This window comes from Spirillospora sp. CA-108201 (assembly GCF_050936235.1).
In the GTDB taxonomy this organism is placed as follows: domain Bacteria; phylum Actinomycetota; class Actinomycetes; order Streptosporangiales; family Streptosporangiaceae; genus Spirillospora.
In genome coordinates, this window is the sequence record NZ_JBNJNE010000001.1 from 5,664,004 (window position 1) to 5,888,621 (window position 224,618).

210 protein-coding genes, 3 tRNA genes and 4 pseudogenes (2 of these 217 only partly in view) are annotated in these 224,618 nt (G+C 71.0%); 130 read left to right on the plus strand and 87 right to left on the minus strand.

Annotation, left to right across the window (positions count from 1 at the left end):
- The 3 genes in view from ACQEU6_RS27235 to ACQEU6_RS27245 are tightly spaced (each overlapping or abutting the next) and all read right to left on the minus strand, a layout consistent with a single transcriptional unit that may run on beyond the window.
- Positions 1 to 1,118, minus strand: the 5' portion of a protein-coding gene (locus ACQEU6_RS27235) for an acyl-CoA dehydrogenase family protein (RefSeq protein ID WP_499335887.1). It extends 43 nt beyond the left edge of the window; the window shows 1,118 of its 1,161 coding nt (coding positions 1-1,118); it begins with the start codon at positions 1,116 to 1,118; its stop codon lies beyond the left edge, outside the window.
- Entirely contained in the window at positions 1,118 to 1,759 is a 642-nt protein-coding gene (locus ACQEU6_RS27240) for a carboxymuconolactone decarboxylase family protein (RefSeq protein ID WP_499335888.1), read from the minus strand. The genes ACQEU6_RS27235 and ACQEU6_RS27240 overlap by 1 nt, the downstream gene beginning before the upstream one ends.
- Positions 1,743 to 2,315, minus strand: a complete 573-nt coding sequence (locus tag ACQEU6_RS27245; RefSeq protein WP_499335889.1) for a VOC family protein — start codon at positions 2,313 to 2,315, stop codon at positions 1,743 to 1,745. Before ACQEU6_RS27245 ends, ACQEU6_RS27240 begins: the two co-directional genes overlap by 17 nt.
- A 116-nt stretch (positions 2,316 to 2,431) precedes the next feature.
- On the opposite strand from ACQEU6_RS27245, the gene ACQEU6_RS27250 reads away from it, so the two are divergent.
- From ACQEU6_RS27250 to ACQEU6_RS27260, 3 genes and pseudogenes are all read left to right on the plus strand, one after another.
- Positions 2,432 to 3,052 carry a TetR/AcrR family transcriptional regulator gene (locus ACQEU6_RS27250; RefSeq protein ID WP_499335891.1) on the plus strand — a complete coding sequence of 207 codons (621 nt, stop codon included), beginning with the start codon at positions 2,432 to 2,434 and terminating at the stop codon, positions 3,050 to 3,052.
- A 7-nt stretch (positions 3,053 to 3,059) separates the two neighbouring features.
- Positions 3,060 to 3,739 (plus strand): annotated as a pseudogene (locus tag ACQEU6_RS27255) (phosphotransferase family protein); the annotation flags it as partial.
- Between the two features lie 201 nt (positions 3,740 to 3,940).
- On the plus strand, positions 3,941 to 4,381 hold the full coding sequence (locus ACQEU6_RS27260) for a DUF6285 domain-containing protein (protein ID WP_499340359.1): 441 nt from the start codon (positions 3,941 to 3,943) through the stop codon (positions 4,379 to 4,381).
- A gap of 67 nt (positions 4,382 to 4,448) precedes the next feature.
- On the opposite strand, the gene ACQEU6_RS27265 is transcribed toward ACQEU6_RS27260, so the two are convergent.
- Positions 4,449 to 4,892, minus strand: a complete 444-nt coding sequence (locus ACQEU6_RS27265; protein WP_499335892.1) for a lamin tail domain-containing protein — start codon at positions 4,890 to 4,892, stop codon at positions 4,449 to 4,451.
- Between the two features lie 159 nt (positions 4,893 to 5,051).
- The gene (locus tag ACQEU6_RS27270) at positions 5,052 to 5,810 is read right to left on the minus strand and encodes an SDR family NAD(P)-dependent oxidoreductase (protein ID WP_499335893.1); all 759 of its coding nucleotides are present in this window, start codon (positions 5,808 to 5,810) and stop codon (positions 5,052 to 5,054) included.
- Between the two features lie 232 nt (positions 5,811 to 6,042).
- On the opposite strand from ACQEU6_RS27270, the gene ACQEU6_RS27275 reads away from it, so the two are divergent.
- The 4 genes from ACQEU6_RS27275 to ACQEU6_RS27290 all read left to right on the plus strand — a co-directional run bounded on the left by ACQEU6_RS27275 (position 6,043) and on the right by ACQEU6_RS27290 (position 8,593).
- The gene (locus ACQEU6_RS27275) at positions 6,043 to 6,819 is read left to right on the plus strand and encodes a helix-turn-helix domain-containing protein (RefSeq protein WP_499335895.1); all 777 of its coding nucleotides are present in this window, start codon (positions 6,043 to 6,045) and stop codon (positions 6,817 to 6,819) included.
- A gap of 1 nt (position 6,820) precedes the next feature.
- Positions 6,821 to 7,012 carry a DUF397 domain-containing protein gene (locus tag ACQEU6_RS27280; protein WP_499335897.1) on the plus strand — a complete coding sequence of 64 codons (192 nt, stop codon included), beginning with the start codon at positions 6,821 to 6,823 and terminating at the stop codon, positions 7,010 to 7,012.
- Between the two features lie 501 nt (positions 7,013 to 7,513).
- Positions 7,514 to 8,101, plus strand: coding sequence for a hypothetical protein (locus tag ACQEU6_RS27285; protein WP_499335900.1), 588 nt, complete (start codon positions 7,514 to 7,516; stop codon positions 8,099 to 8,101).
- 75 nt (positions 8,102 to 8,176) lie between these two features.
- Complete coding sequence (locus ACQEU6_RS27290) at positions 8,177 to 8,593, plus strand: hypothetical protein (RefSeq protein ID WP_499335902.1); 417 nt, start codon at positions 8,177 to 8,179, stop codon at positions 8,591 to 8,593.
- A 45-nt stretch (positions 8,594 to 8,638) separates the two neighbouring features.
- On the opposite strand, the gene ACQEU6_RS27295 is transcribed toward ACQEU6_RS27290, so the two are convergent.
- The 5 genes from ACQEU6_RS27295 to ACQEU6_RS27315 all read right to left on the minus strand — a co-directional run bounded on the left by ACQEU6_RS27295 (position 8,639) and on the right by ACQEU6_RS27315 (position 11,886).
- Complete coding sequence (locus tag ACQEU6_RS27295; protein WP_499335904.1) at positions 8,639 to 9,382, minus strand: ATP-binding protein; 744 nt, start codon at positions 9,380 to 9,382, stop codon at positions 8,639 to 8,641.
- Positions 9,383 to 9,723: 341 nt separating this feature from the next.
- Complete coding sequence (locus ACQEU6_RS27300; protein ID WP_499335905.1) at positions 9,724 to 9,921, minus strand: DUF397 domain-containing protein; 198 nt, start codon at positions 9,919 to 9,921, stop codon at positions 9,724 to 9,726.
- 7 nt (positions 9,922 to 9,928) lie between these two features.
- Positions 9,929 to 10,771 carry a helix-turn-helix domain-containing protein gene (locus ACQEU6_RS27305; RefSeq protein ID WP_499335906.1) on the minus strand — a complete coding sequence of 281 codons (843 nt, stop codon included), beginning with the start codon at positions 10,769 to 10,771 and terminating at the stop codon, positions 9,929 to 9,931.
- Positions 10,772 to 10,846: 75 nt separating this feature from the next.
- Positions 10,847 to 11,062, minus strand: a complete 216-nt coding sequence (locus ACQEU6_RS27310; protein WP_499335907.1) for a hypothetical protein — start codon at positions 11,060 to 11,062, stop codon at positions 10,847 to 10,849.
- On the minus strand, positions 11,059 to 11,886 hold the full coding sequence (locus ACQEU6_RS27315) for an SAM-dependent methyltransferase (protein ID WP_499335910.1): 828 nt from the start codon (positions 11,884 to 11,886) through the stop codon (positions 11,059 to 11,061). The genes ACQEU6_RS27310 and ACQEU6_RS27315 overlap by 4 nt, the downstream gene beginning before the upstream one ends.
- Before the next feature lie 454 nt (positions 11,887 to 12,340).
- Here ACQEU6_RS27315 and ACQEU6_RS27320 point away from each other — a divergent pair, with 454 nt between their 5' ends.
- A complete protein-coding gene (locus ACQEU6_RS27320) occupies positions 12,341 to 12,694 on the plus strand; it encodes a PRC-barrel domain-containing protein (protein ID WP_499335911.1) in 354 nt (117 codons plus the stop codon).
- Here the strand turns inward: ACQEU6_RS27320 and speB are convergent.
- From speB to ACQEU6_RS27340, 4 genes are all read right to left on the minus strand, one after another.
- Positions 12,691 to 13,710, minus strand: coding sequence for an agmatinase (gene speB, locus ACQEU6_RS27325; protein ID WP_499335912.1), 1,020 nt, complete (start codon positions 13,708 to 13,710; stop codon positions 12,691 to 12,693). The two genes, ACQEU6_RS27320 and speB, sit on opposite strands and share 4 nt — an antisense overlap.
- Before the next feature lie 355 nt (positions 13,711 to 14,065).
- Positions 14,066 to 14,239, minus strand: a complete 174-nt coding sequence (locus ACQEU6_RS27330) for a hydrophobic protein (protein WP_499335913.1) — start codon at positions 14,237 to 14,239, stop codon at positions 14,066 to 14,068.
- Between the two features lie 355 nt (positions 14,240 to 14,594).
- Positions 14,595 to 15,602, minus strand: a complete 1,008-nt coding sequence (locus ACQEU6_RS27335) for a methyltransferase (protein ID WP_499335914.1) — start codon at positions 15,600 to 15,602, stop codon at positions 14,595 to 14,597.
- Between the two features lie 248 nt (positions 15,603 to 15,850).
- Positions 15,851 to 16,654, minus strand: coding sequence for an aminotransferase class IV family protein (locus tag ACQEU6_RS27340; RefSeq protein WP_499335915.1), 804 nt, complete (start codon positions 16,652 to 16,654; stop codon positions 15,851 to 15,853).
- 85 nt (positions 16,655 to 16,739) lie between these two features.
- On the opposite strand from ACQEU6_RS27340, the gene ACQEU6_RS27345 reads away from it, so the two are divergent.
- Together ACQEU6_RS27345 and ACQEU6_RS27350 are read left to right on the plus strand one after the other, a co-directional pair.
- On the plus strand, positions 16,740 to 17,096 hold the full coding sequence (locus tag ACQEU6_RS27345; RefSeq protein WP_499335916.1) for a MerR family transcriptional regulator: 357 nt from the start codon (positions 16,740 to 16,742) through the stop codon (positions 17,094 to 17,096).
- A 79-nt stretch (positions 17,097 to 17,175) separates the two neighbouring features.
- A complete protein-coding gene (locus tag ACQEU6_RS27350) occupies positions 17,176 to 17,583 on the plus strand; it encodes a VOC family protein (protein ID WP_499335917.1) in 408 nt (135 codons plus the stop codon).
- Here the strand turns inward: ACQEU6_RS27350 and ACQEU6_RS27355 are convergent.
- Entirely contained in the window at positions 17,561 to 18,475 is a 915-nt protein-coding gene (locus ACQEU6_RS27355) for a Rieske (2Fe-2S) protein (RefSeq protein ID WP_499335918.1), read from the minus strand. The two genes, ACQEU6_RS27350 and ACQEU6_RS27355, sit on opposite strands and share 23 nt — an antisense overlap.
- A gap of 206 nt (positions 18,476 to 18,681) precedes the next feature.
- Here ACQEU6_RS27355 and ACQEU6_RS27360 point away from each other — a divergent pair, with 206 nt between their 5' ends.
- The 3 genes from ACQEU6_RS27360 (at position 18,682) to ACQEU6_RS27370 (ending at position 20,675) form a co-directional block, all read left to right on the plus strand.
- Positions 18,682 to 19,419 (plus strand): VOC family protein, encoded by a 738-nt coding sequence (locus tag ACQEU6_RS27360; protein ID WP_499335919.1) that lies wholly within the window; start codon positions 18,682 to 18,684, stop codon positions 19,417 to 19,419.
- 61 nt (positions 19,420 to 19,480) lie between these two features.
- Entirely contained in the window at positions 19,481 to 19,933 is a 453-nt protein-coding gene (locus ACQEU6_RS27365; RefSeq protein WP_499335920.1) for an NUDIX domain-containing protein, read from the plus strand.
- A gap of 190 nt (positions 19,934 to 20,123) precedes the next feature.
- Positions 20,124 to 20,675 carry a hypothetical protein gene (locus tag ACQEU6_RS27370; RefSeq protein WP_499335921.1) on the plus strand — a complete coding sequence of 184 codons (552 nt, stop codon included), beginning with the start codon at positions 20,124 to 20,126 and terminating at the stop codon, positions 20,673 to 20,675.
- A gap of 234 nt (positions 20,676 to 20,909) precedes the next feature.
- On the opposite strand, the gene ACQEU6_RS27375 is transcribed toward ACQEU6_RS27370, so the two are convergent.
- Positions 20,910 to 21,371 carry a MerR family transcriptional regulator gene (locus tag ACQEU6_RS27375; RefSeq protein WP_499335922.1) on the minus strand — a complete coding sequence of 154 codons (462 nt, stop codon included), beginning with the start codon at positions 21,369 to 21,371 and terminating at the stop codon, positions 20,910 to 20,912.
- A 28-nt stretch (positions 21,372 to 21,399) separates the two neighbouring features.
- Between ACQEU6_RS27375 and ACQEU6_RS27380 the strand changes: the two genes are divergently transcribed.
- Positions 21,400 to 22,089, plus strand: a complete 690-nt coding sequence (locus ACQEU6_RS27380) for a methyltransferase domain-containing protein (RefSeq protein WP_499335923.1) — start codon at positions 21,400 to 21,402, stop codon at positions 22,087 to 22,089.
- 168 nt (positions 22,090 to 22,257) lie between these two features.
- Here the strand turns inward: ACQEU6_RS27380 and ACQEU6_RS27385 are convergent, their stop codons facing one another.
- Positions 22,258 to 23,448 (minus strand): hypothetical protein, encoded by a 1,191-nt coding sequence (locus tag ACQEU6_RS27385; protein WP_499335924.1) that lies wholly within the window; start codon positions 23,446 to 23,448, stop codon positions 22,258 to 22,260.
- Between the two features lie 479 nt (positions 23,449 to 23,927).
- Between ACQEU6_RS27385 and ACQEU6_RS27390 the strand changes: the two genes are divergently transcribed.
- The gene (locus ACQEU6_RS27390; protein WP_499335925.1) at positions 23,928 to 24,284 is read left to right on the plus strand and encodes a hypothetical protein; all 357 of its coding nucleotides are present in this window, start codon (positions 23,928 to 23,930) and stop codon (positions 24,282 to 24,284) included.
- Positions 24,285 to 24,419: 135 nt separating this feature from the next.
- Here ACQEU6_RS27390 and ACQEU6_RS27395 read toward each other — a convergent pair whose 3' ends face one another.
- Positions 24,420 to 24,722 (minus strand): DUF4240 domain-containing protein, encoded by a 303-nt coding sequence (locus ACQEU6_RS27395; RefSeq protein WP_499335926.1) that lies wholly within the window; start codon positions 24,720 to 24,722, stop codon positions 24,420 to 24,422.
- Positions 24,723 to 25,065: 343 nt separating this feature from the next.
- Between ACQEU6_RS27395 and ACQEU6_RS27400 the strand changes: the two genes are divergently transcribed.
- Positions 25,066 to 26,112, plus strand: a complete 1,047-nt coding sequence (locus tag ACQEU6_RS27400; RefSeq protein WP_499335927.1) for a hypothetical protein — start codon at positions 25,066 to 25,068, stop codon at positions 26,110 to 26,112.
- A gap of 232 nt (positions 26,113 to 26,344) precedes the next feature.
- Here the strand turns inward: ACQEU6_RS27400 and ACQEU6_RS27405 are convergent, their stop codons facing one another.
- Positions 26,345 to 27,577: a cation:proton antiporter gene (locus tag ACQEU6_RS27405; protein ID WP_499335928.1), complete on the minus strand. Its 1,233-nt coding sequence runs from the start codon at positions 27,575 to 27,577 to the stop codon at positions 26,345 to 26,347.
- A 189-nt stretch (positions 27,578 to 27,766) separates the two neighbouring features.
- Positions 27,767 to 28,231, minus strand: a complete 465-nt coding sequence (locus ACQEU6_RS27410; protein WP_499335929.1) for a nuclear transport factor 2 family protein — start codon at positions 28,229 to 28,231, stop codon at positions 27,767 to 27,769.
- Between the two features lie 144 nt (positions 28,232 to 28,375).
- Here ACQEU6_RS27410 and ACQEU6_RS27415 point away from each other — a divergent pair, with 144 nt between their 5' ends.
- Positions 28,376 to 28,663 carry a hypothetical protein gene (locus tag ACQEU6_RS27415; protein WP_499335930.1) on the plus strand — a complete coding sequence of 96 codons (288 nt, stop codon included), beginning with the start codon at positions 28,376 to 28,378 and terminating at the stop codon, positions 28,661 to 28,663.
- Between the two features lie 364 nt (positions 28,664 to 29,027).
- The gene (locus ACQEU6_RS27420; RefSeq protein WP_499335931.1) at positions 29,028 to 29,672 is read left to right on the plus strand and encodes a DUF6461 domain-containing protein; all 645 of its coding nucleotides are present in this window, start codon (positions 29,028 to 29,030) and stop codon (positions 29,670 to 29,672) included.
- A 36-nt stretch (positions 29,673 to 29,708) separates the two neighbouring features.
- Here ACQEU6_RS27420 and ACQEU6_RS27425 read toward each other — a convergent pair whose 3' ends face one another.
- Positions 29,709 to 30,491: an alpha/beta fold hydrolase gene (locus ACQEU6_RS27425; RefSeq protein WP_499335932.1), complete on the minus strand. Its 783-nt coding sequence runs from the start codon at positions 30,489 to 30,491 to the stop codon at positions 29,709 to 29,711.
- Positions 30,492 to 30,685: 194 nt separating this feature from the next.
- Here ACQEU6_RS27425 and ACQEU6_RS27430 point away from each other — a divergent pair, with 194 nt between their 5' ends.
- Positions 30,686 to 30,847, plus strand: coding sequence for a hypothetical protein (locus tag ACQEU6_RS27430; protein ID WP_499335933.1), 162 nt, complete (start codon positions 30,686 to 30,688; stop codon positions 30,845 to 30,847).
- A 206-nt stretch (positions 30,848 to 31,053) separates the two neighbouring features.
- Here the strand turns inward: ACQEU6_RS27430 and ACQEU6_RS27435 are convergent, their stop codons facing one another.
- Positions 31,054 to 31,875: an MHYT domain-containing protein gene (locus ACQEU6_RS27435; protein ID WP_499335934.1), complete on the minus strand. Its 822-nt coding sequence runs from the start codon at positions 31,873 to 31,875 to the stop codon at positions 31,054 to 31,056.
- A 654-nt stretch (positions 31,876 to 32,529) separates the two neighbouring features.
- Here ACQEU6_RS27435 and ACQEU6_RS27440 point away from each other — a divergent pair.
- From ACQEU6_RS27440 to ACQEU6_RS27465, 6 genes are all read left to right on the plus strand, one after another.
- Positions 32,530 to 33,132: a hypothetical protein gene (locus tag ACQEU6_RS27440; protein ID WP_499335935.1), complete on the plus strand. Its 603-nt coding sequence runs from the start codon at positions 32,530 to 32,532 to the stop codon at positions 33,130 to 33,132.
- A 909-nt stretch (positions 33,133 to 34,041) separates the two neighbouring features.
- Positions 34,042 to 34,704: a GNAT family N-acetyltransferase gene (locus tag ACQEU6_RS27445; protein ID WP_499335936.1), complete on the plus strand. Its 663-nt coding sequence runs from the start codon at positions 34,042 to 34,044 to the stop codon at positions 34,702 to 34,704.
- A gap of 124 nt (positions 34,705 to 34,828) precedes the next feature.
- A complete protein-coding gene (locus ACQEU6_RS27450; protein ID WP_499335937.1) occupies positions 34,829 to 35,086 on the plus strand; it encodes a hypothetical protein in 258 nt (85 codons plus the stop codon).
- 699 nt (positions 35,087 to 35,785) lie between these two features.
- The gene (locus ACQEU6_RS27455) at positions 35,786 to 36,184 is read left to right on the plus strand and encodes an ArsR/SmtB family transcription factor (protein WP_499335938.1); all 399 of its coding nucleotides are present in this window, start codon (positions 35,786 to 35,788) and stop codon (positions 36,182 to 36,184) included.
- Complete coding sequence (locus ACQEU6_RS27460; protein ID WP_499335939.1) at positions 36,181 to 36,906, plus strand: cation diffusion facilitator family transporter; 726 nt, start codon at positions 36,181 to 36,183, stop codon at positions 36,904 to 36,906. Before ACQEU6_RS27455 ends, ACQEU6_RS27460 begins: the two co-directional genes overlap by 4 nt.
- Before the next feature lie 27 nt (positions 36,907 to 36,933).
- A complete protein-coding gene (locus ACQEU6_RS27465) occupies positions 36,934 to 37,560 on the plus strand; it encodes a methyltransferase family protein (protein WP_499335940.1) in 627 nt (208 codons plus the stop codon).
- A 695-nt stretch (positions 37,561 to 38,255) separates the two neighbouring features.
- On the opposite strand, the gene ACQEU6_RS27470 is transcribed toward ACQEU6_RS27465, so the two are convergent.
- Entirely contained in the window at positions 38,256 to 38,834 is a 579-nt protein-coding gene (locus ACQEU6_RS27470) for a hypothetical protein (protein WP_499335941.1), read from the minus strand.
- 221 nt (positions 38,835 to 39,055) lie between these two features.
- Here ACQEU6_RS27470 and ACQEU6_RS27475 point away from each other — a divergent pair, with 221 nt between their 5' ends.
- The 7 genes and pseudogenes from ACQEU6_RS27475 to ACQEU6_RS27505 form a co-directional block, all read left to right on the plus strand.
- Positions 39,056 to 39,400 (plus strand): excisionase family DNA-binding protein, encoded by a 345-nt coding sequence (locus ACQEU6_RS27475; RefSeq protein ID WP_499335942.1) that lies wholly within the window; start codon positions 39,056 to 39,058, stop codon positions 39,398 to 39,400.
- Complete coding sequence (locus ACQEU6_RS27480; protein ID WP_499335943.1) at positions 39,400 to 39,570, plus strand: hypothetical protein; 171 nt, start codon at positions 39,400 to 39,402, stop codon at positions 39,568 to 39,570. Before ACQEU6_RS27475 ends, ACQEU6_RS27480 begins: the two co-directional genes overlap by 1 nt.
- A 672-nt stretch (positions 39,571 to 40,242) precedes the next feature.
- A complete protein-coding gene (locus ACQEU6_RS27485) occupies positions 40,243 to 40,461 on the plus strand; it encodes a hypothetical protein (RefSeq protein ID WP_499335944.1) in 219 nt (72 codons plus the stop codon).
- Between the two features lie 357 nt (positions 40,462 to 40,818).
- A complete protein-coding gene (locus ACQEU6_RS27490) occupies positions 40,819 to 41,244 on the plus strand; it encodes a site-specific integrase (protein ID WP_499335945.1) in 426 nt (141 codons plus the stop codon).
- A gap of 8 nt (positions 41,245 to 41,252) precedes the next feature.
- Complete coding sequence (locus ACQEU6_RS27495; protein ID WP_499340361.1) at positions 41,253 to 41,651, plus strand: tyrosine-type recombinase/integrase; 399 nt, start codon at positions 41,253 to 41,255, stop codon at positions 41,649 to 41,651.
- A gap of 797 nt (positions 41,652 to 42,448) precedes the next feature.
- Positions 42,449 to 42,574, plus strand: a complete 126-nt coding sequence (locus tag ACQEU6_RS27500) for a hypothetical protein (RefSeq protein WP_499335946.1) — start codon at positions 42,449 to 42,451, stop codon at positions 42,572 to 42,574.
- A 60-nt stretch (positions 42,575 to 42,634) separates the two neighbouring features.
- Positions 42,635 to 43,147 (plus strand): annotated as a pseudogene (locus ACQEU6_RS27505) (tyrosine-type recombinase/integrase); the annotation flags it as partial.
- 73 nt (positions 43,148 to 43,220) lie between these two features.
- On the opposite strand, the gene ACQEU6_RS27510 reads toward ACQEU6_RS27505, so the two are convergent.
- Positions 43,221 to 43,291: transfer RNA gene (locus ACQEU6_RS27510), tRNA-Gly, on the minus strand.
- An 81-nt stretch (positions 43,292 to 43,372) separates the two neighbouring features.
- Between ACQEU6_RS27510 and dcd the strand changes: the two genes are divergently transcribed.
- The 4 genes and pseudogenes from dcd to ACQEU6_RS27530 all read left to right on the plus strand — a co-directional run bounded on the left by dcd (position 43,373) and on the right by ACQEU6_RS27530 (position 47,242).
- On the plus strand, positions 43,373 to 43,948 hold the full coding sequence (dcd, locus tag ACQEU6_RS27515) for a dCTP deaminase (RefSeq protein WP_499335947.1): 576 nt from the start codon (positions 43,373 to 43,375) through the stop codon (positions 43,946 to 43,948).
- A gap of 182 nt (positions 43,949 to 44,130) precedes the next feature.
- Complete coding sequence (locus ACQEU6_RS27520) at positions 44,131 to 45,378, plus strand: quaternary amine ABC transporter ATP-binding protein (RefSeq protein ID WP_499335948.1); 1,248 nt, start codon at positions 44,131 to 44,133, stop codon at positions 45,376 to 45,378.
- A 163-nt stretch (positions 45,379 to 45,541) separates the two neighbouring features.
- Positions 45,542 to 46,198 (plus strand): annotated as a pseudogene (locus ACQEU6_RS27525) (ABC transporter permease); the annotation flags it as partial.
- Between the two features lie 159 nt (positions 46,199 to 46,357).
- On the plus strand, positions 46,358 to 47,242 hold the full coding sequence (locus ACQEU6_RS27530; protein ID WP_499335949.1) for a glycine betaine ABC transporter substrate-binding protein: 885 nt from the start codon (positions 46,358 to 46,360) through the stop codon (positions 47,240 to 47,242).
- 49 nt (positions 47,243 to 47,291) lie between these two features.
- On the opposite strand, the gene ACQEU6_RS27535 is transcribed toward ACQEU6_RS27530, so the two are convergent.
- Both ACQEU6_RS27535 and ACQEU6_RS27540 read right to left on the minus strand, forming a co-directional pair.
- Positions 47,292 to 48,029, minus strand: coding sequence for a ZIP family metal transporter (locus ACQEU6_RS27535; RefSeq protein ID WP_499335950.1), 738 nt, complete (start codon positions 48,027 to 48,029; stop codon positions 47,292 to 47,294).
- A 98-nt stretch (positions 48,030 to 48,127) separates the two neighbouring features.
- Positions 48,128 to 50,275 carry a (Fe-S)-binding protein gene (locus tag ACQEU6_RS27540; RefSeq protein ID WP_499335951.1) on the minus strand — a complete coding sequence of 716 codons (2,148 nt, stop codon included), beginning with the start codon at positions 50,273 to 50,275 and terminating at the stop codon, positions 48,128 to 48,130.
- A 273-nt stretch (positions 50,276 to 50,548) separates the two neighbouring features.
- Between ACQEU6_RS27540 and ACQEU6_RS27545 the strand changes: the two genes are divergently transcribed.
- Entirely contained in the window at positions 50,549 to 51,148 is a 600-nt protein-coding gene (locus ACQEU6_RS27545; protein WP_499335952.1) for a TIGR03086 family metal-binding protein, read from the plus strand.
- Here ACQEU6_RS27545 and ACQEU6_RS27550 read toward each other — a convergent pair.
- The 3 genes from ACQEU6_RS27550 to ACQEU6_RS27560 all read right to left on the minus strand — a co-directional run bounded on the left by ACQEU6_RS27550 (position 51,145) and on the right by ACQEU6_RS27560 (position 53,600).
- Positions 51,145 to 51,846, minus strand: a complete 702-nt coding sequence (locus tag ACQEU6_RS27550; RefSeq protein ID WP_499335953.1) for a hypothetical protein — start codon at positions 51,844 to 51,846, stop codon at positions 51,145 to 51,147. The two genes, ACQEU6_RS27545 and ACQEU6_RS27550, sit on opposite strands and share 4 nt — an antisense overlap.
- Before the next feature lie 68 nt (positions 51,847 to 51,914).
- Positions 51,915 to 52,349: a hypothetical protein gene (locus ACQEU6_RS27555; protein WP_499335954.1), complete on the minus strand. Its 435-nt coding sequence runs from the start codon at positions 52,347 to 52,349 to the stop codon at positions 51,915 to 51,917.
- 42 nt (positions 52,350 to 52,391) lie between these two features.
- A complete protein-coding gene (locus tag ACQEU6_RS27560) occupies positions 52,392 to 53,600 on the minus strand; it encodes an acetyl-CoA C-acetyltransferase (RefSeq protein ID WP_499335955.1) in 1,209 nt (402 codons plus the stop codon).
- 166 nt (positions 53,601 to 53,766) lie between these two features.
- On the opposite strand from ACQEU6_RS27560, the gene ACQEU6_RS27565 reads away from it, so the two are divergent.
- Positions 53,767 to 55,299 (plus strand): 3-hydroxyacyl-CoA dehydrogenase, encoded by a 1,533-nt coding sequence (locus tag ACQEU6_RS27565; protein ID WP_499335956.1) that lies wholly within the window; start codon positions 53,767 to 53,769, stop codon positions 55,297 to 55,299.
- A 59-nt stretch (positions 55,300 to 55,358) separates the two neighbouring features.
- Here the strand turns inward: ACQEU6_RS27565 and ACQEU6_RS27570 are convergent, their stop codons facing one another.
- Both ACQEU6_RS27570 and ACQEU6_RS27575 read right to left on the minus strand, forming a co-directional pair.
- Positions 55,359 to 56,408 carry a hypothetical protein gene (locus ACQEU6_RS27570; protein ID WP_499335957.1) on the minus strand — a complete coding sequence of 350 codons (1,050 nt, stop codon included), beginning with the start codon at positions 56,406 to 56,408 and terminating at the stop codon, positions 55,359 to 55,361.
- 98 nt (positions 56,409 to 56,506) lie between these two features.
- The gene (locus tag ACQEU6_RS27575; RefSeq protein WP_499335958.1) at positions 56,507 to 58,012 is read right to left on the minus strand and encodes an MFS transporter; all 1,506 of its coding nucleotides are present in this window, start codon (positions 58,010 to 58,012) and stop codon (positions 56,507 to 56,509) included.
- 107 nt (positions 58,013 to 58,119) lie between these two features.
- Between ACQEU6_RS27575 and ACQEU6_RS27580 the strand changes: the two genes are divergently transcribed.
- Complete coding sequence (locus ACQEU6_RS27580) at positions 58,120 to 58,839, plus strand: TetR/AcrR family transcriptional regulator C-terminal domain-containing protein (RefSeq protein ID WP_499335959.1); 720 nt, start codon at positions 58,120 to 58,122, stop codon at positions 58,837 to 58,839.
- A 39-nt stretch (positions 58,840 to 58,878) separates the two neighbouring features.
- Here the strand turns inward: ACQEU6_RS27580 and ACQEU6_RS27585 are convergent, their stop codons facing one another.
- The 5 genes from ACQEU6_RS27585 to ACQEU6_RS27605 all read right to left on the minus strand — a co-directional run bounded on the left by ACQEU6_RS27585 (position 58,879) and on the right by ACQEU6_RS27605 (position 66,133).
- Positions 58,879 to 60,105 (minus strand): CU044_5270 family protein, encoded by a 1,227-nt coding sequence (locus ACQEU6_RS27585; RefSeq protein WP_499335960.1) that lies wholly within the window; start codon positions 60,103 to 60,105, stop codon positions 58,879 to 58,881.
- The gene (locus tag ACQEU6_RS27590) at positions 60,102 to 60,740 is read right to left on the minus strand and encodes an RNA polymerase sigma factor (RefSeq protein ID WP_499335961.1); all 639 of its coding nucleotides are present in this window, start codon (positions 60,738 to 60,740) and stop codon (positions 60,102 to 60,104) included. Before ACQEU6_RS27590 ends, ACQEU6_RS27585 begins: the two co-directional genes overlap by 4 nt.
- Positions 60,741 to 60,889: 149 nt before the next feature.
- Positions 60,890 to 62,035, minus strand: coding sequence for a CU044_5270 family protein (locus ACQEU6_RS27595; protein ID WP_499335962.1), 1,146 nt, complete (start codon positions 62,033 to 62,035; stop codon positions 60,890 to 60,892).
- Positions 62,028 to 62,651, minus strand: coding sequence for an RNA polymerase sigma factor (locus ACQEU6_RS27600; RefSeq protein WP_499335963.1), 624 nt, complete (start codon positions 62,649 to 62,651; stop codon positions 62,028 to 62,030). The genes ACQEU6_RS27595 and ACQEU6_RS27600 overlap by 8 nt, the downstream gene beginning before the upstream one ends.
- A gap of 74 nt (positions 62,652 to 62,725) precedes the next feature.
- Complete coding sequence (locus ACQEU6_RS27605; protein ID WP_499335964.1) at positions 62,726 to 66,133, minus strand: S8 family serine peptidase; 3,408 nt, start codon at positions 66,131 to 66,133, stop codon at positions 62,726 to 62,728.
- A gap of 277 nt (positions 66,134 to 66,410) precedes the next feature.
- Here ACQEU6_RS27605 and dnaK point away from each other — a divergent pair, with 277 nt between their 5' ends.
- From dnaK to clpB, 5 genes are all read left to right on the plus strand, one after another.
- The gene (gene dnaK / locus ACQEU6_RS27610; protein WP_499335965.1) at positions 66,411 to 68,276 is read left to right on the plus strand and encodes a molecular chaperone DnaK; all 1,866 of its coding nucleotides are present in this window, start codon (positions 66,411 to 66,413) and stop codon (positions 68,274 to 68,276) included.
- A complete protein-coding gene (gene grpE / locus ACQEU6_RS27615; RefSeq protein ID WP_499335966.1) occupies positions 68,273 to 68,923 on the plus strand; it encodes a nucleotide exchange factor GrpE in 651 nt (216 codons plus the stop codon). Before dnaK ends, grpE begins: the two co-directional genes overlap by 4 nt.
- Before the next feature lie 84 nt (positions 68,924 to 69,007).
- Positions 69,008 to 70,186 (plus strand): molecular chaperone DnaJ, encoded by a 1,179-nt coding sequence (dnaJ, locus tag ACQEU6_RS27620; RefSeq protein WP_499335967.1) that lies wholly within the window; start codon positions 69,008 to 69,010, stop codon positions 70,184 to 70,186.
- A 5-nt stretch (positions 70,187 to 70,191) separates the two neighbouring features.
- A complete protein-coding gene (locus tag ACQEU6_RS27625; RefSeq protein WP_499335968.1) occupies positions 70,192 to 70,638 on the plus strand; it encodes a heat shock protein transcriptional repressor HspR in 447 nt (148 codons plus the stop codon).
- Between the two features lie 55 nt (positions 70,639 to 70,693).
- Positions 70,694 to 73,315 (plus strand): ATP-dependent chaperone ClpB, encoded by a 2,622-nt coding sequence (gene clpB, locus ACQEU6_RS27630; protein ID WP_499335969.1) that lies wholly within the window; start codon positions 70,694 to 70,696, stop codon positions 73,313 to 73,315.
- A gap of 82 nt (positions 73,316 to 73,397) precedes the next feature.
- Here clpB and ACQEU6_RS27635 read toward each other — a convergent pair whose 3' ends face one another.
- The 4 genes from ACQEU6_RS27635 to ACQEU6_RS27650 all read right to left on the minus strand — a co-directional run bounded on the left by ACQEU6_RS27635 (position 73,398) and on the right by ACQEU6_RS27650 (position 75,446).
- Positions 73,398 to 73,769, minus strand: a complete 372-nt coding sequence (locus ACQEU6_RS27635; protein ID WP_499335970.1) for a hypothetical protein — start codon at positions 73,767 to 73,769, stop codon at positions 73,398 to 73,400.
- Between the two features lie 70 nt (positions 73,770 to 73,839).
- Positions 73,840 to 74,295: a roadblock/LC7 domain-containing protein gene (locus tag ACQEU6_RS27640; protein ID WP_499335971.1), complete on the minus strand. Its 456-nt coding sequence runs from the start codon at positions 74,293 to 74,295 to the stop codon at positions 73,840 to 73,842.
- Positions 74,296 to 74,341: 46 nt separating this feature from the next.
- Positions 74,342 to 75,025 (minus strand): hypothetical protein, encoded by a 684-nt coding sequence (locus tag ACQEU6_RS27645; RefSeq protein ID WP_499335972.1) that lies wholly within the window; start codon positions 75,023 to 75,025, stop codon positions 74,342 to 74,344.
- A 1-nt stretch (position 75,026) separates the two neighbouring features.
- Positions 75,027 to 75,446, minus strand: coding sequence for a hypothetical protein (locus ACQEU6_RS27650; protein ID WP_499335973.1), 420 nt, complete (start codon positions 75,444 to 75,446; stop codon positions 75,027 to 75,029).
- Positions 75,447 to 75,691: 245 nt separating this feature from the next.
- Here ACQEU6_RS27650 and ACQEU6_RS27655 point away from each other — a divergent pair, with 245 nt between their 5' ends.
- The 6 genes from ACQEU6_RS27655 (at position 75,692) to ACQEU6_RS27680 (ending at position 82,641) form a co-directional block, all read left to right on the plus strand.
- Entirely contained in the window at positions 75,692 to 76,678 is a 987-nt protein-coding gene (locus tag ACQEU6_RS27655; RefSeq protein WP_499335974.1) for an NAD-dependent epimerase/dehydratase family protein, read from the plus strand.
- 21 nt (positions 76,679 to 76,699) lie between these two features.
- Complete coding sequence (locus ACQEU6_RS27660) at positions 76,700 to 76,966, plus strand: acetamidase/formamidase family protein (RefSeq protein WP_499335975.1); 267 nt, start codon at positions 76,700 to 76,702, stop codon at positions 76,964 to 76,966.
- Positions 76,967 to 77,171: 205 nt separating this feature from the next.
- Complete coding sequence (locus ACQEU6_RS27665) at positions 77,172 to 78,797, plus strand: alkaline phosphatase D family protein (RefSeq protein ID WP_499335976.1); 1,626 nt, start codon at positions 77,172 to 77,174, stop codon at positions 78,795 to 78,797.
- Between the two features lie 183 nt (positions 78,798 to 78,980).
- Entirely contained in the window at positions 78,981 to 80,354 is a 1,374-nt protein-coding gene (locus ACQEU6_RS27670; RefSeq protein ID WP_499335977.1) for a sigma-70 family RNA polymerase sigma factor, read from the plus strand.
- Between the two features lie 239 nt (positions 80,355 to 80,593).
- Complete coding sequence (locus ACQEU6_RS27675; RefSeq protein WP_499335978.1) at positions 80,594 to 81,907, plus strand: NYN domain-containing protein; 1,314 nt, start codon at positions 80,594 to 80,596, stop codon at positions 81,905 to 81,907.
- An 86-nt stretch (positions 81,908 to 81,993) separates the two neighbouring features.
- A complete protein-coding gene (locus tag ACQEU6_RS27680) occupies positions 81,994 to 82,641 on the plus strand; it encodes a tetratricopeptide repeat protein (RefSeq protein WP_499335979.1) in 648 nt (215 codons plus the stop codon).
- Between the two features lie 31 nt (positions 82,642 to 82,672).
- Here the strand turns inward: ACQEU6_RS27680 and ACQEU6_RS27685 are convergent, their stop codons facing one another.
- A complete protein-coding gene (locus ACQEU6_RS27685; protein WP_499335980.1) occupies positions 82,673 to 83,197 on the minus strand; it encodes a lipase family protein in 525 nt (174 codons plus the stop codon).
- A 58-nt stretch (positions 83,198 to 83,255) separates the two neighbouring features.
- Here ACQEU6_RS27685 and pyrE point away from each other — a divergent pair, with 58 nt between their 5' ends.
- Positions 83,256 to 83,792 (plus strand): orotate phosphoribosyltransferase, encoded by a 537-nt coding sequence (gene pyrE / locus ACQEU6_RS27690; RefSeq protein ID WP_499335981.1) that lies wholly within the window; start codon positions 83,256 to 83,258, stop codon positions 83,790 to 83,792.
- On the opposite strand, the gene ACQEU6_RS27695 is transcribed toward pyrE, so the two are convergent.
- Both ACQEU6_RS27695 and ACQEU6_RS27700 read right to left on the minus strand, forming a co-directional pair.
- A complete protein-coding gene (locus ACQEU6_RS27695) occupies positions 83,793 to 84,194 on the minus strand; it encodes a RodZ domain-containing protein (protein ID WP_499335982.1) in 402 nt (133 codons plus the stop codon).
- Between the two features lie 72 nt (positions 84,195 to 84,266).
- Positions 84,267 to 84,992, minus strand: coding sequence for a DedA family protein (locus ACQEU6_RS27700; RefSeq protein ID WP_499335983.1), 726 nt, complete (start codon positions 84,990 to 84,992; stop codon positions 84,267 to 84,269).
- Positions 84,993 to 85,161: 169 nt separating this feature from the next.
- Between ACQEU6_RS27700 and fbaA the strand changes: the two genes are divergently transcribed.
- The 9 genes from fbaA (at position 85,162) to ACQEU6_RS27745 (ending at position 93,484) form a co-directional block, all read left to right on the plus strand.
- Positions 85,162 to 86,184 carry a class II fructose-bisphosphate aldolase gene (fbaA, locus tag ACQEU6_RS27705; protein ID WP_499335984.1) on the plus strand — a complete coding sequence of 341 codons (1,023 nt, stop codon included), beginning with the start codon at positions 85,162 to 85,164 and terminating at the stop codon, positions 86,182 to 86,184.
- A gap of 71 nt (positions 86,185 to 86,255) precedes the next feature.
- Positions 86,256 to 86,705 carry a winged helix-turn-helix transcriptional regulator gene (locus ACQEU6_RS27710; protein ID WP_499335985.1) on the plus strand — a complete coding sequence of 150 codons (450 nt, stop codon included), beginning with the start codon at positions 86,256 to 86,258 and terminating at the stop codon, positions 86,703 to 86,705.
- Between the two features lie 272 nt (positions 86,706 to 86,977).
- Complete coding sequence (locus tag ACQEU6_RS27715) at positions 86,978 to 88,012, plus strand: carboxymuconolactone decarboxylase family protein (RefSeq protein ID WP_499335986.1); 1,035 nt, start codon at positions 86,978 to 86,980, stop codon at positions 88,010 to 88,012.
- Between the two features lie 43 nt (positions 88,013 to 88,055).
- A complete protein-coding gene (locus ACQEU6_RS27720; protein WP_499335987.1) occupies positions 88,056 to 88,907 on the plus strand; it encodes a maleylpyruvate isomerase N-terminal domain-containing protein in 852 nt (283 codons plus the stop codon).
- A gap of 117 nt (positions 88,908 to 89,024) precedes the next feature.
- On the plus strand, positions 89,025 to 89,621 hold the full coding sequence (locus tag ACQEU6_RS27725; RefSeq protein WP_499335988.1) for a TIGR03086 family metal-binding protein: 597 nt from the start codon (positions 89,025 to 89,027) through the stop codon (positions 89,619 to 89,621).
- A gap of 52 nt (positions 89,622 to 89,673) precedes the next feature.
- Positions 89,674 to 90,192 (plus strand): GNAT family N-acetyltransferase, encoded by a 519-nt coding sequence (locus ACQEU6_RS27730; protein ID WP_499335989.1) that lies wholly within the window; start codon positions 89,674 to 89,676, stop codon positions 90,190 to 90,192.
- 40 nt (positions 90,193 to 90,232) lie between these two features.
- Complete coding sequence (locus ACQEU6_RS27735; protein WP_499335990.1) at positions 90,233 to 90,655, plus strand: DUF3151 domain-containing protein; 423 nt, start codon at positions 90,233 to 90,235, stop codon at positions 90,653 to 90,655.
- 140 nt (positions 90,656 to 90,795) lie between these two features.
- Complete coding sequence (locus tag ACQEU6_RS27740) at positions 90,796 to 92,079, plus strand: adenylosuccinate synthase (protein ID WP_499335991.1); 1,284 nt, start codon at positions 90,796 to 90,798, stop codon at positions 92,077 to 92,079.
- Positions 92,080 to 92,641: 562 nt separating this feature from the next.
- Positions 92,642 to 93,484 (plus strand): glycerophosphodiester phosphodiesterase family protein, encoded by an 843-nt coding sequence (locus ACQEU6_RS27745; RefSeq protein WP_499335992.1) that lies wholly within the window; start codon positions 92,642 to 92,644, stop codon positions 93,482 to 93,484.
- 48 nt (positions 93,485 to 93,532) lie between these two features.
- On the opposite strand, the gene ACQEU6_RS27750 is transcribed toward ACQEU6_RS27745, so the two are convergent.
- Positions 93,533 to 95,011 (minus strand): MFS transporter, encoded by a 1,479-nt coding sequence (locus ACQEU6_RS27750; RefSeq protein ID WP_499335993.1) that lies wholly within the window; start codon positions 95,009 to 95,011, stop codon positions 93,533 to 93,535.
- A 65-nt stretch (positions 95,012 to 95,076) separates the two neighbouring features.
- On the opposite strand from ACQEU6_RS27750, the gene ACQEU6_RS27755 reads away from it, so the two are divergent.
- Positions 95,077 to 96,045, plus strand: coding sequence for a helix-turn-helix transcriptional regulator (locus ACQEU6_RS27755; protein ID WP_499335994.1), 969 nt, complete (start codon positions 95,077 to 95,079; stop codon positions 96,043 to 96,045).
- A 215-nt stretch (positions 96,046 to 96,260) separates the two neighbouring features.
- Here ACQEU6_RS27755 and ACQEU6_RS27760 read toward each other — a convergent pair whose 3' ends face one another.
- On the minus strand, positions 96,261 to 97,346 hold the full coding sequence (locus ACQEU6_RS27760; protein ID WP_499335995.1) for a magnesium and cobalt transport protein CorA: 1,086 nt from the start codon (positions 97,344 to 97,346) through the stop codon (positions 96,261 to 96,263).
- Between the two features lie 369 nt (positions 97,347 to 97,715).
- Here ACQEU6_RS27760 and purD point away from each other — a divergent pair, with 369 nt between their 5' ends.
- The 5 genes from purD (at position 97,716) to ACQEU6_RS27785 (ending at position 104,861) form a co-directional block, all read left to right on the plus strand.
- Positions 97,716 to 98,966 (plus strand): phosphoribosylamine--glycine ligase, encoded by a 1,251-nt coding sequence (purD, locus tag ACQEU6_RS27765; protein ID WP_499335996.1) that lies wholly within the window; start codon positions 97,716 to 97,718, stop codon positions 98,964 to 98,966.
- 97 nt (positions 98,967 to 99,063) lie between these two features.
- Complete coding sequence (gene purB, locus ACQEU6_RS27770; protein WP_499335997.1) at positions 99,064 to 100,374, plus strand: adenylosuccinate lyase; 1,311 nt, start codon at positions 99,064 to 99,066, stop codon at positions 100,372 to 100,374.
- Positions 100,375 to 100,383: 9 nt separating this feature from the next.
- Positions 100,384 to 101,172 (plus strand): MOSC domain-containing protein, encoded by a 789-nt coding sequence (locus ACQEU6_RS27775; RefSeq protein WP_499335998.1) that lies wholly within the window; start codon positions 100,384 to 100,386, stop codon positions 101,170 to 101,172.
- A 269-nt stretch (positions 101,173 to 101,441) separates the two neighbouring features.
- Complete coding sequence (gene murA, locus ACQEU6_RS27780; RefSeq protein WP_499340363.1) at positions 101,442 to 102,728, plus strand: UDP-N-acetylglucosamine 1-carboxyvinyltransferase; 1,287 nt, start codon at positions 101,442 to 101,444, stop codon at positions 102,726 to 102,728.
- 804 nt (positions 102,729 to 103,532) lie between these two features.
- Positions 103,533 to 104,861 (plus strand): transcriptional regulator, encoded by a 1,329-nt coding sequence (locus ACQEU6_RS27785; RefSeq protein WP_499335999.1) that lies wholly within the window; start codon positions 103,533 to 103,535, stop codon positions 104,859 to 104,861.
- A gap of 16 nt (positions 104,862 to 104,877) precedes the next feature.
- Here the strand turns inward: ACQEU6_RS27785 and hisC are convergent, their stop codons facing one another.
- The 7 genes from hisC to ACQEU6_RS27820 form a co-directional block, all read right to left on the minus strand.
- Positions 104,878 to 105,951 carry a histidinol-phosphate transaminase gene (gene hisC / locus ACQEU6_RS27790; protein ID WP_499336000.1) on the minus strand — a complete coding sequence of 358 codons (1,074 nt, stop codon included), beginning with the start codon at positions 105,949 to 105,951 and terminating at the stop codon, positions 104,878 to 104,880.
- A 39-nt stretch (positions 105,952 to 105,990) separates the two neighbouring features.
- The gene (locus tag ACQEU6_RS27795) at positions 105,991 to 106,284 is read right to left on the minus strand and encodes a DUF6401 family natural product biosynthesis protein (RefSeq protein ID WP_499336001.1); all 294 of its coding nucleotides are present in this window, start codon (positions 106,282 to 106,284) and stop codon (positions 105,991 to 105,993) included.
- 57 nt (positions 106,285 to 106,341) lie between these two features.
- Positions 106,342 to 107,016, minus strand: a complete 675-nt coding sequence (locus tag ACQEU6_RS27800) for an NUDIX hydrolase (RefSeq protein WP_499336002.1) — start codon at positions 107,014 to 107,016, stop codon at positions 106,342 to 106,344.
- Between the two features lie 281 nt (positions 107,017 to 107,297).
- A complete protein-coding gene (locus ACQEU6_RS27805) occupies positions 107,298 to 108,644 on the minus strand; it encodes an SPFH domain-containing protein (RefSeq protein ID WP_499336003.1) in 1,347 nt (448 codons plus the stop codon).
- 141 nt (positions 108,645 to 108,785) lie between these two features.
- Complete coding sequence (locus tag ACQEU6_RS27810; protein ID WP_149260531.1) at positions 108,786 to 108,968, minus strand: NfeD C-terminal domain-containing protein; 183 nt, start codon at positions 108,966 to 108,968, stop codon at positions 108,786 to 108,788.
- 117 nt (positions 108,969 to 109,085) lie between these two features.
- Positions 109,086 to 109,784: a hypothetical protein gene (locus ACQEU6_RS27815; RefSeq protein ID WP_499336004.1), complete on the minus strand. Its 699-nt coding sequence runs from the start codon at positions 109,782 to 109,784 to the stop codon at positions 109,086 to 109,088.
- A 52-nt stretch (positions 109,785 to 109,836) separates the two neighbouring features.
- Complete coding sequence (locus ACQEU6_RS27820) at positions 109,837 to 110,508, minus strand: lysophospholipid acyltransferase family protein (RefSeq protein ID WP_499336005.1); 672 nt, start codon at positions 110,506 to 110,508, stop codon at positions 109,837 to 109,839.
- A gap of 409 nt (positions 110,509 to 110,917) precedes the next feature.
- On the opposite strand from ACQEU6_RS27820, the gene ACQEU6_RS27825 reads away from it, so the two are divergent.
- Positions 110,918 to 111,268: an STAS domain-containing protein gene (locus ACQEU6_RS27825; protein ID WP_499336006.1), complete on the plus strand. Its 351-nt coding sequence runs from the start codon at positions 110,918 to 110,920 to the stop codon at positions 111,266 to 111,268.
- Positions 111,269 to 111,292: 24 nt separating this feature from the next.
- On the opposite strand, the gene ACQEU6_RS27830 is transcribed toward ACQEU6_RS27825, so the two are convergent.
- Genes ACQEU6_RS27830 through ACQEU6_RS27855 form a run of 6 tightly spaced genes read right to left on the minus strand, consistent with a single transcriptional unit; the run spans position 111,293 to position 118,956 of the window.
- Positions 111,293 to 112,120 (minus strand): glutamate ABC transporter substrate-binding protein, encoded by an 828-nt coding sequence (locus ACQEU6_RS27830; RefSeq protein WP_499336007.1) that lies wholly within the window; start codon positions 112,118 to 112,120, stop codon positions 111,293 to 111,295.
- 30 nt (positions 112,121 to 112,150) lie between these two features.
- Positions 112,151 to 113,692, minus strand: a complete 1,542-nt coding sequence (locus ACQEU6_RS27835; protein WP_499336008.1) for a GlnX family signal transduction membrane protein — start codon at positions 113,690 to 113,692, stop codon at positions 112,151 to 112,153.
- Positions 113,689 to 114,459: an FHA domain-containing protein gene (locus ACQEU6_RS27840; protein ID WP_499336009.1), complete on the minus strand. Its 771-nt coding sequence runs from the start codon at positions 114,457 to 114,459 to the stop codon at positions 113,689 to 113,691. Before ACQEU6_RS27840 ends, ACQEU6_RS27835 begins: the two co-directional genes overlap by 4 nt.
- 5 nt (positions 114,460 to 114,464) lie before the next feature.
- The gene (locus ACQEU6_RS27845; RefSeq protein ID WP_499336010.1) at positions 114,465 to 115,784 is read right to left on the minus strand and encodes a vWA domain-containing protein; all 1,320 of its coding nucleotides are present in this window, start codon (positions 115,782 to 115,784) and stop codon (positions 114,465 to 114,467) included.
- The gene (locus ACQEU6_RS27850; RefSeq protein ID WP_499336011.1) at positions 115,781 to 116,905 is read right to left on the minus strand and encodes a PP2C family protein-serine/threonine phosphatase; all 1,125 of its coding nucleotides are present in this window, start codon (positions 116,903 to 116,905) and stop codon (positions 115,781 to 115,783) included. Before ACQEU6_RS27850 ends, ACQEU6_RS27845 begins: the two co-directional genes overlap by 4 nt.
- A 2-nt stretch (positions 116,906 to 116,907) precedes the next feature.
- Complete coding sequence (locus ACQEU6_RS27855; protein WP_499340365.1) at positions 116,908 to 118,956, minus strand: serine/threonine-protein kinase; 2,049 nt, start codon at positions 118,954 to 118,956, stop codon at positions 116,908 to 116,910.
- Here ACQEU6_RS27855 and ACQEU6_RS27860 point away from each other — a divergent pair.
- Entirely contained in the window at positions 118,850 to 119,320 is a 471-nt protein-coding gene (locus tag ACQEU6_RS27860) for a hypothetical protein (protein WP_499340607.1), read from the plus strand. The two genes, ACQEU6_RS27855 and ACQEU6_RS27860, sit on opposite strands and share 107 nt — an antisense overlap.
- A gap of 195 nt (positions 119,321 to 119,515) precedes the next feature.
- Here the strand turns inward: ACQEU6_RS27860 and ACQEU6_RS27865 are convergent, their stop codons facing one another.
- Positions 119,516 to 120,730 (minus strand): hypothetical protein, encoded by a 1,215-nt coding sequence (locus ACQEU6_RS27865; RefSeq protein WP_499336012.1) that lies wholly within the window; start codon positions 120,728 to 120,730, stop codon positions 119,516 to 119,518.
- A gap of 343 nt (positions 120,731 to 121,073) precedes the next feature.
- Here ACQEU6_RS27865 and ACQEU6_RS27870 point away from each other — a divergent pair, with 343 nt between their 5' ends.
- The 4 genes from ACQEU6_RS27870 (at position 121,074) to ACQEU6_RS27885 (ending at position 128,005) form a co-directional block, all read left to right on the plus strand.
- A complete protein-coding gene (locus tag ACQEU6_RS27870; RefSeq protein ID WP_499336013.1) occupies positions 121,074 to 122,423 on the plus strand; it encodes a hemolysin family protein in 1,350 nt (449 codons plus the stop codon).
- Positions 122,411 to 123,427, plus strand: a complete 1,017-nt coding sequence (locus ACQEU6_RS27875) for a hemolysin family protein (RefSeq protein WP_499336014.1) — start codon at positions 122,411 to 122,413, stop codon at positions 123,425 to 123,427. Before ACQEU6_RS27870 ends, ACQEU6_RS27875 begins: the two co-directional genes overlap by 13 nt.
- A gap of 74 nt (positions 123,428 to 123,501) precedes the next feature.
- Positions 123,502 to 124,506, plus strand: a complete 1,005-nt coding sequence (locus ACQEU6_RS27880) for a cation diffusion facilitator family transporter (RefSeq protein ID WP_499336015.1) — start codon at positions 123,502 to 123,504, stop codon at positions 124,504 to 124,506.
- An 82-nt stretch (positions 124,507 to 124,588) separates the two neighbouring features.
- The gene (locus ACQEU6_RS27885) at positions 124,589 to 128,005 is read left to right on the plus strand and encodes a hypothetical protein (RefSeq protein WP_499336016.1); all 3,417 of its coding nucleotides are present in this window, start codon (positions 124,589 to 124,591) and stop codon (positions 128,003 to 128,005) included.
- On the opposite strand, the gene ACQEU6_RS27890 is transcribed toward ACQEU6_RS27885, so the two are convergent.
- The gene (locus tag ACQEU6_RS27890) at positions 128,002 to 128,388 is read right to left on the minus strand and encodes a phage holin family protein (RefSeq protein WP_499336017.1); all 387 of its coding nucleotides are present in this window, start codon (positions 128,386 to 128,388) and stop codon (positions 128,002 to 128,004) included. The two genes, ACQEU6_RS27885 and ACQEU6_RS27890, sit on opposite strands and share 4 nt — an antisense overlap.
- Positions 128,389 to 128,492: 104 nt before the next feature.
- On the minus strand, positions 128,493 to 128,936 hold the full coding sequence (locus tag ACQEU6_RS27895) for a hypothetical protein (RefSeq protein ID WP_499336018.1): 444 nt from the start codon (positions 128,934 to 128,936) through the stop codon (positions 128,493 to 128,495).
- A 190-nt stretch (positions 128,937 to 129,126) separates the two neighbouring features.
- Here ACQEU6_RS27895 and ACQEU6_RS27900 point away from each other — a divergent pair, with 190 nt between their 5' ends.
- The 10 genes from ACQEU6_RS27900 (at position 129,127) to ACQEU6_RS27945 (ending at position 138,662) form a co-directional block, all read left to right on the plus strand.
- A complete protein-coding gene (locus tag ACQEU6_RS27900) occupies positions 129,127 to 129,789 on the plus strand; it encodes an HAD family hydrolase (RefSeq protein WP_499336019.1) in 663 nt (220 codons plus the stop codon).
- A 44-nt stretch (positions 129,790 to 129,833) separates the two neighbouring features.
- On the plus strand, positions 129,834 to 131,660 hold the full coding sequence (recQ, locus tag ACQEU6_RS27905) for a DNA helicase RecQ (protein WP_499336020.1): 1,827 nt from the start codon (positions 129,834 to 129,836) through the stop codon (positions 131,658 to 131,660).
- A 210-nt stretch (positions 131,661 to 131,870) separates the two neighbouring features.
- Complete coding sequence (locus tag ACQEU6_RS27910; protein WP_499336021.1) at positions 131,871 to 132,338, plus strand: hypothetical protein; 468 nt, start codon at positions 131,871 to 131,873, stop codon at positions 132,336 to 132,338.
- Between the two features lie 288 nt (positions 132,339 to 132,626).
- A complete protein-coding gene (locus ACQEU6_RS27915; RefSeq protein ID WP_499336022.1) occupies positions 132,627 to 133,088 on the plus strand; it encodes a DUF5666 domain-containing protein in 462 nt (153 codons plus the stop codon).
- Between the two features lie 90 nt (positions 133,089 to 133,178).
- Positions 133,179 to 133,862, plus strand: coding sequence for a response regulator transcription factor (locus ACQEU6_RS27920; RefSeq protein WP_499336023.1), 684 nt, complete (start codon positions 133,179 to 133,181; stop codon positions 133,860 to 133,862).
- On the plus strand, positions 133,859 to 135,187 hold the full coding sequence (locus ACQEU6_RS27925; RefSeq protein WP_499336024.1) for a sensor histidine kinase: 1,329 nt from the start codon (positions 133,859 to 133,861) through the stop codon (positions 135,185 to 135,187). Before ACQEU6_RS27920 ends, ACQEU6_RS27925 begins: the two co-directional genes overlap by 4 nt.
- Positions 135,188 to 135,265: 78 nt before the next feature.
- Positions 135,266 to 136,234, plus strand: a complete 969-nt coding sequence (locus tag ACQEU6_RS27930; protein WP_499336025.1) for an alpha/beta hydrolase — start codon at positions 135,266 to 135,268, stop codon at positions 136,232 to 136,234.
- Positions 136,231 to 137,094 carry an SDR family NAD(P)-dependent oxidoreductase gene (locus tag ACQEU6_RS27935; RefSeq protein ID WP_499336026.1) on the plus strand — a complete coding sequence of 288 codons (864 nt, stop codon included), beginning with the start codon at positions 136,231 to 136,233 and terminating at the stop codon, positions 137,092 to 137,094. Before ACQEU6_RS27930 ends, ACQEU6_RS27935 begins: the two co-directional genes overlap by 4 nt.
- Before the next feature lie 347 nt (positions 137,095 to 137,441).
- Positions 137,442 to 138,074 (plus strand): acetate uptake transporter, encoded by a 633-nt coding sequence (locus tag ACQEU6_RS27940; protein WP_499336027.1) that lies wholly within the window; start codon positions 137,442 to 137,444, stop codon positions 138,072 to 138,074.
- Between the two features lie 45 nt (positions 138,075 to 138,119).
- A complete protein-coding gene (locus ACQEU6_RS27945) occupies positions 138,120 to 138,662 on the plus strand; it encodes a DUF1707 SHOCT-like domain-containing protein (RefSeq protein ID WP_499336028.1) in 543 nt (180 codons plus the stop codon).
- Between the two features lie 18 nt (positions 138,663 to 138,680).
- Here the strand turns inward: ACQEU6_RS27945 and ACQEU6_RS27950 are convergent, their stop codons facing one another.
- Positions 138,681 to 139,901: an MFS transporter gene (locus tag ACQEU6_RS27950; protein WP_499336029.1), complete on the minus strand. Its 1,221-nt coding sequence runs from the start codon at positions 139,899 to 139,901 to the stop codon at positions 138,681 to 138,683.
- Between the two features lie 85 nt (positions 139,902 to 139,986).
- On the opposite strand from ACQEU6_RS27950, the gene ACQEU6_RS27955 reads away from it, so the two are divergent.
- Positions 139,987 to 140,445, plus strand: a complete 459-nt coding sequence (locus ACQEU6_RS27955) for a winged helix-turn-helix transcriptional regulator (RefSeq protein WP_499336030.1) — start codon at positions 139,987 to 139,989, stop codon at positions 140,443 to 140,445.
- Positions 140,446 to 140,474: 29 nt separating this feature from the next.
- Here ACQEU6_RS27955 and ACQEU6_RS27960 read toward each other — a convergent pair whose 3' ends face one another.
- Positions 140,475 to 141,209, minus strand: a complete 735-nt coding sequence (locus tag ACQEU6_RS27960; RefSeq protein WP_499336031.1) for an alpha/beta hydrolase family protein — start codon at positions 141,207 to 141,209, stop codon at positions 140,475 to 140,477.
- Between the two features lie 28 nt (positions 141,210 to 141,237).
- The gene (locus ACQEU6_RS27965) at positions 141,238 to 142,425 is read right to left on the minus strand and encodes a hypothetical protein (protein ID WP_499336032.1); all 1,188 of its coding nucleotides are present in this window, start codon (positions 142,423 to 142,425) and stop codon (positions 141,238 to 141,240) included.
- Positions 142,426 to 142,685: 260 nt separating this feature from the next.
- Here ACQEU6_RS27965 and ACQEU6_RS27970 point away from each other — a divergent pair, with 260 nt between their 5' ends.
- From ACQEU6_RS27970 to ACQEU6_RS27980, 3 genes are all read left to right on the plus strand, one after another.
- Complete coding sequence (locus ACQEU6_RS27970) at positions 142,686 to 143,018, plus strand: hypothetical protein (protein WP_499336033.1); 333 nt, start codon at positions 142,686 to 142,688, stop codon at positions 143,016 to 143,018.
- Positions 143,019 to 143,574: 556 nt separating this feature from the next.
- Positions 143,575 to 143,931, plus strand: a complete 357-nt coding sequence (locus ACQEU6_RS27975) for a hypothetical protein (RefSeq protein ID WP_499336034.1) — start codon at positions 143,575 to 143,577, stop codon at positions 143,929 to 143,931.
- 539 nt (positions 143,932 to 144,470) lie between these two features.
- The gene (locus tag ACQEU6_RS27980; protein ID WP_499336035.1) at positions 144,471 to 144,779 is read left to right on the plus strand and encodes a tyrosine-type recombinase/integrase; all 309 of its coding nucleotides are present in this window, start codon (positions 144,471 to 144,473) and stop codon (positions 144,777 to 144,779) included.
- 184 nt (positions 144,780 to 144,963) lie between these two features.
- Here ACQEU6_RS27980 and ACQEU6_RS27985 read toward each other — a convergent pair.
- Positions 144,964 to 145,039 (minus strand) — tRNA-Arg (locus ACQEU6_RS27985).
- A gap of 187 nt (positions 145,040 to 145,226) precedes the next feature.
- Here ACQEU6_RS27985 and ACQEU6_RS27990 point away from each other — a divergent pair.
- Positions 145,227 to 145,658, plus strand: coding sequence for a hypothetical protein (locus tag ACQEU6_RS27990; protein WP_499336036.1), 432 nt, complete (start codon positions 145,227 to 145,229; stop codon positions 145,656 to 145,658).
- Positions 145,659 to 145,794: 136 nt separating this feature from the next.
- Positions 145,795 to 145,886, plus strand: a tRNA-Ser gene (locus tag ACQEU6_RS27995).
- A 161-nt stretch (positions 145,887 to 146,047) separates the two neighbouring features.
- Here ACQEU6_RS27995 and ACQEU6_RS28000 read toward each other — a convergent pair.
- Entirely contained in the window at positions 146,048 to 147,517 is a 1,470-nt protein-coding gene (locus ACQEU6_RS28000; protein ID WP_499336037.1) for a tyrosine-type recombinase/integrase, read from the minus strand.
- A gap of 333 nt (positions 147,518 to 147,850) precedes the next feature.
- Here ACQEU6_RS28000 and ACQEU6_RS28005 point away from each other — a divergent pair, with 333 nt between their 5' ends.
- From ACQEU6_RS28005 to ACQEU6_RS28015, 3 genes are read left to right on the plus strand one after another with little or no spacing between them, the layout of a single operon-like run.
- Positions 147,851 to 154,081, plus strand: coding sequence for a protein kinase domain-containing protein (locus ACQEU6_RS28005; protein WP_499336038.1), 6,231 nt, complete (start codon positions 147,851 to 147,853; stop codon positions 154,079 to 154,081).
- Between the two features lie 44 nt (positions 154,082 to 154,125).
- Complete coding sequence (locus ACQEU6_RS28010) at positions 154,126 to 157,023, plus strand: DEAD/DEAH box helicase (protein WP_499336039.1); 2,898 nt, start codon at positions 154,126 to 154,128, stop codon at positions 157,021 to 157,023.
- Positions 157,023 to 161,108, plus strand: coding sequence for an Eco57I restriction-modification methylase domain-containing protein (locus ACQEU6_RS28015; protein ID WP_499336040.1), 4,086 nt, complete (start codon positions 157,023 to 157,025; stop codon positions 161,106 to 161,108). The genes ACQEU6_RS28010 and ACQEU6_RS28015 overlap by 1 nt, the downstream gene beginning before the upstream one ends.
- Before the next feature lie 59 nt (positions 161,109 to 161,167).
- On the opposite strand, the gene ACQEU6_RS28020 is transcribed toward ACQEU6_RS28015, so the two are convergent.
- A complete protein-coding gene (locus tag ACQEU6_RS28020) occupies positions 161,168 to 161,563 on the minus strand; it encodes an ATP-binding protein (protein ID WP_499336041.1) in 396 nt (131 codons plus the stop codon).
- A gap of 136 nt (positions 161,564 to 161,699) precedes the next feature.
- On the opposite strand from ACQEU6_RS28020, the gene ACQEU6_RS28025 reads away from it, so the two are divergent.
- Positions 161,700 to 162,509: a helix-turn-helix domain-containing protein gene (locus ACQEU6_RS28025; protein WP_499336042.1), complete on the plus strand. Its 810-nt coding sequence runs from the start codon at positions 161,700 to 161,702 to the stop codon at positions 162,507 to 162,509.
- The gene (locus ACQEU6_RS28030; protein ID WP_499336043.1) at positions 162,500 to 162,688 is read left to right on the plus strand and encodes a DUF397 domain-containing protein; all 189 of its coding nucleotides are present in this window, start codon (positions 162,500 to 162,502) and stop codon (positions 162,686 to 162,688) included. The genes ACQEU6_RS28025 and ACQEU6_RS28030 overlap by 10 nt, the downstream gene beginning before the upstream one ends.
- A gap of 298 nt (positions 162,689 to 162,986) precedes the next feature.
- Here ACQEU6_RS28030 and ACQEU6_RS28035 read toward each other — a convergent pair whose 3' ends face one another.
- Positions 162,987 to 164,483 carry a peptide deformylase gene (locus ACQEU6_RS28035; RefSeq protein WP_499336044.1) on the minus strand — a complete coding sequence of 499 codons (1,497 nt, stop codon included), beginning with the start codon at positions 164,481 to 164,483 and terminating at the stop codon, positions 162,987 to 162,989.
- A 242-nt stretch (positions 164,484 to 164,725) separates the two neighbouring features.
- On the opposite strand from ACQEU6_RS28035, the gene ACQEU6_RS28040 reads away from it, so the two are divergent.
- Complete coding sequence (locus tag ACQEU6_RS28040; RefSeq protein ID WP_499336045.1) at positions 164,726 to 165,838, plus strand: methyltransferase domain-containing protein; 1,113 nt, start codon at positions 164,726 to 164,728, stop codon at positions 165,836 to 165,838.
- A 114-nt stretch (positions 165,839 to 165,952) separates the two neighbouring features.
- Here the strand turns inward: ACQEU6_RS28040 and ACQEU6_RS28045 are convergent, their stop codons facing one another.
- From ACQEU6_RS28045 to ACQEU6_RS28060, 4 genes are all read right to left on the minus strand, one after another.
- Positions 165,953 to 167,107, minus strand: coding sequence for a restriction endonuclease subunit S domain-containing protein (locus ACQEU6_RS28045; RefSeq protein WP_499336046.1), 1,155 nt, complete (start codon positions 167,105 to 167,107; stop codon positions 165,953 to 165,955).
- Positions 167,107 to 168,471, minus strand: a complete 1,365-nt coding sequence (locus tag ACQEU6_RS28050) for an N-6 DNA methylase (RefSeq protein WP_499336047.1) — start codon at positions 168,469 to 168,471, stop codon at positions 167,107 to 167,109. The genes ACQEU6_RS28045 and ACQEU6_RS28050 overlap by 1 nt, the downstream gene beginning before the upstream one ends.
- Before the next feature lie 45 nt (positions 168,472 to 168,516).
- Positions 168,517 to 168,699: a hypothetical protein gene (locus ACQEU6_RS28055; protein WP_499336048.1), complete on the minus strand. Its 183-nt coding sequence runs from the start codon at positions 168,697 to 168,699 to the stop codon at positions 168,517 to 168,519.
- Positions 168,700 to 168,956: 257 nt separating this feature from the next.
- Positions 168,957 to 169,604 (minus strand): hypothetical protein, encoded by a 648-nt coding sequence (locus tag ACQEU6_RS28060; RefSeq protein ID WP_499336049.1) that lies wholly within the window; start codon positions 169,602 to 169,604, stop codon positions 168,957 to 168,959.
- 460 nt (positions 169,605 to 170,064) lie between these two features.
- Here ACQEU6_RS28060 and ACQEU6_RS28065 point away from each other — a divergent pair, with 460 nt between their 5' ends.
- Complete coding sequence (locus tag ACQEU6_RS28065; protein ID WP_499336050.1) at positions 170,065 to 173,601, plus strand: nSTAND1 domain-containing NTPase; 3,537 nt, start codon at positions 170,065 to 170,067, stop codon at positions 173,599 to 173,601.
- Here the strand turns inward: ACQEU6_RS28065 and ACQEU6_RS28070 are convergent.
- Entirely contained in the window at positions 173,595 to 173,894 is a 300-nt protein-coding gene (locus ACQEU6_RS28070; RefSeq protein WP_185030248.1) for an NIPSNAP family protein, read from the minus strand. The two genes, ACQEU6_RS28065 and ACQEU6_RS28070, sit on opposite strands and share 7 nt — an antisense overlap.
- Before the next feature lie 92 nt (positions 173,895 to 173,986).
- Between ACQEU6_RS28070 and ACQEU6_RS28075 the strand changes: the two genes are divergently transcribed.
- From ACQEU6_RS28075 to ACQEU6_RS28085, 3 genes are all read left to right on the plus strand, one after another.
- A complete protein-coding gene (locus ACQEU6_RS28075; protein WP_499336051.1) occupies positions 173,987 to 174,268 on the plus strand; it encodes a hypothetical protein in 282 nt (93 codons plus the stop codon).
- A complete protein-coding gene (locus ACQEU6_RS28080; RefSeq protein WP_499336052.1) occupies positions 174,252 to 174,584 on the plus strand; it encodes a hypothetical protein in 333 nt (110 codons plus the stop codon). The genes ACQEU6_RS28075 and ACQEU6_RS28080 overlap by 17 nt, the downstream gene beginning before the upstream one ends.
- A 1,172-nt stretch (positions 174,585 to 175,756) precedes the next feature.
- Complete coding sequence (locus ACQEU6_RS28085) at positions 175,757 to 177,307, plus strand: CBS domain-containing anti-phage protein (RefSeq protein ID WP_499336053.1); 1,551 nt, start codon at positions 175,757 to 175,759, stop codon at positions 177,305 to 177,307.
- Between the two features lie 302 nt (positions 177,308 to 177,609).
- Here ACQEU6_RS28085 and ACQEU6_RS28090 read toward each other — a convergent pair whose 3' ends face one another.
- Both ACQEU6_RS28090 and ACQEU6_RS28095 read right to left on the minus strand, forming a co-directional pair.
- Entirely contained in the window at positions 177,610 to 178,161 is a 552-nt protein-coding gene (locus ACQEU6_RS28090; RefSeq protein ID WP_499336054.1) for a hypothetical protein, read from the minus strand.
- A 179-nt stretch (positions 178,162 to 178,340) separates the two neighbouring features.
- Positions 178,341 to 178,916: a hypothetical protein gene (locus tag ACQEU6_RS28095; RefSeq protein WP_499336055.1), complete on the minus strand. Its 576-nt coding sequence runs from the start codon at positions 178,914 to 178,916 to the stop codon at positions 178,341 to 178,343.
- Positions 178,917 to 179,232: 316 nt separating this feature from the next.
- Here ACQEU6_RS28095 and ACQEU6_RS28100 point away from each other — a divergent pair, with 316 nt between their 5' ends.
- Complete coding sequence (locus ACQEU6_RS28100) at positions 179,233 to 179,883, plus strand: hypothetical protein (protein ID WP_499336056.1); 651 nt, start codon at positions 179,233 to 179,235, stop codon at positions 179,881 to 179,883.
- Here the strand turns inward: ACQEU6_RS28100 and ACQEU6_RS28105 are convergent.
- Positions 179,801 to 180,346, minus strand: coding sequence for a hypothetical protein (locus ACQEU6_RS28105; RefSeq protein WP_499336057.1), 546 nt, complete (start codon positions 180,344 to 180,346; stop codon positions 179,801 to 179,803). The genes ACQEU6_RS28100 and ACQEU6_RS28105 overlap by 83 nt on opposite strands.
- A gap of 666 nt (positions 180,347 to 181,012) precedes the next feature.
- On the opposite strand from ACQEU6_RS28105, the gene ACQEU6_RS28110 reads away from it, so the two are divergent.
- Positions 181,013 to 181,594: a TIGR04222 domain-containing membrane protein gene (locus ACQEU6_RS28110; RefSeq protein ID WP_499336058.1), complete on the plus strand. Its 582-nt coding sequence runs from the start codon at positions 181,013 to 181,015 to the stop codon at positions 181,592 to 181,594.
- A 713-nt stretch (positions 181,595 to 182,307) separates the two neighbouring features.
- Here ACQEU6_RS28110 and ACQEU6_RS28115 read toward each other — a convergent pair.
- Positions 182,308 to 182,475 (minus strand): hypothetical protein, encoded by a 168-nt coding sequence (locus tag ACQEU6_RS28115; protein ID WP_499336059.1) that lies wholly within the window; start codon positions 182,473 to 182,475, stop codon positions 182,308 to 182,310.
- A 286-nt stretch (positions 182,476 to 182,761) separates the two neighbouring features.
- Here ACQEU6_RS28115 and ACQEU6_RS28120 point away from each other — a divergent pair, with 286 nt between their 5' ends.
- The 3 genes from ACQEU6_RS28120 to ACQEU6_RS28130 all read left to right on the plus strand — a co-directional run bounded on the left by ACQEU6_RS28120 (position 182,762) and on the right by ACQEU6_RS28130 (position 185,794).
- Positions 182,762 to 183,331 carry a hypothetical protein gene (locus ACQEU6_RS28120; protein WP_499336060.1) on the plus strand — a complete coding sequence of 190 codons (570 nt, stop codon included), beginning with the start codon at positions 182,762 to 182,764 and terminating at the stop codon, positions 183,329 to 183,331.
- A 136-nt stretch (positions 183,332 to 183,467) separates the two neighbouring features.
- The gene (locus tag ACQEU6_RS28125) at positions 183,468 to 184,193 is read left to right on the plus strand and encodes a hypothetical protein (protein ID WP_499336061.1); all 726 of its coding nucleotides are present in this window, start codon (positions 183,468 to 183,470) and stop codon (positions 184,191 to 184,193) included.
- 404 nt (positions 184,194 to 184,597) lie between these two features.
- Positions 184,598 to 185,794, plus strand: coding sequence for an MFS transporter (locus ACQEU6_RS28130; RefSeq protein WP_499336062.1), 1,197 nt, complete (start codon positions 184,598 to 184,600; stop codon positions 185,792 to 185,794).
- Here the strand turns inward: ACQEU6_RS28130 and ACQEU6_RS28135 are convergent.
- Positions 185,681 to 186,592, minus strand: a complete 912-nt coding sequence (locus tag ACQEU6_RS28135) for a helix-turn-helix transcriptional regulator (protein WP_499336063.1) — start codon at positions 186,590 to 186,592, stop codon at positions 185,681 to 185,683. The genes ACQEU6_RS28130 and ACQEU6_RS28135 overlap by 114 nt on opposite strands.
- Before the next feature lie 752 nt (positions 186,593 to 187,344).
- Between ACQEU6_RS28135 and ACQEU6_RS28140 the strand changes: the two genes are divergently transcribed.
- Positions 187,345 to 188,364, plus strand: coding sequence for an AF_0692 family protein (locus tag ACQEU6_RS28140; RefSeq protein ID WP_499336064.1), 1,020 nt, complete (start codon positions 187,345 to 187,347; stop codon positions 188,362 to 188,364).
- The gene (locus ACQEU6_RS28145; RefSeq protein ID WP_499336065.1) at positions 188,361 to 189,050 is read left to right on the plus strand and encodes a YqeB family protein; all 690 of its coding nucleotides are present in this window, start codon (positions 188,361 to 188,363) and stop codon (positions 189,048 to 189,050) included. Before ACQEU6_RS28140 ends, ACQEU6_RS28145 begins: the two co-directional genes overlap by 4 nt.
- A gap of 91 nt (positions 189,051 to 189,141) precedes the next feature.
- Here ACQEU6_RS28145 and ACQEU6_RS28150 read toward each other — a convergent pair whose 3' ends face one another.
- The 4 genes from ACQEU6_RS28150 to ACQEU6_RS28165 all read right to left on the minus strand — a co-directional run bounded on the left by ACQEU6_RS28150 (position 189,142) and on the right by ACQEU6_RS28165 (position 193,208).
- On the minus strand, positions 189,142 to 190,164 hold the full coding sequence (locus ACQEU6_RS28150; protein WP_499340367.1) for an LLM class flavin-dependent oxidoreductase: 1,023 nt from the start codon (positions 190,162 to 190,164) through the stop codon (positions 189,142 to 189,144).
- Positions 190,165 to 190,180: 16 nt separating this feature from the next.
- Positions 190,181 to 190,879 (minus strand): alpha/beta fold hydrolase, encoded by a 699-nt coding sequence (locus tag ACQEU6_RS28155; protein ID WP_499336066.1) that lies wholly within the window; start codon positions 190,877 to 190,879, stop codon positions 190,181 to 190,183.
- Positions 190,880 to 190,882: 3 nt separating this feature from the next.
- The gene (locus ACQEU6_RS28160; protein ID WP_499336067.1) at positions 190,883 to 191,821 is read right to left on the minus strand and encodes an RNA polymerase subunit sigma-70; all 939 of its coding nucleotides are present in this window, start codon (positions 191,819 to 191,821) and stop codon (positions 190,883 to 190,885) included.
- Positions 191,822 to 192,131: 310 nt separating this feature from the next.
- Entirely contained in the window at positions 192,132 to 193,208 is a 1,077-nt protein-coding gene (locus tag ACQEU6_RS28165; RefSeq protein ID WP_499336068.1) for a DMT family transporter, read from the minus strand.
- 345 nt (positions 193,209 to 193,553) lie between these two features.
- Between ACQEU6_RS28165 and ACQEU6_RS28170 the strand changes: the two are divergent.
- The 7 genes and pseudogenes from ACQEU6_RS28170 to ACQEU6_RS28200 all read left to right on the plus strand — a co-directional run.
- Positions 193,554 to 193,832 (plus strand): annotated as a pseudogene (locus ACQEU6_RS28170) (transposase family protein); the annotation flags it as partial.
- A 221-nt stretch (positions 193,833 to 194,053) separates the two neighbouring features.
- A complete protein-coding gene (locus tag ACQEU6_RS28175; RefSeq protein WP_499336069.1) occupies positions 194,054 to 194,233 on the plus strand; it encodes a hypothetical protein in 180 nt (59 codons plus the stop codon).
- A gap of 121 nt (positions 194,234 to 194,354) precedes the next feature.
- Positions 194,355 to 195,002 (plus strand): class I SAM-dependent DNA methyltransferase, encoded by a 648-nt coding sequence (locus ACQEU6_RS28180; protein ID WP_499336070.1) that lies wholly within the window; start codon positions 194,355 to 194,357, stop codon positions 195,000 to 195,002.
- 51 nt (positions 195,003 to 195,053) lie between these two features.
- Complete coding sequence (locus ACQEU6_RS28185; protein WP_499336071.1) at positions 195,054 to 195,650, plus strand: ASCH domain-containing protein; 597 nt, start codon at positions 195,054 to 195,056, stop codon at positions 195,648 to 195,650.
- Between the two features lie 182 nt (positions 195,651 to 195,832).
- Complete coding sequence (locus ACQEU6_RS28190; protein WP_499336072.1) at positions 195,833 to 196,315, plus strand: hypothetical protein; 483 nt, start codon at positions 195,833 to 195,835, stop codon at positions 196,313 to 196,315.
- The gene (locus ACQEU6_RS28195) at positions 196,312 to 197,592 is read left to right on the plus strand and encodes a sensor histidine kinase (protein WP_499336073.1); all 1,281 of its coding nucleotides are present in this window, start codon (positions 196,312 to 196,314) and stop codon (positions 197,590 to 197,592) included. Before ACQEU6_RS28190 ends, ACQEU6_RS28195 begins: the two co-directional genes overlap by 4 nt.
- Positions 197,593 to 197,597: 5 nt before the next feature.
- The gene (locus ACQEU6_RS28200; RefSeq protein ID WP_499340369.1) at positions 197,598 to 198,245 is read left to right on the plus strand and encodes a LuxR C-terminal-related transcriptional regulator; all 648 of its coding nucleotides are present in this window, start codon (positions 197,598 to 197,600) and stop codon (positions 198,243 to 198,245) included.
- Here the strand turns inward: ACQEU6_RS28200 and ACQEU6_RS28205 are convergent, their stop codons facing one another.
- On the minus strand, positions 198,246 to 199,172 hold the full coding sequence (locus tag ACQEU6_RS28205; RefSeq protein ID WP_499336074.1) for a helix-turn-helix transcriptional regulator: 927 nt from the start codon (positions 199,170 to 199,172) through the stop codon (positions 198,246 to 198,248).
- 222 nt (positions 199,173 to 199,394) lie between these two features.
- On the opposite strand from ACQEU6_RS28205, the gene ACQEU6_RS28210 reads away from it, so the two are divergent.
- Both ACQEU6_RS28210 and ACQEU6_RS28215 read left to right on the plus strand, forming a co-directional pair.
- Positions 199,395 to 200,615 (plus strand): cytochrome P450 family protein, encoded by a 1,221-nt coding sequence (locus tag ACQEU6_RS28210; protein WP_499336075.1) that lies wholly within the window; start codon positions 199,395 to 199,397, stop codon positions 200,613 to 200,615.
- 47 nt (positions 200,616 to 200,662) lie between these two features.
- Entirely contained in the window at positions 200,663 to 201,688 is a 1,026-nt protein-coding gene (locus ACQEU6_RS28215) for a hypothetical protein (RefSeq protein WP_499336076.1), read from the plus strand.
- Positions 201,689 to 201,752: 64 nt separating this feature from the next.
- On the opposite strand, the gene ACQEU6_RS28220 is transcribed toward ACQEU6_RS28215, so the two are convergent.
- Positions 201,753 to 203,612, minus strand: coding sequence for an ABC transporter ATP-binding protein (locus tag ACQEU6_RS28220; RefSeq protein WP_499336077.1), 1,860 nt, complete (start codon positions 203,610 to 203,612; stop codon positions 201,753 to 201,755).
- Positions 203,613 to 204,078: 466 nt separating this feature from the next.
- Between ACQEU6_RS28220 and ACQEU6_RS28225 the strand changes: the two genes are divergently transcribed.
- The gene (locus ACQEU6_RS28225; RefSeq protein ID WP_499336078.1) at positions 204,079 to 204,276 is read left to right on the plus strand and encodes a hypothetical protein; all 198 of its coding nucleotides are present in this window, start codon (positions 204,079 to 204,081) and stop codon (positions 204,274 to 204,276) included.
- A gap of 795 nt (positions 204,277 to 205,071) precedes the next feature.
- Here ACQEU6_RS28225 and ACQEU6_RS28230 read toward each other — a convergent pair.
- Complete coding sequence (locus tag ACQEU6_RS28230) at positions 205,072 to 205,905, minus strand: maleylpyruvate isomerase family mycothiol-dependent enzyme (RefSeq protein WP_499336079.1); 834 nt, start codon at positions 205,903 to 205,905, stop codon at positions 205,072 to 205,074.
- A gap of 163 nt (positions 205,906 to 206,068) precedes the next feature.
- Between ACQEU6_RS28230 and ACQEU6_RS28235 the strand changes: the two genes are divergently transcribed.
- The 12 genes from ACQEU6_RS28235 (at position 206,069) to ACQEU6_RS28290 (ending at position 218,674) form a co-directional block, all read left to right on the plus strand.
- Positions 206,069 to 206,752 carry a VanZ family protein gene (locus tag ACQEU6_RS28235; RefSeq protein ID WP_499336080.1) on the plus strand — a complete coding sequence of 228 codons (684 nt, stop codon included), beginning with the start codon at positions 206,069 to 206,071 and terminating at the stop codon, positions 206,750 to 206,752.
- 21 nt (positions 206,753 to 206,773) lie between these two features.
- On the plus strand, positions 206,774 to 207,547 hold the full coding sequence (locus ACQEU6_RS28240; RefSeq protein WP_499336081.1) for a M15 family metallopeptidase: 774 nt from the start codon (positions 206,774 to 206,776) through the stop codon (positions 207,545 to 207,547).
- A 95-nt stretch (positions 207,548 to 207,642) separates the two neighbouring features.
- Entirely contained in the window at positions 207,643 to 208,176 is a 534-nt protein-coding gene (locus ACQEU6_RS28245) for a PadR family transcriptional regulator (protein ID WP_499336082.1), read from the plus strand.
- Positions 208,173 to 208,910, plus strand: a complete 738-nt coding sequence (locus ACQEU6_RS28250; RefSeq protein WP_499336083.1) for an ABC transporter ATP-binding protein — start codon at positions 208,173 to 208,175, stop codon at positions 208,908 to 208,910. Before ACQEU6_RS28245 ends, ACQEU6_RS28250 begins: the two co-directional genes overlap by 4 nt.
- Positions 208,911 to 208,915: 5 nt before the next feature.
- Positions 208,916 to 210,709 carry an FtsX-like permease family protein gene (locus ACQEU6_RS28255; RefSeq protein ID WP_499336084.1) on the plus strand — a complete coding sequence of 598 codons (1,794 nt, stop codon included), beginning with the start codon at positions 208,916 to 208,918 and terminating at the stop codon, positions 210,707 to 210,709.
- Positions 210,710 to 210,965: 256 nt separating this feature from the next.
- Positions 210,966 to 211,319, plus strand: coding sequence for a pyridoxamine 5'-phosphate oxidase family protein (locus ACQEU6_RS28260; RefSeq protein WP_499336085.1), 354 nt, complete (start codon positions 210,966 to 210,968; stop codon positions 211,317 to 211,319).
- Positions 211,244 to 211,579, plus strand: coding sequence for an MmcQ/YjbR family DNA-binding protein (locus tag ACQEU6_RS28265; RefSeq protein ID WP_499336086.1), 336 nt, complete (start codon positions 211,244 to 211,246; stop codon positions 211,577 to 211,579). Before ACQEU6_RS28260 ends, ACQEU6_RS28265 begins: the two co-directional genes overlap by 76 nt.
- 114 nt (positions 211,580 to 211,693) lie before the next feature.
- Positions 211,694 to 212,554, plus strand: coding sequence for an SGNH/GDSL hydrolase family protein (locus ACQEU6_RS28270; RefSeq protein ID WP_499336087.1), 861 nt, complete (start codon positions 211,694 to 211,696; stop codon positions 212,552 to 212,554).
- Positions 212,555 to 212,642: 88 nt separating this feature from the next.
- Positions 212,643 to 213,371, plus strand: coding sequence for a TetR/AcrR family transcriptional regulator (locus ACQEU6_RS28275; protein ID WP_499336088.1), 729 nt, complete (start codon positions 212,643 to 212,645; stop codon positions 213,369 to 213,371).
- 161 nt (positions 213,372 to 213,532) lie between these two features.
- Positions 213,533 to 215,422 (plus strand): AfsR/SARP family transcriptional regulator, encoded by a 1,890-nt coding sequence (locus tag ACQEU6_RS28280; protein ID WP_499336089.1) that lies wholly within the window; start codon positions 213,533 to 213,535, stop codon positions 215,420 to 215,422.
- Between the two features lie 193 nt (positions 215,423 to 215,615).
- The gene (locus ACQEU6_RS28285; protein WP_499336090.1) at positions 215,616 to 216,788 is read left to right on the plus strand and encodes a serine hydrolase domain-containing protein; all 1,173 of its coding nucleotides are present in this window, start codon (positions 215,616 to 215,618) and stop codon (positions 216,786 to 216,788) included.
- Positions 216,788 to 218,674, plus strand: a complete 1,887-nt coding sequence (locus tag ACQEU6_RS28290) for a cutinase family protein (RefSeq protein WP_499336091.1) — start codon at positions 216,788 to 216,790, stop codon at positions 218,672 to 218,674. The genes ACQEU6_RS28285 and ACQEU6_RS28290 overlap by 1 nt, the downstream gene beginning before the upstream one ends.
- Positions 218,675 to 218,838: 164 nt before the next feature.
- Here ACQEU6_RS28290 and ACQEU6_RS28295 read toward each other — a convergent pair whose 3' ends face one another.
- Positions 218,839 to 220,008: a DUF4185 domain-containing protein gene (locus ACQEU6_RS28295; RefSeq protein ID WP_499336092.1), complete on the minus strand. Its 1,170-nt coding sequence runs from the start codon at positions 220,006 to 220,008 to the stop codon at positions 218,839 to 218,841.
- A 261-nt stretch (positions 220,009 to 220,269) separates the two neighbouring features.
- Positions 220,270 to 221,271 (minus strand): ATP-dependent DNA ligase, encoded by a 1,002-nt coding sequence (locus ACQEU6_RS28300; protein WP_499336093.1) that lies wholly within the window; start codon positions 221,269 to 221,271, stop codon positions 220,270 to 220,272.
- A 203-nt stretch (positions 221,272 to 221,474) separates the two neighbouring features.
- Between ACQEU6_RS28300 and ACQEU6_RS28305 the strand changes: the two genes are divergently transcribed.
- The 3 genes from ACQEU6_RS28305 to ACQEU6_RS28315 all read left to right on the plus strand — a co-directional run.
- Entirely contained in the window at positions 221,475 to 223,580 is a 2,106-nt protein-coding gene (locus ACQEU6_RS28305) for a peptidoglycan recognition protein family protein (RefSeq protein WP_499336094.1), read from the plus strand.
- A 73-nt stretch (positions 223,581 to 223,653) separates the two neighbouring features.
- A complete protein-coding gene (locus ACQEU6_RS28310) occupies positions 223,654 to 224,013 on the plus strand; it encodes an MmcQ/YjbR family DNA-binding protein (protein WP_499336095.1) in 360 nt (119 codons plus the stop codon).
- A gap of 227 nt (positions 224,014 to 224,240) precedes the next feature.
- Positions 224,241 to 224,618, plus strand: partial view of an amidohydrolase gene (locus ACQEU6_RS28315; protein ID WP_499336096.1) — the 5' portion only. The gene runs 864 nt beyond the window's last position; only the first 378 of its 1,242 coding nucleotides appear in the window; it begins with the start codon at positions 224,241 to 224,243; its stop codon lies beyond the right edge, outside the window.

Here is a 224,618-nt window from a genome sequence, read left to right on the forward strand (position 1 = left end):
TGGATGTGCACCTCGTCGGGGCCGTCGTAGATGCGGGCCTCGCGGGCGTGGCGGTACATGCGGGAGAGGGGGGTGTCGTCGGTGAGGCCGGCGGCGCCGTGGACCTGGATGGCGCGGTCGATGACGTCGTGCAGCATGCGGGCGCCGACCACCTTGATGGCGCCGATCTCGATGCGGGCCTGGTCGCCCGCGTCGATCTGCTCGGCGGCCTGGAGGGTGAGCATGCGGGCGGCCTGGATGTCGGTGTAGGAGTCGAAGACGTGCTGCTGCATCAGCTGCTTCGCCGAGAGTGGCTCGCCGAACGCGACCCGGGAGCCCAGGCGCGCGCACATCAGCTCGAAGGCGCGCTGGGCCTGGCCGAGCCAGCGCATGCAGTGGAAGATGCGGCCGGGGCCGAGGCGCTCCTGCGCGATGACGAAGCCGTGGCCGCGCGGGCCGAGGAGGTTGTCCGCCGGGACGCGGACGTCGTTGTAGGCGACCTCGTAGTGGCCGCCGTTGAGGCCGAGGACGGGCGTCTCCCGGACGATCTCGTAGCCGGGCGTGTCCGTCGGGACGACGATCATGCTGAACGAGCGGTGCGGGGGCGTCCCCTCGGGCTCGGTCCGGCACATGACGGTGGTGTAGGCGGCCTCGCCGGCGCCCGTGGTGAACCACTTGCGGCCGCTGATGACCCAGTGGTCGCCGTCCAGGACCGCTCTGGTCCGAAGCTGGGTCGGGTCCGAGCCGGCATGGGCGGGCTCGGTCATCGCGAAGCTCGGGGAGACCTCGCCCGCGACCATCGGGGCCAGGTAGCGCTCGCGCCAGCGGGGGCTCGCGTACCTGTGCAGCATGAGCGAGTCCTGGAGGGTGAACGTGCCGAGGGCGAGCTGCCCCCACTCACTGCGTCCCTGCACCTCGTTGACGTAGACGTAGTCGAGGAACGGCATGCCGCCGCCGCCCAGCTCGGCGGGGTGGCCGAGCGCCCAGAGGCCCTCGTCCTTCGCCTCCTGGCGCAGCTTCAGGAGTCTCTCGCGGTCGCCCGCGTTGAGGGCCGGCTCGGCCGGTTCGACGCGTTCGGTCATGAAGGCGTGGACGGCGTCGCGGACGTCCCGGACGCGGCCCGGAACGGGGAACAGCATCAGCGCTCCCCGGTGAGGTCGGCGGAGATGTCGCGGTCGCCGTACCCCTCGGGCGCCGCGACCTCGACGACCGGTTCGGGGCGGTCGTCGAACTCCAGCCGCAGGGCCCGGGACATCGTCGCGTGCATGTCGTACATGCAGGTGATGTAGGTGAGCTGGAGGATCTCCTTGTCGGGCAGATGCTTCTGCAGCGCCTCGAACACGGCGTCGGGCACGCGGCCGCCGTCCAGGACGAGGCAGTCGGTGTAGGCGAGGACGGCCCGTTCGAGAGGCGAGTAGCAGTCGGCGGTCTGCCAGTGCGGGATGGACTCGATCTTCTCCTCGGGCATGCCGAGGGCCCGCATCTGCTTGCAGTGCTGGGAGAAGACGAACTGGCTGCCGCGCGCCCACCCGGCCCGGCACTGGCCGAGCTCGCGCAGGACGGGGTCGAGGTCGGCGCCCCGGTACAGGGCGAAGCCGCGCACGGCGTGCCGGAACACGTCCGGGGACTGGGCGAACACCGTCCACCAGTCGCCGGGCGAGCCGGTCGCGGTGCCGTGGTCCACGGCCGGGTCGCGGCCCGGCGCGAAGAGGCGGTCGTAGAAGAACAGGATCTGCTCGTCGGTGACCTCGGCGCGCGGGACCTCACGCAGTCGCGGCATGCTCGTCCTTCCCGGCGGCCCGGTCGGCGGCGGTCTTCGGCTCGTGGGAGACGTCGGAGGCGTCGAACGTGCGCGTCCAGCAGGCGAATTCGAGGAGGATCCCGTCCGGGTCCTGGAAGTAGAACGACCGGACGAAGACGCCCTCGTGCACGTCGCCGGAGACGCCCAGCGGGCTGTCGTCGTGGTTGAGGACGGGGCTGACGGTGACGCCCTTGTCCCTGAGCCGCCGCCGGTACTCGTCGAACCTGTCGGTCGGGACGTGGAACGCGACGTGGTTCATCGATCCGACGGCGCTGAGCAGTTCGCCCTGCTCGGGACGCCCCCTGGGGGCGGAGACGCCCGGGACGCCGTCCGGCGCGTCCGGGAACCAGAAGAACGCCACGCAGTCGCCGCCGCCGCAGTCGAAGAAGAAGTGCTGCCCCATGCCGCCCGGCAGGTCGATGGTCTTGATCAGGGGCATGCCGAGGACGCCGGAGTAGAAGTCGACCGTGCGTTTCATGTCCGACGACACCAGCGCCAGATGGTTGATGCCGCCGAGCTCGAACTCGGTGTTCATGGAACCTCCTTGCGGCGGGTGAGCGCCGCGGAAGTTGACTTGACAGTCATATCAACTTGCCTGATGCTCGATTACCGTTCCCGGGTTGTCAACCCCCGGCGAGAGGAACCACGGCGATGCCCAGCGGCGACGATCCCGGCGGCCGGCCGCTCACCGAGCGCGGCGCCCGGACCAGGCAGCGCCTGCTCGCGGCCGCCCGCGAGGTGTTCGAGGAACGCGGCTTCCTGGAGACCCGGGTCGCGCACATCACCCGGCACGCGGGCGTCGCCTACGGCTCCTTCTACACCTACTTCCCCACCAAGGAGGCGGTGTTCCTGGAGGTCGCCGACCGGCTGTTCGAGGAGATGACCGACCACGCGCTCGTGCCGTCGGCGGGGCCGGGCCCCGCCGACCGCGTCCGCCGCGCCAACCGCGCCTACTACGAGGCGTACCTGCGCAACGCCCGGATGATGGCGATCATCGAGCAGGTCGCCACCTTCAACGAGGAGTTCCAGGAGCTGCGGCGCAAGCACCGGGCCTCCTCGGTGGGACGCTCCGCCCGGGTGATCGCGCGCTGGCAGCGGGAGGGGCTCGTCCCGTCCGACCTCGACGCGGAGACGGCGGCGGGCGCCCTCGCCACGATGGTCGACCACTCCCTGTACCTGTGGATCGTCCAGGGCAGTGATCCGCGGGGCGCCGAGCGTCTGCTGGAGACCCTGGACGCCCTCAGCGTCCGCGCCCTCGGCCTGCCCGACTAGGAGAGCCATGGATCCGACCCGCGATCTCGCCGCCGCGCTGGCGGACCGGCTCGGCGCGCGGGTCACCGGGCTGCGCCGGCTGTCCGGCGGCGCCAGCCGGGAAACGTGGTCGTTCGACGCGGGCGGCCGTCCCCTCGTCCTGCGCCGCGACCCGCCCGGCTCCCTCGACCCGACCGCGATGGGCCGCGAGGCGGGCCTGCTCGCCTCCGCCGCGGCGGCCGGCGTCCCCGTCCCGGGGCTGGCCGACCACGGCGACGACCTGGACGGCACCCCCTACGTGATCATGGAGTGGCTGTCCGGGGAGACGATCCCGCGGCGGCTGCTGCGCGACGAGCGCCTCGCGGGCGTCCGTCCCGGCCTGGCGCGCGAGCTGGGCGGCATCCTGGCCCGGCTGCACACGATGTCGCCCGTCGCGGGGCTGCCGGACGACGACGCCCTCGCCGCGCTCACCGAGCACTACGGGGCGTTCGAGGCCCGTCCGGCGGTGGAGCTGGCGCTGCGCTGGCTGAGGGGGACCACCGCCCGGCCCCCGGCGCCCGGACGGTCGTCCACGGCGACTTCCGCAACGGGAACCTGATGATCTCCCCCGACGGCGTGACCGGCGTCCTGGACTGGGAGCTCACCCACCTCGGCGACCCGGCCGAGGATCTCGGCTGGCTCTGCGTCAAGGCGTGGCGGTTCGGTTCCCCGCACCCCGCCGGAGGCTTCGGGACGCGCGAGGACCTGCTCGCCGGCTACGCCGCCGCCGGAGGCGCCGCGCCCACGCTCGAAGACCTCCACTGGTGGGAGGTCTACGGCACCCTCCGCTGGACGATCCTGTGCCGCCACCAGGCCGAGCGGTTCCTCAGCGGCTCGGACCCCTCGATCGAGTACGCCGTCCTGGGCCGGATGGTCTGCGAGCAGGAGCACGACCTGCTTCTCACGCTGGGATTGACGGAGCCGACGGCCGTTCGGGATCCGTTGGAGAACGCGGTCGCGCCGGACAACGCCCCCCACGACCGGCCGGACGCGCACAGTCTCATCGACGCCGTGGGCGCGTTCCTCGTCCAGGCCGAGCAGCCCGACGACCGGCTCCGCTTCCATGCCCGCGTCGCCGCGTCAGCCCTCCGCATGGCCCGTAGGGAACTCCTCCTGGGCGACGCCCACAGAGTCGCCCACCGGAATCGGCTGAGACCCCTCGGATGCGCGACCGACACCGAACTCGCGGAAGCCGTCCGGGCGGGGACGCTCGACGACCGGACGGACGAGGTGGTGGCCGCGGTACGAGCCTCGGTGACCGACAGGCTGACGGTCGCGAACCCCCGCCACCTCTCCCTCCCCGGCGCCTGACCCCCGGACGGCGGCGAGCCACCGGCCCGGAGGACCGGTGGCTCGCGCTCAGGGCGACGCGGACCGTTCAGCAGTACTTCGAGGAACCCGTCCGACCCCACGAGCACTTGTCCGCCACCCGGCCATCGGAGTAGAGGAGGTACGCGGTGTCACCGGTGTTGTTCCACACGTACCATTTCCGGCCCCAATAGCGGTGCGTCGCGCTGTTGGAGCCCCTGCCGGTGTGGATGTAGACCGACTTGCGGCCCTTCAAGGTGAAGGAACCGAAGGTGTACGTGTACCCGGTCTTGTCGCGGACCTTGACCCCCTTCAAGCTCTTGGACGACCTCGACGTGTTGAACAGCTGCACCCATTCGCCGTTCAGCGACGCGTTCGACCCCTTGTCGCTCCCGGGCGAGTCGTAGTACACCCGGTAGATCTGCACGGCGCTCGCGGCCTCCGCCGGCGTCGCCACCAGCACCCCGCCCGCCACCGCGACGGCGGCGGCCCCCGCTACGAGAAGCTTCCTCACCCCTGGGCATCCCTTCGGTCGACGAATCACTAGATGTACCGGTATTCGCCCATCCGTAGGGGGTTCTGGCCATGTCCGGGCCGGAGGCCAACCACGGGCCGCGACCGCGCGTCCCACCTACCGCGTTGTCCCAGGTGGTCCGGGGAAACACGGAGGTTCTCAGGCCTCCTCGGGATCGCGGCCGACCGCGTGCCGGCCCCCGTCCACGGGCACCACGGCGCCGTTGACGAAGCTCGCCTCGTCCGAGAGCAGATAGGCGACGGCGGCGGCCACCTCGTCCGGCCGTCCCACCCGCCCGACCGGGTGGAGCAGGCGCATCTCGTCCTCGATGCGCGCGGCCTCCCCCGGTTCCTGCCGCCGGAGGAAGCCCTCGTACCGCTCCGTGGTGATCGACCCGAGCGCGACGACGTTCGTCCGGACGCCGCGGGGCCCGTAGTCGACGGCCAGCGCGCGGCTCAGCCCCTCCACCGCCGCCTTCGCCGTGGCGTAGGGCAGCGAGCCGCGCACCGGGCGCTGCGCCTGGTGCGACGAGACGTTGACGATGGCGCCGCCCGTCCCCGCCTCCAGAAAGCGCCGGACGGCGGTCACGGACCCCACCACCGCCGGCTCGAAGTTCATGGCCACGAGCCCGAGCAGCTCCCTCGGGGACGGATCGGCGGCGTCCCGGAACACGGCCGCGTTGTTGACCCACCCGGCGAGCGTCCCCGCCTCCTGCGCCGCGTCGGCGGCCCGCTCCGCGACCTCCTCGTCCGCCGCGCTCCCCACGACCGCGGTCACGTCCGTCCGGTCCCGGGCCCAGCCGACCGCCGCCGCGTCCATCTCGATCACGACGACGTGCCCGCCGTCGGCCGCCAGCCGCTCCACGATCGCCCGCCCGACGCCGCGCCCTCCGCCGGTCACCACATGCGCTCGAACCACGCCGCACCCTCCCCTCGGCCTTCTCCATGATCACCCTCGGCGCGACGACGGCACCAGGCGTCCGGGCCCCGGGCACCGGGGGCGGTGGTGTCCGTGCGGCCCTCTCCGGACGTTTCCGCTGACGCGGCCCGCGATCCGCACTCTCCGCGATAGATTCGCTACGTTCCGGAATGGTTCGCGACAAGTCGGAGGGGACATGCATGCCCGCGACTCATTGGACCCGTCACGCTCGATGTGGCATTTCATAGCGTTGCATCTGCGCCGCTACCGCGAGGCGAACGCCATGTCGGGGCAGGCCCTCGGCGACATCCTCGACTGCGACCGCTCGACGGTCTCCAGGTACGAGTCCGCGACGCTACGGCTCAAGCCGTCCCACGCCGAGACCGTCGACCGCCTCTGGAGCACCAGTGGCATGTTCACCGACCTGGTCGGATTCGCCGGCCTGGCCGACGAGGGCGACTGGCTCTCATCCCTCGCCGAGTTCGAGCGGCGCGCGTCCCGCATCCGCATGTGGGAGCCCATGGTGATCCCGGGCCTGCTCCAGACCCCCGACTACGCCCGGGCGGCGCTGGCCGCCGGTCCGGGCAACGACCCGAACGCCGACCTGGAGCGGCGGATGGCCCGCGGGTCCGCCGTCTTCGACAGGGAGGCGCCGCCCCGCGTGACGGCGTTCCTGAACTGGGCCGCGCTGGCGCAACTGATCGGCTCGCGCGAGGTCATGCGCGACCAGATCACCCACCTCCTGGCGCTCGGCGAGCTGCCGCGGGTCAGCATCCGGGTGGTCGAGAACCAGGCGGGAGCCCACCCGGGGCTCGACGGCCCGATCACCGTCCTCACGGTGGACGACCGCGATCTCGCGTATGACGAGGCCACGACGCGGGGACGGTTCCTGATGGATCCGCTCGCCGTCCAGGACGTGGTCGTCAAGTACGACTCGATCAGCGACATCGCCTCCCCCGTCGGCCCTTCCAGACTCCTGCTGGAAGCCGAACTGGAAAGATGGACATGACATGACCCCTTGGCGCAGGTCGAGCCGCAGCGGCACCAGCGGGCAGTCCAACTGCGTCGAGGTCGCGCGGCTGTCCGGCGCCATCGGGATCCGCGACAGCAAGAATCCGAGCGGCCCCCGGGTGACGCTCTCGGCCGACGACTTCCGCCGGCTCGCCGCCGACATCAGGCGCGGAACCCACGACGCGCCCTGACGCGCCGTCCATCGAATCGAGCGCCGTAGCGACTCTGGCCCGGGCCTGCCATAAGCCGCGCCCAGAAATATTCATGAACACATGGCGCGAGTCAAGGGATCGCGGTTCGGACGGCAGTTCACCCGCCCCGAGAAGGCGCGTCTCCCGAACTTATCGTGTGGACGTCGGCGAAGACCTCGCCGTGCCGGCGTTTAACACCCTCGGCGAAAGTTTCCCACAGTCCGGACGCCCGGACAGGATCAAGTTCCGTGCCCGCGACCTGCGCCGACCCGCATCCATGCCCTATAAAGGTCCCGCTGGCGGGACCTTTATAGGCGTTCCCTAACACGGGGCGCGACAGTATCCAGGATCGAATGGAATAAGTCGAGTCGCGGCGGGACCGGCGGGACCGGCGACGCCGTCCACCTGTGGCCGCCCATCGGAGCATTACCAAGGAAGCACCCATCTGCAATCGTGCTGAGGTGAGGAAGGTCCCCGTCATCTCGTGAAAGGTGATCGCCGGTGGCGAACGTACTGGAAGAACGCGGAGGTCTGCGGTCGGTGGTGCATTTGCTCAACACGCGTCACCACCGCGCGGCCCTGAACATCTACGCATTCATCGTCATCGCCCACTGGGCCGAGCACATCGTCCAGGCCATCCAGATCTGGGTGCTCGGCTGGCCGGTCCCCGAGGCGCGCGGGGTGCTGGGCGTGCCGTTCCCGTGGCTGGTCACCTCGGAGTGGATGCACTACGGCTACGCCCTGATCATGCTGGTCGGGCTCGCCCTGCTGCTGCCCGGGTTCACCGGACGGGCCCGCACCTGGTGGGGGATCTCCCTCGGCATCCAGGTCTGGCACCACTTCGAGCACCTGCTGCTGCTGGTGCAGGCGATGTCCGACTCCAACCTCGCCGGACGCCCCGCGCCCACGAGCATCATCCAGCTCCTGGTGCCGCGCGTGGAGCTGCACCTGTTCTACAACACGCTCGTCACCATCCCCATGGTGGTGGCGATGTACCTGCACCGCAGGCCGAACGAGTCCGAGCGCAGGGTCATGCGCTGCTCGTGCGCCGCGCCGATGCAGCGCAGGCCCGTCCCCGAAGCCGCGTGACGGCCGGTGACTCTCGAGGAGTCGCGGGTCGCGCCGCCCCGGCGCACGCGGGGCGTCTCACCGTTCGGAGTGCTCATGGCGGTGTTCGGCCTGGGCCTGATGTACCTGGTGGTGCCGAACGCCGGGCCGATGCTGCGCGCGTCCCAGGCCGGAAAGGGGACGCCCGGCGTCTTCACGGCGCGTGAGAGGAGCTGCATCCGGCATCCCGGTCATGAGGCGTGCACGCTGCGCGGGGCGTTCCGCTCCGACGACGGCTCGGTGGAACGTCCCACCGTGGCTCTGTACGGCAGCGGCAAGGGCCTGCGGGAGGGGGGCACCGCCCGGGCCCGCGACGTCGGCCGCTCGGGGACCGTGTACCTGCGGGACGCGTCCCACGAGTGGATCATGAATGTGGTGCTGCTGGTGGCCGGCGGCCTGCTGGTCTTCGTGGGCCTGCGCCGGCTGCCGGCGCGCCGCGGGCGGGGAGCCGGACCGCCGGCGGCGAAGGAGTGAGTGCGGGGGCGGCGGCGCGGGTTCGGCGACCCGCGCGGGCCGGTGTCAGGCGGGTGAGGACTCGCAGAGTTCGACGATCCGCTCGCAGGCCTCGGTGATGTCGTTGACCGGGAGGCCGCCGGTCTCTCCGGAGCCGGTGCGCCATCGGAACCGGGCCGCCTCGCACCAGACGGTCAGTCCGCGGCCGTCGGTGAGGGCGGCCCTGCCCGTGCCCTCCGGCTCGAAATGACCGAGGCCCCGCTGGACGAGCAGGGTCCGGAGGTCCTTGGCGGCGTAGGGGCCGTCGACCCTCCACACGCGGCGGCGGCGGACGGCGTGCGGGAGCGGCAGGGCGAACCAGGTCGCCTTGCCGCGGACCGCCGGCGTCCGCAGCCGCGACCGGGACGGGTGGTGACCCCACCGGCCCTGCGTCAGAAGCTCGACGATCTTCAGACCGCGGCCGTGGTCGGAGGGGACGGTGCCGCCGGGGCGCCAGTCCCTGCGCGTGTCGAACGCCTTGACCACCAGTTCGTCGCGGCCGTGGCCGTCGCCGCGCTGGTAGACCCAGAGCTCGGCGCCCGAGGTGCCGTCGGAGGGAAGCGCGTGTTGCAGGACGTTCGTGGCGAGCTCGCTGACCATGAGCTTGATGTCGTGGACGTCCTGCACGGACAGGCCGAGGGCCGGGAGGAGGGCCGTGACATGGGAGCGGGCGACGCGGGCGATGGAGTCGTCGGCGGGCAGGGGCAGTGCGGCGCAGCCGCCGTCCTCCAGTCTCCAGGGGATCTCGCACATCGTCGCGGCCTTCGTCATGGCGCCCACCCTCGGGGTTGCGGAGACATTCACATTCGGACAATCGCGACATGTGTCTCTTGCTTCGCGAACCGCTATGTGTGAATCACAGATCTACCCTCGCACATCTTCCGTCGCCGGGCCCGCATCATGGCGAGAAAGTTGCAACTGTGAGTGAGACGTTCACTCATACACCCAAATGCCCCCATACCACGCTTCGTCCCGGCGTCCCCTGCGTGTACCGGCGGTGCCGGGACCGGCCGTCCCGCACGCTGTAGCGTGGTCGGCGCCTGAGAGAGGGCCGCACACATGAAAGATCCCCCAGGGGTGCCACCCTGGGGGATCTCGTGTGCGGCCCGGCCTCAGCGGTCGTAACGGCCCGCCCGCACGTCGTCGAGGAAGGCCGCGAGCACGGAGCGGGGGACGACGTGCGCCCCGGCCTCCGGCGTCCTGCTGTCGCGCAGCGCCGCGGCCGTGTCGAGATCGGCGACCTCGACACACCCCCCGTTGCTGCTGGCGCTGGCGGTCGCCTTGACCCACCGTGCCTGAGAGAGGTCCATGTCGGTGCTACTCCAGAGTTGAGATCACTTTCCTCAGATGCTCCGCGGTGTCGGCGGGGCTGAGCGCCGCCCGGCGGATCTGATCGAAGATCTCGTCATGGGCCTCCACGTCGTCGGGGGTGTCGATCTCCTGGAGGTCCGCGTCGTTCTCGAGGAAGACCATGGGCGGCTCGCCGCCGGGGAACCGGAAGATATTGACCAGCGTGGACATGCCCGGGTGCATCCCGTCGGCGAGGCGCAGCAGCCTGAGCTCCACGTTCGGACGCTCGGACATGGCGAGCAGGTGCGCGAACTGGGCGCGCCGGTCGCCCGGATCACCCCACTCGTACAGCAGGGAGGCCTCGGTGATGACCGCGGTCAGCTCCGGCGCCGTCCCGTCCCCGCGGTCGAGGATCTGCTGCCGGCGCAGCCGCGCCCGCATCGCGCGCTCCCGCCACTCCGGCGTCCTCGTCCCGACCGACAGCAGCGCCTGCATGTACGGCAGGGTCTGCAGGAGACCCGGCAGGACCAGCGGCATGACCACCCGGATGCTCGACGCGTCGCTCTCGAAGCCCGGGAACTCGTTGCCGAACACCTCGGGGTAGTCACGCCACCAGGCCCGCAGCCGGGCGCGGCCCGCCAGTTCCTCCAGCTCTTGGAGATCGCTGCCCTCGTAGATGCGCGCGAGGTCGCGGATGTCGCTGAGCTCGGGCCGTACCCAGTTGTTGGCCTCGAACCGGCCGACCTTCCCCCGTCCCCAGTTCAGCCGGTCGCAGACCTGGTTGGCCGTGTAGTCGGCCTCGACGCGCAGCTCCTTCAAGCGGCGTGCCAGCCCCCGCTTGGCGATGGTGGCCCCGTAAGCGTCGCTCACCGGCGCCACCTCCCTCGACCTACGGCCGGCATCAGCATACGCCTCCGAATTTGTGAATCACAGATTTGGCCCGGTTCAGGATGCGGCGTGGTCGAACTCCCCCTTCCGCACCCCGTCGAGGAAGCAGGCCCACTCGTTCTCGTCGAACACCGAGATCAGCTCCCCGGACGTGCGCAGCAGGGTCCACTCGCCGGCGAAGGCGACCTCGATGCCGCCCTCGTCGGTCTGCGAGCGCCGCCATTCCAGGACGCCGGGGTCGATGCCCAGTTCCTCGACGGACGGTTTCCTCATCCTTCCCTCCTCGCCACCGCGCAGTACGCCCACCGCGAGCCGTCGCTGTCGGCCGCGTCCGGATCCTCCGCGCCCCATTCACCGATGTAGCAGACCTTCGCCGCCGACCCCTCCCACGGCGGGACGATCTCCATTCCGGTGAAGAAACGCTCGACCTCCGAACGCGACCGCAGATGGACGCTCGCGGTGGACTTGGCGTACACCTCCCTGATCGTGCCGACCGCCTGGTCGGCCTGCCGGTCGCCGGTGCCGGCGGACAGCACCAGGTGGCTGCCGGGCGCGAGCCGGTCCATGTACCGCCGGACGACGCCCCAGGGGTCGTCCTCGTCCGGGATGAAGTGGACCAGCGCCACGACCAGCAGCGCGACCGGCTCGGTCAGGTCGATCATCCCGCCGGCCGCCTCCGGCCCGAGCACCGCGTCCAGGTCACGGAAGTCGGCCGTGACGAACGCCGTCCCGGTGGACCCCGCCAGCAGCTTCTCGGCGTGCGCCCGCACCATCGGGTCGTTGTCGACGTACAGGACGCGCGCGTCGGGCGCGACCGCCTGCGCCGCGTCGTGCGTGTTGTTCATCGTCGGCAGGCCCGCGCCCACGTCGATGAACTGCCGGACCCCGCGCTGGGCCAGCCATCGCACCGAGCGCTGCAGGAAGCCGCGGTTCGCCCAGGCCACGTCCCCGGCCTCCGGCATGTTCGCCAGCACCTTCTTTGCCGCGGTGCGGTCGATCTCGAAGTTGTCGGTGCCGCCGAGGTAGTAGTCGTACATCCGGGCCGGCGCCGGGACCGTGGTGTCCACCCCGGGCGGAGCCTGCTCGGTGTCGCTCACCCATCGCTCCCTCACCGCAACTTGTGATGCACGAATTATGAAGCAAGGGTCGGCCCTCCCGCGCCGCTTCCGCAAGGGTTTCCGGGCTTCGAGCGCCCGCGCACGCGGGGTTCGCACGAAAGGCATGAAAACCCAATCGGATCCAGCGCTGCGCCAACTCTCGATGCGGTTCGTCGGCAACGCCGCGACGCCACTGCGCTGCGGACCGTTCACCCTGCTGACCGACCCCAACTTCCTGCATCGCGGGCGGCCGCGGTACCCGTCCACTACGACGACTACACCGTCATGAAGTCGCCCCTTGACGACTTCCGGCGCGAGTTGGAGCGTCGCGGGCTGTCCGACCGGGCCACGTACGTCGCGCCGGGCGAGACCCGCGCCTTCCGGCTCCCGTGAGCCGGGCATATCCGCCGTGAACTGGGTAGATACAACTAGAGAACCTATGGTTGGACATGACATGTTCGAGATCGAGGACATCCGTCAATGGCGCGGCCGGAACGTGGTCGACCCGTCCGGGAGCAAGATCGGGCCGCTGGAGGCCGTCTACGTCGACACGCTCACCGACCAGCCCTCATTCGCCACGGTGAGAGTGGGCCTGCCGAGCCGGCAGCGCCTGGTCTTCGTGCCGCTGGCCGGATGCACGCTGGGCCCGGACCACCTCCGCGTCGCATACGACAAGAAGCAGGTCAAGGGCGCCCCGGGGATCGACACCAACGGCGAGCTCTTCGCCGAGGCCGAACCGGAGGTCTTCGCCTACTACAAGCTGCCCTACCGGGCGGCCCCGGACGAGCGGCTCCTCGCCCGGCGCTAGCGCCCGTCGAGCAGGGGGAGGCGCGGATCCCACTCCGTCCCGTCGCGCCGGTCGCGGCGGCGCCGGGCGATGCCCGCCAGCGCCTCCAGCACCACGCGGTTGGCCAGGGCCGAGGTGATGTCGGCGTGGTCGTAGGGCGGGGAGACCTCCACGACGTCGACGCCGGCGACCGGCAGCTCGTAGGTGACGCGCCGGACCGCGTCCAGGAGCTGGCGCCCGGTCAGCCCGCCGGGCTTGGGCGTCCCTGTGCCGGGGGCGTGCCCCGGGTCGCACACGTCGATGTCGACCGACAGGAAGACCCCGTCGCACGCGTCGGTGGCGATCTCGAACGCCTCCGTCAGGCACTCGTCCAGCCCGCGGGCGACGATCTCGGACATCTCGTACGAGCGCATGCCCTGCGCGGCCATCCAGTCCAGCGTCTCGGGACCGGGCCAGTACCCGCGCAGCCCCAGCTGCAGGAAGCGGTCGCCGCGCACCGCCCCGGACTCGATCAGCCGCCGCATCGGCTGCCCGTGCCCGACCAGGGACCCGAAGGTCACGTCGCCCGTGTCGGCGTGCGCGTCGAAGTGGATCATCGAGACCCGTCCGGCGCCCAGGTGGTCGGCCACCCCGGCGGCGTCGGGCCACGCGATCGTGTGGTCGCCGCCCAGGACGAGCGGGATCGTCCCGGTCCCGGCGACGGCGTGCACCGCCTCCCGCAGTGACCGGACGGAACGCTCGGCGTCCCCGGAGTACATCTCGACGTCGCCGGCGTCGTAGACCGTGAGGTCGTCCCGCAGCCCGTCCACCCGCAGGGCCAGCGACGGTCGCGAGCCGTCGTGGGGCAGGTAGCAGGACTGCCGGATGTACTGCGGTCCGAACCGGGTCCCCGGCCGATGGGACGTCCCGCCGTCGAACGGCGCCCCGAGGATGACCACGTCCGCGCCGTCATAGGTGGACGGATCCGACCAGGTGCACCGCGGCACCCCCAGAAACGTGATGTCAGGGCCGAACTGCACCCCGTACCTTCCGGACATTCCGCACCTCCCCCTTCCTCCTTCCCCCACCACCCCCATCCGATGTGCACACCCCCGCCCCGACCTCCTTGGCCACACCCCGTCCGCCTTAAGCCACAGACGCAACTCCACCGAGGCGACCGCCGGCTGCCACCGAACCGCCCGACGTGCACACGCACCCGTCCCGGCACGGCTACGCCCCTCGCCGCGGCGGCCCGCCGCCAGGGAACCCGCGGGGAGAAGCGCACGGTGACCTCCGATGTCAGGGGGCCACAGTGTCCGGCGCCGTCCCGCCCCGCACATCGCGCGAATCACCGGTCATGGAAACGGCGCCGCCCCGTCCGGGACCCGGACGGGGCGGCGCCGTTCGGTGGAGCTACCAGCGGTACCAGCGACCGCGCTTGCCGGACGGGCCCGAGCCGCGGAGCACGAAGCCCAGCAGCCACAGGATCAGGACGATCGCGGCCACGACCCACAGGATCTTGAGCGTGAAGCCGACGCCGAACAGGATCAGCGCCAGAAGAAGCACCAGGATCATCAGCCACGGCATTGGGGGTCCTCCTCGGGTCTGCCTTTAGGTTTGTTCGGGCCGATTTGTCCCCGGGAAATGAAGCTTGATGCACGACAAAGATCTCATTTCGGACACACGCCGGAATGGTCCGCGCGGCGGCCCCGAACACGCCGCCCCCGCCCCACCGCAAAGCCCACGACCTCGGGGGATGCTCGCGCGATGGCGTGACGGAAGCCGACATGCCCCGCAGCCCGAAGCGCTGTCGTATCAGTCACACGCTGCCAGCGAGAGCCATCGCCGCCGCGCGCGAGCGGCCATCCCGCTCGGCGGCGCCGGAGCGTGCGGCCCCCTCCGTCCCCGGCCCCCAAGCCGCCCCTGATGACGGCGAGCGGGCTCAGTGCGACGGACGCAGCTCGATGATCGAGCGCGACCCGGCCCGCGTCACCGAGTGCACCTCCAGGCCGGCCGCCCCCGCCAGCGCGCCCAGCTCCTCGAAGGTGCGCTCCTTGCCGCGGACGTAGCAGAGCATGCGCAGGTCGCCTTCGGTGTTCGAGGCGGTGTGGGCGTCCCGGATGTGCTCCATGGCGAACACCTTCCCGGTACCGGACGCCGCCTCGGCGCACCGCCGCAGGATGCGCGCGGCATGGTCGTCGTCCCAGTCGTGGATGACGCCCGAGAGCACGTAGCCGCCGGCCCCGGCGGGAAGCGCGTCGAAGAAGCTGCCCGCCCGGACGTCGGCCCGATGGCCCAGCCCGGCCGAGGCGACGGCCTGCTCGGCGCGGGCCGCCGGACCGGCCAGGTCGACCACCGTCCCGCGCAGATCCTCGTGGGCGCGAAGGATGGCGATCAGCAGGCTGCCGTCGCCCCCGCCCACGTCGACGACATGACCGAGCGAGCCCCAGGGATAGGCGGCGGCCACCGCGGGCGCGTCCTCCACCAGCCGGGCCCCCATCAGGGCGTCGAACGACGCTCCGAGCTCGGCGTCGGCTGAGAGGTCGTCCCAGTAGTCGCGGCCGAAGCGGCGCGGGTACGCGGGCTCGCCGGTGCGAACGGTATGCAGCAGTTCGACGAAGCACAGATCGGCCCGTCCGATCGCCCCCTCCAGATCGATCCAGCGCCGGATCCCGTCCGGGTGGTCGTCACGGAGTCGCTCGCCCGTCCCCGTGAGGCCGTAGGCGCCGGACGCCTCGCGAGCCAGCACACCGGCCACCTCCAGATGGGCCAGCAGCCGCCCCAGCGCGTCCTGATCGACGCCGGTCTCCGCGGCCAGCGCGTCCGCCGTCCGCGTGCCGGCGGCGATGCGGTCGCCCAACCGCAGAGTCGCCGCGACCCGGATGGCCATCGGCGTCAGCAGATCTGCGGCCGCCCACAGCTCCCCGCCCCACCGCTCCTCATCGGTCATGCCGCCTCCCGCACTCGACGCATCTCTCTCCATGACGTCGCCTCACGACCGCCGGCTCCGACGCCCGAGGCCAGGTCCGGCCACCCATCCGGGTCAGGGCGGCGTCCCGCCGTGACGCAGGAGCACGACACCGCTGCCGGACCGGCCCGCGTCCAACAGTTCCAGGTAGACGCCCACACCGGTCATGATGCACACCGGTCCCGACATATTCGCCAGCGGCGGCGTCTGGCTGGTTGGCGAGCGTCGGCTCAGGGTGCGGTGAGGGGGTCTGCTTCGTAGGCCTGGTGGAGCAGGTTCAGGAAGCGCGGGGCGTCGGGTACGGGGGTCGAACCGATCTGGTGGACGGCGACTCCCGGGGTCCAGGAGTTCATGACCACGGCTCCGGCCAGGCCGGGCAGGTCGGCGGGCGTGACCTGCCGGACGCGCTGGGGGACGCCGAGGCGGTCCAGTTGCCGGCGGACGATGCCCATCGTGGTTCCGACCAGCATCTCGGCCTCGGGCCACACCACGGCGTCGCCGTCCCAGAAGGCCAGGTTCCAGATCGTCGCCTCGCTGAGCCGTCCCCGGCGGTCGACGAAGGCGGCGTCGTCGAAGCCGTCCTGGACGGCCCGGCGCATGAGGTGGGTCTTGGCCACCTCGCCGACGTGCTTCACCTCGGGCAGGAACCGGTCGTACCCGACCGTCGCCAGCCTCAGCGGCCCCGCCGGACCGGACGCGGGCGGCCCCGTCCTGACCAGGACCTCGGGCTCCGCCGGCTCCCCGCCCGCGGTGAACTCCCCCGGAGACGCGAACACGGTCGCCGTCAGGGAGACGTCCGCCGGCCCCGCCTCCAGCGCCGCCCGCAGGTAGGACCGCACCCGCTCGTCCGGCGACGCCTTGCCGAACAGCTCCGTCGAGGCGAACCGCAGCCGTTCCAGGTGAAGGTCGAGGCCCCGGGCCTTGCCGCCCCGCACCTGCATGGCGGTGAAGTGGGCGTAGCCGGCGAAGGCGAGCGGCGCGAGGTCGTCGGCGGTCGCCGGGCGGCCGTTGCGTCGGACGGCGTGAACGGTCATGTGCTTCTCCAGCGGTGCGGAATGATCGCTTCCGAGTCGACGTTAGGCATTCACACTGGTGAGAAGGTCAATCCAGGACGGTGACATGCTGATCGGGGAGTTGTCCCGGCGGACGGGGGTCAGCCCGCGGCTCCTGCGGTACTACGAGGAGCAGGGCCTGCTCCAGGCCGAGCGCGGCACGAACGGCTACCGCCGCTACGGCGACGGCGCCGTGCTCACCGTGCGGAAGATCCGCGTCCTGCTGGACGCGGGCCTGTCCTCCGAGGTGATCCGCCAGGTGCTCCCCTGCACCCGCAGCGACCAGCCGGACTTCGACTGGTGCGCCGACATCCGCGACCTCCTGGACCGGGAGATCGCGGCGCTGAACGCCCGCATCGAGGGCCTCCAACGCAACCACGAGGCCCTCACCGGATTCCTCGCCCGGCGTTCACCGGCCGAGTAGTCGCCGGTCGGAGGCCGCGATGAGTCCTGGCCACGAGGACGGTCCATCTTCTCGAGCGCGACCGAGTGGAGTGATCCGCGTGGATCTGTACAGCATCATGCCGGTGAGCGACCAGGCGAAGGCCCTGGCGTGGTTCGGGGTGTTCTTCGGGCGTCCGGCGGACGAGGTCATCGGCGAGGAGCATCTGTGGCACGTCGGCGAGAACGCGTGGGTGGTCGTCGACGACCGTGACGTGCGGGCCGACCGGGTCGGCCAGGCCATGGTGACGCTCGGCGTGACCGACCTCGACGACGTCCTGGCCCGCCTCGCCGCCCACGACATCGCGCACGAACCGGTGGAGACCTACAGCAACGGCGTACGCCACGTCGTCGTCCTGGACCCGGACGGCAACAGCCTCTCCCTGGCCGAGGCCCCGCAGCATGTGGAGACCCCGGGCCAGGCAGACGCGCCCGGGACGGCGGTTGCTACGAAGCAGGGGATCGGGTGAGGTGGCGGGCCCTTCTGTGGGCGCTCTCCTGGGCGATGTCGGACTGACCGCCCGGCGGCGGGACGCGGACCTCGATGCGTCCGTCCCGGATCCGCGCTTCGTAGGACGGTTGCGGCGAGCTGGCCGGGCCGCGCTCGATGCCGCCGTCGTCGAAGCGGAACGTGCTGCCATGCCACGGGCAGGTGACGCAGCCGTTCTCGATCGTCCCCTCGCCCAGCGGGCCGCCCAGGTGGGAGCAGGTGGCGGCGATGGCGTGGAGCTGCGTGGACGATCGGTAGAGCAGGATCCGCACGCCGTCGGCGTCCACCGTGCGGTGCTCGCCCTCGGCCAGCTCGGACGCCGCCAGCACCGGCGTCCACTCGGCCGGGCCCTGCTGCCATGCGGTGCGGTTGACGTTGACGCCCCGGGTGAAGGTCAGGTGACCGCCGAGGTAGGCGCTGGCCCCCATCACCGCGAAGCCTGCGAAACGCAGGGCCTTGGCCTTGCGGTCACGCACGCCGAGGGACGCCGCGTACAGTGCCAGCGCCGCCGTGTTGAGGCCCGCGTGGACGAGCCCCACCCGGCGTTCCGCCCCCATCGTGTCGGACCAGTCGTTGAGCCCGGTGAGTGCTGTGGGCACGGCGGCGGCCACACCGGCCGCCGTCAGAAGTCCGGCGGCCGGTTCGGCCTCGGATCCCCCTGCGACGTCCAGCAGCCCGGCCATGCTCCACGCGCCGATCGCCACGTCGGTGAGCGCCGGGTGCAGCGGATGTCCCAGTCTGGTCCCGCTGAGCAGATCGCGGATGAAGCGCGGCCGGACCGCCCGCTGGACCGCGGAACCGACCGGTTCGGCGACCTTGTCCAGGGCCTCCGCGTTCTCCAGCCGGTGGACCGTCCTGTGCGGCATGCTCATAACGCCCTCCCCCGAGGCACGACTACACGTTCGCTCCCTATCCCCCGTACATCCCCTGAAACCGTCTCCCACCGGATCGCTCCGCCATCAACCATCTTCACAACCCTCACAAGCCCCACGGACGCCAGCACGGCGAGGAGCGTCCCGCCCAGCAGACACGACGCCGGCGAGGGGGGCTCGACCCGCACGCGTCTAGGATCGGCGCCATGGCTCTGCGGCTTGTTCAGATCGCGATGGACGCCCGGAACGACTCCGCCGTCGGCGGTTTCTGGGCGGAGGCACTCGGCTGGGGTCTCGACAGTGAGGCACCCGGGGTGACGAACGTCGGACCCCGGGAACTCGTCTATCCCGACCCCACCGCCCTCTACATCGACGTCGTTCGCGTCCCGGAACCCAAGACGGTGAAGAACCGGTTGCACGTCGACCTCGCCACCACCTCCGCGGCCCATCAGGCGGAGTGGGTCACCCGGCTCCGGAAACTCGGTGCGACGCCCGCCGACGTGGGCCAGGGCGACGTCCCCTGGACGGTCCTCGCCGACCCGGAGGGCAACGAGTTCTGCGTGCTGGAGCCCCGGGAGATCTACAAGGACACCGGGCCGATCGCCGCGGTCGTGGTCGACTGCACGGATCCGCGGTCCATGGCCCGGTTCTGGGGCGGGGCGATGGACTGGACCCTGCACGAGGTGACCGACGGTCACGCGGTGCTGCGCTCCGCCCAGGACGTCGGGCCGTATCTGGAGTTCATCCGCAGGGCCGACGCGAAGACCGTGAAGAACCGCGTCCACCTCGACCTCCGGCCGTACGCCGGTGACGATCAGGCAGCGGAGGCGGCCCGGCTGCGGGCCCTCGGCGCCACCGACGCCGAGATCGGCCAGGGCGACGTCCCGTGGACGGTCCTCGCCGACCCGGAGGGCAACGAGTTCTGCATCCTCACCCCGCTCTGACGCCGAGCCTCCGCACCGCCGGCCCCGGCGGGGCGCGTTCCGACGGACGCACAATGCTCCGATGACCCGACCCAGGATCCGTGTCGCCGCCTACGTGATCAGGCATCGCGCCGTTCCCGAACTCCTCGTGTTCGACCACGTCGGCATGCCCCAGGCCGGCACTCAGATCCCCGCGGGCGGCGTCGGTCCCGGGGAGGGACCCGAGCAGGCCGTGCTGCGTGAGGTCTTCGAAGAGACCGGCCTGCGCGCCGCCTCCGTGGTAGGGCGACTCGTCGTGGACGACCGGCCCCATCCCGGCACCGGCCAGGAGCGCAGGACCACCTACTTCCACCTCCAGGCGCCCGCGACCACCGCGGACGCCTGGAATCACGTGGTACGCGGCGACGGGGGCGACACCGGCCTGATCTTCGCCTGCCGTTTCCTCCCGCTACCGCTGGCACGGCCCCTGGAAGATGATCAGGACGTCTGGCTGGGCCGCATCGACCCCCGATGGCCGGCGCGCGGCCGCTCGTGACCGTGCCCGCGCACCGGGGCGTCTCCATCCCCGGACATCGGCGCTGAAATTGCTCGGAACTGTTCGGGGCCGACGTGGAACCAATCGGACGTCGCACGCATCACATAAGTCGAGAAAGGTGCAAGCACACCAGCAGGCTCGACCTGCGGTATCTTGCACGCTCCCCCCATTTCCAAGCATGGAGGAATACATGCGGCGTGTCGCCATCGTGACCGTCCTCTCCGGCGCCCTGGCCGCCGGTGTCCTCGCGGCAGGCCCGGCCGCGCAGGCGCAGACCAAGCCGGCCGACAAGTTCGGCAAGGAGGTGACCACCACCAGCCAGGCGGCGCTCTCCAAGAAGCAGTTCATCTCCGAGGCCCAGCGCATGGGCCAGCCGCTGAGCTCCAAGGAGAAGGCGTCGGTTCAGGCGTCCACGTACTGCCGCACCGTCACGTACGTCCGTGGCCGGAAGGCCTCCAACGGCAAGTGGATCATCGCGGTCACCAACCGCCTCTACTTCTGCTACAACGGCTACTCCGTCCGCTCCTACCGGGCCAACTACAAGGCCTACACCTACAACAAGTACAAGTGGGTGTGGAAGGGCTGGAAGGCCAAGAAGGTCACCCACCCCAGCAACTGGGCCTACGTGACGTCCTACGCCCAGGGCGCGTTCTACTACACCGGGAACCGCCACACCTACAAGCCGTACATCAACGTCCGGGGCTACAAGAACGGCGCCTACCGCTACGCGACCGGCGGCTGAGCCGGCCACGTCGAAGCAGGACCTCACCATGAGCCGCCGTTCCGTCCGCCGGCAGCGGGGAACCGCCGCACTGGGGCCGGCCCAGGCGACGGAGCCGGCGCCGTGGTGACGAAGGCAGATCACGGGGCTGATTCACAGGCCGAACACGGCCCACAAACGTGATCGTCGAAGGCTCCTGGTCGACCGGGTGTGCGCACACCCTGGTCGGCCAGGAGCCTTCTGCCGTTCCGCGGGCTATGCCGTCCCCGCGGTTCCTCCGCCGTTCCCGGCAGCGCGCTCGACCGGCCGAGCGGCGTCGCGAGGATCCGGAGCCGTCACGAAGGCGGGCTGCAGTCGATCAGCGAGGAGTCCCTGGAAACGCGGGCACGTCATGATGTCGTCGTGCGGGCATTCGCCCTCGATCATGTCGAGCGCGGCCTGCGCCCGGGCGATCCGCGCCAGCAGCCTCTCGCGGTGGCGGGCCGTCACCTCGCGGCGGGCGGGCCTCGACCGGGCGGCCAGCATGGTCCGGATGTCCGCGAGCGCGAAGCCCGCCTCCTTCGAGATCAGGATCGCCGCCACCCGGTGCACGTCGGCGTCGGTGTAGCGGCGGCGGTCGCCCGCGCGGGCCGGCGCCAGCAGCCCCTCGGCCTCCCAGTACCGCAGCACGTGCGCCGGGACCCCGAACTGCGCCGCCACCTCGCCGATTGACTTCATGTCGACATTAAGTCGCACAATGGCGGCCATGTCCAAGCTGCTCACCGTTCTCGACGCCTTTGACGCCCTACCCCAGGCCCGTGACCTACGAGAACGCACCTACGAAGGACTGGGCGACACCGTGGTCGACGTCGGCTGCGGGAGCGGCCGCGCCGTGGGCGAGCTGGCCGCACGCGGAGTGCGCGCCATCGGCGCCGACCTGGACCCCGCCATGATCGAGGTCGCCGCGGAACGCCACCCCGCGAGCGAGTTCCACGTCGCCGACGCCACCGCGCTGCCTCTCGACGACGGCTCGGTCACCGGTTACCGCGCCGACAAGGTCCTGCACGTCCTCACCGAACCCGAACGCGCCGTCGCCGAGGCCCGCCGGGTTCTGGCCGGCAACGGCCGCGCGGTGCTCGTCGGCCAGGACTGGGACACGTTCGTGATCGACTCCGGCGACCCCGAGCGCACGCGCGCGATCGTCCACGCCCGCGCGGACGGCATGCCGAACCCGCGGGTCGCCCGCCGCTACCGCGGCCTCCTGCTGGACCACGGGTTCACCGACGTCGCCGTCGAGGTCCACACGATCGTGTGGACGGACGCCTCATGCCTGCCGACGCTCGCCAACCTCGCGGGAGAGGGCGCCTGGCTCGACGACCAGGCCGCCAGGGCGCGCGAGGGACGCCTGTTCGTCGCCGTCCCGATCTTCTGCGCCTCCGGGACCCGCGCCGCCTGAGCACCGGCTCACCGCGGCGGCCGGCGCCCTCCCGCGCGACCCGCGTCCCTCCGGAGTGCGGCCCCGCCGCCCTGCTCAGGAAACGGCGGGGAAGCCGGCGATGCTTCCCCGCCGCAGAGATCGCGCGGCGTCATGCGAAACCGCGCGTGTCGCGCTGCCCGTCCCTGGTCACCAGAAGGCGACCCGGAGGACGAACAGCCTCCTGAGGCGCATGACCGCCTCGCGGAGTTTCCTCCGCTGGACGGCCTTCACCTTGGGCGGCAGCCGGAGCAGGGACGCTCCGGCGGCGATCGCGCTGATCCAGGACATCCCGACGACCTGCCACATCGTCGGGATCTTCTGCTCCATGATCAGATCGACCATGAGCCCGAGCAGTGGAATGGCGCTCCACAGGATCGTGTAGACGGCGTCTCCGAGGGCCTTCCTCGCCCTCATGTGCAGGTACCGGGGAACGACGACGGTCATCAGCGCCGTGCAGAGCAGCGCCAAGAGGACCCCCCAGGACCAGCCGACGGACGGGTTGTCGCCCGCCAGCTTCGCCCAAACGCCGAGGCCGACCACGCCCAGGCCCGTGCCCAGCGCCTGGAACTGGTCGGCTTCCGCGCCGCCCCGATCGACGAACCCTCGGGACAGCGCCATGTAGATGAGGCCGGAGAGAGCCGATCCGATGGACCAGATGACTCCCCACGGACGCGCCGCGACGTGCCACGCCTCGATGGAGACGGCGAGGCCCAGCACGATGAGCATTGGTACCAGCAGCGCCGCGAACCGCTCCCCCGCCTGCCAGACCTCCTTCGAGTAGGTCATGGTCGAGACGGCGAACGTGATGGCGTTGATGGTGGCGAGGGCCGTCCCCGCCGACATCATCGCCATCACCATCATCCCCCGGCCCGCGATGTTGCAGCCGGCGAAGACGATGACGGCCGTCACGGTCTTCCAGGTGAACAGGAGCCGCACGGGCTGCGGCTCCTCGCGGCGGTACGGACCCTGGAGCCGGAGGCTGAACACCACCAGCAGAGCCGCCAGCACGGTGCCGTACTCGGCCATCGTGAGGATGAGGACGACCGTCGTGAACACGATAATCGCCATCACGGCTCGCCTGGTGTACCGGAACCGCTGGGACCGCGACGTCAAGTGGCGGAACAGCCCCAGTATCTGGACCCTGTACGCCACGAGCAGCAGGACCACCGCGCCGATGCCGTACTCGGCCGTCGCGACGACCAGGGCCGACATGGTGATGCCGTCGAGCAGGTAGTTCTTGAAGATCGACCGCCCGAACAGCTTCGACGAGCCTTCGACGAGGGTGAGACCCGCGCCTAAGGCCATATTCTCCGGCCTGTCGGCCGGTGAACTTTTCATTTTTCTGATCCCCTCAAACGGGGCGCAGGGGGACCAGCTCTGAGCCGGTCCCCTGGAGACTGCGCCGATGGATGCGACGAGCTCCGCAGAACCGGAAATTTCTGGTTTGTGAAGTTCGAGGTGATCCTAATCGAGAGGTGCCCGCCGGGCGTCAGGAACGTTCCATCCGCCCTGCGGAGAGCACCGGCGAGCGGCGGCGGGCCGCCCGGCCGAGTACGCGATGACGCTGGGAGCGATCGCGGGGAGCCTCCGCGCACCCACTGCCGTCAAGCCCGTGCCCCGCGCCGACCGGTCCGGGTCATCGGGGCACGGCGGTTCGCCCTCGGGCGTCCGCAGCCGTCCGAGGCCGTCGCCGACAAGTTCACGCCTCCCAGTTGCCGTTGGCGGCGGCTCCGTGACGGTCTTCTCTGAAGCATGCCCTTGGGGCATCACGACAAAGAAAAGAGAAGCAAATGATACTCGCCTTTATCACGGCTGCCGTGGCGGGCTTTCCGGCGGGGCGGTTCGCGCAGAAGAAGGAATGGGCGAACATGGCGGTGGCCCTCCTGGTCATCCTGATCTTCGCGTTCCAGGAAGTCGACCTCACCGGGCTCATCTGCGTGGCCGTTCCGGCCTTCGCACTCGGTCTGTTCGCGAAGAAGGTGGAGTGGACGATGTTCTTCTTCACCCTCGCGAGCGGCGCAATCTCCTACTACTCGGACTCGGCCCTGAGCGCGCTCGTCTTCGCGGGCGGTGCGGGGGTCCTGGTCCGGATGCTCTGGAAGAACAAGAAGAAGGGCGTGGCCATCACCTTGGCCGCCATCACGATCGTGACCACGATCGTGCTGCTGCCCTGAACGACCACCCGGACGGCCAGTAGTCCCATGGCCTGACGACCCGTCCCGAGGCAGTCTCGGACGGGGGCGACCCGATGTCCCGGCGGAAAGGCGCAAGCCTCCCCGCCGGGACATTTATTTTCTGCACGACATTGGCTATGAATCGCACCAACCGGCGGCGTTCGAGTAGGACTCGCAGGAGTAGCGGGTGCCGCGGCCCCACTCCTCGCCAGTGATTTGCTCGTACGCGCGGTCAGGCACGCAGAGCAGGCTCTCCGCCCATACGAGTTCGGTCGCATACAGGACGAACTCCGCCAGATCTCCAAGGACTCTTTCGTAAGCCTCCCGACCATTGGCGACGACAGCGGCGCGTGTGTAAAGGAAGGCGTCGCCCGACAGATCATGGCCGTATTCTCTGCGGTCCAGACGGTAGAGCGCCCACGCCTGAGCGTGCCGCATGGATCTGACGAACGCGCGACCGCCCAAGGCCGCCGAAGCTGCGGCGGGGGGCGGCAACGGCCCGGCAGCGCTGACCGTGCCGTTGCGGACACCCCAGGGCGCTCGCCCAGGCCGTCCAGAAGCGGGCGACAGGACGCCTCCACCGATTGCCGATCTTGGTCTGCCGAGGACTGTACGGAGAGAGTTGGCCAAGTGGCCACGGACTCCTAACCCAGAACGTCCGTGGCCCTGCGGCCATGGACCTTCCCGGCTAGGCCAGGATCGGGAGATACAAATGAGAACAACGAAATTGCCCATGCTCAGGGGTCCCCAGATGGGGGCCGCTCTCATGTTGGGCTCGGTAGTGATCGTCGGAGTGGGCTTCGTGTTCACCCGCGTGCTGTCGGCCCCCCTCCAGGGGACCCTGGGGATGACCGTCTTCGGCGGCGGCTTCCTCGTCCTGATCGCATTCGTGTGGGAGGGCATCAAGGGACGGCGCGTGCGGAGGCTGACCCCGCGTCAGCCGGAGGACCCCAACGTCGTGATCGCCTTCGTGCGAGACGGCATCCGGGGACTCGACCCGCGCGGCCTGACCCCCCGTCAGCGGAAGGGAATGCTGCTGCACGCGCTGACCAGCTCGCTGATGAAGATCGGCGGGCCCGTCGCGTTCGCCTACATCGGTGCCGGCCCCTACGCCAGCATCACCGCCCTGGGAAGCCTGCTCGCGGGGCTTCCCAAGACCACGCCGACGGGTCGGGCCCTTCGGGTTCCGATCTTTCTCGCGGTGCTGATCGCGACCGGTGCCGTCATGGGGAACCAGAGCCCAGACCCCTGGGGGATCGTGGCCGCAGTCGCTGCGGCCACGCACCCTCTCAGCCTGCCGAGTCAGGCCAAACTGCTCGGCGACAAGCGCGACCAGGGTGTCGCACAGGCCAACATCATCTGCATGCTGGTCGTCATCCCGGCGCTCTTCCCGTTGGCCGACTACCTCGGGACACCCGTCGGGAACTGGACGTGGAGCCCCACGGAAATCGTCGCGATGGCGGCGGCGGGGCTGTTCGCAACGGCTATCGCCGCCGTCATGCAGACGCGTGCGGGCATCTACCTGACCAAGGGCGGCATGGGAGTCTGGGCCGCCACGGCCCCGGCTCTCCAGCCGACGGTGGCGTGGGCGCTGGCCCCCGTCCTGCTCGACGTGTTCGGCATCGCGACGGTGAACCCGAACGCGTCCCAGTGGATCGCTTTCGGGATCGTCACCTCCACGTCCGCCATCACCGCACGGCTGGACGCGGAGGCCGCGGAGGCCGCCGCTGCCGCCGAAGCCGCCAAGGCGGCCGAGGAGGCAGAGGCGGCCGCCGACGCAGAGGCGGCCGCCGACGCCGCACAGGCAGGACCCACACGACGGGACTGATCCCGTCCCAGCCGTTCCGGTAACGCTGAGACAGCCATGTCGACGCGCCGCCTGAAGGGCCGCAGAACCGAGAGCCCGGCCTTCGCCGGGCTCTCACCTTTTACGCCATCTGCGCCGACTGCGACGAGTCCAGTCCATGCCGGACGACTAACTTGGCGCGCCCCATCGGCCACGCGACCAGCGCGGCCGGAGGAGGGCCGCTCGTGAACGGTGACGCCTTCGGCGGCCGTGATCACGGTCCAGGCCCGGGGGGCTGGTCGCTTTGATCTGCCGCGCGGACGACGTGCAGACGGCGGGCCACCGGGGTAGCGGTCAGGCCGTACAGCGTCACGGTCGCGACGATCACCAGGAACGTGACGGGCAGGATCTTGGAGGCGCCGCCGATCCCCTGCGCGGCGAGTTCGACGGAGAAGGTCGAGGCGGTGGCGGCGGCGACGATGCCGCGCGGGTCCATCCAGCCGATGAAGCACCGTTCGCCGGTCGTCAGGCCTGTTCCGAACGTGGACAGGTAGGCGAGGAGCGGTCTGACGAGCAGCACCAGGGCGGTGATCAGGCCCAGGGCCGGGAGGGCCACGTCGGCGAGCGACGATGGCGTGATCGTGGCCGAGATGGAGATGAAGAGCACGCCGATGATCAGCTGAACGAGCGTCTCGGAGACCGGCCTGTCCGCGGGAAGGTCGAAGCCCTTCAGGTTGGCCACGGCCAGCCCCATGATGATCGCCGCCAGCAGGCCGGCGTCGTCACGAGCGATGTCGCAGGCGGCCGCGACGACGACCACGATGGCCAGCTGCCCGGTGTTGGCGAGCACGTCGCCGAATCGGAGCCGCCGCATCAACAGCCACAGCAGACCTGTCCCGATCACACCGCCCGCCAGGCCGGCTCCGATGCTGAGGCCGAACTGCAGTGCGTGCACGCCGGATCCTGTGCGGGTCTTCTGGACGACGCCGCTGAACACCACCGCGCCCAGGATGCCGCCGATCGGATCGATCAGTGAGCCCTCCCAGAGCAGGATCCGCTGTACCCGCTCGGCGGGCCGGACGAAGCCGAGCAGCGGACTCACCACCGTCGGGCCGGAGACGACCAGAATGGCCCCCAGCATCACCGCGGCGCCCGTCGACAGGTCGAGCAGCACCGCGGCGAGCAGCGCCGCGGCCGCCATCGTGAGCGGCACGCCGACCACGATCAACCTGGCGACGATGCGGCGGGTGTCCCCCTTGAGCTTCCGCAGGTCCAGTCCGAAACCGGCTTCGTAGAGGATCAGCGCGACCGACAGGGACACCAGGGGCTCGAAGGCCGCCCCCAGCAGCCGATGGGGATCGATGTCGCTGGTCAGCGCACCCGCGACGAACCCGGTCGGAAGCAGGACGATCAGGGCGGGAATGCGCAGCCGGCCCGCCAGGAGCTGGGAGCCGACCGCGAGTGCGACGGTCAGCCCGAACCCGAAAAGGATCTCATCGGTCGTCATGGCGCCCCCCGGCCCTACGCCCACCGGCCACGCTCCGCCAGCAAGACGCTACTACACGGAGTGATTCCAGATCGGCGTCGGCATCCACTCGGCGACCTGAGCCGGTGTCGCCCAGGAAAGCGCTGATCGCCGCACCGTTCACGGACGGGACGGCACCCGGCGTCTAGCGGAATGGACCGCTCTCACCCGTCAGCGGTCGTAGTGCCGGCCGACGGCGGCGAGGACGTCCTTCAACTGCCCGCGCGCTTGGGCGGAACGCAGGTGGTCCAGGTAGTCACGGGATTCGACGATCTTCCCGTCGCGTACGCGCATGACGAAGATCGCCGGAACCGTGAACGGCTCACCGGTCTCCACCACGATCCCCTCGTACCGGAACTCGGCCACGATGACCTCGGGATCCGCGGTCTCGTGAACAGTGATGCCGACCGGCTGACGGCGCAGGGTGCTCCCTGTGCGGGTCCCAGACGGTGCGCCGATCCCGAAGTGCGCGCGCAACTCTTCGAGGGACTCCAGCGAGGGGACCGCGAGCGGATGGAAGGGGTGCTCTACGTGGGGCTGCTCGGCGTAGAGCTCGATCACCTCTTCCCAGCGCTCCTCGCAGACGCCGTGCACCAGCCTCAGAAAGACCTCGCGCGGAGTCAGGGTTTCGGGCATGGGACTTCTCCGATCGGAAATCGTCAGCAGCGGCTCGCACGCACCGGCACGAGGCGTGCGCCGGCGTGCCGCTCAACATAGTTCGCCGAAGAATTATTCGTCAAGGAATTACCTCACCCCGGCCTCCCCTCGGCGAGGTCGGACGTGAATCTGTGCCGGCGCCGATCGCAGCGCGCCTCGCCCGCCGGCACCGCACCCCATGTCATACAAACACTTGTGTCTGTTCACATCCGCGACCTGCTCGCGAATGCCGCCTCCAGGGGGATCGAAGTTCCGGAAACCTACCGGCGGCTGCCGGAACGCGGCCTCGATCAGATCGGCCGGTTCGGAAGAATCCACTGGAAGCGGTCCCAGGGCGGAGACGAATGGGAGATCAAGATCACCCGCGGCATCTTCACCTACTCGGGACGGATCTCCGTCCAGCACACCTGAGCCTTCCCGCCTCCAGGAAAGGTTCATTCGATGGCCCTCTCTCACGGGAGGGCCATCTATGCTCGATGAGCAACCAGTCCACTCACCCGCAATTACTTGACTGCCGGCCCTGCAGAAGAAGCCGACTTGGGGGCGGTCGTGGCCCCGCTGCGCAACCTGATGACGCCGATGGCCACGAGTGGGCGGCGCAGCGACCGGCAGTGATCGCGCCCGACCAAGCACCCCACCTCAGCCACGCTGCAACGATCGCACTTGCTCAAGCCGGTCGGCGATCCCGACACCGTTTCATCCCCGAAGTCTCGGCGGGATCGTGATCGGCGCCGCTGTGCCGTCATTCACCCCCGGGCGGTACGGTCGGGTGACCGTGACTGAATTGGAGGGCATCATGCCGGCTCCGACACCTGGCCAGATCGAGCACTATGTGCAAATGTTCAAGCAGTTGAGCGGCCTTTCGGAGTATTTCTCGATCGAGGAAAACCTGTCCTGGACGGTCGTACGCCCTCACCAGGCGCGCTTGACCGCGGAAGAAGTGGTACGCCGCCTGCTCGGTGACCCGGAGACCATGACGACGGGCCGGCCGGCTGATTGCGTCTCGGACCTCGAATACGACGACCTGGCCGACACGGTCTTCCTCGAGCAGCGCGGCGACGCGGTCATCATCGTGGGGTTCGGCGCCGCCACCGCCGAAGAAGAGACGTTGCGGCGGCTCAGCCTGAGCGCAACCGTTCATTCGGTGTTCTGGGCGATCAACAACTTCAACAGGCTCTCCTACGTGCTCGATGGCGTGGTGGTCACCGAACTGGACGTGCTGCGCCCGCTGGACCGGTGGGGCGCCGATCCGGAGGCACTGACCGACCACCTCGATGCGTTGCGCGACCTCCATGATCGTTCCGCCCCGGGCCCGGACTGGGAGACCGCGATGGCCACACTGGAGTCGTTGACCGGTCAGCGACTCGATCCTGACTGGTTTGCCCGTCCTCAACTGCTTGCGAAGGTGAACCGCCGTTAGTGCGCCCCCGGGGCCCGATAGTGCCGGTCGAAGGCATCACCCCGGCCCGTGCCGCCAGAGGTCGCGCAGTGCGTCGTTGACCGTTCCGGGTTGTTGGACCTGCGGGTAGTAGCCGGGCACCCTCAGGTACCGTGCGACGATCCGTTCGGCGATGAACTCCGCGGCGGCGATCAGCGGCTCGCCCGCGTACCGGCGGTAGAGCTCGGGGGCGTCCTCCCAGGTGCCCGAGATCATCAGTTTCGGCCAGGGCGCGGCGGCGAGCCGGTCCAGCGGGATGTCGGCGTCCCAGCAGGGCCGCTCGCGCATCGCGGTGCGCACCGCCCGCAGGCGTTCCGGCGTGGCCTCCGGCACAGGCATTCCGATGCCCTCGGTGGACGCCCGCAGGTACTCCTCCGGGGTCATCTCCGGCGGCAGTCCCGCGGTGCCGGCGCGAGCGCGTTCCAGCGCCTCGTCCACCACCGGATGTCCGGCCGCGGGCCGCAGGGTGCCGGGTTGGATCAGTGTCAGCGACCGCACCAGGTCAGGCCGGCGCGCGGCGGCCAGCATCGCACCCGCTCCGCCGTAGGAGTGCGCCACCAGATGGGCCCCGTCGCCGAGCAGGACGATGACGTCGTCCGCGTCCACCTCATAGTCGCCTCCCTCGATGTCCGGGCTCGTCCCGTGACCGCGCCGGTCCATCATGACCAGCCGGAACTCGTCCTCCAGCGGCCGCTGATTGCCGAACCCGTACAACTCGTCGGCGCCCCAACTGAAGATCCCGTGAACGAAGACCGCCGAGGCCGCACCGTCTCCCCACACCGTCGCCCGCACGTCCGCCATGAACACCTTCCCCGGCCAGACCACACTCCGCTACGTCTCTGGCCGTTCGGGATGAAGTCCTCGACCACGGGACGGCCAGCACTGACATGATCACAGGAATCCGGCGAGGGAACCTACACGGGACCGCCTCCCCTGAGCAGGCGCAGCACCTGCGAAGCCCCGCAACGGGCACGTCCAAGCGCGGGGAGGTACCTGTGCACGAGATCTGGATGCGGGAGGCCGATGGGTATGTCCCGGCCGAGGAGCTCCGCACCCGCAGCAACCTCTCCGAGGCGGACTGGCCGGGCCTGAAGCGCGAACCCAGTGGCGCGATCCGAGTCGAGCACCATCCGCACGGCAAGCCCTCCCACCGATGACCTCCTGATCCGTAGCAATATCGGCGCTGTCCCGAAGTCTCCGCACATGCCTCCCGCAGTGGGGCGAGCGGGTGCGTGTCTGACCTGGGCAGACGGCGCCGAAAAGAAGAACCGGCCTCCACCCCGCCGCGGGGTGGAGGCCGGGACGTTGTGCGGCGGTCCGGCCGGAGGCCCGGTCCGCGCGAGACCCGTTCGGGGGTTCAAGATCAAGTGCGGTCGATGCCGTACGGGGGGTCGGGGCGGTGGTGGGGGTGCTCGGTGGCCTGGCGTTGGCGTGAGAGCCGGTCGAAGATCTCCTGGTGGTATCTGTCCTCGAGCGCTTCCTTCCCACTCGGCACCAGGGCGATGAGCATCAGGGTGATGACGGGGCATCCGCCGATCCAGATGATCAGCGGCCAGGTCAGGGACAGCACGCCCGCGCCGGTCGGCGCCGGTGCGTTGTGGTCCATCGTGAAGCCGGCGGCCGCCATGCCGGTGTAGTGCATACCGCTGACGGCCAACGCCATGATCGGGATCGCGCCGGCCATCGCCAGTTTGCTTCGGACATCGCGGGTCACCCACAAAGCGGCGGTAGCGGCCACGACCGCGATGACCACGGAAAGCGCGACGATGCGCATGTCGTAGTGAATCGACCCCTGGACCTGCATCGCCGCCATGCCGGTGTAGTGCATGGCGGCGACGCCGACGCCGGTGAGCAGGCCGGCCAGCAGCAGCGCCGGCAGCTTCGCCCGGCTGTAGCCGACCACGAACATGCCGACCGCGACTATGCCGACCGCGATCAGAAGGCTCAGGGCGGTCAGGGGGATGTTCCAGCCGACCTTCGAGCCCGCGACGGTGGTGCCCACCATCGCGACGAAGTGCATGGCCCAGATTCCGGTGCCGCCGATCGACACCGCCGACCAGGCCAGCCACAGGTTGCGAATGGCGCGGGTGCCCACCCATGCCCGGCTCGTGCAGACCAGGCCGAGTCCGCAGCCGAGGCATGACACGAGATAGGCGAGCAGAGGGGCATACGTCCAGTGCCCCATTCCAGTTTCCATGTGGCCCAAGGCGTGCTCCAAACCCTCTTCGTGTGAAGAGTGGTGCCGTGAACGCAGCCGTTCGGATGGACCGTAATCGACTACGTTGAGTAACTGTCAGGGTTCGTGGGTTCGCCTCATCGAGGTAGCACTGACGCTCCGGCCGGAGAAGGTGGCCAAGTCAACACACCATCCACGCCAATTGCAAGATCATCACAGAGCTTCTCGCCATGCACAGTATGTAGTTATGGCCGTGTCTTTTTCGCAGCAAGGCGACCGGAACTGGGGGCTCTCAGGGGCCCGGAGCCCCTTGCTGGAAGGCGAAGCCGCCCATGGGCCCCACCGCCACGCACGCGCTGCCCGTACCCGCCGGACGTGTGGCAGCGGCGGCCGGGCTCCCCTCAACGCCCAGGAGCCGACCTCACGACCGTCGGCGATCACCACAGTGATCCGCGACTCCCCATTGACGCTGGTCACCGCCTAGATGACCGGCTCCATCAAGGGCCGTCCCGCCGTCGCCGGTTGCGCGTCGAGCCACACATCAGCGCGACCATAGGCGGAGAGATGTGTTGCCGAATCGTGCTGTAGGGGGCGAGCCCGGCAACCTGGCGGCGGTCGTCGCCTCGTGCCGTCCTTGCGAGCCCCGCGTGACTGGAGCGTCCATTGACCGTCATCACGAAGTTTCTCGACCGCCAGCTGGCCGCGGATGCCAGGTACGGAGGACGGGCGGACCTGGACGAGTGTCCGCCACTGCCTCCAGCACTCGATCGGCATCTGCGGTCCTGCACCCGGTATTCGCCCGCCTGGCTGCGCGTCAACCAGGAGATCCGGGCCCGCTGCACCCAACGCCCCGCGTTGGTTCGGCTGCTCGCGTACATGTATGCCGGGATGCCCGGCTACCGGCCCGCCTGGCAGCCGACCCTCACCGAGGGCCGTGCCCCTTCAGGCCCGGGCACCGATCTTTTGCTGGAGCGGTGGCGCGGGGAGGAACGCTTGGCTCGCGAGGCCGCCGAGGAAGCCGGCCTGGACTTCGCCTGGCGGGAAGTGGACCGCCAGGACGGCCATGGCCTGGTCGTTGACGGTGCCGGCCGCCCTCTGTGGGAGACCGGCGTCTATCCCGAAGACGGCTTCGTCATCTCCCGCTACGGGCCGGGCCGTGTTCTCCGCGAACTGGCGGCCCGGCGCGAGATGCTGGCGCGTCTCGATCTCTCTACCGGGGCCGACCAGGCCTTCCTCCGCCTTCTCACCGAACCGTATGCGGGGTAGGCGGCCAGGGGGACGTTTCCCACGAGCTCTGGACGGACCCGAGACGGCCTCCAGCGGTTGGCGCGGCCACGCCAGGCGGCCGCCGGCTCCTGCACCGCCTGGCCGAGGCAGGCACCCGTGGGAGGGCAGGCGGCCGCTCTTGATCTTGCGGAGGGTAAGAACCTCGGCCATGTGATGGCCTGAGCCTTGGGCGGCGGCGTGCCCCAGCGACCGCCGGCCGTTGGCAGGGGGCAGCGGCGGCACGATGCGCGGCCCCGGCGCAACCGTCCGATGACCGGCACCACACCGGTGACACCTATGCGCCGAGTCGGGGCGTCGCAGGCTGAGCTGATGAACCGGATGGGCCACTCATTTAATGATTCACCCTGGGCCTTCACCTTGGGAGCTGGTGACGGGAATCGAACCCACGCCGCCAGCTTGAAAAATAGTCCGGCCCCTGCCCGATAACACCGCTGACCTGGGCCGGCGCCGTCCGGGAAGCCCCCTGATCATCCTAATCAACGACCCACTAATGGCCCGCTGCCATAGCCGCTGCCCTGCGCCCCCGGCCCCGATCGGAACGGCGACAGCACCCGGTCATCCGAGGGCAAGCGGACCCGGAAGCGCAGGGCCGACAACGGCCCGGGCACCGGAAGCCGCGCGGAGCGACCGCCCCCGACCACGCAACCGGCATCGGCCACGCCGTGACCACCGCAGGGCTACCGCCCTCTGATCCGTAGCAAGATCAGGACCGTACAGGCCAGTCCCACAGGCCCCTGACCAGCAGACATGAGGCAACTTCGGACCTGCTGATCTATCCGCATGCGCCGATCAATGAGGTTGCCGCGCCCTGCCGCGCACGGACAGTGACACCTGAGACCTCGCAGTCTCATAGTCCCCGACAAACAAAAGACCACGAAGGAGCCTCGCATGTCCGAGACTTCCGATCCGCGGTCGCCGCTCACCTCCGGTGATCCACGCGCGGACGCCGTCCACGTGCCGAGCGGCACGGTGGCCGACGACCGCCGTGTCATCTACGAGGGTGACCAGGTATTACTGCGGATGATCACAGCCGCCGACGAGGCCGAATTCGTTGCGCTGGCGAAGACCAGCAAGGAACAGTTTCGTCCTTTTCGTCCTTGGCCCATGGCGCCGACCAAGCCCTCGCGTTTCCGTCGTTACATGAGTAGGTACGGTGCGGAGGGTGTGTTCGGTTTTGTGGTGTGCTTGCGAACCACCAAGGCCATCGTGGGTTTCATCGACATCACGGTCGGCAGCAACGTGTGGCACCTTCGCCAGGGAGAGGTGGCATATGCGACATTCGTTGCCCATCAAAAGCACGGCTACATGACCGAAGCACTTTCCCTGGCGATCCGCTATGGGTTCGAACAGCTTCGACTGGACCGGCTCCAAGCCGAAATCCTGTCGGAGAACACCGCGTCGCTGAGGCTGGCCGAAAAGGTCGGCTTCCTCAAGGAGGGGTCATCTATCGAGCACCACATTGAGGATGGTGTGGAAATCGATCTCTGGTCCATCACCAGAGAGCAGGTCGACACATACCCGATGTACGCTCGCGTTGATGATCAACCCTGACCGACGAGGTGAACAAGAGGCAGTTTGATCTGCTGAGACAAGGCCCCGCCCCCGACGAGGACTTCTCTCGAGGAGCTGGACTGAGCACCAGGCCCCCGGTGGCACTACCGCCGGGGGTTTCTTCTTGATCTTCAACGCCCGAACGCCGACCCTCACGGTCGCTCAGGTCTTCGAGCTGGCCGAACGGGTCGGCGTGCGGCCGGTGGACAACATCCGGAAACCGGACTCGGGCGAGTACCGGCTGCGCCACCAGGTCAAGACGGCATCATGCGCCGGCTCCCGGGTCCCTTCGGGACGCGCCTGGAGGCTGAGCGGGCGCCGTGGAGGCTCGCTGAAGAGGAACGCGCGGATGTGGCCCAGGACGACCGGCCTCGGGCGCTGATCCTCCTCGCCGCCGTGACAAAGCATGCACCATGACGGTTAGTAGTCATTCAGAGAGGGACCCCCTGTGATCAAGAAGCTCCCACTGGTCGGCCTGGCCCTGGCCGTCGCCGCGATCGCCACTGCCCCGCCGCCGCCGCGGCCTCCACCCCCAGGCGCGCGGCCCCCACCCCCGCGTGTCTGGACGCCACCGACAGCCGGGCGGACAACACCACCGTCCGCCTGTGGCGCTGCATGAACCACGCCAACCAGAAATGGGTCATCCGCGACGGACAGATCATCGTCGCCGACACCCTCGCCTGGCCCACCACATCTAACGATGGCCCGTCTGCGACGACGGCCGGAGACGAGTAAGGCCCGGGTTCGGGGATCCAGTCCCTGGCCTGGGCCTTCGCATGGGAGCGAGTGACGGGAATCGAACCCGCGCTGTCGACGCGGGAACCAAACCGATCACAGCCGCCATAGCGGCTGACCTGGCGTCCGCTCGTACCGCGAGTGACCGTGACCGACCCCTGATCAACGTGGCCAATTGCACGCTAATGGCACGCGGCGGGTCTGCCTACCTGCGCCGATCCGGTCGTCTCCGCCCCGTAGCGGCTCGGTCTCACCCCTGGTGGCTGGCGTCTGGGGGGCTGATGCGTGGGACGGCTCCTTGGCCTCGGCCTCTTGACTGAGCACGCATAAGGCATATCATCACAACATGATGATTGATTCCGATTGTGGAATGACTTCGTTGGATGCCCTCGCGCCTGCGGCGGCACTGTTCCACTCGTTGGCCGATCCGGTGCGGCTGTCGATCGTGCAACGGCTGGCCCGTGGGGAGGCTCGCGTGGTCGACCTGACCCGTGAACTGGGTCTGGCGCAGTCGACGGTGTCCAAGCATCTGGGCTGCCTGCGCGGCTGCAAGCTGGTGGACTACCGCGCCGATGGGCGCCAGTCGTTCTACTTCATCGCGACCCCTGAACTGCTGGATCTTCTGCGCTCGGCTGAGCGTCTTCTCGCCGCGACGGGCCGCGCCGTTGCGCTGTGCCCGACCTACGGCGTCGGCGGTGGCGAAGACGTGGGGGCGTGCACGGACGGGGCGGAGGCGCGGGCGTGACGACGCTGCCGCTGGGTCCTTCTCCTCGGCGCCCGGCGGCGTTGGCGCGACGGGTACGGCTGCTGGTGGCGGTCACGATCACCTACAACGCGGCTGAGGCGGTTGTGGCGATCACCGCCGGTACGGTCGCGTCTTCGGGTGCGCTGGTGGCGTTCGGGCTCGATTCGGTGATCGAGGTTGCTTCGGCCGCCGCGGTCGCCTGGCAGTTCTCCGCACGTGACCCGGCCGTGGTCGAACGTCGCGAACACCGCGCGCTGCGCATCATCGCGGCCTCGTTCTTCGCGCTGGCCGCCTATGTCACCGTCGACGCGGTCCGCACCCTGCTGGGCACCGGAGAGGCGGAACACTCGACGCCGGGCCTGACGCTGGCCGCGCTCTCACTGCTGGTCATGCCGTTCCTGTCGGCTGCGCAACGCCGCGCCGGCCGCGAGTTGGGCTCGGCCAGCGCTGTAGCCGACTCGAAACAAACCTTGCTGTGCACCTACCTGTCGGCCGTGCTGCTGGTCGGGCTGGCACTCAACGCGCTGTTCGGCTGGGCCTGGGCCGACCCGATCACAGCGCTGGTGATCGCTGCCGTCGCGGTCAAGGAGGGCCGTGACGCCTGGCGCGGTGACACCTGCTGCGCCGTCCCCACACAGCAGGCGACAACTGCCCGCGGCGTCACCGGCTCATCGGCGGAAGCGTGCAATGCATGCGGCTCCGACTGCGCCTGCTGCTCCTAGTCACACGGAACGCGAGGACGGAACGTCATGGCAACTGCCGCCCTGGTCATCTACCTGTTCTGGGCACTGCTGGCCTTCGGGCTGCGCAGCCTGCTGCAATGGCGCCGCACCGGCGACACCGGATGGCGCGGTACCGGCCTGCGTCCTGGCACCCTGCAGTGGTGGGCGCGAATCCTGTTCACCGGCGCCCTCCTCATCGGCGCCGCCGGCCCCATCGCGGATCTCGCCGGGCTCCCCCTCATCAGTTCCGTGGAACATCCAGCGGTTCGCGTCGCCGGGATGGTCGTCACGCTGCTGGGCATGCTGGCCACATTGACCGCACAGAAGTCGATGGGCACCTCGTGGCGGATCGGCGTCGACGAACACGAACGCACGCCCCTGGTCACCTCCGGCGCCTTCGCGCTGGCCCGCAATCCGATCTTCACCGCGATGATCGCAACCGCGTTGGGTCTGGCCGCCATGGTCCCCAACCTGGTGTCGCTGTTCGGCCTGGCCCTGACCGTCTTCGCCATCGAGATACAGGTGCGCGCCGTGGAAGAGCCCTACCTGCAGCGCCTCCACGGCACCGCCTACGCCGTTTACTCCGCCCGTGTCGGCCGGTTCCTGCCCGGCCTGGGCCGCCTAGCCTCGGTACCCCTCGATCACCCTGGTTAATGGCCCGCCAATGGCCCGACACCGTAGCCGCGGACCTGAACCCCCTCATCCTGCCCAACGACGACGGCACCCGATCACCCGATGGCAAGCGGTCCCGGAGCGCAAGGGCCGTCAAGCCCCGAGCACCGGAAGCGGCGCGTCAGCCGATCGCCCCAGCCCCGAACGGCGCCCAGCCACGCACAGCGATCGTTACGGCCGATGTCTCGACCATCTGATCCGTAGCAACCGGCGGGCCCACGCTCGGCCATTCCAGCCCAGCTGTACACAGGTGCCGGTGATCCTGGACATGAGCCCTTGTGTGCCTGTGTCGCTGTCCTTCTCTGCTGTACTCCTACCGCCCTGACCTGACGGAAATGAGCTCGTGACGCACCCGCAACGTACAACTTCACGCTCCCCTGATCGACGGCGAACGCCCATGGATCGCACCCACGCCAGCCGGTCCGGAGTGCTCATCCGCGCGAACGGCGAGCCGGTGTGACAGACGGATTCGCGCGGATGAGTGCTCCGGCTCGCGGGGGCTGGGGTCGCGAGACCCCGCTTCGGGCATGTCCAACCCTCGGTACGTCGACGGTCACGGGCGAGATCTGTACAGACCTGGAAGGACGGACGGTGTGCTCGTCACCCTGGTGGTGATTGTTGAGGGGTGGGGTTCCCGCGCAGGGCCCGGGGAGATCAGGCGGTGAAATTGTGCGACCTCATCCCCGCACGATCACTCGCAGACGTAGGTCCGTGCCATCCCTGCCCTGACCGGGTGCCCGCACGAAGGCCCCCGACCTGACTCCGGCGGGCACCTCGAACGTGACCGCACGACCGTCGATCATCGCCGTCATCTGGCCGCCGGTCAGCGCTGCCTCTCCCGACAGGTGAAGGGGGTACACCCGGCCGCGCCGGATCTTGACGACCACCAGCACCGCCAGTCCCGTCCCCGCCCCAAGGTAGAAGAACTGGTGTCCGGCCTCCTCGCCGCCCAGGCCGGCTACGACGGCCCCCGCCACCAGGAAGAGCGCCCCGCCGACGAACCAGGAGATGTTCTGCATCGGCGCGCCCATGAACTCATGCCGATTGTGGAACACCCGGCCCCGCGGCGTGACCGTCGAGTTCAGCCGGATGCCCACCAGGTGATTGACGGCCGCGCCCGCCAGGAAACAGGGCACCGCTGTGACAATGATGGGCAGGCCCGTCCGCGACAGCACACCGACCAGCAGCAGCGACACACCGAACAAGATCAGCGGACTCAGCCAGCCGTGTCCCCGGTAGGAGATCATCGTCGCCATCGCTGGGCCCCTCTCCGACCGCCCGGCGGCAGCCTCGGCGCAACCTCAAAATATTCATCGGACAAATGGACAGTACCGTCTATTTGGGCGAGGGGCGCCCGTCGCGATCACTTGGCTGGACCGTGCTCGGTGGCGGGGAGAGGTGTCAAGTCAACGGCTGATCTTGGTTGTCGAGGTGTCGCGGCGCCTGGACCGGCTGCTCCCCGGACTCGTCTCCAACGATGGTGTCTGGGGAGCGCCTGCTGACCGTCGCTGAGGCCGCGCAGGTGCTCGACACCTCGGAGCGGTTCCCGCGACGCCTCATCGCTGAGCGACGCATCCGCTTCGTCCGGCTCGGGGAGCCGGGCAAGCGGGTCGCGCACCTGAACCGGTACGTCCGGCCCGGTGATGACGTCCTGGTCTTCGCGGGGATCAAGGGCGGACCGATGCGGCGGAGCGGCTTCAACAAGCTCACCCGGTGGAAGTACGTCGCGGAAGCGCTGGGCGTGCCCAACCTGCACTTTCACGATCTGCGGCATACAGGTAACACCCTGGCCGCCGACATGGGCGTCTCGACCAAGACTTGATGGCGCGCATGGGCCACGACAACGAGCGGGCCGCGCTGCGCTACCAGCATCGATCCAACAGCGCTGACCGTGCGATCGCTGAAGGCCTGGATGCCCTTGTGCGGGCCGAACAGGAACGGGACGGCGACGACGAGGACGGGGCGGCGGGTGCGCTGGTGCCCGTTGCCTAATTGCCCGCTTATTGCCCGTCGATGGTCCGGCGGCGAAACGATCAAGGCCCAGGTTCGGGGATCATGTCCCTGGCCTGGGCCTTCTCAGTGAGCGGGTGACGGGAATCGAACCCGCGCTGTCAGCTTTGGAATCAAACCGATCCGGGCCGTCAGGGCGGCTGACCTGGCCTCCGCTCGTACCGCGAGTGACCGCGACTGCCCCCTGATCACCGCGGCCAATTGCACGCTAATTGCACGCCGCCGTAGGTGCTGAGCTGCGTGCCCTCAGCCCGCTCGGAACGGGGACAGCACCCGACCATCCGAGGGCAAGCGGACCCGGAGCGCAGGGCCGGCCACGGCCCGAGCACCGGAAGCCGCGCGGCAGCGATCGCCCCCAGCCCCGCAACCGCCTCAGCCACGCAGTGGCGATCGTAGGGCGCAACCATCGTCGTCTGATCCGTAGCAAGACCGGCGCTGTCCAGGAGAAGCAACCGTGAAGGTGTGCCACCGGGCTATAGCCAGGCCTGTCGGGAATGGAGTCAGTTCCTCGCTCTGAGGCTGGGCGTGAGCGCTCGCAGGTGTCGGTCGCTGCGCGCCTCGCCCATGGCGACCCTGTCATACAGACATCAGTGTCTGTTAGAGTGCTGGAAGTACCTACAAACAAACCCCTACAAACTAGATGGAGACAGAAAAATGTGTGAGCTCGAAGTTCACGACGTCACTGGAAACTCTCTGGGAGACATCCACGCCAAGGCGTTGGAAGCTGCCGAGCGACTGTTTGATGACGGCCGCGAGCGTAAGCTCGCGGCAAGGGTCGTCGGCCTCATTACCAGCCCTCCGCCAGCGCATCTGAACAGCGACAAGGAGTTCCACGCTTCGTTCGTCCGAGTGACGGAGGAAACGTTTCACTAGAAGGTCATTTAACGGTGGCCCTTGCCCACAGCCCTCCTTTCGGGAGGGCTGTTTCTATTGCTACTGACCAGGTTCCCGGCGCGGACGCCGAGAGTCCTGAACCGGCCGGGGCTTGGAGTTCCCGAAGTCGGCGCCCCACCGCCAGCCGCATGTTCTTGGACATGGGTCCACCACGGGCGGACGGGCGGCGCGGCGCGGCGGGACCGGACGGGACAGGCCGCATGCCCGGCGCGCTGGGGGTCGACATAGATGATCTCCGTACTGGCCGGAGACCCAGGTGTCAACGATGACCGTCAGTTTTAGAGCCAGGTCCGCGGGGCCGGCACCGAGCATGCAGAGGAGCGGCCGACGCTCACCGTGGCCCAAGTCTTCGAGTTGGCCGAACGGGTCGGCGTGCGGCCGGTCGGCAACTTCCGCAAGCTGGATTCCGGTGAGTACCGGCTCCGCTACCGCGTCAAGGGCGGTCTCGTGCGGCGCTTCCCTCAGACGTTCGCCACTCGGACGGAGGCGGAACGGGCGCTGTGGAAGATGGCTGAGGACGGGCACGCTGACGTGGTCCGTGATGAGCGACTGCGGGCGTTCATCCTGCTCGCCACCTTCGCGAGCCTGCGATGGGGCGAGATCACGGCGTTGCGCCGCTGCGATGTCGACCTCACCGCGCGCACTGTCCGGGTCCGTCACGCCTACGTGGAACAGGCGAACGGTCAGATGCTGCTCGGGCCGCCGAAGTCCAAGGCGGGGTTCGCACGGTCACCATTCCGGCCGCGATCGTCCCCCACCTGACGGCACACCTGAACAGGTACACAGGCAAGGAGCCTCACGCCCTGATCTTCGCAGGGCTCAAGGGCAGGCCGCTTCGCCGCAGCGGGTTCAACAAGGTCACCAACTGGCGGCACGTGGTGAACGCGCTCGGCGTTCCGAACCTGCATTTCCATGACCTCCAGCACACCGGTAACCAGCTCGCCGCGGACATGGGCGTCTCGACAAAGAACCTGATGGCGCGCATGGGCCACGACAACGAGCGGGCGGCGCTGCGCTACCAACACCGGTCGGCCAAGGGCGACCGCATCATCGCTGACGGCCTCGATGCCCTCGTTCGGGAAGAGCGCGGCGACGACGAGGGGCCAGGACGACGACGAGGACGGCGGAGCGGGCGGGGCGCTGGTGCCGGTGGCCTAATGGCCCGTTAATGGCGCGGCGGTGAAGACGATTAAAAACGATCAAGGCCCAGGTTCGGGGATCATGTCCCTGGCCTGGGCCTTCTCAGTGAGCGGGTGACGGGAATCGAACCCGCGCTGTCAGCTTGGGAAGTCACTTCCCCAGATCAACGATCACCAGCAATACCGCTGACCTGCCAAGGCGTGCTCTCAACCCCGCGAGCGACCGCACGTGCCCGTGATCGTCCGCTCCAACGGGCACGCAACGGGCACGCCACCCGTTGCACGCCGGTCCGGAGGGTTCTCCCGCGCGAACGGCGCGAACCCCGAGACGGACAGAATCGCGCGGGAGTGCTCTCCGGTTCCAGGAGGGGTCTGGGGAACCACGGGGTTCCCCAGCAGCGCACGCTCAACCGACCTTCCGGCAACTCCCCTGACGACTCCAACGGCGATCGACCACAGTCACGCCCTGGGGCTCGTCGCCGAACGGGCCGACCAGACTCACGCCCTGGCCCTCGTCGCTGAACGGGCTTGGAGGCTTTCGGTGTCGGCTCATCAGGGCGGCGGCGCGACCTTGCGGTGAGCGGTCGGGGCGGGGCCGGCGGGCGTGGCGCGACACGCGGCCCGGCGCGGCCGTCCGGTGACCGGCGCCCACGCCGCACGCTCCGGGCGGCCTGGCGCGGGGCCGCGCAGCGGCCTGAGCGCCGCCGCCCCTCAACGGAAACAGCGAACCGCACATGGTGCGCTTTGCCCCGTACGGCGAACAGTCTTACTCGGTGTGCGTCATGCACGCCGGACCTGACAAACGATCTCATCTCGAGGTGATTGCTATGAACGGCAACCCGACCGTCCCGACCGGTGACTGGAACGACCCGGACGTGGACAAGACCTACACGGACGACGGGACCAAGACGCAGACGCCCCCGCCGGCCACCGACCAGCCCGAGGGGCACTAGCCTCTCGGTCCCACCCGCTGACCTACGAGGTTAGGCACAGACGGCGGCCCCCCCGGGGGCCGCCGTCTTCTTGACCTGGACGCCGGGACGGTTCGGGTGGACGAAACCGTCTATGAGCTGGGGCCGCTGGTGAAGGGGACGCCCAAGTCCGAAGCAAGTCGGCGCACGGTCGTCCTGCCGGACCTGATCATCCCCGACCTTCGCAAGCACCTGGAGCTGTACGCCCAGCCCGGCCCCAACGGGTTCGTGTTCGTCGGCGTCCGGGGCGGGCAGCTCCGGCGAAGCAACTTCTCCAAGACCTGGGCGCGGGCGCTGGAGAAGGCAGAGCTGGAGGTCGGCGCGATCCAAGTCCATGACCTTCGGCACACTGGCAACACCTACGCGGCCGAGTCGGGGGCCTCGCTGGCTGAGCTGATGAACCGGATGGGCCACTCCTCCACCCGGGCTGCGCAGGTCTACCTGCACGCGCGTCGGGAGCGGGACCGGGAGATCGCTTCCTCTCTCGGCAAGATGGCCAAGCGGGAGCTCAAGAAGTCCAAGAAGCGGCGCAAGGGGAAGGGATCGGGCACGTAGCGGGCACGGTGGCCGGGGAACGAAAGAGGCCCAGCGTCAGTGATGAGTCACTGGCCTGGGCCTTCGTTATGTGAGCGGGTGACGGGAATCGAACCCGCGCTGTCAGCTTGGGAAGCTGAAGTTCTACCATTGAACTACACCCGCGTGGGGCGGCCTGAGGGCGCCCGTGCTGTGGTTACTGTACCGGATCGTCGGTGGGGGCGTGGCGTGGGATAGCTTTCTGGGGTGCTGCTCTCCGATCGCGACATCAGGGCCGAGCTTGAGTCTGGGCGAGTGAAGATCGACCCGTTCGAGCCGGTCATGGTCCAGCCGTCCAGCGTGGACGTGAGGCTGGACCGGTACTTCCGGGTGTTCGAGAACCACCGGTATCCGCACATCGATCCCGCTGTGGAGCAGCCGGATCTGACGCGGCTCGTGGAGGTGGAGGGCGACGAGGCGTTCGTGCTGCACCCCGGGGAGTTCGTGCTGGCCTCGACGTACGAGGTGTTCGGGCTGCCCGAGGACCTCGCGGCGCGGCTGGAGGGGAAGAGTTCGCTGGGGCGGCTGGGGCTGCTCACGCACTCGACGGCGGGGTGGATCGATCCCGGGTTCAGCGGGCACGTGACGCTGGAGCTGTCGAACGTGGCGACGTTGCCGATCAAGTTGTGGCCGGGGATGAAGATCGGGCAGATGTGCCTGTTCCGGACGAGTTCGCCGACGGAGTACCCCTACGGTTCGGCGAAGCACGGGTCGCGGTACCAGGACCAGCGGGGGCCGACGCCGTCGCGGTCGTACCAGAACTTTCACCGGACGAAAGTGTAGTCAGTTCGTTACTCGAACGTGACGGAAATCACCAAAAGATGAAACATGTTCTCTGGACGGGTAGTTTCGGGCGACGCACAGGCATGGCGTCTGGTTGACAGCCTCTTTGAGTGAGGCCCGGGCGCCTGGACGGACGAGGCGACCCGTTTCCGCGCATCGACGTGGGAACCCGGAAGGAGATCGTGTCAGTACTCCGCGCGGAAAGCGTTTCCAAACTCTTCGGCCGTAGGACGGCGGAGGCTCAGCGAAAACTCGGGGCGGGCGCCGACCTGTCGGAGGTCCGGGACCTCGGGGTCACCCCGGCGGTCGTCGACGCGACGTTCGAGGTCCGGCAGGGCGAGATCTTCGTGGTCATGGGCCTGTCGGGGTCGGGGAAGTCCACCCTCATCCGGATGCTGAACGGGTTGCTCGGCGTCACGTCCGGGAGCGTCGAGATCGACGGCCAGGACATCGCGAAGCTGACGCCGAAGGCGCTGAGGGCGCTTCGGCAGAGCAAGGTCAGCATGGTCTTCCAGCACTTCGCGCTGTTCCCCCATCGGACGGTTCTGGCCAATGCCGCGTATGGGCTCGAAGTTCGCGGTGTTCCCAAGGAAGAACGAGAGAGGACCGCCCGGGAGTTCCTGGCTCTGGTGGGTCTCCAAGGCTGGGAGAACAAGCTCCCCGGCGAGTTGTCGGGCGGAATGAAGCAGCGGGTGGGGCTCGCCCGCGCGCTCGCTTCGGGCACCGACATCATCCTGATGGACGAGGCCTTCAGCGCTCTGGACCCGCTGATCCGCCGCGAGGTCCAGGACCTGCTCCTGGACCTGCAGAGCCGGTTCGGCAAGACGATCGTCTTCATCACGCACGACCTGAACGAGGCCATGCGCATCGGCGACCGCATCGCGGTGATGCGGGAGGGCCGGATCGTGCAGATCGGGACGGCCGAGGAGATCCTCACCGACCCGGCCAACGACTACGTCGCCCAGTTCGTCGCGGACGTGGACCGTACCAGGGTGCTGACGGCGGCCTCGGTGATGGAGAAGCCGCTGGTCACGGTGCTGGCGTCGACCGGGCCGCGGACGGCTCTGCGGACGATGCGCGAGCACCAGACGTCGGCGGCGTTCGTGGTCGGGCGGGACCGCCGGCTCGTCGGGCGGGTGCGGGCGACCGTGATCGCGGACGCGGTGCAGGAGAACGTCCAGACGCTCGACGGCCTGATCGACCCGGAGGACCCGGAGCCGGTGGCGCCGGACACCCCGGTCGCGGACCTGTTCGTGCGGGTCGCCGAGAGCGATCTGCCGGTGCCGGTGGCCGACGAGGAGGGGACGCTGCTCGGCGTGATCCCCCGGGTGACGCTGCTGGCGGCGCTCGGCGCGATCAACTCCCATGTGGAGGAGATCGCGGACGAGCCGGAGCTGGCGCTGACGAAGGAGGGCGGCGGCGATGAGTGACGCGGCGATGAAGCTGCCCCGGGTTCCGGTCGGCGAGTGGTTCGACAGCCTGGTGACCTGGTGCACCGACAACCTGGCGTGGCTGTTCGACGGCATCGGCTCGGCGATCGAGGCGTCGGTGGACGGGCTGACGAGCGTCCTGAACGTCCTGCCGCCGCTGGGGCTGACGCTGGTGCTGGCCGTGATCGCGCTGGTGCTGAGCGGCTGGAAGCTCGGCCTGTTCACGATCCTCGGGTTCGCGCTGGTCGACAGCATGGAGCTGTGGGAGCCGGCGATGGACTCGCTGGCCCTGGTGCTGGTGTCGGCGGTGGTCTCGACGGTGGTGGCGATCCCGATCGGCATCGCGGCGGCGCGCAGCGACGTGGTGAGCCGGATCGTCCGGCCGGTCCTGGACTTCATGCAGACGATGCCGGCGTTCGTGTACCTGATTCCGGCGATCTTCTTCTTCAGCATCGGCTCGGTGCCCGGCGTGGTGGCGACGGTGATCTTCGCGATGCCGCCGGGGGTGCGGCTGACCGAGCTCGGCATCCGCGGGGTGGACCCGGAGATGGTCGAGGCGGGCGAGGCGTTCGGGACGCCGCCGGGCCGGATCCTGACCCGGATCCAGATCCCGCTCGCGATGCCGTCGATCATGGCCGGCGTCAACCAGCTGATCATGCTGTCGCTGTCCATGGTCGTCATCGCCGGCATGGTGGGGGCGGGCGGCCTCGGCGGCGAGGTGCTGGAGGGCATCAACCGGGTGGACGTCGCCAAGGGCTTCGAGGGCGGCATCGCCGTCGTGGTCCTCGCGATCTACCTGGACCGCCTGACCGGCGCCCTGGGAGACGGGCCGGGCATGCTGCGGGCGCTGTTCACGCGCCGGCGTGCCGCCGAGCCCGTCCCGGTCGCCGTCGCCTCCGCCGCGGGCGCGGGCGCGGGCGCGTCCGACTGACCTTCCCGCTCCCCCCACTTCACCATGCAAGCCAACGAAAGGATGGGCATGCGCTCCAAGTTCAAGGGCCTGACGGTCGCCGCGCTGACGCTGACGCTCGGTCTGGGCGCCGCGGCCTGCGGCGACTCCGACTCCGGGGGCGGGAACGACAAGGAGATCACCATCGGCGTGGTCTCGGGCTGGGCCGAGGGTGAGGCCGCCACCGCCCTGTGGAAGCGGCTCCTGACCGACAAGGGCTACAAGGTGGAGGTCAAGAACCTCGACACGGGGCCGCTCTACGCGGGCATGTCGAAGGGCGACGTCGACCTGTTCGTGGACTCCTGGCTGCCCGGCACGCACGAGGACTACTGGAAGCAGTACGGCGACAAGCTGGAGAAGGTCGGCGTCTGGTACGACTCGGCGCCGCTGACCATCGCCGTGCCGAACTACTCCCCGCTGAAGACGCTCGACGACCTGAAGGGCAAGGGCGGCCAGTACGGCGGCAAGATCGTCGGCATCGAGAAGAGCTCCGGCCTGTACCGGGTGTCGCAGGAGGAGATGCTCCCCGCGTACGGCCTGAAGGACGAGTACAAGGTGACGACGTCCTCGACGGCGGCGATGCTGACGGAGCTGAAGAAGGCCGTCGACGCCAAGAAGGACATCGTCGTCACGCTGTGGCGCCCGCACTGGGCGTACACGAAGTTCCCCATCCGCGACCTGCAGGACCCGAAGGGCGCGATGGGCAAGCCGGACGGCATCAACACCATCGCCCGCAAGGACTTCGGCAAGGACCAGCCCGAGGTCGCCGGCTGGCTGAAGAAGTTCAGGATGGACGACAAGCAGCTCGGCTCCCTTGAGGACCTGATGGAGAACAAGTTCAAGGGCAAGCCGGACCAGGCGGTCGACGAGTGGCTGAAGACCAACCAGAGCTACGCCACGTCGCTGACGGGCTGACGCCGGGAACGTTCCTGAGGAGGGCCGTCCGGGATTCCGGGCGGCCCTCTCAGCTTGCGAGCCCGACGCTGAGCAGCACGGCGAGGAGCCCGAGGCCGGTGGCGGCGAGGGTCATGATCCGCGGGTGGACGCTGTGCGCCTCGGGCAGGATCTCGGCGGCGGCCAGGTACAGCAGGACGCCGGCGAAGACGCCGAGGTAGGGGCCGAGGACGGCGTCCGGGACGGTCGCCAGCATGCCGACGGCGGCCCCGGCGACCGGGGCGGCGGCGTCGGCGAGCAGCAGCACGACGGCGGGGCGCCGGTCGCCGCGGTACAGCGAGGCGGCGGTGAAGGTGTTGAACCCGTCCGCGAAATCGTGGGTGACGACGGCGAGCGCCACGAAGAACCCGGTCTCGGTGCCGGACTGGAAGCCGAAGCCGATGCTGAGGCCGTCGACCAGGCTGTGCAGGACGAGGGCGAGCGCGGCGACCAGCCCGCCGGAGCCGGAGCCGCGGACGTGCTCGTGCGGGGCGTACTCCTCCTCGTGGGCGCGGTGGATCGCCACCGCCTGCTCGACGACGTGCAGGAGCAGGAACCCCGCCGCGAACCCGATCATGGGGGTGGGGACGCCGAACGGGCGGTGCCGCGCCAGCTTCAGCGACTCGGGGATCAGGTCGAACGCGACCACGCCGAGCATGAGCCCGCCCGCGAGGCCGAGGACGAGGTGCCGGTGGTCGCGGACGCGCATCGCGGTGAGGCCGCCCGCGAGCGTCATCAGGAACGCGAGGACGGACACGAGCACGGCCATCCCCAGGTCTTACCAGCGAGCCCGCCCCCTCAACCGCCGCCGGGGCGCGCGACGGCCCCGCCCCGCCGGAGCGGGAACGGGGCCGTCGGACGGGCGTCCTACTCGGCGGCGACCGCCTCCTTCTCGGGGGCGGTGCCCTCGCCCTTGATGGAGCGGATCAGGAGCTGGGAGACGTCGACGACCTCCAGCGACTCCTTGGCGTCGCCCGCGTTCTTCTTCTCGTTGATGGCGTCGCCCAGCATGACCAGGCAGAACGGGCAGGCGGTGGAGACGGTGTCGGGGTTCGTCTCCAGCGCCTCGTCCACGCGCTCGGTGTTGATCCGCTTGCCGATGCGCTCCTCCATCCACATCCGGGCGCCGCCGGCACCGCAGCAGAAGCCGCGGTCCTTGTGCCGGTGCATCTCCTGCGTCCTGACGCCGGGGACGGTCGCCATGATGTCGCGCGGCTGCTTGTAGACCTTGTTGTGGCGGCCGAGGAAGCAGGGGTCGTGGTAGGTGATGTTCTCCTCGATCGGCGTGACCGGGGTGAGCCTTCCTTCCTCGACCAGGTGCGCGAGCAGCTGGGTGTGGTGGACGACCTCGTAGTTCCCGCCGATCTGCGGGTACTCGTTGGCCAGGGTGTTGAAGCAGTGCGGGCAGGTCGCGACGATCTTCTTGACCCCCGCGTCGTTCAGCGTCTCGACGTTCTGCTGGCCGAGCATCTGGAAGACGAACTCCATGCCGAGGCGGCGGGCCGGGTCGCCGGTGCAGGCCTCCATGGGGCCGAGGACGGCGAACTTGACGCCCGCGATGTGCAGCAGCTCGGCGACGGCCTTGGTGGTCTTCTTGGCGCGGTCCTCCAGGGCGCCGGCGCAGCCGACCCAGAAGAGGTACTCGGTGTCCTCGGAGACCTTGTCGTCGACGACGTCGACCTCGAAGTCGAGCTCCTCGATCCATTCGAGGCGCTTCATCTCGGACATGCCCCACGGGTTGCCCTTGTTCTCCAGGTTCTTCAGCATGACGCCGGCCTCGGAGGGGAACGAGGACTCGATCATGACCTGGAAGCGGCGCATGTCCAGGATGTGGTCGATGTGCTCGATGTCGACCGGGCACTGCTCGACGCACGCCCCGCAGTTGGTGCAGGACCACAGGACGTCGGGGTGGATGACGCCGTCGTCGCCGACGAGGGCCTTGTCCACCTCCATCGCGAGCTTCTGCTCGTCGGTGAACTTCTGCTGGGCGTCCTCGGACGCGGTGAAGTAGGGGGCCTTGGCGAGGGCGTGGTCGCGCAGCTCCAGGACGAGCATCTTCGGCGACAGGGGCTTGCCGGTGTTCCAGGCGGGGCACTGGGACTGGCAGCGACCGCACTCGGTGCAGGTCGCCATGTCGAGGAAGCCCTTCCAGGTGAAGTCCTCGATCTTGCCGCGGCCGAAGACGTCCTCGTCGGGGTCGGCCTCCTCGAAGTCGAGCGGCTTGCCGCCCGACATCATCGGCTGCGCGGCGCCGAGGCCGTCCGGGCGGCGCTTGAACATGACGTTCAGCGGGGCCAGGAAGATGTGCAGGTGCTTGGAGTGGACGACGAAGACCAGGAAGACGAGCGCGACGCCGATGTGCACCAGGAGACCGACCGACTCCAGGACCTCCAGCGTGTGGTCGCCCAGCCCGTCGAACAGGTGGCCGACCAGGGTGGAGAAATAGGCGCCCTTGCCGTAGGGGAGGTTGCCGCTGGCCCACTCCACGCCGCGGAAGAAGAACATCGTCCAGATCACGTTGAAGATCATGAACAGCGTGATCCAGGCGCCGGACAGGTGCGAGCCCTTGAACCGGGAGCTGCGGCCGATGCGCTTCGGCGAGTTCTTGATCCGGATCGCGGTGAAGACGATCAGGCCGGCGGTGCAGGCGAGGGCGATGGTGTCCTGGACGAAGCCGATCGGCGGCCAGGTCTGCAGGCCCGGGATCTTGGCGTCCAGCCCGAACAGCAGCGCGACGGCCGCCTCCAGGTAGACGGTGGCGAGCAGGATGAACGCCCACATGACCGCGGCGTGCGAGACGCCGGCGACGGTCCACTTCAGCAGCTTGCGCTGGCCGAGGACCTCGACGGCCTGGCCTTCGACGGCCTTGGCGGGCTCACGCCTGACCTGCAGCGTCCTCTGGGGATCGGGCTGCCCGCTCTTGGCGATCGCGGACAGGAACAGCACTCGCCTCCCGGCGAGCGCCAGCGCGACCGCCGTTCCGGCGAGCCCGATGACCAACGTGATCCAGAACACTGTTCCGTCCTCCTGAGGTACGGGCGATGGCAGCCAGCGTAGGGCTCGCGTCGGACTGCTCTCCATCCGGGGCCCGAATACTACTCGGTAGTAGCTTACGCGTCACATCCCCTGGTCAGCACAACCCGCGCCGAACTCCGGACCGCCGATGCCCTCGATCCCGGGTCATACCCGCGTATCGATGAGTATCCGGCGGTTCACGAGTCCATATCACGTGACGGGACGCGTCCAGCCGCGTCCCGTCCAGCGGTACGCGAAATGGAAGGATTCAGGATGACCTCGATGCCCGATCTCGGCCCCGCCGCCAGGCGGATGGCCGGCCTGCTCGCAGACGTGCGCGACTCCCAGCTCACCGGGCCGACGCCGTCCGGCGGCATGTCGCTCGGCGCCCTCATCGACCACGTGGACGGCCTGGTCCTGGCCTTCACCCGGGCGGCGGCGAAGGACTTCCCGGAGGGCCGGTCGGAGCCGCCGTCCGCCGACGCCGCCCGGCTCGCCCCGGACTGGCGGACCCGCGTTCCCGAGCGGCTCGGCACGCTGGCGGCGGCCTGGCGCTCCCCGGACGCGTGGCAGGGCATGACCCAGGCCGGCGGCCTCGACCTGCCCGCCGAGCAGGCCGGCCGCGTCGCGATGAACGAGCTGGTCGTGCACGGCTGGGACGTCTCCCGCGCCATCGGCCGCACCTACGACGCCGATGCCGACGAGATCGAGGAGTGCCTCGCCTTCGTCGCCCCGGCCGTCGAGCGGAGCGGCGGCCAGGGACTCCCGGGACTGTTCGGCCCCGCCGTCGAGGTGGGCGCGGACGCGCCGCCGCTCGACCGCCTCATCGCCATGACCGGCCGCGACCCGTCCTGGACGGCGGAGCCGAGCTAGCCCGCGGAGGGCTCCGCGACCTGGATGAGGAGGTCGTGGACGAAGCACGCCTCCATCGGCCGGCCTTCGAGCTCGAAGGGCACGATGTGGTAGTACGCGGTGGGGGCGCGCGTGGGCTCCCAGCCGAAGAACGCCTCGGCCTCCAGCCGCAGGACCGTCCAGGGGCGCATGTCGTCCGCCGACCGCATCGGCTCCCCCGACCTGCGCACGAACCGCCGGTCGAGGACGTACTCGCCGACCTCGGTGTCCATGCTCTTGTGCTCCTCCCAGAAATCGGGCCAGAGCGGGAGGGCGAACCGGTGCCGTGAGGGGCCGCCGCTGACCGGATCACCCAGGATCGCCGCCAGGTCCTTGATCTTCAACGCCTGCATGGTCCGCCACCGGCCGGCCTCCTCCGCCAGGCCGGCCGGCGGGTCGCCGTAGGGCGCCGGCAGCTCCGGGAGGGACGGGGCGACGCCGCGCATGCTCTTGATCAGGGACAGCTGGTAGCCCTCCACGGTCATCGAGCGCGGGGGGCGCGGCTCGGGGTCGGCGAAACGCTCGCACGACCAGCACCACCACGGCTCGGGTCCGCCCATGCAGCCGCCCGTGTAGTAGATCTCGCGGCGTTCGTGCCGCCGGTACGGCGTGTCGTCGACGGGCATTCCGTACTCGACCGGGACCAGCGGGCCGTCACACCGTTCGCACTTCACACTCATGACACCTCAGACGCCACCGGCCGCCCCCGTGTTCGGCGAGGGCGAGGGGTGATCGGAGCCGACGCGGGTCAGATGACGCCGCTGGTGTAGATCTTCGTGTACGCCTGGCTGCCGACGAAGGGGTTGTCGACGGCCCACAGGAGACCGTGCTGGTACTCCGGCACGTCGAAGTCGCACATCACCCAACCGCCGTCCGCACCGCGGTTGTTGAAGCACTCCCGGTACCACGACGCGGACGGTTCGTCGTCCTGGAGCGTGGCGGCGGCGGACGCTCCGTTCGCCTTGGTGTCCTTCACCCAGACGCGGTCTCCGTACTCGGCGAAGCACGCCTTCGCGCCGCTCGTCGACACGCACCAGACGCTGGAGCCGTCCGCGGCCGGCGGCGCGCCGCTCGGCTTGCCCGTCGCGGCGGACGCCCCGGCCGATGTCAGGGCCACCGCCCCGGCCGTGACGAGCACCGCCGCCGCGGGAACCACCATCAGCGCGCGCATCAACCTGTTCATGCGGTTCCCTTCCGCCTCTCGGCGCATTCGTTCACGTGGCGGTCAGACCCGCTCGAAGATGGCGGCGAGGCCCTGGCCGCCGCCGATGCACATGGTCTCCAGACCGTAGCGGGCCTCGCGGCGGACCATCTCGCGGGCCAGGGTGGCGAGGATGCGGGCGCCGGTCGCGCCGACGGGGTGGCCGAGGGAGATGCCGGAGCCGTGCACGTTGACGCGGTCCCAGTCGGCGTCCTTCAGGCCCCACTCGCGGGTGACGGCGAGGACCTGCGCGGCGAACGCCTCGTTCAGCTCGATGAGGTCCAGGTCGGCGAGGGTGAGGCCGGCGGCGTCCAGGGCCCTGGCGGTGGCGGGGACGGGCCCGATGCCCATCGTCGCGGGCGGCACGCCGGCGCGGGCCCACGAGACGAGCCGGACGAGGGGGCGCAGGCCCAGCTCGGCGGCGCGCTCGGGGGTGGTGACCACGCATGCGGCGGCCGCGTCGTTCTGGCCGCTGGCGTTGCCCGCCGTCACGGTGGCCTCCGGGTCCCTCTCTCCGAGGACGGGACGCAGCTTCGCCAGGCCCTCGACCGCGGTGCCGGGGCGCGGGTGCTCGTCGGTGTCGACGACCGTGTCGCCCTTCCGCGACCGGACGGTCACCGGGACGATCTCCTCGGCGAACACCCCCGACCGCTGGGCGGCGACGGCGCGCTCGTGGGACCGGACGGCCAGCTCGTCCTGCTCCCGGCGCCCGATGCCGTACTCGCGGCGCAGGTTCTCGGCGGTCTCCAGCATCCCGCCCGGGACGGGGTGGCCGGCGCCGCCCGCGGTGACGCGGCCCCGCGCGAGCGCGTCGTGCAGTTCCAGGGACGGCCCGCGCACGCCCCAGCGCGCCGCCGTCGTGTAGAACGGCGCGCCGCTCATGCTCTCCGCGCCGCCCGCGACGACCACGTCGCTGACGCCGGTCTGGATCTGCATGGCGGCGTCCAGGACGGCCTGGAGCCCGGACCCGCACCGCCGGTCGAGCTGGGTGCCGCCGACCGTGACGGGGAGCCCGGCGTCCAGCGCGGCGACGCGCCCGATGGCGGGGGCGTCGGAGGTGGGGTAGCAGTGCCCGAGGATCACCTCGTCGACCGCGTCCCCCGGCAGGCCGGTCCGCTCGACCACGGCGCGGACGACGGTCGCGGCGAGCTCGGCGGGCGCGACGCTCCTGAGCGCCCCGCCGAACCGGCCGATGGGGGTCCTCAGCGGCTCGCAGATCACCGCGTCGCGCATGGTGGGCTCCTCCGGAGACGGGGTCGGGGGCACTTCGCAGGGTACGGCCCCTCGCCCGGGCGGGTGGCGTCCGGGCTTCCGCCCAGTGGAGGGTTGAATGTCGGGTACTCATGGCGGTGGCGAACCGGGACGTGGGCCAGAGGGCCGGGCGAGTGCGGGAGGCGACGTGGAGCAGTGGGCGGGCCGGGCGACGACGATCCGGGTGATCGGGGCCGGGGCGATGGGGCGCGGGATCGCGCAGGTCGCCGCGGCGGGCGGGCTGACGGTGGAGCTGGCCGACATCCGGACGCGGGCCGTGATGGAGGCGGCGGAGTACGTCGGGGCCGTGTTCGACAGGCTCGTCGCGAAGGGGCGCATGACGGCGGCCGACGCGGAGGCGGCGAAGGGGCGGCTCAGGCCGGTCGGCGAGCCGCTCACCCCGTTCCAGGACTGCGATCTCGTCGTGGAGGCCGTCCGGGAGGACATGGACGCCAAGCGGGAGCTGTTCAGGTCGCTGGAGAAGGTCTGCCCGGAGCACACGGTCCTCGCGACCAACACCAGTTCGCTGCCGGTGACGGCCATCGCCGCCGCGCTGGACGACCCGTCCAGGCTGGCGGGGCTGCACTTCTTCAACCCGGTGCCGCTGATGAAGCTCGTCGAGGTGATTCCGGGGGCGCGCACGGCCGGCTGGATCCCGGAGGCGCTCGCCGATCTGGTGAGGCGTCTCGGCCACACTCCCGTGCTCGCGCCGGACGCGCCCGGCTTCCTCGTCAACCACGCCGGGCGCGGCCTGGTGACGGAGGCGTTGCAGATCCTCTCCGAGGGCGTCGCCGAGCCCGTCGACGTCGACCGCATCGCGCGGGACGTCCTCGGGCTGAAGATGGGGCCGTGCGAGCTGCTCGACCTGACCGGGATGGACGTTTCGCACCCGGTGATGGAGTCCATCTGGACGGGCTTCTACACCGAGCCGCGGTTCCGTCCGTCCAGGATCGGCAGGGCGCGCCTGGAAGCCGGTCTGCTGGGACGTAAGACGGGTGAGGGTTTCTACAAGTACGTCGACGGCGCCAAGCAGGAACCGGCCGAGGCGACGGTCTCGGCAGTGGAACCGCGTCCTGTGTGGGTGCACCCCGACGTGCGCGAGGAACTGGGCGCGCTGCTGTCCACGGCAGGGGTTCAGGTGGAGTCCGGGGACGAGCCGTCGGACCAGGCCGTCGTGCTGGTCGCGCCGTTGGGGCAGAGCACCGTCGACGCGGCCGCGGGGCTTCCGCTGGAGCGCACCTTGGGCGTCGACCCGTTCGGCGGGTTCTTCACCCGTCTCGCCGTTTCCGTCCATCCGGGCGTCGACAGGGACGCCGGCCGCGCCGGGCTCGCCGCCCTCGCCGCCACCGGGCGCGCCATGACCGTCGTGCGCGACGCGCCCGCCCCCGTGGCCCAGCGGCTGCTCGCCTCGATCGTGAACGTGGGCTGCGGCATCGCCGAGCAGCGGCTCGCCGGGCCGGAGGACATCGACACCGGCGTCCGGCTCGGCCTCGGCTACCCGCGCGGGCCGCTGGAGTGGGGCGACGACGCGGGCGCCGGGCGCGTCCTCGCCGTCCTGCGCGGCCTGCACGCCTCCACCGGCGACCCCCGCTACCGTCCGAGCACCTGGCTGGCCGAGCGGGTCGCGCTCGGCCTGCCGCTCACCGGAACGGGGACCGCCCCGTCCGACCTGCTCCGCTGAGTCGTGGCGCGGCGTCCTCGCCCGCGCGGGCGCCGCGCCACGACGCTCGCCGGGCGCGATCAGGGGAGGGCGGGGATCCTCGGGCCGCCGTCGGTCCAGCCGGCCTCCAGGTACAGCACCTTGTCGACCTTGCCGGGGACGCCCGGCACGGTGCGCGACGTGCTCAGCACGAGCGAGGAGCCCGGGTCGATGATCACGGTGTCGGCGACGCCGCGCAGGACCCGCACGCGCAGCCCGACCCCGGTGCGTCCGCGCTCGTCGGCGACCTCGCCCATGGCGGTGACCCCGGGCATGGCGGTGACCCCGGGCATGGCGGCGAGCATCCGGTAGGCGGCGGCGCGCACCTTCGGCGGTGCGGGAACGTAGCTGAGCAGGTCGGTCGCGCAGTTCTTCACGACCTCGTCCGCGGTCCGGCCCGCGGTGGGGTGGTCGCGCGGGATCGCCCGCCGCAGAGCGCCCCGCAGCTTGCCGGGGTCGGCGGGCAGCGCCTGGACCTGCTTGAACGTCATCTCCCGGTCGCAGACGAGGAAGGTCTTGGTCCCGGTGTCCCTGTCGAGCACGGGGGAGATCGGGTTCGGGTCGGGCGACCCGTCGCGCCGGAAGGCGGGCGCGTCCTCGGCGGACATGGGCACGGCGCCGAGCCCCCGGTAGCCCGTCCAGGACCGGCCGTCCGGGCGGCTCCACTGCCCGATCAGCTGCCGCCCGAGTGTCCAGTAGCCCCCCCGCTCGTTGTGGAAGGCGCGCGACTGCACGCTCAGGACGTGCCAGTACTCGCCGGCGGCCGGTGCCGCTTCGGCGTGCTCGGCGGCGGTGAGCAGCACGGTCCTGGCCGACATCGGGCGCACCGCGGCGGGCCCGTGGCCGGGGTCGGGCGCGCGCGGGGCGGTCCCGGTCGACAGGACGACCGCCCCCGTGACTTCGGCCGACACCGAGGCCGCGACGCGGTCGTCGTGGCCGCCGGGATCGCGGTCGGCCCCGACCTGGGCGAGCGCCCGGTAGCGGCGGGTCTCGGCGCGGCGGTGCTGGGCGATCAGGTTGGTCGCGATCCCGAACAGCCAGGGCCGGACGGACCCGCGCGAGGGGTCGAAGGCGGCGCGGCGGCGGAACACGGCGAGGAAGGGTCTCGGCCGCCCCTTGCGTGGGGTCCGGCATGGGCACCTCCGGGGAATGGTCGTCACTTCTCCTCCGCTCGATCCCCGGATCGCTTTCACCCCCGCTCGGCGACCTCCGCCGCGGCGGGCGCGCCGGCGGGCGCGGGGCGGCGGGCGCGCACGGCGAACGCGGCGAACAGGGCGGCGGCCAGCATCGCGCCGCACGCGGCGAACGAGGCGGCCGACACCGCGTGGGCGAAGGCGTCGCGCGCGGCATGGGCGAGGCCGGGGTCGCCGAGCGCCAGGGCCTCGCCCAGCGAGTGGCGCGCCGCCGCGGGCGCGGCGGCGGGCAGGTCGCGGGCGTAGGCGGCGGAGACGACGCTGCCGAGGACGGCGACGCCGAGCGCGCTGCCGAGTTCCTGGCCCGCGTCGTTCACCGCCGAGCCGACCCCGGCCTCCTCGGGCGGGACGGCGGCCATGAGCGTGCTGTAGGCCGGCGGCATGCCGAGCCCGGCGCCGAAGCCGAGGACCGTGAGGCCGACCGCGAGCGCGGCGTAGCCGTCGTCCGGTCCGGTCAGCCCGAGGGCCAGGAATCCGGCCGCGACGACGGAGAATCCGGCGACGAGGGCGGGACGGGCGCCGAACCGCGACTCCAGCGACGCGCCGAGGCCGTTGCCGAGGCCGGCGGAGACGGCGACCGGCAGCAGCGCGAGCCCGGCCCTGAGCGGGCCGTAGCCGTGCACGAACTGGAGGAGCTGGGTCAGGGCGAACAGCATCCCGGCCAGCGCGAACCCGAACAGCGCGATCATGGCGGCGGCGCCGGAGAAGTCGCGGTCGCGCAGCAGGCGCAGGTCGAGCATCGGCTCGGGGTTGCGGTGCTGCCACGCGGCGAACAGGGCGAGCGCGGCGGCGCCGGCCGCGAGGCCGCCGAGCGTGCGGGCGCCGGTCCAGCCGTGCGCCGGGCCGGAGATGACCGCCCACACCAGCGCCGACATGCCCGTCGTGGACAGCACGGCGCCGGGCACGTCCGGGCGGCGGCGCGGCCCGCGCGACTCGGGGACGAGGGCCAGCAGCCCGGCGACGGCGGCCAGGGCGACGGGCACGTTCACCAGGAAGACCGAGCCCCACCAGAAGTGCTCCAGCAGGAACCCGCCGAGCGTCGGACCGGCGGCGAGCCCGAGCATGGACGTCGCACCCCAGATGGCGAACGCCTTGGCGCGCTCGTCCGGCCCGAACACCTGCGCCATGATCGACAGCGTTCCCGGCATGAGGAACGCGCCCCCGACGCCCATCAGCGCCCGCATCGCGACCAGCTGGGCGGGGCTCTCGGCGAAGGCGGCGAGCAGGGACCCGGCGCCGAACAGGGCGAAGCCGGCGAGCATCGCGCGGCGGCGCCCGTGCCGGTCGCCGAGGCTGCCCGCCGTGATCAGCAGGCCGGCGAAGACCAGCGAGTAGGCGTCGATCACCCACTGGACGTCGGACGTGGTGGCGTCGAGGTCCCGCAGCAGGGACGGGATCGCCACGTTGAGGATCGTGTTGTCGACCACGACGACGAACAGGCTGAGGCACAGCACGCCGAGGATCTGCCAGCGCCGCGGATGCGGGGCGGGGGGCCTATTCATGATCACTCCCAAGGTTCTCGTACAGCGTTCGAGATAACTCGCACACTGTACGACTTGACTCGTACAGTGTTCAAGCCCCGGTACCCTGTACGAGAGCAAGGGAGGACATGGCGATGGCCGAGGAGAGCAGGGCGCCGTCCGTCTGGGTGCGGCCGGAGCGCGCGCGGCGCGCCCAGCCCGCCCTCGGCCGGACGCAGATCGTCGACGCCGCTCTCGACCTGCTCGACGCCGAGGGCCTGGACGGCCTCAGCATGCGCCGCCTCGGCACCCGCCTGAACGCGGGCGCGACCTCGGTGTACTGGCACGTCGCGAACAAGGACGAACTGCTGGAGCTCGCCCTCGACCGGGTCATGGCCGAGGTGGCCGTCCCGTCCGGGGACGGCTGGCGGACCGCCGCGACGGGGTACGCGCGCAGCCTCCGCGCGATGATCAACCGGCACCCGTGGACGGTGACGCTGTTCGGCAGCCGCCCGATGATCGGCCCGAACGCGACCCGCGTCCTGGACGAGGTGCTCGCCGCGTTCGGCTCCGCCGGGTTCACCGGCTTCGACCTCGAGTACGCCTGGTCGGCGGTGGTCGACTACGTCATCGGCGCGGCCGGGAGCGAGGCGAGCTGGCAGCGCGCCCAGCCCGGCACGTCCGCCGCCGAGTGGATCGCCGATCTCGGCCCCTACCTGGGCCGGCTGGACGAGGAGCGCCCCGGGCTCGCGTCCCACATCCGCGAGATCTGGATGAGGGAGACCGGCGACGTCCTGGAGGGCCGCTTCGCGTTCGGGCTCGCCTGCGTCCTCGACGGCCTGGAGGCCCGCAGGCCCCCCGCCCGGTAGCGGACGGGGGGCCTGCGGCGGGATCCGGCCGGAGGCGGATCAGAAGGGCAGCTTCACGGGCGGCTTCGGCTTGGCGTCGGTCCACCCCGCCGAGCGGACCGCCTGGTACTCGATGACGAAGCCCGGCTTCATCTGCGCGTACGGGCCGCCCGGCCGGGTCAGCACGTCCTGCCGGGACAGCAGCGCGCCGGTGCGCTCGTCGAAGACGATCGTCTGGCGGGCGCGGTAGGTCCCCTGCTCGTCCTTCGGCGTGCCGTACTCCCCGGTGACCGTGACGGCGCGGTCGCCGGACGCCAGCGCGACGCCCCGGCGGCCCAGCGGGTCGGTGACGCGGCCGGCCGCGTGGACGCCCGGCTGGGCGGCCAGCGCCTTCATCAGCCCCGACCGCACCTTCGGCGGGATCGGGGTGCCGAGGAGCGCCGAGGCCCGCATGATCTTGAGGGTGGCCATCTGCCCGGGCTCCGCCTGCAGCGCCCCCGCCTTCGCCCGCTTCGGGTCGAGTCCGGCCCCCCGCTCCATCGCGCCGTCGTCCAGGAACATCGCGGCGAGCCTGGCCGGGTCGGTCGGCAGGCTCCGCAGCTCCTCGACCGACTTGTCCAGGAACGTCCCGCCCCCCTTCGGGTCGATGCCGACCTCGGGGCCTTCCGACCGCCACTTCGTCGCCTTGGTGCTGTAGGTGAAGTAGTGGTCGTTGGACCAGACGCGGATGGCCGACGGCGACCCGGCCCTGCGCCACAGCGCCTCGTCCTGCGGGGTCTGCGGGCGCGCCGGGAGCTCCCGGTAGTAGTACGCCTCGCCCATGCCCTTCCTCGCGCCGGCCCAGTTGAACGTCTCGTCGTGCGCACCGAAGATCGCGTAGGTTCCGGTCCTCGCCCGCACCACGTAGGCCTGACCGCTGAGCGTCTCGGCGGACCAGTAGTCGCCGGTCGGCTGCTCGGCGGCCTTGTCCGCCGCCACGAGCACCGCCTCCCGGCCCAGGTCGACGGAACCGGGCGGCGCGCCCGGAGACGAACCCGGGGAGCCCTGCCCGGTGACCACGACGGCGACGGCCGCCGCCGCCCCGGCCGCGACGAGCCCCGCGCCCAACTGGAACGGCCGGCCGAAGCGCCGCCGCCCCGCCCCGGACGGGCGGACGCGCCTCCCGCCCGGCGCCATCGCCCGCTCCAGCCTGGCCAGCGCCCGCGCCGACGCCTCCGCCGTGGGGGGCGGCGGTTCGCCCAGAAGCCGCCGCACCCGGGCCGTCTCGTTCATGTCGATCTCGTTCACGCGGGCGTCTCCTCAACGATCAGCGCGGGATTGGTTCCGCCGAGCGACTCCCTCAGGCGGCGCCGGGCACGGTGCAGGCGGGACGCGACGGTGCCCGTCTTGAGGCCGAGCGCCTGCCCGACCTCCTCGTAGGTCAGGTCGGCCAGCGCCACCAGCAGCAGGACGTCCCGGTCCCCGCGCGGCAGCCGGGCCAGCGCGTCGGCGAGGTCCGCCCCCGCGCCGCCCGCCGTGACGCGCGCCGTGACCCGGTCCTCGTGGCCGTCCTGGACGTGCTCGGCGGGCGTGCGCGCCAGTGCCCGGTAGCGGCGGCCCTCCGTGCGCCGGTGCAGGCCGATCAGCCGGGTCGCGATCCCGTACAGCCACGGGCGGACCGTCCCGCGGTCGGGATCGAACCGGCCGCGCTTGTTGAACGCGGCGAGGAAGGTCTCGGCGGCGATGTCGTCCGCCGCGTCGACGCCGAGGCGCCGCGCCGCGTACCCGTGGATCGCGGGGAAGTGGCGGTGGAAGATCTCCGCGAACGCGGCGGGCTCGCGCCGCGACCGGACGATCGCCGCCGCGTCCGAGGCGTCGGAGCCGGGCGCGTCCGGCTCCGCACCGGACCGGGACCCGCGATCCGGCGGGTGGTGGTGGGCCATGAGGTGATCCTCGTCGTCGGGGGGAGTGCTCGGTCACCCGGCTCTCAACCGATCCCCCGATCACCCTTCACGCGCGGACGCCCTCCGCCCGGAAGACGGGCGGAGGGCGTTCACGGTCCCCGGTCGGAAACGCGGCTCAGAACGGCGGCTCAGAACGGCGGCTTCGCGGGCGGCTCGGGCACGGCGTCCGTCCACCCCGTGTCCCGGACGACCCAGTAGTTGATCACGAAGCCGGGGGGCTGCTCCCGGTACGCTCCGCCGGGTCCGGTCAGCACGTCCTGCTCGGCGAGCAGCTCACCGGTCTCCCGGTCGAAGACGAGCTCCGACCGCGACCGGTACTCCCCCTGCTCCTGCGCGGGCGCGCCGAACTCCCCGTCCACCTTCGACACCGGGTTGTCGACGGCCAGCGCGACGCCGGTCCGTCCGAGCGGGTCGGTGGCGGCGCCGAGCGACCGGACGCCGGGCTGGGCGGCCAGCGCCCGCATCAGCCCCGCGCGCACCCGGGGCGGCAGCGGCGCGTTCTCCAGCAGGTCCGCGGTCACCTGGAGCTTGGCGCCCGCGTCCATCACCCGGTCGAGCGGCCTGACGGGGGCCCGGCCCTTCGGCGGGCCCGGCCTGTAGAACCGCCTGGCCAGGGCGGCCGGGTCCGCGGGAAGGTTCTGGATCTCCCCGACCGTCAGCCCCTCCCCCCGGACGAAGAACGTGCCGCCGCCCTTGTCGTCGGGGTCGTCCACCTCCCACTTCGTCACCTTCCGGCCGTAGGTCCAGTAGTGGTCGTTCGACCAGACCCTGAACTCCTTCGGGGAGCCCGCCCGCCGCCACGCGGCCGCGTCCCGCTTCGTGAGCGGCCTGGCGGGCAGGTCACGGCCGTAGAAGGCCTCGCCTCCCCCCTGCTCGGCCGCCGCCCAGGAGAACGTCTCGCCGTGCGCGCCGACGATCGCGTACGTGCCGGTCTCCGGCCGCATGATGTACGACTGGCCCTGGATCTGGTCGGAGAACCAGTACCTGCCGGTCGGCTGCGCGGCGGCCTTCTCCGCCGCCGCGAGCACGGCCTGCCTGCCGAGGTCCAGGGGCGGCGAGGGCGGGGCGGGCGAGCCCGATCCCGTCACGGTCACGGCGATCGCCACGGCCGCGCCGGAGGCGACCACGCCGAGCCCTGCCCTGAACCGCCACCCGACCCGGACGCGGCGGGGCGCCGGCTCCTCGAACATCCGGGCCCGGGCCACGGTCCTCTCCCGGAGCGTCGGCGGGGCGGGCTCCCCGTACGCCTCGCGGATCGCGCGCAGCTCATCCATGGTCGTCCTCCAGATCACGCGTCGGGTCGGCGCCGCCCAGCGAGGCGCGCACCCTCTTCCTGGCCCGGCTGAGCCGCGACCCGACCGTCCCGTACGGGATGTCCAGGGCGGCCGCGACCTCCTCGTGGGTGAGGTCGGCGAGCGCGACGAGCAGCAGCACGTCCCGCTCGCCCGCGGGGAGCCCGGCGAGCGCTCCGGCCAGCGCGCCGCGCAGGCCCTGCGCGCTGACCCGGGCGTCCACCCGGTCCGCGTGCCCGCCCTCGTCCTCGGCGGGGCCGAGCCGGGCGCGGGCCCGCAGCCCGCGCACCTCGCCGCGCCGGTGCCTGCCGACGACGTTGGTCGCGATGCCGTAGAGCCAGGTCCGGACGGCGGCGCGGGACGCGTCGTAGCGCTCCCGCGCGCGGAACGCCTCCAGAAAGGTCTGCGCGGCGGCGTCGGACCCGGCGTCCGGGCCGAGCCGCCTGGCGGCGTACCCGTGGATCTCGGCGAAGTAGGCGTCGAAGATCTCGCCGAACCGTTCGGGGTCGTGCAGGGACATCCGCAGGACGGCCGAGTGGTCGGCCCGCCCCGGGCCCCCGTCCCGGGGCGGGTCTGCGGTGAGGGGCTCCCCTGTCATGTGCTGCCTTTCCGTGGTGCGGACGGCGTTCACTGACGTATCACCCGGAGGCCCTCACCGCTTTCGCGGCGCGGCTACCGGACGCGGTAGGCGCGGATGACGCGCTGGTCGACACCGCTTCCGCCCGCGTCCCTCGCGCTGACGCGCAGCGACACGGCCTGGCCCTCGACCGGAGCCGGGAGCGGCGCGCTGAACCGCCCGCCGCCGAGGGGCGTCACCTGGACGGCCTGCCAGGTCGCGCCGTCGTCCGCGGACGTCCAGAACCGCAGCCCGGTGACCTCGGCCTGGCCCGAGCCCGCGACCCGCACGACCGTGAACACGGCGGGGCCGCCCGCCGGCCGGTTGCGCAGGTCGAGCCCGAGGTCGTAGTCGACGGTCAGCAGCGGAGCGTTCGCGCTCGCCGTACCGGACGGCGCGGACGAGCGGAACGTCCAGGCCGTCGAGGTGCGGACCGACACCGGCAGCAGCTTGGACGCGTCGTTGTCGTAGGTCAGCCGGTAGGCCGCGGGGCCCGCCGGGACGTCGAAGTCGCCGACCGGTCCGTCCGCCCCGCCGATCCTGCGGCCGCCGGAGAACAGCGCGAGTTCGCCGGTGACGCCCTCCACGCCGCAGTCGAACCCGTCCGTCCGGGCCTGGAGGTCGACCAGGTGCACGTGCAGGTGGCCGCGCGTGCGGGCGGTCGGGGACGGCGTGCAGCCGCTGAGCGCGACCGCCGTGCCGGAGTAGGGGCCGGGCCGCAGCGGCTGCCGCCCCCACGTGTGCGCGATCCGCTGCCCGGGACGCAGCTGGCGGAAGGGGAGCTGGTCGACCCACTCGCCGTCCGCGACGGCCTTCGGGAACGCCTCGTCGGCCCAGAGCATCCCCTTGCCCGTCGAGACGTAGTCGGTGCGGGTCGTCCCGGACGGCGCGACGCTGAGCGCGTCGAGCCCGGCCAGCAGCAGCCCCTCCGGCGAGGTTCCGTAGCGCTTCTCGGTGACGGGCTTGGACGTGTCGCCGTCGAACGCCGCGAACCGCTGGTCGACGCGGGCCATCCGCGCCTTCTCGGCGGCGCCGACGGTGTGCGACGGGTCGGCCGGGATCTCCCCGCCGAGCGGGTGAATCAGGTCGTAGACGGCGCCGGGCGCGGTCAGCCGGTGGCCGGTGTACGCGCGGAACCGGCCGGTCTTCGCGCCGCCCATCGGCTGCGCGAACACGGGAGCGGCGGCGGGGTCGTCGGAGTAGACGCCGATCGTCCACATCCCCTGCCGCGTGCTCCGCACGGCGGACGCGCTCGCCGTCGTCATCGTCGTGGACGCGCCCTCGACGCTCGCCTTGACGGGCTTGGCCGCCGGGCCGTCCAGCGTGACCGTCATGTCGCGGTCGACGAGCACCTCCGGTGTACCGGCGAGCGCCGAACTCCAGCTGGAGCCGCTCTTCGTGTCGTCGACCGTGCCGAGCACCGAGTAGCGCCCCTCGGGCACGCGAAGCCTGGTGCCCTCCGTGGTGACCTCGATCGTCTCGGCGAACAGCGCGATGTCGTCCAGGTCGACCACGTCGGCCGTGGAGGAGAAGTCGTCCGCGCCGGTGCCGGGCAGCGGCTCCGCCTTCACGGTGAGGGTGTGCGACGGGGGCTCGACGTAGAACGTCACCGCCGTGTGGACGACGGCGCCGCCGCCCGTCGCCGTCACCTCGGCGCTGTGCAGGCCCGGGTGCGCGGCCAGCCTGGACGCGTCGATCCGCAGCGCGGCCGAGGCCGCGCCGCCCGCGGGGACGTCCACCGCCGGGGCGGACAGGCTCGCCGCGCCGGGCGTCTCGCGGCCCTCCCGGTCCGCGACCTTCACGCTGAGCGCCAGCCGGACGGTCCCGGACGCCTGGGACGTCCAGCCGAGCTTCGCGGACAGGGCCCCGTAGTCCGGGTACGCGGACGTCCCGAGGTCGACGACGCCCTGCGCGGGCAGGACGGGCGCCGTCGCGGCGGCGCCCGCGTCCAGGCGCCCGTCGCCGCGCTCGTAGACGTCGCCGCCCTTCGCGGGGCCGGCGGTCCCGGTGAGCGCGGCCTTGAGCCGCTCGGGCGTCCAGTCCGGGTGCTTCGCGGCGAGCAGCGCGGCCGCGCCCGCGACGTGCGGGGTGGCCATCGAGGTTCCCGACGCCCGCGTGTACAGCGGCCCGAGGGGCGTGCCCATCCCGGTGCCCTTCGCACGCGCCGCCACGATGTCGACGCCCGGTGCGACGATCTCCGGCTTCGCGGCGTACCGGCCCATGCGGGGGCCGCGGCTGGAGAAGCCGGCGAGGCGGTCGCGGCCGTCGACGGCGCCGACGGTGAGCGCGGCGTCCGCCGTCCCGGGGGCGTTGACCGCGCCGATCGCGCCGTCGTTGCCCGCCGCGACGACGAAGAGCGTGCCGTACCGGTCACTGAGCCCGTTCAGCGCCTGGGAGACCGGGTCGGTGCCGTCGGTGTAGCCGCCGCCGAGGCTCATGTTGACGACCTTCGCGCGCGGCGCCGCCCACTCCATGCCCGCGATGAGCGCCGAATCGGTGCCCCAGCCGTCGTCGTCCAGGACCTTCCCGACCAGCAGGCTCGCGCCCGGCGCGACGCCGGTGCGCTCGCCCTTCGCCGCCGCGCCGGTGCCCGCGATCGTCGCGGCGACGTGGGTACCGTGTCCGAACCTGTCGCCGGTGTCCGGGGAGCCGGAGAAGTTCGCCGACGCGGCGATCCGGCCCTTCAGGTCGGGGTGCGTCGCGTCCGCGCCGGTGTCGAGCACCGCGACCTTCGCGCCCGCGCCCGTGAGCCCGGCCTTCCACGCCCTGGGCGCGCCGATCCGCCGCAGGTTCCCGTCGAGCCGCGCGGCCGGAGCGGCGGCCCGCGTCACCCCGGTCCGGGGAGCGGCTGAAAGGGCGGTAGACCTGACCTTCCCGTCCAGCCACACGTGCGTGATGCCGCCCGCCGACTTCGCCGACGGGCCGTTCATCGCGGCGAGCGCGGCGCCGAGTCTCCGCGCGTCCTTCTTCGGCTGCCGCGCCGCGACGGCCCCGATGCTGGGCAGGGCCGCCCCCTCGCGGAGCGTCCCGCCGCCGGCCGCCGCGAGCCCCCGCGCACCGGCGGCGCGCCGCACGATCAGCGGCACGTCGGCGCTGCGGGCGTCGTCGCAGCCCTCGGAGATCAGGTGCGTGACGTCGAACAGCCCGGGATCGATCACCCGCCCGACCAGGCCGGCGACGTCCAGCGGGGTCACCACGACGTGCCCGTCCGGGCGGATGACCGTGCGGAACAGGTGGGCGCCGCGTCCGGGCGCGGGGGTCACCGCGACCAGGGGCGGACGGCCCTTGACCGTCCGCACCCTGACCACGTCCCCGGTCAGCAGCGTCACCTTCCAGGAGCGGCCGGGGGCGAGCCCGCCCGAACCCGCGGGCGCGGGGGGTGATGCGTGCGCCGGGGGCGCCGCGAGCACCCCGGCCGCGAGGACCGCGCCGAGCAGCGCCCGGCTCCAGCCTCCGTGTCTCATCGAGACTCCTCTCGTCTCTGGTGATCAGCCGGAGGGGCCGATCGCGTTCACGGAAGGAGTCCGGAGGATCCGGATGTCCGGACACGGCCGGGAACCGGAATAGGGCGCTCACTCGTCCTGTTGTAGAGGTCGTCAGCAAAGTTGAGTCCGTTCGACTCAAGTCATTTGACAAGGACCAGGGTCGCCCGGCAGTCTGGCGGGCAGAAGACTCAACCGGCCGCGCCTCGGGGGCGGACCGGGGCTGCGATAACACCGGATACGACGGAGGACGAGAAACATGGCACGTGCGGTCGGCATCGACCTCGGGACGACCAACTCGGTCGTCGCGATCCTGGAGGGCGGCGAGCCCACCGTCATCGCGAACGCGGAGGGGTCGCGGACCACGCCGTCCGTCGTCGCCTTCGCCAAGAACGGCGAGGTCCTGGTCGGCGAGGTCGCCAAGCGCCAGGCGGTGACCAACGTGGACCGGACGATCCGGTCGGTCAAGCGCGAGATGGGCACCGACTGGAAGACCAAGATCGACGACAAGGACTTCAACCCGCAGCAGATCAGCGCGTTCGTGCTGCAGAAGCTCAAGCGGGACGCCGAGTCCTACCTGGGCGAGACGGTCACCGACGCGGTCATCACCGTCCCCGCCTACTTCTCCGACCACCAGCGGCAGGCCACCAAGGAGGCCGGCCAGATCGCGGGGCTGAACGTCCTGCGCATCATCAACGAGCCGACCTCGGCGGCGCTGGCGTACCACCTGGAGAAGGAGAACGAGGCCACCATCCTGGTCTTCGACCTCGGCGGCGGCACGTTCGACGTGTCCCTGCTGGAGGTCGGCGACGGCGTGGTCGAGGTCAAGGCCACCAGCGGCGACAACCACCTGGGCGGCGACGACTGGGACAACAAGGTCGTCGACTGGCTGGTCGAGCGGTTCAAGAACGCCAACGGCGTCGACCTGTCCAAGGACAAGATGGCGCTCCAGCGGCTCCGCGAGGCCGCGGAGAAGGCCAAGATCGAGCTGTCCGGTTCGTCCGAGACGCAGATCAACCTTCCCTACATCACCGCGTCCGCCGAGGGCCCGCTGCACCTGGACGAGAAGCTCACCCGCGCCGAGTTCCAGCGGATGACCTCCGACCTCCTGGAGCGCACCAAGGCGCCGTTCCAGCAGGTGCTGAAGGACGCCGGCATCTCGGTGAGCGAGATCGACCAGGTCGTCATGGTCGGCGGCTCCACCCGGATGCCCGCCGTCTCCGAGCTGGTCAAGGAGCTGACCGGCGGCAAGGACCCGAACAAGGGCGTCAACCCCGACGAGGTCGTCGCGATCGGCGCCAGCCTCCAGGCCGGCGTGCTCAAGGGCGAGGTCAAGGACGTCCTGCTGCTGGACGTGACCCCGCTGAGCCTCGGCATCGAGACCAAGGGCGGCATCTTCACCAAGATCATCGAGCGGAACACCACGATCCCGACCAAGCGGTCGGAGACGTTCACCACCGCCGACGACAACCAGCCGTCCGTGGAGATCCAGGTCTACCAGGGCGAGCGCGAGATCGCCGCGTACAACAAGAAGCTCGGCACCTTCCAGCTCACCGGTCTGCCGCCGGCGCCGCGCGGCGTCCCGCAGATCGAGGTCACCTTCGACATCGACGCCAACGGCATCGTGAACGTCAGCGCGAAGGACCAGGGCACCGGCCGCGAGCAGTCGATGGTCATCACGGGCGGCAGCGCGCTGCCCAAGGACGACATCGAGAAGATGATGCGCGACGCCGAGCAGTTCGCCGAGGAGGACCGCCGGCGCAAGGAGGAGGCCGAGGTCCGCAACCAGGCCGACACCCTCGCGTACTCGACCGAGAAGTTCCTGCGGGAGAACGACGAGAAGGTCCCCGCGGAGCTGAAGACCGAGGTGGGCGACGCGGTCGCCGAGGTCAAGAAGGCCCTGGAGGGCACCGACGTCGACGCGATCAAGGGCAGCGCCGAGAAGCTCGCGCAGGTGAGCCAGAAGATGGGCGCCGCCATGTACGCGCAGAACCCCGAGGGCGCGCAGGCCGGCGCCGAGGACCACGGCCCGACGGCCGGCACCCAGGGCGGCGAGCCGCAGGACGACGAGGTCGTCGACGCCGAGATCGTGGACGAGGACAAGCCGAAGGGTGATGCATCGTGACGTCCTCTCCCAACGGGGGCGAGGAGAAGGAGGGCCCGGTGATCCGCGACAAGCGGCGCATCGATCCCGAGACGGGGGAGGTCCGGGCGCAGGCGGGGGAGTCCTCGCAGGCCCCGGAGGCCCCGGTGGGCGGGGGCGGCGCCAAGGCCACGGGCGAGGACTCCTCGCTGAAGACCCAGCTGGCGGAGCGGCTCGCCGACCTCCAGCGCCTGAAGGCCGAGTACGACAACTACCGCAAGCGCGTCGAGCGCGACCGGGTCGCGGTCCGCGAGCAGGCCCTCGGGCAGGTGCTGTCCGAGCTGCTCCCGGTGCTGGACGACATCGGCCGCGCCCGTGACCACGAGGAGCTCACCGGCGGGTTCAAGTCCGTCGCGGAGAGCCTTGAGGCGGTCACCGGCAAGCTCGGCCTGGAGCGGTACGGGGAGAAGGGCGAGCCCTTCGACCCGGTCGTGCACGAGGCGCTGATGCACTCGCTCTCGGCCGACGTGACCGAGACGAGCGTCACCGACGTCCTCCAGCCCGGCTACCGGATCGGCGAGCGGGTCCTGCGGCCCGCCCGCGTGGCGGTGGCCGACCCCGACCCGGACTCCGCGGCCGGCGAGTCCGGCGACGGGCCGGGCGAGGCGGACGACGAACCGGGCGAATGATCCCCAGGGGGCCCGCCCGCGAGGGCGGGCCCCGCAGGGGCCTGAAGACATGTGGCAAGTGGCGATAGCAGAAGGCGGGGCGCCGTGAGCACCAAGGACTACCTGGAGAAGGACTACTACAAGGTCCTCGGTGTCGCGAAGACGGCCTCCCAGGAGGAGATCAAGAAGTCCTACCGGAAGCTGGCCCGCAAGTACCACCCGGACGCCAACAAGGGCGACGCCGAGGCGGAGGACCGCTTCAAGGAGGTCTCGGAGGCCTACGACGTCCTGTCCGACGGGAAGCGCCGCAAGGAGTACGACGCGGTGCGCTCGATGCCGGGCGGTTTCCGCGGCCAGCAGGGCGGCGGGTTCGGATTCGACCTCGGCGACCTGTTCGGCCAGACCGGCGGCGGGACGCAGCCGGGCGGCGCCGGGGAGCGCATCGGCGACCTGTTCGGCGGCCTGTTCGGCGGGCGCGGCGGCGGCGGTGCCGGCACCCGCACGACGGGGACGCGGCGCGCGCGGCGCGGCGCGGACGTCGAGACCGAGGTGACCCTGTCGTTCGGCCGCGCGATGAACGGCGTCACCGTGCCGATCAAGCTGACCAGCGAGGCGGCCTGCAACGGCTGCCGCGGGACGGGCGCCAAGGCCGGCACCGTGCCGCGGGTGTGCCCGAGCTGCGAGGGCACCGGGCACGAGACCCGCAACCTCGGCAACTTCGGCTTCCAGGAGCCGTGCAAGGAGTGCCGCGGCCGGGGCCTCGTCGTCGACGACCCGTGCCCGATCTGCCACGGCAGCGGCCGCGCGACCGGCACCCGGACCATCCAGGCCCGCATCCCGGCGGGCGTCGCGGACGGGCAGAAGATCCGGCTGAAGGGCAAGGGCGCGCCCGGCGAGAACGGCGGCCCGGCCGGCGACCTGTACGTGAACATCAAGGTGCTGCCGCACCAGGTGTTCGGTCGCAGCGGCGACAACCTGACGCTGACCGTCCCGGTGACCTTCCCCGAGGCGGCGCTCGGCGGCGAGATCCGGGTGCCGACCTTCCAGGGGCAGCCGGTCACGCTGAAGCTGCCCGAGGGCACCCCGAACGGCCGCAAGTTCCGCGTGAAGGGCCGGGGCGCGCCGCGCCGCGACGGCACGAAGGGCGACCTGCTGGTCACCGTCGACGTGCACGTCCCGCAGAAGCTCGACGAGCAGGCGCGCGAGGCGCTCGACCGGCTGCGCACGGCGGGCGCGGGCGACGACCTGCGCGCCGACCTCCTCCAGCAGGCCAGACAGGAGTGATCTTCATGGATCCCTTCGGCGACGACACTCCGGTCTACGTGATCTCCGTGGCGGCGCAGCTGTCCGGGCTGCACCCGCAGACGCTGCGCACCTACGACCGGATGGGCCTGGTGTCGCCCGGCCGGACGGCCGGCCGGGGGCGCCGCTACTCGATGCGGGACATCGTGATGCTCCGCGAGATCCAGCGGCTCTCCCAGGAGGAGGGCGTCAACCTGTCCGGCATCAAGCACATCCTGGAGCTGCAGCGCGACAACGTGCTGCTCCGGGAGGAGCTCGCCAAGGCGCACGCGGCGCTGGAGGAACTCGCCAACGAACTCGAATCGACGCGCGCGGTCGCGGCGCGGCTGGCGCAGCAGCGGCGGCACGGCGAACCGGGCGGCACCCCCGGCGCCGACCTCGTGCCCATCAGGCACACGAGCGTCGTCGTGTGGCACGAGCGCAACTCGGACTGACCCGACGGGAGTCTGGGGGCCGTCCCCCAGAAGGAGCAGAGCACGGGGTGGGGCGATGGACTACAAGCTGACGCAGAAGAGCCAGGAGGCGCTGTCGATCGCGGTCCGCAGGGCGGCGGCCGAGGGGCACCCGGAGGTCGACCCGCAGCACCTGCTGGTGGCGCTGATCGGGTTGCCGGACGGGACGGCGGTGCCGCTGCTGGAGGCGGTCGGCGCCGACTGGCAGGTGATCCGGCGGCGGGCGGAGGAGCAGCTCGCGGCGATGCCGAAGGCGCAGGGGTCGACGGTGGCGACGCCGCGGCTGTCCGGCCAGCTCCAGCGGTCGGTCAACACGGCGGCGGCCCGCGCGAAGCAGCTGGAGGACGAGTACGTCTCGACCGAGCACCTGCTGGTGGGGCTGGCGGCGGACGGCGGTCCGGCGGCGGGCCTGCTGAAGGAGTTCGGCGCGACGCCGGAGGCGCTGCTGGAGGCGTTCGAGAAGGTGCGCGGCCACGCCCGCGTCACCAGCGAGAACCCCGAGGGCACCTACCAGTCGCTGGAGAAGTACGGCGTCGACCTGACGGCGGCGGCCCGCGACGGCCGGCTCGACCCGGTCATCGGCCGCGACCCGGAGATCCGCCGGGTGATCCAGGTGCTGTCGCGCCGGACGAAGAACAACCCGGTGCTGATCGGCGAGCCCGGCGTCGGCAAGACGGCCGTGGTGGAGGGCCTGGCGCAGCGGATCGTCGCGGGCGACGTCCCCGAGTCGCTGCGCGGCAAGCGGCTGGTCTCGCTGGACCTCGGCGCGATGGTCGCGGGCGCGAAGTACCGCGGCGAGTTCGAGGAGCGGCTGAAGGCCGTCCTGAACGAGATCAGGAAGAGCGAGGGGCAGGTCGTCACGTTCATCGACGAGCTGCACACCGTCGTCGGGGCGGGCGCGGCCGAGGGCGCGATGGACGCGGGCAACATGCTGAAGCCGATGCTGGCCCGCGGCGAGCTGCGGATGATCGGCGCGACGACGCTGGACGAGTACCGGGAGCGCATCGAGAAGGACGCCGCCCTGGAGCGCCGGTTCCAGCAGGTGTTCGTCGGGGAGCCGACCGTCGAGGACACGATCGCGATCCTGCGCGGGCTGAAGGGCCGCTACGAGGCGCACCACAAGGTGCAGATCAACGACTCGGCGATGGTGGCGGCGGCGACGCTGTCCGACCGCTACATCACCTCACGGTTCCTGCCGGACAAGGCGATCGACCTGGTGGACGAGGCCGCGTCCCGGCTGCGCATGGAGATCGACTCCCGGCCGGTCGAGGTCGACGAGCTGCAGCGCGCCGTCGACCGGCTGAAGATGGAGCAGATGAACCTGGAGAAGGAGACCGACGAGGCGTCCCGGCAGCGCCTCGAACGGCTCCGCGCCGACCTCGCCGACCGGCAGGAGCAGCTGAGCGGCCTGAACGCCCGCTGGGAGCGGGAGAAGGCGGAGCTGAACCGGGTCGGCGAGATCAAGGAGCGGATCGACCAGCTGCGCGGCGAGGCGGCGCGGGCCGAGCGCGACGGCGACCTGGAGAGGTCCTCGCGGCTCGTCTACGGCGAGATCCCGGAGCTGGAGAAGCAGCTGGAGGAGGCGTCGGAGGCGACCGAGACCCGCGGCACGATGGTCAAGGAGGAGGTCGGCCCGGACGACGTCGCCGACGTGGTCGCGTCCTGGACGGGCATCCCGGCGGGGCGGCTGCTCGAAGGCGAGACCGCGAAGCTGCTGCGCATGGAGGACGAGCTCGGCACGCGGCTGATCGGGCAGGAGGCCGCGGTCCGCACGGTGTCGGACGCGGTGCGCCGCGCCCGCGCGGGCATCTCCGACCCCGACCGCCCGACCGGATCGTTCCTGTTCCTCGGCCCGACGGGCGTCGGCAAGACGGAGCTGGCGAAGGCGCTCGCGGAGTTCCTGTTCGACGACGAGCGGGCGATGACCCGCATCGACATGAGCGAGTACTCCGAGAAGCACAGCGTCGCCCGCCTGGTCGGCGCGCCACCCGGATACGTCGGCTACGAGGAGGGCGGCCAGCTCACCGAGGCCGTCCGGCGCCGGCCGTACTCGGTGGTGCTGCTGGACGAGGTGGAGAAGGCGCACCCGGAGGTCTTCGACATCCTGCTCCAGGTGCTGGACGACGGCCGCCTCACCGACGGCCAGGGCCGCACGGTCGACTTCCGCAACACGATCCTGATCCTCACCTCCAACATCGGGTCGCAGTTCCTCGTCGACCCGACGCTGGAGAACGGGGCCAAGCGGGAGGCGGTGTGGAACGCCGTCCGGAACTCGTTCAAGCCGGAGTTCCTCAACCGCCTCGACGACGTGATCCTGTTCGACGCCCTGTCGACCGACGAGCTGACCCGCATCGTCGACCTCCAGGTGGACCGGCTGGCCGACCGCCTCGCCGACCGGCAGCTCGCGCTGCGGGTCACGCCCGCGGCCCGCGAGTGGCTGGCGCTGACCGGCTACGACCCGCTGTACGGCGCGCGGCCGCTGCGCCGCCTCGTGCAGACGGCGATCGGCGACCAGCTCGCCCGCGAGCTGCTGTCCGGCGAGGTCCGCGACGGCGACGAGGTGGTCGTCGATCTGGACGAGGCCGCCGACCGGCTGACCGTCCAGCCGTCGAGCCGGACGCCGGGCCGGCCGCCGGGACGGCTGGACCTGACGAAATGACCGCCGGAGGCGGCCCCGGGAGATCTCCCGGGGCCGCCTCCGTGGTGCGTCGGACTTGTGGTGCGTCGGACTCCGTGGTGGGTCAGACTTCGAGGTTCTCCTCGATCTCGCGGAGGCGGTGGCGGGCCAGCGCCAGGTTGCCGCGGGTGCGGTCGAGGGCCATGTAGAGGAACAGGCCCTTGCCCTTGCGGCCGGTGACCGGCCGGATGACGTGGTACTGGCTGGAGATGCTGATGAGGATGTCCTCGATCTCCTCCTGGATGCCGAGCTGGTCCATCGTGCGGAGCTTGGCGCGCACCACCTCGGTGTTCCCGGCGGCCGCGACCTGGAGGTCGAGGGACTTGGAGCTGCCGAGCTGGCCGAGCGCCATCCCGCTGTTGTAGTCGACGACGGCGACGCCGATGGCCCCGTCGATCGTCATCATGTCCTTGAGGGCGAGATCGAGGTTGGACATGGTTACTCCCCTTTCGCTGTTGTGGATGCTTGGTCGTCGTGAACGCCTCGCCGTCGCGGGCGCCGTGCCGTCAGGGGCGGCGCGTGCCGGTGAGGCAGGCGGCGACGGCGCGGGCGGCGGGCCGTGACTCCAGGTGGAGGCGGCCCACGTTGACGTCCGGATCGGCGAGGACGGTGAGGGACGCGGTGGGTCCGGCGGAGTAGATGACGACGTAGCCGTCCACGCCGCGGATCACGACCTCGTGGAAGGCGCCGCCGTGCGCGGTCTGCGCGATCCGGTGCGCGAGCGACAGGCCCGTCGCCGTCACGGCCGCCATCCCGGCGGGTTCGACCGCCGCGGGCAGGTCGTGCGCGATGAGCAGCCCGTCCACCGAGGCCACGAGGCTCCCGCCCAGCTGCGGGACACGGCCCCGCAGCGACCTCAGCTCGGCCGCCACCGCCTGCTCGGTCGCCCGCACCGCCGCGGCCCCCGCGGCCGGTGGACCCGACCCGGCGGCCGGCATGCCCGCCCCCGCTCGTTTCGCCACCTTCGCCAGCCTTTCGATCAAGTGAGCCACTCGGTCCCCAGCACGGTCAGCGGAGCTCCACCAGCGCCGCGTGGAGCCGGACGAGCAGGTCGTGGTCCGCGGGCGCCCAGTCGGCGGGGACCTCGTCCCGGACGGGCGCCGCGCCCGCCTCGACGCCCGGCCCGTCCGGCGGGCCGGTCCGCACCAGCGACGCCGCGGCGAGCCCGCGCACGGCGAGCAGGCACGCGAACACCGTCCGCCCGAGCTCGCGGGCCAGTTGCGCGGGGGTGCGCCGGCCGTCGGCGTTGAGCAGGATCTCCGCCTGGAGACCGGTCAGGATGACCCGCTGCCGCCTGACGCGCCGGACCGGCACCACCGGCGCGGCGTCCACGCTCCCGTCGGGCCAGGCGGCGTCGAGGAGGGCGCGGCGGCGGCGCTGCTCGTGGACGAGCGTCGCCACGGTGACCCGCCGGGGGCCGCCGCCCGGCGGTCCCTCGGTGAACGCCGGCTCGGCCCGCGAGGTGAGCAGGAGGCAGGCCGCGTCGAACATCGCGAGCAGCGCCGCCAGTTCCGGGTCGGGCCCGTCCGGGAGGTCGCCGGGCCCCGGCGTGTGCCGGCTCTCGGCGAGCGTGACGGCCCCGCGGTCGACGTGGAACGCGCCCTCGCCTCCCACCCGCAGCAGGCCGGTGGCCTTCTCCCGTTCCAGGGCCGCCAGGGCTCCGGCGACCCACTGCGCGTCTCCGTCCGCCATGTCACCCGCCCGTGATCTCGCCGAGGAGGCCGCGCATGCGGTGCCGGGCGAGCGCGATGTTGCCCTTTTCCCGGTCGAGCAGCAAATGGACGAAGAGATGTCCGTCGAGATTCGCTCCGGCAAGGGCCAGCAGGTGATATCCGTCCGTTCCGCAAACGATGATCTCCTCGACGTCGTCCCCCGCCGCGGTGGCGCTGAGCGCCGGCGACGCCAGCACCGCCCGCACCACGTCGGTCGCGCCGGCCGCGTCCTCGTGCTGGTCGAGGACGTCCTCCCGGCCGGCCGCCGCCACGGCGAGCCCGCTGGCGCAGTCGACCAGCGTGACCCGCCGCGCACCCGGAATGGTCATCATCGACGCGAGGCATCCGTCAATGCCCAAGCTCATTTCCCCACCGAATGAGAGTTGCAAGAACTCGACCATAGCCAGAGCATTGCCGCCCGCAACGCCAATCCGTAAATTTCGCTAGACAATCATGCATGGGGTATAAATACCGCCCGGTATGGCGGGCGGTCAGGATCGGTGCGAGGCGCCGCCCCCGGAATCGGCTCCCGCCGCGCCGCCGATTGGGGGTCGTCCGCAATCGCGCCCCACGGTGTCGCGGCGGCTGCTTGCGCTGTGAACGTGCAGGCATTCCGTACAGAACGTACAGAAGGCAGAGTTCTCCCATGAGGCTTCTGATGCTGGGCGGGACGGAGTTCGTCGGACGGGCCGTCACCGAAGAGGCTCTGGCTCGCGGCTGGGACGTCACGGTCTTCCACAGAGGGCGCCATGAGCCGCCCCAGGGCGCCCGGTCGTTGCACGGCGACCGCGCCGAGGAGGGTGGCCTCAAAGCGCTTGAGGACGGGGAATGGGACGCCGTCGTCGACACCTGGTCCGGCCCGCCGACCGCCGTCCGCGACTCGGCGCGCCTGCTCGACGGGCGCGTCGCGCGCTACGTCTACATCTCCAGCCGTTCGGTGTACCGGTTTCCGGAGCCGTCCGGGCTCGGCGAAGAAGCCGAGGTGGTCGACGGCTCCCCGGACGACGGCGAGGTCGACTACGCGGCGACGAAGCGCGGCGGGGAACTGGCGGCACTCGACGCGTACGGAGACGACGCCCTCCTGGTGCGGGCGGGCCTCATCCTGGGCCCGTACGAGAACATCGGGCGCCTGCCCTGGTGGCTGACGCGCATGGCCCGGGGCGGCGACGTCCTGGCCCCCGGCCCGCGCGACGCCGGCCTCCAGTACATCGACGTGCGGGACCTCGCCGTCTGGACCCTGGACGCCGTCGAGCGCGGGCTCGGCGGGCCCTACGACCTGGTCAGCCCTCCCGGCCACACGACGATGAGCGGGTTGCTCCAAGCCTGCGTCGACGTCACGGGGTCGAGCGCGGACCTCGTCTGGACGGACCCGGAAACGATCCTGGCAGCGGGGATCGAGCCGTGGACCGACCTTCCCGCCTGGCTCCCGCCTGGGGAGGCTTACGACACCCTGCATCGGGGCGACGTCGGCAAGGCGCTCTCCACGGGGCTTCGGTGCAGGCCCGTCCGGGAGACGGTCGCGGACACCTGGGCCTGGCTCCGGTCGATCGGCGGCACCGCTCCGCAGCGCCCCGACCGTCCCGTCGTCGGCCTGGCACCGGAGAAGGAGGACGAGGTCCTGGGCTCCCGCTGACCTCAGGCGAGCTGGGCGGACATGCGGGTGATCAGGGCGCGCAGCAGGGCCGGCTCCTCCCGGCCGACGCCTCCACGTCGACCTGATCAAGGGCGGCATGGAGAAGTACGGCGTCACCAACAACCCGACACCAACCTCTACAACGACGCCACCGTCGCCTACCGCAACGCCTGCCTCAACGCCGTCGAGTACCTCAAGACCTTCGGCTACAGCGGCGAGCAGGCGTCCCTGCTGCTCGGCGAGGGGCCGCGCCGCGCCGACCGGGGCCGGTGCGCCGTCTCCTCCTGAGCGAGGTGGGGGCGGCCTCCCTCCCGCCGCCCTCACCGCCTCGCGGCCCGGTCGCATGAACGTCGTGCGACCGGGCCGCACCGCGGGACGCCGCGCGATGTAAACGCGGGACGCCGCGCGATGTAAACGCGGGACGCCGCGCGATGGACACGCGGGACGCCGCGCGTTGGACATGGGGGGCGCCCGTCCGCTAGAGAGGCGTCCTATGACCGCTTTGGTACTCGGCCCCCACCTCCGGCACGTGAGCCACCGCACCGCGACGATCTGGGTGGAGACCGATCGCCCGTGCGAGGTCAGGATCGTCAACCGCGAGCAGGACCTGGACGCCGCCGCCCGCACGTTCACCGCGCACGGCCACCACTACGCCGTCGTCGAGATCGACGGGCTCGCGCCCGGGGCGCGGATCCCGTACGAGGTGGTCGCCGACGGCGAGACCGTCTGGCCCGAGGCGGGCGCGGGCTTCCCCCCGTCCCACATCAGGACCCTGCGCGAGCACGGCGAGCTGCGCATCTCCTTCGGCTCCTGCCGCCGCTCGCCCGGCACCGTGGAGGAGTACGGGCACGACGCCCTCACCGCGTTCGCCGACAGGCTCCGGACGGGCGGGGAGGACACCGTCTGGCCGGACGTCCTGCTCATGGTCGGCGACCAGGTGTACGCCGACGAGCTGACCCCCCAGATGCGCGAGTTCATCAGCGGCCGCCGCGCCCCGGGCTCCCCGCCCGACGGCGAGGTCGCCGACTACGAGGACTACACCCAGCTCTACAAGCTGGCCTGGCACGACGACCCGGCGGTCCGGTGGCTGCTGTCCACCGTCCCCACGTTCACGATCTTCGACGACCACGACATCCGGGACGACTGGAACACCTCCTACTCCTGGCGCCAGGAGATGTGGGCCCAGCCCTGGTGGAAGGCCCGCATCACGGGCGGCATCGGGTCGTACTGGATCTACCAGCACCTCGGGAACATGTCGCCACAGGACCGGGCGTCCGACCCCGTCTTCGAGGCCGTCCGGACGGCCTCCGACGAGACCGGCGACGCGGGCGACGTCCTGGACGCGTTCGCCGAGAAGGCCGACAGGCACCCCGAGACCATGCGCTGGAGCTACGCCCACGACTGGGCCGGCACGCGCCTGATCGTCGTCGACAGCCGGTGCTCCCGCCTGCTCACGGCCGACCGGCGCGGCATGCTCGACGACGACGAGTTCGCGTGGCTCGACGGCCGGTGCCAGGGCGGCATGGACCACCTGCTCATCGCCAGCTCGCTCCCCTACCTGCTGCCCATGGCGATCCACCACGCCGAGTCGTGGAACGAGGCCGTCGCCGAGGGCGCGTGGGGCAGGCGCGGCGCGGCGGTCGGCGAGAAGATCCGCCAGGCCGCCGACCTGGAGCACTGGGCCGCGTTCGAGCGGTCGTTCCGCGCCATCGCCGCCGGCGTCGTCGCCGTCGGGCGCGGGGAGCGCGGCCCGGCGCCCGCGAGCATCTCGTTCCTGTCCGGCGACATCCACTACTCCTACCTGGCGCGGATCACCCGGCCCGCCACCCAGTCGAAGATCACCCAGATCGTCTGCTCGCCCCTGCGCAACCCGCTGGAGGGCAAGTTCAGGTGGGCGAACCGCATCGCCTACTCGCGCACCGCCGGCCGGCCGTTCCGCTTCCTGGCGAAGCTGGCGAAGGTGCCCGCCCCGCCGATCAGGTGGCGGATGACGAACGGCCCCTGGTTCGACAACGCCATCGCCACCGTCGAGCTGTCCGGGCGCGAGTGCGGCGTGCGCTGGGAGACGCCCGGGACCAGCGGCACGATGTCCGAGATGGGGCGCGCGGGCATCACCTGACGGACGGGTGCGTTCGTCTCACCCCCTCGATGAAACGAACGCACCCGCCGCGTGGACGGCCCCGCCCAAGACGCCGTCCACACCCCTCCAACGGCGCGGTGTCCCGGCTATGACGCGACTCGCGCAGACATCTGTGACCAAAATGAGCGACAACAGGTGGTCAATCAGTCACAATCAGCAAGCATGGAGCCAGGGGACGACGACGTGACGGAGGCGGGCGACGCCGGCCCCAGCGATGCCGCGCTCATCTCCCGGACCCGCGAGGGCGACGACGCCGCCTACGGAACGCTCTACGAGCGCCACCTGCCCGCCGCGCGCGGGCTCGCGAACCATCTGGCCGGGCGCGACGCCGCGGAGGACGCCGTCCAGGACGCGTTCGCCAAGGTCCTCGCCGTGCTCAAGCGCGGCGGCGGGCCCGACTCCGGGTTCCGGCCCTACCTGCTCACGGCGGTGCGGCGGACGGTCTACGACCGGCAGCGCGCCGACCGGCGCGTCCACCACACCGGCGACATCCAGGCGTACGACGTCGCGGAGCCCTACGACGACCCCGCGGTCGAGGAGCTGGAACGTTCGATGGTCGCGCGGGCGTTCCTGTCGCTGCCCGAGCGGTGGCGGACCGTCCTCTGGCACACCGAGATCGAGGACGGGAAGCCCGCCGACGTCGCCCCCATCCTCGGCCTGACCGCGAACGGCGCCGCCGCGCTCGCCTACCGGGCCCGCGAGGGGCTGCGGCAGGCCTACCTCCGGATGCACATGGTCGGCCTCGACGCCGACGACGTCTGCCGTCCCGTCCTCGACAAGCTCGGCGCCTACGTCCGCGAGGCGCTGCCGGGCCGCGACTCCCGCCGGGTCAAGCGGCATCTGGACGGCTGCAAGCGCTGCAAGGGCCTCCACGGGGAGCTCGCGCAGGTGAACACCGCCCTGCGCGACGTCATCGGCCCGCTGGTCCTGGGCTCGGCGAGCACCGCCTACCTGGCGTCCAGAGCCGGCTTCTTCCTGTGGGTGCGGCACCTGCCCAGGCGGCAGCAGCAGATGTTCGCCGGGACCGTGGTGGCCGTCGCCGGGACCATGGCGCTCACCCTGACGCTCGTGTCCGACGAGCGGCCTGCACCGCGCACACCGCCGCCCGCCGCCGAGCCGGCCGCCCCGGCCGCCGCCCGTCCGACCGCCGCGAAGCCGCCCGCGGCCAGGCCGCCCGCCCCCAAGCCGCTCGCGAAGCGGCGCGTTCCCGTCCGCCCGGCGGCAGAACCCCGGGCGAGGCCGCCCCGCCCAGCGCCGAAGCCCCGGGCGAGGCCGCCGCACGTGATCAAGCCCGCCGCGCCCCACCCGAAGGCGCCCGAACCCATCGAATTCCCGGGAGGACTGCTGGTCCACATCGATCTGCGGGTGCCGCTGCTGTCGACCGAGGTGCGCGTCCACCTCGACATCGACACGCCGGTCGGCGATCTCCGCTCCATACGGAACCGCGCCGCCTCCTCCGGCGCCGCGCACGGTCACGGCCGCCATCCGGGGTTGAAGCGAGGGTCGCGGGCACGCCTGGACCGAACCCGCTCCTGATTCTTCCCGTAAAGATCCTTCGGATGGGTCGGACGGAGCCCGAAGGGCTGGTAGCGTCCGCCGCGGCTCCCCATTCCTTGTTACCGAGGAGTCGCCAACCGACGGCTTGCCATGAAAGAGTGGCGAATCGCCGTAACGGCCTGCCGGGCAGACGGGCTTCACTACGCTATAAGCGCCCGGTGCCGCTACGCCGAAATGGGCACGCTGTGAGCTCCCGTGTTGAGGAAGGACGGTGCCGCATGGATCGCTGCGCGCTGTTCGTGGACGCCGGCTACCTGCTGGCGGACGGTGCCATGGCGGTACACGGCACGCGCCATCGCGAGACCGTCTCGTGGGATTTCGGCGGCCTCCTGCAACTCCTCGGCAACCTCGCGAGGGAACGCACCGGCATGCCGTTGCTGCGCTGCTACTGGTACGAGGCGACGGTCGAGGGGCGCCGCAACCCCGAACACGACGCGCTGGCCGACCTGCCCGGCCTCAAGCTGCGGCTCGGCCGGATCCGCCCCGGCCGCCGCGAGGGCGTCGACACCGAGATCCACCGCGACCTGATGACCCTGGCCCGCAACTCCGCGCTCGCCGACGCCGTCGTGGTCAGCGGCGACGAGGACCTCGCCCAGGCCGTCGCCGACGCCCAGGACCTCGGCGTCCGCGTCACGGTCGTGCACGTCGCCGTCGACGGCAACTGGACGATCTCCCGGGTGCTGCGCCAGGAGTGCGACGACCTCATCGAGATCGGCTCCGGCCACCTGCGCCCCTACGTCAACCTGCTCGCCGGCGTCGACGGGGGCTCCTCGCTCGGGACGAGCCCGCTGTCCAACGGGCACGGCGCCACGAACGGGCACGCCGCCCCGCTCGGCCCGCTCCAGACCGGCTCGAACCACGGGCCGCCCCCCGCGTCCCCGCTGAGCATCCCGCCCGCGACGCCCGCCCCGTCCCCGGCCGTCCGCGACCTCGGCCCGGCCATGACCGGCGGGCTGGGCGGCGCGTCCTCCCCGGCCGGCCCCGGCGTCGGCACCGGCCCCATGCCGCTGCCCGGCGGCACCGGCGGCGGGCTCGCCGGATCGTCCTACGGCTCCGGCGCGCTGCCGCTCCCGCCGCACCCGGCCCCGGCGGCCGGGCCGTCCTCGACGCAGGCCCCGTCCCCGCCGCCGCCGGCCCCCAGCCCGCAGTACACCTCCTCCCCCATCCCGGCGCCCTCCCCGCCGCCTCCGCCGCAGACCGTCCCGTCGCAGACGGCGCCGTCCGGCGGCCAGCACGGCCCCTACACCGGCCCGCAGCAGATCTCCCCCCTCCCGGTGCAGCAGACGCCGAGCCTCTCGGACGCCGTCAAGGCCGCCCATCAGGAAGGCCAGGACTTCGGCGAGTCCGTCGCCCGCGACGCCCCCGCGCTGTGGCTGGAGGCCGTCCTCGCCCGCAAGCCGCGCATGCCGTCCGACCTGGAGGCCCGGCTCCTGCAGGGCTCCTCGCTGCCCATAGACTTCCTCCTGCACGACGAGGTCCGCCACGCCCTGCGCCGCGGCTTCTGGGACGCGCTGGAGCGTTCGCGCAGGTGACCTGACGTCCCGTCATTAGCACCGGTATTCCACGATCATCATCGATTCGCCCGCTTCGGCCGGGCGGTGCCGGGTAGCGTTGAACCGTGACGCATGTGACGGAAGACGATCTCGACGATCTGGAGTTCGACACCCTGCGCACCGGCGATCACATCTCGGCGGCGCGCCGGCTGTCCGAGCTGGCCGAGTCGGTGTCCGGCGGGGTGTCACGCGCCAACGTCCTGCTGCGCGCCGGGGAGCAGTGGCAGCACGCCGGCGACCACGCCAGGGCGGCCGAGCTGTACCGCAGGGCCATGGAGGACGGCGGCGACACCTACGGCGACCCGCGCGCCTATCTCGCCGACGCGCTCTTCGAGCTGGGCCACGCGGACGAGGCCCGCGCCCTGGTCGACCAGATCCGCGCCGACAAGCCGCGCGACCCCGAGGTGTACCGCGCCGTCGCCGAGGTCCTCTACGCCCAGGGCGACGCCACCGGCGCCCACGAGTGGGCCACCAGCGGCGCCGACGTCGTCCTCGCGCTCCGCGACCGCGCCGTGGGCACGGGCATGGGCGGCGGTCCCGACGAGGCCCCGTCCCCCGACGCCGACTCCCTCACCCCCGGCCTGGACGACGTCGCCCTGGCCGAAGACAGCCTTGAGGCCCTCCTCCGCCTCCGCTACCGAGCCCGCATCGACCTGGGCCGGAGCGAAGATGACTACGACGCCCTCTTGGACGACCTCCTGAAGAACGGGTAGAGGTCTCTGCCCAAGGGGCGACCCCTGGGAGTCACAACCGAGTCATGAGTTCGCTCAGGGCTTGGGCCGCTGCGGTCGGGGGGTCGTGTTCGGTCACCGGCCAGCCGCGCAGGTGCGCCTCTCTGACGGCCTGGTCGTGCTCGGGGGAGGCGGAGCGGTCCGAATGGGTGCGGAGGTAGCCGCAGGGCGCCTCCGGCCAATCTGGGGCCGTGGGGAGGCCGTCCTGCGGGGCGTCGTGGTCGTGCCGCGCCGGGCGTGGGAGATCGGCGTCGACGAAGACGTAGGCGCCCACGGGGCGGTGGGCGGCGCGCTGGGCCAGGCCGATGCCGGGCAGCAGCGGGCCGGCGGCGCCGTGGGCCACGAGGACGAGCGGGGGCACCGGGTCGGTCGCGGTGATGGTGAGCGAGACGCGGGCGATGTAGCGGGGGCCTCCGTCGTCCGGGACGTCCGGCGCCACCACGTCCAGGCCGTACGAGCGGAGCATCTCGGGGAGGTCGCCCCAGGAGGCCGCGGTGGCGCCGGGGGCGTGCAGCAGGACGACGGTTCCGGGTGTCACCCCGCGAACGTACACGGCGGCGGCGGAGCGCGTACGCAAGGTGAATAGGGTTCTGCACGTGAGCGATCGTGATGAACTGCTGCAGAAGATCAAGGACAAGGCCGTGGTGCACGGGGACTTCGTGCTGTCCTCGGGCCGGCGGGCGTCCTGGTACGTGGACCTGCGCCGGGTGACGCTGGACGGGGCCGCGGCCCCGCTGGTGGGACGGGTCATGCTGGACGAGACCGCCGACCTCGACTACGAGGCCGTGGGCGGCCTCACGCTCGGGGCGGACCCGGTGGCCGCCGCGATGCTGCACGCGGCGGCGGCGCGCGGACGGGCGCTGGACGCGTTCGTCGTCCGCAAGGCGGGCAAGGCCCACGGGTTGCAGCGCCGCATCGAGGGGCCGGACGTGGCGGGCCGCCGCGTCCTCGCGGTGGAGGACACCTCGACGACGGGCGGTTCGGTCCTCACGGCGGTGGAGGCGCTCCGCGAGGCGGGGGCGGAGGTGGTGGCGGTCGCGACGATCCTGGAGCGCGGCGCGGCCGGCCGGATCGCCGAGGAGGGGCTGGAGTACCGGCGCCCCTACGAGGTCGCCGACCTCGGTCTCGGCTAGCTAGCGGGCCTTGACGAGCCACTGGGCGCGCTGCCCGTTCGGCTGGCGGGGCTGGACCTTGCCGTAGATCGCGACCTGCAGGGAGCCGCCGTTCTGGGCGACGACCTGCAGGGGCGCCTCCTTGAACTGGAGGGTGTCGCCGGTGTTGAGCGTGCTGTTGGCGAGCACCTTGCCGCCGGCGTCGGCGACGCGGACGACGACGGTGGTGGGCTGGCCGGTCACGCGGATGACCAGGGGGAGCGGCGCCGCGGGCGACGTCGTGGTCTCGTTGCTGCTCGGCGTGGTCCGGCCGCGGTCACCCGATGGCGAGGCCGCTGACGCCGGTCCCTTCTTGTCGGGCTCGCTCATGATCGCGTTGACCAGGGCCATGCCCCCGACGATGAGCAGGGCCAAGGCGGCCATCACGGCCAAGGCCGCGATGACTATGCGCGCGAGACCCCTAGGGTCCGACCGGTGACGTCCCACATGGGGAGGTTAGCGATAACTGTCACCGCTGAGCGACGGACGGGACTCTTCCGGCCCATTCTTATTCGGACCGTGGTCCGCTTTGCGGCCCTTCAGAACCTCCCGAATGATCGGAATCACCGAAAGAACCAGGATGACCGCTACGCCCGGGAGGATGTACTTCTCAACGTCGGGCACTTCGGACCCGAGGAAGTGGCCGAGGAGGAACAGGGCGTCCGTCCAGACGATGCCGCCGATCGCGTTCCAGACGAAGAACTTCTTCGCGTCCATGCCGAGCATCCCGGCGAGCGGGTTCAGGAACGTCCGGACAATCGGGATGAACCGGGCCAGCACCACCGCCTTCGCGGGGCCGAACCGGTTGAAGTAGTACTCGGCCTTCTCCACCCACTCCTGCTTGAAGATCCGGGAGTCCGGCCGGTCGAAGAGCTTGCGGCCGTAGCGGGCGCCGAGGAAGTGGCCGAGCTGGGCCCCGGCGATCGCCGCCACCGGGCCGCCGACCAGCAGCCAGGGCAGCGACAGCGGCTGGAACGCCTGGCCGTTGACGGTCGAGACCGCCGTGAGGATCCCCGCCGTGAACAGCAGCGAGTCGCCCGGGAGGATGCAGCCGATCAGCAGACCGGTTTCCGCGAAGATGATGGCGAGCACGCCGATCGTCGCGAATGTGCCGAAGAGCTGCAGCCACGCGGTGGGGTGCAGCCATTCGGTGATGTCAAGGGGAAGGGCAGTGAGATCCACACCGCGAGCGTACCTTTCCCCGCGCTTCGATTAGGCGAGATACTGGGCGAGGACGGCATGCCCGACCCGGAAACCGCGTGACCTGGGCAGTCACTGGGTACGCGGACGTCCGGGAGCTACCGCCCGGCCGGATGCCCGGCGGCACCCTGCGTAAGAGAGGACGCTGACAATGCCCATCGCAACGCCCGAGGTCTACGCGGAGATGCTCGACCGTGCGAAGCGCGACGGCTTCGCCTTCCCCGCGATCAACGTGACGTCCAGCCAGACGCTGAACGCCGCGCTGCGCGGGTTCGCGGAGGCCGAGAGCGACGGCATCGTGCAGGTGTCCACCGGCGGAGCCGACTACCTGTCCGGTTCCACGGTGAAGGACATGGTCACGGGCGCGACCGCGCTGGCCGAGTACGCCCGGGTCGTGGCGGCCAAGTACCCGGTGAACATCGCCCTGCACACCGACCACTGCCCGAAGGACAAGCTGGACGGCTTCATGCGGCCGCTGGTGAAGATCTCGCAGGAGCGGGTGGCGCGCGGCGAGGAGCCGCTGTTCCAGTCGCACATGTGGGACGGATCCGCCGTCGAGCTGCACGAGAACCTGCGGATCGCCGCCGACCTGCTGGAGGAGTGCGCCAAGGCCCGGATCATCATGGAGATGGAGATCGGGGTCGTCGGCGGCGAGGAGGACGGCGTCGCCAACGAGATCAACGAGAAGCTGTACACGACGCCGGGCGACGCGCTCGCCACCGCCGAGGCCGTCGGCGTGGGCGACAAGGGCCGCTACATCCTGGCCGCGACGTTCGGGAACGTCCACGGCGTCTACAAGCCGGGCTCGGTCAGGCTGCGTCCCGAGGTGCTCAAGGAGATCCAGGACGCGGTCGGCGCCGAGTACGGCAAGGACAAGCCGTTCGACCTGGTGTTCCACGGCGGCTCGGGCTCCACGCTGGAGGAGATCCGGGAGGCGGTGTCGTACGGCGTCGTCAAGATGAACATCGACACCGACACCCAGTACGCCTTCACCCGTCCGGTCGCCGAGCACATGTTCCGCAACTACGACGGCGTGCTCAAGGTCGACGGCGAGGTCGGCAACAAGAAGCAGTACGACCCGCGCTCGTGGGGCAAGGCGGCGGAGACCGCGATGGCCGCCCGCATCGTCGAGGCCGCCGAGAACCTCCAGTCCGCCGGCCAGAAGCTGAAGTAGCGGAGCGGGGCGGGGGCCGCACGGCCCCCGCCCCGCCCGTTGCCTGACGAAACTCGGGTACGCTCGGAAGCGTGGCACTGCCCCGCACGTACGACTCGCAGAACTGCTCGGTCGCCCGCTCGCTGGAGGTCGTCGGCGACCGCTGGACGATGCTGGTGATCCGCAGCGCCTTCCAGGGCGTGCGGCGCTTCGACGACTTCCAGGACGTCCTGGGCGTGGCCCGCAACGTCCTCACCGACCGGCTCAACCGGCTCTGCGACGAGGGCATCATGCGCCGCGTCCCGTACCAGCAGCGGCCGGAGCGGCACGAGTACCGGCTGACCCGCAAGGGCGTGGAGCTGTGGCCCGCGGTCATGACCCTGATGATGTGGGGCGACCGCCACTACGCGCCGGACGGGCCGCCCCTGGTCATCGGCCACCGGGACTGCGACGGCACGCTGACCCCCGCCTTCACGTGCGACTCCTGCGGCGCGCAGCTCGGCCCCGCCGACGTGGCCCCCCGCCCCGGCCCCAGCGCCTGAGTCGGCCGGACGCCCCGCTCCGGCCGGAGCCGGGCTCGCGGCGCCGCCCTCCCTTTCCGGACGGTCCGAGACGCCCTCGGGGACTCGCGGTTCACGCCGGGACGGCTGTGCTTCCCGCCCTCCCTCGGTACCATCCGAGCGCAGACGCGCACCGAGGACGGCAGTGCGCGGCCGGGCGTGGAGATGAAAGAGATGCTCAAGCGCTGGCAGTCGCGGCTGCCCGCCTTCGCCACCGGCGGTTCCGCCGCGTCCCGCGGCCGGACGGCGGCACGATGAACAACAATCTGGTCCGGGTGGCCCGGCGCGGTGCGGAGGAGCAGATCGCGCACGTCGCGCTCGTCCGGCACGCCGCCGCCGAGGGACTCGTCGCACGGGTCTACGACCAGCTCGAACGGGACTTCGGCATCCTCGCGCCGCCGGTGATCCTGCACTCCCCCGTCCCGGACCTGCTCGCCGCGGCGTGGACGATGCTGCGCGAGACGCTGGTCGCGACGGGGAAGGCCGACCGCGCGGCCAAGGAGGCCGCCGCCGCGGCGGTGTCGCTCGGCAACTCCTGCCCCTACTGCGTGGCGGCGCACAGCACCACGCTGCACGGCCTCGTACGCGGGCGCGACGCCGCCGCCATCGCCGCGGGCAGGCTGAACGAGATCGGCGACCCGCGGATCCGCGCGATCGCCGAGTGGGGCGTGCGGTTCGGCACGCCCGAGGCCCCCGACCGGCCGTTCCCGCCCGAGCAGGCGCCCGAGATCGTCGGCACCGCCTTCGTCTTCCACTACTACAACCGGATGGTCAACATCTTCCTGGGCGAGTCGCCGTTCCCCCCGAACGCCCCGGTCCGGGCGCACGGCGCGATGAGCCGGGTGGTGGGGCGCCTGATGGCCGCGAGCTCGCGCGCCGACCACGCCCCCGGCGGCTCCCTCGACCTGCTGCCGCCCGCGCCGGCGTCCGGCGACCTGCCCTGGGCGGCGGGCGGCGAGGTGATCGCCGACGCGTTCGCGCGGGCCTCGGCGGTCATCGGCCGGGCGGGCGAGCGGGTGGTGCCGGGGCCCGTCCGGGACCTGCTGGCCGCCGAGCTCGCCGGGTGGGACGGGCGCACGGCCGAACCCGCGCGGATCGACGCGGCCGTGGCCGGGCTGCCCGCGGCGGACCGTCCCGCCGGGCGCCTCGTGCTGCTGACCGCGCTCGCCTCGCACCGGGTCGGCCCGGCGGTCGTCGCGGAGTTCCGCCGCGACGACGGCGCGGACGCCCGCCTGCTGGAATGCCTCGCCTGGGCCGCGTTCACCGCCGCGCGGGCGGCGACGGCCTGACCGAGCCCTTGCCCGGTCCATGGGAAATTGCGACCATCGGGGCATGGTGGTGCGGCTCACCGAAGAGAACTGGGCGGCGACCCGGACGTATCTGCGCGAGACCGGAGACCGGTTCGCCGGGCTGCTGACCTCGCCCGCTTCCGCGACGAAGGCCACCGCCGCCTGGACGGTCACCGACGTGGCGGCGCATGTCGCCACCCTCGCACGGCTCTATCACCACATGGTCGATCCCGCCGGTTGCGACGATCCCCTGGCCGTGTCCGACGACCTCGTCCGGAGCACGATCGTCGATACGGTCGACCTGGCGAACGAGGAACTGCTGCGCCTTTTCCCCGAGCGCGATCCGCGGGCGCTCGCGGACGTCCTGCTGCGCGACATCGACCGGATCCTGACGGCGACGCGGGACGCCGACCCCGCGGCGGCGCTGCCCTGGCTGGGCGGCTCGCGGGTCCCGCTCGGCGGGCTGCTGGCGCACCTGCTCAACGAACTCCAGATCCACGGGCGCGACATGGCCCGGCCCATGGGCGAGCGCTGGGACGTCCCGCCGCGGGAGGCGGCCCCCTTCTTCGAGATGTTCCTCGTCGGGGTGACCGAGTACGGATACGGGCGGCTGCTGGACGGCCACGGTCCCGCGCCCGCCGGGCGGATCGCCATCGAGTTCCGCTCCGACCACACCGCCCCCGTGGTGATGGCGATGACCGACGGGTTCGTCACCGTGGAGGAGCCCGGCGACCGCCCCGACGTGCGGCTGTTCTTCGACCCGACGGCCCTGAACCTGATGCTCTTCGGACGGATCACCAGGGCGCGGGCGGTGCTGAGCAGGAAGGTCGTCATCCGGGGCCGGCGGCCCTGGGTGCTCCCCGCGTTCCTGCGGATCGTGCGTCTTCCCTCGTGATCGCCGGCGGCCCGCTCTCACCGGCCTCCGCGAGAGGCGGTCGGCCGCGCCCACCGATGACTTCCCGCCGCGGAGAAGGTCTATACAGGTGATCATCCCAGCGAGCCGAGGAGCCGCATGCGTGAGGCGACCGGCGCATCCGCGCCCCTCCGATCGAACGCGCGCATCCTGGAGCGCTCGGTCGGCTTTCTCCTGACCTCCGTCCAGCCCGTCACAGAGCGGATGCTCACCTGGCCGACACCGTGCGCGGCCTGGGATCTCAACATGCTGCTGCTGCACGTGAGCGACTCACTGGCGGCGGTGTACGAGGGCCTGGCGGCGGGCCGGGTCGGGCTCCGTCCGGTCGTCGCCGACCCTTCCGGCGACCCGGTGTCGGCGCTGCGCGTCCGCGCCGTCCGCGTGCTCCGCCACGCGCTGGCCTCCTCCGGCCGTCCGGACCCGGGCGCGGCGATCGGCGACCTGTGCCTCCCCGGCGGGACGGTGGCCGGCGCGGGCGCCCTGGAGGCGGCCGTGCACGGCTGGGACGTCGCGCGGGCGACCGGGGCGGGACGTCCCATTCCCGCGGACCTGGCCGCCGACCTCCTGGAGGTGTCGGGGGCCCTGGCGCCCCCCTGCGCCCGAGGTCCGCTGTTCGGCGAGCCGGTGGACCCCGGCCCGCACGCGTCGCCCGGCGACCGCCTCGTCGCCTTCCTCGGCCGCCGTCCGACGGCCTGAGGACGCCCGCCCCAGGTTGCTTCACACAACTTTGTGCGGTCCAATGAGTTGTGTGAAGCAACTCGATGTGCGCACCGTCGCCCGCACCGTGCCCGACGACGTCCGGATCCGCCCGTACGGCGTCACCGACCGCGACCGCGTGCGGCGGATGTCGGACCGGCTGTCGCCCGCCAGCCTCTACACGCGCTTCTTCTCCGGCACGCCCCGCATCCCCGACCACTACGTCGGCCTCCTGGAGGGCCTCGACCACTGGGACCGCGAGGCCCTCGTCGCGCTGGACGGCGACGAGATCCTCGGCATCGCCGAGTACGTCCGCGACGCCGCGCGCACCTGGCGGGCCGACCTCGCCGTCCTGGTCGCCGACCCCTGGCAGCGCCGCGGCCTCGGCAGCGCCCTCGTCGGCCGCCTGTCCGAACTCGCCGGACGGCGCGGCATCACCGAGTTCGACGCCGACGTCATCCTCACCAACCGCCAGGCGCTCATGTTCGTGCGGAGCGGCTGGCCTGCGGCCCGCTCCACCAGGGACGGCGGCTCCGCCCACTTCCGCCTGCCGCTCCCCGTGACCGCCTGACCCCGGCCGGGTTGAATCCGGACGGGGGCGCCCGCTTACCATGACCCGCATGACCCAGAACCTGCTCGGCGGCCCCGCTCCGACCGAACTTCCGGACAACGTCGAGGCCCGGACGGCCCTGGAGGAGGGCGTCGACCCGTTCGAGGTCGCCGCGCGCCACCCGGACCACCCGGGCGCGTGGGCCGAGCTGGCCGACCGCTCCTTCGCCAAGGGCAGCGTCATCGACTCCTACGCGTTCGCCCGCACCGGGTACCACCGCGGGCTGGACCAGCTGCGCCGGGCGGGCTGGAAGGGCCACGGCCCCATCCCCTGGGAGCACGAGCCGAACCGCGGCTTCCTGCGCGCCCTGCACGCCCTCGCCCGGGCCGCCGCCGCCATCGGCGAGGAGTCCGAGGCCGAGCGCTGCAAGACCTTCCTCCGCGACAGCAGCGCCGAGGCCGCGGACGCGCTCAACGGCTCCTGACGCACGGGACGGTCCGCCGCCCGGCGGACCGTCCACGGCCTCCGGTTTCTTTGTCGCCCGCCTGCGGGTACGCTTTGATCGCAAGAGGCCCCTTCGCCCTTGCGGCGACCGGGGCCTTCGTCGTGGGAAGGAAAAGTGGCATGCCTGCCATCGTTCTTGTCGGTGCCCAGTGGGGAGATGAGGGCAAGGGCAAGGCGACAGACCTGCTCGGCGGGGACGTCGACTACGTCGTCCGCTACCAGGGCGGCAACAACGCGGGCCACACGGTGGTCATCGGCGACAAGAGCTACGCGCTGCACCTGCTGCCGTCCGGAGTGCTGTCGCCCGACGTCATCCCCGTGATCGGCAACGGCGTGGTGATCGACCCGGCCGTGCTGCTCCAGGAGATCGACGGCCTGCGGGACCGCGGCATCGGCTGCGAACGCCTGCTGATCTCGGCGAACGCGCACCTGATCATGCCGCACCACCGCGCCCTCGACAAGGTCACCGAGCGCTACCTCGGCAAGGCCCGGATCGGCACCACCGGCCGCGGCATCGGCCCCACCTACGCCGACAAGATCAACCGGATGGGCATCCGCGTCCAGGACCTGTTCGACCCGAACATCCTCACGCAGAAGCTCGACCTGGCCCTGCGCGAGAAGAACCAGGTCCTGACGAAGGTCTACAACCGCCGCCGCATCGAGACCGGGCCGATCGTCCAGGAGTACCTGGCCTACGGCGAGCGCCTCAAGCCGTTCGTCGCCGACACCACCCTCGTCCTGAACAAGGCGCTGGACGACGGCAAGGTCGTCCTGCTGGAGGGCGCGCAGGGCACGCTGCTGGACATCGACCACGGCACGTACCCGTTCGTGACCTCGTCCAGCCCCACGGCCGGCGGCGCGTGCGCGGGCTCCGGCGTCGGCCCCACCAAGATCAGCCGCGTGATCGGCATCCTCAAGGCCTACACGACCCGCGTCGGCTCCGGGCCGTTCCCCACCGAACTGCTGGACGAGCAGGGCGAGTACCTGCGCACCACCGGCGGCGAGTACGGCGTCACCACGGGCCGCGACCGCCGCTGCGGCTGGTTCGACGCCGTGATCGCCCGTTACGCCACCCGCGTCAACGGCATCACCGACTACTTCCTGACGAAGCTGGACGTCCTGTCCGGCCTGGAGCAGGTCCCGGTGTGCGTGGCCTACGAGGTCGACGGCGTCCGGGTGGACGAGCTGCCCACGACCCAGACCGAGTTCCACCACGCCAAGCCCGTCCTGGAGTACCTGGACGGCTGGCAGGAGGACATCACGGCCGCCCAGAAGTTCGAGGACCTCCCCGCCAACGCGCAGGCCTACGTCCGCGCGCTGGAGGAAATGTCCGGCGCCCAGATCTCCGCCATCGGCGTCGGCCCCGGCCGCGACCAGACCCTCTCGCTGAGGGATCTGGTTTGAATTGCTTTTTCTCCTCCTTCGGGCCTAGCGGCCCTGCTGTGCTTATGGCGGCGCCCTCCTCCTTCGGGCCTGGAGGCCCTCCATCGTCGGGCACTGCGGGCGATCGCCGGCATCGCTTCGACTCGCCTTGCGGCTCGCTGCGCGATCAGATTCTTGCTTCGCTTGAATCTGCCTTCGGACGCGATCGCGGCCCCCAGGTCGTCGCTGGTTGCGGCGCCGGCTGAGCGTGGTGATTCAGGCGACGCACTTTGGGCTTGATGGTTCAGAGGACGCAGGCTGGGCTTCAGGATTCGGACGACGCGGGCTGGGCTTGGTGGTGCAGGCGACGCGCGGGGGCTCGGTGATTCGGGCTGCGCGGGTTGGGCTGCGCGTTTCGGGCGATGCGGGTTGGGCTGATGATCCGGTCAGCCCAGGCTGAGCCTGGCGACTCGGGCAGCGTGGGCTGAGCGTGGCGACTCAGAGGGCGCGGGGTGGGGCCGGGCGTGTGTTGGACGGGTTGGGTTGGGTTGGCGGCCAGGTGCCCGTGGCCGCGCGTTCGGTGACGGGCGGTAGCGTGCGGTCGGTGATCTCTTGCGTCGAGGTGCACGGACATCGCGGGGCGCGCGGCCTGCGTCCGGAGAACACCCTGCCCGGCTTCGCCCACGCCCTCGACCTCGGCGTCGACGTGATCGAGCTGGACGTGGGCCTGTCCTCGGACGGCGTGGTCGTCCTCGGGCACGACCAGGTGCTCTCCCCGGCCGTCCTCGCCGACACGGGCCCCGCCTGGCCGGGCGACCCCGCCTACCCCTACCTCGGCCGGTCCGTCCGCGAACTGTCCCTCGCCCAGCTGCGGACGCTCGACGCGGGCCTCGGCTGCGCGGCTGCGCCGATGCCCGGCACCCGCATCCCCACGCTCGCCGAGGCATGCGCCCTGCTGGCCCCCACAGGCGTCAGGATCTCCGTAGAGCTCAAGACCGACCCTTCCTGGACCGGCGAAGAGGTGGAGCTCCTGACGGCCTCTGTGGCGGCCGTCCTGAAGGCCTTCGGCTGCACCGAGCGCTCCCAGCTCCTGGCCTTCGACTGGCGCGTCCTCGCCGAGGCCCGACGCCACTATCCGGACCTGGGCCGCGTCGCCCTGATGCAACGCAAGACCCTCACCCCGGAAACCGCCTGGCTGGCAGGCCACCCCCCGACCGACCCGGTGGCCGCCGCCTTCACGCTCGGCGCCACCGCGGTCTCCCCCGAGCACCACATCACCACGCCCGCCCTGATAGACCAGGCCCACGCCCTGGCTCTCCCGGTCATCGTCTGGACGGTCAACACCCCCGCCGAGATGACCCGCTTCATCACCTACGGCGCGGACGCGATCGTCACCGACTACCCGGACCGCCTCAAGTCCCTCCAGGCCCCAACCCCCGCCCTCTGAGAAATCACGACCCGCCCCTCGTGGGAAACCGCGGAGCGGCAAGGTTCTCTACTCGGCGTGCTCGACCGCGGCTTTCGGGAGCCCGAGCATCACCACCGCCGTGATCAGGTAGAGCGCGGCGGAGATGATCAGGACGATGCCGAGCGCGTGACCGTAGCCGGGCGGCGCCGGCGCTCCGGTGGACGAGCCGGTGACGTTCCCGAAGAAGATCGTGCCGAGGACGGCGATGCCGACGGCGCCGCCGATCTGGTTGACGGTGGAGAGCACCCCGCCCGCCGCGCCCGCGTTGCGTCCGGGGACGCCGGCGAGGACGACGTTGACGAGAACGGGTGCGGCGAGACCGAGCCCGAGGCCGCCGATGAGGAGTGCCAGGGCGAGCAGCCGGTATCCGGGATCGTCGCCGTCCCTGACGAACCACCACAGGAAGAGCTGGGATGCCGCGATGGTGAGCGAGCCGCTGATCAGGAGCGTCCGGCCGGCCCTGGCCGCGAGGGCGACACCGAGGCCGGAGGTGATGATCGAGCCGAGCGCGTACGGAAGGATCACCAGGCCGGTCTCCCACGCGGATCGGCCGGTTCCGTTCTGGAGGTAGACCGAGAGGGTGAGGAAGGACGACCCGATGCCTCCGAAGAAGAGCGTCGAGGCGCCGAGGCCGACCGCGAAGGCACGGATTCTCAGCAGGGCCGGGTCGAAGACGGGTTCGCCTCCGCGTCCGGCGAGGCGGCGCTCGTGGGCCAGGAAGATCGCCACCATGACGACCGCGGCCGCGAGGAGGGCATGGCTGACCCAGGTCCATCCCCATGACTCGGTCTGGATGACCGGCAGCAGCAGGAGCAGGATGCCCGCGCCCGCGAGGAGAGCGCCGCGCAGGTCCGGTGGCGCGGCCCCGGCGGAGCGGGATTCCGGCAGGACCTTCGCGCCGATGGTGAGCGCCAGGACGGAGACGGGCACGTTGATCCAGAAGATCGTGCGCCAGCCCAGGCCGAACAGGTCGGCGTCGACGAGCAGCCCGCCCAGCAGCGGGCCCGCGACCGAGGCGAGGCCCTGGACCGCTCCGTAGGCGCCGAACGCCTTGGCGCGCTCGCCCGGAGCGAACGACGCACGGATGATGCCGAACACCTGCGGGACCATGATCCCGGCGGTCAGTCCCTGCCCGGCCCGCATGCCGATGAGCATCACCGGATCGACGGCCAGCGCGCACAGCGCCGAGGTGACCATGAACCCGGCCATGCCGATCACGAAGAGCCGCCTGCGGCCGTACTGGTCACCGAGCCGTCCACCGGTGATCAGGCCCGCGCCCAGGGCGAGGGTGTAGGCGGCGATCGTCCACTGGATCTGGGCGTCGCCGGCGCCCAGATCCCGGGCGATCGCCGGGGCCGCGACGGTGACGATCGTCGCGTCGAGAAGGTCCATGAAGGAGCCGAAGAGCACCACCAGCAGCGCCGTGGTCGCGCCGGCGCCGGCGATGAGGGGCGGGGAGTCCTCGAAGGTGCGCGTGCCCTCTGGGGGGCTCGGTGAATCGGTCATGCCGGCCACCATCGTCGGCATAGTTGCCATCGAGTGACCGCTGTCGGCGCGATAATCGCGGAATCATGGCTGCCACCTCCGCGCGGACGCTCAAGCTGCTGTCCATCTTCGGAATCGGTGCGACCCTGACCGCCGGGGAGCTCGCCACCCGGCTCGGAACGTCGGTGAGAACCGTGCGCCGGGACATCGACACGCTCCGGGACCTCGGATACGACATCGAGGCCGTCCGCGGAGCGGGCGGGGGATATCGGCTCGGTCGCGCCTCCCGCCTGCCGCCGGTCGTCTTCGACGAAGACCAGGCAGTCGCCGCGGCCGTCGCGCTCCAGACCGTGCCCGCGGTCCTGTCCGGCATCCGCGGGAACGCGGCCCGGGCTCTCGCCACACTGCACCGGGCGATGCCCGCGCGCAGCCGCCTGCACGCCGAGGCGTTCACCGTCTCCTCGGCCCGCAACTACTGGGAGTTCCCCGCGCCGCCGATCGACGTCGAGATCGTTCGTGCCGTCGGCAGCGCGATCCACCGGCGGCACCTCGTTCGCGTGGACTACACCGGTGACGGCGAACCCGTCACGCTCACGCTGGAGCCGCACGACCTCGTGGTCTGGGCCGCACGCTGGTACCTGGTCGCCTTCGACCCGGATGCGGACCGGTGGCGCGCGATGCGCGTGGACCGCATCGAACCGCACATGCCCACGCACGCGCCTTTCGACCGGCGTGAGCCGCCGCACCGCGATCCCGTCGCCTTCGTCATGACCGCGCACGACCGCGGGGACGCCGCCGCCGACTGGCAGTGCCGCGGCTCGGCCGTCCTCGCCCTCCCCGCCTCCACCGTCGCCCGGTTCGCCCCCGGCGGGTCATCGGTCGGATACCTCACCGAAACCACGTGCCGGCTCACCCTCGGCGCATGGTCATGGCCGGGACTGGCGGGCCTGCTCCTCACCTTCGACGCCGACATCACCGACATCGAACCGGCCGAGCTCAGGCAGGCCCTGCACTCCCTGCGCACCCGGATCAGCAGGGCCCTCCACCCCGGGTGACCCAGACGGTGACCGCATCGGCGCACGGACCCCAGCCGGCACCGCAACCCCGCAGCAACCTCAACGGTTGCGATCGCGTCCGAAGGCAGATTCGAGCGAAGCAAGAATCTGATCGCGCAGCGAGCCGCCAGGCGAGCCGGAGCGATGCCGGCGATCGCCCGCTTTCTCGACGATGGAGGGCCGCCAGGCCCGAAGGAGGAGAGAAATGCCAGAAACTACAGCCAGCCGTTTCTGCGGAAGCCTCGGTAGAGGGCGAAGCAGGCGAGGGAGATGACGCTGAGGATCATGGGGTAGCCGTACTGCCAGCGGGTTTCGGGCATGTGGTCGAAGTTCATGCCGTAGACGCCGGCGATGGCGGTGGGGACCATGAAGATGGCGCCCCAGGCGGAGATCTTGCGCATGTCCTTGTTGTCGGCGACGGTGACCTGGGTCATGTGCGCCTGGAGGATGGGGTTGAGGAGCTCGTCGTAGGACTCGACCTGCTCGCGGACGCGGGTGAGGTGGTCCTCGACGTCGCGGAGGTACTCCTTGATCTCGGCCGGGACGAAGCGGCGGCCGGTGAGGTTGCGCAGGGGGCCGGCGAGGGGGCCCACGGCGCGCTTGAGCTGGATGACCTCGCGCTTGAGCCGGTAGATGCGGCGGGACTCGTCGGTGCGCTCGGGGGAGAAGACGGCCTCCTCGACCTCGTCGATGTCCTCCATGACGGCGTCGGCGACGCCGACGTAGCCGTCCACGACGCGGTCGGTGACGGCGTGCAGGACGGCGGCGGGGCCGTGGGCGAGGCGCGCGGGGTCCTTCTCCAGGTCGCGGCGGACGGGGCCGAGCGCGCCGTGGGCGCCGTGCCGGACGGTGACGACGAAGTCGGGGCCGCAGAACAGCATGATCTCGCCGGTCTCGACGACCTCGGCGCCGCCGGGGCCGCTGGAGACGTAGCCGACGGTCTTCATGACGACGAAGTGGACGTCGTCGTAGCGTTCGAGCTTGGGGCGCTGGTGGGCGTGGATGGCGTCCTCGACGGCGAGCGGGTGCAGGCCGAAGACCTCGGCGAGGTCGGCGAGCTCGCCGGCGGACGGCTCGTGGAGGCCGACCCAGACGAAGCCGGCGCTCTCGCCGTCGGGGACGAGCCGGCCGTCGCGGACGAGGCGGACGGCGTCGGCGACGGTGTCGGTGCAGACGCGGTGGCCGTCGATGTAGGCGGCCCAGTCGATGACGGCGGAATCGCGGTTCGGAGCCTGCACGCCGCTGGGGCGGCCGCGGGTCTTGAACAGTACGCGGCTCGGGCGGACTCGTGTCATGGCCATGGAGGTGCTCCTAACCCGCCGGCCACGCACGTAGCGCGCGCTCAACCCAAGCTGGTCAGCGAAGGGAGCGCGCGAGAGCGACGGCCGGGCGCCAGATGGAGGCGGACGGTGGAACAGTCCTGCTCGGACTGTGAGGGTTCTCCGGCGAACTGCAAGTATCACCAGGACTCATCCCGACCACCTCCTTTCGGGCACCTCGACACCGGGCGGTCAAGCCCGTGGCAGCCTACCAGCCGAAATGTAGGACGCCGCCCGGATCGGTGAGGTTCACACGTCTCCGGTGTGATGGCGGCCTCACCCCGCTGCATGCCCCTCCTCGCAGGGGTTACACGCGCCCGGCGCGGGGCGGGGGACCAGTAGGCTCGCGACGTGCGAGTACTCGTCCTTGGATCGGGTGGCCGCGAGCATGCGCTCGTCCGCGCCCTGCACCGCGACCCTGCCGTCACCGCCCTCCACTGCGCCCCGGGCAACCCGGGCACGGCCGAGATCGCGGACAACCACCAGCTCGATCCGACGAACCGCACGGCGGTGGTGGAACTGGCCGCGCGGCTCGGGGTGGGCCTGGTCGTCATCGGGCCGGAGGCCGTGCTGGTGGCCGGGGTCGGCGACGCCCTGCGCAAGGCGGGCATCCCCTGCTTCGGGCCGGACCGGGCCGCCGCCAGGATCGAGGCGTCCAAGGCCTTCGCGAAGGAGGTCATGGCCGCGGCGGGCGTCCCGACGGCCGACTCGCGGGTCTGCGAGTCGAGCGGGCAGGCCGAGGAGGCGCTCGACGCCTTCGGCCCGCCCTACGTGGTGAAGGACGACGGGCTGGCGGCCGGGAAGGGCGTGGTCGTCACCGAGAGCCGCGACGAGGCGCTGCGGCATGCCGACGCCTGCGACCGCGTCGTGGTCGAGGAGTACCTGGACGGCCCGGAGGTCTCCCTGTTCGCGCTGTGCGACGGGCAGCACGCCGTCCCGCTGCTGCCGGCGCAGGACTTCAAGCGCGCCCACGACGGCGACGAGGGCCCGAACACCGGCGGGATGGGCGCCTACACGCCGCTGCCCTGGGCCCCGCCCGACCTGGTGGACGAGGTCATGTCCACGGTCGTCCAGCCCACCGTGGACGAGTTGCGCCGCCGCGAGACCCCGTACGTCGGCGTCCTGTACGCCGGGCTCGCGCTGACGTCCCAGGGCGTGCGGGTGGTCGAGTTCAACGCGCGCTTCGGCGACCCCGAGACCCAGGTGGTGCTGGACCGCCTGGCCACCCCGGTCGCCACGCTGCTCCAGGCCTGCGCCATCGGCGGGCTCGACCCGAGCCTGCGCCTCGAATGGCTGCCGGGCGCGGCAGTCACGGTGGTCGTGGCCGCCGAGGGCTACCCGGCCGCCCCGGCGAAGGGCGACGAGATCACCGGCCTGGACGAGGCCGCCGCGGTCGAGGGCGCCTACGTCCTGCACGCGGGCACCGCGCTCGGCGGCGAGGGGCGGCCGGTCGCGAGCGGCGGGCGCGTCCTCAACGTCGTCGGCACCGGGCCCGACCTCGCCGCCGCCCGCGCCGGCGCCTACGAGGCCGTCTCCAGGATCGGCCTGCGCGGATCCCACCACCGCACCGACATCGCCCTGAAGGCGATCTCCACGCCTTGATCATCTGACGGGTCGGGCGCGGCGTCCCGGTCGCCGCGCCCGGACACGCGGGTGACCCGGCCGGACGCGGCGGCGCCCGGCCTGGGACAATCGTCGGGTGATTGAGCGCTACACCCTTCCGGAGATGGGACGCGTCTGGAGCGACGCGCACAAGTACGAGCTGTGGTGCCAGGTGGAGGTCCTCGTCGTCGAGGCCCACGCCGAGGCCGGCACGATCCCGCCGGAGGTGGTGGAGCCGGTGCGCAAGGCGCCGCCGCCGACGCCGGAGGCCGTGCACGCCATCGAGGCGGTGACGCAGCACGACGTGATCGCCTTCCTGTCGGCCTGGGCGGACAACACCGAACCCCGGGAGGCCGCCCGGTACGTCCACTTCGGCATGACGTCGTCCGACCTGCTCGACACCGCGCTCGCGCTGCAGCTGGCCGAGGCCACCGACATCCTGCTGGAGAAGGCCGACGCGCTCGTCGCGACGCTGCGCGACCACGCGCTGGCGCACCAGGCGACGCTGCGGGTCGGGCGCACGCACGGCATCCACGGCGAGCCGGACGTGTGGGGCCACCGCGTCGCCGACTTCGCGTTCGCCATGGCCCGGTCCCGCGACCGGCTGCGGCGCGCCCGCGAGGCCGTGGGCGTGATGGCGATCTCCGGCGCGGTCGGGACGTACTCCAACATCGACCCGGCGATCGAGCTGCACGTCGCGCGCAAGCTCGGCCTGAAGGCCGCGGACGTGTCGACCCAGGTCGTCCTGCGGGACGGCATCAGCGAGTGGACGTCCGCCCTGGCGATCATGGCGACGGTGTGCGAGGCGATCGCGCTGGAGGTGCGGCACGGGCAGCGCACCGAGGTCCGGGAGCTGTGGGAGCCGTTCGGCAAGGGCCAGAAGGGCTCGTCGGCGATGCCGCACAAGAAGAACCCGATCATCTCCGAGCGGCTGGCGGGGATGGCGCGGATCGTGCGGGCCCAGGTCGTCCCGGTCCTGGAGGGCATCCCGCTCTGGCACGAGCGCGACATCTCGCACTCCTCCACCGAGCGGATCGCGCTGCCGGACGCCTCCGTCGCGCTCGACTACATGCTGAACCTGACGAACCGCCTCATGTCCGGGCTCGTCGTCGACGAGGCGCGGATGCGGGAGAACCTCGACTCGACCGGCGGCCTCATCTACACCTCGACCGTCCTGCTGGAACTGGTCGAGGCGGGCATGTCGCGCGACGACGAGGCGTACCCGCTCGTCCAGAAGGCCGCCATGCAGACCTGGGAGACCGGGACGCCGTTCCGCGAGACGCTGCGCGCGCACGCGGCCGAGGCGGGCCTCACGCTGGACGAGGAGCGCCTGGACGAGGTGTGCCGCCCCGAGCGCTTCGTGGTGCGTCTGAGCCCGATGTTCGACCGCCTGACCGCTCTCAGATAGGAGGGGGCCGTGAAGGGGACCCTGGCCGAGCTGAACGCCTACCCGCTCAAGAGCGGCGGCGGGACCTCGCTGCGCAGTGCCGAGCTGACCGCGCGCGGCCTGCCGTTCGACCGCGAGTTCATGCTGGTCACCCCCGAAGGCCGCTTCCTGTCCCAGCGCGACCACGCCCGGATGGCGCTGCTGCGCCCGTCCTACGACGGGACGCTCCTCACGGTGGACGCTCCCGGCGCCTCGCGGCTCGTCCACAAGGCCGCGGACGAGGGCGGGGTGCGGGAGGTCTCCGTCCAGCGGTCGCGGTGCCGGGGCGTCGACCAGGGCGACGAGGCGGCGGCCTGGTTCGGCGACCTGCTCGGCGCCGCCTGCCGTCTCGTGCGCTTCACCGGGCTGCGTCCCACGGCCCGCGGCGGCGGCGAGGTCATGTTCGCCGACGGCTACCCGCTGCTGGTCATCTCCGCCGAGTCCCTCGCCGACCTCAACGCGCGGCTGGACGAGCCGCTCCCGATGAACCGGTTCCGCCCGACCCTCGTCGTCGAGGGCCTCGGCCCCTACGGCGAGGACGAGGTGCGCCTGCTGCGCGTCGGCGGGGCCGTCATCGAGATGGTCAAGCCGTGCAGCCGCTGCGTGATCACCACCACCGACCAGCGGACCGCCGAGCGCGGCCGCGAGCCCCTGCGGACGCTCGCCTCGTACCGCACCCGGGACCGCGGCATCCAGTTCGGCCAGAACTGCGTCCCGCGCGTCCTCGGCACGCTCAGGGCGGGCGATCCGGTGGAGGTCCTGGAGGCCCGCACCCCGTGACGATCTTCAAAACCAGGGCGGCGGGGACCCGCCGCCCCTAGGCTCCCTCTGGGAATTTTCCCAGGGAACGCGAACCTTTGACGTGTTCCGGAAGTCTCAACGACCAGACTGACGCCCGCGGGGCCCGGGCCGGACGCCACATCTCCGGCCCGGTGGTTTACTGGGGTCGCGTCGGCAGCGGGGGGACACCGTCAGGCACGCTCGGCCCTCGTGCTCCCAACTGGATCGCACACGCAACCGCACCCGAGAGGAAGTTAGGCGGCATGAGCATGGGCCACGAGGTTCGCTACCGCATGCGCGGCGGCCGGCAGCTGCACGGCACGGTCTTCATCCAGGGCGCGAAGAACGCCGTCCTGCCGATGATCGGCGCCTCGCTGATGGCCTCCAGGGGACGCACCGTGCTGCGCAACGTCCCGATCATCGAGGACGTGCGGCGGGCGGTGGAACTGGCGCGGGCCATCGGGGCCAAGGCCGAGCTGCACGAGACCGAGCGCACGCTGGTGATCGACGCCTCGACGCTGAGCAGCCCCGTGCTGCCCGCGGAGATCGCGTCCCGGTTCCGCGGCTCGTTCCTGTTCGTCCCGGCGCTGCTGCACCGCCTCGGCGAGGCGGTCATCGAGGGCGTCGGCGGCTGCAACCTCGGCAGCCGCAACCTGGACTTCCACTACAACGGCTTCAAGCGGATGGGCGCCACGGTCACCGAGCACGTGGCCGACAACGGCGACGGCATCATCCACATCAAGGCCGGCGACCTTCGCGGCGGCACGCTCTACTGCGACACCCCCTCGCACACCGGCACCGAGAACCTGATCATGGCCGCGGCGCTGGCGCACGGCACCACGCTGATCAAGAACGCGGCGCTGGAGCCGGAGGTGCTGGACAACATCGCCATCCTCCAGGCGATGGGCGCCCGGATCAGCGGCGGCGGCACCGGGTTCATCACGGTCGAGGGCGTGGACGAGCTGACCGCCGTCGAGCACACCGTGATGCCCGACCGGATCGACGCCGGCGTCTTCGTGATGGCCGCCGCGATCACCGGCGGCGACCTCAGCCTCGTCGGCGCCTCGCTGGAGCACCTCGGCGTCGCCGCCGACAAGCTGGAGCAGATGGGCGTGGAGTTCCACCAGCAGGGCGCCGTCCTGCAGGTGCGCCGCGACCGGACGCTCCGCCCGATCAACGTCATCACCGACGAGTACCCGGGCTTCGCCACCGACCTCCAGTCGCCGATCATGGCGGTGTCCTGCCTGGCCGAGGGCCCCTCCTACATCTACGAGCGGATCTTCGACGGCCGGTTCAAGCTGGCCGGCGAGCTGGCGAAGATGGGCGCCGACATCGAGGTGGACGGCAACCGCGCGAAGGTCAACGGCCCGCGCGGCCTGCGCGGCGCCGAGGTCGAGGCGCACGACCTGCGCTGCGGCAGCGCCCTGGTGCTGGCGGGCCTCGCCGCCGAGGGCGAGACGACCATCACCTCCGCCTACTACCTCGACCGCGGGCACGCGCACACGGCCGAGCGGCTCTCCCAGCTCGGCGCCGAGATCGTCCGCGAGGCCGGCTAGTCCCCGGGACCGCACCGGCCCGGGCTCCGGAGCCGATCGGCCGAATGTGGCCTCGCGCCTGACCAACTTCTGGTTGATCCCTGACGGGACGAGTAACGGCCAGTGGCAAATCCGCCGAGCCGTGCGTTACCGCTCGGTTACGCACGGCTCGGGCGAAGCCTCCTTATCGCCCGAAGAGCGACTCTCTGACCTGCGAAGTCATGCATGGAACGGTCCGAATTGACCGGACCGTAACGCGGTAAAAAATCACCGGCCAGCCCGCGCCAGGCCGTCCGAACGGATCGCTCGTCTTTTGGAGCAGGCGAGATCGGGTCGCCGGATTTCGGCCCTCGCGTAAACCAAACGGACGCCGCAGGGGTCCCTCCAGTACGTAGGAGCGTCAGGAAGGGGCCCCCGCCGTGATTTCGGGTCTTGTTTTTCAACTTCGGACATCCGAAGATGCAGGATCAAGGCTGGCCGATTGGTGACAAATCACTGACCAGGGGGTCGCGTAGGTTACTTTTTCGCAGCACTCTTGATTCGATTTCGCGTCTGGGTGTCACATCACGTCGCCCTGGCCCGATCTGCCAGCTGGAAGGAGCACTCCCCGCGTCACCGAGGCGGGCGGGAGCTCGGGCAAGACGGCCCTCCCTCACATTCCGGGGGCGGGTTTCGCGGGCAAGTCGAATCGCACGGGAACTGCGGGTGCTGGGTCAGAAGGCAGGGGCGTCAAGCCATGAGTCAACCGTTGGGCGGAACGTGCGCGATCAGATGGCCGGGGCGGCGCCCCCGCCGAGAGGCCGGATGGGAAGCGAGCGATCTTCGATGACGGCTGCGCGAACGGGGTCCGTCACCCCCGACCTCACGATCGGGGTCGTGGGCCCCCATGACCTGGTCGAACGGGTCATGCTCATGGGCCATGGCCCCACCCCCGTACCGAGCAGGCTGGTGGCCGCCGCGTACCGCGACGAGCAGGAGGCGGCCGACAAGGTCGTGCGCCTCGGCTCGGGCGTGGACGTGTGCCTGTTCGCCAGCCCGGTCCCGTACGACTTCGCGCGCAAGGCCGGCGTCCTGACGATGCCCGCCACCTACGTGCCGCTGAACGGCGCCGCCCTTCAGGGCGCGCTGCTGCGCGCGTCCCTCGACGAGCGCTTCGACCCGTCCAGGGTCAGCATCGACGTGCTCGGCCGCGCCGAGGTCGAGGAGGCCTACTCCGAGATCAGCCTCGGCACCGAGCAGGTGCACCTGCGCGAGGAGGCCGCGGGCCCCGGCACGCTCGCCGCGTTCCACGAGCGGCTCTGGCGGCGCGGCGCCACCACCGTCGCGATGACCTGCGTGCACGCCACCGCCGAGCGCATGGAGATGGCGGGCGTCCCGACCATCCGCGTCCGGCCGACCGGCGCCGCGATCCGCAGCTCCCTGCAGACCGCCGCGCTCCTCGGCGCCCACCACCGCTTGGAGGAGTCGCAGCTCGTCGTCGTGCTGGTGGACGTCCCGACCCTCCGCGAGACGCCGCGCCGGGTCACCCCGCGCTACTGGCGCGACGAGCTGAAGCTGGCCCTGCACCGGGTGCTCCTCCAGGAGGCGCACCGCATGAACGCCTCGGTGTGGCCCGTCGACGACCACAGCTACCTCGTCATCGCCACGCGCGGATCGGTCACCGCGTCCACCGAGGGCTTCCGGACGCCGCCGTTCGTCGAGCGCGTCCGCGAGGAGCTCGGCCTGGCCATCGAGGTCGGCATCGGCATGGGCCGCACGGCCCACGAGGCGGAGAACCACGCCCGCGCCGCCCTGGCACGCTCCCAGAGCTCCCAGCGGGCGCAGGGCTTCGCGCTGGACCGCGACGGCCGCGCGCTCGTCCCCGCGCCCCGCACGCCGCCGCGCGCCCAGCCGCAGGCCAAGCCGAAGGGCCTGGAGATCCTGGCCCGGCTCGCCGACAAGCTCGGCGACCAGGAGCAGCCCCTGATCGTGGACGCGGAGAACGCCGGCAAGATGCTCGGCGTCACGCCCCGCACGGCCCGCCGCCTGCTGCGCACCCTCGTCGAGGAGGGCCTCGCCTGGCCGCTCCCCCCGAACCGCACCCCCCAGCCGGGCCGCCCCCGCCAGCTCTACCGCCTGATCGTCGAAAAGCTCGGCCCCGCGAAAACGAGCTGAGGAGGCGGGCGGCGGTTCAGCGCCTGAAGGTCTTGGCGACCGTCAGGAAGGCGTCGTTCTCCTCGGGGGAGCCTATGGAGACGCGGGCGCCCTCGCCGTCGAAGGGGCGGACGCTCACGCCGTGGGCGTCGCAGGCGGCGGAGAACTCCATCGTCCGGTCGCCGAGGCGCAGCCAGACGAAGTTGGCCTCGGTGGGCGGGACCGTCCAGCCGTCGGCGAGGAGGGCGGCGTGGACGCGGTCGCGCTCCTTCACCGTTCCCTCGACGCGCTCCATCAGCTCGTCGGTGGCGTGCAGGGACGCGATGCCGGCCGCCTGCGCGACCGAGTTCACGCTGAACGGCAGGAACGTCTTGCGGATGGATCCGGCGACGAGCGGATGCGCCACGAGGTAGCCGATGCGCAGGCCCGCGAGGCCGTAGGCCTTGGAGAACGTGCGCAGGATCGCCAGGTTCGGGCGGTCGCCGTAGAGGGTCAGGCCGTCGGGGACGTCGTCGTCGCGGACGTACTCGCGGTAGGCCTCGTCCAGGACGACCAGGCAGTCGGCGGGGACGCGGTCGAGGAACGCCTCGATCTCCGCGCGCCCGACGGCGGTTCCGGTGGGGTTGTTCGGGTTGCAGACGAAGACCACGCGCGTGTTCTCGGTGATGGCGTCCGCCATCGCGGCCAGGTCGTGGGTCTCCTCCCGCAGGGGCACCTGGACGCTCGTCGCGCCCGACAGCGACACCAGCAGCGGGTACGCCTCGAAGGACCGCCAGGCGTACACGACCTCGGCGCCCGGCTCGGCGACCGCCTCCAGCAGCATCTGGGTCATCCCGACGGAGCCGCAGCCCACCGCGACGTGGTCGGCGGGAACGCCGCAGAACGACGCGATCGCCTCGGTCAGCGCGGTCGCGTTGTTGTCCGGGTAGCGGTTGACGTTGCGGGCCGCCTCGCCGATCGCGTCCACGACCGAGGGCAGCGGCCCGTGCGGCGACTCGTTGGACGACAGCTTGAACGAGCGGCCCTCGGGCGACACCACGACCTTGCCGGGCCTGTAAGCCACGAAGCGGTCGAGGACGGAGCGGAAGCGGGGTGTGGGTGCCTCGGACACCGTTGTCCTCCAGGTTGCACAGGGGTGATGATCCCCAGCCTACGCAGCGTTCCTCATCATCCAGCAAACAGCCACGATCCGGACGAACTCCCAGTCCTGGGTGTCCTGCGGCCACCAGCCCCGGTTGAACGCGTCCTCCGCGAAGCCGTGCAGGTACCCCATCAGCTCGTCCGCGCCGGGCGGTGCGCCGGACGCGCCGAGCTCGTCACGGAGGCTGGCCACGTGCTGGTCGACGGCCGCCGCGAGACCCGGGGAACCGGCCATCTCCGCGACGCCCGCCTCTCCGATGTCCCGGACGAGCAGGCCGAGCACTTCGGGCGAGTCACCGTTCATAGGGGGTGAAACTAGCAACGGTCCGGCGCTGCTCGGAACATCGCCCCAGGTAAAAGCTCATCCGCGGGGCCGCAGCATGGGAGGCCTCAACTGCTCGGCATCGCCCCTGCGGTAGAGGCGCGCGGGGCGTCCGCCGTCCCGGGTCGTCGTCTGGTCGGTCGGGATGAGGAACCGGTCGGCGCCCGTCACCTTCCGGTGGAAGTTCCGCGGGTCCAGGGTGGTGCCCCACACGATCTCGTAGACGCGGCGCAGCTCCGCGACCGTGAACTCGGGCGGGCAGAACGCCGCCGCAAGGGAGGTGTACTCCAGCTTCGCCCGCGCCCGCTCCATCCCGTCGCCCAGGATCCGCCGGTGGTCGAACGCGGCCCGGTCGTGGTGGAAGAGGTCGTCCACGGCCGTCCACAGCACCTGGGCGCGGCTGGAGGCGGGCAGGTCGGGCGCCAGCCCCAGGTACGCGACGCTCACCACGCGCTGGCGGGGGTCGCGGTCCGGGTAGCCGTAGGTGGCGAGCTGCTCCAGGTGGATCCGCACGTCGGCGAGCCCGGCCCGCTCGGCCATCAGCCGGGCCGCGGCCACCGGAAGGTCCTCGTCGAGCTGGATGAACCCGCCGGGCAGCGACCACGTCCCCTCGTAGGGCGGCCGGTCGCGCCGCCACCGCAGGGCGCACAGGCGCTGCTCCCGGACGGTGAGCACGACGAGGTCGACGGAGACGGCGAGCCGGGGCACGGGCATGCATCGAACTTAGCGGGACCGGCCCCCCGCCGAGACCAGGAAGGCCCGGCCCTGCAGGGCCTTCCTGGTCTGGGGCCTGTCTCGAAATGGGCCCAGCCGCGCGCGAACGCGTGACCTGCCCGGTGGAGCGATGCCGGAGGCGAGCAGAACCGGGCAGATCGCGAAGCGATGCCGCGTTCGCCCAGGCCCGGTCACGCAGCGAGCCGCCAGGCGAGCGAAGTGGGCCGGTACTGAATGGACACAGCCGCCAGGCGAGCGAAGTGGGCCGGGACGTTAAAAGACTAGTCCTCCTTGGGGATCTCGACCGGGACGGTCGCGGCCGGGGTCCCGTTGTGGCCGTTGGCCCCCGCGGGGGCGCTCTGGGCGTTCAGGCCGGCCAGCAGCTGGCGGGCGACGCCGAGGCCGGTCCCGCCGAGCGTGAGGGCCTTGGCGAGCATGTCCTCGACGCCCTGGGCGCCGTTCAGCACGACCATGTTGTCGACGTTGCCGAACACGCCGGCGCCCGCCTCGACGATCTGCGGCCACTGCTCGGCGAGCTGCTGGGCGATGACGGCGTCGGTGTTCTCCGCCAGCGCCTCCGCGCGGGCCTTGATCGCCTCGGCCTCGGCCAGGCCCCGGCGGCGGGTCGCGTCCGCCTCGGCCTCACCGATCAGCCGGATGGCCTCGGACTCGCGCTGCGCCTTGAGCTGGACCTCGGTCGCGGCGGCCTGGGCGTAGGAGATGCGCTCCTCGCGCTCGGCCTCGGCCAGCTTGACCTGCTCGTAGGCGCGGGCGTCGGCGGGCTTGCGGACCTCGCTCTCCAGCCGCTTCTCGGTGCGCTCGGCCTCCAGCTCGGCGTTGCGGGTCTCCTTGAGGATGACCTCCTGGCGCGCCTGCTGCGCGGCCTGCTGCACCTGGCCCTCGTACTCGGCCTTCTTCATCTCGGTGTCCCGGATGACCGCCGCGTTCTGCCGCTCGGTCTCCTGCTCGCGCTCGGTGGCCTCCTGGTTGCGCTCGGCCTCGGCGATGCGGGCGGCGGCGGCGACCCTGGCGGCGTGCGGGCGGCCGAGGTTGGTGATGTAGCCGGTCTCGTCGTCGATCTCCTGGATCTGCAGGGAGTCGACGACCAAGCCGAGCTTGCTCATCTCGTCGGCGGCCGAGCCGCGGGTCTCGGAGGTGAGCCGCTCGCGGTTGAGGATCAGGTCCTCGACGGTGAGGTTGCCGATGATGGAGCGCAGGTGGCCGGTGAACAGCTCGTGGATCGCGCCGTCCATCGAGTTCTGCTGCTCCAGGAAGCGGCGCGCGGCGTTGGCGATCGACACGAAGTCGTCGCCGACCTTGTAGATGACCACTCCGCGGACCTTGACCGGGATGCCCTGCTGCGTGACGCAGTTGACCTCCAGGTTCGCGGCGCGGCTGTCGAGCCGCAGCCGGCGCGCCGTCTGGAAGCCGGGCAGGACGGACGTCCCCTTGCCTGTGATGATCTTGAAACCGAGGCTGTCCACCCCGTCGATCGGCTTGGACTTGGCGCCGAGCCCGGAGATGATCAGGGCCTCGTTCGGCTCGGCGACCCGCCACACCATCTTGAACAGAACGATCAGCACGATGATGGCGACGACGACGCCGATCGCCACGGCGATCAGGGGCATACGGCCCTCCTCCGGGGGTAGGGCGGCCGGTCCGCAGCGTCAGGCCCGTCCGCGTTTTCCATCAGACGCGGCAGAGGCGCGTTCGGTTCGATCTCCGAACCGGGAGTTCACGGCCGGATCAGGCCAGACGCCGCCTGACGTTCAGCGGGCCAGCGCGGGCGCCACGTACACCGTGCGGGGCGGGTGGTACTCGACCACGACGACGATCGAGCCGACGCCGATCTCGTCGCGCGGGTCGACGGGGTGGGCGTAGAACGCCTCCGCCCCGCCGCGGACCGCGATCATGACCTCGCCGACCAGCCCGGGCCCGATCCGGCCGGTCACCCGGCCCTCCTTGCCGATCAAGGCAACACCCCCTGGCCCGGTCCGCCCGGAGCCGCTCTCCGCGCCGCGTAGGGCGAACGCTATCCGCTGCGCGGCCGGGACGGCGAGCCGCGGGACTCAGGACAGGACGCGGCCCGCCTGGGCCAGCGCCTCGCCGGCCAGGCGCTCGGCGTCGGCGCGGGTGGCTCCGGGTCCGAAGACCGTGATCGTGGCGAGGTAGCGGCGGCCCCGGAACACGACGTACCACGTCCGGGTGCGGGCGCCGCCGCTGACGGTGCCGACCCCGACGGTGCGCGAGCCCTCGCCGATCTCGCCCTTCGGCGCCTCGGCCACCTTGTGCGCGGCCCAGGTGGAGCCGACCCGGGTGCGGAACTTCAGGCAGCCGGGCGGGACGCGGGCGTTGACCTGCTTCTCGGCGTCCGCGGCGGACAGGCCGAGGAGGGTCTCGGTCGCGGTCAGGCCGCGCTCGCCGGTGAACGAGACGAGCGCGGCGGGGACGTCGCCCGCCACGTCGCCGCCCGGACGGGCCTTCCCGCAGCTGGGCTTGTCCAGGACGGCCTCCCGCTGGAGCCTGGAGGCGTTCTGGACGGCCTTCAGCGAGCCGTACTCGCCCCAGTCGGGCTCGCCCGCCCGCCGGTAGCCGGACGGCTGCTGGAGCAGCGCCTGCGCCAGCTGGGCGGAGGTGGGGCCGACGCCGGCCACCTCGGCGCGGGCGGTGCCGCGGACCTGGCGGGCGCGCTCGGCGTCGCCGCCGCACGCGGTGGCCGCGACGGCCGTCGACAGCAGCAGCGTGAGCGGGAGGAGCCTGTGCGCCATGGCGGCGACACTACGGCGCGCACGGGGCGCACCGCCCCGGACGACACGCGGGTCAGCCCTTTTCGGCCCGGTCGTTGTACTCCGCGGCGTACTCCTGGCCGGACATCTTCTGGATCGTCTCGACGATCTCGTCGGTGATGGCGCGGCGGGCCTTGGCGGGCGGCAGGTCCCGGTAGTGCGAGAAGTCCATCGGCGGGCCGATCCGCACGGTGGGGCGCGGGCCGAAGACGCGCGGGAACGCCGCGCCGATCGGCTGGATCTTCTCGGTGCCCTCCAGCGCGACCGGCAGGACGCGGGCGCCGGACTCCAGGGCGAGCCAGCCGATGCCCGTCCGGCCCCGGTAGAGGCGGCCGTCCGGGGAGCGGGTGCCCTCGGGGTAGATCGCGAACGCGCCAGCGTTGTCGAGGACCTCGGCGGCCTGCTCCAGGGCGCCCATGGCGGCCCGCCGGGCGCCGCGCCGCACCGGGACGTGGCCGAGGTTGGTGAGGAACCAGCGGACGAAGCGGTTCTTGAGCCCGCCGCCCTCGAAGTAGGCCGCCTTGGCGATGTAGGTGACCGGACGCGGGACCGCCAGGGGGATGATGAAGCTGTCGATGAACGACAGGTGGTTGCTCGCCACGATGAGCGGGCCGTAGCTCGGCACGTTCTCGCCGCCCACGACCCGCGGACGGAAGAGCAGCCACAGGATCGGACGCACCACGCGCGTCATGAACGTGTAGAACACCCAGCCTCCTGAATTTCGCCACCGCCACTGTAACGTCTGCACCGATCCGGGCCCCGGTCAGCATCCTCGTTTCCCGTCCCGGAGAGGCCGATGAATGGTCCAGGGGCTGGTCAACGGCCGGGCGGACGGGAATCGCGACCATTTCTTACCGCCAAGTAAGTTTCTCTTCGGTAAGTTATTGCCCCGTTTACCGGACCTCCCGGGAGCCACCCGGATGCCCCGGACGCATCGTCAGGTACAGTCGGGACCGGGGATCAGACGGGCGTCCGGGCCCGCGTTACGGTCCGGGCCACGGCCGGGCGACCTGGTCCTTTTCCCGGGAACTGCTTGGATTGCGGGCACGGGTGCGCAATCCTGAGGAGTCACCTGAGATGGCCGGGGTACCGCCGGAGTGGGGCGTGAGGTGACGATGGACTTCGACATCAGCCTGATGCGCGACGACCGCTGCACGCTGGTCCGCGTCAAGGGCGACATCGACGTGGTGTCCCGCGCGCGCTTCGAGGACGTGCTCTTCGAGGTCGTCGAGTCGGGCGAGCCGATGGTCGTCGACATGCGCGAGGTCACGTTCTGCGACTCCACCGGCCTGAACGCCCTCGTCGCCGCCAACCGCCGCGCCGGCGAGCACGGCACGCACCTCGCGCTGGTGGCGCTGCCGCCGCGCGTCCAGCGGGTCTTCCGCATCACCGGGATCGACAAGTTCATCCCGATCCACGACACGCTGCGGGAGGCCATCGTCGCCTTCCCGTCCACCACCCCGTAGGCCGCGGGCCCGGCCCCCGGCGGGTCAGGTGCAGCCCTCGAACTGGGGCACGCTGGTCGTCAGCTTGAGCCCCGACTTGCCGAACCACGTCGTCAGCAGCCGCTGGGCGGTGCCGTCCTGGTACATGTCCGTGATCGCCCGGTTGACCTCCTCGCAGCCCTTGAGGTCCCCCTTCTTCAGGCCGACGCCGTACTTCTCGTCGGTGAACGGCGCGTTGATCATCCGTCCGGGGCGGCCGGTGGCGAACCCGGCGAGGATCAGGTCGTCGGTCGACACCGCGTCGAGGCGGCCGCCGGCGAGGGCGTCCATGCAGGCGCCGTAGGTGTCCACGGTGACCGGCCGCGCGGCCACCTTGCGCTCCTCGATCACGCGGCGCCAGGAGTTGGAGCCCTTCACCTCGCAGATCCGCTTGCCCTTGAGGTCCCGCACGTCCCGGATCGCGGCGGCGTCGGCGCGGACGAAGGTGTCCTGGTGGGCGACGTAGTACGGGCCCGCGAAGGTGACCTTCGACTTGCGCTTCGCCGTGATCGAGTAGGTCGCGACGATCATGTCGACGTCGCCCTTGGCCAGGGCGTCCTCGCGGACGGAGGAGTTCGTCGTCCGGAACGTCAGGCGGCTCTTCGGAACGCCCAGCCTGCCCGCGATGTAGGTCGCGACGTCGACGTCGAAGCCCTCGTAGGTCCCGTCCGGGCGCTTCACGCCGAGCGCCGGCTGGTCCTCCTTCACGCCGATGACCAGGGATCCCTTGTCGGCGATGGACTTCTCCTCCTCGGCGCCGAGGCCGCAGGCGGACAGCAGCGCCGCCGCGGCGAGGACGGCCCCCGGGGCGGCGATGGCACGGGTCGCGCGCATGGCGTGATCTCCTTGATCAGCGGAACTCGGTCAGCGGAACTCGGCCAGCCGGGGACGGACCCCCGCGATGATCAGGGCGGCGATGACGGCGGCGGCCACCGGCGGCACCGCGTTCCAGCCGCGCAGCCCCCCGTCGGCGTCCCTGATCGCCTTGTCGAAGGCGTCCTGATGGACGGCGGTCAGCGAGCTCAGCGCCGCGTCGTAGGCGTCGAAGTCGCGGATCGCGTTCGAGGTGCGGCCCATCCGCAGGTCGACCGCGCCCGTCCGGTTCCCCGCCGACGCCAGCTGCCGCATCCGCGCGTCGTTGCGCTGGACGGTCCGGTACGCCGCGAGCGTCCGGACCAGCGCGTCGCCCTCGCGGCCCTTGTCCGCCGTCCGCGCCTCGTCCCCGAAGAAGCCGAGGAACGGCGACGCCTGACCGGGCCGGTACGCTCCGGCCTTCTCCTCCAGGCCCGCGTAGTAGTTCTCCAGGTTCACCGGCCTGTCCCCGAGATCGGGGTAGATCACCGACAGCGACTTGTCGAGGTAGGTCTGCTCGTAGGTGTCGGCGCGGCCGGGGTCGAGGAGGTAGCGGCTCTCGTCCCCGAACGCGCTGTGGCTGATCGCGCGGGCCCGCGACAGCTGCAGGATCGAGTCGAAGCCGTCCTCCTTGGCGGTCCTGATGTGCCCCGCGTGGGCGGTGAGCAGCCCCGCCCCGACCGCGGTGAGGACGATGGTGCCGAGCGTCGCCAGCACCAGCGCCGGGTTCAGCACGCGCCGGAACGTCCGCACCAGGTACAGCTGCGTCGCGACCAGGAGCAGCAGCGCGATCAGGCCGGTGAGGGCGACCCAGGTGCGGCCGGTCAGCACCGCGGACCGCTTCGTCTCGTACGACTGCCGGACGTTCGCGCCGGTGTCGAGCGTGATGTTGTACGCCTTCGGCAGCAGTTGCAGCTTCATCAGGTCGGTGGCCTGCCGGTAGGCGTCCAGGACCTGCGGCGGCGTCTCGCCGGGCGCGTGGTCCGACTGCGCGTCGATCTGCATGGCCTGGCCGACGAGCCGCTCGTACTTGCCGAGACCGTCCAGCACCTCCTGGACGGTCCGCCGCAGCGCCGGGTCGCGCCCGGCGAGCTGCGCGGCCTGCACCGCCGCCGCGTCGGCCTCGGCGCGGCGCTTCTCGTACACCCGCAGGGTCTCGTCGTAGCCGATGCCGAGGCCGTGCTCGCGGCCGATGAGCAGGATGCTGGAGACCTGCGCGTCCATGTCGCTGAGCGCGAAGTACAGGGTGCCGGTCGCGACGACCTGCGGGCCGGCGTCGTGCCCGATCGTCTCGACGGAGTCGCGCGCGTTGCCGACGGCCACGGTGAGGACGGCCAGCAGCGCCACGAGCGCGGCCACGCAGAGCACGACGTGCGCGCGGATGCGGCCCGGGATCGTCTTCAGCCACCGCCCGCGCACGAACGTCCTCAGGCGGCCGGCGCGCCGCGGGTCGGCGGGCGCCCTGTCCGCGGGCGGCGCGGGCGGCACGGGCGGCTGGGGCGGCCCGGGCGGGCGCGGAGCGGGAGCCGCCGGCGGTGCCGGACTCATCGTCATGGCGTGCCCTCCTGAAGGGACAGCGTGATGGTCGTCCAGGCGCCCACGTGGATGCGGTCGCCGTCAACGACCGGAACGGGCACGTTCACCGGGATCGGCTCCGTTCCGCCGTTCACCGTGGTGCCGTTGGTCGAACCGGGGTCGATCAGGTTCCAGGCGCCGTCCGGCCGTGCGAGCAGGACGGCGTGCAGATGCGAGACGCCCGGGTCCTCCGGCGGCGCGCCGAGGTCGATCTCGGGCAGCAGCGCGCGGGAGGCGCTGCGCCGCCCGATCCTGACCTGGCCGCCGAGCAGCGGGACGCGGCGCTCGGGGCAGTACGGCGGGAACGCGAGGCCGCCGCCGTCCGGCCCCATCTCCGCGACCACCGAGTCGAAGTAGGCACGGTCGGCCATGACCAGCGCGTGCGGGCCGGCGGCCGGGACCGGGGCCGGCTGCGGGGCGACGGGCACGCTGCCGTCCCGCTGCTGCGGCACCAGCGGCACCGCGTGCGCGGTGCCCGCCGGGGTGAACGCGACGGTGTAGACGGTGCCGGTCTCGAAGTCGTAACCGTCCTCCTCGCAGAAGCGGCCGGAGCGCGGCGTCCCGCAGTGCGGGCAGGCCGGCTCCTCCGCCGGCGCGGCCTCGGCCGCGGGGGCGGGCGGCGGCGCGGACGCGGGATCGGGTCCGGGCTCGGCGAACTCGGCGCGCGGCGCGCCGTCCATGAGGTCGCCGCACACGTCGCAGTAGTCGGTGGACCGGGACGTGTGCCCGCTCGGGCAGACCGGCATGGGCCTCAGCCCCCTGCCTCGTCGCCGTGCCGCGTCCGCACGGTCCGGACGGAGCGGGTGTCGAGCGACATCTCGTCCGCCTTCGCCACGTCCCGCTTCAGCCGCACGGTGCCGCGCGCCGGGTCGACCACGTCCACGACCTTGTCGAGCAGGCCGGAGATCTGCTCGTTGCCGACCTCCCGCGCGAGCACGACGGCGCGCCCGAGCCGGGCGGTCGCGGTGTCCTCGTCGCCCTCGCGCCGCGCCTCCAGGCCCTGCTGGATCGCCTCGGCGAGCTCGGACTGCCCGGTGTGGTGCGCGACGCGGCCGTTGATGCGCGTCGACCTGGCCTCGTCGTCGGTCCACTCGGCGATGACGTTGCCGGACGCGAGGACCTGGTCGCCCGCGACGAGCTTCACCCACGCGGCCCGCATCTGCCGCCCCACGTCGCCGGGCTGCACCTCCACGCACACGTGGTACTCGCGGTTCTCGTCGCCCCACGCGCCGAGCGGGTAGTCGCCGGTCTGCGCGCCCGACTCGCCCCGCCGGGCGGTGAGGTCCTCCACGGCCGGGACCATCTGCTTGACGAACCGCAGCCGCGCCTGCTGCGGCGTCCACACGCGCAGCGTCACGTCCGCGACCTGCTTGCTCATCGCGGCCCGCGTCATCGCCAGGAAGTCGGCCTCCAGGTCGGCCGGGTCGGGCACGTCCAGGAATCCGCCCAGCAGCACCGAGGTGATCTTGCGGAGCTCCGCCACGTCCCAGTCGGTGCCGACGCCCCGCGCGTCGCACAGGAAGCGGCCGGTGCACTGGCGCAGCGCCGCGTCCAGCTCCTCGTCGGACTCGTGCTGGTTCTTGCCGTCGGTCAGCAGGATCGCGTGCTTGACGGCGCCCCCCGCGACGGCGTCGTGCCCGGTGAACAGCCGGTCGGCGAGCCTCAGCCACGACCCGATCGCCGTCCCGCCGGCCGCCTCCAGCCGCCCCACCGCGTCCACCGCCGCGCGCCGGGACGCCGCGTCCGCCCGGACGAGCCGCTCCCCCTGCGGGTAGACCATCCGCGGCCGGTTCGCGCCCGCGACCACCGCGAAGTGCACGCCGTCGCGCAGCACGTTCACCGCCGCCCGCGCCGCCCGCTTCGCCGCCGCCATCTTGCCCCGGTACGACATCGACCCGGAGGTGTCGATCATGATGATCTCCGCGGCGGGGGCGCGCCCATCGCCGGGCTCCGGGCCCTGGCCGCCGGACGAGCGCGCCTCCACCGAGACGATCGCGTGCATCTCCCGTCCGCCGGCCGGGAGGTAGGGGTTCTGGTCCACCCGCACGGTGAACTCCGGAAAATCGCTCATCTGCCCCGCTCCCTGCTCGGTCCTGGCGGCGGGTAGCGAAGGACCGCCACCGTCACGTTGTCGTGCCCGCCCGCGTCCAGCGCCGCCCGCACCAGCCGCCGCGCCGCGTCCAGCGGGCCGTCCCGGCCGGTGAGGGCCACGGCCGCGAGGTCGGACGGCTCCGGCAGGTCGTTCCACAGCCCGTCGCTGCACAGCACCACCAGCCCCGGGCCCGTCGGCCGGAACGCCGCCACGTGCGGGTCGAGCGGACCCGCGTCCGCCCCCAGCCAGGCGGTCAGCACGTGCGCCCGCCGGTCGGCCCACGCCTCCTCGGCGCTCATCGCGCCCTGCTCGATCATGGACGAGGCCCACGAGTCGTCGGTGGTCAGCCGGCAGGAGCCCGCCGGCGACAGCCAGTAGGCGCGGCTGTCGCCGACCCAGCCGACGGTGATGCCGCCCTCGTCCACGACGGCCGACACGAACGTGCACGCGGGCGAGGAGTCGGGATCGCCGGGCAGCCCCGCCACGACCTCGCCCGCCCTCGCCGCGGCGTCGCGCATCGCGCCGCGCGGGTCCGCGCCGGCAGGGACGCGGCCCGTCAGCACCTCCAGCGCCGCCTCGGCGGCCAGCCGCGACGCCTCCTCCGACCCGGGCGCCGTCGCGACCCCGTCGCACACCACCGCGCACACGCCCGCGGGAAGCGCCGACAGGGCGAACGCGTCCTCGTTCCGGCTGCGCCGCAGCCCGAGGTCGCTCACCGCCGCCCCGGACCGCCCCGCCTCGGCCTCGACGTGCTCCCGCCCGCTCGGCTGCCGCAGCCCGCACTGATCGCAGTACCCGTCGTCCCCGACGGCGCCGCTCCCGCAGTCCACGCAGGCGCCCCCGGCCGCCGAGCCCTCGTCCCGCGCGGCCTGGGACGGCCGCTCCGGCGGGCGGGCCTGGCGGGGGGCCGGGCCGACCGCGTACGGGGCGTCGCCGGACGCCGGGGCCGGCGAGGCGTGTGGCAGGGCGGTGCCGAGCGGCGGGGTCCTCGGCGTGGTCGGATCGGGGCGCCCGCACTCCTCGCAGAAGCGGTCGCGCTCGTTGACGGGCTCGCCGCAGGTACGGCAGAGCGCGACGGGGGTGTGCTGGTCCGCGTTCATGGTCAGAAGAGCGTCCTCGGGCGGACGGCGTTGGCCCGTTTGACCATCGCGTGGCGGTGCCCGGAGCCGTCGGCGAGCTTGGCGAGCACGCGGTAGACGTCCTCCAGCTTCTTGCGGAGGGCCTGCTCGTCCATGTCGGTGCCGAGGATCTGCTGCCGCACCCCGGCCGGGGTCGTGCCGCGGTCGGCGCGGACCCAGGTCAGCGCCGCCTCCAGCACCTCCGCCGCGAACGCGGCCGACCGCTCGGTGTCCAGGCGCAGGGACGACAGCCGCCGTCCCGCCTCGACGAGCGCGGGCGCGGTCAGCTCGGCGGTGCCGCGCCCCCGGACGGCGGTGGCGACGGCGGCGAGCTGCGCGGCCAGGTAGTGGCTGGAGATGCGGGGGACCGAGTCGAGGACGCGTTCGGCGGACGCGCGGTCGCCCGCCGCGAGCCGGGTGCGGGCGAGCCCGAACGCGGCGCTGACGTGGGTGGGATCGGTGCGCCAGACCGTCTCGTAGTAGTAGCCGGCGGTCGCCGTCTCGCCCAGGGTCTCGTGGCAGAACGCCAGCGCGAGCTTGGGCGCCTGCTCGCCGGGCGCGAGGTCGTACAGGTCGTTGAACACCGCGACGGCCTCGGTGCCGCGACCGCCGGCGAGGGCGCGCGCGCCCCGGTACCAGTCGACGCGCCAGTCGTCCGGGGCCTCGGCGGCGATGTCCTCCAGGAGGTGCGCGGCGCCGTCGAGGTCGCCCAGCTCGATGCGGACGCGCACCAGCGCGAGCCGCACCTCGCGGGACGCGACCGGCGCGGAGGCGAGCGCCGCGGCCAGGTCGGCGGGGTCGCGCGCGGTGAGCCCGGCGAGGAACGCCGCGGCCGGGTCGGAGGCGTACACCAGCGGGACGGGCAGCGCCGCCGCCGCGGCGGCCGGCTCCACCGGCGCCAGGATCGGCGGCGCCCCGCCGTTCCCCCGGACGCCGTCCAGGCCGCCGACGATCTCGGTTCCGGCCGTCTGCTGCTCGGGCCCGAACAGCGGGGACGGCGCGGGGCGGGGGCGCCCGTCCTCGGCCGACAGGACCTCGCGCAGCACGCCGGTGAGCTGCTCGGCCATCTCGGCGGCGCTCTGGAACCGGCGCGCCGGGTCGGGGTGCGTGGCACGGCGCAGCAGCCGGTGGTAGGACTCGTGCCGCTGGAAGAGCGGCACCTCCTCGCGCGGCGGCAGGCTGCGCAGGTGCCGCCCGGTGTAGCCGCGGAACGCGAAGCTCAGCACGGCCAGCGTCCGGCCGACGGTGTAGAGGTCGGAGCTGACCGAGGGGCCCTGCGACCCGATCTCGGGGGCCTGGTAGCCGGGCGTGCCGAAGATCGGGCTGTCCGCGTCGAACGCCCGCCGGACGCCGCCGAGGTCGATCAGCTTGAGCTGCTCCTCGGACTGGATGGCGTTGTCGGGCTTGAAGTCGCAGTACAGCAGCCCGACGCCGTGCAGGTAGCCGAGGGCGCTCAGCACCTCCAGCCCGTAGGCGATGACCTGGCCGAGCGGCAGCGCCGCCTGGTCGCCCTGCGCCTGGCGGGCGCTGAGCAGGATGTCCTTCAGGGAGCGGCCGCCGACGTACTCCATGACGATGTAGCCGGACTCGCCGTGCCGCACGAAGTTGTAGATCTTGACGATGTTGGGGTGCTCGACCTCGGCGAGGAACGCGCGCTCGGCGGTGGCGGCGGCCAGCGAGTCGGCGTCGCCGGTGTCGAGCAGGCCCTTGAGGACGACCCACCGCTCGCTCACGTTGTGGTCGCGGGCCAGGTACACCCAGCCGAGCCCGCCGTGCGCGAGGCAGCCGAGCACCTCGTACTGCCCGCCGATCATCTCGCCGGGCCGGAGCTTCGGGGTGAAGGAGAACGGGTGCCCGCAGTTGCGGCAGAACCCCTCGGTGCGTCCCGGGCGCCCGCCCCGGCTGCGCCCGACCTTCTCGTCGCACTTGCTGCAGAAGCGCCGGTTCTCCGGCACCTCCGGGTTCTCCATGATCGCCGAGGCCGGGTCGCGGGCCGGCACCGGCGGCACCTCGACGAGCCCGGCGCCGAGCATCCCGCGCCTGGCCGAGCCGCTGGAACCCGTCCCGCGGGTGCCGCCGCGCGAGGCCGTCCGCCCGGACCCGACGCTGCCCGACCCGCTCGTCGGCGCGCTGCCGTACGACGAGCCCTGCCCGCTGCGCCCGCTCTGGCCGGACGTGCCCGGCGGCATGCCGACGGGCGGCGCGGGGGTCGCCGGGGTCGTCACCGGCGCCGGCCCGGGGGCGGCGGCCGGAGCCGAGCCCGGGGCCGCCCGTACGCGCCCGGGTGGCCGGGCATGGCGGGGGCGGCCGGACGCACGGGCGCCGCGGTCCGCGCGGGCTGCGCAGGACCGCCGGGCGACGGGCCGATGGGCGCCGGTCCGGTGTGCGACGGGTTGAGCGACACGGCCGGAGGCGGAGGCGCCGCCTGGGGTGCGGACCGGGGCGTCGCCTGAGGCGTCGAGGGCGCCTGGAGGGGCGGCCCCTGCGGGGACGAGTTCGCTGTCGGCGGCGCGGCGGCGGGAGCCATGCCGCAGACGTCGCAGAATCCGTCCGCCTCCACCTCGCCCGTGCAGCCGGGCTGGGTGCATCGGTTCATCGCCGGGTCCCCGTCTCGCTCTCGCACGCCCTGATAGCTCGCTGGTACTCCGCCAGTACCGTCGTCGCCCTGCGCAGGTCGCAGGGCGCCGTCCACAGCACCTCGCGCGCCTCGCCGTACAGCACGGTAAGGCCTTCGTCCTCGGCCAGGCCGAGCCGCGCGGCCTTCGCCCGGTACGCCTCCAGGCGTCCTCGCAGCTCTCCCCGGCGGTCGAGCAGCCCGGCACTGAGACGCAGGTCACCGCGCGCCCGTTCCAGCGCCTGCTCGGCGGCGTGCTCCAGCTCGGCGAAGCGTCCCGCCATCTCCACCCAGCGGCCGGCCTCGCGCAGCCGTTCGAGGGCGGCGAGCCGGTCCCGCAGCGCCGCGCCGAGGCCCCGGGAGGGCTCCGGCAGGTTCGGGGAGTGGATCTTGTCGAGGACCGTCGCGTGGACGTCGTGGGCCCGCCGCTCCGTCTCCTCGACCTCCTCGACGGAGGCCGCGACCCGCGCCACGAGCTCCTCGTAGTCCTCGCGCATCCGGGCGACGCCGGCGAGTTCGTCGCCGAGCGAGGTCAGTATGGCGCAGACGCGGTCAAGGCGGGCGGTGTCGGCCCGGCCGTCCCTGACCAGCGAGAGCGGGTCGGTGCGGACGAGCCGGCCGAGCGCGGTGAGCTCGCGGCCGACCCGGTCCAGCTCCGGATGCCGGGTGCCGTCCAGCGAGTGCGCCAGCCGGGCCGTCCTGCGCCAGCTCTCCTCGGCGTCCTCCAGCGGCTGGAGCAGCGCCGACCACGCGGCGTCGGCGGCGGCGATCTCGCCCGCGACGAACTCGTAGGCGTCCGACATCATCGCGACGGCCTCGTCCAACGTGATGCGGCGCTCCTGCGGGCCGAGCAGCGTCCGGTGCTCCAGCGGGATCTCCCCGTCGGGCAGCTCCACCGACGGGCCCGCCAGCAGCCCGGACAGCTCGGTCAGCGTGGCCGGGTCCGGCCGGGGCGAGCGGTCGCGCAGCTCGCCGGCCGCGTCCAGGACGCGCTGGTAGGCGTCGAACAGCCGCCACAGCGTCGCCAGCCGGGACTGGGCCGCGTCCCAGCGCCGCCAGGTCTCGCCGGTGAGCCGGGCGCCCTTGAGCAGGCGGCCGCCGTCGTGGCGTTCCAGTTCGAGAAGGTTCGCGGCGATGCGGTCGCGCTCGTCCCGCAGCGTGCGCAGGGCATGGTCGACGCCTTCACGGCTCATGGGCGCGGCGGCCCCTGCCCCGCTCTGGTCCAACGTCTGCCCCGCGATCGTCTTCTCCGGTCCCCCCCGAGCATGCCCGCAGAGCCGGTCTGGGAGCACGGACCGGTCCAGTATCGGACGTACGCTCTCATACAAGTGTGATCCGTGACACTAACCGAGACAAGGTGCTTTCCGTCTCGACAGGTCCGCGTCGCGAGACCGCCGCTCTCCGCCGATCCTCACGTGCCCGTACCCTGTGCAGGGGGAACCTCGTTGTCCCTGGTGACGTTACGACAGATACGTCATTTAACGAGAGGAGTGGTGAGTCCGCGGTGTCGGACCCCAGTCATAGACCCGGTGCCCCATGCTGAGCGCGGCGCTGGGAGTTCTCGCGGTGATCGTCCTCACCGCCGCCACCGGATACTTCGTCGCCCAGGAGTTCGCCTACGTCGCTGCCGACCGCGCGACCCTGGAACAGGCCGCCGAGCGCGGCGACACCTCCGCCCGCAGAGCCCTCAAGGTCATCGGCAGGGTCTCCTTCATGCTGTCGGGCGCGCAGCTCGGCATCACGATGACGACCCTGGTCGTCGGCTTCATCGCCAAACCGGCCCTCGCCGAGCTGATCCAGCCCCTGCTGAGCCTGACGGGCATCCCCGAAGGGGCCACGGGCGCGGTCGCCCTCGCCACCGGCTTCGTCCTGGCGACGCTCATCCAGATGCTCCTCGGCGAGCTGTTCCCGAAGAACCTCGCCCTGGCCCGCGCCGAGCAGCTGGCGCGCGTGCTGGCCGCGTCCACCCTCGTCTACCTGACCGTCGCGGGGCCGCTGATCCGGCTGTTCGACCGCGCGGCGGAGCGGCTGCTGCGCGCCGTGGGCGTCGAGCCCGTCGAGGAGCTCCACAGCGGCGCGACGCTTGAGGAGCTCGGCGACATCATCGGCAAGTCCCACAGCGCCGGGCACCTGCCCGCCGACCTGTCCGGCCTGCTCGACCGCGCCCTGTCGTTCGGCGACCTCACGGCCGACGAGGTCATGGTGCCGCGCCCGCACGTCCGCGCGCTGCCCGCGACCGCGCCCCTCGCCGACCTGGTCGCGCTGATCCGCGAGACCGGGCACAGCGCCTACCCGGTCTACGGGACGGAGGTCGACGACGTGGTCGGCGTCGCGGGCGTCCGCGAGGTCGCCGACGACGCGCTCGACCCGTCCACCCCGATCGGGTCCGTCGCCCGGCCCGCGCTGCTGGTGCCCGGCAGCCAGCCGCTGTACGGCGTCATCGAGCACATGCGCGACTCCGGCGAGGAGTTCGCCTGCGTCGTGGACGAGTACGGCGGGCTCGCCGGAATCCTCACCTTCGAGGACGTCGCCGAGGAGCTCGTCGGAGAGATCGCCGACGAGACCGACGGCCCCGAGGACGCCCCGACGTCCGGGCCCGACGGGTCCTGGCTGGTCGACGCCGGCATGCGCATCGACGAGGTCGGCCGCCTCACCGGCCTCGACCTGCCCGAGGGCGACGCCTACGACACCCTCGGCGGGCTCGTGATGGCGGAGCTGCGCCGGCTTCCGAGCCCCGGCGACCGCCTCACCGTCGACCTCGACGGCGGCGCCGTCGAGCTGGAGGTCGTGAGCGTGGCCCGCCGGGTCGCCGAGAAGATCCTGATCCGCGCGGCCGCGCCCGCGGACGTCCCGTCCGGCGAGGAGGAGGTCGCGTGGACCCGCTGACCTCGCTGCTGGTCACCGCCGCGCTGCTGCTCGGCAACGGCTTCTTCGTCGCCGCCGAGTTCGCGCTGGTCGCGGCCAACCGCCCGCAGCTCGAACGCGCCGCCGCGAAGGGCAGCCGCCCCGCGGTCGCCGCCGTCGCGGGCGTCCGCGAGCTGTCCCTGATGCTCGCCGGCGCGCAGTTCGGCATCACGATGTGCTCGCTCGGCCTCGCCATCGTCACCGAGCCCGCGTTCGAGCACTTCCTCGAACCGCCGCTGCACGCGCTCGGCGTCCCGGAGGCGGGCTCCAAGGCCGTCGCGCTCGGCTGCGCCCTCGCCGTCGTGACGTTCCTTCACATGGTCGTCGGCGAGATGGCCCCGAAGTCGTGGGCGATCGCGCACCCGGAGCGGTCGGCGATGATCCTCGCCCTGCCGTTCCGCGCGTTCGCGAAGGTGTCCCGCCCGATCCTGTCGGCGCTGAACGCGGTGACCAACGCCCTGCTGCGGCTCATCCGCGTCACGCCGAAGGACGAGCTGGACAGCCACACCGACCCGGCGCGCCTCAGCCACCTGGTCGGCGAGTCCCGCCGCCTCGGCCTCATCGGCCTCCGCGACCACGAGCTGCTGCACCGGGCGATCTCCGCGCGGGAGGCCACGGTCGGGCACCTCGTCGTGCCCGCCACGTCCGTCACCACGATCGACGCGGACGCGACCGCCGCGCAGATCCGCCGGACCGCCACGGCCAGCGGCCACAGCCGCCTCCTGGTCCGCGACCTGGACGGCGCGATGACGGGGATCGTCCACGTCCGGGCCGCGATCATCGAGCCGGGCGACGAGCGCCGCGCGGGCGAGCTGGCGCACCCGGCCCCCGTCCTCACGGCGAAGACGACCGTGCTGGACGCGGTCAGCCGCATGCGCCGCGGCCGCGCCCAGCTCGCCGTGGTCAACGACGACCGCGACGAGTTCGCCGGCATCGTCACCCTCGACGATCTCCTGGCGGAGCTTCTGGCCACCAACCCGCACTGACACAGGCCGCGTACCTGCGACGACACCGCAGGTGTCGAGATGCTGCAACGGGTTTTCCGGTCCATCATCGGAGGATGAGCGGACACGGGCACGGCCACGGTCACTCGCGGAGGGGGCGCCTCGCCCACCTCGTGCGCCCGCACTCGCACGAGGCGGCCGACAAGGTGGACTCGGCCATGGAGGCGAGCGCCCAGGGCATGCGCGCCCTGTGGATCTCCCTGGCCGCCCTGGGCGCGACCACGGCCCTGCAAGCCGCCGTGGTCGCGTTCACCGGCTCGGTTGCGCTCCTGGGCGACACGCTCCACAACGCCGCCGACGCGCTGACGGCCGTCCCGCTGGGCATCGCGTTCCTGCTCGGCCGCCGCCCGCCGTCCCGCCGGTACACCTACGGGTACGGGCGCGCCGAGGACCTCGCGGGCGTCGCCATCGTCCTGGCCATCGCCGCGTCCTGCGCCGCCGCCGGGTACGCCGCCGTCCAGCGCCTGGCCCATCCACAGCCTGTGGACCACGTCGCCGCCGTCGCGGGCGCCGCGCTGGTCGGCTTCCTGGGCAACGAACTGGTGGCCCGCTACCGCATCCGCATCGGCCGCCGCATCGGCTCCGCCGCGCTCGTCGCCGACGGCCTCCACGCCCGCACGGACGGCTTCGCCTCCCTGGCCGTCCTCTTGGGCGCCGCCGGTGTCGGCCTAGGCGCTCCCTGGGCCGACCCTGTCGTCGGCCTCCTCATCACGGCGGCGATCCTGACCGTCCTGTGGCAGACGGCACGGGAGGTCTGGCGCCGCCTCATGGACGCCGTGGACCCCGCCCTGGTCGACCAGGCCGAAGCCGCCCTCTCCGCCACGCCCGGCGTCCTGGCCGTGGGCGGCGTCCGCCTCCGCTGGATCGGCCACAGCCTGCGCGCCGAGTGCGACGTGGTCGTCGACCCCGCGTCCACCGTCGTCCGCGCCCACCGGATCGCCGTGGACGCCGAGCACAGCCTCCTGCACGCCCTCCCCCGCCTCACCGGCGCCGTGGTCCACCCCGACCCCGAACCCCGGCCCGGTGAAGATCATCACGCCGCCCTGGCGGGACACCGCTGACTCTGCGGCCTGTGAGACGTTAGTCCGGAGCAGAAGGGGAACATACTGGCCCCGGACGATCGATCTGGGACGGGATGGCGTCGTGAACCAGCCTTCGGAAACCAACGGACCCGACGAGAACACCGGACCCGACGAGAACACCGGACCCTCCTACGTCCCGGACTCCGACCTCCCCACGGTGACCGTCCCCCTCCCGTCCGTGGACGAGCAGCCTTCGCCCGCCGAAGCCACCCAGGCCCTCCCGGTCGTCCCACCCGCCGAGCCGCCTGGAACCGACACGACCCCGGGCGCCTCCGAACGAGCGGAGGACCCCGCAGGCGGCATGGCCACGCCGGAGACCGCGGAGGACGACCTGCCCCCCGGCCCCGCACCCACCGCGGAGACGACGGCCGTCGATCTGCCAGACCTCAGCGCGCTGGAGCCGGAGCCGCCCCAGCACACCCCGCTGGAAGAGCCGGGCAAAGGGGAGAACACCGCTACCGGTGCGGCCCCCACCGCCGACGCGACCCGCACGCAGGAACTACCCGAGGCGACACCCCCGGCCACGGTCCAGGCCGACAGCGGCGCGGCCCAGACGACCGACGAACAGCCCACCGACGACACACCGATCGCGGGGACGACGCAACACGTCCCGCCACCCGAGGCAGCACCCCCAGTTGCAGAGCAGGCCGGCGATGACGCGGCCGACACATCGGTCGCGGAGAGGGCGCAGGACGTCCTGGCGGAGGACGTGGAGTTCGCGTCCGGCACGGCCGCTCTTGGACCGGTCGTGGACGAGCAGCCGGCCAGTGGCGCCGCCGCCGAGACGACCGCCGGCGAAGCCGCGCACGCCGGACCGCCCGCTGTCGGTCCCACCGACACCGAGCACGAGCCGTCCGAGTCGGTACCGGCCGTCGATGACCGGGTCGACGCCGGCACGGACCTGACGGTCGACGAACCGCCTGCGGACGACGCGGTACCGGTCGTCGCCGAGGGTGCGGGAGCCGGGCAGGCCCTGGTCGCTCCGGAGCCGGGCGCGGGCGAGGAGTCCGGCGGTCACGTGCCCGGCGAGGGTGTCGCGGGTGAGGCGCTCGATCCTCGGGCGGGGCTGGGGACGGTGCCGATCGAGGTGGCCGAGCCGACGCCTCCGTTGGGGACGGATGCGGGCGAAGCGGGCTGGCGTGAGCTGGTCGAGAGCGTCTACGGGCCGCTGAGCGAGTTCTACGAGGGGATCGACGCGCGGCTGCGGGAGGTGCCCGAGGACGTCCCGCCCGTGGGGTGGGCGCCGTATGTCGCGGCCATCCGGGCGCTCCGGGACGGTCGGGTCGCGGGGGAGTGGGACGCGCTCGCCCGGTTCCTGGTGGCGCCCGGAACGCTGGAAGGCGCCGAGGGGCCGCGGCTCGTCCAGGTGGACGAGGGTGACGACGCGCGGGTCGTCCGTGACGTGGTCAAGGAGCTCACGGAGGCGGACGGGCGGGCCCTGCTGATCGCCCCCACCCCGGAGAAGGCCGCCGACCTGCTGCGCGGCATGGAGGGCGACCCCGACGTCTTCTCGCTGCTGATCGAGACGCAGCCGGAGACGGCGGAGGCGCGGTCGGTGCGGACGTGGTCGCTGCCGCCCGTCGAGGAGCCGCCCGCCGAGGAGCCGCCCGCCGAGCAGGCGCCGCCGCCGCTGCGGGAGCCGGGCTCCAACGGGACGGTGGAGTTCAAGCCCGTCGTCGGCGCGCTCCCGGAGCCGGCGGCCGCGGTGACCAGGGCCGAGCAGCTGCCCACGCTGCCGTCCGCGGAGCCCGCGGAGCCCGCGGAGGGGCCGTCGGCGCCGGAGGCAGGGCCGTCGGCGCCGGAGGCAGGGCCGTCGGCGCCGGAGGCAGGGCCGTCGGCGCCGGAGGCGCGGGTGCGGTCGGCCGCGCTCCGTCCGGTCGGCGAGGCGTGGCGGCTGTCGTGGCAGACGGAGGCGCGGCTGCTGCAGCGCGGGTTGATGTCGCTGGAGCAGTGGCCTCGGGACGCGGCGGAGCTCCAGTCCGTCCAGGCCGAGAACGTGCGGCGGGCCGAGGAGCTGGAGGCGGAGAAGGCCGGTCTGGCCCGCGCGATCGAGGAGGCGCGGGAGGCGGCGGCGGGCGCGGAGGAGGCGGCGGCCGGAGCCGACGCCGAGGCGGAGCGGCTCTCCGGCGTCCAGGAGGAGGCCGAGGGGGAGCTGGCGGGGCCGCGGGCCGAGGCGGAGCGCCTGCAGGCCGCCGCGGACGAGGCGGGCGCCGAGGCGGCCGCGCGGACGCGGACCGCCGACGCCACCTACGCGCGGTGCGTCCAGATCGACGAGCGGGCCAAGACGGCGCAGGCGGAGTTGCAGGGGGCGCGGCAGGCGGAGGCGTCCCTCACCGACGAGCTGGCGCGGGCGCGGGAGGCGCTGCCCGGCGCGGCCGAGGAGGCGCACCGGCTGACGGCGGCCGACGCCGACGCCGCGGCGGAGGGGCACGCCGCCTACTACCGGCTGGTGTCGGCGGAGTCGGCGCTGTCCGCGCTGCGCCGCAAGATGACGCTCGGGCAGCGGCTGCACGTGGCGTCGCCGCCGTCGGAGCTGCGCGGCCTCCGCGAAGAGGCCAAGGCCCGGACGCGGGAGGCGGACGAGGCGGCGACGCGGGCGCGGGAGGCCAAGGAGGCGGCGGAGCACGCGGAGCGGGTGCGGCGCGGGCTGGCGTCGTTCGTGTCCGAGGGCGGGGCGCGGCTGAAGGCGGCGCAGGAGGCCCAGGAGCGGCTCGGGACGGAGCTGACCTGGCTCGCCACGGAGCGGGAGAAGGTCGGCGCCGAGCACCAGGAGCAGGCGCGGCAGGCGTCGGAGGCGGTCGAGCGGGCCACCGAGGCGAGCCTGCGGGCCCGCGCGGCGCACCAGGTCGCGCTGGCGATCGAGGAGCGGGTGAGCACCGCGCGGACGTCCCGCGAGGCGGCGCTCGCGGCGGCGGCGCGGGCCCGGTCGGACGCGGCGGCCGCCACGGCCCGCGCGGCGCAGACCGGGGCAGAGCTGGCGCGCCGCACCGAGGAGGCCGCGGCGGAGATCGCCGCGCGGGAGGCCGAACTGGAGACGGTGGCGGCGGCCGAGGGGCGGTCGCGGGAGAACGTCCTGGAGATCTGCGGCGCCGACCCCGCCGACGCCCCGGAGGCCGTCCCCGCGCACCAGCGCCGCGCGATGGCCCGGATCGAGGAGCTCACCGGCTACCTGGAGGGCGGCCGGGCGGCGGGGAGCGAGGTCCTGCTCCGCACCGCCGACCTCGTCGTCGGGACGCCCGCGGGCGCCGGCCTGACCGTCCGCGACGAGGAGTTCGACGCGCTGATCGTCGCGGACGCGGGGACGGTGACCGACGGGGAGTTCCTCGTCGGGGCCGTCCGGGCGCGCCGCTGGATCCTCGTGGGGACGGCCGGGTCGCGCCCGCCGGGCTACCGGGAGTACGCGGGCGCTCCGTCCGGGCGGCTGGAGCTGAGCCCGTTCGAGCGCGCCTCGACGGCCGCGCCCGGCCTGGTGACCTAGTCCCGGTCCCTGTCGTCGTCGGGGAGGAGGACGTGGAGCACCCAGCCGACGACGCCGACGACGATCGCGCCCCAGAAGGCCGGCCAGAACCCGGCCACGTGGAACGGCAGGTCGAGCCCCTCCGCCAGCTCGCTCGTCAGCCAGAGCAGCAGCGCGTTCACGACGAGCCCGATGAGCCCGAGCGTGATGACGTAGAAGGCGCAGCCGAGGGTCTTGATGATCGGCTTGAGGACGGCGTTGACCAGTCCGAAGATGACGGCGACCGCGACCAGCGTGAGGATCCGCCGGGCGGTGGTCTGGTCGCCGAGCGTGATGCCGTCGATCAGGACCGTGGCGACCCACAGGGCCACCGCGGTGGCGCCGACCTTGAGAAGTATTCGCACGCCACGCATCATGCTGGCCGGGGACCGGCCGTGTCATCCCACTGCGAGGCGATCCGGGCCGACGGCGCCGTCATCACCCCGGATGACCCGGCCGGTGCCGGGTCCTACTCGGCGCGGTCGAAGAACGGGGAGTTGGCGGCGGGCTGCGGGCGGGTGCCGGGCCTTCCCCCCGCGCGGACGCCCTGCACGGCGGGCTCGCGGGGCGCGGCGTCCCGGCGGGGCGCGCCCTGCCGGGCGCGGGCCAGCTCGCGCTCCAGGCGGCGCTTCTCCATCTCCAGGGTGGTCAGGGACTCCTCGTGCTCCTCGCGCAGGTCGCGCAGGTCGCGGCGGTTGCGGATGCGGCGGGCGGCGCCCTGGAAGACGAGCGCCATGCCGACGAGGAAGAAGAAGGCCACGCCCGCGCCGGAGAGGAACACCTGCCATTCGCTGCTCAGGCCCGGGACGGTCTGGTCGAAGACGACGAGGTTCGCCGGGCCGGTGTTGTCCATGACGACGCCGGCGCCGACCGTGATGGCGGCCGCGACCAGGAGAAAACCGATGAACACCATGGTCAGATCTCCTCTGCAGTGACTCCGGAGGGGGAACGGAGGCCCCCACCATGCCAGACCGAAAGTCGATCATGTCGCATTCGTCGGATAAATGCTGGTCAGAGGCATTCGTCCGAACTGACCGCGCCGGGTTCCGATCTGATCGCGGCGGGTAGTGACGGGACGTCGCGACGAGATCCGTGGAGGGCCCATGTCCGTGCAGGCCATCGTGTTCGACCTGGACGGCGTCCTGATCGACTCCGAGCCGGTGTGGGAGGAGGTGCGGCGCGGCTACGTCGCCGAGCGCGGCGGCCGCTGGCTGCCGGACACCCAGGACCGGCTCATGGGCATGAGCACCGAGGAGTGGGCGGACTACATCGCCTCCGACCTCGTCGACGGCGTCACGGCCGAGCAGGTCGCCTACGAGGTCATCGACCTCATGTCGCAGCGGTACGAGGACGGGCCGCCGCTGCTGCCCGGCGCCGAGGACGCCGTCCGCCGGATGGCCGGCTACCGCCCGCTGGGGCTGGCCAGCTCGTCCCCGCGCGCCCTGATCGACCTCGTGCTCGGGCAGCTCGGGGTGGAGGGCCTCTTCCGCGCCACCCTGTCGACCGAGGAGGTCGACAGCGGCAAGCCGGCCCCGGACGGCTACCTCACCGTCGCGGCGCGGCTGCGGGTCGCGGCGCGGGACTGCGTCGCCGTCGAGGACTCCAGCAACGGGCTGCGGTCCGCGCACGCGGCGGGGATGTCGGTGATCGCGATCCCGCGCCCGGCGCACCCGCCCGCGTCCGACGCGCTGGCCCTGGCCGCGCACGTCGCGGACGGCCTCGACGAGCTGACCCCCGAGCTCGCGGAGGCGGTCGTCCACAGGTGAAGGTTCGGGGGACGGGTGTCCGCGGCGGTTCGTAGTATGGCCCGGTGACTTCCCCTGAGACCCCGGAGACCCTCGACACCCTGCGGCGCGTGTTCGGCTACGACGCCTTCCGGGACGGCCAGCGGGAGATCATCGAGCACGTGGTCGCCGGCGGGGACGCCCTCGTCCTCATGCCGACCGGCGGCGGCAAGTCGCTGTGCTACCAGATCCCGGCGCTCGTCCGGAAGGGCACCGGCGTCGTCGTCTCGCCCCTCATCGCCCTCATGCAGGACCAGGTCGACGCGCTGCGCGCCCTCGGCGTCCGCGCGGGCTTCCTCAACTCCACCCAGGACTTCGACGAGCGCCGCGTCGTCGAGGCCCAGTTCACGGCGGGCGAGCTCGACCTGCTGTACCTGGCGCCCGAGCGGCTGAAGCTCGCCGCGACCGTCGAGCTGCTCGACCGGGGCGACGTCTCCCTGTTCGCGATCGACGAGGCGCACTGCGTCTCGCAGTGGGGGCACGACTTCCGCCCCGACTACCTGACGCTGTCCGGCCTGCACGAGCGCTGGCCCGAGATCCCCCGCATCGCGCTGACCGCGACCGCCACCGAGGCCACCCGAGGCGAGATCGCGTCCCGCCTCCGGCTCGAGCGGGCACGCCACTTCGTGGCGAGCTTCGACCGTCCCAACATCCAGTACCGGATCGAGCCGAAGACCGACGCCAAGCGCCAGCTCCTGCGCCTGATCCAGAGCGAGCACAAGGGCGACGCGGGCATCGTCTACTGCCTGTCCCGCAACTCGGTGGAGAAGCACGCGGCGTTCCTGAGCGAGAACGGCATCGAGGCCCTCCCCTACCACGCCGGCCTCGACGCCGAGATCCGCGCGGCGAACCAGGCGCGCTTCCTCCGCGAGGACGGCCTCGTCATGGTCGCGACCATCGCCTTCGGCATGGGCATCGACAAGCCCGACGTCCGCTTCGTCGCGCACCTCGACCTGCCCAAGTCCGTCGAGGGCTACTACCAGGAGACGGGCCGCGCCGGACGCGACGGCCTCCCGTCCACCGCCTGGCTCGCCTACGGCCTCCAGGACGTCGTCAACCTGCGCAAGATGATCGACGGCGGCGAGGGCGACGCCGCGCACCGCCGCCGCCAGGGCCTGCACCTCGACTCCATGCTCGCCCTCTGCGAGACCGTCGAATGCCGCCGCGCCCAGCTGCTGAACTACTTCGGCCAGTCCGGCGAGTCCTGCGGCAACTGCGACACCTGCCTCACGCCCCCCGAGACGTGGGACGCGACCGTCCCCGCCCAGAAGGTCCTGTCGACCGTGGTCCGGCTCGACCGCGAGCGGCGCCAGAAGTTCGGCGCGGGCCACATCGTCGACATCCTCCTCGGCAAGAAGAACGCGAAGGTCATCCAGTTCGACCACGACTCGCTGAAGGTCTTCGGCATCGGCGCCGATCTGCGCGACGTCGAATGGCGCGGCGTCGTCCGCCAGCTCCTCGCGCAGGGCCTGATCGCCGTGGAGAGCAACCACGGCACGCTCGTCCTGACCGACGAGAGCGCCGGCGTGCTGCGCGGCGAGCGCAAGGTGATGATGCGCCGCGAGGCCGAACGCCCCGCCGCGAAGGCGGCGAAGACCGCCAAGGCGGCCAAGGCCCAGGTCGAGCTCCCCGCCGAGGCGATGCCGATCTTCGAACGCCTCCGCGCCTGGCGCGCCGCGACCGCCAAGGAGCAGGGCGTCCCCGCCTACGTCATCTTCCACGACGCCACCCTGCGCGAGATCGCCACCGCCCTCCCCACCTCCCTGGCGGAGCTGGGCCGCGTCAACGGCGTGGGCGAGAACAAACTCGCCAAGTACGGCGACCAGGTCCTCGAAACCCTGGCCTCGGAGTAGGGGCGACCGACGACGACCGCCACGGCCTAGGTATCGCCGTCAAGGCCGGCCATCAGCTCCCGGCGGTCGCTGGAACGCGTCCACGCGACAACCCGCGTGACGCCTGCCCGCTGGAGGGCTCGGACCGGACACGGTCGCCACACGGCGGTGTCACCCTCCGTGGGATCGACATATCTTTACTCTGTGTTATCAGTTGATTACCATGTGCACATGACACGCATGAACAAGATCGCCATCGGCGGGGTGCTCGCCGTCGCGTCGCTCTCCCCCGGCCTCCCGGCGGTGGCGCACGCCGCGACTCCGGCGGCGCCCCACGACAGGGCGGCCACCCCGGCCGAGCGGACCGCGCTCGCAGCGTGGAGCGTGCGGTGGCGGGCCAAGATATCGGCGGACTACTTCAAGGGCCACAGCTACCGGTGGGTGTCCCAGCCCTTCATCGCCAGGGGACGTCTCCAAGGCCGGTTCATCTGCTGGAACAACAGGGACGGCGGCACGATGCGGCTTCAGATCGTGAGGGAGAACGGCCAGATCCTCCGCGACACCGGCGCCCGGCCGTGCGACTGGCACTGGCACTCCACCGCCGCTCTCAGATTCAAGCGCTCCGGCATCGTCCGCTTCCGCCTCGAAGCCGGACGCCCCGCCCACACCACCACGGTCCAAGCCCGTGTCTCCCGTTGACCCGACCACGGGAACCACAGACCAGCGGAGCGCGAGTGTTGCTCGCCCGGGCACGAGCTGGACCTGTGCGGGCACGAGCTGGACCTGTGCGGGCACGAGCTGGACTCGCGTCGCCTCAGGCCGGAGGGTCGGGGCGGAGGGTCGGGGCGGCGGTTTCTCAGCTGCGCGGCCGGGCGTGCGGGGCCTCGTGCTAATCGGGGTGGTGCTCGGCGGGGTTCGGGGAACTCTCAGGGTTCTCCCAGGATTCCGCGTGGCCTTCTGCCAGGCGCGGCCGCTTACATGTCCGGTATGCGAAACAACCGGAAGACGATCGCGGCCGGGGCCGGCGCCGCCGGGCTCCTCGGGCTCGGGCTCTACTTCTCCGTTCCCGCATTCGCCGACGACCCCGCGCCCTCGCCCTCTCCCACGGCGCACGGGGGCAAGGGGCACCCCGGCAAGGGGCACCCATTCCGCCGGGCGCACGCGCTGCGCGGTGTTCACGGCGAGGCCACCGTCAAGCGCAAGGACGGGTTCCACCTCGCGACCTGGCAGCGCGGCAAGATCACGGCGGTCTCGGCGACCGGGGTGACCGTCCGCAGCGACGACGGCGTCTCCTGGACGTGGACGGCCGACGGCAAGACCCATGTCCGCAAGAACGGCGAGAAGTCGTCCCTCAAGGGTCTGGCCGGCGGCGACCAGGTGCTCGTCGCCGGGGAGCGCTCCGGCGGCACCCGGACCGCGCGCCTGATCCGCGCCCCCAAGCACCGCTAGTCCGCCGGCGCCCGCCATGCCGGGTAGTTTCGGGCGGGTGAGTCCGACATGCGGGAGCGAAGCCGGCGTGGGAGCGAGCTGCGGGAGCCGATGAGCGAGACCCGGCGGGTCCTCGTCGTGGACGACGAGGCCAACATCCGTGACCTCATCGAGGTCGCGCTGCGCTTCCACGGCTTCGCGACCGCCACCGCCGGCACGGGCGGGGAGGCGCTCGGGGCCGTCCGCGAGGCGCGGCCCGACCTCGTCCTGCTGGACGTCATGCTGCCCGACCTGGACGGCTTCGAGGTGTGCCGGCGGCTGCGCGCGGACGGCGAACAGGTTCCCGTGATCTTCCTGACCGCGCGGGACACGCCGTCCGACACCGTCACGGGCCTCACGCTCGGCGGTGATGACTACGTCACCAAGCCGTTCTCGATCGAGGCGCTGATCGCCCGGGTGCGGGCCGTCCTGCGCCGGACGGCCGCGCCGGAGCCGTCCGCCGGGCCCGTGCTGCGCGTCGCCGACCTCGAACTCGACGAGGCGCACTGGACGGTGCGGCGCGGCGGCGTCCCCGTCGAGCTGTCCCCGACCGAGTTCCGGCTCCTCGCCCACCTGATGCGCAACGCGGGCATGGTGCTCTCGCGCGCCCAGCTCCTCGACGGCGTGTGGGGCTGGGACCACGGGAACCCGCAGGTCGTCGAGACCTACATCAGCTACCTGCGCCGCAAGCTGGACCCGCTCGGCACCCCGCTGATCCACACCCAGCGCGGGGTGGGCTACGCGCTGCGGCCATGACGCTCAACGCCCGGCTCCTCACCGGCCTGCTCGCGGTCACCGCCGCCGGGCTGGCGATCATGGGCCTGGTCAGCGCGCTCGTCCTGAACGGGTACCTGATGCACCGCGTGGACGGCCAGCTCCAGGCCACCCGCGACCGCGCGTTGGCGCGCCTCCTGCGCCCCGGCCTGCCGGAGCAGGGCGTCGCCCCCGCCCAGTTCGTGGTGCTGGCCGTCGGGCCGGCGGGGCGGGTCCGCGTCCTCAGCGGCGAGGCGCCCGCGCCCGAGCGGGCCGTCCACGAGGTGCGGCGGCTGGGAGGGGACGAGCTGGCCGCCCGCGCACGCGACCTCGAACCGTTCTCCCTCCCCGGGCTCCGCGCGGTGGCGCGTCCCTGGCGGAACGGCGTCGTCGTCGTGGCGTCCCCCCTCACCGAGATCCACGCGGCCGTCCGCAACCTCGTGCTGTCCGAGATCGCCACGGCCGCCCTGCTGCTCGCGGTCCTGCTGGTGCTCGGCCGGTGGCTCATCCGCCGCGGCCTGCTGCCGCTGGACCGGATGGCCGCCACGGCGCACGCCATCACCGCGGGCGGCGACCTGCGCGCCCGCATGCCCGGCCCCGGGCAGCGCACGGAGACGGCCCGCCTCGCGTCCGCCGTCAACGTGATGCTGGAGCGGATCGAGCAGGCGTTCTGGGCGCGCAGCCGCTCCGAGGCCCGCGTCCGCGAGTTCGCCGCCGACGCGTCCCACGAGCTGCGCACGCCGCTCACGGCCATCCAGGGCTACGCGGAGCTGTACCGGCACGGCGCGCTCGGGCCGGACGAGCTGCCGGGCGCGATGCGCCGCGTCGAGGAGGAGGCCCGCAGGATGAACAGTCTCGTCACCGACCTCCTCGAACTCGCCCGTCTCGACCGCGAGGCGTCTCTGCACCCCGTCCGCACCGACCTCGTCGCCCTCGCCCGGGACGCCGTGGCCGACGCGACCGCGGCCGCCCCCGACCGTCCCATCGTGCTGGACTCCCCCGACACTCTGGCCGCGACCGTCGACGAGGCCCGCATCCGCCAGGTGTTCGCGAACCTCCTGGCCAACGTGCGGGCCCACACACCCCCCGGAACGTCCACGACCATCCGTCTGGCGCCGGGCCTGATCGAGGTCGCGGACGAGGGGCCGGGCATGTCCCCGGAGGACGCCGCCCGCGCCTTCGAACGCTTCCACCGCGGCACGCAGGGCGGAACCGGCCTCGGCCTTCCCATCGTCGCCGCCATCGCCGCCGCCCATGGCGGACGCGCCGAACTCCTCTCCGAACCGGCCAAGGGGACGATCGTCCGCATCACGCTCGGTTCCCACTGAGCGGGACATCCCGGTGCCGCCGAGGACGCCGTCCTGCACAGTCCGAAGGTCGGCTCCCCGAAGCGAAGGAACCGCGGCATGGCGGGCTGGAGTCATCGGTACGCGCGAATCAACGACCTGGACGTCCACTACGTGGAGCAGGGCGAGGGGCCGCTCGTCGTCCTCCTGCACGGCTTCCCGCACATCTGGTTCAGCTGGCGCCACCAGATCGGGCCGATCGCCCGCGCGGGGTTCCGCGTCGTCGTGCCCGACATGCGCGGCATGGGGCACACCAGCGGCCCCCGGGACCACCGCGAGTACGGCGTCGACCGGATCGTGGGCGACCTCACCGGCCTCCTCGACCACCTCGGCGAGCAGAAGGCCGTCTTCGGCGGGCTCGACTTCGGCCTGTTCGCCGCCTACGACCTCGCCCACCACCATCCGGACCGCGTCGCCGCGATCATCGGCCTGGAGAACCCGTTCTTCACCCCGAGCGACGAGTCGCCCCTGACGCTCGCCGCCCGCCAGGCCAGGCGGCATTTCAACCACATCCACTACTTCGTCGAGCCCGGCGCCGCCGACCGCGACCTCGCCCTCGCGCCCCGCGAGTTCCTGCGCAAGGTCTTCTACGCGCTTTCCAGCGATTACCACTACCTCGACGTCTGGCGGCAACCCCCGGGCACGTCCTATGTCGACGCGCTCCCCGAGACGCCGCCGCTCCCCTGGACGTGGCTGACCGAGCCGGAGCTGGAGTTCTACGTCGACGCCTACAGCCGCAGCGGCTTCACCGGCGGGCTCAACTGGTACCGGGCGATGGACCTGTCCTGGGAGTACCGCAAGTCCTACGGCGGCCGGAAGAACCCCGTCCCGTTCTACTTCATCGGCAGCGAGCAGGACGCCGACCTGGAGGGCTGGCACGGCGACGACCCCCTGGGCAGGCTCGGCGACCACCACGCCGACGTCCGCGGCGTCCGGATGATCAAGCAGGCCGGCCACATGATGCAGATGGAGAGGCCCGCCGAGACCACGGCGGCGATGCTCGGATTCCTCACGGGGAGCGACAGGTGAGCCTGACCGAAGACCGGGTCGTCGTGGTCACCGGCGCCAGCCGCGGCGCCGGCAAGGGCATCGCGCTGGCCCTCGGCGCGACCGGCGCGACGGTGTACGTGACGGGACGGACCCGGTCCGAGGGCGATGCCGACCTCCCGGGCACGGTCCTCGCGACGGCCGAGGAGATCGACGCCCGCGGCGGCACCGGCGTGCCCGTGATCTGCGACCATTCCGACGACGCGCAGGTCGCGGACCTGTTCGAGCGGATCGGACGCGAGCACGGCAGGCTGGACGTCCTCGTCAACAACGCGTTCACGATCCCGGACGGCCTCACCCGCGAGGGACCGTTCTGGGAGAAGCCGCTGGCGCTCCAGAGCATGTTCGACGTGGGAATGCGCTCCGCCTACGTGGCCGGCTACTACGCCGCTCCGCTCCTGGTCAGGAACAATGCGGGCCTCGTCGTCAACACCTCTTCCTTCGGCGGACGCTGCTACATGCACGGCCCGGCCTACGGGGCGGGAAAAGCCGCCGTCGACAAGATGGCGCACGACATGGCGGTCGACTTCCAGCCCTACAACGTCGCCGTCATCTCGCTGTGGATGGGCCTGCTGAAGACCGAACGGAACAGGGCGCTCTTCGAGGGCGTCCCCGAGCGGTACAGGTCGTTCGCCGCGGGTGCGGAGTCCGCCGAGTTCAGCGGACGGGTGATCGACGCGCTCGCCCGGCATCCGGAGCTCATGCGCTGGAGCGGGCAGGTGCACATCGGGGCCGAACTCGGCGCCGAACTGGGCGTGGTGGACGTCGACGGAAGCAGCCCCCGGTCCCATCGCGGGCACCTCGGCGACCCGCCCGTCTTCAACCCGGCCGTCGTCAAGTAGTCGGCAACGCCTTCACCAAGGCTCGCCCGCCCCACCGGTCGGCGATTCAATCGGACTTCCTTGTTCAGCTCGCATATCTCCCGCGCGACGAAAAAGGTTGAACATGTCGGGGGGCGATGCGACGTCCCCATCGTCGCAGTGACCGCAATTAGTGGAGATACGCCGGAATTGCCCCAAGAAAGGGCACCTGACCTGCCGCGCGGGCGGAGTTATGATCCGAAACAGGGCCGAGGAGATAACGGTCCCATCCGGGACGCCCGGACGTCCGTTGTCCGCATTCCTTCGTCCATCCCTGTCCGGCCGAGACCGAGCGAGACAGGGCGATGGGACTCCAGCGAGGAGGCACCATGACCCACGTCGAGCAAGAGTCCGCCCCGCGCACTCCGTCGGCGATCGCCGATCCGGCGCCCCTGGGCCTGGCGGCCTTCGCCCTGACCACGTTCCTTCTGTCGGCCAAGAACGCCTCCTGGACCAACGGCACCGACGCCTGGCTGGGCTACGCCCTCGCCTACGGCGGCATCGTCCAGATCCTGGCCGGCATGTGGGAGTTCCGCCATCGCAACGTGTTCGGCGCCACGTTCTTCTCGTCCTACGGCGCCTTCTGGCTCGGCCTCGGCCTGTACGCCGTCCTGATCGCGGGTGGGGCGACCCCCGCCCAGGAGGCCAACGACCTCGGCTGGATCCTCCTCGCCTTCGCGATCTTCAACACCTACATGATGCTCTGGGCGAGCCAGATCAACCAGGCCCTCCTGGCGGTCCTCGTCGCCCTGGAGGCCACGGAGATCATCCTGTTCATCGGGAACTTCGCCACCAGCGAGACCACGGTCAAGATCGGCGGCTACCTCGGCGTCCTCACCGCGATCTGCGCCTGGTACGCCTCCGCCGCCGGGCTCATCAACGGCATGACGGGCCACACCTTCCTCGGCGTCGGCAAGCCCCTGAAGGCCCTGACCGCCCGTTCCGGCTCCTCTCCGCGCTGAACCCGGCGGGCCGCCTCGCGGGGACGGCGGCGCTAGGGTGAGTCCGTGACCCCCCGTCCGGAAGATTCGGCGCGCCTCGTCGGCGAGGACGACCGCGACACCGCCGCGAAGCGCCTGCAGGACGCGTACGCCACGGGACACCTGACGCGCGAGGAGATGGACGAGCGCCTCGACCAGGTGCTCAACGCCAGGACCCGCGGCGACCTCGCGGTCCCCCTGGCCGCGCTCCCGGACGAGGACGCGGGGGCCACGTCCACGATCGGCGCCGCCACCGGACGGATCACGCGGCGCGGCGCGTGGCGCGTCCCGCGCTCCCTCAAGGTCGAGTCCGCCTTCGGGAAGGTGCGGCTCGACCTGTCCAAGGCGATCATCGAGCACCCGGTCGTCGACATCGAACTGCAGGTCGGCACCGGCCGAGCCAAGATCACCGTCCCCCGCGACGCGATCGTCGAGCTCGACGGCCTGCACACCGGCCTGAAGGACGCCCGCTACACGCCCCGCCGCCCCGATCGCCCCGGCGGCCCCAAGATCCGCATCACCGGCGCCATGGGCTTCGGCCGCCTGAAGATCCGCCACGCCCGCCGCTGAGCCGCCCGGCGCACGGCGTCACTCGTCGAGCAGGGCCCGGACTCCGTCCGCGCGAGGCGACCGCGCAGCCACCGGCCGCCGGACGGGACGTCCCGCCGCGTCGGGGGTGAAGGCCCAGACGACGAGGGCGCAGAGCGCGAGCGCCGCGCCGAGGACGGTGGGGCCGACCCAGCCGGCGGCGTCGAACAGCGCCGTGGTCGCGGCCGCTCCCAGGGCCGAGCCGAGGGAGTAGAAGACCATGTAGGCGCCGATGGTGGTGCTGGTGCGTTCGGGGTAGGCGGTCGTGAGCGTGTGCTGGTTGCTCACGTGGACGGCCTGGACGGCGGAGTCGAGCAGGATCACACCGAGGATCAGCAGCGGCAGCGACCACGAGAGCTGCCCGATCGCGACCCAGGACACGATCAGCAGGCCGAGCGCGATGCCCGTGACCCGGCGCGCGTGCCCCGCGTCGCCCCAGCGTCCGGACCGTGCGGCGCCCAGGGCCCCGGCGAGCCCGGCGACGCCGAAGAGCCCGATCTGCGTCTCGCCGAGGTGCCACGGCGCACCGGCCAGCGGAAGGGCCATACCGCTCCACAGGGTGCCGAACGAGGCGAACAGAAAGAACGTGATCAGCCCGCGGCCGAGGAACACCGGCTGGACGAACAGCCCGCCGAGGGACCGCAGGACCTGCCCGTACCGCGCCGCGTCCGGGCGGACCTCCGCGGGCAGCCCGACGAGGGCGAGCAGCGCGAGGACGCCCGCGAGGGCCGCCAGGGCCAGGTAGATGCTCCGCCATCCCCACAGGTCCGCGAGGACTCCCGCCACGACGCGCGCGCCGAGGATGCCGATCACCACCCCCGAGGTCACGACGCCGAGGTTGCGCCCGCGCTCGGCGGGCGGGGAGATCGACGCCGTGTACGCGACGGCGGTCTGCACCACCACCGCGAACACGCCCGCCCCGGCCAGTCCGGCGAACGCCGCCCAGGCGGCCGGGGCGGCCGCGGTGATCGCCGCTCCGGCGGCCACCAGGCCGAGATGCGCGGCGATCAGGCGCCTGCGGTCGAGCATGTCGCCGAGCGGCACCAGCAGGACGAGTCCCGCCAGGTAGCCGAGCTGGCCGGCGGCCACGAACCAGCCGAGCGAGTCGACCGGAACGTCCAGGTCGCGTCCCATCGCACCCAGCACCGGCTGCCCGGCGTAGACGCTCGCGACCGCGACCCCGCACACCGCCGCCAGCAGCAGCCTCGTCCTCCAGTGCACCGCCACCACCTCCGATTGGTTTCATTTTGCAACTGAACGGAGCGTAGGCCAGAATGGTTTCAATACGCAACTCACTGGAGATGTGATGGCACGCGAGGAGACCGGCGGGCAGAGCCCCGCGTGGACGGACCCGACCTGCCCGGTCGCCCGCACGGCCGACCTGGTCGGCGACCGGTGGAGCCTGCTCATCGTTCGCGACGCGATGGACGGCGCCCGCTCGTTCACCGACTTCCAGCAGCGCACCGGCATCGCCCGCAACATCCTCAGCGAACGGCTCCGCAAGCTCACCGCCCACGGCCTGCTCGCCCAGGTCGACGCCCCTTCGGGCAGGCGCCGGCTCTACGCGCTCACCGACGCGGGCAAGGACCTCTTCCCCGTGATCGTGACGCTGCGGCAGTGGGGCGAGCGCCACGCCTTCGAGACGGGCGAACCGCACTCCGTCCTGCTCGACGACGACGGCGCCCGCGTCCCCGACCTCCTGCCGACGGCGGCGAACGGCTCGCCCCTGACGAGCGACACGACCTCGGTGCGACGTCCCGCCTGATCCCTGGGGACGTCAGGTGCAAGCCGGGCTCATCCGCGAGCCGCGGCGTGGATCCATCTCGCCAGGGTGCTGAGGTAGCCAGGGGCGAGCACACCGTCCCGCCGCACCCGATGGTCGGCTCCGGGGAACACCTCCACGGTCAGCGTCACCCGGTGGCCGCGGTCGCCGTCACAGGCGGCGTCGCTGAACAGCCGGATGCTGTCGGCGACGGGAACAAGCTCGTCGGCACCGCCGAACACCGCCAGGCGCGGGCAGCGCAACCGAAGCGCATCGGGCAGGGGATCGTGATCCTGCTTGCGCTTGAGGAATTCCCAGCCGCCGGCGTCGACATCGGTCCAGAAGGCGGCCAGACCTGGCGGATTCCCGGCTTCGGCGACGATCCGGGTCGCCTCAGCGAAGCCGCAGGGGTCACGCCAGGGCAACTGTTGGTGATGACCCCAGGACGGCGCATCGCGGGCGGCCGCGCGTAGAGCCACCCAGCCGCCCTCGCTGTGACCGAACGAGCCGGCCGCTCCGTCCGGCACCTCTGACTGCGCGCGCAGAAAGTCCAGCGCCGCCTCGTAGCTGAGCACCGCTATACCGGCGTCCAGCAGATATCGACGGATCGAGCGGAAGTAGCCGTCGTCGTCCCGATCCGACGGTCCCGAGCCCCCGACCAGAACCACGCCCGCCACTGCTTCTCCACCCGGAACTCCGAGCAGACCGGCCAGCGTGACGCCCTCGGCACCGAACCGGACCTCACGCATATCCCGCCCACCCGGCATGCCCTCAGGCTACGAGCCACGTGCCGCCTCAGAAGCGTCGGCGAACGGCGCTCTCTTTGTCCCGGCCGCCGATGGTGGGGCCTGCCGGCCAGAGGGCCGCCAGGTCAGTGGGCGTCAACGGGTCTCGGTAGGCGGCTTGGAGGACGGCCGTCCCGGTGGCCTGCTCCGCGGTGGCGAGGTTGGCGAACCAGTCGATTCCGGCGGGGTAGGACCACAGGTACGAGCGGAGTTGCGGATTCGCTCCCCTGTCGGTGAGGAAGTCGGCGACCGCGCCCTCGTTCGTCCAGGGCATGCGGAACCGGGCGTGGTCGACCAACTCGGCGACGCCGGCGCCCTGGTCGAGAGCGATGTGCAATTCAGCCCGCACGAGTTGGTTGAAGTGGTCGAACCGGACGCGGGCGACCAGTTGCTCGTCATCGGGGGCGACGAACAGAGGCAGCGCCTGCGCGAGCCCTTCGAGCAGGACCTGTTGCGGCGCGTGCACCGACATCAGCCGCACCCAGGGGACCTCCCGGGCAGCGGCTCGGGCCGTCCAACTCGCGCTCTGAAGGCCGTGGCCGAGCACCTCGTGCAGGGCGAACTGGCGGGCGGCGACCTTGGTGAAACCGGCGCGGCAGAGATTGAGGCGCAGCCGCACATTGTCACCAGAACCGTCCAGCCAGTACGCCCAGTAGGCGTCCACCTCGGCGGTCTCGATGGTGAGGTTGAACGGGGCCCGACTGCCGGTGGCCGCCCGGACGGCGGCCTCGTGGTCAGCCGCGGCCTGCCTGATCGCATCGGGCGCGTCACCGGCCTCGATCGGCCCCTCCACGGCCCTCAGATCCCGGACGGTGTCGGGCCCCCACCCGACCCCGAGGACGTCGAGCGCCTCCCGGGCCAGGTCACCGCGATAGGCGACGTAGTCGTCCCGCCAACCGGCGGCGACGCACCCCTGCGTGGCCTGGACGTAGTCGCTCAGCGGAGGGTGTTCGCCCAGGACGGCGCCGAGGTAGGCCAGATCGGCGGTCAGACGCGCGGTGAGACGCTCGGCGCCGGCCTCGACGGTGCGGGCGCGCAGATCGGCGAGGCGCCGGTAGACCGCAAGGCGGCTGGTCGCCGGCTCGACAGGTGCGGCAGTGGGCGCGCAGTCGAAGTCGATGACGCCCACCGCCCCACGTTCCACCTCGTAGGCGTGCCAGCCTCGCAGGGTCGTCTCGATCTCGTCTCGCAGATCCACGTCGCTCCCAGCGCAGCGTCCGGCCCAGGCGCCCTGACCGCGTCCTTGTCGTCGATATCCGAACGAAGCTATCCGCAGCCGAGTTCTCAGTCCCGATCCGGGGCAAGCGGTCAACCGGCCGGTAAGGCGACCTGAGCGCCACCGCACAGTCGGCTCCGAGTTCAAGATCGGCTAGATCGCTTGCGCCTTGCGCTGGTACCGGACGGTCATGGCTGATGCCCGGTTGCCGGGTGTCCCCTTCGTCAAAGGAGAGTCCCACCATGACTGCCAACCAGTCTGCCGCGCAGAAGTCCCTCCAGGAGAAGCTGGACCTCATCGCTGCTCTGGGCCCGCTGGCCACCGCCGGCAACGAGACCGCCAAGGCGCAGCTTCGGCAGACCACCCTGGCCCTGATTCCCGAATCGGCCAGGGGCGTGGCCCACAGCCTCCAGACCATCCTGGAGGTCTTCACGCAGCTCGGCGCCACTTCCCCGGACGACTTCAGCAAGCTCGCCGACGAGGAGCTCACGGGCACCTTCACGTACGTCACGACGGTGGCCCAGCGCCTCGCGGACCTCGACGCGGAAATGAACAAGATCAATTTCCCGAACTGATCCGCTGTGACCTGAGCCGGTCCGTACGAGACCCCGTCTCAGGATCGGCTCCCCACACACGAACCCCGGCCGCATCGGCCGGGGTTCGTCTTGTCCCGGCAACCGCGAAGGTCCCGCCGGCCTGAGATGACGTGTGGGCACGCACGGCCATGAGCGGAGCCCTCTTCCGTGCCCGATCGGCGCCCAGGGCACATGCAAGAGGCCCCTTCCGAATCGGAAGGGGCCTCTGAGCCGTGCGCACCCGCGAAGTGGCTCCCAACGTGGCTCCCGTAGGAGCCCTTGGATCTGTTGGGGCTTCCTGGTCGGTCTGTTGATGATCGGACAAAGACCTCAACCTGATCGGTTGCCGCGGATCTCCCGGGCCGGACAGTGATTATCAATAACCTGAGGTGGGCCGCTCGTACAGGCGGTTCCACGAACGAAGGCGCAGGCTGAGGACCCGGCCCAGTATTCGCCGAGGCGAGCTGCTGCGGCTACTTCTCCGAAGGGAACAACTTTGCGGATCCGCATCGGTCGTGTCGTCGCGGGAGCAGTAACTCTCGCTTCCGCGGCTGTCATGACGACCACCGGCAACGCCTCCGCTGCCCCCGTGGAACAGGAGTGGTCCACGAAGGGATCAGTGCCGTATGACCACGTGTGGAAAAGGGACGGCGTAGTGGTCTCCGTTCTGGAGCACGGTGACGTCGTCAGGCTGCGCGACAGCAAGGCGAACGGGCACGCGGCCTACGTCACCGTCCAGGCAGGCAGCAAGGGTTACACCCTTCGCGCCGCCAAGAACGGGGATATCGCTTTCGTCAGAGCCTCCTACGGCGCAAAGTACAACCTGCCAGAGAATGTTTCTGTACGCCTCACCATCTGGGGCGATGGCGTCAAGCCTCACTACCCGAACAAGTCCTTCGTCAACGACCACTGAGCTCTTCAATCCTGATGAACGCCCCCATCTGTGATCTGGTGGGGGCGTTCGCGCTGGTAGCGCCTTAGACGCAACACACCGCGCTCCGGGGGGCGCTGGTCGAGTTCGTTGCCCAGCTCGAAGAGGAAGCGCGAGGCAATCCATCTCGGGCTACGACGAGAAGGGACGTCGCGTCCACAAGAAGGTGTCGGGCCGGACGCGCAACGAGGCGGCGGCACCGGGGCGCAAGCGACTGGCCAAGCTCACCGTTCCGGAGGTCGACGACCTGTGGCAGGCCGAGCGGGAAGCCAGCGCCCCACGTGGTGGCCGGAGAGGGGCGAACGCTCACGATCGATCAGTCGAAATCGCTGCCCGACGCGGTGACCGGCCACCGCTTCGAGGTAGCAGTCATGATCGCCTTGGCCTACGGGGGCGCGCCGCGGTGAAGTTCTCGGACTTCACTGGTCCGCACTCGACTGCGAAGCGGGCACAGTGCGGCTCACGCACGCCGCGAAGAGAACCGGGACCGCGACAAGGCGAGCAAGCGGAAGACGCGCCTGGTGATCAGCGAACTGAAGACGCCCAGGTCACGCCGGACACTGACCCTCACGCCACAGCTCATGGCCAAGCTTCGGCGGCTCCGTGTCCAGCAGGCTGAGGCCAAGATCGCGGCCGGTGAGCTGTGGAACGATCACAGGCTGATCTTCGCGAGCGAGGCCGGGACGCCGATGGATCCCGACAACTTCTCGCACACCCTCTCCAAGCCGGCCGAGCGCGCGGGGCTCGGCCACTGGCACCCGCATGAGCTGCGGCACTCGGGAGCCTCGCTGATGCTGGCTCAGGGGGACGCCGCTGCACACGGTCTCTGAGATCCCCGGGCACACGTCCCATCACCAACGGCGTCTAGGGGCATCTGCTCGTCGATGACAGCGGGCGGCGGCCGAGACCAGGAGCGGTACCCGCCTCGGGGGCCGATCGAATCCAGTGGCCCCCGAGGTGGCTCCCATGGCGCACGCAAGAGGCCCCTTCCGACATCGGAAGGGGCCTCTGAGCTGGTGCACCCGAAGGGATTCGAACCCCTAACCTTCTGATCCGTAGTCAGATGCTCTATCCGTTGAGCTACGGGTGCCTGCCGGAGTTACTGTACCGGCTCCGGGGACCTGTCCGCGAATCGATTGGGGGACGCGGAGCGCTCATACTGTGACCTGAGTCACGGAACCCTTGGTGGGGTAGGTACGCCAAAGGGGTGATTAGGGCGAGTGTGGCCTGCGAGGGTGTAGCCCGTCCGAAAGACAACCCCCTGAAGGAGAATCCCCATGCGCATGTCCGCCACCAAGCTGGTCGGCGTCGTCGCCGTCGGTGGACTGATGCTCGGTTCCACGGGCTGTGGCGCGGTCGACGCCATCGCCGGCGGCAAGAAGAAGACCGCCTGCAAGAACATCGAGACGGAGCTGCGGAGCTTCTCCAGCGGCGGCATGACGATGTCGTCGCCCAGCGGCGCCTCGGCCACCGCGCAGAAGTTCTCCGACACGGCCTCCAAGGTGCGTTCCGAGGGCCAGAACGCCGGCGGGGACGTCGAGTCCGCCGCGACCGCGTTCGCGGGCGACCTCGACCAGACCGCGTCGATGCTGCGGCAGGTGCAGTCCGGCAGCACGACGCCGCGCCAGCCCGACCTCGCGGGGATGCGGCAGCACGGCAACGACCTCGCCGAGGCCTGCGGATTCACCGGGTTCCGCCTCGGCGGCTGACGCTCCCGCGATCCGCTCCCGCGGCCCCGGGAGCGCGGCGCTCGGACGTGTTTCCGACTATGCTGACGGAGCCGCGGGTCAGACTTTGCTGGTTGGCTCGCCGACCCGGTAACCTGTCCTGGGCCTGACGGCTCCTGGAGGATTCGCCTAGTCCGGTCTATGGCGCCGCACTGCTAATGCGGTTTGGGTGCAAGCCCATCCGGGGTTCAAATCCCCGATCCTCCGCCACTCTGACCAGGGACTTCGTCCAAGATCGCAATCTTGAGCGAAGTCCCTGTCGCGTTCCAGATGTCCGTTTCTCCTGGCCTGGTGTGCACATGGTGTGCACGGGAGGTCGGCGGAGTGCTTTCGTTGCCGGACAGTGCGGGCGCTGACTGGCTCGGCTTTGATTACCCTGCGTGTTGGCCGCGCCGGTTGCGTCGATCCGCAAGCGAGATCACGTTGGCGGCGTCAGGTGTGCTTTGCCGCGTCCGGCGAGGGACGACCGCAGCCACCGCCTCGGCGGCTGCCCGGGACACCTCGGGAAGTACTGAGGTGTAGGTGTCAGCCGTGAACGAGTCGCGGGCGTGGCCGAGAGTCTCGCTGATCACTTTCATGTTGACGTTGCCGAGCAGGGCGAGCGTCGCGGCTCCGTGCCGTAGATCGTGAAAGCGGATCGGCGGCAGCGGCTCACCTCCCGTCGCCACCTGGACAATGCGAACTGAGATCCGGTGGTGACGAGCGATCCTGTCGATGGCCCAGCCCTCGATGGAGTGCTTGCCCTGGACAAGTCCGTACTTCTTGATCAAGTCATCGAACCGTGTGGAGATCCACTGGGGACGCAGCCGTGCCCCGTCCTCACGGATGAAGACCCGTCCGGAGTCCACCCATATCTCGGGGCCGGCGGCGGATCTTTCACGTTCCTGAACGGCCCGCCAGTCCAGCAGTACCGAGATGGTCGCCTCGTCCAGCGCCACGGTGCGCTCGCCGGCCTCGGATTTGGTGTCGTCGTACTCGTCGCCCTGGCTCTCGGAGCCAGGACGTGTCCCGCGGACGGTCAGCGTGCCTGCGCCTTGGAGGTCGATGTCCGCCCAGGCCAGTCCTGCGACCTCGGCTCGACGCAGCCCGCGGAAGGCGACCAGGTGGAAGAGGGCGTACAACCGCTCGTCCGTGATGAAGTCGAGGAAGGCGCCCGTCTGAGCGGGCGTCCAGACCATCACCGGGCCGGGCACCTTTCCGGTCTCCTGCCATCGCTGGACGCGTTCGGTCGTCCAGACGAGCGGCTTCGCCCGCCTCCCCCTGATGCGAGGTGTTTCTACGTGCGCGATCGGGTTCTCCCCCAGGCGCTTGGACTTCACCGCCCGGTTAAGAGCGGAGAGCAGAACCGCATGGATCTTCCTCACCCGCGTCGGGGAGATGGGCTTGGTCTGTTTGCGACGGGGAGCCTCTCCGACCTTGAGCTGTCGCGTTGAGTACGCGCGGACTTCAAGCAGGCGCCGGAGCATCTCGCTCGGCTTCGCCCCCTCGGGGAGCGGGCGGTTGATCTGCATGATCGCCTCGTACAGGGCGATCACGTGCTTATCCCTGAGGTCGACCAGCTTGAGATGTCCCAGCCCGGGAACCAGGTAGAGCTGGACGATCTCCGTATAGTCTTCGCGCTGCTCACGGAGGCGCTCTCGTCGACCTGCGGCGGAGGTGGCGCACGAGGAGGGCCCGCTCGCGGCCCCCAAGGCGTCGCGACACGGGTGGCCGGCGACGACGACGCCGGATGCCTGCTCGGCAGCGGCGTGTTCCTGCTCCGGCCCGACCTGGCACGTCTCGATCCATGGTTCCTCGCCGGGTTCGCCAGCGCACCTGACAACGCCAGGCGACCACCACATACCAGCTCGTGCCGCCTCGGTTACGTGTCCCGCTGCTCACACTTGATGAGCAGGCCGCTTACGGTCACGCGTTCCGGAGGATCCACGAACTCCGAATCAGCGCGCGAAAGGCCGCTGCCTGCGCAAACGAGACGGCGGACCTTTGGTCCACCACCCTCGGCAGCGGTGCGCTGCTTCCTTATGAAGCCGAGTAACGGGGAAACCGGAACTTCCCCGACATGAAGGCCCCTACGATCCGTTTAACAACGGTCTGCACGTTAATCGGCGTGTGGTGGCCAACAAATGTCCGAGGCCCGTCTCCATAGAGACGCCCGGGGGGATGAGGGTGTGGCTGTGACTGCCGATCGCATCGCGAACCGGTTCCGCGTGACAGGCGCTCTCGGCAAGGGCAACATGGGCGAGGTCCACCGCGCCATCGATCTTCAGGCGGACGGCGGTGACCGGGACCGCGAGGTCGCGGTGAAGGTGATCCTGCGCAGCCGGACGGGTGCGGTCATCGACTCGCGGGCCGATATGAAGGCCATTCAGCGGTTCGAGCGCGAAGTCATCATCATGCAGCGCCTCAACAAGCACCCGAACCTGCCTCGAATCATCGCGGGCGGCCTCGACGAGGGCGACGGCCTGCCGTTCATCGCAATGGAGCTGCTCAAGGGCCACACCTTGCAGGTGCTCACTGGGGTACACGCCCAGCTTCCGGTGGCCTGGGCCGCGGCTCTCGGCGCGCAGATCGCGGACGGCCTGTCGGTCGCGCACCGCGCCGACATCGTCCACCGCGACCTCAAGCCCGCGAACGTGATGCTACTTCCCGGCGGCCAGGTCAAAGTCCTCGATTTCGGCATGGGCCGGATCATCGACGACGGCGAGGCCGGCAGGGTGACGAGTACGGGGGTCACGGTGGGCACCGCCCGCTACATGGCCCCTGAGCAGTTCCTCGACGCGGCGGTGACGCAGGCCGCCGACCTGTACGCGCTCGGCTGCATGCTGTACGAGCTGCTGGTGGGTGTCCCGCCGTTCGTGAGTGAGAACGCGCACGAGCTGGGGGACAAGCACCGGACGGAGGCGCCGGCTCCGCTGCGGCTGCTGCGTTCGGACGTCCCCGAGGACATGGCCCGGCTGGTCGAGCGGCTCCTCAGCAAGCAGCCGGAGGACCGGCCGGCCGACGCCGTGGCGGTCCGCGAGGCGCTCCTTCCCCTCGCCGAGGGCGAAGCGGTGGTCGAGGACTGGGCGGGCTACGACCCGGTCCGCTACCTCGCATCGACCGGGCGGGCACCCGCGCCCGAACCAGCCCCCGCGACGGAGAAGCCGCGCCCCGCAGTGGGTTCGGTGATGGACGTGTTCGGGCTGCACCGGCAGCTCATCGAGAACTACCGGGAGTTCACCGAGGGCGGGACGGTCATCCGTGACGGCCGCATCGCCGCGTACGTCGAGAGCACCCTGGACGAGAAGTCCCAGTGGCCGGACCCGTGGGTGTCGCTGAATCCGTTCTTCGCGTCCGGCGGCACCGTTTCGGAGTTGAGCGGCGCCGGCAAGCTCCTCCACGAGGAGTGCGCCCGCATCTTCCAGGCGGGCAAGACCCGAGGGGGCACCAAGTGCGACGGGCGTCCGCTCACCCTGCACCAGCACCAGCTTGAGGCGATCGAAGCCGCCAACCGCAAGCGGTCCTACGTCCTGACGACCGGCACCGGCTCCGGAAAGTCGCTGTCCTACATCGTGCCCATCGTCGACCGGGTACTGCGCGAGCGTGAGACCACGGCGGGCAAGCGCGTCCGGGCGATCATCGTGTATCCGATGAACGCCCTGGTCAACAGCCAGCTCAACGAGTTGGAGAAGTACCTGCAGGACGGCTACGGCGTGGGCCGTGAGCCGGTCACCTTCGCCCGCTACACCGGGCAGGAGGACGACGAGCGCCGCAGGGAGATCCGCGACAATCCGCCGGACATCCTCCTCACCAACTACGTGATGCTGGAGCTGATGCTCACCCGGCCGAGGGATCGCGGTTCGCTGATCCGGATGGCGAAGGGCCTGGAGTTCCTGGTCTTCGACGAACTGCACACCTACCGGGGCCGTCAGGGCGCGGACGTCGCCCTGCTCATCCGTCGGGTGCGCGAGGCGTGCCAGGCCGAGAACCTGCAGTGCATCGGCACGTCGGCGACGATGTCGAGCGAGGGCACCTTCGAGGACCAGAAGAAGGAGGTGGCCCGCGTGGCCACCACCCTCTTCGGGACCGAGGTCGACAAGGACGACGTCATCGGCGAGACGCTGGTGCGCGCCACCGAGGAGCCCCCGGACACCGTGCCGGCGCAGCGGCTGCGGGCGTCCGCCGCCCCCCGCGCATACGACGACCTGGTGAAGGATCCGCTGGCCCGCTGGATCGAGACCCGGTTCGGCCTCGCCGAGGACCCGACGGGACGACTCGTCCGCCAGACGCCCGCGAGAATCGAGGAGGCCGCCGCCGACCTCGCCGGGGATTCCGGAGTCCCGGAGGAGGTGTGCGCGCAGGCGATCCGCCGCACCCTGGAGGCCGGCTCGGAGGCCCAGCACTCGGTGACCGAACGGCCCCTGTTCGCGTTCCGGCTGCACCAGTTCCTGTCCAAGGGCGACACCGTCTACGTCACCCTGGAGGACCCGGCGACGCGACACCTCACCCGCGACTACCAGCTCGTCCAGCCGGAGACGGACGGCAAGATCCTCCTGCCGCTGGCGTTCTGCCGGGAGTGCGGCCAGGAGTACCTGACCGTGTGGCGGACGGAGAAGGACGGCATGGTCCGCTACGGGCCGCGCCGCGACACCGCGGCGTCGGGCGGCCGCGAGGGCGACGGCTACCTGTATGTCGACTCGGGCCGGCCCTGGCCGCGCACCGTCGAGGAGGCGATCAACGACCGCCGGCTGCCGGAGTCGTGGCTGGAGGTGGACGACACCGGCCAGGAGGTCGTGCGCACCAACCACCGCTCGAAGCTCCCGGTGCCCGTCCGCGTCGATCCCTACGGTGTCGAGGGCCAGGGCGAGCTGGACGCCGCGTTCATCCCCGCACCGTTCCGGTTCTGCCTGCACTGCGGGGTGAGCTACGAACAGGTCCGCGGCAAGGACTTCGCCAAGCTGGCGACTCTCGACCAGGAGGGGCGTTCCTCGGCGACGTCGCTGGTGTCGGCTTCGATCATCCGGTTCCTGCGGGCGGTGCCCGAGGGGGCGCTCGTCAAGGAAGCCCGCAAGCTGCTCACCTTCGTCGACAACCGGCAGGACGCCTCCCTCCAGGCCGGTCACTTCAACGACTTCGTCCAGATCACCCAGCTTCGCGGCGCGCTCTACCGGGCGGCCGTCGAGGCGGGTGAGGAGGGCATCAGCCACGAGGACCTGGCGTCCAGGGTCGTCGGCGCCCTCGGTCTGGACGTCGCGGACTACACCGGCTCGTCCGACCTGCCCCCGTCGATGGCGCGCAACGCGGCGCGGACGCTGCGGGACGTCGTCGCGTTCCAGCTCTACCTCGACCTTGAGCGCGGCTGGCGCGTCACCATGCCCAACCTGGAGCAGACGGGCCTACTGAAGATCGACTACGAGGACCTCGACTGGCTGGCCGCCAGGGAGGACCGCTGGGAGGGAACGCACCGGACGCTGCGCGATGCCGAGCCGGGCCGCCGCGCCGAGATCATGCGAGCGCTGCTGGACGAGATGCGCCGCTCCCTCGCCATCGACGTCCAGTACTTCCGGGACGACTTCGACAGCCTCCGCCGCGCCAGCGAGGAGCGGCTCGCCGACCCGTGGGTCCTGTCGAGGGGCGACGAGCCCAAGGTCGGCACGGCCTACCCGCAGAAGGCGCGCCCCGGCCTCGATCGTTCGGGCCTGTTCCTGTCCGGGTCCAACAAGTTCGGCAAGTACCTGCGGCGCGTGCATTTCAGTGACCTGTCAGTGGACGACGCCCAGCTGCTCATCAAGGAGCTGCTCACGGTTCTGACCAAGGCGAACCTGGTCAAGGAGGTGTCGGTGACGCCCGGGTGGGCCAGGCGCGGCCGCCGGCCCACCGGCCCGACCGTGACCGGCTACCGCGTCTCGGCGGCGTGCCTGATGTGGCGGGCCGGGACGGGCGAGGTCGGCGCCCACGACCCCCTCACCCGCACCTACGCCAGCGGCGACGGCCCCCGCGTCAACGTCTTCTTCCGGGACCTGTACCGCGAGACCGCCGCGGAGCTCGGCGGCCTCATCGCCCGCGAGCACACCGCCCAGGTCGACCCTGAGGAGCGGCGCAAGCGCGAGGAGGCGTTCAGCGAGGCGAAGCTGAAGCTGCTGTACTGCTCGCCCACGATGGAGCTGGGTGTCGACATCAGCGCCCTCAACGCGGTGATGATGCGCAACGTGCCGCCGACGCCCGCGAACTACGCCCAGCGCAGCGGGCGGGCGGGACGGTCCGGGCAGCCGGCGCTCGTCACCACCTACTGCGCTACCGGCAACAGTCACGACCAGTACTACTTCCGGCGGTCCGCGCGGATGGTGGCGGGCGCGGTCGCGCCGCCGCGCCTCGACCTGGCGAACGAGGACCTCGTCCGGTCGCACATCCAGGCGATCTGGCTCGCCGAGACGGGCCTGGAGCTGCACAACAACATCCCCGCGATCGTCGACATCGGCTACGACGAGGACTCCCGCCGCCCCGACCCGCCTCTCCCCCTGCACGACACGGTCGTCCAGGCGATCAGCAGCGAGTCCGCGCGCAAGCGCGCCGTGGCGGCGGCCAAGAAGGTGTTCGGCGGGCTGCTGGACGACTTCGCCGCCACGGTCTGGTGGGACGACACCTGGATCGAGGACGCGGTCGAACGCGCCCCCGACCGCTTCAACCGGGCCTTCGACCGCTGGCGGGACCTGTTCAAGGCGGCGCTGGTGGACCAGGCGGAGCAGAACCGCCGCGTCCTCGACACCACGCTCTCCGACCGCGACAACAAGATCGCCGTCGGCCGGCGCCGGGAGGCCGAGACGCAGCTCGACCTGCTGAAGAACCAGTCGGCGGAGAGCCGGTCGGTCCTGTCAGACTTCGGCCCGCACCGCTACTTGGCCAGCGAGGGCTTCCTGCCGGGCTACTCATTCCCGCGGCTCCCCCTGGCCGCCTACATCAACATGCAGGACCGCCGCTTCCGGGACGGCGACTACCTGCAGCGCCCCCGCTTCCTCGCGATCCGCGAGTTCGGGCCGGGCGCGCTGATCTACCACGAGGGCGCCCGCTACCAGGTGACCCGCATCCAGCTCCCGCCGGGCGGGACGGGCGATGTCGTCACTTCCGACGCCCGCCGCTGCGCCGTCTGCGGCTACCACCACGACTCGACCGACCGCGCCGACCGCTGCCAGATGTGCGACGAGCGGCTGCCCGAGCCCAAGTACGGGCTGCTGCAGATGCACACCGTCTACACCAAGGCCCGCGCCCGGATCTCCTCCGACGAGGAGGAGCGCCGCAGGGCGGGATTCCGGCTCGTCACGTCGTACAGGTTCGCCGACCACGGCGCACGCGCGGGCCGCCAGGACGCCCTGATCACCGATGACGAAGGAAACATCGCCACGGTGTCCTTCGGCGACTCGGCAACGGTCCGGATCACCAATCTGGGCCGTCTGCGCGCCAAGGAGGGCGAGCCGGACGGCTTCTGGCTCGACCCGGCGACAGGCGAGTGGATGACCGAGAAGGGCGCCTCGGAGGCGTCCGGCGACTCCAGCGAGATGCCGGTCGTCGACACGGACGGCAACGAGAAGAAGCGCAAGAAGCGCGTCATCCCTTACGTGCAGGACCGCCGCAACATCCTGGTCGCACAGCTCGCCGAGCCGCTGGAGTACCCGGTCGCGCTGTCGCTGATGTACGCGCTGGAGCGCGGGATCGAGGCGGCGTTCGAGCTGGAGGACTCGGAGCTGTCCAGCGAGCTGCTGCCGCCCGACGACGGCCCCCGCGACCGGATGCTGTTCACCGAGGCGGCCGAGGGCGGCGCCGGCGTGCTGCGCCTGATGCAGTCGATGCCGGGCGCGCTCAGGAAGGCCGCGAAGGCGGCGCTGGACATCTGCCACTTCGACGAGCGCGGAGAGGACCTCGGCGGCCCGCACCCGGACCGGCCGTGCGCCCGCGGCTGCTACGACTGCCTGCTCACCTACGGCAACCAGCTCGACCACGGCGCGATCGACCGGCACGCCATCAAGGACCTCCTGGTGCGCCTTGCCGATGCGAAGACCACCGCGACGGGACGCGGCGAGTCCCGCACCGATCAGCTCGAGCGCCTGTCCCGCCAGTCGGACTCCTCGCTCGAGAAGCGCTTCGTCACCTGGCTGAAGGAGCGCGGTCTGCGGATGCCCGACGAGGCGCAGACCTATGTCGCCGACGCGCAGGCCCGCCCCGACTTCGTGTACCGGCTGCAGGGCGTGACGCTCGCTGTGTTCGTCGACGGCCCCGTCCACCAGCACGCCAACGTCAAGGAACGCGACCGCCAGGCGGAGCAGCGGTTGGACAATCGCGGCTGGGAGGTCGTCCGCTTCCCCCACGACGCCGACTGGGACGCCATCGTCGCCGAGACCCCGAGCTATTTCGGCGCCTCTCCCACCGCTTGATCCACACGTAAAGACACTCGACGAACCCCCCACGCGAGGTCCTTTTGACGACGACGGACTACACCCCCGGTTCTCTGGTCTCGGTCCGCGACCGCGAATGGGTCGTGCTGCCCGAGAGCGCCCCGGACATGCTGGTGCTGCGCCCTCTCGGCGGCGCCGACGACGACATCGCGGCGGTGTTCCCGGCCTTCGAGGAGGTGCGGGGAGCGGAGTTCGCGGCACCGTCGCCGCGGGACCTCGGCGACTTCCGCGCGGCGGGCCTGCTGCGCAGTGCGCTGCGCATCGGGTTCCGGTCGGGCGCGGGACCGTTCCGTTCACTCGCCGGGATCGCGGTGGAGCCGCGCGCCTACCAGCTCGTCCCGCTGATGATGGCGCTGCGGCAGAAGACCGTCCGGATGCTGATCGCCGATGACGTCGGCATCGGCAAGACCGTCGAGGCCGGGCTGATCGCGAGCGAGCTGCTGGCGCAGGGGGAGGCGAAGGGCCTGGCGGTGCTGTGCTCGCCGGCGCTCGCCGAGCAGTGGCAGGAGGAACTGCGCGCCAAGTTCGGCATCGATGCCGAACTCGTCCTGTCGTCCACGGTCACCCGTCTCGAACGGGACCTGGACCTGGGCCAGTCCCTGTTCGACAAGCACGACAACGTGATCGTGTCGACGGACTTCATCAAGTCGCACCGGCACCGCGACGACTTCATCCGCCGCTGCCCCAACCTGGTCATCGTGGATGAGGCCCACACCTGCGTCGCCGCCGACGACACCGCCTCGCAGCAGAGCCAGCACCGCTACAAGCTGCTCCAGGGCATCGCCGACCCCGAGAAGGACCGTCACCTGCTCCTGGTGACCGCGACCCCGCACAGCGGCAAGGAGGCCGCGTTCCGCACCCTGCTCGGCCTGCTGAAGCCCGAGTTCGGCGACCTGGACATGAACAGCGGCCCCGACCGCGCCCGCCTCGCCCTGCATTTCGTGCAGCGCCGCCGCGCCGACATCCGGAAGTACCTCGACGAGGAGACCGAGTTCCCCGCCGACCGGTTCTTCAAGGACGAGACCTACAAGCTGTCGCCCGCGTACCGGTCGCTGTTGGAGGACGCGATCGGCTACGCGAGCGAGCGGGTCACCGTCGCCGGGGAGCAGGGCAGGCGCGAGACCCGAATCGCCTGGTGGTCGGCGATCGCACTGCTGCGGTCCCTGGTGTCGTCCCCGCGGGCCGCCGCGCAGACCCTTCGGACCCGGTCGGCCGCCGCATCCGCCGCCACCGCGGAGGAGGCCGACGAACTGGGCGCACCTCTGACTCGCGACTCCGCCGACAGCGACGCCCTTGAGGGATTGGACGTGGCTCCCGGCGCGGAGATCGATGACGCGGGGGCCAGGCTCGCCGCGCTCGCGGACCGCGCCGCCGACCTCGAAGGCCCGGACGCGGACCTCAAGCTGAAAGCCCTGATCAAGCACCTGAAAGCGCTGCTCAAGGACGGCTACGACCCGATCGTCTTCTGCCGCTACATCCCGACCGCCGAGTACGTCGCCGACCACCTCAGGGGAAAGCTCGGCCGCAAGACGGTCGTCAAGGCCGTGACGGGCACCCTGTCCCCGCAGCAGCGCATCCAGCGCATCGAGGACCTCGCGGAGGAGACGGCCGACTCCCCTGACGCCCGCCGCGTCCTCGTCGCCACCGACTGCCTGTCGGAGGGCGTCAACCTGCAGCACCACTTCGACGCCGTCGTTCATTACGACCTCGCATGGAACCCGGCCCGCCACGACCAGCGCGAGGGGCGCGTCGACCGCTACGGCCAGAAGCGCGAACAGGTCAAGGTCATCACCCTCTACGGCAGCGACAACGGCATCGACGGCAAGGTGCTGGAAGTCCTGATCCGCAAGCACCGGCAGATCCGCAAGGACCTCGGCATCTCCGTCTCCGTCCCGGACGAGGCGTCCTCCGGCGTGACGGACGCGATCGTCGAGTGGCTGCTGATGCGCAGGGAGAGCGGCGAGCAGGAGGCGCTGTTCGGCGCCGAGGACGTCCCATCCGTCAGCGAGAAGGCCGCCGAGCTGGAACAGGAGTGGAACTCCACCGCGGAGCGCGAGAAGGCGTCCCGTTCCCGGTTCGCGCAGAACACCATCCGCCCGGAGGAGGTCGAGCGCGAGGTCAGAGCCACGCGGGACGCGCTCGGCGACGCCGCTGAGATCCACGGCTTCGTCCGCCACGCTCTCGCCGCCCTCGACGGCGTCCTCTACGACGGCGGGGACGCGCCCGGCGACTTCAGCGCGGACCTGAGCGGCAGCCCGGTCGGCCTCCGTGACGTGCTCGCGCCGATGCTCGGCGGCGGGATCATCGAGGGCGGCAAGCGGGTCCCGTTCCGCACCGTCTCGGCGGTGACGCGCGGGGAGGCGGCGCTCGTCCGCACGGACCCGGTCGTCGGCGCGCTCGCCGGCCACCTCCTCAACGCCGCCCTCGACTCCCAGACCGACGGGCCCCGCCCGGCCCGCCGCTGCGGCGTCATCCGGACGAGAGCGGCCACGACCCGGACGACGCTGCTGCTCGTCCGCTACCGGTTCCACCTGACACTGCCGTCCCGCGTGGGCGAACGGCAGCTCGTCGCCGAGGACGCCCGGCTCCTCGCCTTCGAGGGCTCCCCCGCCGACGCGACCTGGCTGCCGCCCGAGAACGCCGCGCGCCTGCTGCACGCCAACGCCGACGAGAACACCGACCCCACCTTCGGAGTGCGGACGATGAAACGGCTCCTGGACGCCCTGCCCGACGCCACGGAGCACCTCAACGAGTACGGCGACCAGCTCGCCGCCGAACTTCGCGACTCGCACCGCCGCGTCCGCAGCGCCGCCGGCGAGATCATCCGGGGCGTGGAGGTCAAGGCCCAGCGGCCCGCCGACATCCTCGGCGCCTACGTGTACCTGCCCGTGACCGGTGCCGTCTCCGGAGGTGTCGCCTGATGTCCGCCACCGCCCGCACGCAAATCTTCTCCGCCGTCCACACCATCGGCGGGCTGCTCCCAGCCGACATGCTCGTCAGGATTTCGGAGGGCAGGGACGTCGAGGGCTCCAAGCCCGCCGACTACGACATCTTCGGCTCCCGTTCCGTCCCCGACGGGGCCGAACGCCACTGGGACTACCTCAAGTCGGTGTGGAAGGAGCTGCGCGGCAAGCTGCCCGTCGCGCCGGAGGCCGAGACTCCCGCTGACCCCACCGGCCTCGCGATCCGGCAGTGGCTGGAGCCGCTGTTCGCCGAGCTGAGCTTCGGCCGCCTCACCTCCCTTGGCGCGTCCGGCATCGAGGCCGACGACGGCACAAAGACGTTCGCGATCAGCCACCTGTGGACGCACGTCCCGATCCACCTGACCGCCTGGAACACCCGGCTCGACACCCGCCCCGGCGGCCCCGGCACCGTCCCGCCGCAGTCGCTGATGCAGGAATGCCTGAACCGCACCGATGCCCACCTGTGGGCCGTGCTGACCAATGGACGCCAGCTCAGGCTGCTGCGCGACTCCAGCGCCCTAGCCACCGCCGCCTACGTCGAATTCGACCTTGAGGCGATCTTCGATGGGGAGCTGTTCAGCGAGTTCGTACTCCTGTACCGACTCCTGCACGCCTCCCGCTTCGCCGTCGACGACGGCGCCCCGCCCTCCTCCTGCTGGCTCGAAAAATGGCGGGCGGACGCGATCGCGTCCGGCACACGTGCCCTGGACCAGCTTCGCAAGGGCGTCCAGGAGGCCATCACCACGCTCGGGACGGGCTTCCTGAAGCATCCCGCCAACATGGAGCTTCGCGAGAACATCGACACGCAGGCCATGCACAAGGCGCTGCTGCGTCTCGTTTACCGGCTGCTGTTCCTCTTCGTCGCCGAGGACCGCGATGTCCTTCATTCGCCGGACGCCTCCGAGCAGGCGCGAGAGCGGTACGCGAAGTACTTCTCGTCCGCCAGGCTGCGCGGGCACTCTCGCCGTCGGCGCGGCACCGCGCACGGCGACCTCTACCAAGCCCTGAAAATCGTGTTGGACGCGCTGGGAGACGAGGCCGGACGCCCCGAACTGGGCCTACCGGGTCTCGGCGGCCTGTACTCCGACACCGACACCGACGCCCCGCTGCGCGGACTGGCCTTGTCGAACGAGCACCTGCTCACCGCCGTCCGCCACCTCTCCCAAGTCCGAGACCCGGCAACGCGTCGCTGGCGCGCGGTGGACTACAACCACCTGGACGCCGAGGAACTCGGCTCCATCTACGAATCGCTGCTGGAACTCGTCCCCAAGCACAGCGCCGTCGATCGCACTTTCGAGCTGGCCGAACTCGCCGGCAACACCCGCAAGACGACCGGCTCGTACTACACGCCGTCGTCGCTGATCGATTGCCTGCTGGACGCCACGCTCGATCCGGTCATCGACGACGCCCAGAAGCGCGGCGAGGAGAAGGCGACGGCGGCCGGGGAACCGGACGCGACGGAGGCGATCGTCTCTGAGCTGTTGTCTCTGACCGTCTGCGACCCGGCCTGCGGCTCCGGGCACTTCCTCGTGGCCGCCGCCCGTCGCATCGCCAAGCGTGTCGCCGCGGTGCGCGAGCGCAACCCCGAACCAACGTTGGACGCGGTGCGCCGTGCGTTGCACGAGGTCATCGCACAGTGCGTCTACGGCGTGGACCTCAACCCGATGGCCATCGAACTGGCCAAGGTGTCGCTGTGGTTGGAGGCCATGGAACCGGGCAAGCCGCTCGGCTTCCTGGACGCCCACATCAAGCACGGCAACGCAATCATCGGCGCTACGCCGGCGTTGCTGAAGGGCGGCATCCCGAACGAGGCGTTCATCGCCACCGAGGGCGACGAAAAGAAGCAGGCCAAGATCCTCGAAAGGCTCAACGTCGAGGAGCGCAGCGGGCAGTACACCCTCTTCGACAGCGACGAAGAGACGGTCAAGGTCACCAACATTGCCTTCGCGGACGGCCTGCGCCGCATCACCGCCGCCCCCTCCGACAACCTCCGTGCCGTCAATCGTCAGGCTGATGCGTACGAGGAATGGGAGGAGTCCGCCGAGTACATCCGTGCTCTACACGTGGCCGACGCCTGGTGCTCCGCGTTCATGTGGCTCAAGACCGAGGACTCGCCGCGCGCCGTCACCCAGAAAATCTTCCTCGCCCTGGAGGACCCGGACGCCGAAGGCATCCCGGCGGCCACCCATGAGGAGATCGTCCGGCTCCGCGACCAGTACTGCTTCTTCCACTGGCACCTGGAGTTCCCCGAAGTCTTCACCGTCCCGGACGACGGCCAGACGTCCACGATCAACCCGGCCACCGGTTGGGCGGGCGGCTTCTCCTGTGTCCTCGGCAACCCGCCCTGGGACAGCGTCGAACTTAAAGAACAGGAGTTCTTCGAGCAGCGCTCGCCCTCGATCGCCGCCATCTCAAAGGCCGACGTCCGCAAGAAAATGATCGCCGCCCTCCAGGATTCCCCGGACACGCTGCCGCTCTACGCCGAGTACGCCGCAGCTAAGCGTGAGGTCTACGCCGAGAGTCACTTTCTGCGCAGATCAGGCCGCGTCCCCTTGACCGGGCAAGGCAACCTCAACAAGTACGCCGTATTCGCGGAAGCGGATCGGATACTCGTCGCCATAAACGGCCGCGCCGGAATCATCATCCCGACTGGCATCGCCACCGACGCCAGGACGCAGTTTTTCTTTAAGGACCTGGTGCAGCATAGCTCAATTTCCGCCCTGTATGACTTCGAGAATCGGTCAGGTTTTTTCCCCGCAGTGGATTCTCGTCAAAAATTCTGCGTCCTGTCACTAACTGGTTCCGCACAACGCGAACAAGCGGCGAAATTCGCGTTTTTTATTCGGGATCCGACTGAACTGGATGACGCCGGAAAGACATTCACGCTCACTTCAAAGGAAATCACTCTACTCAATCCAAATACCGGCACCTGCCCCATCTTCCGTTCTCGCCGAGACGCTGAGATCACTCTCAAAATCTACCGCAACGCTCCCGTTCTCTTCAGAGACGGTAAAACCAGCGGAAACCCATGGGATATTTCATTCATGAGAATGTTTGACATGTCCCATGATTCCCGCCTCTTCTTCCTTCGCGAAGACCTCCAACGCGACGGCTGGGTTCTTACCGCCAACACGTTCACAAAGGGGTCTGTGAAAATGCTGCCGCTCCATGAAGCCAAGATGCTCCACCACTACGAGCATCGTTGGGCCTCTTACACCACGAGCAATAACGTCGAATACCTTACCGCTTCAGAGAAGCGAGACTCAAAAATGACAACAATTCCTCGATACTGGACCTCTGAAGACGACACCCTCACAGGGAAGGTAGATAAAGATGGAAAACAAATAAAAGAGGAGGGCGTAACCAGTCGCCTTGCAGGTAAGAAGTGGCATCGAGACTGGCTGCTAGGCTGGCGAGATATCTGCCGTGCCACCGACGAACGCACCACCATTTCTTTCGCATTTCCAAAATCGGCGGCCGGCAACAAGGTTCCAATAATGTGTTCAAGCCAATCTCCGCTGCTCCTCGCGTCGCTAATTGCCTGCCAGTCCTCATTCGTCTTCGATTTCGCCAGTCGTCAGAAGCTTGGTGGAATCACTATGAATCTGTTTATCTGGAAGCAATTGCCAACTCTCACACCAGAATCACTCAAGCAACATGCGTCATGGATAGCCACTCGGGTAAACGAACTTAGCTACACGGCAATCGATATGGCGGCCTTCGCTCGCGACCTCGGCGACAGCGGCGCGCCCTTCATCTGGGACGAGGAGCGGCGGGCTGCGATCCGCGCCGAACTGGATGCCCTGTTCTTCCACCTTTACGGCATTAGTCAGGACGACGTCGACTACATCATGGAGACGTTCCCGATCGTCAAGCGGAAGGATGTAGCCAAATACGGGGCGTATCGGACGAAGGAGCTTGTGCTCAATGAGTACGATCGAATGGCGTCTGCTGGAGTAGACCTCGACAAGCCACTTGTTGATGGCGAGAACTACATATCCACGCTGAACCCGCTGCCGGGGCACGGGCCTCGGCATGAGTAGCGGGCGAAGACGGTAGGTAGCGGAGGGGCGGACGGGAGGGAACGCCCCTCTGCTGGTCTTCAGGTGCGGTCGATGACCGCGAAGACGACCTTGCCGACGTTGCCGGCCAGAGCTCGGATGCCCCAGCAGCGGGCGTACTGGTCGACGATGAACAGGCCACGACCCGTCTCGCTGGTTGTGTCGGCCGCCAGCATGTGCGGGAGGCCACAGGCGGCGTCCTGGACCTCCATCCACAGCGCGTCGTCCTCGGTGCGGCTCAACCGCAAGATCACGTCGCCGTCCGTTGCGGACGCCGCGTGCTGGAGGGCGTTGGTGACCAGTTCGCTGGCCACCAGGCACGGCACGAAGTCGTCCATGCCGTACTGACCGGTGACCAGCCGCACGAACTCCCGGACCTCCGCGACGACCTTGAGGTCCTGCTTCACCACCATCTCGTTCTCCACCGCCAGGCCCATGACCTCTCCTCACCGTGTGTGGCGTTCACCACACAGTGAGCCACTTTTCGGGCTAGGATTTGTCTACCGCTGAGAGGTGGCAGCCAGTGGTAGATCACCCCCCGAGCACGGCAGATTCCGCCGAGAGGTAGGAACCATGCCCCCGCGACGCCAACGCCCCCGCGAGTCGCCCGCCCTCGTCGCCTTCGGCCGTCAGATGCGCCGGTTAAGAGAGGCCAAGGACGTCAAGCAGGAGACCATCGCTCATCTGACGAAGGTGAGCGGCCCGCAGGTCAGCCGCATCGAGAACGGGAAGAAGCGCGCCACGCGCTCATTCGTGGTCGCCGTGGACGACTACCTGGAAGCGGGCGGCTCCCTCATCAGCCTTTGGGAGGACCTCAACAAGGACGGGCACCCGGTCCCGATCTGGTTCGACTGGCCGCAGATAGAGACCGACGCGGCCATGCTGGTCTGCTGGCAACATTCCGTAATTCCTGGGCTGGCCCAGACCCCGGCCTATGCATTGGCAATGCTACGAGGCAACCAAGAGGCCGCAGACGCTCGCATCAGCCGTCAAGCCATCCTCACCACGGACAAGGACTCCATCCCGCCGATCGTCGCGCTTCTGCTCGACGAACACGTGCTTCACAACCTTGTGGGCACGCCCGAGACGATGCGGAAACAGCTCGAACACCTCCTGAAGCTGAGTTTCTTGCCCAACGTTACGGTTCAAGTAGTGTTGTCTAATGGTGAACACGAGGGCGTCCTGGGCGCATTCGTGGTTGCGACGATGGAGGATCGGAGCGAGATCGCGTACATCGAGACAGCGATCCGAGGTATCACCACGGACAACCCGGCCGACCTGTCTAGCCTTGCGCGAACCTTGTTCGAGCTCCGCTCTCAGGCGCTCTCGCAGGAGATGTCGCGTGAACTGATCCGAAAGGTCATCGAGAAGAGATGGACCTGACAAGCGCCAAGTGGCGCAAGAGCACACGCAGCGGACCCAACGGCGGGGAGTGCGTTGAACTAGCCGAGGTGACCGGGGCGGTGGCGGTGCGGGACAGCAAGGACCCGGACGGGCCTGTCCTCCTGCTGACCCGCGCGGCCCTGCGCACGGCCGTCCAGTCCGCCGCCAACACGCGCTGACCACCCGGCACCCCCGCGCCGATCCCGACCACCGAGCAGCGGCGAGTCGTCCCGTCCTCCGCCCCGGACGACCCCGCCGCCTCGCCCTCCCACAGCAAGAGGCCAAGCCCGTCCACCTATCCCAGAGGCAACCTCGGCCAAGCGGACACGCCCGCCGGCAAGCCCAACCGCGCGCCCGATACCCCCACGCCCCTGGAGAACCCCGCCCTGGCGCCGTAGCACCCACAGCGGCCCCACGGCGGCAACTGCGTGGAACTGGCCTCCGACTCCCAGACCGATCATTCTGCGTCCGGGCGACTCAGCGGTAGGTCCAGGCTTGACCGGTGCCTCGGTAGTCCTCGACGGGGATCGGGTGGACGCCCTCACGCATCCGGTCGGTGTAGAGCTGTCCGTACAGGTGGTCGATCTCGTGCCCGGCCAGACGCGCGAGTGCGGCATTCAGGACGGCTACTGCCTGCCGTCCGTCCAGCCGAGTGTGGGCGACTTCCAACCTGAGCGGACGGGGCACCAGGCCGCGGACGTCGAAGAAGCTCAGGCAGCCTTCATACTGCTCGTCGGTTTCGGCTGATGCGCTGATCACGCGGGGGTTGAGCAGCACGAGCGGTTCGGCGTCCGGGTCGGGCGGGGCGATGACGGCGGCGGCGCGGTCGATGCCGATCTGGGGGGCGGCCAAGCCCATGCCCTTGCCGAACACGTGGTGTTCGCGGACCCGCTGCATCGCGGCGAACAACTGGTCGACAACGTCGCCCGCCTCACCGGCCTCGGTGGGCAGATCGAACGGGCGCGCGGTGGTGGCCAGGATCGGTTCGCCGCGCTGGACGATGCCGGCGGCCCTCATCCGGTCGCTGGCCGTGCGCAACTCGGGACGGTGCTGCTCGATGTCGTCGTCGCGGGCCCGGAACCGCCACTCCAGCCGGTAGCGGGCGCCCATAGGCGGATCCTGGGTGGCCCATGAGAACACCAGCCGGTCCCCGTCCTCGGTGCGGGTGATGGGAGTGCGCAGCGGGACGGCCTCGGCGGTGGTGGAGGTCTCGGTGCCCCACACCACCGGATCCAGCCCGGCAGGGAATACCAGCTCGACCGACAGGCGCCGGGTCGGCAGGCGGACCGCGCGTTGGAACCACGGGCCCCACCGCCCGTCGTCGACCTGGTAGCCGTACTCGATGGTCGAGTGCTGACCGGGGTAGAGAGGGAAGCGTCCGCGGTCGCTCTCCAGGCGCAGCCATGCCTCTTTGAAGGAGTCGCGGTCCTGCTTGGGGCGCCAGCTCATGGGTTCGCCGTCGCAGGACGCGGTCAGCGCGAGCTCGTCCCAGGTGAGCGGCCGGGCCCGATACAGCGCGTTGGACCGGTCAGGTCGGCCGGGGTAGCGGTCGACGCTGATGCGGATCAGGTAGCGGGTGACCGGTTCGGCGCCGCCGTTGAACAGACGGCGCCGCTGCATCGGCCGGTACGCCGTCCCGTCGTACTCCAGCCGGGCATGGTCCTCCTCCACCACCAGGCCATCGGCGTCGCTCGCACCGGCCCCGGCGGCTCGGAGCGGTCCGTCGGCCCGCCACGCCTGCCACAGTGCACCGCCGGCACTGAGCACGCTGTCGGCCTTGCGGGCGAAGTCCTCGCTGGCCGGGTGACGTCCCGCCTCCACGTGGCTGACATATGAGGGGTCGAAGCCCATCGCGGCGGCCAGCTTCTTCTTCGACATCGTCCGCTGTTCGCGCCACCGTGTCAGGGCCGCGCCGAACGAGGTTCTTTGAGCGGACGTGGGCTCCGGCCTGTCGGCGGGCTGCTGGGAGGCCATGGCCCGATCCTCTCCCCATTCCGGGATGAGGGTGTGAATGAACCGTGAATGAGGTCCCGTCAGCGTGGCCTCACCGACTGTATCGGGGCTCTCCTCATCTGTGAGGACAACTTCGAGGAGGTGCAGCACCATGGGTAAGCACGAAGACCCCGCCGAGAAGAACGGCCACAAACCGGACAAGCCCATTCCGCCGCCGAACAAGGACGACAAGGGCGACGGCAAGCGGGGGAAATGATCGACTGATGGGAGACGTCATGCAGCGCGTCGAGGCGCTGATCGAGCGGCTGACCGCCGCCGGGTGGCTGACGCAGAACCGCGTCAGGGCGGCGCTGCATGACGTCACCCGGCACGTGTTCGCGCCGCCGGTGGCCTGGACCGGCGACGGCGACCGGGTGAGCAAGGAGGCCGACCCCGAAGGTTGGCTTGATCTGGTCTACGGCGACGACGCGATCATCACCCAACTCGACGACGGCACGACCGATCTCACGACCGGTGCGGGCCGCTTCACCTCGTCGCTGTCCGCGTCGAGCACCGTCGTGTCCCTTCTGGAGTTGCTGGACGTCGAGCCGGGGCACCGCGTGCTGGACGTGGGCACCGGTACCGGCTGGACGGCCGCGCTGCTGTCGCGTCTGGTCGGCTCGGCGAATGTCACCAGCGTGGAGGTCGATCCCGCGGTGTCGGCACAGGCGTCCGCCAATCTCAAGAGCGCGGGCCATGCGCCTCGGCTCATCGTGGGGGACGGCGCTCACGGTTGGGCGAAGGGAGCACCCTACGACCGATTGCACGCCACATGCGCGGTCGCCCGGGTGCCGTATGCGTGGGTGGAGCAGACCCGTCCCGGCGGGGTGATCGTGACGCCCTACGCCCCGGGGTTCGGGTCCAGCCACGAACTGCGGCTCGTGGTGATGCCGGACGGTACCGCCGTGGGCCGCTTCAACGGCTCCGCCTCGTACATGATGATGCGAGCGCAGCGTCACCCCGGATGGGACGCCTTCGACCGGCACGGGGACCGATCCACGACCGACATCGACCCCCGGACCATCGGCTACGCCCCGGCGGGAGCCGACCTGGCGATGGGAACTGCGCTACCGAGTGTGTGCGCCCGGGGCGCGCACGACGGCGCCGCCTACACGCTGCGCCTGTGGAGCACGGACGCGTGGGCCGAAGCTCACTACGAGCCAGGCCGCGACTCCTTCGATGTCGAGCAGGGCGGGGACCGGCCCCTGTGGGATCTGGCGGTGTCGGCCTACTTCGACTGGATCGCCCATCGCAGCCCCGGCCGCGACCGCTTCGGCCTGACCGTGTCACCCGCCGGCGACCACGTCTGGCTAGACCATCCCGGCGACATCGCCTGACCCCGAACCCGTGAGAAGGGAGGGCTCCCGGGGTCCCCTGGCGTCACGCCACCTGAACCGACCGGAGTCCGCACCCCGGCCCCTCCGGAAGGGGTGAGCCGACGGGTCACGGCGTCAGATGCGTGCTGCGATCGAGGACACGTCCCGCAGCACCCGATCGAGCAGTTCCTTCAGCAGCCGATTCTCATCAAGGGTCGAACGGGCTCTGTCGTGAAGGGGTTCGACCAATTCCTGGAACCGCCGGCGAACATCGTCACCGGGCCAGGCCAGCTCCAACTGCGAGAAGGCGCGTCGACTGATCTCCCTTGCCTGCCGACCTTGCGCGATCTTAGGAAGCTCCTCGCTTCTGGAACGAAGCTCGTGCAGCAGCCACCAGCGATCCGAGGGATCGCACGGGCGCACCGCGAGCACTCCTCGGGCGGGGGTGGTCCGGAACCAGGTCAGTGCGGCGCGGGCCCCTTCGGGTCGTGACGCGACCAGTACGGTTCCCGGTTCGCAGAGGTCCCCCGGCTCGGCACGCGTTTCCTGTCCTCCCAGAATGTAGGGCGGATCCGCGCGCAGGACGTCGGCCGGCGCTATCCGGGACGTCGCGACGCCGCTCAAGTCAGCCTGCGATCGGCCTGGCCGACCGGTCATGACCGAAGTGACGGCACCGAACGTGGCAGGCGTCCATGACTGCCGATGCCGCCGCACCAGCATGGCGTGATGAGCGTCGGCCAAGGTGACGGCGTCCGCGGCGATCCGCAGGTTGAGGTCCCTTTTGGCCTGGATCAACTCCACAAGTCGGCTGAGGGTTTCGATTTGTCCGGGGGGAGGAACGGCCACCTCCATCACCTTCAGCCGGTCGATGCTCAGGGTCGGCTCGACATGGGCCGACACATGCCGGTCGAACCAGGCGCGGGCGACGGGCGTCTGGAACCAGATCTTCAGCCAACGGGTGATGTCATGGTTGCTTGAGCGGAGGATGCCGACCGAGCGTGTCGTCACCCAGCCGGTATGGCGCTGGTCGATCAGCGCCGCGTCACCCACCCGGCGGACGAGAACCACGACCAGGTCGCCCTCGGCGAGGACGGCGCGGTTGTCCTTGCCGTCCAGCGGTGCGGCAGGGGCCGGGGGAGACGTCCAGAGGCGGCCGTCGTGGACGTCACCGGCTCTGACCACTCCCCCGCCGCTGGGGAGCTCGTGTTCCGGAAGGCCGTAGGTGACCTTCAGGTCCGCGGCCTCCTTGACCGTCATGCGCCGCCAGCCCTCAACGTCGAGTGCGCGCATCACAGTTCGTCCAGGACTCGAAGCAGGTCGGCCTCCAGGACGCGCGACTCTTGGAACCTGTCCCGGAGTTCGGCGGCGAGCTCGTCGATCTGCCGCTGCTCAGGAGAATCGCCGATGCCGAGCTCACCGGTGTACCTCGGCGGCTGCAGGTCGTATCGCTGATCGGCGATCTCCTCGGCGGTGACGGAACGGCACTGACCTGCCTCGTCACGGTATTGCCCGTCCACCTCTCGCCACGCCCCGAGTGTCCGCAGCACCTGCTCGACCCCTTCCGGGCTGAGGCGACGCTTACGCCTCGGCGCCTGTTCGTACGCCTTCCGCGCGTTGATGAAGAGCACTTTGCCCCGACGGTCACTGCTTCCCCACTCATCGCAGGGGCCTTTGTCGCTGTTGAGCAGCCACAGGCAGCAGGGGGCACGGCTGTGGGCGAACAGGCCCGGCGGCAGTGCCACCACACATTCGACGACGTCGTCCTGGACGAGGCGTCCGCGCACCCGCTGCTCCACCTGTCGTGCCCCGGTCGCGGCCCCCTCCGCCATGAGAATCGCCGCTCTGCCCCGAGGAGCGAGCGCGTGCACGATGTGGAGGATCCATGCCAAGTTCGCGTTGTCCTGAGGGGGCGGCGCCTCGTCCGACCACCTCGGATCGTCCGTGCGCGGTCCGGCACGCCACGAGCCGTTGAACGGCGGGTTGGCCAGGACGATGTCATAGGACGACTCGGCGGGCCGCGCGAGACTGTCCACCGGCGCGGTAACTCGGGCGTGGATGCCACGGGCGGCCAGGTTCATTCGCGCCACATGGAGCGCGGAGGCGTGCACGTCCTGGCCGGTCAGTTCGAGATTCGACGGCCGGCCCGTGCGATCGGACACGTGGCGGTAGGCGCCGATGAGCAATCCGCCTGAACCGCACACCGGATCAAGCACCCGCTGGCCTTCCTGAGGATCCGCCGCTGCCACCATCAACCGCACGACGTCGTTGCGGGTGAAATAATCCCCGCTTTTCGCCTTCGCTTCGGACAGGTCCTGAAAGCATTGGTCCAGGCAGTCATCGATGCGGCCGACTCGGTGGATCGCCTTGACCAGGCGACGCAGCGCGTCGTCGGCCGTTGGAGGAAGACGCGGCACGAACGTGCGGCCTTCCTCGTCTTGGTACCGGAGCAGGCATTCTCGTACCGAAAGCCCTATCTGCTGCTGAGGCTTGTCCGTTTGGGCCAAGAGCCAGTGCCACAAGGAATGCCGGTCGCTCTGCGGATTGTTTCGTGCTTGGTCCCTCAGAGTCATGAGTCCGGCCACGACGCCGCAGGCGTCGTGAAACTGAAGAAGGCCCCCCAGGTCACGCACTGGGATTCGGATTTCAGGCGGCATCTCCACTCCTCCTGGTGGCCGGGCGTGCTGTCCCCGCATCCTTGCTCACGCGATGCCGCCCGTTTTCATGAGCAGGACGACCACCGGCACCGCGGCCGCGAAAGCAGCGGCCGCGGCTGCGATGGACCCGATGACCCGGCCACCGTCAAGCCACTTCAGGAATGCGGCCAGCAGCGCCGCGATCAGCGCCACCAGGATCACCACGACCACGATGAGTACTCGCTCCATCTGCGGCTCCATCTCTACTGGGCGCGCGCCGGCGGACGGTCGCGCGGGTTCTCGTGTCGGGCGGGCGGTCATCCCCGCCCGACACGAGAACAGTAGGAGGCTACGGCCGCGGCGCACCTAGAGCACGCTGTTTGGGTTTTCCTAGAGCCAGATTGATGTCCATCTGTAGATGTATGTCTGATTTTGGCGACATCTAGGGGGTCACCCCCTTGCGGTAGGTGCGCGGGGACGGGCTCGGGCAGCCTCCCCGGAGGCGGTCAGTCCGTGATGTCAAGAATCGTCATCGAGCCACGGCCTTCGCGGAGGGGGAAGCGGTCGCCGATCCGGCCCGTTTCCAAGGCCCTGCCGACCGGCTTGTTCGGCGAGACGCGGTCGTAGCCGTCGATGTCCACGGCGGAGATGACGAGGGTGCCTTCATCGCCGTCGCCGTAACGGACGTGGAAGAGGCAGCCGGGAGAGGCGAAACGGCAGGCACCCGGACGGCGGACGAAGCCCGGCCATTTCATCATGGCTTCCAGCTCCCTGAGACGGGCATTCAGGCCGTCAAGGTCGCCTTCACCGTCCACGGCGGGATTGGGAAAGAGCTGCGTGCTCAGCTTCCTCTCGATCGCGTCGATCTCCGCACGAACCCGATGGGCCGTCGAACTGGTGATGATGGCGCCGAGGCGCGCCCCCACCCCGTTATCGAGCCGGAGTCCACGTCGGCTTGCGAACCCCCGCAGGTTGTGGCACACCTCAGGGGAATCCGCAGCGGCGGCGCTCAGGCAGTAAGCCCTACGTCGCCGGTCCCACCGTAGATCAGTGGCCCTGGTGTACTCGCGCAGCGCACTGTTGTTCTCCCTGTTGTACGGGAAGTAGATCAGGATTTCGTCGTCGATCAGGTCAATCGCGTACCGCTGGCCCATGAACGCCCTCCCTCGACGGAACCGCGACCCGACCATGCCACAGAGCCCCGACACTTCTTTGCTCGCGGGATGACCATCAGGGTCAACGCCCATCGAGACGCGTTCGATCAACGGGGATATACCCCGCCCGTCTCCGTCACTGGAACTGGCCGGGAAACGACTGCCAGGAACAGTCGCGCCGTCTCGAATCGCGATCCCGCTGCAGCCTCGCCCCTGACGCGGTCCCAGGTGCCCAGGGGTCGCCTCAGAAGCTCGGCTAGCACGGCTGACCTGGTCGTACTCCGTGCAGCGCTCACCCGGGGGTCCAGGCCCGGGGGCGTTCGGGTCGGACCTTCAGCATCGCCTTCCCCTTGCGGCAATGGCGTCCCGCTCGATTATTGAAGAAGATCAGGCCGTGGCCGGGGACGGGATGGGATCGCGTGGGTAGCGGGATGGGCGGCGCGCGCCGGTGGTGCGGCGAATGAGGCCCCGCCTGAACATCGCGTTGAACGTCCTGCTCGTGGTCGTGCTCGCCCTTCTGGGCATCCTGACGAACTACGCGACCGGGGGCGACGACGCGCCGCTGCCGCTGGACCTGCTGCGCAAGTTCGCCGTTCCCGGGCTCGGGGTACTGATCGTGGCGTTGATCGTCCTGACAGCGATGTCGGCGCGGCTGGAAAATCCGCCGCGGGCGCCGGAGCGTGAGTGGGATCCGGGTCGCACCCCGTATCCGGGGCTGGAGGCGTTCGCCGAGGACGAGGCGGCGGTGTTCTTCGGACGAGACGAGCCGGTGAGCACGCTGCTCCGTCAGCTGTACCAGCGCGATGGCGAGCGGTTCGTGGTCGTCGCCGGGGCGTCGGGGAGCGGCAAGTCCTCGATGGTGCAGGCCGGGCTGATCCCCCGGTTGCGCGGGCGCCGCTGGCTGGTGCAGCCGGTACTGGCACCGGGGTCCGATCCGATGGCCGCGTTGGCGACGACGTTCGGCGACGCTCTGGACGCAGAACGGTTGCGAGGCGCGCCGTCCGCGCTGGCCGAACTGGTCACAGAGGCGCGGCGGCGTTCCGGGCGGCGCGACGCCCGCGTCCTCATCACCGTCGACCAGTTGGAGGAGCTGTTCACGCTTGCCGGATCCGACCAGCGGGACCTGTTCCTGTCGGCGCTGTCGGCGGCGTTGCGCGCCGATTCCAGGTTGTGGGTGGTGGCGACGGTCCGCATCGAGTTCCTGCGCTCCTTCCTGGAGACCGGCCATGCCGCACTGTTCGCCCGCCCCATAGCGCTCGGCGCGTTGACGCGGGCCGAACTCGCGACGGTGGTCGAGGCACCGGGCACGCTGGCCGGGCTGCGGTTCGAGCCCGGCCTGGTCACCAGAATCGTCGAGGACACCGGGACAGCCGACGCACTGCCGCTGTTGGCCTATCTGCTGCAGGAGCTGTATTTCGCGTCCGGGCGCGGGAAGGTCGCCACGTTCGACGCGTACCGCCGGCTCGGCGGGGTGGCGGGCGCTCTGTCCAGGCAGGCCGACCAGCTCGTTACCGCGCTGCGCGGAGACGAGGGCATCGAGCCGATCCTGGCGGTGCTGTTCAAGTTCGTCACCACGGAAGGGACCGAGGCCACCCGCCGCCGCGTCGTCCTGGACGATCTGAGCGAGGACGAGCGACGCGTCGTCACCGCGTTCGTGGAGGCCCGGCTGCTGGTCACCGACGTGTGGGAGGGAACGCCCATCGCGCAGGTCGCGCATGAGGCGCTGTTCCGCCAGTGGGCGCCGCTGCGCCAGGAGGTGGAGGCACGGGCGGAGCTGCTGCGGCGACGCGCCGAGCTGGAACGATGGGCCGCGGACTGGCGCCAGGCCGGGCACAAGGTCGACTACCTGCTGACCGGCGAGCGGCTCCAGCTCGCGCTGCAGTGGCTGGAGGGCCTGGAGTCGGCCGGGCAGGACAGCGGCGAGATCCGCGCGTTCATCGAGGCGTCCAAACGGCGCGACCTGGCGTTCCTGCGACGCGTGTCGGAGGGGATCGGCCAGTACGTCATGGCCAACGCCGAGCAGTACCCCGAGCTGGCGATCCTGCTGGCCGCGGCAGCGCTGTCGGAGTGCCCGCCGACACCGGCCGCCACACGCGCGCTCATGGCGGCGTTGGCCTTCAGCCACCTGACCCACGTGCTGGACGGGCACACCGACGCGGTCCGCAACCTCGCCTGGTCGCCCGACGGAGCCCTGATCGCCACCGCGTCCCGCGATGGCACATGCCGGCTGTGGGACGCGACCACCGGCTCCACTACCGCCGTACTGGAAGGCCACCAGGGCATGGTGGAGATGGTCGCCTGGGCGCCGGACGCCCGCCGCATCGCCACTGCCTCCCGCGACCAAACCGTCCGCGTCTGGGACACCGCCACCGGCCGCACCCTGGCTGTGCTGGCGGGCGCGACCGACGTCGTGCGAACCGTCGCCTGGTCACCGGACGGAACCAAAATCGCCGCCGGTGCCCGCGACCGGGTGGTGCGCATCTGGCGGGCCGACAGCTACCAACCCGTGACCGAGCTGCACGGCCACACCGACAACATCCTCGGCATCGCCTTCTCGCCCAGCGGCAACCTGCTGGCCACCGGATCCCATGACAGGACCGTCCGTATCTGGGATCTCGCCACGGGCACGGCCACGGTGCTCGACGGCCACCAGGACTTCGTGGAAGGTGTCGCCTGGTCCCCCGACGGCGCCTTCGTCGCGTCGGCCGGAGGCGACGGCACCATGCGCATCTGGGACATCCGCTCCTCAGCACAAACCGGACTCATCCGCTGCCACGGCACCAGGGTGTGGAACGTGGCGTGGTCACCCGATGGCACCTACCTGGCCAGTTGCGGCAGCGACAACACCGCCCGCGTCTGGAACCCGCGGACCAGCGAGGAGATCTTCGCCCTCCGCGGCCACACCGACGACGTGTGGGGCGTCGTGTGGTCCCCCGACGGCACGCGTCTGGCCACCGGCTCAGCCGACACCACCGCCCGCATCTGGGAAGTCACCCCCAAGGGCGCCGAGAGTGTCCAGCTGGCCGGCCATCGCGGCCCCGTCCGCGCCGCCGCGGTCACGCCGTCCGGACGGTTGATCGCCACCGCTGGTGACGACGCGACGATCCGGATCTGGGACGCCGCCGACGGCACCCTCCACGCCGTGATCACCGACCACCAGGACACCGTCCACGACCTCGCCTGGAACAGCGTGGGAGGCCACACGATGCTGCTCTCCTGCTCCAGCGACCGCACGATCGGCTTGTGGAGGCTGGACGAAGCCTCACCTGGTGAGATCTCCGGCGAACGAATTCCCAGCAGCGACATTCACGAGGCCGTGGCCTGGCACCCCGGCTCGGACACCTTCGCAACCGCAGGGCACGACCGCACCATCGTCATCCACCCCCGCGGCGACCACGACTCCACCGAGAGCCTGGCCGGTCACCACGACTGGGTCGTCGGCCTCGCCTGGTCCCCCGCCGGGACGCACCTCGGCTCCACCTCCGACGACCGCACCGCCCGCATCTGGAACGTCCATGACCCCGGCGAAGCCGTGACGCTGCACGGCCACGCCAACTGGGTCGACGACATCTCCTGGTCCCCCGACGCACGCCGGGTCGTCACCGGCTCCGCCGACGGCACCGCCCGCGTCTGGGACACCACCACCGGGGAGCAACTGGCCGTCCTCGACGCCCACGAAGCCCGCGTCGCCAGCGTGGCCTGGTCACCCGACGGCTTCATGATCGCCACGGCGTCCTACGACCGCACCGTCCGTCTGTGGGCGGGTAGGACCTACGCCGAGATCGGGGTGATCGGTGTCCATCGCGGCCCGGTCGTCTCCGTCACCTGGACTCCGGACAGCCAGACCGTCATCTCCGCCTCCTTCGACGGCACCGCCCGGCTCTGGCCCTTCGACGTCGACCTCGACGTCCTGAAATCCAAGGCCGGGACCCGCGTGTTCCGCCCTCTGGCGCAAGAAGAACGCCTCGCCCACCTGCTCCCCGAGCCCGATCAGTAGACCTGCTCGACCACCCGCACATCACGATCGACCAGGTATTCGGACGGATCCAGCCCCATCGCCTCCCGCTCCGGCGACGCCCAGTACCGCTGGTTCGCCTCCTCGAACGTCTCCTCCCCCTCGTACCAGATCACCCACACGAACCGACTGCGCTCATGATCAAGCCAGGCACCCCCGATCCCAAACCCCAACTTCAACCGCAGCGGCACCACCGACTCCCGCCACCTGGCCGCCCACTCCTCAAGCAGGCCTTCCCTGATCGTGTACGTCCTCAACTGGACGGTCTTCGGCACGATGACTCCTCTTCCACCTGCAATCCGCAGCGTCGGCTAACACCTGCCCTACAAAACTCAGCCAACCACGCGCGCAGCTTCACGCCGGTCCCGTGGCGGAAGCCGCCGGGGCCGGTCTGGAGGTGTGGGTCTCCGCGCCGCTGAACGGCGGCGAACTCGTCGATCTGGTCACTTCCGACCTGGCCGAGTTCATCAGACCCGACCCCTCACAGGTCGCCGCGACGCTCGCGGTAGTGGCCTCCACGCTTGGACTCACCGGAGCCCTGCTTTTGGCGTCAACTGCGGCACACTGGCGAGAAGCATTCAACGCCTTCCAGCGTCCAGCCATTCAACTCCCGCATCTCCAGGACATCTGCCGTGTTCTTCGAGCCTGACGATCCCGACGTCCGCGCACGGATGCACGCCGCCTTCGCCGGCGCGACGATCCGGCTCGACTGCGCACCCGCCGAAGGCGCAACCGAAACCTGGGGCCATAGCGGAAGGACCATCGGCGCCCCCGTCACGACGTCCTCCGGAAACGCCTGGCTCCGGGTGCTGGAAGCACCAGTCGGCAAGGAGGGTGGAAAGCTGTGGACCGGCACTCAAGAAGCCGCCGCCACTCTTCCGATGAAGATCCCACGCCCCCGGCTGCTGGCTTCAGCCGACTGGGTTGACGAGGGATATGCCTACCGAGCCGAGCTCAGCACCTAACGGCGCCCGTCTGCTCCCCGACTCCGGACCTCACCCAACACATCGCCCTGCCCGGCGCATGGTGGTCCCAATTGCAGCGCGCTACGAGCACGGTTGCCACCACACCGGTTCCGGACAACCGCCCACGCGTCATCAGCCAGGGCTACGTACACCGCACCATCCCTCGCTACCTTGGCGAAGCAGGCATCGACACCAACGTCCGCCGCTGTCCCTCGCCCACGGCGACCTCCACTGGGCCAACCTCACGAGTCCGGAGCTGACCATCCTCGACTGGGAAGGCTTCGGCCCCGCCCCTCACGGATTCGACGCCGCCCACCTCTACGCATACACCCTTCCCGTCCCAGAACTGGCGGCCAGCGTGCGCGATACCTTCGCCGACGTCCTGGCAACACGCGACGGGCTGCTTGCCGAGCTCACGGTCGCGGCCATCCTCCTTCAGGCTGCCAACCGCGACCCCGTCCATGCCCGGCTCGCCCCTCATGTCCGAGCACATGCGCAGCGGCTACTGGAGCACCATCGCGACTCCCGAAGGCCCTGAGCGCAGCAGCGCGCGTCGGCACAGGATGGTGGCGCTGCAGCTTGAGGGCCCCCGCATCCCGGCTCCACGAGTTACCCGATGATGTCGGCGGCGGGCGGTGTGATGGCGCCCGGGAGTAGGGCACGGAGGCCTGTCTCTCTCAAGTACCCATCCACCGTCCATGGCCGACGCCTCGGTACGGTCGGGTTATCCGATCTGCAGTTCGAGGCCGTGCTGGCTTCGGCCCGCGCCTCGGCCAACTCCAGTGACTTTGCGCTGGTGGCGATGCTCGCGTCGCCTGGACTGCGAATCTTCGAGGCAACCAGAACCGACATCAACGACCGGGGCGAGGAACACGGCCGCCGAGTCCTCCACATTCGACAGGTGCCCGTATGGTGCTGACGATCGCTGCCGCAGTCGGCGGAGTCATCGACCGCGCCACCGGTGGCCGGACATCTGGGTTAATCGTGATCAACGCTTACAAAACCCGCATGGATTGGCACCCCACCACCAGCCGCCTGCGCCGACTCGCAGCCCCATGTCCAGCAGCCAGGTTTCGGACACTCACAAAACTAGAATTAAGCTGTTCCGGGCATGTACATGGTCGCGATGTGCGATAGAAATCTGGCAAATCATTACTCGACTGTGGGGGTAAGTGGGTTTGTCCGGACACCGGAACGAAGGTTCTGTTCGCGCATGGTTGATTCGTGGTGGCCGGGACGGCGAGCGCGAGGGCAGGGCACTCAGTGAGGGGCTGGCGATCGCCGGGTGGGCCGAGGCAGGGGACCTCAGCCGTTGCAGGACCTGGGCCGAGCTCACCGCGGCACTGCAGCGGACGTACCCAGAGGCGGGCCGCAATCTGATCGGCAACTGGACGGGCCAGCTCTGGAAGTTCACCACCGAGATACAAGAGGGGGACCTGGTGGTGATGCCATTGAAGACAAATCAGGGCTTCCTCGCCGTTGGGCGCGTGGCTGGACCATATGAATATCGTGGTGATGAACTCGAAGACTTTCGGCAGGTAAGGCGGGTCGACTGGATTAGGCCAGACGTCCCGTGGACAGTGATTAGGCCCGATCTCCGGGCCAGTCTTGGCTCTCTTTTGACCGTCTGCGGTTTGACTCGAAATGACGCTGCACGTCGCATTGCTCATCTGGCCGAACAGGGAAACGACCCCGGGATCGCCGGAGAGGAGCAAGCCACAAGTGCCGAAGAGCTTCTTGAAGACGCGGCGTCGCGGGATCCGTCGAACCCCCGCACCTTGACTATCCGGAGTTTGCTGGAGCATTGGGGTTGGGAGCGTCGCACCGCCCCGGTAATTTCAATCATTAAAAAAGACCTCGCCGCGCAAGGCCTAACCACTCGGCCTCCGTTTACAGAAGGCTCTGTAGGAGACGTAGTCGCGCTCGTCCGACTCGGAGCTGAGCCCGGCACAGACACGGAGACCGAAGGGGACACGGCGGACACTGAAGATGTGTCCGAACCAGATCCCATGACACTTCGACTGGGAAGGCTGCCTGCGCGGCTGGTTTCGGTTCCGTCGACCGCAGACCTCACCTTCGCTAAGACCCTGATGGTGATGCGGCAATTTTCCCAAATCGCCGTGATCGATGAAGACGGCACTTATCACGGCGTCGTCAGTTGGGAATCGATCGGCCGAGCCCATATCGCCTCCGATGATCCCTCATTGGAGAGCGCAACGGCTTCGGCTCTGGTCGTCGACCACGACGCGCCCCTTCTCGATCAGATTAGCGTGATCTACGATCGAGGGTTCATCCTCGTCCGCGATGCCGACCGGTTCCGCGTCACGGGCATTCTCACAGCATCCGACCTCACCCGCCAGTTCGGCACTCTGGCGCGGCCGTTCGTCCTGATCGAAGAGGCCGAAAACAGGCTGCGCCGTGCCGCCGAGGAAGTCTTCACTGTTGACGACTTGAAAGATGCCGTTGCAAACCATCAAAAAGCGAGGGTCACGCGGGCTGCCGACTTGACCTTCGGCAACTACGTCTATCTGCTTCAGAATGAGGATCGCTGGGCCAAGCTTGGCTGGAAGCTGGATCACGACCAGTTCATCGAACTGCTCACCACAGTCCGCAATACCCGCAACGAACTTATGCACTTCACCGAAGACCCGCTGGCCGACGAGCAATACGCAGCTGTCGAAGGGCTTCTAGAACTACTTCGCACCGCTGACCCGCGTCCATAATCCCAAAAGGGCCTCGTTTCGCGGCGGGTCCACATACAGCCCGACCGCGCCGTGGACCTTGTCACCGAACTGGAGGACGGTGGACGACTGGGGCTTGAGGCCGACGCCCGCCATCCTTGACCTGGCGATGCGCCGCCACGGCGTGAGGCTGCTCGAATCACTGTTCGACGACGGGTCGCGGCTCGTTGCCGACACGTACCTTGACGAGGCCGAGCTGCGCCGGCGCCTGCAGGTGCTTCGCCGTCACCGGCCAGCGCACCTACGAGGTGGACCAGCCGCTGATTCTGGTGGTGGGCCTGCGGTCACTCAGCTACCCGCCCCCCGGTCGCGATCGGCGCGGTTGCGGTCCGCACTAGCAGATCCGGCTGCCGCTCAGCCGGCCGGGACATGATGTAACCGGTCCGGCCCCGCCGGTCCACCTCCCGCAGCAACGTCCCCCCCTGCACCCGGCAGTAGTAGTCGGCCAGCGCGGAATGGAAAGCACCGCGCCGCACGTGCAGCCGGCCTGTCCGGGCCGCGTGGTCCAACACCCATCGCGCGATCACGTGCCCGAACCGGTCAGCAGAGGGGAGCGTCCAGGTCGACGCGAGGAACACCGACGGCTCCTCCCGCTCATGCTGAGTGAACGCCCAAGCCGGACACTCACTCAGCACGGTGGTGCATCCCACCACCGCCTCACCGGCCTCCAACACCCACACCGGCCAATCCGGCTCCCCCACCTGCCCGGCCAGGGTCTCCGCGATCCCTTCCGGCGCGCTCAAACCACGCCCACGCAGCCAGGCAACCCTCGCGGTCACCATCTCGCGAACCCCGTCCCGGTGCCTCGCGGGATCCGCAGGAAGCATCAACAGCATCAACCGCTCCTCCCCTGCGCGGAGAAATCACCCTACGACCGCGGCCTCCTTGACCACGGCGAACCAGATGCTGTCCCTGGCCCACGTTTCGTCCCGTACTCGGCAGGCTCCAGTCATGCCCCGCGCGCTGCTCGCGCAGGGCGGTAGCCAACCGTCAAGCGTGACCGTCGCTTCGAATTTCAGGACGACGGTTCGCCTGTCGATCGAGGCTGCTTCAGGTCAACGAGGATTTCGACAGCGGCCTGCGTTGCATGCCGCTGAAGTGCAAAGTCTTTCCGGAGGTCCACCTCGTCGTACTCTTCATTGCCGAGCAGGCTGATCACAGGGACCCACTCGCCGCCACCGGTGGCATAATCTCGCCAAGAAGAGCCGATGACAACTTCAGAATGCACAGCATGATTGCGTCGGTCAACGGCCTCTTCGATGAGACGCAGCTCATATTCCCAGAAACTTTCATCGTCGTCGCTCAAGAGCCTGCGAATGTCCTTGATCAGTCGACCAGCCGTACTTTTCTCTATATTGAGGTTCGGATCCAAGTTCTTGACGATCTCTCTAAGGACCGACTCTGTCTCTGTGCCCTGAGCCATCACCAGGCCACGAAGTCGATGCATTCCAGCAGCGACGTGATCCTGCGCTGGAGGCCGGTCCCTATAATCGTATGTGCGTGACTCACCCTCACGTTCCATTTGTTCCTGAAGTAGTGTTTGCCAGGACACGATCGCCGGGTTCCGCTCGATGCCGTACCGTCCACTCATCTAATCAAGTATCAGGGAGCCGGTGCAGGTTTGCATCTGGATATGTCGTCAGACCAGCGGGGCACGCACTCGTACGCAAGACTCGCGCCGGCCCCACCGGCATCCCAGCCAGCCGGACTGCTCGACACGGGGCCTGCTCTCGACCGTGGGCGGCCTGGAGACGAAGGAGACCCGTCTGGCGGACACGCTGAGTGCTCGCATGACGCGTGGTTACCATGGGCGACCTTGGCGGTTGGTGCGCACAGGGTGCGCACGAACTGTAATGGATCACGCAGGCGCCCGTGTCGTTTTCACTGGCCTGGGCGGCGACGAAGTGATGAAGCTCCGCACCAACGAGATCACTCGTACCGGTGGGCGCCGACCAGAGCCGCCGCTTCGCATCGGCGACCACAACGAGCCCGTCTACCTCGGCAGCCAGGGCCGCCGTCTGCTGGAGGCCCGCTACGACAACGCCGCACCGGTCGGCCCCACCCTCTGGTCCATCCTGGACGCCTACGCCGCCCTGTATCCGCACTACATGCGGCGCGGGCTGTGGCCGATCAACCCCCTGGCCGACCCGCAGATCGTCCGTCTCGCCGAGAGCCTGCCCGCGTACTGGCGCACGAAGAAGCGGCTGTTTCGCGAGCGCCTCACCCGTCTCGGCTTCCCCCCAGAGGTCGTTCATCCACCGCTCCCGGAGAACTTCCAGCACATCCTGGACCTGGCGATGCGCCGCCACGGCGTGACTCTGCTCGAATCACTACTCGACGACGGGTCGCGACTCGTCGCCGATGGGTACCTGGACGAGGCCGAGCTGCGCCGCGCCTGCAGGTGCTTCGCTGCCACCGGTCAGCGCACCTACGAGGTGTACAGGCCGCTGATATTGGAGGCGGGCCTACGGTCGCTCAGCCACCCGCAGCGGTCGCGGTCGGCGCGGTCGCGGTCCGCACCAGCAGATCCGGCTGCCGCTCAGCGGGCCGGGACATGATGTAACCGATCCGGCCCCGCCGCTCCACCTCCCGCAGCAACGTCCACCCCTGCACCCGGCAGTAGTAGTCGGCCAGCGCAGGATGGAACGCACCGCGCCGCACGTACAACCGGCCCGTCCGGGCCGCGTAGTCCAACGCCCACCGTGCGATCGAATACCCAAACCGGTTCGCTGACGGAAGGGTCCAGGTCGACGCGAGGAACACCGATGGCTGCTCCCGCTCGTGCTCAGTGAACGCCCAAGCCGGACACTCACTCAGCACGGTGGTGCATCCCACCACCGTCCCATCGGCCTCCAGCACCCACACCGGCCACTCCGGCTCACCCACCTGACCAGCCAGCGTCTCCGCGATCCCTTCCGGCGCGCTCAAACCACGCCCACGCAGCCAGGCAACCCTCGCGGTCACCATCTCGCGAACCCCGTCCCGGTGCCGCGCGGAATCCGCAGGAAGCATCAACAGCATCAGTCCACTCCTCCCGCGCGGAGCCATCACCTTATGCTGTGGCCTTCTGGGTCCTCGATGAAAACCAGACGGAAGTCATCGTCGATCAGCTGCCCCACGACCAACCATCCAGGCCTAGGATCAAGCAGTTCTCAGCGACACGCCGGGGTCAACAACACAACTGGCGGGTTGCTGAAGAATCCAGCTCCGGCGGTCTCCTCTCCCCCTGGCGGGCCCGCAGCTTTACCGTGGGGTCCTCATCGCCCTTACGAGGGTTCGCAACACGAGGACTCCGAGCGGTTCAAGGCGTGGGGCTAGTACTCCCGCCGCACTTGGAGATCTCGGGTTGATCGAGGTCGGGACGTGAGACGGCCACCGCTGTGATCGTGTGGGTATGTGTGAACCAGACGATCGGCGGTGGCCGTGCCGCCTACTGTTAAAGAGATCGACCCGGGTGGGTGGGCTGATGAGCTTCTTCAAGTTTCAGGGCCCGCCACACCGCCCGCGATCATGCTGTGATCCCCACCCACAGGCGCTGGCGGAAAAGATTCAGTGGCGCTCTCCTCTTCGCGCTGCCGGCCGTAGCCCCTGCGCGGCGGGCAGGTTGACGCCGGAACGTCCGCGGAGCACAGTGCGTCTTACCGGAAAGCGTTCGAACTGTCACGGCCTCGGTTGGAAGTGGAACTGATGCGCGATCACACCGAAGTCGGCCCTTACGAGATCGCCTACTTGTGTGGCGGCCCCGAGCGTGTCGCGATGACCGTGCTGGTCAGGTTGGCCGGAGACGGTCAGATCAGGGTCTCGCCGGATCGGCACCGGGTGTACGCGGAACGACGCGAACCCCGCGACCCCGTCGAGGCCGCCGCGCTGAAGGTCGTGCCGAAGGTCGGCAGGGTGCTCGGCCTGACCGTGCTGATGATCGCGGCCTCCCCAGCGGTCGAGGAGGTCGGCCGGCGGCTTCGGGCGGAGCGGCTGCTGCCGGGCTCCCGCGTCCGTGCGCTGTGGCAGTGGGGCCGGGTCCGGCGGGCCCGGCGGCTGCGCCGTGCGCTCGACCGGGGGCTGTCGCAGGACGCCCTGTCCCGCGTCGCGGCCACCGGCGCCGCGGGCATCGCCGACCACGAACTCCGGACGATCTTCGAAACCCACACGTGGGAGCCGCCGGTATCCATCGAGATCAGCATTCCGAAGCCGCGGGTCAGTGATCCGCTTCCCGAAGTGCCTTACCGGTCCGGCTTGTACGGCGCGTACTCCGACTTCGGGGGCTACTGAACCCGAGTCCGCGGGGGTGGAGCAGTCCGGCGGCGGGTCGGGGCCCACCGCCCGCCGGTCCTAGCGGACGGCCTGGCGGAGGATCGTGCGCATCTTCTCGGGGCGGTCTCGCGAGGATCGGACAGGTAGATCTCGTGGCCCAGGTCGTGGTGCGTAACACCCTGCACCTTCATCAGTGCGGCCCTGCGCGCGAGGGGCGCAGGCTCGTCCACGTAGGGGCCGCAGTGCATCATCCGGACGCACCGCCCGTCGATGTACATGTCGGACTGGCTTTCCAGCGGGCGTGCGGGGGCGGCCTCCGGAGACGCCACCGATCCATTTCCGACCTTGCCGCCACGGCTCGGAGGCGTGCCCTGGACGGTAACGGTGAGTCCGTAGCGTGCCCATGACGGTTGTCAGCGGGCCGCGCTCTCGGGACTGACCCGACTACCCGATCGGTAAGTGACTTTCCAGGCCGGTGCGCGAGGGGCGCCGGCGAGGTTGCCTACGTTCGCGCTCCGATCGGAACCGAGCAAGGACGAAGCGGTGCGCTCATCGCCTGGCTTCGGCACTCGCCCGCAAGTGATTCGACACCTGGCCGGAACCGGCACCGTACTGTACAGCAGCTTTACACAGCTCATCGGCGATCTGCTTGATGACACGGGCCCTGAGCCAGCAGGGCGTGGACGGCGGTTTGCGCTGCGGGGTGCGCACGGCCGAAGGCCCGCACCTGCTCAGTCTTCCTCAGTGCGTTCGTCGTCCTCGCGCCCGCGCTCGATCCCGAGCCGCTCGTGGAAGTCGACGATGGCGATCGAGATGTGGTCGTTCGACTGCACCACGGCCTGGGCCTTGGCCGGATGGATCTGCACCTTGCCGCCGACGGTGCCGGCGGCCGCGTCCATCCGGGCCATCAGGCGTTCGGTGGTCCGTGCGATGAGGTCGAGGCGGTTCCGCCGGTCGGCCCCCAGCGCGAGCTGACCGAGGCTGGCGACGACGTCCGCGTGGCGCGGCGAGCTGGTCTTCTTGGCCCCTTGTCATCCCTGGTCGGGTGGGGTGTGCGGCTGTAACTCTCACGGGGGAGACGAGACGGCACGACCCACCCGGCTGGGGGAGGGCTCCGGCCCCTGATCCCGGCAAAGTCGTTCATGCCGGGTACGGGGGCCGGAGCGCCACTCTCAAGGAGCCACGATGACCACGACCCTTATCGAAACGGCGTCCGCCGGCGTCCAAGTCCAGCGGGGCGGCTGGAAAGCGGGGTTCCGCACTATGCCGGGTGTGCCCAGGTGGGCGCGCTGGGCGGCGCACGCGGCGGCCCTGACGACGCTGCCGTCGGCGTTGTGGCGGCTGCCGATGGCGTGGGGGTTCGGGATGGGCTTCACCGACGAGGCGATGGAGGACCTGCACGTCCCCGGCTGGGGCTCGGCGTACGTGCTCGCCTTGATCCTGCTGAGTGAGGTCGCGTCGTTCGCCACCCTCGGTCTGATCCAGCCGTGGGGAGAGCGGTTCCCCCGCTGGATGGCGTTCGTCGGTGGCGGGCGCGTGTCGGTGCGGTTCGCGGTCATCACCGCGATGTTGGGGGCGATGGCGGTGCTGCTGTACGCCGCCGGCTACTTCTACACCTGGACGCATCGCAGCCCCGGATCCCCGACCGGCGCATGGGCGTGGCTGATGAACGCCTCGTTCGCACCGGTCGTGTTCTGGGGCCCGCTGCTGATCGCGGTCACCGTCCACTACCACCGGCGACGCCGCGCGTCCTGACCGGCTCTCAGCATGGACCGGGCCCACGCCCGGGAGCTTCGACGCCACCGCCCTGCTCTGGCTGTGTCCGCGGACTCGATCCCTCCCCCGCATCACCGCTCAGTGACGAAACATCAGATAGAAGGAGAACCCCCAGATGATCGTGAAGCGCGCACGCAAGGCCGCTGTCCTTGTTCTCGGTGCGGGCGTAGCCGCTGCGGCCGTGGTCAGCGCGACCACAGGGGCGGTCCAGGCCAAGACCAAGCCGAACAAGCCCAAGGTCGCCAGCGTCACCGGGTCCGGCGAGTTCCGGATGACGTTCCTGCCGAAGGACGACAAGGACCGCCGCTTCTTCACCTTCGACGTCCGTCAGGCCCCGTTCACTCACCACCGCGTCTTCCCCGGCGGGGCGACGATCACCGGGTCGCCGAACGACGCGACCGGCACGGTGAAGATCAAGCACTACTTCGCTCCGGGGAAGCGGACCTTCTACGCGATCGGCCGGGCCGACTCGCTGATCACCTCCCCGGGCTACGCCACCATCACCGCCAAGATCGTCAAGACGTGGTGCGTGGAGGACACCCCGACCCCCGAGGGCTGCGAGGGCCCGCCATGGGTCGGTATGACCAAGGGTTTCAGCGTCTACGACGCCGGCCGGGACCACGGTGGCAAGCCAGGCCGGTCCAAAGACAGGATCGGGATGTCCTGGGAGTACGCCAACATGCTCGTCAACCCCCAGGGTGAGACCTACGAACCCGAACAGGTCGGCACCGCGATGGCACCGGCCCCGTTCTCCCCCGTCCTGTCGGGCGGGTTCACCGTCGTCCACAAAAACCTAGCGGTGCCGTCGAAAGCCGACATGCCGCAGCCACCCCAGCAGTGACGACGCAGGGCTGATGTGTGGGGCGTCGTGTGGTCACCCGACGGCGCGCACCTCCACGCTGTGATCACCGACCACCGGGACACCGTGCACGATCTCATGGAAGGCCGCGTGGTCCTGCTCTCCTGCTCCAGCGACTGCACGATCGGCCTGTGGAGGCTGGACGAGGCCTCTCCCGGTGACATCTCCGGCGAACGAATCCCCAGCAGCGACATTCATGAGGCCGTGGCCTGGCGTCCCGGTTCGGACACCTTCGCAACCGCAGGGCACGACCGCACCATCCTCATCCACCCCCGCGGCGACCACGACTCCACCGAGAGCCTGGCCGGTCACAGACCGGTCAGACGGTCAACTGTGCGCGTCACGCGATCAACTGCGGCGGCGCGGAGGAGACGAAACTGGAAGGCATGTCCACGCCTCAGTCCTCGCCGCCGTCCGCAGACGCTTCGCCGCCCGAGTCCTCGGCACGGTCCGGCGGCTCGACGAACTGGTCACCGATCGTCGCGCTCGCTGCCGGGATCGCGGTGCTCGTCGGTAGCGAGTTCCTGCCGGCGAGCGTGCTGCCCGCGATGGCCGGCGACCTCGGGGTCAGCGAGGGCACCGCCGGGCTGGCGGTCGCGGCGACCGCGGTCGCTGGCGCGATCACCGCCCCCAGCATCGCGGTGCTGCTGCCGCGGACCGACCGGCGCACGGTCCTGACCGGGTTGCTGGTCGCGGCGGCCGTCTCGAACCTGGCGGTGGCGGTCGCCCCCGGTTTCGCCGTCCTGCTCCTCGGCCGGCTCGTCCTCGGCGTCGCCATCGCCGGGTACTGGTCGTTCGCGTTCGGCGCCGGAACCCGCGCCGTGCCGGGACGCGACAGCGTGGTCTCAACGTCCATCGCGCTGGGCGTGACCCTGGCGACGATCGGCGGCGTCCCGTTGGCGTCCCTGCTCGGCGACGCGGTCGGCTGGCGGTTGGTGTTCGGCGTCGCGGCGGCCCTCGGCATCGCCGCTGCCCTGGCCGTGGCCCTGACGTTGCCGCCGGTACCCCCGCACCCGGCCGCCGGAATGGCGATGCTGCGGGCGGCGCTCGCCAACCGGTGGCTGATGGCCGGGGTGCTGGGAGTGGTCCTGGTCGCGTTCGGCAACTTCGCCGCCTACCCCTACATCCGGGTCGCGATCGAGGACATCGACGCGGGCGCCACGGTATGGCTGCTGCTGGCCTGGGGCGTGGGCGGGATGGCGGGCAACCTCGCCGCCGGGCGGTTCGCGGGACGGCTGCGCGCTGTGGTCGCCGCGGCCCCGCTTCTGCTGGCCGGCGGCCTGCTGGTCACCGCGACCGCGCCATCCCTGCCGGTGCTGGCCGCGGGGGTCGTCGTGTGGGGCCTGGCCTTCAACATGGTCCCGGTCGCCACCCAGCTTTGGGTGACCCGCGTCGAGCCCGAACGCGCCGAGTCGGCTCTTTCGTTGCAGGTCACCGCGTTCCAGGTGGCGATCACGCTGGGGTCGGCGTCAGGAGGCGCGCTCCTGGACGCCCGCGGCATGCAGGCGGCCCTCCTGCTCGGGACGGGGTTCGCCGCGGCGGCCGGGCTGCTTTTCGCCGCGCTGCGCGTCCCGCGCGGGTGACGGCTCCCGCCAGGCCTGCGGCGCGACGCCGTGGTGGGACGAGAACGCCCGGCTGAAGGCAGCGGTGGAGCCGTACCCGACGGCGGACGCGATGTACTCCACCGGACGCGAGGGGTCCGCGAGCAGCCGGCGCGCCTCCCGCATCCGGATCTCCCGGAGCACCTCCGCGGGTCCGCGGCCGAGTGCGCGGCGGAACCGCTCGCCCAGGGCGGAACGCGACAGATGGGCCAGGCGGGCCATCCCCTCGACGGTCCACGGCTCGGCCGGGCGGGAGGTCACGGCGGCCACCACCGCGGTGACGGCCTCGTCGGGAGGTCCGGCGTAGCCGCCCTCGTCCTCCTGCCAAGAGGTGGTCATCGCCGCGCCGATCAGGTTGCCGTAGCTGGCGGCGAACAGGGTCGGTCGGCACGCACGTTCGAGCGGGCACTGCGTGACGAGCGCCATGACGCCGCCATGCCGGATGCCGAAGCCACGGACCACCAGCGGGCTGGGCAGCCGACGGACCGGGACGGCCATGCGCAGGTCCGCTACAACCAAGGCGGACTCCTCGTGCCGCTCCGACGCGGTGATCCGGTGAGCGGTGCGGGCGTCGATGAGGACGGCGTCCCCCTCGGCGAGCGACTGCGCCTCGAACGCCACCCCAAGCGTGAGTTCGCCCTCCAGCACCAACGCCCACAGCGGGACCGGCGGTTCGGTGAACAGCGCGCCCGCCGGCAGCTGGACATGGTCCATGCCCGACATCTCCCACGCCGGTTCCGGGGAGGAGGTGCCGACGTCGTCTGCCCGTGAGATATCCACGATGTTCGCCACGTGAGCTGAAGCAGATACAAGACGGCGGCCTATTCCCGCGCGTCCCGGATGGCGTTCCGGTAGGCCGAGTCTCGACTGGCTACGGGAGTCGACCTGGTGATCACAGTGAGTGCTCGGATGGCGAGGGTCTACCTTCGGCTCCATCGACGGTTGGCGTGCACAAGGTGCGCACGAACTGTAATGGATCACGGTGGATGAGGGTGCATCATACGGACGCCGACCTGCAGGAACGTGAATTTGCCCGGATAGCGAATCATCACATAGCACGCCCAAAAAAGAACTGCTAATGCGGTTTGGGTGCAAGCCCATCCGGGGTTCAAATCCCCGATCCTCCGCCTCTCTGACCAGGGACTTCGTCCAAGTTTGTGATCTTGAGCGAAGTCCCTGTCGCGTTTCGGATGTCCGCTCTGCGGGGGCTGCTATGCACGGGGCGTCGGCGGAGTGCGGTCGTGTCAGCTGGTTTCGATCCCTCTCGGCTTGGGCTCCCGTCCTGGGGGAGTCTGCGCGCCGGGCACCGCCGGTTCGGCGCGGCACCATCTCCGCGGGTGGCAACGAGGTCGTCGAGGCGGCGAGGCCTGCGCCTCCGTGGCCGAACCGGCCGCTCGAACTCATCCCCGAGGCACCCGGCGGCCGTAGGTGGGGCCGGCCGACCAAAGCCTGAATACGTACCGACCTTTGAGCGGTCGTCGGTCGTCTTTGGACGGCTGTCGACGCGGGCGCGGGCTTCTAGTTTCAAGATCATGAATGTGGACGTCTCCGGCCCGCCTCCGCTGCCGCGCCGGATGGCGCTGGTGACGGCGCTGGTACTGCTGTCACCGATCTGCGCCGAGTACCTCATCGGCTATGACCAGATCATCGGGCGTCCGTTGGAATTGGTCGCCGGGCTGCTCATCCTCGCACCGCTCTACGGAACCGTCGCGGTGCTGATCCGCGAGGCCGCCCGCCGCGCCGGCCGGGGGTGGCCGACGATCGTGCTGCTGGGTGCGGCGTTCGGGCTCGTCCAGGCGGGGCTGATCGACCAGAGCCTGTTCAATCCCGACTTCGTGGACGAGCCGTCGTGGGACCGCGACCGGCTGCCGACCCACCTCCCGGAACTGGGCCTCAGCGCCAAGTACCTGCTCGGCTTCGTCGCCGGCCACGTGATCTGGAGTTTCGGCGCCCCCATCGCGGTCGTCGAGGCGTGCGCGCCGCGCTACGCGGGGCGGCCATGGCTCGGACGGACCGGCATCACGACGATGCTCGTGTTGTACGGGCTGGGCGCGGCGATCATTTTCAGAGAGCACACCAAGGACTTCATGGCGAGCCCGGCGCAGTTGGGCGTCACCGCGGCCGTCGCCGTGCTGCTGGGCATCGCCGCGTTCGCCCTTCCCCGCCGGTCCGCGCCCGTACCGGGCCGGGTTCCACCGCCGTGGCTGGTGGGGTGCGGCGCCGTGATGCTGTGGGGCACCGGTCAGCTGGCACCGGCGTCCTGGGCGGGGGTCGCGCTGGTCGCGCTCGCGCTCGCTCTCGCGGCCGGATGCCTGATTCGGTACTCCGGGCGCCGCGGCTGGAACCACCGGCACGTCCTGGCGGCCGGCGGAGCCGCGCTCGTGGTCAACGCGTCGCTGGCCTTCGTGGTGGAGCCGCTCGGTGAGACGTCGTACCCGGCCAAGTACGCCGTCAACACCGCCCTCCTGCTGGGCGTGCTGCTCCTCTGGGCCCTCATCGACCATCACCTGCGCCGTTCCAAGGGGACCGTCGCGCCGCCATGGAGGTCATGAACATGCCCGCTTCCACCACACTGGCCCGCTCGGCCTCGGCCCAGGGGGCGCTGTACGCAGCGGCGGCGGTGCTGCCGGCCGGGCTCGCCTGGCTGCTCGACCCGCTGGCGAACTGGCTGGTGGGCCTGGATCGGGCACCGATGCGGTGGCCCGCCGAACTGCTGGTCTCCATCCCCGAGCCGTGGCTCACCATCGGCCTGGTCGTCCTGGGGGCGCTCGCGGGGACGGCCCTGATCTTCTTCGACTCCCTGGAGCAGATCTCGGTCACCGTGTCCGGCGAGCGGGTGATCCTGAAGCGGACGGGCCACGTCCAGGAGATCGCCTGCGAACAGGTCGGCCACGTCTTCCGGGAGAAGGACCGGCTGGTGCTGCTCGGCCCCGAGGGCGAGGAGATCGCCCGGGAGAAGTGCGACGTCAACGCCCGGCGCCTGGCCGCGGCCTTCACCGAACACGGCTACGCCTGGGTGGCCGGTGATCCGTACGAGGACGAGTTCAGGATCTGGGTCCCCAAGACCCCGGAACTGCCCGAACTGGCGAACGCACTGCTCGCGGCCCGCGCGGCGGCCATGGAATCCTCGTATTCCGGCGACTCCGCCAAGGAACTGCGCCGCGAACTGGCGCGGATCGGCATCGTCGTACGCGACAAGGGCAAGCAACAGTACTGGCGCGGCCCCGGTCGACGATGACGTAGCACCACGGCGATCGGAACCGCGGCGAACTCCCCTTCAAACGGACGTCTGCCGCTTGAGCCGTGTCGCCGCGGCGGGGTGGCCGTGCCTAGCGCCAGCCGAGGTCGGGGGCCACGTGGGTCAGGATGTTCTCCAGGACGTGGGCGTTGTAGTCCACGCCGAGCTGGTTGGGGACCGTGAGCAGCAGCGTGTCCGCGGCCTGGACGGCCTCGTCGCCGGCGAGTTGCTTGACCAGGACGTCCGGCTCGGCCGCGTAGGAGCGTCCGAAGATGGCCCTGGTGTTCTCGTCGATCATTCCGATGTGGTCGCCCGAGTCGGCGTTGCGGCCGAAGTAGGCGCGGTCCAGATCGGTGGTCAGCGCGAAGATGCTGCGGCTGACCGACACGCGCGGCTCGCGCTGGTGCCCGGCTTCCTTCCACGCCTGCCGGTAGGCCTCGATCTGCTTGCGCTGCTGGACGTGCAGCGGCTCGCCGGTCTCGTCGTCCTTGAGCGTGGAGCTTTGCAGGTTCATGCCCAGCTCGGCCGCCCACACGCTGGTCGCATTGGAGCCCGAGCCCCACCAGATGCGGTCGCGCAGCCCCTCGGAATGCGGTTCGACGCGCAGCAGCCCGGGTGGGTTGGGGAACATCGGCCGCGGGTTCGGCTGGGCGAAGCCTCGGCCCCGCAGTACCGTGAGCAGTACCTCGGTGTGCTTGCGCGCCATGTCGGCATCGGTGTCGCCCTCGGGCGGCTCGTACCCGAAGTACCGCCATCCGTCGATGACCTGCTCCGGTGACCCCCGGCTGATGCCGAGCTGCAGCCGCCCACCGGCGATCAGGTCGGCGGCCCCGGCGTCCTCGGCGAAGTACATCGGGTTCTCGTAACGCATGTCGATCACGCCGGTGCCGATCTCGATGCGCGAGGTCTTCGCGCCGATCGCGGAGAGCAGCGGGAAGGGAGAGGCCAGCTGCCTGGCGAAGTGGTGCACCCGGAAGTAGGCGCCGTCGGCGCCGAGTTCCTCCGCGGCCACGGCGAGGTCGACCGACTGCAGCAGTGCGTCGGACGCCGACCGGGTCCGCGAGCCCGCGCCGTCACTCCAGTGACCGAACGAGAGAAAACCGATCTTCTTCACACTGGCGTCAACCAACTCAGCGCCTGCGAGATTCCATGGCGCGCACCGCTTCGGCGTGCTCCGTCAGCAGCAGATGGCTGGCGTTGGGCAGCACGGCCAGTTCGGCGTCGGGCAGCGCCCGGTAGAGCGCCACCGTGTGGTCGAGCGTGACCAGATCGTCGTCGCCGGCCAGGACGAGGGTCCGGGTCGTCACCGCGCCCAGCTCGGCCGGGTCCAGCCCCGGCTCGGTCGCGGCCGCGTGCGCGATCTTGCCGATGACGACCGGGAAGTGGTCACAGCCGTCGGGTGACACCTCGGCGTAGGCGTCGACGATTTCGCGGGGCGGCTCGCCGTCCGCCGACGGCTTGAAGATCAGCCCGTCCAGGTCGTAGGCCGCGCTGACGTGGACGAGGCGCTCGACCAGGTCGGGACGACGCATCGCCACCCGCAGCGCCACGGTCCCACCGGCGCTGTAGCCGACCAGCCGGGCCGGGCCGCCGACCGTCTGCTCCAGGAACGCGATCACGTCCTGGGCCATGAGCTCCATGGTGATCGGGCCGGGGGCGTCGGGCGTGCGGCCGTGGCCGCGGCGGTCGGGCAGGTAGATCTCGAACATGTCGGCGAGCCCGTCGAGGTTGCCGGTGAAGCAGCGGCCGTCGGTCAACCCGCCGTGCAGGAGCGCCACCGGGTCCCCTTCGCCGCGCCGGTCATGCCACATGTGAACGATGTCGGTCATGCACTACATACGGCGCGGCGGCTCTGGATTCATCGGTAGTCGGAACAACGCGAACAGGGACGGATCCAGATAGGTCGTCGCGCTGGCGATCAGTCCGTCGCGGAGATCGACGACGACCAGGCCGAACGCTTCTCCGTCCCGGTACTGCGCGAATGCGGGCGATCCGTTGGCCGCCGTACGGACCAGCCGGTCATCGGCGCAGGCGCCGCCCGCACCCAGCAAGGCCGCCCGGATCGCGTCCCGACCGCTGAGCCACCAGGCGAACGGCGGCATCGACATGGTGGCGTCCCGGTGGAGCAGCGACACCAGGCCGTCGACGTCGTAGGAGGTGAACGCCGTGACGTACGACTCCAGCAGGTCCTCGTCGACCTTGCCGCTCCCCTCCGGCGCGCGGTGCGCGGACATGGTGGCACGTGCTCGTTGCAGGGCACTGTTGACCGCGGCCGGGGTCCTGTCGAGCAGCCCGGCCACTTCCTCCGCCGACCAGCAGAGCACCTCACGCAGGATGAGGACGGCACGCTGGCGCGGCGGCAGGGCTTGCAAGGCGGCGACGAAGGCCAGCCGGATCGTTTCACGCCCGGCGGCCAGCTCGGCCGGATCGCCCTCAACGGGCAGCACGAGCCGGTCGGGGATCGGTTGCACGAAGGCAGCGGCTCCCAACGGCGCGCCCAGGGAAGCGCCGGCGGGCGAGGACGGGCCGAGATCCATCGCGAGCGCGCGCCGCTGGGCGCCACGGGCCATGTCGAGGCAGACGTTGGCGGCGATCCTGTGCAGCCAGGTGCGCAGACCGGCCTTGCGCTCGTCGAAGCGGTCGGCGTTCTTCCAGGCGCGGAACAGGGTCTCCTGGACGGCGTCCTCCGCCTCGGCGGCGCAGGCGAGCATCCGGTAGCAGAAGCCGGTCAGGTCGACCTGATGCGCTTCCAGCCGTTCCTCGAAGACCACGCGTCCACACTAATCAGCCCTGGCTATTGACCGTCCCTGCCCTCCACAGGTTTTTCGGCCGGCTGGGATCGCCGGTCTTCATCACGCGTCGAGGACCGCGAAGACGAACCGCCGCACCTCCGCGACGGCCTTGAGGTCCTGCTTCACCGCCATCTCGTTCGGGCCGCACGCCGCCTCACCCATGACCCGTCTCCTCACTATGTGTGTCCTTGGACACGCAGTGAGGTGATCTCACTGGTTCAGCGGAGTCGGGCGCCGTGGATCGGCGAAGTGCGACGGGGAGGACAGTTCCTCCCCGCCGCACATGAGGTCAGCCAGACCCTTGTGGCTGCCCAGCCGCTTTCTGGCGGTGTAGCTCCGATCGCGCGCCACCGATGCTCGACAGCACGATCAAGGCTATCCCCACAAAAGCCAGCCACGGCAGTGCTTGCCCCGCCAGTGTTCCGACGAGGGCGGTTATTGCAGGGGCGAGCGGGTTGAGCATGGATTCAGCAAGCGCCCGAACCCCCTTTTTCCATGCGGTGTTTCTGAGGAGGTTGATGACCGATCCCGCCACCCCTGCCCAGAAGCAGATCAGGAGATTGCTCCAGCCCATGCTGACGATCGCCGCCACCCCATCTCGGAAATAGACGAGAAGGGCGATGTGGATCGGCACCATAGGCAGCCTGGCCAGGGCAGAATAGGTGTCTAGATCATCGTCCGGGAGATCACCCTTGAACTTCTGCCCCACATGGTAGGCCACCGATGAGGCGCCGACCAGCAGCAATCCCTTCGGTGACATCGCTCCGGGAGGCGACAGCAGTAAGACGCCACACAGCGAGATCCCCAGCCATCGAAGATCACGCAGGCTGCGACGCGTCGGACCGACCTTGGAGCGTCGGTCCTTCCGCCATTCCACCACAATTCTACTGGCGGCGGAAAGGTGTGAATTCGCGACAACCGACGAGGCGACCACGGTTGCCACCTCCATGACCCTGAATGCCGAGTCTCCGGCGTAGGCGCACCCGACGATCAGGATTCCTATTGTGATCGATCGCCACCATAGCGCCCAGCCGGGTTTCTTGGGCTTCACTGCCCGGCCGGTCTTTTCGCGCTCCTTTTCGCGCTCCTTCTTGCGCTTCAATGGGACGATGCCCCACAGTGCCACCGACATGACTACACCAGTGAGACAAGTTGTCGTGAGGGCGTCAGTCTCCTCCAGAAATCCTGTTTTGATGCTCACGAAATTGCCGACCTGGCCCAGCAGCATCGTCATGATCACCATCAGGATGGGGAGCACGACGCCAGCGGATATCCAGGCCTTTGCCCTGGCCGGAATTTCGCGAGAAATTCTGCCGGCACCGGCGATTTCTCGCCATGGCCTTCGTTCTTTGATTTTTTCCTTCAAGGGACTCCCCCTTTGAAGTGCGGGGGGCGCACCAAGGAGTCCCAGGAAAATCCCCCGGCTCCTCGGTTGCGCCCGGTTAGGGACACGACTCGAGTGAGCCGGAGTCGCTCTGTTTTGTTCTTGTCACAAGTCTGGCAGATGGGGGCACGTCCCACGCCAGTGGGGTCTCGCCGACCAGCGCAGAGGTGCACGCGGCCGCGCCCGCTCGTTCTCGTGCCCAGTGAGGTGATCTCAGGGGTCTCGACTCGGACAGCAAGGCATGGTGAGGAGTAAACGGTGCCAGCCGGGAGACACACAGACAGATCACGCCTGCGCAGATAGGCGTGGAGCAAGGGGCGGCCTGTCGACCTGTGGTACTCCGGCAAAGCCCGCCGACACGGCTGCAATATCCAGGCATTGTCGGCACCCGGCGGATTTCCGCTATGGGTCAGCGCGGTCGAGCCCGGCTCGATCCACGACATGACCGCCGCCCGCAAACACCTCTTGGGCGCGCTCTGCAAGGCCGCCGCCGAAGGGCTCCCCACACTGGCCGACCTGGGCTACGAAGGCGCCGGCATCGGCGTGTTCACCCCAAGCAAACCTCTCACCAGCGGCCAGAATCCCGACATCGATACCCGCGCTCGTCCTCACCCATTTCGAGACGAGCGACTCCGCTAAAGCACTGAGATCACCTCAGTGAGCTACTTTCCTCTTGAGAATGTGTTGCCATCACAAGGAGGCAGACAAAGGAAAATCGATCCCAGGACGGGCACCTTCCCCCGAGAGGCAGACGACCTGTCCCCACGTTGAAAGCGTCGTCCCGGCGAGTCCCCACCCGAATCGCATTCGGTCGCCAGACGCGGCGTATGCGCGGGGCCAAGGACGTCGAACAAGAGACCATCGCTCACATCACGCAGGTCAGCGGCCCGCAGGTAAGCGAGATCGAGAACGGCGAGAAGCGCGCGACTCGCGCGTTCGGTCCCGTCATTCTGCTGAGCCGCGCGGCCCTGCGCACCGCCGTGAACTCCGCCCTCACGACTCGCTGATCCATCCACGACCGCACCTCCGGCGCCTGAACCCGAGGAGCCTCGCGACGTACGCGCTCTCATGCCGCGTCGAAGGCGGGCACCCTGGAGACGGTCGTTCGAAGGGACTACCGTTCTTTTGATGACCTGGTTGGCCGATACCCGGAACTCCTACGACGCCCTCGCCGCCGGCTACGCCGACGAGACCCGCGACCTGCTCGACAGGCTGCTCCACGTCCGCGCGGGGGTCGTCCTGTTCGCCGACCTGGTCCGCGCGATCGGCGGCGGGCCCGTCGCCGACGTGGGCTGCGGGCCGGGGCACACCACCGCCCTGCTGAGGGAGTTGGGCGCGGACGCGTTCGGCATCGACCTGTCACCCGCGATGATCGAGAACGCTCGCCGCGAGCATCCCGACGCGCGGTTCGAGGTCGGTTCGATGACCGATCTGGAGCTCGCCGACGACGGTCTCGCCGGTGTGCTCGCGTGGTGGTCGCTGATCTACATTCCGGACGATGCGGTGCCGGGCGTGCTCGGACAGTTCCACCGGGTGCTGAGGCCGGGCGGGGTGCTGGCCGTGGGATTCCACGTCGGTGACGAGTCGAAGATCGAGACGACCGGTGACGGCGACCAGGCCCTTCAGGCGTATGCGCACCACCGCCCGCCGTCCCGCGTGGCCGGCTGGCTCCGCGAGGCGGGCTTCACCGTGGAGGCGCAGCACCTGCTGAATCCGGACGAGCCGAAGCCGGGGGCGATCCTGTTCGCCCGCCGGCCCGCGGCACCGTCTCGGTAGCCCCGGCGACCGAGGAGGATCGCACGAGGAGAGGCGTATCACCCGGGAGGAATGATGCTGTTCAGGCGGGAGGTTCTTGAGGGGATCGCGGGCGGGCGGATCGACCGGGTGTTCCGGGTGTGGGCCAAGCCGCCGGTCCGCGCGGGGAGCACCCAGCGCACCTGGGCGGGGATCATCGTGATCGACTCGGTCACGGCCGTCACCCCCGAGGAGATCACCGAACAGGACGCCCTGCGTTCGGGCTTCGAAAGCCGCGCGGCGCTGCTCACCGCCCTGTCCAAGAGTACCAAGCAGGGCGGCTACCACCGCGTCATGCTCCGTCTGGGCGGCCCCGACCCCCGAGCCGAACTGGCCGCGAACGCCGACCTGACCGACCGGGAACTGGCCGACGTCAAAACCGCCCTGGACGCCATCGACACCCGCAGCCGGCGGGGCCCCTGGACCCGCGAGGTCCTCCGCCTCATCGAGGAACACCCCGGCCTGCGCGCCCTGGACCTCGCCGAACACCTGGGCCGCGACAAACTCCCCTTCAAGGCCGACGTCCGCCGCCTCAAAGCCCTCGGCCTCACCGAGAGCCTGGAGACCGGATACCGCCTCTCCCCGCGCGGCCAGGCCCTCATGACCTACCTGCGCTCCCTGACCGAGTGATCCATCCGGGGTCCGCTGCTCAGCCCTGACGTCCTCACTCACCGAGGACCGCCCTGCGCGCGCCTTCGCGGGCCGGTGGTGTGGTTAACCGAACCTCGAATGCGCCTGCCTCCACGATCGACCCGGGAACGTCCCGAGAACGAGGCTGGAGACATCCGTTCACGCAGTTCGGAGGGTGTCTCATGGCGGTTCTCGTTTCTCGCGCCTCGCGCCGGCCCTACTTTGGCTCATCGCTCTGGCGGCGGTCCGCCTACGCGTTCGCGGCGCTGCCTGCGGGAGTGGTCTCCCTCACGGGGGTACAGGCGCAGGCGGCGCTCGCGCATCGCCTGCTGGAGGTGCCGTCCGCCCGCCCCGGACGGGTCCGGACGAGCCTGCACGCCCTCCTCTCGCTGCCGCTCGGCGTCCTGTCGCTCCTGGCGGCCGGGTACGGGTGGTCGATCGTCGTGCTCAACCTGCTCTACCCGGCTCGCTGGCTCATCGGGATGGGCGGTTCGCTGAAGGGCGCCTGGGGCGGCCCCACGCTCGCCGGCGCCTGGGGCGTCCACGCGGCGGGCGGGCTGGTGATGCTGCTGCTGATGCCCGTGCTGATGCGGGGCGTCACCACGCTCCAAACCCGCCTGATGCTCCGCGTCCTCGGCAGGGCGGACGGGACAATGGGGAGATGACCCAGGTGCTGAGGGCCCCGGCGGTCCGCCGGGCCGGAACCGAGGCGCTCTACCTGCTCGCCGGCGCCCCGGTCGCCCTGGCCGGGCTCTACTACGCGGTGTTCTCGGGCGCGTTCGGCATCGTCATGTCGGTCACCCGGCTGGGTGCGGCCGCGACGGGGGCGGTGCTGCGCGGCGCCTGCCGGTTCGGGGAGTCGCACCGGCGGCTCGCGGCCGTCCTGCTGGACGAGCGGGTGCCGGCGCCCGGCCGGCCGCGGTCGCGGGCCGGGCTGCGGGCCTGGGTGCGGGACGCGCACGACGCCGCCGGCCACCGCGCGTTCCTGCATCTGCTCGTCCGCTTCCCGCTGGCCGTCCTCGGCGTCGCCGTGGTGCTCGTGACCTGGGTGTACGGGTTCCTTCTCCTCACGTATCCGATCCAGCTCCCGCTGCACCTCAACGAGATCACCACCCGCGACCCGAGCGGCGGGATCCGGCACGGCCTGGTCGTCGGCGGCTTCTCTTTCGACACCTGGCAGCGCAGCCTGCTGGTGGCGCCGGCCGGCGCCGTCCTGCTGGCGGTGGCGCCGCGGGCCGTCCGGCTGGCCGTCCGCCTCGACCTGGCGGTGCTGCGGTCGCTGCTCGGCCCGCGGCCGGACGACGCGCGCATCCGCGACCTGGAGCTGAGCCGGTCGTACGCCGTCGAGGACGCGGCGGCGACGCTCCGCCGGATCGAGCGGGATCTGCACGACGGCGCCCAGGTGCGGCTCGTCTCGCTGACCATGACCCTGGCCGCGCTGCAGGAGACCCTTCCGGACGACACCCCCGAGCCCGCCCGCGAGCTGGTCGCCGCCGCGCGCACCGGTGCGCGGGAGGCGATCGCCGAGCTGCGCGAACTGGTCCGCGGCATCCATCCGCCCGTCCTGGACCAGGGGCTGGACGCGGCGCTGGCCACGCTCACCGCCCGCAGCCCCGTCCCGGCGGAGCTGGAGACGGAGCTGCCGGTCCGGCCGTCGGCGGCGATCGAGTCGATCGCCTACTTCTGCACCGCCGAGCTGCTGGCCAACGCGGGACGGCACGCGGCGGCCCGCCGGGTCGCCGTGTCCGCCGTCCAGCCGGGGAACGGCACGCTGCGGCTGTCGGTCACCGACGACGGGAAGGGCGGCGCGCGGCCCCGCCCCGGCGGCGGGCTCGCCGGGCTGGCCGAGCGGGTGCGTACGGTGGACGGCGAGCTGTCCGTGCTGAGCCCGCCGGGAGGACCGACCACCGTGACCGTCACGCTTCCCCTCACCACCTCATGACCGGTCTGCGCGTGGTGATCGCCGAGGACGCGGCGATCCTGCGGGACGGCCTCGCCCACCTGCTCGGGCTGCGCGGCCACGCGGTGGTCGCGGCGGTCGGCGACGCGGCCGCGCTGCACGCGGCCGTGGCCGAGCACGGGCCGGACGTCGCCGTGGTCGACATCCGGATGCCGCCGACGCACACCGACGAGGGGCTGCACGCCGCGATCGAGCTGCGCCGGGTCCGTCCCGAGCTCGGCATCCTGCTGTTCTCGCAGTACGTGGAGACGCGGTACGCGGCCGAGCTTCTGGCGGGCTCGCCGGCGGGCGTCGGCTACCTGCTGAAGGAACGGGTGTCCGACCTGGACGACTTCGTGGACGCGCTGAAGCGCGTCGCGGCCGGGGGCACCGCGCTCGACCCGGAGGTCGTGGCGCACCTGCTCGGCGCCGCCCGGCGCGACGACGGGCTCGCGTCGCTCACGCCGCGCGAGCTGGAGGTCCTCGGCCTGATGGCGGAAGGACGGACGAACGCGGCGATCGCCGCCTCGCTCGCGGTCACCGAGCGGGCCGTGGAGAAGCACATCGCGAACATCTTCACCAAGCTCGGTCTCACGCCCACGGGCACCGACCACCGCCGCGTTCTGGCCGTCCTGCGCTATCTGGGGACGACCTGATCATCCGTCGGCGAGTCTGCGGCGGCGGAACTCTCGCGGGGTCTCGCCGTAGTGGCTCTTGAAGGCCGAGGAGAACCAGGTGGAGGTGAGGCCGGTGCGGGCGGCGATGTCGCTGATGCTGAGGTCGCTGTGGGCCGGGTCTTGGAGGATGTCCCGGGCGGCCCGCAGCGTTTCCTCGTGGCGCAGGTCGCGGTAGGTGGTGCCGGTCTGGTGGAGGGCGTTGCGCAGGTGGCGCGGCGACCAGCCGAGCGCCTGGGCCGCGTCGGCGAGCGGGACCTTGCCGGTGCCGAGCTGCTGCCGGACGTATTCGCGGACGAGCCGGGCGACGTCGGTGAAGTGGGCGTCCGGCGGTCGCGTGTCCTTCAGAGCCATCATGCAGAACAGTTCGGTGATCCGATCGCAGACCGCGTGGAACTCGTGGTCGGACAGGTCGGCCCGTTCGGCGTGGGTGCTCCGCAGCAGGTTGCTGATGATCCGGCCGAGCCCGGTGTCCAGGTCGAGGACGAGACGCAGCGGGGCGGGCGCGTCGATGTGGTTGTCGAGTTCGGCGCGCGGGACCTGGAACGCGTACGCCTCGGACTCCGGGACGGAGAGCCAGCAGGACTCGTCCATGCCCATCACGGAGGCGTGCCCCGGTGGGGTCCGTGTCTCCTCCTGGCCGTGCCTGACGGTGTAGACGCCGTGTCGCGGCATCACGATCCAGTAGTGCTCGTCGCCGGGGACCCTGCGGACGTGTGCCGGTGTCCGGGCGGCGATCCGGTCCCCGTGCTGGTCCCAGCGCATCAGCCGGTAGCCGCCGCTTTCCTGGACGGTGAGGTCCGCGCGCCAGTTCTCCGGGTCCCGGAAGCCGTGGTCCATCGGCAGGATGCTGTTGCTGAGGTCGCGCCAGGCGTCGGTGTCGTCGGTGGTCCAGGAGTGGTACTGCATGGGCCTACCTCCGCTGTGAGCCCGCACCTCGCCCGGTAACCCAACGTCTCCGCTCGGTCGCTGTCAAGTGTCCCGGCCAGTAAACCGGTTCTCTGTTTTTGTGACGTCCGTTTTCTGGTTCGGGGCAGGAACGGCCTACGGGCGTGGCCGGTATGTCCGGAGCGCGGCGATACTCGGGCCCAGCCGCCGACGTCCAGCGGGTGTGCGACGAAGGGGAATCCGATGACGACGAGCCTGCCCGCCTTCCCCGCCCCCGCCGAGAGCCCGCTCGACACCTGTGTCCGGCTGCGGGAGATCGCGCCCGTGGTCGAGGTGGAGTTCCCCGGCGGCGTGCCGGCCTATCTGGCGCTCACCCACAGGGCCGCGCGCGAGATCCTCGCCGGGGACAACAAGACCTTCGCCCGCGACCCGAAGCACTGGCCGGCCCTGCACGACGGATCGATCCCCGAGGACTGGCCGCTGCGCGCCATCGTCCAGGGCGACCATCTGTCCACCAAGGACGGCGACGACCACCGGCGGCTGCGCGGGCTGGTCGGCAGGGCGTTCACCCCGGGCCGCGCGCAGGGGATGGAACCGCGGATCCAGGAGATCATCGACGGGCTGCTTGACGACGTGGTGGCGGCCGGCGACGGCGTCGACCTGGTGCCCTCCTTCACCGAGGCGCTGCCGATGGCGGTGATCTGCGAACTGTTCGGCGTCCCGGAGCCGGAACGGTCCCGGCTGCGGAAGTGGACCGCCGCCCTGCTGGCGCACACCACCCCGCCGGAGGAGGCGTTCGAGACCCAGCGGGCGCTCATGGCGTATCTGTACGAACTGGCGGAGCGCAAGAGGCTCGACCCCGGCGACGACCTCACCTCCGGCCTGGTGCAGGCGCGTGACCGGGACGACAGGCTCACCACCGACGAACTGGTCGCCGTGCTGTGGCTGATGCTCGTCGCCGGCCACGAGACCACGGTCCACCTGTTGGGGCACGCCGTCACCGCGCTGTCGGCGCATCCCGACCAGTTGGCCTTGGCCATGGCCGAGGACCGCTGGGGCGACGTCGTCGAGGAGACTCTGCGGTACCGCCACTCGGTGATGATGACCAGTTTCCGCTTCACGCTCACCGACGTGACGATCGCGGACGTGCTCATCCCCAAGGGCAACGCGGTCGGCGTCGTCTACCAGGCGAGCGGCCTCGACCCGAGGCACTACGGAGAGACCGCGGACCGGTTCGACATCACCCGTGAGCAGAGCGACGGCCTCGGCTTCGGCCATGGCCCCCGCTACTGCATCGGCGCCCCGCTGGCCCGCCTGGAGAGCAGGCTCGCACTCGCCTCGCTGTACCGGCGGCTGCCGGACCTCGCCCTCGCGATCGACCCGGACGACATCCCCTACTCGCCGTCCTTCTTCACCATCGGCCCGCTGTCGCTGCCCGTCAGCCTCGGCGCCGACCGTCGCTGACCCCCGACGACGCACCCCCGCACCTTGAGAAAAGTGGAGTGACCCCCGTGGAACCGACTGTGCACCTGTGCGGCAGCGTGCCGCTCGCCGACTCCGAGACCGTGTTCTGCGCGGTCTCGGCCACCCTCAACGGCCGCGTGCGGCGGATCCCGGACGGCGAGCCGGGTGAGCGCGAGAACTGGGTCGTCTGGCAGCTGCCGAAACTCGCGGCGCACCCGGACCTGGAGACGGTGCCGCCGCCCAGCATGGAGTACGGGCCCTCGATGCGGGTCCGGCCGCGGCCCGGCGTCGACCCGGCGGCGGTGACCTTCGGGCCGCTAGGGTACGCGGCGGCCGCGCTCGACTCGTGGCAGGTGTTCAGCCGCCTGCGCGCGGCCGGCGTCATCCCCGCGGACGTGCGGTTCCAGGTCAGCCTGCCGACCCCGGTCGCCGTGGTCGCCGCGTTCGTCGGCGCCCACCATGCGGAGCTGGAGGTCGCCTACGAGGCACGGCTGCTGGCTGAGCTGGAGGAGATCCTGGCCGTGATCCCGGCCGCGGACCTGGCCGTCCAGTGGGACACCGCGGTCGAGTTCGCCGTCTTCGAAGGGGTGTATCCGGCCTGGTTCGGCACCGACTACCCGTCCCGCCTGCCCGAGATCGTGAAACGCCTGGTGCGGCTCGGCGACGCGGTACCGGACGATGTGGAACTGGGGTATCACCTGTGCTACGGCGACTTCGAACACAGGCACTTCGTCGAGCCTTCCGACACGTCCAAGCTCGCGGCCGTCACCGAAGGCGTCGTCGAGGGACTCGGGCGGCGCCTGGACTGGGTGCACATGCCCGTGCCGCGGGACCGTGCCGATGAGGCGTACTTCGCGCCGCTGGCGGGCCTGGCGCTGCCGGCGGAGACCGCCCTGTTCCTCGGGCTCGTGCATGCCACGGACGGGCTCGAAGGCGCCGGTGCGAGGATCGACGCGGCGCGCAAGGCCGTGAAGACGTTCGGCATAGCCACCGAATGCGGCATGGGCCGGCGCTCGCCCGAGCAGATCCCCGCTCTTCTCGCCCTGCACGCGTCGGTGGCCGACCTGCTCTGACGGCCGGACGGGCACCGCTGACGCGCGGAAGACGATCTCGGCCGGCCGGGTCGGGGTCCGCGCGTCAGCCGGTCACCGGCTGGGTGCTCCGGTCGGTCTCGGCCGTGGGCGAGGCGTCCGGGGCGGCTTCGTCGGTGAGGAAGCCGCCGGACTGGTGGTGCCAGAGACGGGCATACGGGCCCTTGGACTGGAGGAGTTCCTGATGGGAGCCCTCCTCCAGGACGCGGCCCCGGTCGAGGACGACCAGGCGGTCCATGCGGACGACCGTGCTCAGACGATGGGCGACGACCAGCGCCGTGCGGTCGCGCATCAGGTTCCACAGGGCCTCCTGGACGAGGATCTCGCTTTCGGAGTCCAGCGCGCTGGTCGCCTCGTCCAGGAGGAGGATCGGGGTGTCCCGCAGGATGGCGCGGGCGAGCGCGACGCGCTGCCGCTGACCGCCGGAGAGCTTCACGCCCCGCTCGCCGACCAGCGTGCCGAACCCGTCCGGAAGGCTCTCGACGAACTCGGTGACGTGCGCCGCCCGCGCGGCCTGGAGGATCTCGGCCTCGGTGGCGCCCGGCCGGGCGAAGGCGATGTTGTCGCGCACCGACCGATGGAACATCGCGGGTTCCTGCGGGACGTACGCGATCAGGTTGCGCAGGTCGCTCTGGCGCAGCCGCGCGATGTCCTGGCCGCCGACGAGGATCCGGCCTCCGTCGACGTCCATGAGGCGCAGGAGCAGCCGGGAGAGGGTGGTCTTGCCGCCGCCGGACCGGCCCACCAGGCCGATCTTGGCGCCGCCGGCGATCCGCAGGTCCAGATCCTCGAACAGGGGCGGGCCGTCGCCGTGCGCGAAGAGCACCCGCTCGAAGCGGACCGAGGCGTCGGCCGGGCGCGGCGGCTGCGGGTCGGGCGGGTCCACGACGGTCGGCGGCGTCAGGAGCAGTTCGGTGAACTGCGCGCTCTCGGTGAGCGTGCTCTCCATCCGCCGGTAGATCTGGTTGAACTCGAACATGATCCGCGTCGCGTTGGTGTAGTAGGAGAACGTCACCACGACGGCCTCCACCCCGAGCCCGCCGCGCAGGGCCACCGCGACGAGCAGCCCCAGAGCGCTGGTCAGGACGGACATCGGAGCGACGATCGTGTCGACCCGCAGGTTGGCGTAGTCCCAGGAGCGCAGCGCGAGGCGGTGCTGCTCGGCGGCCCGGCCGCGGAACTCGGCGGCCTCCCGCTCCTCGGCGGCGAACGCGCGGACCGTCTCCATGTTGGTCAGCACGTCGGCGACGTGGCCTGACACCCGCACCTTCGCCGCCTCGCGCCGGTCCACCAGCGCCTGCCTGCGGCGGATGAACGGGATGACGAGGAAGCCGGTGACGACGATCAGCCCCACGAGGACGACGACCAGGAGCGGGTGGTACCGCCACAGGATCACCGAGGCGAACGACAACGGGATCACATTGGCCACGACCGAGAAGGTCAGGGTGTCGGCGAAATTTTCGAAACCGCCGCAGAAGCTCAGTATCCGTTTGGTCAGCGCACCGGCGAAGTTGTCGTGGAAAAACGCGGTGTCCTTGGCGAGCAGCTCGTCCATGCCGGTGATGGCGAGCCATTCGATGCCCCGGCCGTTCGTCCTGTTGAGGAAGTGCAACCCCACTCGCCACAACGCCTCGCCGATCAACATGATGCCGGCGAATCCGAGAACGTAGGGCAGGAGAGCGGTGAGATCGTTCTCCCCGCCGTCGGCCAGGTGCCCCACCAGGGCGGCGACCATCAGCGGGGTCAGGTAGAACAGGCAGGTATTACCGATCGCCGGCAAAGTCATCGCCGGAAGCGACATGCGCCACTGGCGGCGCAGCACGCCGCAGTAATAGCGCAGGGCCAGCAGAACCGCCTGCTGCCGGACCGACTGGACGCCTCTGGAACCACCCCGTACTTTCAGCACTCGCCACCCGCTCTCCACACCGCCGCTCTTCCATGCTGCCTCAGACCGTCCGGGCATGGCGAACGCATTTCCCGAGCGCGCAGATGATCAGCCGGTCCGAGAAAGAGCGGCACATGCAGGAGGAACACGCTTGGTTCGCCGCGAAATCGGACGCATCCTTCTTCGGAGGGCCGCGACGAGCAGCCGATCGATGGGGAACCGCGTACCCGCGCTCATTTCGGCACCGGACCTTGCTGGGCGGGCGGCCGCCCGGCGGCCTTCCTGAGGTGCCCGGGACCGCGAAGTCGGCCCTGGAGGTGCGGATGCACGGCGGCCCGGGTTCTGTTCATCGGCAGGCCACCCGCTGGGGAGGTAGCGTTCACCCGGCGGCGCAACCGTCTCGTGAGCCCACTCAGGCTCGCGCCCGAACCGCAGTCGACCGCATACCGGCGAGGGCGTCGAAAAACCAGATGGAGGAATGAAGCACATGGCGAAACGAATCGAAGTTCCGAGCGCTCCGGGAGCGCACCTCGACGATGACGCGTACGACGCGATCGAAGAGGCCAACGCGTCCGGCGAGCCCGTGACGATGGTCTACGGCAGCGCGGAGACCGTCGTCGAGCCCGGCACCAAGCTCGGCCCGGCGGCCATCACCGCCCGCCTGCGCGACGGAGGCGGGCGGTAACACGCCCGCCCTACCAGCGATGGTCCAGTCCGCCGGACTGGACCATCGCCTTCCCGGGCCGCCCCGCGCCGAGCGTCCACGCGAAGACCCCTGCCGTGCTCAGGCGACGACCGTGAGCCGTGAGCAGAGCCGTCATGGCCGCGGCGAGGTCCGCGTCGCCGGTCGCCGGCGACCGCCGGCGTCGCGGTGACACCGGAGTAGACCGGCGCCCAGCTCCTACCGAACTTCGAATCGGTGAACTCAGAGTGATCCGGTCGGAACCTCCGGCCGTTCGGCCTACACACACCACCGCCGCACCGACGCCTCAAAACAATTTTAGTGACCAACTTCACTTGATTTGGTCAGTTGATCTTGATGCCATACGATCTTGCGCAGATCCGGGCATTAAGGCCCGGGTCGTCTCGCATCGCGGGACTAAGACCAGACAGCAAAGGTCGTGGTTAAAGTGTTCGCCTTCATCATCGCCTGGGTGTCGTGCAGGACCTGCAACGGCAGCGGCTGGACCAGCCAGGGCCAGTGCCCGACCTGCCACGGACAGGGCCGCTCCTAATCAGCCGTCCCGCCCCGCCGGCGGGTAAGGCCACGAACAGCAGCCCTTCTTAAAACGGACGGGCCGCACTCGAATTCAGCAACGGGAACGCCCGTTGACACGAACAACGACGTCGACCTCACGTTCTTCTGAGGTGGATTGCTGATATATGCGCAACTCAGGGTCCGGCGTGCACCGCCGGGCCCTGTTCTGTCTTCGACCGCGCGAAAAACTCCGACACCCGTGCCGGGTGCCGTGGGGCTGGGCTAGGCGACGACCGCGAGCAGGGCCGTGATGGCCGTGGCGAGGTCGGCGTCGCCGGTCATCGTCGATCGCTGACGGGCCTCGTCCTCGGTGATGCCTCGGGTCGCCAGCCGCCAGAAGGTGTCCTGGTCCATCGAGACGTGGGCGGACGGCTCCCCCTGAAGCTGGGTCAATCGCCATCGTGCGTCCTGCCGGACCACTCCCCACCGCCCGCCCGCCGGGCCGAGGACCTCCAGGTGGGCCATGGTGCCTTCGGGGCGGTCGTGCATCCGCAGAGCGTGCGGCAGGCCGCGCGCGAAGACGTCCAGCACCGGAGCCATGAGGTCGGGTTCGGTGGCGCCCGGGACGGAGACGGCGTCGCGCACCTGCTGCTGGTGGACCCAGAACTCGGTGTAGTCGCGGCCGATGTCCAGCCAGGCGGGGCTGTCGATGTCGGTCGCGGCCCAGGAGACGTTCAGGTCGGCGGCGGCGTGGAGATCCCGCGCCGCCCAGACGGCGTCGAGCCGCGGCCCCAGGTGATCCAGCAGTTCGATCATCAGTTGCGGGCTGAGCTGGCGGGACGCCCGGACGAACTCCTCGTTGGTGCGCGCCAGATAGGCGGGAAGCGTCTCGCCCTCGGCGAAGATCGCGCCGCCGTGCCCGTCGCGGCTGCCCGACAGGCGCCGCATGTAGTCGTTGAGCACATGGGCGACGACGTCGTGCACGTCCCAGCCGGGACAGACCGTGGGCGCGGCCCACCCGGCCGGGCTCAGGCCGCCGAGCAGGTCGAGCATGGCCCGCCGCTCACGCGGGAACAGGGGGCGGACGTCGACGGCCGGGCCAAAGATCACCATCATGTGACCCTAGCGGCCCGCCTCGGTCAAGCGGCTGCTCAGCGATGAGTCGTCCGGCGCTCGCGGCGGTCGGCTTGCGCCGTCCTCTGTGACGGGATGGCGTGTATCTCGGACATCTCGCGAAGCTCACACGTCGCCGCGGCGGCCTTCCGGCTTTACTGGCCGCATGGAACCTCGCGCCTCGATGCCGGCGGTCCGCCGCGCGGGCAGGATCGTGCTCGCCGTCGTGGCGATCCTCGGCATCGCGGGCGCCGCGTTCGTCGTGCGGGGGCCGCTCATGATGTCCGCGCCGATGTGCACGGCCGGGCGTTGGCACGGCTGCTTCGACACGATCAACGGCGTGGTGCTCGTCACGGTGGCCGCTCTGCCGCTGGCCGCGCTGGCGGTGTGGGCTCTGGCGCGTCTCCGGAGTCCCGCGGTCGCCACGCCGTCGTGGCGGACGTCGCTGGCCGAGGTCGGCATCGTCTACGGGACCCTGCCATGGGTGTGGATGATCCTGCTGCCGGGCGACGGGTCCGGGGTCGGCGTGAGCCTGGTGCCACTGCGGGACCTGCCCACGATGGACACCAAGCAGGTCGTCGGCAACCTGCTGGTGTTCGCGGCGCTGGGGTTCCTCGTCCCGGTGCGGTTCGCGGCCCTGGCGTCGGTGCCGCGGATCCTCGCGCTCGCGGCGGCCTGCTCGGTCCTGGTCGAGAGCGCGCAGTACGCCCTGCGGCTGGACCGGGTGTCCTCCGTGGACGACGTCCTGCTCAACACCGCCGGCGCCGGACTGGCGGCGCTGGCGTCGCGCCGCTGGTGGCGCACTGCGGCCGCGCCCGGCCCGCTCAGGACCCGAGCGCGCCGTCGTTGATGCGCGGAGACGCGCTCCGCATTGGCGGATGGCAACAGAAAAGACGTCGCGCATAAGTCGGTTCTCGGTGCCCGATGCATATCGTCGGCATATCGAAAAACCTATACGCCCCAGCAACGCCGCCCCGCCTTTGCTGGTGGCACGTCATCGACACGAAAAGCACCTCGCAAGGTTTACTGGCTTGCAGCGCTCGGCCTGCTGGTCGTCATGGCGGCGATCGGCTCCGCCCTCGGTCACCGGTCGCAGAACGCCTCGTCCTTCCTGTCCCCGTCGTGGTCCTCGGTCGCGTCGCCTCCGGATCCTCCACGCGGCGAGCAGCGCACCGGGCCCCACGGCATGGTCGGCAAGGGCGACGGTGTCGTCCCGGACGATGTGACGGTCTTCGACGACGGCTTCCCCGCCGTGACCAGGCTCGATCAGCAGCTCCTCACCGCCCTCCGCCGAGCCGCCGAGGACGCCTCGGACGACGGGATCAAGTTCTACGTCAACAGCGGCTGGCGCTCCCCGGCCTACCAGAACCGGCTTCTTCGGGAAGCGGTCCTCAAGTACGGCTCCAAGAAGGAGGCCGCCCGCTGGGTGGCCACCGCTTCGACCTCGCTCCACGTAAAAGGGAAGGCGGTCGACATCGGACATCCCAATGCCGCCAAATGGCTTTCTCGGCACGGGTCGAAGTACGGCCTGTGCCAGATCTACGGCAATGAATCCTGGCACTACGAACTGCGCGCCGGCGCGGTCGACCGTGGTTGCCCGCCCATGTACGCCGACCCGACCCAGGACCCGAGGACCCGGCAGTGACCCCCGCCAGGGACTGGGGCGATCCCTCCCACCAGATCACGTTTGACGGCGCCATGGCTAACCGCTATCTATTAGCTAGCCGTTAGGGGTGGTGCATGCAGGACGCGGTGTTGGCGATGCTCGCGAAGGAGCCCTCGCACGGGTACCGGCTGCGCGAGCGGCTGCGGCGGGCGCTCGGGGCGCTCGGGGATTCGATGAACGCGGGCCAGATCTACGTGACCCTGGGACGGCTGGAGAAGGCGGGGCTGGTCGCCTGCGAACGGGCGGACGGGCTGCCCGACCGGCCGGACCGCAAGGTGTACGCGCTGACGCCGGCCGGGCAGCAGCGGGTGGCGGCCTGGCTGGGCGAGGTGAGCTGGCCCAAGCCGAATCTCGCGGAGTTCCATCTCAAACTCGCCGCCGCCGCGGCGGCGCGGCTCGCCGACCCGGTGGAGCTGGTGGACGCGCAGCGCCGGGAACTGCTGCGGCGCCTCAGGGACGTGCAGCGCGCGGCGCTGGCCGAGCCGGACGGGTCGACCGCCGGCCTCCTGCTGGAGGGGGTCGCGTTGCGGTTGCAGGCGGACCTGCGCTGGCTGGAGTCCTGCGAGCGCGTCTGGTCGAGGATCGAGCACGAATCCGAGGGTGCATGAACGAGTGCGACGCTGTTCTGCGAGTCCGCGGCCTGTGCAAGGAGCACGGCGCGGGGCAGGGGCTCGTCCGGGCGGTCGATGAGGTCGACCTGGACGTCCCGGCGGGGCAGTCGCTGGCCGTGACGGGGCCCAGTGGCTGCGGGAAGTCCACCCTGCTGCAGATGCTGGGCGGCCTGGAGCGGCCCACGCGCGGGGAGGCGTGGCTGGCCGGGCAGCGGACCGACACGTTGGGCGAGCGGGCGCTGGCCCGGTTGCGGCGCCGGTCGGTGGGCTTCGTCTTCCAGGCGTTCCACCTGGTGGAGGAGCTTTCGGCGGCGGAGAACGTGGAGCTGCCCGCGCTCCTGGCCGGACGCTCCCCGCGTGCGGCCCGCCGCCGGGCGGCCGCGCTGCTGGAGCAGATGGGCCTCGGCGAGCGCGCCCGGCATCTGCCCTGGCAGTTGTCGGGGGGACAGCGCCAGCGGGTCGCCATCGCCCGCGCGCTGGCCAACGAGCCGCTGGTCCTGCTGGCCGACGAGCCGACCGGGAACCTGGACACCACGGCGACGCTCGACGTGCTGAGGCTCTTCGAGGGCCTGCGCTCCGCGGGCCAGACCCTGGTGATCGTCACGCACGACGAGCGGGTCGCGGCCACCGCGGACCGGCTCATCTCGATGCGGGACGGGATGTTCGTCGACGACACCCGGCTGGCGGGCGGCACCGGGCGGCTCGGCGACCTGATCGGGCTGGGGGACTGAACGCCGTGGGGCGCATCCTGCTCGTCCTCCGCCTGGTCGTCGCCGACATCCGCCGGCACCCCGCCCAGGCCGCGATCCTCCTGGTCTCGATCACCGCCGCCACCGCCGCGCTGAGCCTGGGCGGATCGCTGCGCGGCGCGACCGAGACGCTCTACCGGCAGACGCGGGCGGCCACGGCCGGACCGGACGTGGTCGCCTATTCCCCCGGAGCCGGTCAGAGCACCGTCAACACCCTGAAGTCCTTGGACCGCGCGCCCGGGGTGGTCGCGCACAGCGGCCCGTACCGCCAGTACCACACGAGGCTCACGGCGCACGGCTCCACGGGAGCCGCGGTAGTGCAGGTCGCCGACATGGCGCCGGGCTCGGTCGACCGTCCGCTGCTGACCTCGGGCGGTTGGGTCCGTCCTGGAGGCGCCGTGGTCGAGCGCGGCTTCGCCACCGCCCTGGACGTCCGCGTCGGCGACGAGGTCACCGTCGCCGGCCGTACGCTTCCCGTCGTCGGGATCGCCGTGACCGCGTCCCGCTCGGTCTACCCGTGGGCGCCGGGGACAGGCCCGGGCGGCGGGCCGGACGACGGCGGCGGCCTGGTCTGGCTGGCCGGACGGGACACCCGGGCACTGGAGTCGCCCGACGTCCCGGTGACCTCCTTCATCAACCTGAAGCTGCGAGATCCCGCCGCGGCCCTGACGTTCGACGGGCACGACCCCGCCATGACCCCGTTCGTCGCCGGCACCTGGGTGAGCATCAGGCCCTGGCAGCACATCGCCGGGCAGGACGCGGTCATGCTCCGGGACAGCCAGCCGATCCTGGTCGTCGGCAGCTGGCTGCTCGCCTTCCTGGCGATCAGCGGCGTGGCCACGCTGGCCGCGGGACGCGCCGCCGAGCAGACCCGCCGCGTGGGCCTGCTCAAGGCCGCCGGCGCCACCCCCGGCCTCATCGCCGCCGTCCTCTTCGCCGAATACCTGGTCCTGGCGCTTCTCGCCGACGCCCTGGGGCTGATCGCCGCGCGGCTGATCGAGCCCGGCGTCGTCAACCCCAGCGACAGCCTGCTCACCACCGCCGCCGGGCCGAGCGGCGACACCATCGCCCTCACGACCGTCGTAGCCCTGGCCGTGGCGGGCCTCACCACCTTCGGCCCGACCATGCGGGCCCTGCGCACCGACACGGTCGCCGCACTCGCCGACGGCGCCCGCCGCCCCCGGCACCGGGCCCTGCCGACCAGGCTCTCCGCGCTGCTGCCGACGCCGCTCCTCCTCGGGCTGCGCCTGGTCGCCCGCCGTCCCGGCCGCGCCGTCCTGCACGCGTGCACCACCGCGACCACCCTGGCCACGGTCACCGGCCTGCTGGTGATCTACGCCCAGCCGGAGAAGGGCTATCCGGGCTCCTCCATGGCGAACGATCTGCGGAACGCGCAGGAGCACCACGTGATCCTGGGGGTCACCGCAGCGCTGATCGCCCTCGCCGCCGTCAACACCATCGCCGTCACCTGGACCACGGCGCAGGAAGCCCGTCACACCATGGCCGTCGCGCGCGCCCTCGGCGCCACGCCCGGCCAGATCACCGCCGGACTGTCCGCCGCTCAACTTCTGCCGACCCTGCCCGGCGCCCTCGCCGGCATCCCCTTGGGCCTCGCCCTGTGCCTGCCGTTCAGCGAAGCGAACACGACCTGGCCCCCCGCATGGTCACTGCTCACCGCCGCGCTCGCCGCCCTGCCGGTGACCGCCGCGCTCACCGCCGTCCCCGCCCGCGCCGCGTCCCACCGCCCCGCGGCACGAACCCTCACCACCGACCCGACATGACCCCGGACGTCTGCCTACCGGGGCGCGTCCTCGACCATGACGGCCCGGCCTGATCGGCGGGCTTCGCTTCCCCGCCCGTCAGACGACCGGTATGAGAGGTTCATCGGTCGCCGGGAGTAGGTCTCTCGCCTCATGCGCGCTCCGGGTCCGCTGGCTGGGGTCGGCACTCATGCGGACCACGGGCAATGCCGGCCGCCAGGCGGCGGAGCGCAAGCGCGACACCTTGGAACGGCTCGTCACCGAGCGGGATGTATGAGTGTCCACAGCGCATCCTGAACACGGCCCGCACCAGGTGCCGCTGTGGTTCCTGTGGGACGGGCGAGCCGTGTGGATGTGCACCGGCGCCACTTCCGCGACTGCGCGGAACGTCCGCGAGGAGCCGCGCGTGCGCCTGGCGCGGCGAGCCGGAACTACGCGGCGGAGTCATCATGCGCGACGGGACGCGGCCGGCATAGCTCCGGTGACACGGTCGCCGGCTGACGCCGCACCGGGCGGCGGGGACGGGATGTCCGAGCCGGGTGGTAGGTGTTCGGGATGCGTTCTGAGGAGTTCCTGCAGATGGTGCTCGGGTTGCCGGAGGTCACTGAGCGCGAGTCGTTCGGGAACATGACCGGTTTTCGCGTCCGCGACAAGGGCTTCTGTTATCTCGACGAGGCCGAGCGCGTCGTCCTGCTCAAAGCCACCCGGGAGGAGCAGGTCGCCCTCGTGGCCGAGGCCCCGGACACCTTCGCCCTGTCCTGGGCCAGTGGGCGCTTCGGCTGGGTGAAGATCAAGCTGGCCTCCGTCGACCCCGGGGAACTGACCGAGCTGGTCACCGAGGCCTGGCGGCTCACCGCCCCGAAGCGCCTCGCGGCCACGTTGCCCTCCTGAGCGTTGACGGCTCCGACCAGGCGACTTCAAATAGACAGCAATGTTTGTTAGCGTGGATCCTTCGTGGCGCGCGTGCCGGGTGGGATGCGCCGGGTCTAGGTCGCTGGAGCGGGGATGGGGCTGGTCAGATCGATCGCCGTCGTGGTCGCCGCTGTGGCGGGGCTGAGCCTGGTGGGGCCGGCCGCCTCGGCGAGCGGGCCCGAGTACTACCTCGCGCTCGGCGACTCGTTGTCCGTGGGCGTCCAGGCCGGGGCGGGGAGGACCGACCAGGGTTACACCGACCGGCTCCACGCCGCGCTCAAGGCACGGCATCCCCGGCTGGAACTGGTGAAACTCGGATGTCCCGGGGAGACCACCACGACGATGCTCAAGGGCGGCATCTGCCGTTACGCGGCCGGCTCCCAGACGGAGGCCGCCGAGGCCTTTCTGAAGGCGCACGCGGGCCGCGTCCGGTACGTCACTCTGGACATCGGGGCCAACGACACCAACGGCTGCCTGCCGGGCGGCGGCGTCGACGCGGGTTGCGCGCTGCGGGGCGTCGGCTCCCTGGTCGCCAACCTGCCGCAGATCACCGCGCGGCTGCGGCTCGCGGGAGGCGGCGCACCCGTCTATACCGCCATGAACTACTACAACCCCGGCCTGGCGTCCTGGGCGTCGGGCGGCAAGGCCGCCGCCCTCGCCTCGATCCCGGTCGTCGACACCTTCAACGCCTACGAGCACGGCGTCTACCTCGCCGCCGGGTTCCGGGTCGCGGACGTCAACGGCGCCTTCGCCGGGCACGACCTCACCGAGGTGACGGCCCCTCCGTACGGCGCCGTGCCCCGTGGCGTGGCCCGGATCTGCGCGTGGACGTACCAGTGCAGCGACGGCGACGGCCACGCGACCGCGGCGGGATACCAGGAGATCGCCCATGCCTTCCTCAAGGCCATCCCGACCACGTCCACCGTGCGGCCCGGCGTTCCCGGTACCGCCTGACCCCGCGGGAGGCGCCAGCCCCGTCGCACCAGAAAGACACGGCCGTTCAGGTGATATTGGACCGTTCCGGTCGCGCTATAACATTGTCATGCCCAAGACGCCGGCGGGGACGCGCGAGAAGCTGATCGAGGCCGGGATGCGGCTGCTGGAGGAGCGGGGGCCCGAGGCGCTGAACGCGCGGGGCCTCGCCGCGGAGATCGGGGCGTCCACCATGGCCGTCTACACGCACTTCGGCGGGATGACCGGACTGTACGAGGCGCTCGGACGGGAGGCGTTCGCGCGCTTCGAGCGGCATCTGCGGCAGGTGCCCGACACCGACGACCCGGTCACCGACCTGCTGGTCCTGGGGCTCGCCTACCGCGAGTTCGCGATGGCGAGCCCGCAGCGCTACCGGCTGATGTTCGGCATCGCCTCGCCCGGGGCGCTGCCGTCCTTCGGGCACGACCTCACCGCCGAGGGCACGCCGGCGACCGCGCCCGAGATGAACGACGCCTTCGCGCTGCTGCCGCGGCTGGTGCGGCGCGCGATGAACGCCGAGCGGATCCGCCGGGACGACCCCGTCCTGGTGGCCGGGCAGATCTGGTGCATGGTCCACGGCTACGTGCTGCTGGAGTCCACGGGGGTGTTCGGCCAGGAGGGGCGCGGTGTGCTGCACATCCTGGGCCCGCATGTGATCAACCTGCTGGTCGGGCTCGGGGACGGGCGCGAGGCCGCCGAGCACTCCGCCGGGCAGGCGCTGCTGAACGCCGGGGCGGCCCGGGCCGCCCCGCCGGAGCCGGCGCCCCGCCGGGGGCGGCGGCCGCGGCCCGCGCGGTGACGTGACGATCGCCACGCGATCGGTCCGAACCAATCGCCGCGCCTCGCCATCACATAGGAATAACCTACCCATTACAAAGTTATGCCACGGTCCATGCCGCTCCCCTGTACGCGCGGACCGCCCCTGATCGGCAGTTCGAAGAGATCGGTCTGATGATGGCGATGGCGATGACCTCGGCCACGATGCCGGACCCGGCCCCCCGCCTGCTCGACTTCACCGTGCTCGGCCCCGTCCGGGCATGGCGCGACGGGACCCGGCTCGACCTCGGCCCCCTCCGGCAGCAGGCCCTCCTGGCCGCGCTGCTGCTGCGCCCGGACATGACCGTGAGCCAGCGGGAGCTGCTCGACGGCGTCTGGGGCGTCGAGCCCCCGGGCTCGGGAAGCAAGATCGTCCCGGTGTACGTCCACCGGCTGCGCCGCTGCCTCGGCACGCTGGGCGAGGACGCGCACGAGTCCGTGATCGCCCGGGAGCGGGGCGGCTACCGCTTCGTCAGCCGGGGGACGGCGGTCGACGTGATGCGGCTCGACGCGGCCGCGGACGAGGCGGCCGCCGCCCGGAGGTCCGGCGATCCGGCGGCCGCGGCGAGCGCCTGCCTCGATGCCCTCAACCTGTTCCAGGGCGAGCCGCTGGCCGGGCTGCCCGGCCCGTTCGCGGAGGCGGAACGGCTGCGGCTGGAGGAGCGCAGGCTCACCCTCCTGCAGGAGAAGGTCGAATGCCAGTTCGAGCTCGGCAGGTTCGTGGACGCCGTCGGCGAGCTGCACGCCCTGGTCCCCAAGCATCCGCACAGCGAGTCCCTGACGTCGTTGCTGATGCGGGCGCTCTACGGGAGCGGCCGCCAGGCCGACGCGCTGGCCGCGTACTCGCACCTGCGCCACCGGCTCGTGGAGGACCTCGGGGTGGAGCCGGGCGAGCGGCTGCGGCGCGTGCACCAGGCGGTGCTGCGCGGTGACGACGCGACCCTGGACCTCGTGCCGCGCGGCGAGGCGGGGCGCGGGGAACGCGCACGGGTCCCGTCCGCGCGGCGCGTCCCCGACGAGCTGCCCGCCGAGTTCGGGGAGCTGGTCGGACGCCGGGACGAGCTGGCGCTGCTCACCGGCCCCGGCGGGCCCGCGGTGGCGGCGGTGGACGGCGTGGCGGGCGCCGGCAAGACCGCGCTCGCGGTGCACGCCGCGCGGATGCTGCGCCGCGACCACCCGGACGGCTGCCTGTTCGTCGAGCTGCACGGGCACAGCGAACGGCGGGACGCGGTGCCGCCGGAACGCGCCCTGCGCCGGCTGCTGCGGGCGGTCGGCGCCGGGCAGGCGTCGGGCGACCTGGACGAGCTCGCGGCGTCCTGGCGGAGCGCGACCGCCGGGCTGCGCCTGCTGCTGGTCCTCGACGACGCGTCCGGCGCCGACCAGGTGCGCCCGCTGCTCCCCGCGGGGGCGGGCAGCCGGGTGCTGGTCACCAGCCGCCGCCGGCTGGTCGGGCTCGACGTGGACCGCCGGGTCTCGCTGGGGGCGCTGACCCGGCAGGCGGCGGAGTCGCTGCTGGTCCGGATCGTGGGCGCCGAGCGCGCCGCGGCCGAACCTTACGCCGTGCGGGAACTGGCGGCCATGTGCGACCGGCTGCCCCTGGCACTGTGCATCGCGGGCGCGCGCCTCCAGAGCCGCCCCGCCTGGGCGATCGGGCATCTGGCGCGCCGGATGGGCGACGCCCGGCGCCGCCTGGCCGAGCTCACGGCGGAGGACCGCAGCGTGGAGGGAGCGTTCCGGCTCTCCTACGACCGGCTGCCGGCCGCCGAGCGGCGGGCGTTCCGGGCGCTGGGGACGTCACCGGACGAGCTGACCGGTCATCAGGCGCTGGCGGCCGCTCTCGGCTGGGCCGCGCAGGGGGCCGAGCAGGCGCTGGAGAACCTGGTGGACGCGAACCTCGTGCAGCAGCCGGCCGTCCACCAGTACCGGCTGAACGGACTGCTCGCCCTGTTCGCGCGCGGGCTCGCCGCGGAGGAGCCGCAAGTTCCGGGAAAGGCGACTCTGGTCGCCGTCGGGAGCACGCCAGCACACCTTTAGCCGCCGTTCATCGTCCATTTATCCGGCAGCACGCGCCGAGCGGGAGGCAGGGCCGTTCGGCGCGTTTTCGGCATGCCCGCGAGGCGCGATCCGAAATAACAGGAAAGGCGTTCTCGATATTCGCGTGTCATCGTAATTTCAACGGGTCTCACTAGCGTCGCAGGCACGATCGTCGAATTGTCTGGGAGACCGAATGCGAAGTCGGAAGTTCCTCGTCCGAGCCGGCGCGACGGTGGTGGCGGCGGCCGCCACCGTGACGGCGGTGACGGTGGGCGTTCAGGACCAGAAGGCCACGGTCGCCTCGGCGGGCGCCAAGACCGAGGCGGACACCGGTGTGCGAGCGGGCACCGTCCTCCAGGACCGCGTGGCGAAGGTCCGGGCGGAGCAGAAGCTGCCCGGCGTGATCGGAATGGTCCGCAGCGGCAACAACACCCAGTACGCCGCCTCCGGTTACGGCGACATGTTCATGCGCGTGCCGGCCGATCCCAAGGCGAAGTTCCGTATCGCCAGCAACACCAAGGCGTTCGTGGCCACGGTCCTGCTGCAGCTGGAGGCAGAGGGCAAGCTGTCCATGAACGACACGGTGGACCGGTGGCTGCCCGGCCTGGTCGCGGCGAACGGCAACGACGGCCGCAAGATCACGATCCGGCAGCTGCTCAACCACACCAGCGGGCTCCCCGACTACCTCAAGGACCTGCGGATCTCCGGGTCCTATGTCGCCGACATCAACCCCTACAGGCGGTGGGATCCGCGCGCGCTGGTGAAGACCGCCACGTCCGGCAAGTCACTGTCGGCGCCCGGCACCAAGTTCAACTACTCCAACACCAACTACATCCTCGCCGGGTTGATCATCCAGGCCGCGACCGGGCACCACCCGGCCGTCGAGGTGACCAACCGGATCATCAAGCCGCTCGGCCTCACCGACACCACCTTCCCCGAGTCCGACCCCAAGCTGTACGGGAACTGGCTGCACGGCTACTTCACCATCCGGGACATCTCGTTCTCCAACGTCCAGGTGCTCGGCGCGGCGGGCGCCATCGTCTCCACCCAGGAGGACCTCGCCGACTTCACCCGCGCACTCGCGTCCGGCCGCCTGCTTCCCCCCGCGCAGCAGCGGGAGATGCAGCAGGTCGCGTCCCCCGACACGCCCTACGGACTCGGTGTGATCTTCGAGAAGACCCCTTGTGGCACCGCGTGGTCGCACAACGGCGCCGCGATCGGCTACTTCAGCCAGTGGTACACGAGCCCGGACGGCAAACAGCAGGCCGTCGTGGCCACCAACCGCTACAACATGGTCGCCGGTAAAGCCGAGACGGCGGTCATCAAGACGGCCCAGGACGCCTACTGCGCGCTGAAGGGGAAGTGATGAGCTCCGGACAGCACGCCAGAGAGCCGATGTGGCGGCGCCACCGCAAACCGGCCATCGCGGTCGCGGTGGCCGGAGCGGTCGCCGCCGCCGCCGCGGTGCCGCTGCTGAACACCGGCGGGCCGGTCAACGCGGCGCGGACGTCCGAGGCCCTGTCCTGCACCCCGATCAAGTTGATCGTCGTGCCCGGGACCTGGGAGACGACGTCCGCCGCCGATCCCAACACGCCCGTCGGCATGCTCCGGGGCGTCACCGAACCGCTGGAACGGCAGTTCGGCGACCGGATCTCCTCCTACTGGGTCGGCTACAACGCGACCGCGTTCGACCAGGGCAAGACCTACAACGACTCCAAGCAGACCGGGATCGACGCCGCCCGCAAGGCGATGACGGAGATCTCCCGGGACTGCCCCGGCACCCGCTTCGTCGGGCTCGGCTTCAGCCAGGGCGCGGACGTCAACGGCGACATCGCCGCCCAGATCGGGGCCGGGAAGGGACCGGTCCCGGCCGCCTCCTACATCGCGGGCGGCGGCGTGGCCGACCCCGGCAGGGGGACCAAGGGCGAGGTGAACCTCGGCGACCCGCTCCCCGGCACCCGGGGCCTCGCCGGGCCGCGGCCGGGAGGGTTCGGCGAACTGTCCGGACGGGTCGCGAACGTGTGCCTCAAGGGCGACCTGTACTGCGCCCTGCCGGAGGAGAACGAGCTCACCGCCACCCTCGGCACCGTGCTGAGCCGGATCGGCGTCGCCAACCTGCAGGGCTCGGCCGAGCGCGAACTCTCCACCGACCTCGGCACCGTCAACGGCCGGCCGGCCGACCTCACCGCCGTCCCGAGCGGCGTGAAGACGCTGACCGGCCAGGCGCGCGGCAAGGACACCGCCGGCGCGGCCCGCACCGCCGGCGACCTGGCCAAGCTCGTCGGCCCGCTGCAGGCGCTCACCCGCGCGGTCGCCAACCCCGTCCTGGTGAACACGCTGCTGAACTCCCCGCAGGGCTCGCAGAACCAGATCGCGGGGCAGGTGCTCCAGGCGCTGTCCAACACCGACCTGGTGGGGCTCGCCAACGATCTCGACGCGGTGCAGGCCGCCGCCAAGACGGGGGACACGGCCGCGCTCGCGCGGGCGGCGCTCGCCGCCGCCGCCAAGGCCGCGCCGCTGACCGGGCTGCCCGGCGACCAGGTCGCCAAGGTCACCAAGGTCATCCAGGGGCTGCAGCCCGTCGCGCTGCTGGCCCAGGCGAGCAACGTCATCGGCGGGATCAGCCGGATCGACTACCGCGGCATCCAGCGCGCGGCGCAGGCCGTCCCGGTGTACGCCCAGCGGGGCGACACGCGCGGCCTCTACCGCTCCCTGGTCGCGATCGAGGACCGGCTGATGCCGCTGGCCGAGACGGCCAACCGGGTCGACCTCACCCCCCTCGCCGCGCTGCTGGCGATGTGGCCGCCCGGCTCCCCCGAGCGCGCCGTCGGCGAGGCCCTGGCGATCCTCGACCGCGTCGACTGGGTCCGGATCACCCGCGACCTGCGCGCCATCCAGAACAAGCTGGACGACTTCGACCCGAAGCACCCCCCGACCATCGACCCGGCGAACCCGGTCAAGTCGCTCAACGCCTTCTACGGCGTCGACCTGCTCTCCCTCGTCCCCCAGATCACCGACCTGACCGAGCACGGCCTGGACGTCGCCGGCGTCCCGCTGCCCAAGGGCACCCTGAACGGGCTGCTGAAGACCAAGCTCAACCCGAGCAACCTGGTCAAGGAGGGCGTCGACGCGGCGGTCTTCTACGGCACGCGGCGGCACGTGATGTACGGCAGCGAGCCCGTGGACGACAGCGGGCGCCCCGCGCTTGAGGTCCTGGAGACCTGGCTCGCCCAGCGGATCGAGACCGCCTGATCCCCATCGTTCGCATCGAGACACCGGTCGCCGGCAGGTCGGGGAGCACCCGGCCTGCCGGCGACGTCGTGGCAAGAAGAAACCGCCCGCGAACGGGCGGTTGCCTCGTCTGCGGGCGGCCCGGCCGCGCCGGGCGCCGTCCGCTGACGGCGCCCGGTCCCGGCTCAGGAGAGCATGTTCACCTTGTACTGCATGATCCGGTAGTTCTTCGGGTCGTACCACTGGCTGACGATGATGTGGAAGTTGCCGAACGTCGAGCCGGGGACGACGAAGCCGCCGTAGGGGCTGGCGACGAGGTTGGCCGTCTGCGCCCCGGGAGCGGACGGCACGATCACCGTCTGCTCCAGCGTCTTGGTCAGGTCCGCGGTCGGGAGCGGGAAGACCATCGCCCGGATCGACAGCGCGCCCATGTTCAGCCAGGTGAGGACGTACTTGCCGTCCATGGCGCGGAAGCAGATCTCGCCCCACTTGCGGACGCCGAACACCGTCGTCGGGGGCGCACCCCAGCGCCAGTCGCCGTCCGCGTAACCCCACGGCTCGTAGGCGCCCGGGTCGCCGAGCCGCTCCTTGCGGACCCGGTGGAGCAGCATCCCCGAGTCCCTGTCGCGGTTGAAGACCGTCGACAGGACGTAGCACCACCCGTCGTCGGCCACCGCGTAGGTCTTCTGCTGGAACTGGCCGCCGTGCATGTCACCCGGCCACTGGCACAGGTACTCCCAGGTCTCGCCGTTGTCGGTGGAGCGCCAGAAGTCGGTGTGGTGGGTGTCGAAGATGACGCCCCGCATGAGGTGCATGTACATGACGCCGTCCACGACGAACGCGTCGGACGGGATCGCCGTCGTGGCCCTGTTGGGGCCGGCCGGGTTGTGCGGCTCGTCGACCAAGGCCCTGGCGTGGCCTCCGCCGACGCTTCCGTCGATGCGCAGGTTGTTCACGTCGCCGTTGCTGGAGCGCAGGCCGACCGGGGCGCGCCAGTCGTCGGCGGGCTCGCCCGGGTTCGGCACGTGGTCGCCGTTGAAGGTGTCGCCGCAGACGAAGAGCATGGTGCCGTCCGGGCACCGCACGGGAATGCCGAGGTCGGTCCACGGGGAGGCGAACGGGCCGGTCTCCGCCGGGCCGCTCAGGTCCTTCACCTTGACCGCGAGGGTGGGGCTGGACGGGTCGCCCGGCCCGCCGGCCGTCCGCACCGTCGCCTGCCGGCCGTCCTGGCTGAACCCGACCCATCCCGCGCCGACGGCCCCCGCGCCGAGTGCCACACCGGCACCCACCCTGAGGAGCTTGCGGCGGGAGAGACCGCTGTTGGCCGTGCCCTTGTCGTCCGATGGACGTGTCATCTGGCGATGCCTTTCAGGTCGACTCTCGTGCACTGGAGATGCCCTTGGCGCCGCAGCCCTTGGCGAGGATCGGCAGATCCCGGTCGTCCGGCGACAAGCTCAGAAGAACATCAGTGTCTGTTTTACCGCAAAAGTGGGAAGAGTCGCCAGAGAATCACGATCTGTGATCCGATTCCGCGGTCCGCGCGGCCACGCGGCGGCCATGCCGACACGAGACGGACCGCGTGTTCGACGTGGCGGTCCGGCGGATCAGCGCGGGCGTCACTCCAGATTCAGGTCCCGGGGGACGTCGTCGGGGGTGAGGTCGGGCCTCAGTCGGACGAAGCGGGCGGCGTGCCGCCAGCGGCCGTGCTCCATGGCGGCGTCGACGCTGATCTCCACGACGGTGTCCGGGGTGACGCGGGTGTAGTGGATCTGGTCCCCGGTGGCGGGGAGGCCGCCGGCCCAGCCCGCGGGCAGGGGGCTCGGCCAGGGGTGGTCCGGGCCCGCCGGGGAGAGGGCGCCGGTCAGGGCCGTGCGGGCCGGGGGCGTGAGCGGTGGGGTGCGGGCGACCACCCGGAGGGCGCCGGCGGTCGTGTACCTGCCCAGCAGCAGCGCCTCCGGCTGTTCGAGGGCGCCGGTCACTCCGCCGATGAGCGCCTCGGTCGTGGTGCGGTGCCTCACCTTCCACCAGCCGCGCTTCCCCTCCCTGTAGGGGGCGCCCGCGGCCTTCACGACCAGGCCCTCGATGCCCTGCGCGACGAGGATCTCGAACCACAGCCGGGCCTCGCCCGCGTCGCGGAGCTGCGGGCAGAGGACGACGCGGGACGTTCCGGGAAGGTCGCGCAGGAGGCGCTCCAGCTCGGTGCGGCGGGAGGAGAGGGGGACGGGGCGGTAGTCCGTTCCGCCGGCCTCCAGGACGTCGAAGACGACGTAGTGGCACGGCTCGGCGATCGGGGAGCCGGTGCGGCGCGTGACATGGCGGCGTTGCAGGGCGGAGAAGTCCAGGCGGCCGTCGCCTCCCCAACGGACGATCTCGCCGTCCACGACCGTCCCGGGCGGGAGGGTCGCGGAGACGGCCGAGACGATTTCGGGGAAGGCCGCGTCCAGGCGCTTCAGGCGGCGCGACCAGAGCCGGACCTCGCCGTCCTCGCCCACGCGGGCGACGCAGCGGAACCCGTCGAACTTGGGTTCGTAGCGGCAGCCGCCCGAGCAGGCCTTCTCCTGGGGAATGCGGTCGATGGCGGTCGCGGCCATGGGGGCGACGGGTCCTCGGATGCGCACCGCCTCCACCCCCGATCGCGGCTCGTGTCCGGCCGGTACCCCGCCGGTGGCGTGGCGAGTGCCCTTCCGTGCGGGTTTGGGCAGTTCATTGCCTCCGGCCGGCATCGCCGAGAGACCTGTTCCGGCGGAGGCGGGCGAGCGGTAACGTTCCAGACGATCTCGGCGCTCAATGATTACCGGGGTCGGTCTTCGAACGGGGAAGCATGCACAAGCGCACAGTGATCGGGACGTCGCTCGCCGCCGTGGCGGTGGCCGGGACGGTGGTCTGGACGGTCTCCTCGACCTCGACCTCGACCGCGACGACGGCGTCCGCGACCAGGCCGGGGCCCGGACGGGTCCACGCCCGCCCGCTGGCGGACATCGCCGCCGCGGCCGCCGCGGGCCGGAAGGTCAGGGGGCTGCCCGCCGCGGAGACCGAGCCGTTCAGCCTCGTCGGCGTCACCTGGGACAAGCCGCGCGAGGAGCTCAAGGGGACCGTCCGGCTCCGCACGCGGGACGCGAAGACCGGTCGCTGGTCGGGGTGGCGCGACCTGGAGCCGGAGCTCGCCGACGCCCCCGACCGGGGCGGGCGCGGCGGGACGAACGGGCTGTGGGTCGGCCCGTCCAACGGCGTCGACGTGCGCGTGACCGGGCAGGGCCGGACGCTGCCGGAGGGCCTGCGCGTCGACCTGGTCGACCCGGGCGCCTCCGCCGCCGCGCCGGCCGCGCCGACCCCGCGGGCGGCGGGACCGGACGGCGGCACCGGGATGAAGCTGGTGGCGGCGACCACGCCCCTCGCGGGGCCCGTCACCGCCCCGAAGCCCGCCATCGTCGCGCGGGCCGGGTGGGGCGCGGACGAGTCCATCGTCCGGAACCCGCCGACCTACGACGCCTCGGTCAGGGCCGCGTTCGTCCACCACAGCGACACGGGCAACGGGTACTCCTGCACCGAGTCGCCGGCGGTGATCCGGTCGGTGTTCCTGTACCACGTGCAGAGCCAGGGCTGGGACGACATCGGCTACAACTTCCTCGTGGACAAGTGCGGCACGATCTTCGAGGGGCGGGCCGGGGGCGCCGACCGCCCCGTCCACGGCGCGCACACCTACGGGTTCAACACCGACACCACCGGGATCGTCGTCCTCGGCACCTACACGGCCGCGGACGACCCGGACACTCCCGGCGTCGCGCCGACCAAGGCCGCCCTGGACGGCGTCGCGAAGATCGCCGCGTGGAAGCTCGGGCTGACCGGGGTCGACCCCACGGCGAAGACGACGCTGACGTCGGCCGCCCCCGACGGGACGGGCGGGAAGTACCCCTACGGGCAGCAGGTCACGTTCAACACGATCTCCGGGCACCGCGACGGGTTCGCGACCGCGTGCCCCGGCGCGCAGCTCTACTCCGCGCTCCCCGCCGTCCGGACGGCCGCCAAGCAGATCACCGTCCCGGCCCTGGCCGCCACCGTGACCGGCGCCGGCGCCGCGGGCGGCCGCTACTACACCAAGAGCACGGCCACGGTGAACTGGACGCCGGCCGACGGCGCGGCCTACACCGTCAGCGTGGACGGCGCGACGGCCGCGACGCCCGCGGCGGGGGCCTCCTCCGCCACGGTGACCCTCGCGCCCGGGACGCACTCCGTCCAGTTGCACGCCGTCTTCTCCGACGGGACGACCTCGGCGTCGCCCGTGTTCACGGTCGTCGCGGACACGACGCGGCCCGTCATCTCGTCCCAGGCGCTCTCGCTGCGCAAGGCGACCGTCAACAGCGGCGCGTGGCCCGTCTCGCTCACCTGGAAGGCCACTGACAACGGCTACCTCAGCTCGCTGAAGGCCACGTCGCCCGCGGCCAAGACCTTCGCCGCCGGCACGACGCAGTGGGCCGCGGTCGCCAAGCCGTCCACGACCCAGACCTGGACGCTGGCCGCCGCGGACGCCGCGGGCAACGCCGGAACCTCCAGCCTGAGCCGCTACGCCGGCGGCCAGACCGAGGGCGCCGCGCGCCGCACCGGCACGTGGGGCGTCAGCACGACCAAGTCCTACCTCGGCGGGCGCGGCCTCTACAGCAAGTACCGGGGGGCCAGCGCGAGCTGGACGTTCACCGGCCGCACCGCGGGCCTGATCTTCAAGCGGGCCTCCAACCTCGGCGCCGTGTACGTCTACGTGGACGGCGCCAAGGTCGGCACGCTGGACACCCGGGCCTCGGCCACGGCCTACCGCCAGCTGATGTGGACGCGTACCTGGAGCACCAGCGGCAAGCACACGATCAAGATCGTCGTGGCGGGCACCTCGGGCCGCCCGATGGTCGGCATCGACGGCCTCGCCTACCTCCGCTGACCCCGGCGGGTCGGCCCCGGCCCGGCGGGTCGGCCCCGGCCCGGCGGGTCGGGGCCGACCTAGAGTGTGAGGGGTGACGGACGGGTCGTGGCGTGACCGGATGATCGCGGAGTGCCTGGCGAAGCCGGGCGCGGTGGAGGACTATCCCTTCGGGGACGAGGTGGCCGTGTTCAAGGTCGCCGGACGGATGTTCGCCCTGGTGCCGCTCGGCGCCTCCCCGCCGAGCGTCAGCCTCAAGTGCGACCCGGGCCTGGCCGAGGAGCTCCGGGCCCGGTACGCCGCGGTCACGCCCGGCTACCACCTCGACAAGCGCCACTGGAACACCGTCGTGCTCGACGGCTCCGTGCCCGGCGAGGAGGTGCGGGAGCTGGTCGACCACTCCTACGACCTCGTGGTCGCCAAGCTCACCCGCGCCCAGCGCTCCCGCCTCTGAGCCACGTCCCGCTCCCGCTTGCGACCGGTCTTTAGCGGGCTGGGGCTTTTCAAGCGCCGAAGTCCGGTTCCTTGTTGATCTGTTCCCTTATCTCCTTTTAGCCGACTTTCGGTAAAAATATCCCACTGAACGTCGGCTCATGTTGCCAATTCCCGTCAGCCGTGTACGGTGTTCCCCGCGGCGATCAAGAGACGCCGCGCGACAAACGAAACGAGAAGGAAAAGACCATGTCCAAGATCTGGACTCCGGGCGCGGGCGCGCCCGGTTTCGACCCCCGTGCCCTCAGGCGCGGGGTCGACGAGTACCTCCGCCGGAGCGAGCAGGAGCTGATCGGCATCCGGCGCGACCTCCACGCGCACCCGGAGCTGGCGTTCCAGGAGTTCCGCACGACCCAGGTCATCGTCGACTTCCTGACGGCGATCGGCCTTCGGCCGCGGGTCCTGCCCGACGGTACCGGCGTCATCTGCGACATCCACGGGGGCGACGGTCCGATGATCGCGCTGCGCGCGGACATCGACGCGCTCCCCCAGCTCGACACCAAGCGCGTCTCCTACCGCTCGACGGTGAAGGGACGGGCGCACAACTGCGGTCACGACGTGCACACC

Coding starts and splice junctions, on each gene's coding strand:
- ACQEU6_RS28035 (WP_499336044.1), bottom strand. CDS start 164,483: ATGGCCTCCCAGCAGCCCGCCGACAGGCCGGAGCCCACGTCCGCTCAA.
- ACQEU6_RS28175 (WP_499336069.1), top strand. CDS start 194,054: ATGCGCGGGGCCAAGGACGTCGAACAAGAGACCATCGCTCACATCACG.
- ACQEU6_RS28275 (WP_499336088.1), top strand. CDS start 212,643: ATGCCCAAGACGCCGGCGGGGACGCGCGAGAAGCTGATCGAGGCCGGG.
- ACQEU6_RS27345 (WP_499335916.1), top strand. CDS start 16,740: ATGCTGATCGGGGAGTTGTCCCGGCGGACGGGGGTCAGCCCGCGGCTC.
- ACQEU6_RS27300 (WP_499335905.1), bottom strand. CDS start 9,921: ATGGACCTCTCTCAGGCACGGTGGGTCAAGGCGACCGCCAGCGCCAGC.
- ACQEU6_RS27845 (WP_499336010.1), bottom strand. CDS start 115,784: ATGAGCGATTTTCCGGAGTTCACCGTGCGGGTGGACCAGAACCCCTAC.
- ACQEU6_RS27600 (WP_499335963.1), bottom strand. CDS start 62,651: ATGACAGGGGAGCCCCTCACCGCAGACCCGCCCCGGGACGGGGGCCCG.
- ACQEU6_RS27990 (WP_499336036.1), top strand. CDS start 145,227: ATGCGCATGTCCGCCACCAAGCTGGTCGGCGTCGTCGCCGTCGGTGGA.
- ACQEU6_RS27850 (WP_499336011.1), bottom strand. CDS start 116,905: ATGAACGCGGACCAGCACACCCCCGTCGCGCTCTGCCGTACCTGCGGC.
- ACQEU6_RS27370 (WP_499335921.1), top strand. CDS start 20,124: ATGCGGCGTGTCGCCATCGTGACCGTCCTCTCCGGCGCCCTGGCCGCC.
- ACQEU6_RS28045 (WP_499336046.1), bottom strand. CDS start 167,107: ATGCGCGCACTCGACGTTGAGGGCTGGCGGCGCATGACGGTCAAGGAG.
- ACQEU6_RS28015 (WP_499336040.1), top strand. CDS start 157,023: ATGTCCGCCACCGCCCGCACGCAAATCTTCTCCGCCGTCCACACCATC.
- ACQEU6_RS27740 (WP_499335991.1), top strand. CDS start 90,796: ATGCCTGCCATCGTTCTTGTCGGTGCCCAGTGGGGAGATGAGGGCAAG.
- fbaA (WP_499335984.1), top strand. CDS start 85,162: ATGCCCATCGCAACGCCCGAGGTCTACGCGGAGATGCTCGACCGTGCG.
- ACQEU6_RS28290 (WP_499336091.1), top strand. CDS start 216,788: ATGAGCTCCGGACAGCACGCCAGAGAGCCGATGTGGCGGCGCCACCGC.
- ACQEU6_RS28065 (WP_499336050.1), top strand. CDS start 170,065: ATGAGGCCCCGCCTGAACATCGCGTTGAACGTCCTGCTCGTGGTCGTG.
- ACQEU6_RS27280 (WP_499335897.1), top strand. CDS start 6,821: ATGACCCCTTGGCGCAGGTCGAGCCGCAGCGGCACCAGCGGGCAGTCC.
- ACQEU6_RS27260 (WP_499340359.1), top strand. CDS start 3,941: ATGGTCTGCGAGCAGGAGCACGACCTGCTTCTCACGCTGGGATTGACG.
- ACQEU6_RS27900 (WP_499336019.1), top strand. CDS start 129,127: ATGTCCGTGCAGGCCATCGTGTTCGACCTGGACGGCGTCCTGATCGAC.
- ACQEU6_RS27320 (WP_499335911.1), top strand. CDS start 12,341: ATGTTCGAGATCGAGGACATCCGTCAATGGCGCGGCCGGAACGTGGTC.
- ACQEU6_RS28205 (WP_499336074.1), bottom strand. CDS start 199,172: ATGCAGTACCACTCCTGGACCACCGACGACACCGACGCCTGGCGCGAC.
- ACQEU6_RS27240 (WP_499335888.1), bottom strand. CDS start 1,759: ATGCCGCGACTGCGTGAGGTCCCGCGCGCCGAGGTCACCGACGAGCAG.
- ACQEU6_RS27825 (WP_499336006.1), top strand. CDS start 110,918: ATGGACTTCGACATCAGCCTGATGCGCGACGACCGCTGCACGCTGGTC.
- ACQEU6_RS28000 (WP_499336037.1), bottom strand. CDS start 147,517: ATGTGGTGGTCGCCTGGCGTTGTCAGGTGCGCTGGCGAACCCGGCGAG.
- ACQEU6_RS27880 (WP_499336015.1), top strand. CDS start 123,502: ATGAGCGGACACGGGCACGGCCACGGTCACTCGCGGAGGGGGCGCCTC.
- ACQEU6_RS27975 (WP_499336034.1), top strand. CDS start 143,575: ATGACGACCACCGGCAACGCCTCCGCTGCCCCCGTGGAACAGGAGTGG.
- ACQEU6_RS27755 (WP_499335994.1), top strand. CDS start 95,077: ATGGCTGCCACCTCCGCGCGGACGCTCAAGCTGCTGTCCATCTTCGGA.
- ACQEU6_RS27475 (WP_499335942.1), top strand. CDS start 39,056: ATGGTGTCTGGGGAGCGCCTGCTGACCGTCGCTGAGGCCGCGCAGGTG.
- ACQEU6_RS28050 (WP_499336047.1), bottom strand. CDS start 168,471: ATGCCGCCTGAAATCCGAATCCCAGTGCGTGACCTGGGGGGCCTTCTT.
- ACQEU6_RS27920 (WP_499336023.1), top strand. CDS start 133,179: ATGAGCGAGACCCGGCGGGTCCTCGTCGTGGACGACGAGGCCAACATC.
- ACQEU6_RS28190 (WP_499336072.1), top strand. CDS start 195,833: ATGGCGGTTCTCGTTTCTCGCGCCTCGCGCCGGCCCTACTTTGGCTCA.
- ACQEU6_RS27290 (WP_499335902.1), top strand. CDS start 8,177: ATGGCGGTGTTCGGCCTGGGCCTGATGTACCTGGTGGTGCCGAACGCC.
- ACQEU6_RS27795 (WP_499336001.1), bottom strand. CDS start 106,284: ATGAACGGTGACTCGCCCGAAGTGCTCGGCCTGCTCGTCCGGGACATC.
- ACQEU6_RS27530 (WP_499335949.1), top strand. CDS start 46,358: ATGCGCTCCAAGTTCAAGGGCCTGACGGTCGCCGCGCTGACGCTGACG.
- ACQEU6_RS27590 (WP_499335961.1), bottom strand. CDS start 60,740: ATGGCCCACCACCACCCGCCGGATCGCGGGTCCCGGTCCGGTGCGGAG.
- ACQEU6_RS27865 (WP_499336012.1), bottom strand. CDS start 120,730: ATGAGCCGTGAAGGCGTCGACCATGCCCTGCGCACGCTGCGGGACGAG.
- ACQEU6_RS27245 (WP_499335889.1), bottom strand. CDS start 2,315: ATGAACACCGAGTTCGAGCTCGGCGGCATCAACCATCTGGCGCTGGTG.
- ACQEU6_RS28030 (WP_499336043.1), top strand. CDS start 162,500: ATGGACCTGACAAGCGCCAAGTGGCGCAAGAGCACACGCAGCGGACCC.
- ACQEU6_RS27485 (WP_499335944.1), top strand. CDS start 40,243: ATGTGTGAGCTCGAAGTTCACGACGTCACTGGAAACTCTCTGGGAGAC.
- ACQEU6_RS27715 (WP_499335986.1), top strand. CDS start 86,978: ATGAACAACAATCTGGTCCGGGTGGCCCGGCGCGGTGCGGAGGAGCAG.
- ACQEU6_RS28040 (WP_499336045.1), top strand. CDS start 164,726: ATGGGAGACGTCATGCAGCGCGTCGAGGCGCTGATCGAGCGGCTGACC.
- ACQEU6_RS28115 (WP_499336059.1), bottom strand. CDS start 182,475: ATGGACGCGGCCGCCGGCACCGTCGGCGGCAAGGTGCAGATCCATCCG.
- ACQEU6_RS27340 (WP_499335915.1), bottom strand. CDS start 16,654: ATGACCGTTCACGCCGTCCGACGCAACGGCCGCCCGGCGACCGCCGAC.
- ACQEU6_RS28130 (WP_499336062.1), top strand. CDS start 184,598: ATGTCCACGCCTCAGTCCTCGCCGCCGTCCGCAGACGCTTCGCCGCCC.
- ACQEU6_RS27665 (WP_499335976.1), top strand. CDS start 77,172: ATGACCGCTTTGGTACTCGGCCCCCACCTCCGGCACGTGAGCCACCGC.
- ACQEU6_RS27855 (WP_499340365.1), bottom strand. CDS start 118,956: ATGCTCGGCGCCGGGCTCGTCGAGGTGCCGCCGGTGCCGGCCCGCGAC.
- ACQEU6_RS28250 (WP_499336083.1), top strand. CDS start 208,173: ATGAACGAGTGCGACGCTGTTCTGCGAGTCCGCGGCCTGTGCAAGGAG.
- ACQEU6_RS27395 (WP_499335926.1), bottom strand. CDS start 24,722: ATGCGGCACGCTCAGGCGTGGGCGCTCTACCGTCTGGACCGCAGAGAA.
- ACQEU6_RS27550 (WP_499335953.1), bottom strand. CDS start 51,846: ATGAGTGTGAAGTGCGAACGGTGTGACGGCCCGCTGGTCCCGGTCGAG.
- ACQEU6_RS27650 (WP_499335973.1), bottom strand. CDS start 75,446: ATGGTCGAGTTCTTGCAACTCTCATTCGGTGGGGAAATGAGCTTGGGC.
- ACQEU6_RS27560 (WP_499335955.1), bottom strand. CDS start 53,600: ATGCGCGACGCGGTGATCTGCGAGCCGCTGAGGACCCCCATCGGCCGG.
- ACQEU6_RS27385 (WP_499335924.1), bottom strand. CDS start 23,448: ATGAAAAGTTCACCGGCCGACAGGCCGGAGAATATGGCCTTAGGCGCG.
- ACQEU6_RS27295 (WP_499335904.1), bottom strand. CDS start 9,382: ATGACGAAGGCCGCGACGATGTGCGAGATCCCCTGGAGACTGGAGGAC.
- ACQEU6_RS27675 (WP_499335978.1), top strand. CDS start 80,594: ATGGATCGCTGCGCGCTGTTCGTGGACGCCGGCTACCTGCTGGCGGAC.
- ACQEU6_RS28120 (WP_499336060.1), top strand. CDS start 182,762: ATGACCACGACCCTTATCGAAACGGCGTCCGCCGGCGTCCAAGTCCAG.
- ACQEU6_RS28125 (WP_499336061.1), top strand. CDS start 183,468: ATGATCGTGAAGCGCGCACGCAAGGCCGCTGTCCTTGTTCTCGGTGCG.
- speB (WP_499335912.1), bottom strand. CDS start 13,710: ATGTCCGGAAGGTACGGGGTGCAGTTCGGCCCTGACATCACGTTTCTG.
- ACQEU6_RS28060 (WP_499336049.1), bottom strand. CDS start 169,604: ATGGGCCAGCGGTACGCGATTGACCTGATCGACGACGAAATCCTGATC.
- ACQEU6_RS28145 (WP_499336065.1), top strand. CDS start 188,361: ATGAACATGCCCGCTTCCACCACACTGGCCCGCTCGGCCTCGGCCCAG.
- ACQEU6_RS27595 (WP_499335962.1), bottom strand. CDS start 62,035: ATGGATGAGCTGCGCGCGATCCGCGAGGCGTACGGGGAGCCCGCCCCG.
- ACQEU6_RS28210 (WP_499336075.1), top strand. CDS start 199,395: ATGACGACGAGCCTGCCCGCCTTCCCCGCCCCCGCCGAGAGCCCGCTC.
- ACQEU6_RS27870 (WP_499336013.1), top strand. CDS start 121,074: ATGCTGAGCGCGGCGCTGGGAGTTCTCGCGGTGATCGTCCTCACCGCC.
- ACQEU6_RS27500 (WP_499335946.1), top strand. CDS start 42,449: ATGAACGGCAACCCGACCGTCCCGACCGGTGACTGGAACGACCCGGAC.
- ACQEU6_RS27575 (WP_499335958.1), bottom strand. CDS start 58,012: ATGAATAGGCCCCCCGCCCCGCATCCGCGGCGCTGGCAGATCCTCGGC.
- ACQEU6_RS27835 (WP_499336008.1), bottom strand. CDS start 113,692: ATGACGATGAGTCCGGCACCGCCGGCGGCTCCCGCTCCGCGCCCGCCC.
- ACQEU6_RS27940 (WP_499336027.1), top strand. CDS start 137,442: ATGACCCACGTCGAGCAAGAGTCCGCCCCGCGCACTCCGTCGGCGATC.
- ACQEU6_RS27605 (WP_499335964.1), bottom strand. CDS start 66,133: ATGAGACACGGAGGCTGGAGCCGGGCGCTGCTCGGCGCGGTCCTCGCG.
- ACQEU6_RS27830 (WP_499336007.1), bottom strand. CDS start 112,120: ATGCGCGCGACCCGTGCCATCGCCGCCCCGGGGGCCGTCCTCGCCGCG.
- ACQEU6_RS28185 (WP_499336071.1), top strand. CDS start 195,054: ATGATGCTGTTCAGGCGGGAGGTTCTTGAGGGGATCGCGGGCGGGCGG.
- ACQEU6_RS28270 (WP_499336087.1), top strand. CDS start 211,694: ATGGGGCTGGTCAGATCGATCGCCGTCGTGGTCGCCGCTGTGGCGGGG.
- ACQEU6_RS27720 (WP_499335987.1), top strand. CDS start 88,056: ATGGTGGTGCGGCTCACCGAAGAGAACTGGGCGGCGACCCGGACGTAT.
- ACQEU6_RS27785 (WP_499335999.1), top strand. CDS start 103,533: ATGACGGCTGCGCGAACGGGGTCCGTCACCCCCGACCTCACGATCGGG.
- ACQEU6_RS27545 (WP_499335952.1), top strand. CDS start 50,549: ATGACCTCGATGCCCGATCTCGGCCCCGCCGCCAGGCGGATGGCCGGC.
- ACQEU6_RS28110 (WP_499336058.1), top strand. CDS start 181,013: ATGCGCGATCACACCGAAGTCGGCCCTTACGAGATCGCCTACTTGTGT.
- ACQEU6_RS28225 (WP_499336078.1), top strand. CDS start 204,079: ATGGCGAAACGAATCGAAGTTCCGAGCGCTCCGGGAGCGCACCTCGAC.
- ACQEU6_RS27695 (WP_499335982.1), bottom strand. CDS start 84,194: ATGGCCGCCTTGGCCCTGCTCATCGTCGGGGGCATGGCCCTGGTCAAC.
- ACQEU6_RS27425 (WP_499335932.1), bottom strand. CDS start 30,491: ATGGCGGACGTGCGGGCGACGGTGTGGGGAGACGGTGCGGCCTCGGCG.
- ACQEU6_RS27470 (WP_499335941.1), bottom strand. CDS start 38,834: ATGGCGACGATGATCTCCTACCGGGGACACGGCTGGCTGAGTCCGCTG.
- ACQEU6_RS27310 (WP_499335907.1), bottom strand. CDS start 11,062: ATGAGGAAACCGTCCGTCGAGGAACTGGGCATCGACCCCGGCGTCCTG.
- ACQEU6_RS27580 (WP_499335959.1), top strand. CDS start 58,120: ATGGCGATGGCCGAGGAGAGCAGGGCGCCGTCCGTCTGGGTGCGGCCG.
- ACQEU6_RS28280 (WP_499336089.1), top strand. CDS start 213,533: ATGGCGATGACCTCGGCCACGATGCCGGACCCGGCCCCCCGCCTGCTC.
- ACQEU6_RS28155 (WP_499336066.1), bottom strand. CDS start 190,879: ATGACCGACATCGTTCACATGTGGCATGACCGGCGCGGCGAAGGGGAC.
- ACQEU6_RS27380 (WP_499335923.1), top strand. CDS start 21,400: ATGTCCAAGCTGCTCACCGTTCTCGACGCCTTTGACGCCCTACCCCAG.
- ACQEU6_RS27360 (WP_499335919.1), top strand. CDS start 18,682: ATGGCTCTGCGGCTTGTTCAGATCGCGATGGACGCCCGGAACGACTCC.
- ACQEU6_RS27555 (WP_499335954.1), bottom strand. CDS start 52,349: ATGAACAGGTTGATGCGCGCGCTGATGGTGGTTCCCGCGGCGGCGGTG.
- ACQEU6_RS27445 (WP_499335936.1), top strand. CDS start 34,042: ATGTCCGAGACTTCCGATCCGCGGTCGCCGCTCACCTCCGGTGATCCA.
- ACQEU6_RS27925 (WP_499336024.1), top strand. CDS start 133,859: ATGACGCTCAACGCCCGGCTCCTCACCGGCCTGCTCGCGGTCACCGCC.
- ACQEU6_RS28020 (WP_499336041.1), bottom strand. CDS start 161,563: ATGGGCCTGGCGGTGGAGAACGAGATGGTGGTGAAGCAGGACCTCAAG.
- ACQEU6_RS28245 (WP_499336082.1), top strand. CDS start 207,643: ATGCAGGACGCGGTGTTGGCGATGCTCGCGAAGGAGCCCTCGCACGGG.
- ACQEU6_RS27250 (WP_499335891.1), top strand. CDS start 2,432: ATGCCCAGCGGCGACGATCCCGGCGGCCGGCCGCTCACCGAGCGCGGC.
- ACQEU6_RS28285 (WP_499336090.1), top strand. CDS start 215,616: ATGCGAAGTCGGAAGTTCCTCGTCCGAGCCGGCGCGACGGTGGTGGCG.
- dnaK (WP_499335965.1), top strand. CDS start 66,411: ATGGCACGTGCGGTCGGCATCGACCTCGGGACGACCAACTCGGTCGTC.
- ACQEU6_RS27750 (WP_499335993.1), bottom strand. CDS start 95,011: ATGACCGATTCACCGAGCCCCCCAGAGGGCACGCGCACCTTCGAGGAC.
- ACQEU6_RS28195 (WP_499336073.1), top strand. CDS start 196,312: ATGACCCAGGTGCTGAGGGCCCCGGCGGTCCGCCGGGCCGGAACCGAG.
- ACQEU6_RS28090 (WP_499336054.1), bottom strand. CDS start 178,161: ATGCTGTTGATGCTTCCTGCGGATCCCGCGAGGCACCGGGACGGGGTT.
- ACQEU6_RS27355 (WP_499335918.1), bottom strand. CDS start 18,475: ATGAGCATGCCGCACAGGACGGTCCACCGGCTGGAGAACGCGGAGGCC.
- ACQEU6_RS27455 (WP_499335938.1), top strand. CDS start 35,786: ATGATGATTGATTCCGATTGTGGAATGACTTCGTTGGATGCCCTCGCG.
- ACQEU6_RS27625 (WP_499335968.1), top strand. CDS start 70,192: ATGGATCCCTTCGGCGACGACACTCCGGTCTACGTGATCTCCGTGGCG.
- ACQEU6_RS28295 (WP_499336092.1), bottom strand. CDS start 220,008: ATGACACGTCCATCGGACGACAAGGGCACGGCCAACAGCGGTCTCTCC.
- ACQEU6_RS27655 (WP_499335974.1), top strand. CDS start 75,692: ATGAGGCTTCTGATGCTGGGCGGGACGGAGTTCGTCGGACGGGCCGTC.
- ACQEU6_RS27910 (WP_499336021.1), top strand. CDS start 131,871: ATGACACGCATGAACAAGATCGCCATCGGCGGGGTGCTCGCCGTCGCG.
- ACQEU6_RS27915 (WP_499336022.1), top strand. CDS start 132,627: ATGCGAAACAACCGGAAGACGATCGCGGCCGGGGCCGGCGCCGCCGGG.
- ACQEU6_RS27375 (WP_499335922.1), bottom strand. CDS start 21,371: ATGAAGTCAATCGGCGAGGTGGCGGCGCAGTTCGGGGTCCCGGCGCAC.
- ACQEU6_RS27930 (WP_499336025.1), top strand. CDS start 135,266: ATGGCGGGCTGGAGTCATCGGTACGCGCGAATCAACGACCTGGACGTC.
- ACQEU6_RS27410 (WP_499335929.1), bottom strand. CDS start 28,231: ATGCCCGAAACCCTGACTCCGCGCGAGGTCTTTCTGAGGCTGGTGCAC.
- ACQEU6_RS28105 (WP_499336057.1), bottom strand. CDS start 180,346: ATGCTGTTGATGCTTCCTGCGGATTCCGCGCGGCACCGGGACGGGGTT.
- ACQEU6_RS28305 (WP_499336094.1), top strand. CDS start 221,475: ATGCACAAGCGCACAGTGATCGGGACGTCGCTCGCCGCCGTGGCGGTG.
- ACQEU6_RS28025 (WP_499336042.1), top strand. CDS start 161,700: ATGCCCCCGCGACGCCAACGCCCCCGCGAGTCGCCCGCCCTCGTCGCC.
- ACQEU6_RS27800 (WP_499336002.1), bottom strand. CDS start 107,016: ATGCCCGTGCCCCGGCTCGCCGTCTCCGTCGACCTCGTCGTGCTCACC.
- ACQEU6_RS28140 (WP_499336064.1), top strand. CDS start 187,345: ATGAATGTGGACGTCTCCGGCCCGCCTCCGCTGCCGCGCCGGATGGCG.
- clpB (WP_499335969.1), top strand. CDS start 70,694: ATGGACTACAAGCTGACGCAGAAGAGCCAGGAGGCGCTGTCGATCGCG.
- ACQEU6_RS28055 (WP_499336048.1), bottom strand. CDS start 168,699: ATGGAGCGAGTACTCATCGTGGTCGTGGTGATCCTGGTGGCGCTGATC.
- murA (WP_499340363.1), top strand. CDS start 101,442: ATGGGCCACGAGGTTCGCTACCGCATGCGCGGCGGCCGGCAGCTGCAC.
- ACQEU6_RS27330 (WP_499335913.1), bottom strand. CDS start 14,239: ATGCCGTGGCTGATGATCCTGGTGCTTCTTCTGGCGCTGATCCTGTTC.
- ACQEU6_RS27970 (WP_499336033.1), top strand. CDS start 142,686: ATGACTGCCAACCAGTCTGCCGCGCAGAAGTCCCTCCAGGAGAAGCTG.
- ACQEU6_RS27435 (WP_499335934.1), bottom strand. CDS start 31,875: ATGGGGCACTGGACGTATGCCCCTCTGCTCGCCTATCTCGTGTCATGC.
- ACQEU6_RS27670 (WP_499335977.1), top strand. CDS start 78,981: ATGGAGCCAGGGGACGACGACGTGACGGAGGCGGGCGACGCCGGCCCC.
- ACQEU6_RS27725 (WP_499335988.1), top strand. CDS start 89,025: ATGCGTGAGGCGACCGGCGCATCCGCGCCCCTCCGATCGAACGCGCGC.
- ACQEU6_RS27535 (WP_499335950.1), bottom strand. CDS start 48,029: ATGGCCGTGCTCGTGTCCGTCCTCGCGTTCCTGATGACGCTCGCGGGC.
- ACQEU6_RS27805 (WP_499336003.1), bottom strand. CDS start 108,644: ATGCCCCTGATCGCCGTGGCGATCGGCGTCGTCGTCGCCATCATCGTG.
- ACQEU6_RS27645 (WP_499335972.1), bottom strand. CDS start 75,025: ATGGCGGACGGAGACGCGCAGTGGGTCGCCGGAGCCCTGGCGGCCCTG.
- ACQEU6_RS27895 (WP_499336018.1), bottom strand. CDS start 128,936: ATGGTGTTCATCGGTTTTCTCCTGGTCGCGGCCGCCATCACGGTCGGC.
- ACQEU6_RS28180 (WP_499336070.1), top strand. CDS start 194,355: ATGACCTGGTTGGCCGATACCCGGAACTCCTACGACGCCCTCGCCGCC.
- ACQEU6_RS27275 (WP_499335895.1), top strand. CDS start 6,043: ATGTGGCATTTCATAGCGTTGCATCTGCGCCGCTACCGCGAGGCGAAC.
- ACQEU6_RS27815 (WP_499336004.1), bottom strand. CDS start 109,784: ATGGCGCACAGGCTCCTCCCGCTCACGCTGCTGCTGTCGACGGCCGTC.
- ACQEU6_RS27840 (WP_499336009.1), bottom strand. CDS start 114,459: ATGCCGGTCTGCCCGAGCGGGCACACGTCCCGGTCCACCGACTACTGC.
- ACQEU6_RS27465 (WP_499335940.1), top strand. CDS start 36,934: ATGGCAACTGCCGCCCTGGTCATCTACCTGTTCTGGGCACTGCTGGCC.
- ACQEU6_RS28230 (WP_499336079.1), bottom strand. CDS start 205,905: ATGATGGTGATCTTTGGCCCGGCCGTCGACGTCCGCCCCCTGTTCCCG.
- ACQEU6_RS27405 (WP_499335928.1), bottom strand. CDS start 27,577: ATGACGACCGATGAGATCCTTTTCGGGTTCGGGCTGACCGTCGCACTC.
- ACQEU6_RS28265 (WP_499336086.1), top strand. CDS start 211,244: ATGCGTTCTGAGGAGTTCCTGCAGATGGTGCTCGGGTTGCCGGAGGTC.
- ACQEU6_RS28100 (WP_499336056.1), top strand. CDS start 179,233: ATGAAGCTCCGCACCAACGAGATCACTCGTACCGGTGGGCGCCGACCA.
- ACQEU6_RS28235 (WP_499336080.1), top strand. CDS start 206,069: ATGGAACCTCGCGCCTCGATGCCGGCGGTCCGCCGCGCGGGCAGGATC.
- ACQEU6_RS27735 (WP_499335990.1), top strand. CDS start 90,233: ATGACCCGCATGACCCAGAACCTGCTCGGCGGCCCCGCTCCGACCGAA.
- ACQEU6_RS27660 (WP_499335975.1), top strand. CDS start 76,700: ATGCGGGTGATCAGGGCGCGCAGCAGGGCCGGCTCCTCCCGGCCGACG.
- ACQEU6_RS27365 (WP_499335920.1), top strand. CDS start 19,481: ATGACCCGACCCAGGATCCGTGTCGCCGCCTACGTGATCAGGCATCGC.
- ACQEU6_RS27480 (WP_499335943.1), top strand. CDS start 39,400: ATGGCGCGCATGGGCCACGACAACGAGCGGGCCGCGCTGCGCTACCAG.
- ACQEU6_RS27960 (WP_499336031.1), bottom strand. CDS start 141,209: ATGCCGGGTGGGCGGGATATGCGTGAGGTCCGGTTCGGTGCCGAGGGC.
- ACQEU6_RS27760 (WP_499335995.1), bottom strand. CDS start 97,346: ATGGCCATGACACGAGTCCGCCCGAGCCGCGTACTGTTCAAGACCCGC.
- ACQEU6_RS27335 (WP_499335914.1), bottom strand. CDS start 15,602: ATGACCGATGAGGAGCGGTGGGGCGGGGAGCTGTGGGCGGCCGCAGAT.
- ACQEU6_RS27955 (WP_499336030.1), top strand. CDS start 139,987: ATGGCACGCGAGGAGACCGGCGGGCAGAGCCCCGCGTGGACGGACCCG.
- ACQEU6_RS27635 (WP_499335970.1), bottom strand. CDS start 73,769: ATGTCCAACCTCGATCTCGCCCTCAAGGACATGATGACGATCGACGGG.
- ACQEU6_RS28095 (WP_499336055.1), bottom strand. CDS start 178,916: ATGAGTGGACGGTACGGCATCGAGCGGAACCCGGCGATCGTGTCCTGG.